Raw genomic sequence first — 230,089 nt, forward strand, 5'->3', positions numbered from 1 at the left:
AAAACGACTCGCCAACACCTTCACCACCGACCGGCCGGCCACCTGAGTGAGGCGGCCCCTGGACCAAAAGCCAGGAGCCGCTCACCACTGCCTCTTGACAGCCGGACCTACATATCAGCGTTGTGGCGAGGGCGGCCGGGAAACCATGGTTGCTGCGGAGCCCGGGATTGCGGAAGATTGCAGGACAGACCGTGCGGCATATCACCCGGGAGGAACCGTGCGCTTGATCCAGGTGGCCCAGCAGGCCCATGACCTTCAGCGCGCAGCGGCGTTCTACACGAAACTGACGGGAGTGCAGCCCACAGCAGTCTTTGACCCTCCCGGGCTGCTGTTCTTCGATCTCGACGGCGTCAGGCTGCTGCTGGAGCGCGGGGCGCCGTCGTCAGTGCTCTATTTGGAGGTGGACGACGTCGGTTCCACTGTCCGGAGGCTGCAGGACAGCGGCGTGGAGATTGTTGCCGCACCGCACGTGATATTCCACCATGCTGACGGCAAGCTGGGCCCCGCCGGCACCGACGAGTGGATGGCCTTCATCAAGGACTCTGAAGGGAACACCGTGGGGCTGGTCAGCAGGGATTCTCCGCCCGTTGTGCAGGTACAGCCCCCGGACTAGGCTCGAGCCGGAAGGGAGCGCCCATGCAGAAGATTTCCACTTGCCTGTGGTTCGAGAACCAGGCCGAAGAAGCCGCCTCGTTCTATGTCTCAGTCTTTGACGACTCCCGAATCCTGGAGGTCTCGCGCTACGGCGAGGGCGGCCCCGGACCTTCGGGTGGGGTGATTACGGCTGAATTTGAGATCGAAGGGCGCAGGTTCCTGGCGTTGAACGGGGGAGCGCCGTCCAACTTCACCGAGGCGGTCTCGTTCGTCGTTGACTGCGAGGGCCAGGGAGAAGTGGACCGCTACTGGGCGGCGCTGACCGACGGCGGCGCCGAGAGCCAGTGCGGCTGGTTAAGGGACCGCTATGGTGTGTCCTGGCAGATTGTGCCGGCGGTGCTCGGATCGCTCATCGGCGGGCCGGACCCGGAGGGAGCCCAGCGCGCCATGCAGGCCATGCTCGGAATGCGCAAGCTTGATATCGCCGCACTTCAAAGCGCCTATGAGGGCTAGCACCTTTCCGGCGGCGCGCCGATGAACAAGCCGTTGTGGATCGGCACACTGGTCGGCGCTGCCCTCGGGATAGCTCTCGGGCTGGCAATTTTGCAGAGCCCCTTCGTCGGTATGTTCGTTGGGGCCGCCCTGGGAGCCGTTGCCGGTGCGGGTGTCCGTCCGCGGCGCTGAGCGGCCCCGTCGGGACGAAACCCGCCCAAGCAGGACCGCGTCAGGCGAAGCGGGTGATGTCCAGGCTCTTGAGGGTTGCTGTGCCGCCGAGTGCGTAAACGGCGACGTCGGCACTCGTCTGAGCCGGGAAGATCAGTTCCGTCATGGTGACCTGGCCGTCCTGGGCGAAGATTTCAACGGAGCAGCGGTCCACGTAGATGGTGAGTTTGTAGGAGCCGTCGACCACGCGGATGGGGGCCGCGTCGATCGAGGGGAAGGATGCGTGGAAGTCGGTCCGGCCGGATGTCCGGCGGTCGACATGGAGGGTGCCTGGGGCTGGCCGGATGCCGATCCGAGTTCCGTGGGCGCCGTTGCCACGGACGACGAGTCCAAATTCGTCCGCATCTCCGGGGGTGAATGTCGCCTCGATCCGCTGGATGGTGCCGGCCGCCCCGTCCAGGACACGGGTGCAGTCCGACAGTTCCGTACTTGCAAGGGTGAATGATTGGCCTGCCCCGGAAAGTGCTTCGAAACCGCCGGTGGCCTGTTGGATCAGGCGTGGACTTCCGTCAACAGTGCGGAGTGATAGTTCGCGGGCCAGGGTCATGGGGCTGCGCCACGGTGAGGTAGGGATCTGGTTGGCGTATTCCCAGTTGTTCATCCAGGCGATCATGAGGCGGCGGTTGCCTGGGGCGTCGCTGAAGGAGACGGCGGCATAGTAGTCCCGGCCCCAGTCCAGCCATTGGTACTCGCCCAGCTTGTCGGGGTCCTGGAGCCCTTCGGTCACGGTGGTTTCCGAGGTAAACGTGGTTCCGTCGAAGTCTCCAACGAAGTACTGCCCGGCGGAGCCGTTGTTGGGCCCGCCCGGGTTGAGGTTGACCGTGAGGACCCACTTCAGGTTTCCCGGATCACCGTCCACCGGGAGGGGAAAAAGGTCAGGGCATTCCCAGACGCCGCCGGTGGCGTTCGCCGGACCGAAGGTGCTCAGCGGCTCCCAGCTCAACAGGTCCGCGGACCTGTACAGCACCACCTGGAAGTCCGTGGCTTCCACGGCGACCATGACCCAGTAACTGCCTGCACCGCCGTCGTACCTGATGACTTTGGGGTCGCGGAACTCTGCTGAGCCGCGGCTCAGAACGGGGTTGGCGGTGTGCTTGGTCCACGTGTAGCCGCCGTCGCGGCTGTAGGCGAGCGACTGCGCCTGGAGCCCTGCGTGCGTGGAGCCGGGCTTGAATGCGCTGGTGTAGATGGCGACCAGGGGCGGAGCCGAGTCGGTGCCGAAACCGCTGGTGTTGTCCCGGTCAAAGACGATGCTTCCGGAGAAAATGTCTTCTTCCGCATCGCAGGCGATGGCGACGGGGTGTTCGGTCCAGGTGACCAGATCCGGGGAGGTGGCGTGGCCCCAGGACATGTTTCCCCAGACGTTGTCCAGCGGGTTGTTCTGGTAATAGAGGTGGTAGACGCCGCCGTGGAAAATCAGGCCGTTGGGGTCATTGAGCCAGGTGTTCCGGGCGGCGTAGTGCAGCGCCGGACGGAAGATGTCGGCCGTGGTGGCGGTCGCGGCAGTCATGAAAGTGGTTCTCGTTTCTGTGCAGGTCGAGTGGGGAACGCCTGCGTGAGGGTCCCTGTGGGTTGGGTGGGCCGGTATGCGCCGGCCCACCCGGGTACTTCGGAGTTAGGAGTTCTTCTTGTAGCGGTCGTAGGCCTGCTGGTAGACCTCAATCATTTTGTCGACGCCGACGTTCTTGAGCTGGGAGACGTAGCCGTCCCATTCCTGCTCGATGCCCCCGGAGACAATCCATTTGGCAACGTTCTGCTTGACCAGTGAGGTGGTGTCGGTCTGGATGGTGCTGATTTGCTGGAGTTCTTCGTTGGACAGTGCCACCGGCGGGTAGCCGTCGTTGCCGGCGAAGGGCTCGTAGTTCTCTTTGACGGTTTTCTGGCGTGCGGCGGCGCGAGGTTCGGGAGCGACGACGGTGGTGAAGTTATCGGCGGTGTTGGCCTTCGGGCCGCCCGGGGCGACCTTCTGCCGGCGTTCGCCCTCGCTGGTCCCGGCTGGCGCCGGGATCTGGGTCAGCAGGCCGCTGGCGTCCTTTTGCAGGGTTTCACCGATGGGCCCCCAGTTGGCCTGGGCGGACTGGATGGGGTCGTAGAGGTTGTCGGCCCAGCGCATGGTCGCGGCCGGGTATTTGTTGGCCCGGGTGATGGCGAAGGCGCCACGGGCGATTTCCTGGTTGTTGGACTGGCTGGCGATCCGCTTGCCGTCCACGCCTTCGAGGACCGGGACCAGGGAGTAGTTGCCGGCGCGGTCAGCGCCGACCATTTCGGGGATTTCCCACCAGACGAAGGAGCCGAGGTTTTCCGTGGCGGCCTTGCCCTTGGCCAGGTAGGCCTTGTCATCCTGGGAGAAGGATTCGGGATCGATCAGGCCTTCCCGGTACCACTCGTGCAGGGTCTGGATGGCTTTTTTGTAGCCGTCCTGGGTGGGGGTGAAGATGACTTTGTCGTCCTGGACGATGCGGTGGTCCATGTTGTCCGGTACTCCGCCGAGGGCGGCGATCAGGTCAACGATGTCCCCGCACCAGGAGCCGGGCATGAAGCTCAGCGGGATGGTCTTGCCGGTCCCTGAGGCGTCCTGGGTCTTGAACGCCAGCAGGGCGTCGTGGAACTCGTCGATGGTTTTCGGCAGCGGGATGTTGAGCTTCTTGAGCCAGGCGGTGTTGATGGCCAGTTCGTTGGGGAACTGGACCAGGCCCAGTTCTTCGATCGACGGCAGGGAGTAGATGTGCCCGTCCGATGACGTGATGGCTGCCTTGATGTCCGGCCGGTCAGAAAGCAGCTTGGAGAGGTTGGGTGCGTTCTTCTCGATGAGCCCCTCGAGCGGGATGAGGGTGCCGCTGGCTGAGTAGGTGGCGATCTCGGCGTCGGTCAGCCCGGTGTTGAAGAAAGCGTCGGGCAGGTCACCGCTGGCGAGGATGAGGTTCTTCTTTTCCTGGAAAACCGTTTCGGGCAGGTTCTCCCAGTTGATGTGGACGTTGGTGGCCTTTTCCCATTCCTTCACCACCGTCATGGTGTTGTAGTCCGGAGCAAGCGCTGCCTTCGTGCCGGAGAACGTCAGGTCGAGCTGCTTGCTGACGATCGGAAAGCCTTTTTCCTGGAAGCCGAAGTCCGCGGAGGCGTCTTTGATCTCCGTGGTGCCTGAGCCGCCGCCGGAGCAGGCGGTGAACATCAATGTTCCGGCCAGGACGGCGCCGAGGGCGGCGAATTTGCGGCTGAATGCCATGGTCATTCCTATTCTGAGGTGGGGATACTGCATCTGAGGGGGTACTGAGGTGGGGGAAGTTGCGGGGTTGGAGCTATTTGACGGCGCCGATCATGGCGCCCTTGGTGAAATGCTTCTGCATGAATGGCAGGGCAATCATGAGTGGCAGGCTCGAGACGACGATCATGGCGTATTTGGTGAGCTCTGCGATCCGTTGCGCGGCGGCATAGGATTCGATGTCTCCGCCGGTGGTTCCGGTGGATGAGACGTCTGACTGGATCAGGATGTTGCGCAGGACCAGCTGCAGCGGGTACTTGGAGTCGTCGTTGAGGAAGATCAGTGCATCGAAGAACGAGTTCCATTGCGCGACCACGTGGACCATGATCATGAGCATGATCAGCGGCTTGGACAGGGGGAGCACCATCTGGAAGAAGAATTTGAAGTCTGTTGCCCCGTCCATCTGGGCGGCTTCGCGCAGTTCGTTGGGGATGGTGTGTTCAAAGAAGGACCTGGCGATGATCAGGTTCCACACGCCGACGGCGCCGGGCAGGACCACTGCCCAGACGGTGTCCAGCATGCCCAGGTCGCGGACCACCAGGTACTTGGTGATGAGGCCGCCGTCGAAGAACATGGTGATGACGAACAGGAGCATCAGGATTTTCCGGCCGGGCATGTCCTTGCGGGACAGTGCGTAGGCGCCGCACAGGATGGTGCTGACGCTGATGGCGGTGCCGAGGACGGTGTAGATGACGGTGTTGCCCAGGCCGTTCCAGATCCGGCTGTCGGCAAAGATCCGCTCGTAGCCCTCGGTGGTCACGCCGGAGGGAAACAGCCAGACCTTGCCTTCGTAGACGGCGTTGGGGTCGCTGATGGAGGCGATAACGATGAAGTACAGCGGGTACACCACCGCCAGGATGGAGAGCAGGAGGACCGTTGTCGCAGCGATGTTGAAGGCGCGGTCACCGTACCGGTCCCGCAGGGTCTGCTTGGGGCGGCCCGGGCTGCTGGCCCGGTTGGGGTTGTCGAGGGTGCGGGGGTTGGTTGTCAGGGACATTTTGTCATCACCACAGGGTCGCTTGGTTGGCCCGGCGCGCGATCGTGTTGAAGACGAGGAGCAGTGCCAGGTTGAGGAGGGAGTTGAACAGGCCGATGGCGGCCGAGTAGCTGAACTGCGCCTGCTGCAGGCCGGCGTGGTAGACGTAGGTTTGGATGATCTCCGAGGTCGAGAGGTTCAGCGGTGTCTGCATTAGCAGCGCCTTCTCGAAGCCAACGTTGAGCAGGTTGCCGATGGCCAGGATGAACAGGATTGTCACCACTGGCATGATGCCCGGCAGGTCGATGTGCCGGATGCGCTGCAGCTTTGAAGCGCCGTCGACTTTGGCCGCATCATGCAGTGCCGGGTCGATGGCAGCAAGGGCCGCGAGATACACGATCATGGAGAACCCGGCGTTCTGCCAGACGTCCGAGATCACGTAGATGGGACGGAACCACTCCGCGGAGCCCATAAAGAAGATCGGCTCACCGCCGCCCAGCTGGATCGCGTTGTTCACCAGCCCCGACCTCGGGGAAAGAACCACGAACATGATGCCCACCACCACAACGGTGGAGATGAACGCAGGCGAATACAGCACCGTCTGGGTGAACTTCTTGAACCTCTCACTCTGGAGCTGGTTGACCAGCAACGCCAGAATGATCGGGATCGGGAAGGCCACCAGCAGGCCGAGGACGGCGATCCACAAGGTGTTACCGACCACCTGGCCGAACTGGTAGGAGTTCATGAACCTGATGAAGTGGGTCAGGCCAACCCAGGGGCTGTCCGTGAACCCGTCCACCGGGTTGTAGTTCTTGAAAGCGATCTGCACGCCGTACATGGGCCAGTACTTGAAGACCAGAATGTAGATGATCGCGGGGGCTAGTAATACGTATAACTGCCAGGCGCGGGAAACCCTCTTCAAGCGGAGCGAAAGAGAAGTTTTGCGCTGCGGCAACGGCGCCGCAGCAGGACGCCCGCGTCGGGCCGGGATGGTGCGGCTCATGGCATCTCCTTAGGATGAGTCACTGAATTCCGTTCAATCAGAGGGCAGTCCATCAGCTCGACCCGGCCATCGGGCTCCGCATCCTGGAGGATCAGCTCAACCGCGCGCCGGCCCATGGCGACGAACGGCAATTCAAAAGTGGTCAGTCCCGGACGAAGAAACGGCGCCAGAGTCGCCTGGTTATCGAAGCCCACAATGGAGACGTCCCGGGGGATTGAGAGGCGCAGGTCCGAAGCGGCCTGGTAGGCACCCCAGGCGCCTCGGTCGTTCGCGCAGAAAATCGCAGTCGGCGGGTTGCTGGAGGTCAGCAGCTCCATCGCGTACTTGTAGCCATGCACCTCACCGCCTTGACCGAAACGGACCAGCGACGGATCAGCGTCCAGCCCCGCTTCTTCAAGTGCTGTGCAGTAGCCCTCGTAGCGGCCGACGGCGGCAGGAAGCCCGCTTTCAAGGGTTTCGATATTGATCATCCCCACCCTGGTGTGGCCCGCCTCGAGCAGTCGGCTGGTGGCTGCGTAGCCACCCTTGCCCTCGTCGGGCGCGACGCTCGGGACCCGCCCTTCCCGATCCTGCGAATTCAGCACCACGGACCTGACGCCTTCCAGGGCCTCCGGAACTTCCAGCCGCCGGTGGTACATGGCGGCGTAGACCACGCCGGCAACCTTGTAGGAGAGCATGGTGTCCAAAGATGCGGCCTCAAGCTCCTTGTCTCCGCCGGTGTTCACGGCGAGCAGCAAGAGCCCGTCCTCCCATGCCCGCTGCTGCGCACCTTCGATGATGGCGCCGGCAAAGGGAGTGGTGGCCACGGAATCGCCGATGAACCCGATCATGCCGGCGACGCCTTCGCGGAGGACTTTGGCGTGGGCGTTGGTGCGGTAGCCGAGTCGGTTCACGGCGTCCCGAACGCGCTTGCGGGTATCCTCGGAAAAACGTGACCCGGAGGCCGAATTCAGCACCAGGGACACGGTGGCCTGCGAAACGCCGGCAGCAGCAGCGACGTCGTGCATTGTCGGTCCTGATTTGGGCCGTGATCCAGCCATGGGCACCTCCTCGGGCCTTCGGTAATTTCGATCAGTTATTCGTATAACTTGGTGTAACTGTATCTTGCATCACATCGGCCGTCAACAGGGCGATGCGGTCCAGTCTGACTAAAGGGAAATTCCCATGATGATCCCGCACTGGTGGCGGCCAGCAGTGCGGAATTCCGTTCTGTGGTGGATCCGCGCTGGTGCAACCGCGTGCGAGATAAATGAGCGTCTTAGGGTGGATATTCGGGCGGGGGAGAGGGGCTCTCGCTGGACCGCTCAGGGTCGGGTGCACGGGCGTATTCCGCATTGCGAGCTCAAGAAAAGTAGGGGAGTGAACTGCGGTCCTGTCCGCAGCGCCCGGTATGCAGCCTATCCGGGCATCTCCACGGATTCGCCTCGCTGGCGAAGGCGTTGCAATTGCCGCGTTTGCACGGTTTCCACCCATTCCCGGCCGGGCCTGGCGGTCGGACCAATCCGCGTATAGCCATCCTCGCCGTCGCCGAGGTGTGTACGTACGCACGATGCTCGTTGATCCGATGCGTGAACCTGGTCAGCAGTATGGGAGAAGCGTAAGGGGGCATGCGTCAGCCAGCCATCATCCGCACTTGGAAAAGACTTACTTTACATAATGTAGATTATCGGCGTTAAAACCATGGGAGTAGAAGTGGATGCGTGAACTCCCGTTCCAGGCTCGAACGCCAGATCCCTCGACTCGTCAGCGAACAACTCGCAAGACATCACAGGATCCGGACTCGGGCCCCCTTGATCTGCACTTCGGTGATCTTGACGCGTTCGTCAGGGGTGTTGTTGGGCCAGTGGACGACCAAGTAGTCCTGTCCGCTGGAGGTACGCAGGATCATGCCATGGCCATCGTTGCTGGACCACAGTGGCCTCCGCGCCGCGGCTGTAGACCAGCCAGCGTGCAGAGTTGTCATCAACAAAAAGCGTTCCGTCGAGGCTTGGCTCGGACACCGGTGTGACAGGTCCATCGCTCCACGGCTCGTAAGGACCTGTGGGGTGATGCTCTCCAGGGCACAGCGAAACGGTGAGGATACCCAAAGCCGACGCAGGTTGACATAACTCAGCGCGGCTTCGTCCCTGCCTGTTTCCGGGCCTAGGAACCGATGTACGCCGCGAGGTGCTTGCCCGTAAGGGTCGAACTGGCGGCCACCAGCTCGGCCGGCGTGCCCTCGAAAACGACCTTGCCGCCGTCGTGCCCTGCGCCGGGTCCCAGGTCGATGATCCAGTCGGCGTGCGCCATGACCGCCTGGTGGTGCTCGATGACAATCACTGACTTGCCCGAGTCGACCAACCTGTCCAGCAGGCCCAGCAGGTTCTCGACGTCGGCGAGGTGGAGACCGGTGGTCGGTTCGTCGAGGACGTAAACGTCACCCTTCTCGGCCATCTGGGTGGCAAGTTTGACGCGCTGCCGCTCGCCGCCGGACAGCGTGGTGAGCGGCTGGCCGAGCGTGAGGTAACCGAGTCCGACGTCGACCAGCCGGTCCAGGATCTTGTGGGCGGCCGGTGTGCGCGCCTCCCCTTCGCTGAAGAACACCGCGGCTTCGGACATGGACATCGCCAGCACTTCGGCGATGTTGCGCCCGCCCAGCGTGTATTCCAGCACTGACGCCTGAAACCTCCTGCCCTCGCAGTCCTCGCACGTGGACTCGACGGTGGCCATGACCCCAAGCTCGGTGAAGATGACGCCCGCGCCGTTGCACGTGGGACAGGCGCCCTCGGAATTGGAGCTGAAGAGCGCCGGCTTCACGTCGTTGGCTTTAGCGAACGCCTTGCGGATCGGCTCGAGCAGGCCGGTGTACGTCGCGGGGTTGCTGCGGCGGGAGCCTTTGATGGCACCCTGGTCGATGACCACCACTCCGTCGCGGCCGGCTACCGAGCCGTGGATGAGTGAGCTCTTCCCGGAGCCGGCCACACCCGTCACGACGCACAGCACGCCGAGTGGAACATCAACGTCCACGTCCTGGAGGTTGTGCGTTGAAGCCCCGCGGACCTCCAGTTTGCTGGCTGATCGACGCACCGAGTCCTTCACGGCCGCCCGGTCGTCGAGGTGGTGCCCGGTGATGGTCTCGCTCCCCCGCAACTCCTCCACACTGCCCTCGAAGCAAACATTGCCGCCCTTGGTGCCGGCGCCGGGACCGAGGTCGACGACGTGGTCGGCGATGGCGATGGTCTCCGGCTTGTGCTCCACAACGAGCACGGTGTTGCCCTTGTCCCGAAGCTGCAGCAGGAGCTGGTTCATCCGCTCGATGTCGTGCGGGTGCAGTCCGATGGTCGGCTCGTCGAACACGTAGGTGACGTCCGTGAGCGAGGACCCGAGGTGCCGGATCATCTTCGTGCGCTGGGCCTCTCCCCCGGACAGCGTGCCCGCAGGCCGGTCCAGTGAAAGGTAGCCCAGCCCGATCTCAGCAAACGAATCGAGGAGGTGCCGCAGGCCCTTCAGGAGCGGCGCAACCGACGGCTCGTCGAACTCCCGGATCCACCCGGCCAGGTCGCTGATCTGCATCTCGCACAGGTCGGCGATGTTCTTGCCCCGGATCCTCGACGACCTCGCCTCGGGGCTGAGCCTGGTGCCCTCGCATTCGGGGCAGGCCTGGAAAGTGATGGCGCTCTCCACGAAGCGCCGCACGTGCGGCTGCATCGCCTCGACGTCCTTGGACAGCATGGACTTCTGGATCTTGGGGATGATCCCCTCGAACGTGAGGTTGATGCCCTCAACCTTGATCTTGGTGGGCTCGGCGTACAGCATCGTCTCGAGCTGCTTCTTCGTGAACGTGGAGATCGGCTTGTCCATCGGCAGGCCCATTCCCTCGAACAGCCGGCCGTACCAGCCGTCCATGCTGTAGCCGGGGACCGTCAGGGCACCCTCGGCCAGCGACTTCGTGTCATCGTACAAAGCGGTGAGGTCGAAATCGGAGACCGAGCCCATGCCCTCGCAGCGCGCACACATGCCGCCCAGGTAGACCTGGTTCTGCACGACGGCCTTCTCGACCCGGCCGCCGGCCTTCTCGGTGCTCATCACGCCGCTGGCCTTCCGCGTCGGGACGTTGAAGGAAAACGCCGTGGGCGGCCCGACGTAAGGCTGGCCCAGCCGGCTGAAGAGGATCCGGAGCATCGCGTTGGCGTCCGTTGCAGTGCCCACCGTGGAGCGGGGGTTGGCACCCATCCGCTCCTGGTCAACGATGATGGCCGTCGTCAGTCCCTCAAGGAAGTCGACGTCGGGCCGGGCCAGGTTGGGCATGAACCCCTGCACAAAAGCGCTGTAGGTTTCATTGATCATCCGCTGCGACTCCGCGGCGATGGTGGCAAACACCAGCGAGCTCTTGCCGGAACCGGACACCCCCGTGAACACCGTCAGGCGGCGCTTGGGGATCTCGATGCTGATGTCCTTGAGATTGTTCTCCCGGGCACCCTGCACACGGATCATGTCGTGGGTGTCGGCAGCGTGCAGCGCAGGCGACTGCTTTTCCGAACTCGTGGCAATGCTCATTGTTGTCTCCCTGTTCTCACCCGGCTGTTAAGCGACGGTGTCGCCTGGCGGCGGCCCGGCAGCTCCGAGGCATGCCCTGGGTCTATCTAACCAGCTTCCTGCCCTGTGTAGAGGGGGTATTTCCCCACTTCAGACGCAGTTCCGGCGTCCCGGGCCATTGTCTTATCCGCGGAGCTCGCCAAGAATAAGCCAATGACCGTCTATGTGCGTTCCCTGGAAACAGCTGTTCCGCCAACGATGCTGGTTCAAACGGAGGCCCGCGACGTTTTCGCCGCCCAGCCCGGACTGACGCGGCTGGGTTCGAGGCTGGTCAGCACGTGCTTCGACTCGGCGGCGATCGACACCCGCTACACCGCGGTCGAGGAGATGACCAGGGACTTCCGGGCCGATGATCCGCAGTTCTTCGACCCCGCAACCAGTCTGTTGCTGAACCCGAGCACCAAAGTCCGCAACGAGATCTTTGGCCGGGAAGCCACGAAGCTGTTCATCGAGGCCGCCCAGGCCGCCGTCGACGCCTGCCCGGAACTTGAGGCACAGGACATCACCCACCTCATCACGGTTTCCTGCACCGGGTTCTACAACCCGGGCCCCGACTACAAGATCGTCCGGGCGCTGGGGCTGGACCCGGCGGTGCAGCGTTACCACCTCGGGTTCATGGGCTGCTACGCCGCGTTTCCTGCCCTCCGGGCCGCAAAATCCTTCTGCGAAGCAGACCCTGAGGCGGTGGTCCTGGTGGTCTGTGCCGAGCTTTGCTCCCTGCATGTCCGGACCTCGAACGACCCGGACACCATCATGGGATCGGCGCTGTTTGCTGACGGAGCGGCAGCTGCCGTGGTCACCGCCCGCGACGTTCCGGAGGCACCCGCGCTGATGCGGCTGGACCATTTTGAAACCGTGCTGACGCCCGTCGGTGAGGAATCCATGGCCTGGAATATCGGCGACCACGGATTTGAGATGGTCCTCGGAAACTACGTGCCCCACATCATTGATGACCACATCATCGGCGCACTGGAACCATTGCTCGCCCGGGACCCGACGGTGCAGGCACTCCCCTACCGTGATATCCGGCACTGGGGCATCCACCCCGGCGGCCGGAGCATCCTGGACAAGGTCCAGTCAAGGCTGGAGCTGACCGATGAGCAGCTTGTTCCTGCCAGGGAGACGCTGCGGAACTACGGCAACATGAGCAGCGCCACGGTCCTGTTCGTCCTCAAACACATCCTCGACCAGCCGCTCGACGGCGGTGACGAACGTATCTGCTCCATGGCTTTCGGTCCGGGACTTACGGTGGAAACCGGCCTGTTCACCAAGCTGCGACAGGGCACGGGACGAAGCCCCTCAGGGGTGCGGGAAACGGCCGCCGAAACGTCGCTGGCCTGAGCTTCAGGTGTGGCTGATGCGCAGGCGCGCCGCCGATGCTGTTGAAAAGATGGACTTGCCCGACTGCGATCCGGAGCGGCTGGAGCGGACCTACCGGCAGTTCGGGCTGGTCAACGGCGCGCTGTCGGGGTGGCGCCGGTTGTACCGGCAGGAAATCCGGCCCCTCCTCTCGGCCGAATCCGCCACCACCCTGCTGGATGTCGGCTCCGGCGGCGGCGATCTCGCCATCAGGCTGTCGCGTTGGGCCGCGAAGGACCGGGTCCGGCTCCACGTCACCGGCATCGATCCGGACGGCCGCGCCCACGCCTTCGCCTCCGGCCGCCCGCCCGTGCCCGGCGTGGACTTCCGGCGGGCGCACACCACCGCGCTTCTCGGCGAAGGGCTGAGCTTCGACGTCGTGATTTCCAACCATGTCCTCCACCACCTGCAGCCGGCCGGGCTGCAGCAGTTCCTTGCCGACTCGGAGGCGCTCGCCCGGACAAAGGTGCTGCACAATGACCTGCGCCGCAGCCCGGCAGCCTACGCACTGTTCGCCGTTGCCGCGCTTCCGTTCCGGGGCTCCTTTATCCGCGAGGACGGGCTGACCTCCATCCGCCGCAGCTACACCCCGCAGGAACTCGCTGCCCTGGCTCCTCCGGGCTGGCGCGTCGAACGCACGTCCGCCTTCCACCAGCTGCTGGCCCGCCGCCAGGACTCCCCATGATTGACGTGGCGATTGTGGGCGGCGGTCCCGTGGGCCTCTACCTTGCAGCCCTGCTGTTGCAGGAGGGCCTGGGCGTCCGTGTCCTCGAACAACGGCTTGAGCGTGACAGCCATTCGCGGGCCATTGGTATCCACCCGCCTGCCCTCGCGGCGCTTGACCGTGCGGGAGTGGCGCCTGAACTGGCAGCCGCCGGGGTGGCGATCCGCCGCGGCCGGGCCTACAGCGGCGGCAAACTGGTGGGCACCATGTCGTTCGAGTCGGTCTCGCGGCAGTTCCCTTTTGTCCTGTCCCTCCCACAAAGCCGCACCGAGGCGTGCCTTGAACGCCGGGTGCAGGAATTGGACTCCTTTGCGCTGGCCCGGGGCGCCCGGGTCACCGGAATAAAGGACGACGGCGGCGCGGTGACGCTTGCAGCGACGTCCGGCGGTGTTGACACGCACCTTGAGTCCGCCCTCGCCGTGGCCGCGGACGGCGCCCATTCCACGATGAGGGATCTGCTGGGGATTTCAGTGCGGACGAAAAGATACCCGGACCACTACGTGATGGGCGACTTCGCCGATGTGGGGTCTTTCGGGGCAGAAGCTGTGCTGTTCCTGGAGGAAGGTGGAATCGTCGAGTCCTTTCCGCTTCCAGGTGGCCTGCGGCGATGGGTTGTCCGCGTCGGCCGGCCGTGCGGGGTCCCGGCCGTTGCTGAGCTGGCAGTACTTGTCCATCAGCGGACGGGAATTCAGCTGGAGGCCGGCAGTAACACGATGCTCAGCAGTTTCAGCACCCGGTCAGCCATCGGACCGCGGATGGTGGCCGGCAGGGCCGTCCTGATCGGTGACGCTGCCCACGAAGTCAGCCCCATCGGCGGCCAGGGAATGAACCTGGGATGGCTCGACGCCGAAGCGCTGGCACCGATAATCTGCGACGCCCTGGGCGCCAGGCCCGTCGGGAGGAGACTCAAGGATTTTGAACTCCTGCGGCGGCGGGCAGCGGTCGTGGCGCGCCGGCAGTCGGAAGTCAACATGTTGCTCGGGCGCCCGTTTTCGCAGCCCTGGCTGGGCCTGCGGAATCACGCGATCGGGGCAGTCGCCTCAGTGCAGCCGCTGAACAGGCTGGTGGCCCGCCGGTTCACGATGCACTGACACCGTGCACCGGAGCCGCCCGCAGTGTGGCTTTCAGGACGTGAAGTAGCAGTCGTAGCTGTCCTGGCTCACGATCCGGCCATCCCGGACTTCAAAAACGGACGACGTCCGTGCCCGGATGGTCTCTCCGGCGTCCCAGTACCGCAGGTCCATCAGCGATGTCGCTGACCATTCCGCCTCCAGGACAACCCGCCCCTGCTCGCAGGTGGTCCGCCGGATCTCGAACTTTTGGTTGGCCACGACGCCGGCGCTATGGTCAGCGCCGGCCAGCACTTGCTCCAGGGTCCGGGTTGAACCGGCCGGTGCCAGCAGGTGCGGGGCCTCAACAAGGACAAACCCGTCCGCCAGGAATGGCCGGATGCCGGCCGCTCCGCCGCCCGCCTCCAGCGTCCGGACAAAATCGAGGACGAGTTCCAGCGGCGGTTTCCCCAGCGACATCTCTTCAACCATGGAATCGACACTAACCGATTGCCACTGCGGCCGCCTTTGCGCCGCTAGGCTGTTCCCCATGAGTCATGCATCGCCGCCGACGCCCTTCAGTCCTGCGCGCATCCAGGAAACAGTCCAGGAAATCCTGTCGGCGGAAGCATTGCCGCCCATTGTGCAGGCTGGGCATCCGGTACTCCGGCAGCAGGCCGCCGCCTTTGACGGCCAGATAACGGCCGGCGAACTGGACCAGCTTGTTGACCTGATGAAGCGCGTGATGCACGAGGCCCCGGGAGTGGGGCTTGCCGCCCCGCAATTGGGTATTCCCCTCCAGCTCGCGGTGCTAGAAGACAAGTTCGACGTCGACCCTGACGCTGCGGCCGTGCGGAACCGGACCCCGCTGGAGTTCCTCGCGGTCCTGAATCCGCGGTACCGCGCCGTGGGCACCCAAGCCGCCGCGTTCTTCGAAGGCTGCCTGTCGCTCAACGGGCTGCAGGCCGTGGTGGTCCGCCCGGAGCGGGTTCGGCTGAACTTCGATGAGCCCGGCGGCCTGCCGGCCGAACGGGAATTTACCGGCTGGCAGGCACGGATCGTGCAGCATGAAACTGACCACCTCCAGGGAACGCTGTACGTTGACCGGGCAGAGCTGCGGTCCCTGAGCGGCAACGCCGAATATGCCGCCCACTGGGCAGAGCCCGGCATCGGCAAGGCGCGCTCGGCATTGGGTTTCCTCCCCGGCCTCCCTGACCTGCCTAAGCACTAGCCCCGCGTGCCGCCGTCGGGCAGGCCCTCAGCTCCTGGGCCGGTCGGGTTGCCCGCCGTCGGCAGGAAGCGGGACCACCAGCGAAGGATGTGCTCGAACCGAAGGCGCCGGTGATGCGGCGTCCCTGTCCGGGAGAGTTCATGGTCCTCGCCCGGGAAGAGCAGTAGCGCCGTGGGAACCCCGTTCCGCTTCAGGGCCGTGAAATAGCGCTGGCCCTGCTCCACCGGGCAGCGGAGGTCGTCCTCGCTGTGAATGACCAGCACAGGAGTCCGGACCCCGTCCACATGCTCCATCGGGCTCTGCGAGGCCACGGCAGCGCGTGACCGGCCCATGTACTCTGCACCGAAGTACCAGCCGATGTCCGCCGAGCCTTCGAAGCTGACCGGATCCAGGAACCCGCGCTCCACGATGGCCGCCGAGAAACGGTGGTCGCGGGAGATGGTCTGTGCGGTGAGGTAGCCGCCGTAAGACCCGCCCATGATGCCAAGCCGTCCGGCATCCAGGGCCGCGAATTTGTCCAGGGCGCCTTCCAGGAAAGCCAGCGCATCCTGCATGTCGAGGATGCCCATGGCTCCCTTGACAGCCAGCCCATGCTCCCGGCCGTAGCCGGCGGAGCCCCTGGGATTGCACATCAGCACCGCATACCCCGCGCCCGCGTAGACCTGGGCTTCGTCGTGGAGCGCCACCGTGTACTGGGCGAACGGCCCCCCGTGAATGGACAGCAGCACCGGATGGGGCCCTTTGCCGGCGGGCCTGACCAGCCAGCCGTGCACCTGGTATCCGTCCGCAGAAGGGAACGTCAGCTCCTGGGGGACAATGACGTCTGACTGCACGCGAAGCCCGGCGGAAAAATCGGTGAGGAGCCGCAGTTGCCCGTCGTCGAGGACGGCCAGGTCGCCGGCAGTGGAAGGGTCGCTGAACGAGACCAGCATTGATCCTCCGGCCCAGGCGGCTCCCGTGACCACCCTGTCCCCGTGCACCAGCAATGCGTGGTCGCCGTCAGCGTGCAATTCCAGGAGTTCCACGGTTCCCTGGGCATTGTTCAGGACGATCGCCCCCGCCGGGCCACGCAGTTCAATCCGGCCGCCGGGGCAGGCGACGTCCATCATCTCCGGGTCAGTCAGCGCTGCGGCGTCGCCTCCATCGGTGGGCATGCAGTACAGCACAGCGTTGCGGGCCACAAAGTCCATACCGGTTTCGCCGAGTCCCCGGGCGATGAAGAACAGCCACTTCCCGTCCCGGGACTGCCGGACGGACTGGACGGTCTGCCGCGGGGCTCCCGCTGGCTCCACCCGCAGCGGCTCCCCTCCGCCTGCCGGAACCCGGCAGATGCCCGTCTCCAGGGTGTCGTCGCTGCCTGGCGGTGCGGTGACAAAGTAGACAAATGAACCGTCGGCGCTGAATCCGGGACTCCCGTGATCGAAGGCGGCTGACGTCAGCTGCCGGGCCGGTGGAACGTCGCTGGCCGGGTGGTGGTCCAGCTGCGCCCGTCCGCGGGGAACCACGCGGGGTTCCGCCCCGAACTCAGGCACGTCCAGGACAAAGATCTGGGCAGGTTTGTCCTGGATGTACCCCACGCCATTGAGCCGATACTGGTAGTCGGTGACCAGCCGCGGATCCTCGGCGCCTGCTCCAACGTTCTCCTTGGTTCCGTAGCGGCCGGTGGCCGGTTCCCGTGAGCTGAAGACAATCCGCTGGGAATCGGAAGACCAGGCAAACGCCTCGACGCCGAGGGGCCGGTCCGTCAAAGCCCTCGGTTCGCCGCCGCCGGCCTCAACAACAAACAGTTGCGGTTTCGCTGACGGTCCAATAACACGGACGAACGCCAGCGCCAGGCCATCCGGGGAGAAAGCCGGTGCCGAATCCTTGAAGCCACGGGTGATCCGGCGCGGCAACTGCCCAGGATCCAGGGGTACGTTCCACAGCTGGCCTACGTACGCGTCGGCGTCGAAATCCGGCCTGGTGACTGAAACCACGGCCCGGCTCCCGTCGGGATGGACGGCCGGCGCCGAGACGGAGTTCAGGAGCGGGAGGTGTTCTGGCTTCACCCACGTGAGCCTAACGTGCGCCCCACCACCGGGGAAACAGGCCGGCCAAGGGCCGGATGCGCCGGTCCGGCGGCCCTAAGATGGTGGACATGCCTTCCACACCTGACCTGGCGCTGCGCTGCCCCGTTTGCCGCTCGCCGCTCAGTTCGGCCGCCGACGCCGGACCGGCACTTCCGGGAAAGGCGCTGGTGTGCGCGGCAGGACACAGCTTCGACGCCGCCAAACAGGGATACTTCAATTTCCTGGTTGGTAAAGGCACCGCCTTCGAGGCCGACACCGCCGAGATGGTCGCCGCCCGGTTCAGCTTCCTCGATGGCGGGCACTACCGGCCCCTGGCCGACGCCGTTGCTGCCGCCGTCGTTCCCTTCCTTCCCCGCGATGCCGCGACCGTACTGGATTCGGGCACCGGTACCGGCCACTACCTGCGTGTCCTGCTTGATGCGGCCCCGGCCGGCACTGCCAGGGTGACCGCCATCGGCCTGGACATCTCAAAGTTCGCCTTGAGGCGGGCTGCCCGGCTCAACCCCGAGGCAACCAACCTGGTCTGTGATGTGTGGCAGCGACTGCCGGTGGCGGATGACGCAGTGGACGTCATTACCGTGATTTTTGCGCCCCGCAACCCGCCGGAATTTGCCCGCGTCCTCCGGCCGGGCGGGCTGCTGGTAGTTGTAACACCGCGGTCGGGCCACCTGGCGGCGATCGCCGGGCAGACGGGAATGCTCGGGATCGAGGAAGGCAAAGACGACCGGCTGGTTGAGGCGATGTCCGGTCAGTTCAGTGTCGAGTTTGTCCGGGACCTCGACCTTCCGCTGGTGCTGGCACCCCATGAAGTTGTCGATCTCGCTTACATGGGGCCGGCCGGCCATCATCTGGACCGTACTGCGCTCGCTGCACGGCTCGCCGGCCTGCCGCCGGGCACCGCCGTGGAGGCGCGGTTCCGCATCACCGTATTCCGCCTGGCTGCCCCACCGCGGTAACGACTTGGCCACTATCCCCGGGAAAATGCGGCCGCCCTGCCGCCCTGCGGCCCTGCGGACTACGATTGGAGGACAGTACTGAGGGCCTGCCGTCGTTGCACGCAGCGCGACCAAGGCTGTCGAAGGGGGACGGAATGTTTGAATGGCTTGGCGAGAACTGGTGGGCATTGTGGCTCACCGCCTTCCTCGCTTTTGCAGTGATCGAGATGATCACTCTCGACCTGTTCTTCATCATGCTCGGTGGCGGAACACTCGCTGCCCTGATCGCAGACTTTGCCGGTGCCGACCTCTGGCTGCAGATTGTGGTCTTCTGTGTGGTGTCCCTGCTGATGATCGCGTTCGTGCGTCCCGTGGCCCTGACGCACCTGAAAAAAGGGCCCACTGAACAGCGCACCAATATTGACCGGCTCATTGGAGAGCAGGCGCTGGTGATGGAATCTGTCAGTTCCACCGGTGGCCTCGTCAAGATCGGCGGCGACGTCTGGACCGCCCGGTCGGCTGCAGGAGTACTGCCTGCCGGCCAGAAGGTTGTGGTGTCGGCCATCGACGGAGCAACCGCCGTGGTCGCAGCGCAGCCGGAAACTGCCAGCCCGGCCTAGATACAGCTTCAACAACAACTGGGGATAAGAGGAGATGTATGGATAACGCAGGAGGAGCCGCAGTGGCCATTGTGCTGGTGGTCCTGATCGTGTTCGTGATAATTGTTCTGGTCCGCTCGGTGCGGATCATTCCGCAGGCGCGGGCGGGCGTTGTGGAACGGCTCGGCAAGTACCAGCGGACGCTGAACCCCGGCCTGACCATCCTGATCCCCTTCGTGGACCGCCTGTTGCCGCTCCTTGACCTTCGCGAGCAGGTGGTGTCCTTCCCGCCGCAGCCGGTTATTACTGAGGACAACCTGGTGGTATCCATCGATACCGTGGTCTATTTCCAGGTCACTGATCCGCGCGCAGCCACGTACGAGATCGCCAACTACATCCAGGCGGTTGAGCAGCTGACCACCACCACGCTGCGAAACGTCGTCGGCGGGCTGAACCTGGAAGAGGCACTCACCTCCCGCGACCAGATCAACGGCCAGCTGCGCGGTGTCCTGGATGAGGCAACCGGACGGTGGGGCATCAGGGTCTCGCGCGTTGAGCTGAAGGCCATTGATCCGCCGCACTCCATCCAGGACTCCATGGAAAAGCAGATGCGCGCTGAGCGTGACCGCCGCGCTGCCATCCTCACCGCGGAAGGCACCAAGCAGTCCTCGATCCTCACCGCCGAAGGCCAGCGGCAGGCATCCATCCTCGCTGCAGAGGGTGATGCCAAGGCAGCCATCCTTCGTGCCGACGGTGAGGCGCAGGCCATCCAAAAGGTCTTCGACGCCATCCATAAGGGCAATCCCGACCAGAAGCTCCTGGCGTACCAGTACCTCCAGACCCTGCCCAAGCTGGCTGAGGGCAGCTCGAACAAACTGTGGATCATCCCCAGCGAAGTCGGCGAGGCGCTGAAGGGAATCGGCAACGCCCTCGGCGGCACCAATCCTGACCCGCAGGCACGCGGTGGCTTGTTCGACGACGTGGCGGCCAAGCAGTCCGGGTCCTGACCTGCCCGCGAAACATGGAAGGGGGTCCGCACTCTGGTGCGGATCCCCTTCCGTTGTGGGCCGCCTGCGGTTTTGGCAGCCCCTCGTTTTTTGGTATCAGGACACCGAGTCCGTATAATTGGATATTTGTCCGGTCCGGTGAGAACCGACGGAACAAGAAAGCTTCGCAATGCGTTGAATCAATTGATGCAGCACAGTGCACACAGTAGTCCGGCGGCGCTATACCGCCCCCGGCTAGCGTGGGGCCTTGCTCCGCGAACCGACCAGAGGGAGAAAACATGAGCGATCGCAGCCTGCGGGGTATGCGCCTTGGCGCGCAGAGCATGGAGACCGAGTCCGGCGTTGAGCCGGCTCCGCGTCAGCGTGTCGAATACAGGTGTGAGGATGGCGAGCAGGTCTTTGTCACCTTCTCTTCGGAGGCGGAAATTCCCCCGGTCTGGGTTTCCAAGACCGGCAAGGAAGCGCTTCTGGTCGATGGTGAGCGTCCCGACACCAGCAACGAAAAGGCTGTCCGCACGCACTGGGACATGCTGCTGGAGCGGCGGACACTCCCCGAGCTGGAGCAGATCCTTGAAGACCGCCTGACTATCCTTCGCGAACGCCGTGGGGTCCAGCGCACCGCGTAACACCGCAGACGCAGCGGCGGTGATCGCCGCACACTAAAAGGGCCGACCCACACCGTGAGGTGCGGGACGGCCCTTTTCGTTTCTCACGCAAGGTGCCCGCGGCCTCGCCGCGGGGCACCGGTGTTATCCGTGTAGGGGATCCTTCTTGCCTGTGAGCTTGTTCCACCGGGCCTGCAGGCCCCACTTGGTGACGTTAATCATGGCTTCCACAACGATGTTTCCGCTCATCTTGGACGCACCCAGCTCACGCTCCACGAAAGTGATGGGGCGTTCCTCAATCTTCAGGCCCATCTTCGCGACGCGCCAGGCGAGGTCCACCTGGAAGCCGTAACCCACCGAATCAACCTGGTCGAGGTTCAGTTTCTCCAGGGTGGTCCTGCGGAACGCCCGGTAGCCGCCTGTGACGTCCTTGATCTTCAGGCCCAGCATGATGCGGGCGTAGGTGCTGCCAATCCGGGAGATGGCCTGGCGGTACAGCGGCCAGTTGACCACGCTGCCGCCGGCGACCCACCGTGAACCCATCGCCAGGTCTGCGCCCTTATCGATGGCGTCCAGGAGAAGGGGCAGCTGTTCGGGCTTGTGGGAGCCGTCGGCGTCCATTTCCACCAGGACGTCGTAGCCGGCGTCGAGGCCCCACCTGAAGCCCGCGATGTAGGCTGCGCCCAGGCCTTCCTTACCCTTGCGGTGCAGGACATGCACCTGGGAGTCTTCGGCAGCGAAGCTGTCGGCCAGCTGGCCCGTGCCGTCAGGGCTGTTGTCGTCCACCACCAGCACATCTGATGCAGGGACCGCCTGCCGCAGGCGTTGAAGAGTCTTGGGCAGCGATTCCAGCTCGTTGTAAGTAGGAATGATGGTGAGGACGCGCACAGAGAGCCTTTCCTGGATGAAAGCGGTCAGAGCGCCGGTGCGCAGTGGAATCACTGGCAGGCGCAACTTCCCATTATAGGGTGATGCGGGCTGACCCGATTTATGCGCGGAGGGCCGGGCTGGAGTACAGCTCGGCACCGTCACGCACGGTCTGGAGGCAGACAGGGTCGGTTCCCGTGTCCAGCGCGGGCAGGAGGGGCGTGCGGGCGCGGGGATCGGTGCTCCAGGACTGGACCCTGCCGTCAGCGACCTGGACCATAAGTTCTTCAACCTCCCACACGGCGAAACTGGCCGGCGCCCCGGGCACGAGCTGCCCGGCCATCGGGTTGTGGTACTTCGCTGCGCGCCAGCCCGCCCGCGTGTGGCCGAGGAAAGCGGCGCGGGCCGAGATGCGCTGATCGTTGTTGTGGTGTTCCAGGCAGGCGCGCACACTGGCCCACGGGCGCAGGGGCGTCACAGGGCTGTCACTTCCGAAGGTGATCGGCACGCCGGCGGAGTAGAACGAGGCGAAGGCGTTCATCCCCGTGCTGCGGCTGCCGAGGCGCTGCTCATAGAGGCTGCCGGCCGCGCCCCAGGCCGCGTCAAAGCCGGGCTGCGAGCTGACCGTGACGGAGTAGTGCGCCAGCCGTGCCACGGCTTTGGAATCTGCGATCTCGACGTGTTCAAACCGGTGCCCCGCCGAACGGATCCGTTGTTCGCCCACGTCGGCGGCGGCAAGGTCGAGGGCGGCCAGGGCTGTGTCCAGTCCGGCGTCGCCAATGATATGGAACCCGCCCTGAATGCCAAGCATGGAACACGCCGCGAGGTGGGCAGCGGCCTCATCCACCGAAAGGTAGAGGCTGCCCCGCTCCCCCGCCGCGTCGCTGTAGTCGGCACGGAGTGCCGCGGTCCTGGAGCCGATGGAACCATCGATATTCAGGTCGCCCGCAAGGCCCCTGACGCGCACCCCCAGTCCGTCAAGTATTGACTGCGCGTGCTCCTGGTTCAGGGCAAGCTCTCCCCAGTACGGGAGCACTTCCGGCACCGCCTGGCTCCCGTTCCCGCCGGTGTTCCACGCTGCCGCCAGCCGAAGGTCGGCCACCCCGCCGATGTGCGGTGCCCCCATTTCTGCCGCGGCGACGTAGCCGTTGGCAGCGGCCTCAGCCAGGGCGCGCCGCTGGTAACCGCGCAATGCCTCTTCGGGGAGGTCCCGGGTGGCCCGGCGGGCTGCACTGTGCGCGGCCCGCTTCAGGTGGCCGCCGGGCGCGAAGCCGTCAAGATCCGCCAACCCTGCTGCGGCGGTGAGGGAACGCGATACTAGCGCCGAATGGACATCGGCCCTCGCCAGGTAGACGTGCCGGCCTCCCGCAGCCCGCTCGAGTTCGTCAGGGGTGGGCAGTGTCGGGTCCGCCCAGGTGGATTCGTCCCAGCCGTGTCCGAGCACAGGTCCGTTCCGGGGCGCGGCCTGGACGGCGTCGAGCAGTTGCCGGGCGGACCTGACCTGGCCGAGCTGGAGGGAATCCAGGGCGATACCCGTTTCGGTCAAGTGGACGTGGGAGTCGACAAACCCGGGCGCGACGAGGCTCCCGCGGAGGTCGATGATCTCCATGGTGCTGTCCGCGATCGAGGATGCTGCCTGCTCCGAACCCACCCAGGCGACTGTGTCGCCGTCAACGAGCATGGCGGTGGCAAACGGATCAGCGGCCGTGTACACCGATCCGTTGCGGTAGAGCACCACGTTGCGCTTGCTCGGGGACGCGGCAGATGTTGCTTCGGTCATTACTGTGAAAGCTCCTAGGAATTGTGGGCTGCGCACGTGCTGCGCGGCAGGAGGAAGGTCAGACCACGGAAGAGTAGGCCACCACGCCGCGGCGGATCAGCGAAATAGCTTCGGTGCACAGCCGCGCGAGGCGGGGTTCCAGCCCGGGAATCTTGGCGAGCTGGTCCAGCAGGTCGATGACCTGCTTGACCCACCGCACAAAATCGCCCGCTGCGAGGTCCGTGCCGTTGAGCACTTCCTGCAGGTGCCGGCCCCGTGCCCACTTGTACATCGGCCAGACAAGTCCCAGCTCCGGCTCGCCGGTCAGCGGAAGCTTGTTCTGCTCCTCCACGTCCTCTAGCGCCGACCATTCACGGATTACTATGTCCACGGACGATTCCAACGAGACGCTGGGCATCCGAGGCCGCAGGCCCCGGTCCTCACGCTTGGCCTGGTAGACCAGGACGCTGGCGAGGGCGGCAACTTCGACGGCGTCCAGGTCACCGAAGGCGCCCAGCCGCAGGGACTGCGAGATCAGCAGGTCCTTTTCACCGTAGATGCGCCGCAGCCGCTGGCCGTCCGCGCTGATGGACTGCCGGCCGTCCGCCGCGGTCTCCAGATAGCCGTAGGCGGAGAGTACGTCGCAGACCCGGTCGAAGGTCTTGGCAATGGTGTTGGTCCGTCCCTGGATCTGCCGGACCAGGGCATCCGTTTCCCGCCTCAGCTTCCACCAGCGTTCCGACCACCGGGCGTGGTCCTCACGCTCGCTGCAGCCATGGCAGGGGTGGGCGCGGAGGGCGCGGCGCAGCTCTGTGATGCGCTTTTCCTGGTTGGGCAGGGCCGTGGCGCGGCCGAAGTCGATGTCCCTGCTGCTGGTGGCGGCCGGGGGCCGGTTCTCCCGCAGGGCATTCCGCGCCGACGATGCCAGATCCCGCCGCGACTTGGGCACCTTGGCGTTGAAGGACTTCGGGATCCGGATCCGCGTCATGGGCGCGATGGGCCCTTCCAGGTCCTCGGTCCCGATCCTGCGCAGCTGGTTGTCCAGCGTCAGGACGGCAGGCCGTGGTTCCCGGCTGGTGTGATCCGAACTCAGCACAATGGCCGGACCCGGCGCCCGGCCGCCCGGCACGTCCACAACGTCCCCCGGCAAGAGCCTGGCCAGCGAGTCATCGCTGAGCGATTTCCGGGCACGCGACTTGCTCCGGGAAGTCATGTTTTCGGCGTCCGACAGCTCCCGGCGCAGCCTGGCATATTCGGTGAAATCCCCGAGGTGGCAGGTCATCGACTTGGCATAACCGGCCAGGGATTCTTCCCTGCTGCGCACCTGCCTGGCGAGGCCCACAACGGAACGGTCCGCCTGGAACTGCGCAAAGGAGGATTCGAGGATTTCGCGGGCGCGGGCCCGGCCGAACTGAGCCAAAAGGTTGATGCTCATGTTGTACGTCGGCCGGAAACTGGAGTTGAGCGGATACGTGCGGCGCGAGGCGAGGCCGGCCACCGCCGTCGGGTCCGTTCCCGGCTGCCAAAGCACCACGGCGTGGCCTTCGACGTCGATGCCGCGCCGCCCCGCACGGCCCGTCAGCTGGGTGTACTCCCCCGCGGTGATGTCCACGTGGGCTTCACCGTTGAACTTGTCGAGTTTCTCCAGGACCACGGAACGGGCCGGCATGTTCACGCCCAGGGCAAGGGTCTCGGTGGCGAAGACCGCTTTGACGAGGCCTTCGACGAACAGCTTTTCCACAACCTCCTTGAACGTGGGCAGCATTCCTGCGTGGTGGGCTGCAAAGCCCCGGAGCAGGCCGTCGCGCCAGGTCCAGAAGCCGAGGACGTCCAGATCCTCGGAGGGGATGTCCTGCCCGGCCTCGTCGACGCGCTGGGCAATGATGCGCTGCTCCTTTTCCGTGGTCAGCCACAGCCCGGAGGACACGCACTGCGCTACGGCTGCGTCGCAGCCCGCGCGCGAAAAGATGAACGTAATGGAAGGCAGCAGGTCCTGCCGGTCCAGGCTGGCGATCACCTGGGGGCGGCTGGCCTTCCGGACACCGGCTGGCTGGGCGCCCGGGCCCGGACGGTCATCCCCACGCTGCTTGTGCTGCCGGCGCTGGCTGCGGCCGCCGTGGCCAAAACGCCCGCGGAAGCTCTGCTGGCTCTCACTCCTGGCCATGGCCAACAGGTCCGGGTTGACCTCGAATCCACGGCCCGCCACCTCTTCTGGCGCAGCCGGCGTTACCGGGGCACCCGTTTCGGCGTCGGCGGGAGGCGCGATCTCATCAAAGGTGGTTTCGCCCGCGAAGAGGTCCACGATCTCCTTGCCCACCATGACGTGCTGCCACAACGGCACGGGCCGGTGCTCGGAGACGATGATGTCGGTGTCGCCGCGGACGGTGTCCAGCCACGCGCCGAACTCTTCGGCGTTCGACACCGTGGCGCTCAGCGAAGCCACCTGGACTTCGCTGGGCAGGTGGATGATGACTTCCTCCCACACGGCGCCGCGGAAGCGATCGGCGAGGTAGTGCACTTCGTCCATGACCACAAAACCCAGGTCATCCAATGAAGCGGAGTCGGCGTAGAGCATGTTGCGGAGGACTTCGGTGGTCATCACCACCACGGGCGCCTCGCCGTTGATGCTGGTGTCTCCCGTGAGGAGGCCAACGTTTTCGGCCCCGTACTTTTCGCTCAGCTCGGCAAACTTCTGGTTGCTCAGCGCCTTGATGGGCGTGGTGTAGAAGGCTTTGAGGTTCCGTTCGAGCGCGAGATAGATCGCGAACTCGCCCACGATGGTCTTGCCGGCGCCGGTGGGCGCTGCGACGAGCACTCCCTTACCCTCCTGCAGGGACCTGCAGGCCTGGCGCTGGAAGTCGTCCAGCTCGAAATCCAGGGTTCGGATAAAACCGCCCAGGTAGCTGGCGGCCTCGGCTGTCCGCTCCTTGCTGGCCTGGTACCTGTCAGAAGGTGAGAGCTGCGCTGGAACGGTTGGCCGGGAAGAGAACGGTCCCGCAGGAGGCGGCCCGGAAATAGAGGACATGACTCCAGCCTAGTGGGCGCGGCGCTACAGGTTCTTCAGTTCGTTTCCGGGCGTCGCGACGTCGGCTGTGGCCTCAGTCTCAGCCTCGCGCTTGCTTACCCGCCGGGCGCGGCGCTTGTCGTTGAGCAGGCAGATGCCGATGGCGGCGAAAAAGAGCACCAGCAACGGGCCTGCCAGCATAAACATGGAGATCGCGTCGGCTCCGGGGGCAGCGATGGCCGCCAGGACGAAGACCAGGAAGACCGTGATGCGCCAGGCCTTGAGGATGGTCCGGCCGGTGACTACACCGGCCATGTTGATCCCCACGAGGACCACAGGGACCAGGAAAGCGAACCCCAGGACAAGCACCATCCGTGTGACGAAGTCGATGTAGTCCCTGGCGTCAATGATGTTGGAGAATCCGGCCGGGGTGAACTGCGTCAGGGCACGCACTACCTGAGGCACAACCAGCCAGCCGGCCCAGATGCCGGCCAGGAAGAGCGGCACGGCTGCGGCCATGTAGCCCAGCGTGTAGCGGCGTTCCGTGCTGGTCAGTCCGGGGGTGATGAACGCCCATAGCTGGTAGATCCAAATCGGGCTGGAAATGACCAGGCCGATAATGAGCGACATCTGCAGCTGGAAATCGAAGGCCGACCCGATGTTGGAGAAGTTGACCGACGAAACCCCACCGGTCTGCAGGGCAATCCTGTCCACCGGTTCTTTGAGGGCCGACAGCAGCGGGTTGTAGAGAACCCACCCGCCGATTGCGCCCACCAGGACGCCGATGCCGGATTTGATCAGCCGGTTCTTGAGTTCCTTGAGGTGGTCCCAGAGGGCCATCCGGCCCTCTGGGTTGGCTTTGCGGCCCCTCGTCAGTGCCACCGTGCGTTAGGCGCGGTTCGACGGCGGTACGTCAGTACCGTCCGTCGGCTCACCGGGCTTTGCCTGGGGGTGGTTGACGATCCTGCCCTCCACCGGTCCGGTCGTGTCGGCAGGGGTTTCGGTCTTCCCGTCGTTCTTCATTTCCTTGACCTCGGACTTGATGATCCGCATGGACTGGCCAAGGCTGCGCGCCATGGCAGGAAGCTTGGGGGCAGCGAAGAGCAGCAAAGCAACAACGATAATAATGACAATCGGCCAGGGGCCATCAAAGAGTCTTCCCACGGGAATTCCTTTCCTCTAAAAACATCCTACGTCTAAGTGAAGTCCAGATCGCCAAGCGACTGCCGCTGGCCACGGTCAGTCCGGCGCTGGATCCGCCTTTGGCGGCGGTCCTCCCGGCGGGCTGATTTGGATGTGTGGTAATCATGTCGCATCTGCACTGGAGAGGCAAAAACGGCTGTACCTTGGGCGGACGAGTCTTCCGGCTGCGCCGGCGGGACGGCGGAGCTGAGATGGCCCAGCTTCTCCCCGGCCGCGCCCAGGTCCTTGAGCGTCGCCATAAACTGGCGGAACAGCCGGATGCCCAACAGGACATAAAACAGCAGGGACAGCGCAACCAGCGCTATCCAGATAAGGATCCAAGACCACCAAGGCATGCTGAGAAGTCTAGCCCCCGTAGCTGGCCAGGGACGCCTCGATCCAGGCACGCGACTGGTCGGCAAGCTCCCGTGGTTCGAGGATGCGCACTGCGCCGCCGTGCTGTGCCACGAACATGGGCAGCCATGCCGTGTTGCCAAAGCGGATCTCAGCCAGCAAACCCCCGTCGGGCAGCTCTGATGTCCGCTCGGCGTAATAATCGTCGGCCAGCCCCGTACCCTGCCTGGTGAGCTGGACCGTGACGGTCGTGTCGTCGTCGTTGGGTGTGAACAGCTTTGCCGGGAAGCCTTCGTTCGGCGCCAGCGCGGCCGACGCCGGGTTCCCGTTCGGCTGAAGTTCCTGCACGCGGTCCAGGCGGAAGTTCCGCAGGCCCTGTGCTGAGTGGCAGTAGGCCTCGAAATACCAGGTGTTGTCGAGCGAATAGAGCCGGAGCGGATCCACCTCCCGCTCGGAAACCCGGTCGCCCTGGGGCGACAGGTAGACCAGGTGCAGCTGGGACCTGGAAGCGACCGCCTGGCGGACGAGGTCAAGCGTGGCCCTGTCAGCTGGACCGACTGCCGGTCCGGCAAGGGACCCCGCCCGCAGCCCCTCCTCGCCGGCCGCTGCCATCAGTTTGAGGGTGACTGATTCCAGCGCGCCGCCTTCGGCGAGTTCCGGCAGCCCGTTCAGCGTTTCCAGGCCGGTAAGCAGTGCGCAGGCCTCCTCGACGGTGAACCTGACCGGTCTTTTCAGGTCCAGGTCCTGCGTGATGTACACGTGGTCGTCCTCCCACTGGATATCGAGGAGGTCGTCCGGGTACCCCTCAGGCAGCCCGGAACAGATGAGGATCTGCAGGTCTTCTTCAAGTTCCTCGCGGCTGACGCCGAACCGTTCGGCAACGTCCTTGATGTGCAGTCCCTGGTTATGGACCAAGAACGGAACGAGCTGGAGCATGCGCTTGAGCTGGTCTTCGGAGGTCCGTTTCCGCACGTTCCCAGCTCTGGGCTGGTCATTGAAGGTAATGGCTGGCACGGGGGCCGCGCAGAAATCGGCAGCGGCCCGCAGCCTGCGCGTGACAGCGGCGACGAGTTCGCCGGGCGCCACGGCCATGGCGTCCGGGCCGTAGGAGGCGAGTTCCTCGGCAAGAACCTCGACGTCCCTGTACTGGACGTCCAGACGGTCGTAGCCGGCGTCGGGCTTGTCGCTATGCCCTTCCGTCCCCGCAACGGCCCGCCGGCGCAGCCCCAGCAGTCGGCCGGCGCGGACATCCACCTGCGCGGTCAGCAGCGGCAGTTCCGGCAGCCGGTCCAGCTCCGCCCGGATATTGAACTCCCTGGGCGGTGCGTAGTTCTCCTTGGCCAGGACTGTGACGGCGCTGGTAAAGCGGGACAGCCGGAAGTACCGGGGAGCCTGGCGGATCCGGTCGTAGCCGGCGAGGTACCACTGGCCGAACCGGCTGCCCAGGCCCCATGGTTCAACGGTGCGCTGTTCGTCCTTGCCGGTGCTTCCTGCGAGGTAGGAAAAGCTGACGGGGTGCTGGGCATGCATGGCCGCAACGAGATCGTCGAAGGCCCTGCCGGCAGGCTTGATCCGCGGCTGCACTCCGACGGGCAGTTCAACGTCGGTGAGGCGGCTGGAGGCCTGGAGTTTGCGCAGTGCGTTTGCCGCGGCAGTGCCAAGGGCCGCGCGTTCCCACAATTGCGAGGCCAGCAGGATGACGGTCCACTCACCGGGGCTGAGTTCAACCTCCGGAAGCCGGTTGGACTCCTTGCCGATCCGGTACCGCGTGGTGGCGGGGTCGTCCTCGCTCCAGCCAAGGTCGGTGACGGTTTCGACGTCAAACCCGAAGTGGCGCAGGTCAGCCTTGTCACGTTCGAACATCCGGCCGAAAGAGACGTCGTTGCCGGAAACGTCGCGGTAGACCGTTTCGCGCAGCTCGCTGCGGCGCAGGCCGTATTTCGTGTTCAGGAGGGCGATCAGGAGATTAAGCAGGCGTTCAGTACGGGATGCGGGCACCCTCGCTACGTTACTAAAATCCGCCGGGGAAAGCAGAAGGCGCGGTAACGATCGGCTTAGGTCATTCCGATCGTTACCGCGCCCTCAGGCCTCAGGCGCTCCGCGTCAGCGGACGCCCACAAGGTCAACCACAAAGATCAGGGCTTCGTTGGGCTTGATGGCCCCGCCGGCACCGCGTGAGCCGTAGGCCAGCTCCGAGGGGATTTCCAGGCGGCGGCGGCCGCCCACCTTCATGCCCAGCAGGCCCTGGTCCCAGCCCTGGATGACCTGGCCGACGCCGACACGGAAGTCCAGCGGCGCGCCGCGGCCCCACGAGGCGTCGAATTCCTCGCCAGTGGACCAGGCGACGCCTACGTAGTGGGTGGAGACGGTGTCGCCGGCTTTCGCTTCGGCGCCGTCGCCCTCGATGAGGTCGGTGATGACCAGTTCAGTGGGGACATCGCCTTCCGGGAAGTCAATTTCCGGCTTCTGGCGGTCGAAATCGCGCTGACCAAATGACATGCTTGCTCCTTTGTTTTGTTGGGCGGGTGATGTGTTGCTGGTCTTGCCGGGCCCGGTGAGGGCCCGCGGTGCGGCTACTTGGCGCCGAGGATGTCCACAACGAAGACAAGGTCGCCCTTGGCTTCGCCCTGGCCTGCGTCACCGTACGCGAGGTCCTTGGGGATGACCAGGAGGACCCGGGAGCCCACCGTCTTGCCGGCAAGTCCCTGCGTCCAGCCCGGAATGACGCCGGTCAGCGCGAAGCTGGCCGTCTCGCCGCGGTCAAAGCTTGAATCGAACTTGGTGCCGCCCACGAGGGTGACGCCCACGTAGTTGACGGTCAGCGTGTCGGTTTCCTTGACCTCCGGGCCGGTGCCCTTGATCAGGTCCTGGGAGACGAGGGCAGTGGGGGCTGCCACGCCCTCAACGGAGATTTCCGGTATGCCCTTGTCGTTGTCCTTGACGGTGGGCAGGCCGGCCGGCGGGGTCACTGTTTCGCCCTCGGGCTTTTCGAGCACCGGGGCAACATCTGTAGCTGAGAGCACCTTGATCAGCAGGAGCTGGGTGGGCTGGGCCTGGGCACCTTCAGCGGCTGCTGCCTGGCCGGGAATGGCAAGGGCCAGCGTTGAACCGATCTTGGAACCGACGAACGCGTTATAGATGACTGCGCTTCCGGTCTTGAGTTCCTCGTTCAGTTCCAGGGGCTCCGGTTCGCCGGCAAAGGTATCTTCGAGTGTGGCGCCGTCAGTGCCGTTCAGGGCGAGGATGGAGATGTTTGCCACCTGGTTCGCCTTCACGGTGTCGCCGCTGCCTTCCGCGACGACCTTGATGGTGGGCTCCGCTACATCCAGCGGCTTGGTGAACTCAACACCGGGAGCTTTTTTGTCCCCGTTGTCCGTCAGTTTCAGGGAGTCGAACTTGGCAGTATCGCCTGCGGACTGGCTGGTTGGCTCCGGTGCTGCGGGCGTCCCGCCTCCACAGGCGGTAAGCAGCAGCAGACCGGGGATAAGGATTGCAAGTAGTCGGCGCACGTAAGAACTTTCGTCGGGGCAGGATGGACGCCGCGCCGGAAAATTTCGCTCGGCGCAGCTCACGGCCGAAGAACGGCCCTATCCAGAATAGCCCCTGAAGCTGTGTGTCAGCCCATAGAGTCCAGGAGCGCATCCACACGGTCATCCACGCTGCGGAACGGATCCTTGCAGAGGATGGTCTGGTGGGCACGGTCATTAAGCTTCAGGTGGACCCAGTCAACGGTGTAGTCCCGGCCAAGTTCCTGCGCCCGCCGAACGAAGTCTCCCCGCAGTTTGGCGCGGGTGGTCTGGGGCGGCGCGTCCACTGCGTCCTTGACCACGGTGTCATCGACCACGCGGCGCACGGCGCCCCTGGCCTGGAGCAGGTAGTACAGCCCCCTCGTCCGGGAAATGTCATGGTAGGTGAGGTCCAGCTGAGCGATCCGGGGTGCGTCCAGGCCAAGTCCGTGCCGGTCCCGGTAGTTGTCCATCAGCTTCTTCTTGATGGCCCAGTCGATCTCGGTGTCGATTGAGCTGGTGTCGCCGCTCTCGATGGCCCGCAGCGTCCTGCCCCACAGGTCCAGGATCATTGGCACGTGAGGGTTGTGCGCCCCGTGCTCGTCGACGAAGGCGGTGACTTTCGTCAGGTATTCCTGCTGGATTTCCAGGGCGGTAAGCTGGCGGCCGTTGGCCAGCCGGACCAGTGCCCTGCCGCTGAGGTCATGGGAGATCTCGCGGATGCTGCGGATGGGGTTCTCCATCCGCATGTCGCGCATGATCACCCCGGCCTCGATCATGCGCAGGATGAGGTCAACGGTGCCGACTTTGAGGAGCGCGGTGGTTTCGGACATGTTCGAATCGCCCACGATGACGTGGAGCCTGCGGAAGAATTCGGCGTCGGCGTGCGGCTCATCCCGGGTGTTGATGATGGGGCGGGACCGGGTGGTGGCTGATGACACGCCTTCCCAGATGTGGTCCGCGCGCTGCGAGAACGCGTAAGTGGCGCCGTGCGGGGTCTTAAGGATCTTCCCGGCGCCGGCGATCAGCTGCCGCGTGACCAGGAACGGGATGAGGATCTCCGCGAGCCGGGAGAACTCTCCGCGCCTCGGAATCAGGTAGTTCTCGTGGCTGCCGTAGGAGTTGCCGGCGGAATCCGTGTTGTTCTTGAACAGGTAGACGGTGCCGTTGAAGCCCTCTGCCGCCAGCCGTGACTGTGCCTCCTCCACGAGGTCGTCGAGGATCAGTTCGCCGGCCCGGTCATGGGCGATCAGCTGCGCGAGGTCGTCGCATTCCGCGGTGGCGTACTCGGGGTGCGAGCCGACGTCGAGGTAGAGGCGTGAGCCGTTGGTCAGGAAAACATTGGACGACCGTCCCCAGCTGACCACCTTGCGGAAAAGGTAGCGGGCCACTTCCTCCGGGGCCAGCGGCCGCGAATCGGGGCTCGAATACGAAATGCCGAATTCGGTTTCGATACCGAAGATTCTCTTGTCCATTTCAGTCCTCCTCAGCAAGCAGTGCCGTGATGTCGGCGTCGTTCAATCGCCGGAATGCGCGCCGGGATCCGCGGGAGCTTTCCGACAACCGGTCCAGGACGGCGACTTCGACTGCCGTGGCCGGGAGTGCACCGGCTTCGGCATCGGTGACAAGCCCGCCCATGGCCAGCCGGATCGCCCCGGGGAACCGCAGCGACGCGTTCCAGCCGTCAGCGATGGCCGACGACACGCGGTCAGCCTGGCCGCCCATCACGATGAACCCCTGCTCGTCGGCGATGGACCCGTCGAAGGTGAGCCGGTAAAGGTGGTCCTGTTCCTGGGTGGGGGCAACTTCGGCGACCGCCAGTTCCACTTCGAAGGGTTTCTGTTCCGCGGTGAACACGGCGCCGAGGCTCTGGGCGTAGACACTGGCCAGCCCGCGGGCGGTGACATCCTCCCGGTCATACGAATAGCCGCGGACGTCGGCGTACCTCACGCCCGCCTGCCGGAGGCTCTCAAACTCGTTGTACTTCCCTACCGCGGCGAAGGCGATCTTGTCGTAGATCTCGCCGATCTTGTGCAGCGACGGGGACGGGTTCTCAGCCACCAGGGCAATCCCGTCCTGGCAGCTGACCACCACCACGGACCTGCCGCGGGCAATGCCCTTCCGTGCGAAGTCCGCACGGTCCTTCATCAGCTGCTCGGGGGAAACATAGAACTGCTGGGTCATATCAGGCCTCCCGCCGGGCAATGGTCCGCGATTCAATGATGCTGCCTGCCACGGCGGCCAGTTCGGGTTCCGGTACGCGCCGGGCGCCGCTCCGGTTGACCGTGTACACCACCGGCCACAGCTGGCGTACCGGGTCCGGGCCGCCGGTGGCGGAGTCGTCGTCGGCGGCGTCGTAGAGGGACTCCACGGCGACGGCAACAGCTTCGGCTTCGGTCAGGTTTGGCCTCCACAGTTTCTTCAGGGCGCCGCGGGCGAACACCGATCCGGAACCGACGGTGTGGTGTTCGCGTTCCTCGTACCGGCCGCCTGTCACGTCATAGGAAAACAGCCGGCCAAACCCTGCGGCGGTATCGAAACCTGCAAAGAGCGGCACGACCGCCAGCCCCTGCAGCGCCATGGGCAGGTTGCCCCGGATCATGGCGCCCAGCCGGTTGGCCTTGCCCTCAAGGCTCAGCAGCGTGCCCTCAATTTTTTCGTAGTGCTCAAGTTCAACCTGGAACAGCCGGGTGAGGTCGATCGCTATGCCGGCTGTCCCGGCAATGCCCAGCACGGAGTACTGGTCGGCGGGAAACACCTTCTCGATGTGGCGGCTTGCGATGACGTTGCCCATGGTGGCCCGCCGGTCCCCGGCCATCAGCACGCCGCCGTCGTAGCTCATGGCCACGATGGTGGTGGCGTGCGGCACCTGCAGCGGAGTGGCGCCTGCTCCCGTGGGTAAGTCCCGGTTATAGGGAAGCAGTTCGGGCCGGTCCCGCTGCAGATGCTCGGTGAACGACGACGTCGCGTTGGCGGCTACCTGATGGGCGGTTGATTCCTGCACTGATGCACTCCTTCAACGTAGTAAGTCAACGTCTTGCCAGATCTGCGGCCGTCCGCGGCTTCCGCCGCCGTGGTGGACCGGTTACTGACCGCCCTTTTGAACAAACGCCCGGACGAATTCTTCGGCGTTGGATTCCAGCACACCGTCGATTTCGTCAAGGAGGTCATCCACGCCCTGGGTCGCTGCCGACGCCTGCGCTTCGGGCGGCGCGGGAGGGGCCTCCGGCACGTCCTCTTCGACCTGGCTGTCGCGCGACTGCGGCTGCTGCTGCTCCTGGCCTGCCATTGTTATCTCCCTCGTGTTAAAGCTCGGGTCCGGGTGGAACATCCGATACGCCAATATTGCCACGCCCTGCGGCCGGCGGGGCGGTTTACGCCCGCGGCGGACTGGTGTTCTGTCCCAGCAGTTCTGCCAGGAAAGGACCGGCTTCCCGGTGCCGGGCAAACAGGCCGCCTGTCAGCGCCCTGGTCCCCCTCAGCGGCTCACGGGTGGGGACCCGCTGGAGCCGGCCATAGCCCGGAACGTCGAAGATCACCGAATCCCAGCTGGCGCCCACAACGTCCTTGCCGAAGCTGCTGACACAGCGGCCACGGAAATAGGCCCTGGTGTCCGACGGCGGTTCCGTGACCGCCGCGGCGATGTCGCCGTCGTCGACAATCCGCTGCATCCGGTTCCGCGCCAGCAGCCGGTAGTAAAGGCCCTTCTCCGGCCGGATGTCCGCCCACTGGAGGTCAACGAGGCCCAGCCGGGCATCGTCCCAGGCAAGTCCGTCCCGTTCCCGGTACCCCTCGAGGATGGAGAGCTTGGCGAGCCACTCGACTGAGGAAGCCGCGGCCGGACGGTCGCTGTCGAGCTGGGTCAGGGTGGTGGCCCAGCGTTCCAGGACCTCATGCGTGTGTCCGTCGCCGTCGATGGCGTCGGAAACGCCGGTGTCCTGGGCGAGCTTGGCTGCTGCTTCGTGGTAAATCCACTGCAGGTCCAGCGCTGTCACCCGCCGCCCGTCCAGCAGCCGGATTTTGGCGGTCAGGGACGTGTCGTGGCTGATGGCCTGCAGTGCGGCGACCGGTTCATGCACCTCCAGCTTGGGGGCGAGGCCCGCCTCGATGAGGCTGAGGACCATGGCCGTGGTGCCGAACTTGAGGAAGTTGGATGCCTGGCTAAGGTTGGCGTCGCCGATGATGACGTGTAGCCGGCGGTACTTGTCCGCCGTGGCATGCGGTTCATCGCGGGTGTTGATGATCGGACGCCGGATGGTGGTTTCCAGGCCGACTTCTGCTTCAAAAAAGTCCGCCCGCTGGCTGATCTGGTACCCCGGGGTGGAACTGTCCTGGCCCATGCCCACCCTGCCCGCCCCGCAGAGGATCTGCCGGGTGACGAAGAATGGGGTCAGTCCCCGCACGATGTCGCCGAACGGGACGGAGCGTGGCATGAGGTAGTTCTCGTGCGAGCCGTAAGACACGGATTTGTTGTCCGTGTTGTTTTTGTAGAGGTTGACCGCGGGAAGCTCGGGGTCCATGCCGAGCCGCCGGACCGTGGCCAGGGCCACGAGGTCACCGGCGGCGTCCCAGGTCACGGCGTCCCGGGGGTTGGTCACCTCGGGACTTGAGTACTCCGGGTGGGCGTGGTCCACGTAGAGGCGTGCACCGTTGCCGAGCACCATGTTCATCAGCAGCGTGCCGGACTCGTCCTGGCCGTCCAGTTCCAGTTCCTCGCGGCCGTAGGCAAGCGCCACCGCTTCGGCGTCGAGGACAGGCGGCTGGTCTGTGAGCTGGCTGGGGTGCGCCGAGGCCCGGTCGAGCGTCCAGCCCCGGGCGTCGTGCAGCGGCTCTTCGTCCGTATAGTCCCAGCGCGTTTCGGCACCACCGGCCGCACGCTGCCGCGTTACCTGCGCGTATGCCTGCACCACGCGGGCGGACATCATGGTGGCGTTGGCCGAGGGGGCAGACGGAGCGTGGATCCCGAATTCCGTTTCCGCGCCCATCACGCGCATGGCCCCGCCGACGGGGAGGGGTCCTCCGACGGCGGGTTCCTGCGCAGCCGTCACAGGTACTGCCCTGTGCTGGGCATCGTTTCGATGGACTTCCCGGGTTCCTGCCCGGCCTTGCCCTGGACGATGGTCCGGATGTAGGTGATCCGCTCGCCCTTCTTGCCGGAAATGCGGGCCCAGTCATCCGGGTTGGTGGTGTTCGGCATGTCCTCGTGCTCCCGGAATTCGTCCACCACGGCCCGGAGCAGGTGCTCGATCCGCAGGCCCTTCTGGTGGAGTGTCAGGAGGTCCTTGATGGCGTACTTCTTGGCCCGGTCCACCACGTTCTGGACCACGGCGCCGGAGTTGAAGTCCTTGAAGTAGAGCATCTCGGTGTCGCCGTTGGCGTAGGTGACCTCCAGGTACTCGTTGGACTTGTCCGTGGAGTACATGGCTTCCACGGTGCGCTGGACCATGGCGTCCACGGTGGCCTGGACATCGCCGTCGTATTCGGCGAGGTCGGACTCGTGGAAAGGCAGGTCCGTGGTGATGTACTTGTTGAAGATGTCCGCCGCGGCTTCGGCATCCGGCCGCTGGATTTTGACCTTCACGTCCAGGCGGCCCGGCCGGAGGATCGCGGGGTCGATCATGTCCTCGCGGTTGGACGCACCGATCACGATGACGTTGTCCAGCCGCTCCACGCCGTCGATCTCGCTGAGCAGCTGGGGCACGATGGTGGTTTCGACGTCGGAGGAAATGCCGGTGCCGCGGGTGCGGAACAGGGAGTCCATTTCGTCGAAAAACACCACTACAGGGCTGCCGTCGGAGGCCTTTTCGCGGGCGCGGGAGAAGATCAGCCGGATATGCCGTTCCGTTTCGCCAACGTACTTGTCCAGCAGTTCGGGACCCTTGATGTTGAGGAAGTAGCTCTTCAGGTCCACGTTGCCGGAGCGTTCAGCCGCCCGGGCGGCCAGGGAGTTGGCAACGGCTTTGGCGATGAGGGTCTTGCCGCAGCCCGGAGGACCGTAGAGCAGGATGCCCTTCGGCGCCTTCAGCCCGTGTTCCCGGTAGAGGTCCGGGTGCAGGAACGGTAGCTCGACGGCGTCGCGGATCTGTTCAATCTGCGGGCCCAGGCCGCCAATGTCCTCGTACGTGATGTCCGGAACTTCCTCCAGGACCAGGTTCTCCACCTCGGACCGGGGGACTTTCTCCAGCGCGTAGCCTGTCCGCGAATCAATGGACAGCGCATCCCCCACGCGGAGCTTTTCGCCCAGGAGGGCTCCGGAAAGCCGGATGACCCGTTCCTCGTCGGCTCGTCCGACGACCAGGGCACGGTCCGTGCCCAGCATTTCCTTCAGGGTGGCCAGCTCGCCGGCGCGTTCGTAGCCCAGGCCGGCAACAATCAGCAGGGCTTCGTTGAGCAGGACTTCCTGGCCGACGGCGAGCTGGTTGATGTTGACCAGGGGGCTGATGCCCACCCGCATCTTCCGCCCGGCGTTGAAGATATCCGCCGATTCCTCGGTGGCAGCCTGGCCGCTGTTTCCGGCGGACGGCTGGCGCTTCGGGTTGAGCTGGAGAATGGTTCCGAAGCTGTACGGTGGCTGCCCTTCCTGGTCAAGGGCGTTCTTGAGCCGCAGGATCTCCGCTTTCGCGGCTTCCAGCATGGTGACCAGCTTGCCATTGTTTTGTGTTGCGGCCGCCAGCTGGCGGTCAATGTGCCTGAGCTTGTCCCGGAGGATGTTGACCTGCCTGTCAGCTACAGACAAATCATTAACAGCAGACTGCTCTGCCGGTGTACGTCCGGAGTCCTGGTTCGGAGTCTCCATGATGCATCAGCCCCTTCCTGCGCTTCTCTTAAGACCTTAGCCCCAAGTTGGCAGGTACAGCTGAAGACTCCCGAAATCTGGACTAGTTCGTGATCTCCGGGTCATCCTTGACGTTGGTTCCGGCGATCGCGTCGCGCGCGGCACGGCGGAGCTTCTTGTCCGAAACCAGCCGCTCCCCTACCGCGCCGGGGGTCCAGGCATTGACGTCAGCTTCGTCGAAGTCGGTCTTTGACGGGCGCCGCTTGACCGAAATGCCGGTCACGCCGTCGGCCAGGCGCCGGGTGACGAGCAGGAACCCGGTGTGGGCAACCATCCGGTGGTCGGGGCGGACCGCGAGGCCTTCAAGATGCCAGCCGCGGACCATGGACTCCCAGGCATCCGGCTCGGTGAACCGGCCGTCGGCGCGGATGGCTTCGGCAGTGCGGGAGAGCTGGGTGACTGTGGCCACGTAGTTGATCCAGACGCCGCCGGGAGCAAGCACGGTTGCGACGGCGTCGAGGCATTCCCACGGGGCGAGCATGTCCAGCACCACGCGGTCGACGGATCCCGGGGCCTCGCTGCGGACAACTTCCTCCTGGAAGTCACCCAGGGAAATTTTCCAGGCGGGGTGCGGGCCGCCGAAAATGGTCTCCACGTTGCCGCGGGCGATGTCGGCGAATTCTTCGCGCCGTTCGAAGGAGTGCAGGTAGCCGTTGTCGCCCACCGCGCGCAGCAGGGAGATCGACAGGGCGCCGGATCCGACGCCGGCTTCGACGACCCTGGCGCCGGGGAAAATGTCCGCCATGGTGACAATCTGGCCGGCGTCCTTGGGGTAGACAACGGCGGCACCGCGGGGCATGGAGAGGACAAAGTCCGAGAGCAGCGGGCGCAGCGTCTGGTACTGCTGGCCAACGTTGTTCGCCACAACGGAGCCGTCCACTTTGCCGATGATCTCGTCGTGGTTGAGGAATCCGCGGTGGGTGTGGAAGGCGCCGCCCACTTCAAGGGTGACCGTGTTCATGCGGCCGCGCTCATCGGTCAACTGGACGCGTTCGCCTTCACGGAAGGGTCCCCGGCGCCGCGCAGCCCCTACCGGCTGGGCTCCGTTGGCGGCAACACCGGCCTGGGGTGCTGCTGGGGCTTCGGGGGCGGCAGATTCGCTGCTCATGAATTTTCCTCGCTCTTGTACAACTGTGGGACTGCGCACTTGGTGGGGCCGTCCGGCTTTGCCAACGGAAGCCGTATGGCAGTTAAACGCGACCGGCAGGTAACTCTACCGGTTCTGGCCCTGCGGATACCTATTGGGGCGGACACTCTTGCCGGTGATGGCCGCGACCACCACATCCTGTGCCAGCAGGCCTGTCACTGCGCCATGGTGGTCGACCACGGCATATTCCTGTCCTTCCAGCTGGCCCAGGTACTGGATGAGCTCCTGGCCTTTGGACCATTCGGGTACGTAGGCGCCTGCACCAAGGGCATAGGACACCGCGGTCACGGGCGTTAAGCCTGCGGCATGCGGAGGAACTGCGGCGACGGCGGAGGCGTCCACCACGCCCTGCGGGCGCCCGTCCGGACCGCAGACCACCACGGCCGGTATTCCGGCCGGCGCCACGCGCAGGATGTCCGCCACGGTGGCGGTGGCGGGAATTCCGACGGCGGGCCGCGACAGCCCGGATGCGTTGACGAGATGCAGCCGTCCACGCATCGTTCCCTGCTGGATGGACGCCGTTGCGCCCATCCAGAGGAATCCCGCGACGAGGACGGTGATCATGAGTGTGCTGAATTCCGGCGATTCGCCGACCAGCAGGGGCCGGGCAATGAACCAGAAACCGAGGGCGACGACGATGACGCGGCCGGCCCAGCCGGCCGCGACTGTGCCCTTGGCCTGGCTGCCGGTGGCTTTCCAGACGGCGGATTCGACAATCCGGCCGCCGTCGAGGGGCAGGCCCGGAAGGACGTTGAAGACGCCGATGACGAAGTTGGCCCACATAAAGATGTTGACGAGTATTCCCGCGACGCTGCCCAGGCTGTCGGAGTCGTGAACCATCCATGCCCCGCCAGCCAGGACAAAGTTGGCAGCAGGCCCGGCCAGCGCCACCAGGACCGAGCGGCCCGGGGTGGCCGTGAAGTTCTCGAACTGCGTGTGGCCGCCCCAGAGGTTCAGCACGATTTTCTCCGTGGGCCAGCCGTAAAGCTTGGCCGTCAGCGCGTGTGCCAGCTCGTGGACCAGCACGGAGATCAGGAGCAGGACGGCATAGGCAAACGCCACCGTGTAAGCAGAGACTCCGAGTGCCGGGTTGTCTGCGCGAAGTACCGGACCGAAGGCAATCACGGTGAAGGCAGCGATGATGAACCAGGAGTAGGCAAGGATGACTGGTATTCCGGCGATCCTGCCGAGCGGGATTCCCTCGCGGCGGGCCGGTGCGGCCTTTTCACCCATCTGTGGGACTCCCCAGGGTTGCGTCGGGCCGGCTGCCAGTGCCGGCGGCACCGTGCCGGTCCGCCGCGATGGCAACGAGTTCGGCTACCGTGCGGCCGGCCAGCGAGTCCCAGGTGGTGTGCCGGGGATCATCGGGGATGGGCACAATGTGGGGAATGGCCACAGTGGACACGCCCGAGGCAACCGCGGCGGCGATGCCGGGTGCGGAGTCTTCCAGGGCGACGCAGTGGTCAATGGTCAGGGCGGGGTCGGAGCCCTGGAGCAGTTCCACGGCGGTCAGGTAGGCCTCAGGGTGCGGCTTGCCCTGGGCGACGGTGTCCCCTGTAACGACAAACTCGAAATACGGCTTGGGCAGGCTCGCCACGATCTCCCGGGCCAGGGGGCCTTCGGACATGGTGACGAGGGCACACCGCACACCTGCCTGATGGAGCTCGTCCAGCAGTTCCCGGGCGCCCGGGCGCCAGGGCACGCTGCGCTGCACGCCGCGGATGACCTCCGCTGTCAGCGTGTTGATGATCTCCCTCGCGTCCAGGTCAACGCCGGCATCCTGGAGGACGCCGGCGGAGAACGCCAGCGACTGCCCGACGAGCTGGACGGCCTGCTCGTGCGACCAGGTCCCGCCATGGGCTTCGACCAGCGCATGTTCGGCCGCGATCCAGTAGGGCTCGGTGTCCACAATGGTGCCATCCATGTCCCAGAGGACTGCTTTGAGGGGGGAAATTGTGGCTGGGGATCGCATGTGTTCAGTCTACGGTGCACGGCTGGACGCAGGCTGTGGGCTACGCCCTTGGCGAATACAGGACATCCAGCGGCCCGGATTCGGGCGCTCCCACGGATTTTCCGGCGCTTCATTCAATGCGTGACGCAGGTTCTTGGACGTAGGGTGATGGGATGAATAGCTTCGACGGAGACACCACCGAACCGGGTGCCGAGGCCGGGCCGGAGCGGTTCCTGCAGCCAGTGGCTGAGGGTGAACGCATCACCGTAATGCTGGCCGCCTTTGAAGGCTGGAATGACGCGGGGGAAGCGGCCAGCGATTCGCTGCGCTACCTGAACAAGCTCTGGAACGGCAAGAAGGTCGCGTCCATCGACGCCGACGAGTATTACGACTTCCAGTTCACGCGGCCCACGGTACGGCGCAACGCTGCCGGTGAACGGAAGATCAAGTGGCCGGCCACCAGGATTTACAAAGCCAGCGCCCCCGAGTCCAACGTGGACGTCATTTTTGTCCAGGGCACCGAGCCGTCCTACAAGTGGCGTGCCTACACAGCCGAGTTGCTGGTCCACGCTGAGGCCCTCAACGTGGACTATGTGGTGCTCGTAGGCGCCCTGCTGGCGGACGTGCCCCACAGCCGCCCCATCCCTGTCAGCACGTCCTCGGACGACGCCCCCCTGCGCGAACGGCTGAACCTGGAGGCCTCCCAGTATGAGGGCCCGGTAGGCATTGTGGGCGTTCTCTCCGAAGTTTCGCTGCTCGCCGGAATTCCGACGGTATCCTTGTGGGCGGCCGTGCCGCATTACGTGGCCCAGGCGCCGTCGCCCAAGGCGCAGTTGGCGCTCCTGCACCGGATCGAGGAATTGCTCCAGGTCCCGCTGGACACCCACGAACTGGCAGAAGAAGCTGACGCCTGGGAACGCGGTGTGGACGAACTTGCCACAGAGGACCCTGAGATCGCAGCCTACGTCCGCCAGCTCGAAGAGGCCAAGGACACCGCGGACCTCCCCGAAGCCAGCGGCGAGTCCATTGCCCGGGAGTTTGAGCGCTATCTCAAACGCCGGGGCAAAGACAAGCAGTAAGAGGACCCTCCCTGGCGCAACAAAGTGCCTGCCTGGCTTCGGGCAGGCACTTCTTTCTAAAGCGTGGCTAGAGTACGACGCCGAGCAGGGCGTCCACTGCGTCAGTGACCAGGGCGCGGTCCTGCGGGCTGCCCGCTGCCGCGGCGGAGGTGGCTCCGGCGGCCCAGCGGTCGACTGCTTCCAGCGCCGCGGGCGCGTCCAGATCCGTTGCAAGGGCGGCCCGCATTTCTGCGATCAGGTCCGCGGCCGAGCCCTCTGGAGCAGCGGCGAGTGCGCCGCGCCATGCGGAGAGCCGGTCTTTGGCTTCGGCGAAGCCGGCGTCGGTCCATGACCAGTCTGACCGGTAGTGGTGGGCCAGGATCGCCAGCCTGATGGCGGCGGGTTCTTCCCCTGCGGCCCGGAGCCGTGAGACGAGGACCAGGTTGCCCTTGGACTTGCTCATCTTCTCGCCGTCCAGGCCAACCATGCCGGCATGTGCGTAGTGGTGGGCCAGCGGGACCCCGGCCAGGGAATACGCGTGGCCGGCGCCCATCTCATGGTGCGGGAAGATCAGGTCCGAGCCGCCGCCCTGGACCGTGAATGGAGCGGGAAGGTATTCCTGGGCGATGACTGTGCATTCGATGTGCCAGCCGGGACGTCCGTCGCCGAGTTCTCCCCCGGGCCAGCTGGGCTCGCCCTCCCTGGCCACGCGCCACAGGAGCGGGTCCAGGGCCTGCCGCTTGCCCGCACGCCCGGGGTCGCCGCCGCGTTCGGCGAACAGTTCCAGCATGTCGGTTTCCGCCAGGCCCGAGATGTCGCCCAGGGTCCAGGCGTCGGTGGCGGAGGACTGTTTTCCGGCGGCCTCGACGTCGTAGTAGACGTCGCCGTCGGGTTCGCCTGCGCCGCCTGGCACGCGGTAGGCAAGGCCGTTGCGGAGAAGCCGCTCAATGGCGGGGACGATCAGCGGGACGGATTCCACAGCACCGACGTAGTGGTCCGGTGCGAGGACGTTCAGGGCCACCATGTCCGTCTGGAACAGCTCGATCTGGCTGGCCGCGAGGTCCCGCCAGTCCACGCCGGTAGCCGTGGCGCGTTCGAGCAGGGGGTCGTCGACGTCGGTGACGTTCTGGACGTAGGCCACATGCCGTCCTGCGTCGCGCCACGCCCGGTTCAACAGGTCAAACGCAACGTAGCTGGCAGCGTGCCCCATGTGCGTGGCGTCGTAGGGCGTAATGCCGCAGACATACAGTGACTGGTCGCCGTCGCCCTGCAGCTCAACTTCCCTGCCTTGGGCGGTATCAAAAAGCCGGATGGCGGGCATGCTGCCGGGCAGGGCGGGGACAGGGCGGGATATCCAGGATTTCACAGGCCAAGCCTACTGTCAGGCGCTGATCACATTGAAACCGAGCAGCAGATACAGCGCCAGGCCCAGGAGGATCCGGTACCAGACAAAGAGCCGGTAACTGCGGGTCGAGACGAACTTCAGGAACCAGCCAATAATGACGTAGCCCACAACGAACGCAATGACCGTGGCCATTGCCGTCTCGGGCAGTCCGTAGGGGCCGGTGATGCCTTCCTTGGAAACGGTTTTGTAGAGCTGGTACAGGCCGCTGCCGAAGACGGCGGGAATGGCCAGGAGGAAGGAGTAGCGGGCGGCGGCTTCACGGGTGTAACCCATCAGCAGGCCGGCGGTGATGGTGCCGCCGGAGCGGGAGACGCCGGGGATCAGTGCCATTGCCTGTGCCAGGCCGTAAAAGATGCCGTGCTTATAGGTCAGCCGGGTCAGGTCCCGTTCCTGCTTGCCCACCGCGTCCGCCACGGCCAGCACCAGGCCAAAGACGATCAAAGTGGTGGCAACAATCCACAGGCTCCGCAGGACGGATTCGATCTGGTCCTGGAACAGGAGGCCAAGCACAATGATCGGCAGGCTGCCGAGAATCACGAGCCAGCCCATCCGTGCGTCGGGGTCCTGCCGGGAGACCTTGCCGGACAGCGAGCCAAACCAGGCTTTCACGATCCGGACGATGTCGTGCCAGAAGAAGACCAGCACGGCGGTCTCCGTACCCAGCTGCGTGATGGCGGTGAATGCGGCGCCGGGGTCGGACGCATTGGGCAGGAATTGCCCCACTATCCGCAGATGCGCACTTGATGAAATCGGTAGAAATTCGGTCAGTCCCTGCACTAGGCCCAGCAGGGCCGCCTCAAACCAGTTCACGGTAAGACCCTACGTCATGGACCCTGCCGATTCCCCGTAAGCTTGCTGCTATGCAGCAGCGTTACGTCGGCAACAGTGGATTGCGTGTCTCGGCCCTCTCCCTCGGCACCATGTCTTGGGCCGGCGAAACCGACGAACAGGACGCCACGGAATTGCTCCGGACGTTCGTGGATGCGGGCGGCAGGCACATCGACACGGCGGCGTCCTACGCCGACGGTAAGTCGGAGGCCCTGATCGGCTCCCTGCTGGGGGATGTTGTTTCACGCACCGAAGTCTCCATCTCCACCAAAGCCGGAATTTCGACGCCGGACGGCCGGCGGACCGTGGACACGTCGCGTAACGCAATGCTGTCCGGGCTCGACGCAAGCCTCGCGCGGCTGGGCACTGACTACGTCGATATCTGGTTCGCCCAGGCCTGGGATCCCAACGTCCCCTTGGATGAAACACTGTCGGCCCTGGAGTTCGCCTTGCGGAGTGGCCGGGCACGCTACGCCGGCGTCTCAAACTTCAACGGCTGGCAGACCGCCAAAGCTGCCGCCATCGCCGGCTTCCCCCTGGTTGCGGCCCAGGCCGAATATTCCCTGCTCCAGCGCAAACCCGAGGGGGAACTCATTCCCGCCGTCGAAGATGCCGGGCTCGGTCTCCTGGCCTGGGCGCCACTGGGACGTGGAGCTCTGACCGGCAAGTACAGGGGAGGCATCCCGGGCGATTCGCGGGCAGCAAATCCTGACCTGGCCCCTTATGTGGAGCCGTACCTGGGCCAGCAGGGGTCCCGCGTGGTGGAGGCGGTCGCGATGGCTGCCAAGGGTCTGGGGCGCACGCCGCTGGACGTCTCCCTGAGCTGGGTGCTGTCACAGCATGGTGTGGCCTCGGCGGTTGTGGGCCCCCGGACGCCTGTCCAGCTTAAGGAAATCCTGGATGCGCAGCTTGTCCCGCTGCCGCCGGAAATTTCGCGGGCACTTGAGGACGTGTCCGAGCCTGCCCAGGGCTGACTGGAACCGTACGTCAGGGACCTAGTCCTCGAGGATCTCCAGGTCCTCTTCGTCGTCCACATCGCTGTCTTCGTCTTCGTCCTCTTCGTCGTCAAAGACCTGAAGCGGTGTCACTTCGCTGTAGGCCTCATAGAGGGCGTCCTCATAGACTTCGAACGCATCCGCGACGGCAAAAAAAGCCGCCTCTACGGCGGGGTCCCCATCACCGCGGCGGTTGGACGCTGCTATAAGGTGTTCTTCCAAGGAGGAAGTCAAGGACTGAAGCGCGACACGCGGATCGATGCTCATGACTTCACGTTAGCCGGAAAAGGACGAAAATGGAGAGCAATGAAGGAACAATTTCTCACCAGCTCGGTCCAGCGGGAACGGGACTATCTGAGGCAGTACGAGTACCTCGTACTGACGGTCAGTCCCGACGATTCCCTGCCTGATGCCCGGCGGCGCCTTGTGGAACATTCCGAATACGGCAAGTGGGAACTGGAGCGCAGCAAGCTGTACGTGGGCGGTGGCCGGCGGTTCTGGCTCCGCCGCCGGGTGATGCAGGTCCAGCGGACCGTCTAGGCTTCGAGCGGGCCGAGCCAGGCGTTGGCCACCGTGTTGTGGGCCGATTCATCATCGGATGGATGGAACATACCGGCCAGCACGTCGCGGTACAGCCGTTCCAGTTCCGAGCCCCGGAAATAGCTTGAGCCGCCACTTACCCTGATGGCCAAGTCCACCACCCGCCGCGCGGTTTCTGTGGCGCTGACTTTCAATCCCACGAGCCTGGGGAACCATTGCGGTCCGTGGTCAACCAGGGCGTCCACGTCGCGGGCCACAGCAGCCAGCTGCGGATAGAGGCAATCCATGGCCATGGCCGCCTCGGCTACCTTCCAACGGATGTCCGGGTCCTGCGCGTAGCTCCGGCCGCCGTTCTTAAGGGATGTCCGCCGCTTAACGGCCTCCACACCCAAATGCAGGGCCCGTTCCCCGATGCCTGTGTAGACGGCGGCCAGCAGTGTTTCAAAGCACGCGAAAATGGCGAAGATCAGCGGGTCGGGGTTGGGTCCGACGGGCAGTTTGCGGAAGATCCGGTCCGCCGGCACCTCGGCGCCGTCCAGCACCGTGGTGTTGGACTGGCTGGCACGCATCCCGAGCGTGTCCCAGTCGTCCAGGATCGTGTAGCCGGGCGTGTCGCGCCGGATGAACCCATGGACGAGCTCGCCTTCGCCGTCCCTTGCCTGGGTGTCCTTGCCGAAGATCCCCAGCCTGGTCCACGCCGGCGAGAGGCTGGTGAAGATCTTCGTTCCGGTGAAGCTGTAGCCGCCGTCCGGCAGCGGGGTGGCAACAGTTCGGGAATCAAAGAGCACTGAATCGTTGCCGGCTTCGGAATTCCCGAACGCGAAGACTTCGCCTGCGGCCGCCTCCTGCAGGACGAAGTCCAGGGAATGGTCTCCCGTGGCCGCGAGCACCTGTGCGACGCCGGTCCAGACCAGGTGCATGTTCACGGCGAGGGCGGTGGCCGGCGCCGCCGTTGCGAGCCGCCGCTGGCACTGCGCCGCCGCTGCGAGCCCAAGCCCCAGGCCGCCGTCGGCCGCCGGAACAAACAGCTTCAGGTAACCGGCGGCGGCGAGCTCCCCGAGGTCCTCATGGAAGAAGGCGTTGTCGCGGTCGTAGGAGGATGCACGCCCGCGGAACCGTTCCAGCAGGGTCTCGGGCAGCACGTCTTCGGGCGTCATGTCCGGGGCTGGCTCAGTAGTTCGTGAGGAGCGTGTTGAGTACCCGGGCGCCGAATTTGAGGGAGTCGGCGGGGACGCGCTCGTCGACACCGTGGAACATGCCGGTGAAGTCCAGGTCATCCGGGAGCTGAAGCGGGGCGAAGCCGTAGCCAGTGATGCCCAGGCGGCTCAGGGACTTGTTATCGGTGCCTCCGGAGAGCGTGTAGGGCAGTACTTTCGCTCCCGGGTCCTCGGCGTGCAGCGCGTCGATCATGGAGTCCACGAGGTTTCCTGCGAACGGGACCTCCAGGGAGACGTCGTTGTGCACGTAGCTGACGTCCACGCCGGTCCCGGCGAGCTCACGCACAATTTCAAGGACGTGGTCCTGCTGTCCGGGCAGTGTGCGGCAATCCACGAGGGCTTCTGCCGACTCGGGAATGACGTTGTGCTTGTAGCCGCCCTTCAGCAGCGTGGGGTTGGTGGTGTTCTGCAGGGTCGCCCCGACGAAGCGCGCCACGGTGCCCAGCTGGTTCAGCAGGACGTCCGGGTTGTCCGGGTCGAATTCCACGCCCGTGAGTTCCATCACGCCATCCAGGAACTGGCGGGTGGTGGGGGTCAGCTCAATCGGCCACTTGTATTCGCCGATCCTGGTCACTGCGGCGGCCAGCCGTGTGATGGCGTTATCGGTGTTGATCTGGGAACCGTGCCCGGCCCGCCCGTGGGCAACGAGGCGGAGCCAGGAGATGCCCTTTTCTGCGGTCTGCAGGAGGTACGTGCGCTGTCCGCCGATGGTTGCGGAGAAGCCGCCAACCTCGGAGATCGCCTCCGTGGCGCCTTCGAAGAGTTCCGGACGTTTGTCCACCGCGTAGCGGGCGCCATACTCGCCGCCTGCCTCCTCGTCGGCGAAGAAGGCGAAGATGATGTCCCGCTTCGGCCTGCGCCCGGTCCTGGCGAAGTCACGCAGGACAGAGAGGATCATGGCGTCCATGTCCTTCATGTCCACGGCGCCGCGGCCCCAGATCAGCCCGTCCTTGAGTTCCGCGCCGAAGGGGTCCACTGACCACTGCTCTTTAAGTGCGGGAACAACGTCCAGGTGGCCGTGGACCACCAGTGCGCTGGCGCCAGGGTCTTCCCCGGCCATCCTGGTGACGACGTTTGCCCTGCCGGGCGCGGATTCGAAAATTTCGGCAGGCAGGCCAACTTCCTCGATCAGCCCGGCTGTGTACTCAGCCGCGGCGCGCTCCCCCGGACCGGAACCGTCTCCGTAGTTCGATGTGTCGATCCGGATGAGCTCCTGGCAGATCCGGACAACTTCATCTTCGGGACGGATTTCGGTCATTGGGCACTCCTCATAAAGGTGGCGGCTGCTGGGAACCAGGGGCGGATTCGCTTGCCTTCAGCCTACCCATTTGGCCCGATTTCATGTTCCCGGAAAATTCATGTTAGAGTCTTTCTCGCTGCTTCGGAGAAATGCGAAACGCTGAAAGGCGGAAACGCAGTCCGAATTACCACCTGCGCGGGTGGCGGAATGGCAGACGCGCTAGCTTGAGGTGCTAGTCCTCGAAAGGGGGTGGGGGTTCAAGTCCCCCTCCGCGCACAGAAGGGAAAGCCCCTGGAATCCAAGGATTCCAGGGGCTTTTTTCTATGGGTCCCGCTGACGATCCGGCCGCGGCCGCCGTCGGTCTTGTGCTGGCTGTACGTTCCATGCTTTAGTAGCCCGCAACAGTGCCGTTGGTCACATTCGGATCGAAAAGCGCCCGCCACACGTGTAGTGGAGCGTTAGCCCGTTGGGGAATACCAGCGCCATGCTGTACGTTGCATACGCGACAGACTGAACCAAAGAAAAGAGAAACACCTAAGTGGCAACCGATTACGACGAACTCCGCTCCGACGTCAAGGAATCGCAGGACAACTCGCTCGAGGCGCTCCAGTCCGCGAATGCACCGGACGCCCGCAGCGTTGTGCTGGAACTTGATGAAGCTGATGGGCTGGACGGCGCAGGCGTTCCGGGAGGCGAATTCGTTGCCGAGGAGCTGATCGTCCAGGTCATCCCCCAGGCTGACGACGAGTTCACCTGCTACTCCTGCTTCCTGGTCCGCCACCGCTCGCAGATCGCGCGGCAGAAAGACGGACACAGCTACTGCACGGACTGCGAAGGCTGATACCCGCACGACGCACACCACCGCCGCGCCCGCTTCGGCTGGCGCACCTGGATACGATGAGGCGCGCCCACGGAAACCGTGGACGTGCCTTTCGTGTTAAGCGAGCCGGCTGCGCACCATCTGGCTTACGGCCTTGCCGTCGAAGCGGCCGGCCACTTTCGCGGTGACCGGCTTCATCACATCGCCCATCTGCCGCATGCCTGGGGCCTGGCCCGCAGCCGTAAGCTCCGCAATGACCGCATCCACAATCGCTTCCACCTCCGCTTCCGTCAGCGCCTTTGGCAAGTAGGCCTCGATGACCTCGGCCTCCGCGATTTCAGCCGCGGCGCGGTCCGGTTCGCCCGCCTCCGTATAGATCCGCGCGGTGTCGCGCCGCTTGGCCGCTTCCTTCTGCAGCAGGGACGTCACCTGCGCGTCGTCCAGCACGACGGGTGTCTTGCCCGACTTCTCGCGGGTTTCGATCTCCCCCAGCACATTGCGCACCGTCGTAAGCGCTGTCTTGTTGCGCTCTTTCATGTGCGTCACCACGTCAGCGTGCAGTCGTTCCTTCAAAGTGGACACGGTTTTCCTCGATTCGTAGCACGCCCCAGGCCGGGGCGCGGGCAGGACCACTGCCCTCTAGTACCGTAGAGGGCTATGGCTCACTATGACTACACCCCTCCGGGCAGCCCGTGAATTCCGTGCCAGACCAGCTGTGGCAGCGCCTGCTGGAAGCGTTCAGCCGGACGGCCCTCCCTGATGTTTCCCTGGGTGAACTGACCGTCGTCCTCCTGACCGCAACGGCCCTCTCCGTTCCCCAGGCCACGTGGCGGTACTTCGGCCTGCTGGCCACCGCAACACATGAATTGGGTCACGCTTTCGCTGCCGTCATGAGCGGACAGAGGCTCGGCGGGATCAGGCTGGGCCTTGACCACTCGGGAACAACCACAAGCTACAGCCGGGGCCGGCTGGCAACCGTGTGGTCCGGTTTCTGGGGTTACCCGGTTCCCGCGCTGACAGGGGCCGCGCTCGTCTGGTCCGGGTTCAACGGCTGGGGACCGGCTGCGCTGACTGTCGGCTCCCTGATCCTGCTCACGTCGCTCCTTTTCATCCGCAACCTGGCTGGCTTTCTGATCACCTCTGCCGCCGCTGCCTCGGGCGCCGTGCTGGTCCTCTTCGTTCCGCACGCCTTGACCGGCCATGTGGCGATCGCCCTTGGCCTGGCCCTGTTGGTGGCAGCGGTCCGCGATGTCATCAAACTCATCCATGTGCACTTACGCCGCAGGGACAGGCTGGCCAGTTCCGACGCCTATCTCCTCTACCGTTCGACGTCCGTGCCGTCCTTCATCTGGATAGCTTTGTTCATCGCGATCGTTTCGGCGTCCTGGTTCCTGGCCTGGCAGCCCATCTCGGCGATTCTCGTTGCCGGAGCATAGGGTGTTCAGATGAGCCAGGAAACGGGAACAGGGCAGCAAGCCGGCGGCACCGGGTACGGTGCGGATCACAGCACCCTCGGCGCTTATGTCACCGGCGGTGCCGAATTCACCCGGGACACCAACTACATCGAGGACCGGATCACCTGCGACGGAAGGCCCGGCACCGACGGCGAACCGGGCTGGCCCGTTGAGGCAGGACGGTACCGCCTCATAGCGGCGAGGGCCTGCCCGTGGGCAAACCGGACGGTCATAGTCCGCAGGCTCCTGGGCCTCGAGGAGGCCATTTCCCTGGGCCAGCCCGGCCCCACGCATGACGCCCGCTCGTGGACTTTCGACCTCGACCCGGGTGGCGTGGACCCGGTGTTGGGCATCGAACGCATCCAAGCTGCCTATTTCCGGCGGTTCCCCGACTACCCACGGGGCATCACAGTCCCCGCGATCGTCGATGTTGCCAGCGGCGCGGTTGTGACGAACAATTTCCCCCAGATCACCCTCGACTTCTCCACCGAGTGGACCGAATTCCACCGGCCAGGCGCCCCTCTGCTGTATCCGGAGGACCTCCGCGCCGAGATCGATGCAGTTAACAAACGCGTCTTCACGGAGGTCAACAACGGCGTTTACCGTTGCGGCTTCGCCGGCTCGCAGGAAGCTTACGATGACGCCTACACCCGGCTATGGACCGCCATGGACTGGCTTGAGGAGCGGCTCTCCGGCCGGCGATACCTGGTAGGAGACGCCATTACAGAGGCGGATGTCCGGCTGTTCACCACGCTGGCCCGGTTTGATGCCGTGTATCACGGCCACTTCAAGTGCAACCGCCAGAAACTCACCGAAATGCCTGCGCTGTGGGGCTATGCCCGTGACCTGTTCCAGACCCCCGGTTTTGGCGACACGACCGATTTCGTCCAGATCAAGCAGCATTATTACCTCGTGCACGGGGACATCAACCCCACCGGTATCGTGCCGAACGGGCCGGACCTTTCGGGCTGGCTCGATGCCCACGGCCGGGAATCCCTGGGTGGGCGGCCATTCGGAAACGGCACTCCTCCGGGTCCGGTGCGGCCGGGCGAAGAAGTAGCACCGGGGCACGGCCCGGTCGGACTGGAAAGCGCTTTCTAAGCCGCTAAGCTAAGGCCATGCAGATTCTCCATGGCTTTGTAGCGCCCGGTTTCGAGGGCGTTCGTGACCTGTTCGATTCCCTCCTGGCAGAGGACGGGCTCTATAGCGCGCAGTTGGCCGCCTACCAGCACGGCACCAAGGTGGTTGACCTCACCGGCGGTCCCCTGATCGCGGCAGACTCCATCACGGGCGCATACTCCTGTTCCAAGGGCGTGGCCGCAATGGTAATCGCTTTGCTGGTCCAGGACGGCCTGCTGGATCTGGACCGCACCGTTGCCCACTACTGGCCCGAATTCGGCCAGCATGGCAAAGACCGGCTCCTCGTCCGTGAGGCCTTGTCCCACCAGGCTGGAGTAATGGGAGTCGAAGGCGGCTTCGCGCTGGAGGAGTTCACCACCCCGGGGGCCGCCGCCCGGCTCGCGGCCACAGCGCCGGCGTGGCGTCCAGGCAGCTGTTTCGGCTACCACGCGCTAACCATCGGCATCGTGATGGAGGAGCTCTGCCGGCGCGTAGCCGGACAGACGCTGCAGTCCCTGTACGACAACCGCATCCGGCGGCCCCTCGGCGTCGACTTCTTCCTGGGGCTGCCCGAAGAGCTTGATGGCCGTTACCGGGATGTCCTGTACGACGCAGACCCTCAGCAGCCATGGATTGACCCACTGAGCCTTGAGGGACTCAACGGCAACGCGGCCGTGAGCACCATCATGGAACTCCCCAACCAGCGGACGGTCCGGGCAGCCGGTATGAGCGCGGCGGGCGGTGTCGGATCGGCGGAAGGTCTTGCACGCCTGTACGCGGCGGCGACCACCGGCATCGGCGGCGGCACGCCGTTGCTTTCGCCGGACACCGTGGGCGCGATGTCCCAGGAGCAGGTATGGGGCCTTGACCGTTCTTCGGGGCTCGACAACGCCTTTGCCGTGGTGTTCATGAAGCCGCACCCTTCGCGGAATTTCGGCAGCCACCGGGCCTTTGGCCATGAAGGCGCCAACGCTGCCCTCGGCTTCGCGGACCCGTCCTACGGGCTTGGTTTTGGCTACATTCCCCAGCGCGCCGAGGACGGCCGCACCCCGGGCAAAGCCCACCGGCTTGCCGCTGAGGTCCGGCGCGCCGCCGCCGCCTTGTCGTAGCGGAACCCTGCCCCTAAGGTGGGGCGGATGGGTGATACTCAAACGCCGCGTGCGGCCCGGCTGGCCAGGGGCACACGGTTCCTGCGCCAGGCGGTCAAGGGCCTTGCGGTGGCGTTCACGCTGCAGCGCCTCCAGCTCGCTGCCAAGGCCGCGCTTGCCGCCGGACTGGCCTTTTTCGTTGCCCCCTACATGCCGGGAACTGCTGCGGAGTACCCGTACTATGCGCCTTTGGGCGCCCTGGTGTCGATGTACCACAACGTTGCCGGTTCCGTCCGGCAGGGCCTTCAAACACTGGTGGGCCTGGCCATAGGAATCGGGCTCGCATTCCTGCTCGTCAACGTCACGGACCCGTCACCAGTGAGCGTCGCCATCTTCATGGGGATTGGCGTGCTGCTCGCGGGCCTTCCCCGCCTGGGTTCGGGACGGGACTGGATTCCGACGGCGGCGCTGCTTGTCCTCCTGGTGGGCGGCAGTAATCCGGACGGCTTTTCGTTCGGTTACCTGATCCAGATGGGCGTCGGCGTCGCCGTGGGAATTGGTGTTAATTTCCTGGTGTTTCCTCCACTGCACTTCAACGCCGCCGCTGCCAGCCTGGACGAGCTCCGGCTGGCCCTTGGCACGCAGTTGACCGACATGGGTGTGGCTCTCAAGGAAAAGTGGCCGCCTGAGCACGATGACTGGTCCCGCCGCTCGGAGGAGCTAGCCGCGGCCGCGCGTACCGTCCGGCACCTCGTCCAGGAGGCGGATGCCAGCCGACGCGCAAACCCGCGGCGGCGCCTGCACCCCCGGGACGTGGATCTGGACTACCGCAACCTGCGCGAGCTTGAGCGGGTGACGTTCCACATCCAGGACATGACGGAAGTACTCTCCGATGTCATCTGGCAGGACGAAGCTCCCTACACGGTTCCGTTCCAGGACAGCGCGCCGCTGGCGGACGCCATGAGGGCCACCGGGGAGCTGCTGCGTTCATTCCACACCGAAGACCCGGAATCGGGGCACAGGATGTTCACCGCCGCGGAAGAGGCCGTGGAAGCCTGTATGGCTGCCACGGCCGAACGGGACCCGGACGAAGGCACGGTGACAGCGTCCGAATCGATCCTGCTGAGCCTGCACCGGATCCTCCGCGCGGTACGGCCGGCACCCTAGAGCGCAGCCACCGCACCGGCAAAATGCCTGCGGCCGGACCGGGGGTTCCAGGCAACAAAATCCGACCTTTGCCAGGCTCCGGCGGGAAGCTGCACCGTGCTGATGTCCAATGCGACGCGTCCCGGCAGGAACACTGGCGCCTCGAAATCAACATGCCAGCTGAACGAATCGCCCTTCACCGCTCCGACATCGGCCAGCGCCCTAGACGCCAGGTACATTCCGTGGGCGATGGACCGCCGCATGCCCAGGGCTTTGGCGGACAGGACACTGAGGTGGATCGGGTTGAAGTCGCCGGATACGGCTGCGTAAGCCCGTCCGGTGTCAACGCCGAGCTGCCACAGCGCTGTCGGATCAGGAGCCTCGAACTCGCTCCTGCTGCCACCAGGCGAGGGTTTGTCGATGCCCGGCAGGAAGACGCCCTTCGCCAGGTAACTGGAGACTCCGCGCCACCTGACCCCGGCCGATCCCGTGACGCGGACCTCGGCCACCACGTCCAGTTGCGTCCCCGAACGGTGGCCCCGGAGGTTCTCCACGCGGGCCGTGATGTCCAGCGGCTCCGAAAACAGGATCGGCTCCAGCTGCTCAACATGGTTGCTGAGATGCAGCATGCCCAGCAGCGGCAACGGGAAGTCGTCCCGGTTCATCACACTGATGGCCAGCGGGAAAGTGAGGGCGTGAATGTAGCCGGCGGGCAGGACGTCGCTGGCCGTTTCGCCGACGAGGTGCTGGTAGGCGGTGAGGTTGCCGACATCGGCAAGGACACCCCTGACTTCGTGACTGGCCTCCGGGAGGCCGGTCGTGTGGTGGGTTCCCAGTACCCGGCGGCGGGCTGCCTGCGCGGCCGCGTTGACGTAAAGCTTGGAGAGGGACGGCATCTCGCCCAGGATGACCGGCTGGACCGTGGTCATGCCCCCACCATGTTCTGTCCGCAGACGCGCAGCACTCCCCCGTTGATGCCTCCGGCGGCGTCGCTCGACAGGAAGGCGATGGCCTCGGCGACGTCGGACGGCTGGCCGCCCTGCCTCAGCGAGTTAAGCCTGCGGCCCGCCTCCCTCAGCGCCACCGGGATCCTGGCGGTCATGTCGGTTTCGATGAACCCGGGCGCCACGGCATTGATGGTTCCCCCGCGTTCGGCGAGCAGGGGCGCCGAGGCGCGCACCATGCCCATCACCCCGCCCTTCGAGGCGGCGTAATTTGTCTGTCCGCGGTTGCCGGCGATGCCGCTGGTGGAGGCCACCGACACGATGCGCGGTGAGTTGCGGAAGTGCTCGGATGCGAGGAGCGCCTCGTTGATGCGGAGCTGGGCGGCAATGTTGACGTTGATGACGGAGGACCAACGGGCATGATCCATGTTGGCCAGGAGTTTGTCCCTGGTGATACCGGCGTTGTGAATCACGATGTCCAGGTGGCCGTGCCGCTGCAGCGCGTGCTCGATGATCCGTTGGCCCGCATCCTCGCGGCCAATGTCCAGCTGGAGCGCCGTGCCGTGGACCTCGTTGGCCACCGCTGCCAGGTGGTCTCCTGCTGCGGGGATGTCAACCAGCACCAGGGTGGCACCGTCACGGTGGAGGGTCCTGGCGATCGCTGCGCCGATGCCGCGGGCTGCGCCGGTGACAACCGCGACCTTGCCTGCCAGGGGTTTCGCGAAATCTGCCGGCAGGTGGCCTTCAGCAGAGGTGACAGTCAGGAACTGCCCGTCCACGAAGGCCGAACGGCCCGAGAGCAGGAAACGTACTGCGGCCAGGGCGCTGGCGCTTGTGGCCGCAACCCCGTCAGCGAGCAGGATTCCGTTGCCCGTTGCGCCTGAGCGGAGCTCCTGGGCCAGCGACCTCAGGAAGCCGTCCACACCCTGCCTGGCAGCGGCCTGCGAAGGGTTCTTAGCGCTGCCGGCTGGCCGGGACACGGTAATGACACGGGCGCTGGGGGCAAGGTCCCGCAGGGAGGAGGCTGCCGCCAGGACCGGGCCTTCCAGGTCTCCGGGCCCGTCCAGGTCATCCAGGACCAGGACGATGGCGCCAAGCTTTTCGCGCGGTACGGCGTGCCTGCGGACATCCAGGTCCCAGGAAAGGAGGCTGGCCGCCAGTGCCTCCGCGCCGGGGGTGTTGCCCTGGACAAGGATTGGGCCGGTGATCAGTGGCTGGCCCGGCCGGTACCGCCGCAGGATCGCCGGCTGCGGAAGGCCCAGCTTCTTTGCGACGTTCTTCCCCAGCCCCCGGTTCACGAACTGGGTGTATTTGTCGGTCATCCGGTCCCCCTACGGTGCTTCGAGAATTGCGACGACGCCCTGGCCGCCTGCAGCGCAGATGGAGATAAGGCCACGTGCCGGCCGCCCGTCCACGCTGCCCTTGGCGTGCAGCATCTTGGCCAGGGAGGCAACAATGCGGCCTCCAGTCGCGGCAAAGGGATGGCCTGCTGCCAGGGACGAGCCGTTGACGTTCAGCTTGGTGCGGTCGATCGTGCCGAAAGCTCCGTCGAGGCCCAGCCGGGTGCGGCCGAACTCCTCGTCCTCCCAGGCGGCCAGGGTGCTCAGGACTGTACCGGCGAAGGCTTCGTGGATCTCGTAGAAGTCAAAGTCCGCCAAGGTCAGTCCGTTGCGGGCGAGCAGCCGCGGCACTGCGAACGCCGGAGCCATCAGGAGCCCGTCCTTGCCGTGGACGAAGTCGACGGCGGCCGCCTCCCCGTCGATGACGGCTGCAAGTTTGGGGAGGTCGTGGGCGTCAGCCCATTCCTCGGCGGCCAACAGGACGGTGGAGGCTCCATCTGTCAGCGGGGTGGAGTTGCCAGCGGTCATGGTGGCCTCTGCGCCAAGGCTCTTGCCGAAGACAGGCTTCAGCGTGGCAAGTTTTTCCAGGGTGGTGTCGGCCCGCAAATTGGAATCCCGCGTCAGCCCCCGGTAAGGGGTCAGCAGGTCGTCAAAAAACCCGGCGTCATAGGCGGCGGCGAGATTGCGGTGGCTGGCGAACGCCAACTGGTCCTGCGCCTCGCGGGAAACATTCCACTGGGCGGTAGTCAGCGCCTGGTGTTCTCCCATGGAGAGGCCTGTACGCGGCTCGCCGGTGTTGGGGGCATCGGGAGAAAGATCCTTGGGCCGCAACCGGCTGAGTACCTGCAGCCGCTGCGGAAGGGTCTTGGCCCGGTTGAGGTCCAGCAGTATCTGCCGCAGGCCTTCGCTCACGGCGATCGGGGCATCGGATGCGGAGTCCACTCCCCCGGCAATGGCTGAGTCGATCTGTCCGAGCTTGATTTTGTTGGCAAGGCCGAGGACGGTTTCCAGCCCCGTGGCGCACGCCTGCTGCAGGTCGTAGGCCGGCGTCTCGGCGGACAGAGCAGAACCCAGGACTGCTTCACGCGTCAGGTTGAAATCGCGGGAGTGCTTGAGGACGGCGCCGGCAGCGACCTCGCCGATGCGTTCCTCCTGGAGACCGAATCTGGCAATGAGGCCGTCCAGGGCGGCAGTCAGCATGTCCTGGTTCGACGACTTGGTGTAGGCGCCGCCGGACCGTGCAAACGGGATCCTGTTTCCGCCCACAACCACTGCCCTGCGGGGCGTCGGAACGGCTGCGGTGGCAACCGGGGTGCTGGATTCCTGGGGTCCTGTGACGGACTGTCCCTCGACGGACATCGGTGTCTCCTCTGATTTTGGTCTGTTACCGATACCCAGCGTACCTGATACGCTGGGTATCGTGAACAATCCCCAAGCAGAGGCAAATGAGCGTGCGGTCAGGGCAAGTGCGGATGGCCGTTCCGCCCGCTGGCAAAGCCACCGCGAAGAACGCCGCCGGGAACTGATCAAGTCAGCGCGCCGGGCCGTACATGCCCTCGGCAGCGACGCTTCCATGGAAGAGATTGCCACCGCCGCGGCCACCTCAAAGTCGGTTTTCTACCGCTACTTCGGGGATAAGGCCGGTCTCCAGCAGGCTGTGGGCGAAGTGGTCCTCAGCCAGATGCAGCGCCGTATCCGGGAGGCCGCCCAGAGTGCCCAAACTCCCCGCGAGGGGCTGCTTGCCATGGTGTCCGCCTATCTGCAGATGGCCGAGACCAGCCCGAGCGTCTACAGCTTCGTCACGCGGCACGCTGCCGGCGAGCCGGAGGGCCCCCACGGTTCAGCAGCCATCTCGGGGGCCCTCGGTCATTTTTTCGACTCCATCGCGGAGATGATCGCCGCGCCAATGCGGGCGCATCTTGGCGACGGCAAGGAATCGGTGATTGGTTACTGGCCCACGGCCGCGATCGGCCTGGTCCGCAACGCCGGGGAGCAGTGGCTCAGCACTCCGGACTCGCCGGCAAAGCCCGACCAGGAAACCATGGCACGCCAGATCACGGCCTGGCTGTGCGTGGGAATAGCCCCTGAGCTGTCCCCCGCAGAAGCGCCCTAGATCCGCGAAACCGTCTTCGACACTTACCAACCCCACCTGTCAGAACCAACGAAGGACATTGACATGACTGAAGTAGTGGACCGCCCCGCCGGCCAGGCAAACGCAGCGATGCCCTCCCGCACCCGGCCCGCAAACGCCCATCCCGCCGTCGACGTCGCCGCCCTGGGTGAACAGCTCCTGGGCAAATGGGCCGGCATCCGCAGGCAGGCACGCCGGCTTGCCGAGAGCCCCGAGCTGCACAAAACGGAGGGCCTGACACACACCGAGCACCGCACGCGCACTTTTGGCCAGCTGAAGTACCTCGTGGACAACGAAGCCGTCCACCGCGCCTTCCCCACCACCCTGGGCGGCGCGGACGACCATGGCGGCAACATCGCGGGCTTCGAGGAACTCGTCACGGCCGACCCGTCCCTTCAGATCAAGGCCGGTGTCCAGTGGGGACTGTTCGGGTCTGCCGTGATGCACCTCGGCACCGAAGAGCACCATGCCAAGTGGCTCCCGGGCATCATGAACCTGGACATACCCGGCTGCTTCGCGATGACCGAAACAGGCCACGGCTCGGATGTTGCCAGCATCGCAACCACCGCCACGTACGACGCGGAAACCCAGGAATTTGTGCTGCACACCCCGTTCCGTGCGGCGTGGAAGGACTACATCGGCAACGCCGCCACCGACGGGCTCGGCGCCGTGGTCTTCGCCCAGCTCGTGACCGGGGGCGTCAACCACGGTGTCCACGCTTTTTACGTGGACCTGCGTGATCCGGCCAGCAAAGAGTTCCTCCCGGGAATCGGAGGCGAGGACGACGGCGTCAAGGGCGGCCTGAACGGAATCGACAACGGACGCCTGCACTTCACGAACGTCCGCATCCCCCGCACGAACCTGCTGAACCGCTACGGCAACGTGGACGCCGACGGCACGTACACCTCATCGATCGCCAGCCCGGGGCGCCGGTTCTTCACCATGCTCGGGACGCTGGTCCAGGGAAGGGTTTCGCTGGACGGGGCAGCCGTCGCCGCTTCGAAGATCGCGCTTAAGGCAGCCATCCAGTACGCCACCGAGCGCCGCCAGTTCAACGCCTCGTCACACACCGACGAGGAAGTCCTCCTCGACTACCAGCGCCACCAGCGCCGGCTGTTCACCCGGCTGGCCACCACCTACGCGGCCGGCTTTGCGCACGAGCAGCTGTTGCAGAAGTTCGACGACGTCTTTTCCGGCGCCCACGACACGGACGAGGACCGCCAGGACCTGGAGACGCTCGCTGCCGCCCTCAAGCCGCTCAGCACCTGGCATGCCCTGGACACGCTGCAGGAATGCCGTGAAGCCTGCGGCGGCGCGGGTTTCCTGATCGAAAACCGTTTCGCATCCCTCCGCGCCGACCTCGACGTGTACGCCACATTCGAAGGTGACAACACGGTGCTGCTCCAGCTTGTGGCCAAACGGCTGCTGGCCGACTATGCCAAGGAGTTCAGGAACGTCGACTTTGGCGTGCTGGCCCGCTATGTCGTGGGCCAGGCAACGGGCGCGGCCATCCACCGCACCGGGCTGCGGCAGGTTGCCCAGTTTGTGGCTGATACCGGCTCCGCCCAGAAGGCGGCGCTTGCACTCCGCGACGAGGAAGGCCAGCGCGCGCTCCTGACCGACAGGGTGCAGACCATGGTCGCGGACGTGGGATCGGCGCTGAAGGGCGCCGGCAGGCTGCCCCAGGACAAGGGCGCCGCCCTGTTCAACCAGCACCAGAATGAACTGATCGAGGCCGCCCAGGCGCACGCCGAGCTGCTGCAGTGGGAAGCGTTCACCGAAGCGCTCCGTGACGTCGCCGATCCCGGCACCAAGACCGTCCTGACATGGCTGCGGGACCTCTTCGGTCTGTCGCTGATCGAAAAGAACCTGGCCTGGTACCTCATGAACGGCAGGCTCTCCATGCAGCGCGGACGCACGGTGGGCGAGTACATCAACCGCCTGCTGGTCAAGATCCGCCCGCACGCAGTGGACCTCGTGGACGCGTTCGGCTACGGTCCGGACCACATCCGCGCCGCGATCGCCACGGGCGCCGAAAAGGTGCGGCAGGACGAGGCCCGCGAATACCTGCGGGCCCAGCGCGCCAGCGGCCAGTCCCCGGTGGAGGAAAAAGTACTCCTCGCGCGCACCGCCGCGTCCGCGCGCAAAGGCCGCGGCTGAGCCGGCTCGGCTGACCGGCCGGGAAATAACGACGGCGCCGCTCCCCGCCTGTGGGGTGCGGCGCCGTCGGTGGTTATCGCCAGCCTCCGGCGAGGACTGAGCGGTACACCTCGAGGGTTGTTTCGGTAATGGATTCCCAGGAGAAGTGCTCCTCGGCGCGGCGGCGGCCGGCCTGGCCCATGGCACGGGCGCGCTCCGGGTCCGAGACGACTTCGGTCAGGGCTGCGGCGAATTCGGTGACGAACTTCTCCGGGTCCAGCGGGGTTCCCGTGCCGTCGGTGACCTGTTCAAGATCCACCAGCAGGCCGGTTTCGCCGTGTTGGACTACTTCCGGTATGCCGCCGGTGGCACTGGCCACCACGGCAGCGCCGCACGCCATGGCTTCCAGGTTCACAATGCCGAGCGGTTCGTAGATTGAGGGGCAGGCGAACGCGGTGGCGTGGCTGAGGACCTGGATGAGCTCGTTCCTGGGCAGCATCCGTTCAATCAGCACAACGCCCGTCCGCTGGCCCTGGAGTTCCTCGATGAGGCGGGCCGTCTCGGCGGCGAGCTCCGGGGTGTCCGCGGCTCCGAGGCAGAGGACCAGCTGGACGTCTGCGGGCAGCTTGGCTGCCGCGCGCAGGAGGTACGGAACGCCCTTCTGGCGGGTGTTACGTCCCACGAAGACCACGCTGGGCTTGTCCGGGTCGATCCCGAGCGCCCTGATGGCGTCGTCGCCTTCGTCGCGGTGCCACATTTCGACGTCAATGCCGTTGTGGACCACGCGGACCTTGGCCGGGTCCACGTCCGGGTAGCTGCGCAGGATGTCCTGGCGCATGCCTTCCGAAACGGCGATGATGGCGGCGGCGGCTTCGTAGGCGGTTTTCTCCACCCACGAGGACAGGGCGTAGCCGCCGCCGAGCTGCTCGGCCTTCCAGGGCCGTAGCGGTTCAAGGCTGTGCGCGCTGAGCACGTGCGGGATGCCGTGCAGCAGGGACGCCAGGTGGCCGGCCATGTTGGCATACCAGGTGTGCGAATGGACAAGGTCGGCGCCCTCGATGTCCGGCACGATCCGAAGATCCACCCCCAGCGTCTGGACGGCCGCATTAGCCGAGCCAAGGTCCTCGGGCACGGAATACGACGTCACCCCGGCACCGTGGTAGTCGGCGTCGCGGGGCGCCCCGAAAGCACGAACCTGCAGGTCAACGTGCTTACTAAGCACCCTGCTCAATTCGGCCACGTGGACTCCGGCGCCTCCGTAGATCTCCGGCGGGAACTCTTTAGTCACAATGTCTATTCGCACGCTACCCAAGGTAGTCGTTCCGGCTTAACTGTTCTAGTGTGAAGGGGTCCGGGCATGCCGGACTGTTTTGGGGAGTTACGAAGGCGTACAGGAGCGACTAAATATGCCGTTGAACAAAAAAGTCCTGGCCATTGTCCTCGCAGGCGGCGAGGGAAACAGGCTCATGCCACTGACGGCAGATCGCGCTAAACCGGGTGTGCCCTTTGCCGGCAGTTACCGCCTCATCGACTTTGCGCTGTCCAACCTGGTGAATTCCCGGTACCTCCAGATCGTGGTGCTGACGCAGTACAAGTCACACAGCCTTGACCGCCACATTTCCGAAACGTGGCGCATGTCCACCCAGCTCGGAAACTATGTCGCGTCCGTCCCCGCCCAGCAGCGTGTGGGCAAGAGCTGGTTCCTGGGCAGCGCCAACGCCATCTACCAGTCCCTGAACCTGATCCACGACGCCAACCCGGACATTGTGGTGGTGGTCGGCGCCGACCACGTTTACCGCATGGACTTCGCCCAGATGGTGGAGCAGCACGTCCTGAGCGGCGCCAAGGCCACTGTGGCAGCCGTACGCCAGCCACTGAGCATGGCCAACCAGTTCGGCGTCATCGAAGTGGACCAGAACGACGCGCAGAAAATTGCCGCTTTTGTGGAGAAGCCTGCTACGACGCCCGGCCTGGCCGCTGACCCCACCCAGTTCCTCGCCTCGATGGGCAACTACGTCTTCGACGCCGACGCCCTGGTGGAAGCACTGCACGTGGACGCGGAGCGCCTGGACACCAAGCACGACATGGGCGGCGACATCATTCCCTACTTCGTCGACCAGGGGCAGGCGGGCGTCTACGACTTCACCCTCAACGACATCCCCGGTTCCACCGAGCGTGACCGCACCTACTGGCGCGATGTCGGCACCATCGACTCGTTCTATGACGCGCACATGGACCTTATTTCGCCGTTGCCCGTGTTCAACCTGTACAACTCCGAATGGCCCATCTACACGCGCCAGAGCATCTCACCGCCGGCCAAGTTCGTCCGCGGCGAGAAGGACACTGTGGGTACCGCGCTGGATTCGATCGTCGCCAACGGCGTGGTGATCTCCGGCGGTGTGGTGGAAGGATCCGTCCTGTCCAACGACGTTTTTGTGGGGACGGGCAGCCGGGTCATCGACTCGGTCCTGATGGACAAGGTGAACATCGGCGAAGGGGCCGTGGTGAACCGGGCCATCATCGACAAGAACGTCAAGGTACCCGCCGGTGCAGCGATCGGGCTCGACCCGGACCTGGACCGTGCCCGCGGCTTCAAGGTAACAGAGTCAGGTATCACCGTCCTGTCCAAGGGACAGAAGGTACCTGAGCCGGGCGAGGAGGAACGTGCCCTCGCCGCCAGGAACCTGCACCTCGTTCCCAACGCAGTAAAGGCGGCAACCGCCAACTACCCGGAACTGCGTGAATCGGTGGAACAGGTGGCTGAGGTGCACGCGGGCGTGGCCAAGGCCTCCGAGGGAAGCCGCACTTAGAAGTACGCACTATTCCGACCGGGCAGGCCGGATCTCCACAGGCTGTAAAATCGGTACAATGAGCTCCCCCGATCTGACGCCTGAGGAAATCCAGGCCTGCCTCAAGGTTTTAAACACCATCCATGCCTATGACGAGGAGCACCCGGACTACGTCTCCGTCCGGCGCGCTACCGGGAAAATGTTCAAAGCCGTCAAGCGGCACCGGCGTGTGACCAAGCGGGACCTCATCTCAGAAGCCGACCGCGCCGTCCTCGCCCAGACGGCCACGGCGGCGCCGGACCGCATCGATGACGAAACCCGGGGCAATAAGCTGGCGACATCGGCCACCGGAGACATCGCCGGGCACCTCATCCGTTCCCGCCCGTGCTACATCTGCAAGCAGCACTACACCCAGGTGGATGCCTTCTACCACCAGCTGTGCCCCGAATGTGCCGCCTTCAACCACGGCAAACGGGATGCCCGCACGGACCTCACCGGCCGCCGGGCGCTGCTCACTGGCGGGCGGGCGAAAATCGGCATGTACATTGCCCTGCGCCTCCTGCGCGACGGGGCGCACACCACCATCACCACCAGATTCCCCAAGGATGCGGCACGGCGTTTCGCGGCCATGGAGGACAGCGGTGACTGGCTGCACCGGCTCCAGATCGTGGGCATCGACCTCCGCGACCCGTCCCAGGTCATGGCACTGACGGATTCGCTGAGTGCAGCCGGTCCGCTCGACATCATCATCAACAACGCGGCACAGACCGTCCGCCGCTCGGGCAATGCCTACAAGCCGCTGGTGGACGCCGAGGATGAACCGTTGCCCGCCGCGCTGGAGGCAGCCAACGGCGGTCCGGTGCTGCTGACGTTCGGCCATGCCCACGACAAGCACCCGCTCGCCCTGGCGAGCAGCGTCACCGACCACCCTGTCCTTGCCGGGGATGCCATCACGTCACTGGCACTCTCCACAGGCTCTGCCTCACTGGAGCGCATCGCCTCCGGAACAGCGATCGACGCCGGCGGGCTGGTCCCGGACCTGGCCACGATCAACAGCTGGACCCAGGTGGTGGACGAGGTGGATCCCCTGGAAATGCTTGAGGTCCAGCTCTGCAACGTGACGGCACCGTTCCTGCTGGTGAGCCGGCTGCGGGATGCCATGAAGCGGTCCACTGCGCACCGGAAGTACATCGTCAACGTCTCCGCCATGGAAGGCCAGTTCTCCCGCGCGTACAAGGGCCCGGGGCATCCGCACACCAACATGGCCAAAGCGGCCCTGAACATGATGACCCGGACCAGTGCCCAGGAAATGCTGGACACGGACGGCATCCTGATGACCGCCGTGGACACCGGCTGGATCACCGATGAGCGCCCGCACTTCACGAAGGTCCGGCTCATGGAGGAAGGCTTCCACGCTCCGCTGGACCTCGTGGATGGTGCCGCACGCGTCTACGACCCCATCGTGATGGGCGAGCAGGGCGAGGACCAGCACGGTGTCTTCCTGAAGGACTACAAGCCCAGCCCCTGGTAGTCCCTGTCCCGGGCTCCGTCACGGGCGTAAGCTCAGCGGCATGAGCAACGAGTCATCTTCTGAAGTCCGGAACCTGGAAAACCATGAATGTTGGGCACTGTTGCGGACCGTGTCCGTGGGCAGGCTGGCAGTCCTGACAGACGGCCATCCGGACATCTTCCCGATCAACTACACCGTGGACGGCGGGACGCTGGTGTTCCGCACGGGCGAGGGAACCAAGCTCGCCGGTGCCACCGGCGGCGCACATGTGGCCCTCGAAGCGGACGGTGTGGATGCCACCACAGGCCTCGCCTGGAGCGTGGTGGTGAAGGGCGCCGCAGCCGCGGTCACGGGAACCGAACAGATCCTGGATACGGCGGCGCTGTACCTGTTTCCGTGGCAGGCCGGCAGGAAAGACACGTTTGTCCGCGTGACGCCCGGGACCATCACGGGCAGGAGCTTCAAGGTGACGGCCCCCATGACGTGGTGGACCCAGCTAAGCGGGGCTGTCAAGGCTTCGCCGGAATAGGGCGGACGCGGGACGAACCCGCGCCAGAGGCCGAAAATCGATCAGGCCGGGCTTTGCCGGCCCGGCCTGATGTCAGTTACGCAAGTCGCGTGATCTCCACGCTGACGCTCAGCGCCGATCCGCCGCCGCCGGAAAGGATGCCCTTCAGCGGTGGCACGTCGCGGTAGTCCCGGCCGCGGGCCACGGTGACGTGATAGTCGCCGGCCGGTTTGTGGTTGGTGGGATCCCAGCTACGCCACTGGCCGTCCCACCATTCCAGCCACGCGTGGGACTGGCCGGCCACCGTCTCGCCGATGTCCGCCGTCGAACGCGGGTGGAGGTAACCGGACACATACCGGGCAGGGATTCCGCAGCTGCGGAGGGCCCCGATGGCCAGGTGTGCCAGGTCCTGGCAGACGCCCTGGCGCTGCCCCCACGCTTCTTCGGCGTTGGTGGTCACGGCAGTGGAGCCGGACATGTAGGTCATTTCGCCGCGCATCCATTCAAAGATGGCCATGGCGGCCTCGTGCGGGTTTTTGCCCGCGACCACGCCGGGGATGATCCCCAGGACTTCCTCACCGGGACCACTCAGCTGCGACTGCGGCAGCCAATCACTGTAAGTGTTCAGGGTATCGGCTGACGCCATGACGTCCCAGCCGGCGATGTCGGTTTCTGACGGGATCTTTTCCGCCCGGTGGACCTCCACGGTGATGTTGGAGATGACTTCGAGGTGGTCGTGGGGCATCTGCATGTCGAAGGCCGTCACGCGGGTGCCCCAGTAGTCGCGGTAGCTGCTCACGGCCGCCTGCGACGGCGAGACCTTGAGCACCGACTCAAGGACCACCTGCTGGGGGTCAGTCAGCGGGGTCATACGGGCCTCGTTGTAGGACAGGGTGACGCGCTTGTTGTACTTGTAGGCGGTCTTGTGGATGATGCTCAGCCGGGTCATGAAACTTCTCCCACCCAGGCCAGTTCGTCCGCCTGATTGAAGTACTTACGGGAAATGGCGTCCGACGCCTGCGAAACGGCCTTCTGCACGCGCTCCATGTGCTCAGGGAGTTCAGACATCAGGTCGTCCGTGCGGTGGAACTCCAGGAACGTGCGGGCCTGGCCCACGATCCGGCGGGCGTCGTTGATGAAGCCCACCCGCTGGGCGGAAGGGTCCAGCTTTGCGAGGCACTCGTCGGCGTCACGCAGGGCGTACACGATGGAGCGCGGGAACAGCCGGTCGAGCAGGAGGAACTCGGCGGCGTGCTGGTCCCCGAAGGCGGCCCGGCGGGTCCGCAGGAAGGATTCGTAGGCGCCGGCGCACCGGAGCATGTTCACCCAGGACATGCCTGCGGAGAGGACATCCCGGGTGGAGAGCATGCGGGCTGTCATGTCGGCGCGTTCGAGGGAACGTCCCAGCACCAGGAACAGCCAGCTTTCGTCGTGGCTGACGGTGGTGTCGGCGAGGCCGCTGACCATGGCCGTACGTTCCAGCGTCCAGTTGCAGAAACGGTACGTGCCCACCACGTCCTTGCGGTGCTGGCTCAGCCCGTAATAGGTGGTGTTGAGGCTCTCCCACAGGCCCGAGGACACGGTCTCCCGGGCACGCCGGGCGTTCTCCCGGGCAGCGCCCAGGGACCCGGCAATGGAAGTGGCGCTGGTTTTGTCGTACGCCAGGGCATGGAGCAGTTCGGGCAGGCCGAAGTCCTCACTCTGTGGCCGGGCGCCCATGACTGCCAGGAGTTCCTGGGCGACGCTGCGGCGCTCCTCCATGGGCAGGTGGTTCAGGCGCTCCAGGTGCACGTCCAGGATGCGGGCCGTGCCGTCGGCACGCTCCACATACCTGCCGATCCAAAAAAGGGACTCAGCAATACGGCTAAGCATTCGTGGCTACCTCCTGCGCGTCCGGAATCTGATGGGAAATTACTGCCGGGATAGGGGCCCGGCTCACTGCTGCTGCTCCGACTGGCGGTCGCGCCAGTTGCTCTCCACGGGCCAGACGGAGACGCGTTCACGGATGGCGATCGACGGCCGGGGAATGGTCTCCACCGGAACCTGGGGCGAGTCCGCCAGCACCCAGGTGTCCTTGGAACCGCCGCCCTGGCTGGAATTCACGATCAATGAACCCTCCTTCAGCGCCACCCGGGTGAGTCCGCCGGGGAGGACCCAGACGTCGTCGCCGTCGTTGACCGCGAACGGGCGCAGGTCCACGTGGCGAGGGCCGAACTTGTCGCCGCTCAGAGTGGGCACGGTGGAAAGCTGCAGCACCGGCTGCGCGATCCAGCCGCGGGGATCCGCGATGACGCGCTTGCGGAGCGCGTCGAGTTCGTCGTTGGAAGCGTCGGGCCCGATGACCAGGCCCTTGCCGCCGGAGCCGTCCACGGGCTTCACCACGAGTTCGGCCAGGTTGTCCAGGACGTACTCCCGGGCGTCCTTTTCCTCCAGCCGGAAAGTGTCCACGTTCGCGATGATCGGTTCCTCGCTGAGGTAGTACCGGATCAGGTCCGGAACGTAGCTGTACACGAGTTTGTCGTCCGCGACGCCGTTGCCCACCGCGTTGGCGATGGTGACGCCGCCGGCCCGTGCCGCGTTGACCAGGCCCGGGCAGCCGAGCATGGAGTCGGCGCGGAACTGCAGCGGGTCCAGGAATTCGTCGTCGATGCGCTTGTAGATCACGTCCACGCGCTGCTCGCCGGCGGTGGTGCGCATGTAGACGCGGTTGCCGCGGCAGATGAGGTCGCGGCCCTCCACCAGTTCAACACCCATCAGGCCGGCCAGCAGGGTGTGTTCGAAGTAGGCGCTGTTGAAGACGCCGGGGGTCAGGACAACGACGGTGGGGTCGTCGACGCCGGACGGCGCGGTCTTGCGCAGAGCCGAGAGCAGCCGCCTCGGGTATTCCTCGACGGGACGGATGAGCTGCTGTCCGAACGCCTCGGGCAGGCCCTTGGCCATGGCGCGGCGGTTCTCCAGGACGTAACTCACGCCGGAGGGCACCCGGACGTTGTCTTCCAAAACGCGGAAGGTGCCGGCCGCATCGCGGACAACATCGATGCCCGAGATGTGAACGCGGACGCCGCCGGCAGGTTCGAAGCCCTGCACCTGGCGGTGGAAGTGGGCGCTGGTGGTGACCAGCTGGCGCGGGATGACGCCGTCGGTTACGACGGCCATTTTGTCGTAGACATCGTTGAGGAAGGCCTCCAGGGCCTTGACCCGCTGGGCCACGCCCCTTTCGAGCACGGTCCACTCATCCGCGGGGATGACGCGCGGAACGATGTCCAGGGGGAACGGACGCTCCTCCCCCGCAAAGTCAAACGTCACACCGCGGTCGAGGAAGGTCCGCGCCATCGAGTCAGCCCGGGCGCTGACATCGGCCAGCGAGAGCTTACGGAGGGCATCGGCCACCTGGCCGTACGACTCGCGTGCTTCCTGGCCGGGGGCGAACATCTCGTCGTAGGCGCCGGTACGCCCGGCGGCCTCGGAGTAATCCTGGAATAGGTCTGACATGTCCTTTAGCCAACCATCTTTTTGTTTCGAAATCATTACTGCCATCCATTGTGGCGTGTTGGACCGGTGCCGCCGGTTCGTGGAATCCGTGTCCCATCCGGCAAAGTAGGTGAGTGCCACTTGGAAAGGACCGCCTCCTGCCGGGCCTGCTGACTGCCGCCCTGGCGCTGGCCGCTGCCTTCGGCATCCACCGGCTGGTGCCGGTCCTGCCCGCCATGACCCTGGCCGTGGTCCTTGGCCTGCTCGCGGCGAACCTTCCGGGCACCGCTGTCTGGGTGGCCGGGCGCGCCAGGCCGGGACTCGATTTCGCCGGCAAGCACCTGATGCGGGGCGGGATCGTGCTCCTGGGGCTCAAGGTCAGCATCATGGACGTACTGGGCCTGGGCTGGCTGGCACTGCTGCTGATCGCCGGCGTGGTGCTGGCCAGTTTCGCCGGCACCTACCTGATCTCCCGGCTCTTCCGGCTGCCGGCGCAGACGTCGCTCCTGATTGCCACCGGCTTTTCCATCTGCGGAGCGTCCGCCATCGGCGCCATGGCCGCCGTCCGCCGGATCCGGCACGTGGACACAGTGCTGCCCGTGGCACTCGTGACGCTGTGCGGAACCCTGGCCATCGGGGTCCTGCCGCTGCTGGTCCATCCTCTGCAGCTCACTCCGCTGGCATTCGGGGCCTGGACCGGGGCCTCCGTGCACGACGTCGGACAGGTAGTCGCCACCGCGCAGACCGCGGGGACGGCGGCACTGGGGATCGCCGTCGTCGTCAAACTCACCCGGGTGCTGCTGCTGGCACCCATTGTTGCCGCGGCGGGCCTCCACCAGCGCTTCAGTGCGGCGAGTGCCACCGGGAAAGCAGCAGCCTCCGCTCTGTCGGGATCACAGGCAGCACCCGACCCGGGGCGCCTGCCTCCAGTGATCCCGCTCTTTGTGCTCGGCTTTGTGGCCATGGTTGGCCTGCGCTCCAGCGGCTGGCTGGCGCCCGGGATCCTCGACGCCGGCGCCGCACTCCAGGACATCCTGCTGGGGGCGGCGCTGTTCGGGCTGGGGTCAGCCGTCCGGATCCGCACGCTCCTGCACACCGGAAGCCGTGCCCTGCTCGCTGCCTTGGCGGCCTGGCTGCTGATAGCACTGCTGGGCCTGGCGGCGGCGCTGCTCATGACCGTGTAGGGGCGGTAAGTGGGCCGCTGGCAGGGCGGCTTTCCTGCGGTGAACGGCGGGCGAATCCCGTGATTAGATAGCTGAGTGTCACATGAGAATCTGCAGCGCAATGAAGCCGCTCAACGGTCAGCCCTGATCAGCACCCACAGCTACGACGTCTCCCTGGATGTGCGGCAGGCAGCAGACCCGGACGTGGCGGGCTACACCAGCCGCAGCGTCATCAACTTCTCAGCAGCGGAGCCGGGCCAGTCAACATTCCTGGACTTCATCGCCGCCGAGGTCCACAGCGTGTTCCTGAACGGGAAAGGCCTGCCCGTGGCCGACGTGGTGGAGGGTTCCCGGATCCGGCTGGACAACCTGCAGGCAGAAAACCAGGTCACGGTCACCGGCACCGCACTGTACAGCCGTTCCGGCGAGGGCATGCACCGGTTTGTGGATCCGGCCGACGGCCAGTGCTACCTCTACACGCAGTACGAGCCCGCCGATGCCCGGCGCGTGTTTGCCAACTTTGAACAGCCGGACCTCAAGGCCGAATTCACGTTCCACGTCATGGCGCCGTCGGGCTGGGAGGTGGCCTCCAACGGTGTGGAGGCCGCGCGGACGCAGCTGACCAGCGATCCGGACACGAGCCGCTGGGACTTCGCCACCACACGCCGTATGTCCACCTACATCACCACAGTGCTCGCCGGGCCCTACTTCAGCGCACAGGACCACTGGAGCGCCACGCTCGACGACGGCACGTCCGTGGAAGTGCCGCTGGCACTGTACTGCCGGGCTTCGATTGCGGAATCCTTTGATGCCGCTGTACTGTTCCGCCTCACCAAGAGCGGCCTGGACTTCTTCAACCGGCTGTTCGACTACCCCTATCCGTGGGGGAAATACGACCAGGCCTTTGTGCCGGAATACAACCTGGGCGCGATGGAGAACCCGGGCCTGGTCACCTTCACCGAAAGCTACGTTTTCACATCCCGCGCCACCGACGCGCAGTACCAGGGGCGCGCGAACACGCTGATGCACGAGATGGCCCACATGTGGTTCGGCGACCTCGTCACCATGCAGTGGTGGGACGACCTGTGGCTCAAGGAGTCCTTTGCGGACTACATGGGAACCCTGGGCGTGGACCAGGCCACGGACTGGGATACGGCATGGGTGAACTTCGCCAACAAGCGCAAGGCGTGGGCTTACGTCCAGGACCAGCTGCCCACCACCCACCCGATCGTCGCCGACATCCCGGACCTCGAGGCCGCCAAGCAGAACTTCGACGGCATCACCTACGCCAAGGGCGCGTCCGTGCTCAAGCAGCTGGTGGCGTACGTGGGCTTCGACGCCTTCATCGCCGGCTCGAGGCAATATTTCCGCGACCACGCCTACGGAAACACCACGCTGGCCGACCTCCTGAAGGCCCTCAGCGCTGCCTCCGGACGCGACCTGGCCGGCTGGGCCGCGACCTGGCTGCAGACCTCCGGGATCTCCACCCTGTCCCTGGATAGTGGGACGCTCGACGGCGAACTCGGCACCGTTGCCATCGTCCAGGACGCGCTTGACCCCGTCACCGGACGCGAGGTGCTGCGGCCGCACCGGCTGCGCGTGGGCTCCTACAACTTCGACGCCGACGGCGCACTGGTCCGTACCGGAAGCGTCGAAGCTGACATCGCCGGGGCGCGGACGGACGTGCCGGAACTGGCCGGGCAACGGCGGCCCGCGCTCCTGCTCGTCAACGATGATGACCTCACCTATGCCAAAGTGCGGCTGGACCCGGCGTCCGAGGCGACAGTCCTGGCCTCCCTGGACCGGATCTCCAACCCCATGGCCCGGGCCCTCTGTTGGACCGCGCTCTGGAACTCTGCCCGCGACGGGGAAAGCCCGGCCGCCCGCTACGTGGACGCCGTGACAACGTTCGGGCCGTCCGAAACCGGGATCGGCGTGCTTCTGAACATCCTCGACAACGCCCAGGCCGCCGTCGAACGCTACACCCATGCAGCCGGGCGCGACGCCGTGCGCGGGGAATTCCTGGCGGCTGCGGACAGCCAGCTCGGCCTGGCCGCGCCGGGTTCCGACCAGCAGCTCGCGTGGGCACGCACCGTCGCTGCGGTCAGCCGCCACGACTCAACGCTTCTCCCCCGGCTCCGGGGGCTGCTGGAAGGCGCTGTCAAGGTGGACGGCCTCGCCGTGGACGCCGAGCTTCGCTGGAACATCTGGCACGCCCTGGCAGCCAACGGCCAGGCAGCCGTCGGAGAGCTGGACGCCGAGCTGGCAAGGGACAACACGGCGTCAGGCCGGCCGGGCCACGCGACGGCCCTCGCCGCGCGTCCGGATCCTGAGGTCAAAGCGGCTGCCTGGAAGGCCGCCGTGGAGGGGACCGGGCTCTCCAACCAGCTGCTGAGCGCCACCATCCTCGGATTCACCACTGCCCCGGCTGAACTCCTCGAACCCTATGTGGAGCCCTTCTTCGAGTGCCTCCGCGGCGTCTGGGACAACCGGAGCATCGAAATCGCCAGCCGGATCGTCCGCGGGCTGTTTCCCATGGCGCAGGACCTCCCGGCCGGGACCGTGCCGGAGCAGCACCCGGTGGTGCTCCGCACGGATGCCTGGCTGGAAGCCAACGCGGACGCCCCGCGGGCGCTGCGGAGGATCATCGTGGAGCAGCGCAGCCACCTGCTCCGGGCACTCACCGCCCAGGCTCGGACGTAGCACGCCTTAGGGGACGCGGTTCAGCCACTCCGCGGTGCCGAATTTCGTGGCAACCCGCTCCCGGGCGGCGCTGAGTTCGGCGTCCGTGAGTTCCGACGGGGTGGCGGCATAGCGTTCGGTGAAGACTTCGATCATGGCTGCGATGATCTCCGTGCGGGCCAGGCCAGTCTGCCGGCGGAGCGGGTCGACACGTTTCTTGGCGCTGCGCGTCCCCTTGTCCGAGAGCTTTTCCTTGCCAATGCGCAGCACCTCCACCATCTTGTCGGCGTCGATGTCGTAGCTCATGGTGACGTGGTGCAGCATCCCGCCGTTCGCCAGCCGTTTCTGCGCGGCGCCGCCGATCTTGCCCTGGTCCGTGGCGATGTCGTTCAGGGGGACGTAAAACGCCGTGACCCCGATCTTCTCCAGGGCTGCCATGACCCAGGCGTCCAGGAACGCATATGAGTCGGCAAAGCTGATCCCGTCCACCAGCGTCTGCGGCAGGTACAGGGAGTACGTGATGCAGTTGCCTGCTTCCATGAACATCGCTCCCCCGCCGCTGATCCGGCGGACCACGGTGATGCCGTGCCGGGCCACGCCGTCGGGATCCAGTTCGTTGCGGACGGACTGGAAGCTGCCGATGACCACGGACGGCTCCTCCCAGTCCCAGAACCGCAGCGTCGGGTTCCGCCGGCCGGCGCCGACTTCCTCGGTCAGCACCTCGTCCAGGGCGACGTTGACGCGGGTGGGCAGCACCGTGGGCGCAATGACGTTCCAGTGGTGGTCGGACCAGGACGTCGCCTTGGCCAGGGCTCGGCGTACGGTGACCGCCACGGCGTCGGCCGAAAAGCCGAACAGGACGGCCCCGGGCGGCAGGGAGGCGGTCACGGCGGCGGAGAGCTCAGCCGCCGTCGTGGTTTCCGGGAGCCCGGTGAGGGCACGGTTGATGTCCAGGAGCGCCTCGTCGGGCTCCAGGAAGAAGTCCCCGCTGAGGGAGACGTCGGTGAGGAGACCGTCCGCTACGTCGAGGTCCACCACCACGAGCTTCCCGCCGGGGACCTTGTACTCACCATGGAGGCGGGGGCGGTCTTCTGCAGGGAGCGCTGAGTCAGTCATGCCTTCCATCCTGCCTCACCACCCAGGGTGCCCGAAACGCAAAAAAGCCCGCACCGTTGCCGGTGCGGGCTTTTCCAAAGAACGTTGGGGCGAAGTGAATTACTTCTTGCCGCCGAAGCCCTTGAAGCGAGCGTTGAAGCGCTCGACGCGGCCTGCAGAGTCCATGATGCGCTGCTTGCCCGTGTAGAACGGGTGGGACTCGGAGGAGATTTCGACGTCGATGACCGGGTAGGTGTTTCCGTCTTCCCACTCGATGGTCTTCTTGGAAGACACGGTGGACTTGGTCAGGAACTTGACGCCGGAAGCCAGGTCGTTGAAAACAACAGCTTCGTACTTCGGGTGGATATCAGACTTCATAATGGGACCTTTGTTCGCACAACTGGATTTGGCCAGTTGCCAGGTATGAATGGGATGGCCGCGCCCTGCAACAGTGAAAAGCGCTACAGCATTGCGGCCAGCTACCAATAATAGCGGATCGGCGCGGTCCCCGCGAACCGCCTGCCGGGCTTTATTCCCGGGGCCTGAGCTCCCAGAACGCCACTGCCGACGCGGCGGCCACATTCAGCGAGTCAACGCCCGCCCGCATGGGGATTTTCACGGCAAGGTCGACGGCGGCGAGTGTCTCTGCGCTCATGCCTGCACCTTCCGTGCCCAGCACCAGGGCCAGCCGGTCCGGATTCCGGGCGGCGAGTTGATCGACGTCCACTGCATCCTCGGTCAGCTCCAGCGCCGCCACGGTGAAGCCGTGCTGCTTGAGCAGCGAAAGGTCCTGCGGCCAGGACTCGAGCCGGGCCCACGGAACCTGGAAAACAGTGCCCATGCTGACGCGGACGCTTCGCCGGTAAAGCGGGTCCCCGCACCGTGGCGACACCAGGACGGCATCGATGTCCAGGGCGGCCGCGGACCTGAAAATCGCCCCCACGTTGGTGTGGTCCACGATGTCCTCCAGGACCGCGACCCGCCGGGCGCCCGCGAGCAGTTCGCCGAGGGGAACGGGCGCCGGCCGTTGCATGGCAGCCATGGCCCCGCGGTGCAGGTGGAAGCCGGTGATCTCCTCCAGCAATGAGGCATGGCCAATGAATGCCGGGATGTCCGGGTGGGCGTCCAGGACATCCTGCAGGTCCGCCAGCCATTTCTCGGCCAGGAAGAACGAACGGGGCTGGTGGCCTGCGGCCAGGGCGCGGCGGAGGACACGCGAGGATTCGGCGATGTACATGCCCTCCGCGGGTTCGCGGAGCTTTCGCAGGTGGACGTCTGTGAGCTGGGTGTAGTCGGACACCCGGGGATCCCGGGCCGATTCGAGGTAGTGGATTGGCACCGGCTGATTATTTCAGCAGATTGGCGATCATAAAGCCCAGGGCAACCAGCCCGAGGGCAAAGATCACACCACGGAGGACGGTGGGTGAGAGCCTTCGGCCTACTTTGGAGCCCAGGAGTCCGCCGATGGTGGAGCTGACCGCGATCAGGAGCACCACCAGCCAGTTGATACGGTCAAAGGCGAACACCAGGTAGGAGACGGCAGCCACCAGGTTCACGCCGAGCACCAGGATGTTCTTCATGGCGTTGGCGTTCTGGATGGTGCCGGTCAGGAAAACGCCCAGGATGCCCACCAGCAGGATGCCCTGGGCGGCCACGAAGTAGCCGCCGTACACACCGGCGAGGTAGACGAGCACCACCAGGAGTACGCCGTGCCGTTTGTCCCGCGCGGCGTGTTCCGGGTTCTCCTCGCGGTTGCGCACCCACGCCTGCAGGCGGGGCTGGAAGACCACCATCAGCAAGGCGAGCACCAGGAGGACCGGCGCCACATAGTGGAACACCTTCTCCGGGAGGTGGAGGAGGAGCCAGGCGCCGGTGATGCCGCCCAGCAGCGACGCAGGCAGGAGCTTGAGGAGCTGAAGTCCCCTCCCCTTGAGCTCACGACGGTAGCCCCAGGCGCCGGCGGCTGTGCCGGCCACCAGGCCCATGGCGTTGCTCATGGATGCCACCACCGGGGTGACCCCCAGTGCGATCAGGACGGGAAAGGTGACCAGGGTGCCGGAGCCGACGACGGCGTTGATGGTGCCGGCCCACAGGCCGGCGATGAACACAAAAATACTGCTAAGAAGATCCACGGTGGGCGGCGCCCTGGCCTAGCGGCGGGCTGTGGCGGTGTAGCGGCCGGCGGTCTCCGTCACGTCCAGGGCCAAGCCAAAGGTTGTGGTGAGGTGCTCGTCGGTAAGGACGTCGGCGATCGGGCCTGCAGCAACGACGCCGCCGTCACGCAGCAGCATGGCGTGCGTGAAGCCGGGCGGGACTTCTTCAAGGTGGTGGGTGACCAGGACCATGGCCGGGGCCGCTTCGTCCCGCGCAAGTTCACTGAGCTTGTGCACGAGTTCCTCGCGGCCGCCCAGGTCCAGGCCGGCTGCGGGCTCATCCAGCAGGAGCAGCTCCGGATCCGTCATGAGGGCGCGGGCGATCTGGACGCGCTTGCGCTCACCTTCGGACAGCGTGGCGAAGGTCCGGTTGAGCAGCGGCCCCATCCCCCAAGCGTTCAGCAGACGGAAGGCGCGGCGCTCGTCGTCACGCTCGTAACCCTCGCGCCAACGGCCGGTCACACCGTACGCGGCGGTGACCACCACGTTCAGGACGATCTCGTGTTCCGGGATCTGGGTGGCGAGGGCGGCGGAGGAAAGGCCGATGCGGGGACGGAGCTCAAAGACGTCAACGCGGCCCAGGGTTTCGTCGAGGATCCCGGCCTTGCCGCTGCTCGGATGCAGGCGCGCTGCGGCGATCTGGAGAAGCGTCGTCTTGCCTGCGCCATTGGGGCCAAGGATGACCCAGCGTTCGCCTTCGTTGACCTGCCAGTCAACCTTGTCCAGCAGGGTCTTCTTGCCTCGGACAACGCTGACGGAAGCCAATTCCAGAACATCACTCATAGGAGTAGACACTAGGACAAAACGGGGACCGACTGATAACTGATACGGGCCGTGCGACATGCGTCACTGCCGGTGGCGTTGAACCTCCGCAATGAATTCGGGCCGTACCCCCGCGCTGGCTAAGATTGCAGCCATGACTCCGAACGTGACTGCGGTCAGCTATGGCCCGAAACTGACTGCCTCCGAGCTTGACCAGCTGCGCTCCGTCCTGGCCGGAAGCGGCGCGACTTTCCAGTCCGAATCCCGCGGCGGGGACAGCCGGTTTGAGGTCCACACCGCCGAGCTGGCCGTCGCTGACGGCACGGATTCGGGCATCGCCGCCCTCCGCCACGCGGTAGCCGAAGCGGCGCAGGACGGCCTGGACACCGCGATCGTTCCCTCCGGACTCCGCACCGCCCAGCGGAAATTCCTGATCATGGACGTCGACTCGACGCTGATCCAGCAGGAAGTCATTGAACTCCTGGCCGCCTATGCCGGCAAACGCGAGGAAGTTGCCGCCGTCACCGAAGCCGCCATGCGCGGCGAACTGGACTTCGCGCAGAGCCTGCACGCACGCGTGGCCGTGCTCGCGGGACTGCCGGCCGCCGTCGTCGAATCTGTCCGGGCGGAAGTGAAACTGAGTGAAGGTGCCGCCGAGCTGGTGGCCGCCTTCAAGGCTGCCGGACATGTGGTGGCGGTGGTCTCCGGCGGATTCAACCAGATCCTGCGTCCGATCGCCGAGGACCTCGGCCTGGACTACTGGATCGCCAACGAGCTCGAAATCGTGGACGGTGCCCTGACCGGCAAGGTTCTCGGTGCCGTGATTGACCGTGCCGCGAAGGAGAAATACCTGCGTGAGTGGGCGGCCGCCGAAGGAATCGCCATGGAACACACCATTGCCGTGGGCGACGGGGCCAACGACCTGGACATGCTGGGAGCCGCCGGGATCGGAGTGGCGTTCAACGCAAAGCCTGCCGTCCGTGCGGTGGCCGACTCCGCCGTCAACATGCCCTACCTGGATGCCGTGCGCCACATCGCCGGCGTCTGAGGCCCCGGGCTCCCTCCCGTCGGCGGTGTCGGATCAGCCGAGCACTCAGCCCGACGGCGGCGTGAACTGGCTCGCGGTGAATACGGCTCCACCGGGATCCCTTATCAGGACGGTGCGTGTCCACTCGGTATCGTCCTGCCCCAGGATCACGGCACCGAGGCGCTCCGCATCCCTGGCCGTACGGTCACGGTCCGCGACGGTAAACGTCACGTGCCACTGCGGCTGCTCACCGGGCGCCGCGGAGGCAAGCCAGGCAACGGCGTCCTCGAACCCGCGGGGCACCAGGTCGCCGGACTGGCGGACCCTGATGTTGGGGTCGACGGTAGCTTCGAGGTGGTCCCCGTATCCGGGGCGGCGGATCATAGTACCGAAGCCAATGTTGTCGAACTGCCAGCCGAATGCCTTCGTATAGAAGGCGACTGCTGCCTCGGTGTCTGTGGTGTGGAGGTCACTGAAGTTCCAACCACCGGGACCGTTGACCGCCTGGGCGCCAGGCCGCTCCCGCGCCTGCCAGATACGGAACTCGACGCCTTCAGGATCTGCCAGTACCGCCTGCACGCCGCCTAACCCCACATCGGCAGGAGCCGACTTCAGTGTTGCCCCGGCAGTAAGCAAGTGGCGAACGGCAGCATCCGCTTCGTCGACGGAGACGTAGGTGTTCCAGGCGGCAACACCGGTTCCTGGGCCCGTGATCGCGGCAGCCTCGTTTCCGTTGAGCGTGGCTATGACGTACCTGCCAGTGCCGCCGGCCGGGGCAGTGTCCTCGAACTCCCACCCGAAGACTCCGCCGTAGAAGTGCATGGCGGCCTCCACATCGGCCTGCTGGGTGTCCACCCAGCAGGGAACACCGGCCGGATAGGTACGGCGCGTCACCTCTGGTTGCTGTGCCATGCATAAGACCCTAGGCGGCCTTGCACTCCCAGACAACGCCTTCCGGCAACGCCCCCGACAGACAGGTCGGGCCACGCGGCAGACAAAAGCTCCGGGCAGGAGTACTGCCCGGAGCTTGTCGTGTGACGGGTTGCCGCGGGGACAACCCAAAGGGGAGCCCGGATACGCTAGTTGGCGCCCTTGCCGAAGTAGTCGGCACCGCCGGCGTACTCTGTGTGGCCGGATTCGACGTCGGCGGTGGCCATGCCGGCCACCACTTCGGCGAACTCCTCCACGGAGTAGAGCTTGCCGGCCTCGGCGCGGCGGGCCTCGATGGCGCCGGGGTTTGACCGGTCCAGCAGGGTCGCCGTGACGGTGCCTTCGATCATGTCGCCCGAAACGACCACCAGCGAGATGCCCTTCTCTGCAAGGTTCGGGATCAGGGCACGGAGGGCGTCCTCGCCGGCGCGCTTGCTGCGAGCCACGGGCTCATACTCCGGCATGGTGGCAACACTGTTGATGAAGTGGGCCTGGTGGCTGGTCACGAAGACCACGCGGGAGCCCTCCTTCATCAGCGGCACTGCGGCGTTAACCATGTTGACCTGCGCGTCCCGGTTCAGCTTCAGGGCGTAGTCGTCCTCCATACCGGACTCCATGCCACCGGAAGCGTTGAGCACCAGGACGTCCAGCGATCCAAAGTTTTCCATGGCTGCACTGGCGAGGGCCTGCACGCCTTCCAGGGTGGTCAGGTCCGCACCGACGGCCGTCGCACGGCCGCCGGCGGCTTCGATTCCTGCGACCACCTTGTTGGCGCGGGGCGCCTTCTGGCGGTAGTTAACCACGACGGCGGCGCCCTCGCCGGCCAGGATCTTTGCCACTTCGGCGCCGATTCCGCGTGAGGATCCGGTCACGATGGCGGTCTTGTTGTCCAGCAGTCCCATATGGGCTCCTTTGTTCGAAACGTCTAAATCGCTAGAGGTCTGCAGTCCATCATGCCAGCGCAGGCCCCGTATTTGCTTGTTTGACCCCCACAAAGAAGCCTGCCGCCGCTAGTGCCGGGGCAGGCCGGAAACCTTCGGCGCTTCAGCCTGGGCTGTCATCGCCTGTGGAGTTTCCCGGTTAGTGGCCCATGCCCAGTCCGCCGTCAACAGGGATGACCGCACCGGAAATGTAGGCTGCCTCGTCGCTGGAAATCCAACGGACCACGTTCGCCACTTCCGACGCCTCGGCGAAACGGCCGGCAGGAATGCTGGAGAGATAGTCCTTCTGGGTGGCTTCAGGAAGTTCGGCCGTCATGTCCGTGTTAATGAACCCCGGTGCCACAACGTTGGCCGTGATTCCGCGTGACCCCAGTTCCCGGGTCAGCGAACGGGCGATGCCCACCAGGCCCGCCTTGGACGCGGAGTAGTTGATCTGTCCCGGTGCGCCGTACAGGCCCGAAACGGAGGAAATGAGCACTACGCGGCCCTTGCGCATCCGGATCATGCCCTTCGAGGCGCGCTTGATGACGCGAAAGGCGCCGGTGAGGTTGGTGTCGATCACGGAGGTGAAGTCGTCCTCGCTCATGCGCATCAGGAGGGTGTCCTTGGTGATGCCCGCGTTGGCAACCAGGACCTCCACCGGGCCGTGCGCAGCTTCCACTTCGGCAAATGCCGCATCCACTGAGGCTTCATCGGTCACGTCGGCTTTGACCCCAAGGATCCCGGCCGGCAGCTCAGACGGGCTCCGGTAGGTCACTGCCACCTTGTCGCCGTTGGCCAGGAAAGCCTCGGCGATGGCCAGGCCAATGCCGCGGTTACCACCGGTGATGAGGACGCTGCGGGCCGCAGTAGCTGCTTCAGACATAAAATGCTCCGGGATTCTGCGGCACGCTGGGCCGCTGTAGGAAGGGGTGTGATTTTGCTGCCTCCGATCTTAGCCCGCGTTTGGGCGCCACTGCCGATGGTGAGAGAATTGAGGCAAGCCTTTGGAGCGTGATCAATCAGCCGTGACCCTTGAAAACCATGCCGGACAGCCTGTGTCCGGAGACCCTGAGAGGTTCTCCGGCGATTCCGGGGTCCACAGCATCACGGACGCAGCATCTGCCCATTCCGAGGACATGCGCCAGCGCATGATCAAGTACGCGCTGGCCATGGGAATCCGCATGGTCTGCCTCATCCTCATTTTTGTGGTGGACGGGTGGCTGAAGCTCGTGATGGTTGCCGGCGCCGTCTTCCTCCCCTGGATCGCGGTGGTCATCGCGAACGGAAGCGACAAGGCGGACATCCACAGCGACTCCCTGCTTGACTCTGCGCCGCTGGCCGAACTCGAGGGACCCAGCTGGTCACCGGCTGAAGCCGGACCAGACAACGACGTCCTGCAGGGTGAGCTCATAGATGACGACGACGACGAACCAAACCACGGCGGGGAACGGCGCGCTTCATGAACATTTTCGACCTGGCCGCAGGGACTCCCGGTCCCCCGCCGGCCACAGCTGCCATGTGCTCCCGGAAAGCCTGCCGCTCCGAGGCCTCCTGGCAGCTTCTCTGGAACAACCCGAAGATCCACACGCCCGAGCGGCGCAAGATCTGGCTGGCCTGCGGCGACCACCGCGACTGGCTGGAGGACTACCTCCAGACCCGCGGGCTCTGGAAGGAAACGGTGCCGCTGGAAGCCGGTTCCGGGGCGGCTTCCGCACAGCAGGGACAGGAAGGCTGAATGTACCGCTTCCTCTTTTCCAGCAAGTGGCTGGGTTATCTCCTGCTGGCCGCAATCTTTGCCACGGCGTGTGTTTTCCTGGGCCGCTGGCAGATGGACCGCCGCGCCGAAACGCTCGCGGAAATCAACCGGGTCGTCACCAACTACTCGGCCACGCCAGTCCCGTTCGCTTCGGTCAAAGATGAGTTCAACAACCTGGAGCCCGAGAAGGAATGGACGCAGGTTGAACTCAAAGGCTCCTACGACGCAGCCGGCCAGCGGATTGTGCGTAACAGGCCACTCAACGGGCAGCCCGGCTACGAAGTGGTGGTGCCGTTCAAACTGGAGTCAGGCGAGACTGTGGTGATCGACCGCGGATGGCTGCCCATTGGCAACAACAATCCGGGCCGCCCGGACTCGATCCCGGCCCCGCCCGCGGGTGACGTGACCGCCGTCGTCCGCCTGAAGGCCGGCGAACCGACGCTGCAGCGCGGCGCCCCTGACGGCCAGTTAGCGTCCATTGACCTGCCCGTCTACGCAGCGGAGCTCGGCTACCCTGTGCTGACGGGAGCGTACGGCCAGCTCGCGTCGGAGACGCCTGCCGCAGCAGAGAAGCCCTTCCCGTTCCCCATGCCAGCCACGGAGGAAGGCACGCACCTGTCCTACTCCCTGCAATGGTTTGCCTTCGGCGTGCTCATGTTCGTGGGCTTCGGCTACGCCGCCCGCCAGCAGGCCCGGAACGCCGCGATCGACGCCGAGGACGCAGAGGAAGACGGCGCCAGCGATTCAGGCAGCCCGGTCCACTCGGCCGCAGCGGCAGCCCGCCGTCGAACGCCGGCCCCGCGCAAACGCAAGCATCCGACGGCCGAGGAAGAAGAAGACGCCCTCCTCGATGCCCAGGGCTACTGACGGAGTCCGGTTCCGCGCCGTCGGTTGCGATCGCATTGTCGGTCGCCGTCGCTCCGCACCGTGCGTGATTTCCCGCGTGCTGGTTCGTTCACCCCACCGTCCCCCTAACCTCGCAAGCTCGGCCAGGGAACCCGGACGGCGTGGGCCCACGCCTCAGGCACGCTACATAAATCACCCACGCCGCTCCGCGAGTGCCTAAGGCTCCGGAGGTGAAAGCACGACGGCGGGACTGGCGAACTGAGCCAGCTTGGCTTCTGTCCGCGGAGGGTTGGGACCAGGAAAGATGCGCCGGGCCGCCCCGGTAGTCCACCTCAGGAGAATCAGGACAGTATCAGGTATGCCCGCGCGGACCGAGATCTGAGGGTCCACTGACAACGGAACCAACGCTGAAGGTGACGGGCGCACGAGCGCAGTAGTGCGTGTGATTTATGTAGCGTGCGTCAGAGGCGAGGGACGAGCCAGCACGCGGGAAATCACGCGCGCTGCGGAGCGTACGCAACCACGGAACGAGCGAGCACGCGGCAAATTACGCGGCCGGGGGCGCGAAGGCGCCCCCGGACGGACTGTGGGCCAGAACTAAGCCAGCGTAATCAGGTCCAGGTAGTCTTCGTTCCAGTGGTCCTCAATGCCGTCGGGCAGGAGCACAACCCGCTCAGGATTCAGTGCTTCGACTGCCCCTTCGTCGTGGCTGACCAGGACGACGGCGCCGGAGTAGTTCCGCAGGGCACCGAGGATTTCGGCGCGGCTGGCGGGGTCCAGGTTGTTGGTGGGCTCGTCGAGGAGGAGCACGTTGGCGCTGGAGGCGACGATGGTGGCCAGGGCCAGGCGGGTTTTTTCACCGCCGGAGAGCACGCCGGCGGGCTTGTCGACGTCGTCACCCGAGAAGAGAAACGAGCCGAGGATGCCGCGGACTTCGGCGTCCTTCATGTCCGGCGCGGAGGAGCGCATGTTCTCGAGGACGGTGCGGTCGACGTCGAGCGTTTCGTGTTCCTGGGCGTAGTAGCCAACCTTCAGGCCGTGCCCGGCAATGACGTCGCCGGTATCCGGCTTGTCCACGCCTGCGAGCATCCGCAGCAGGGTGGTCTTGCCGGCGCCGTTGAGCCCCAGGATGACCACCTTGGAACCGCGGTCGATGGCCAGGTCGACGTCCGTGAAGATCTCCAGGGAACCGTAGGACTTGCTGAGGCCTTCGGCGGTAAGCGGGGTCCTGCCGCAGGGCGACGGGTCAGGGAACCGGAGGGCTGCCACGCGGTCGTTTTCGCGGACGGCCTCCAGCCCGCTGAGCAGGCGTTCGGCGCGCTTGGCCATGTTCTGCGCGGCAACGGCCTTGGTGGCCTTGGCGCGCATCTTGTTGGCCTGGTCGAAGAGGACCTGGGCCTTCTTTTCAGCGTTGGCGCGTTCGCGCTTGCGGGCGCGTTCGTCTGTCTCGCGCTGGGTGAGGTAGCGCTTCCAGTCCATGTTGTAGAAGTCGATCTGGGCGCGGTTGGCGTCCAGCAGGAACACCTTGTTAACGGTGGCCTCGAGCAGTTCCGTGTCGTGGCTGATCACGATCAGGCCGCCCTGGTGGTTTTTCAGGAAGTCACGCAGCCAGGCGATGGAATCGGCGTCGAGGTGGTTGGTGGGCTCATCGAGGAGCATGGTCTCGGCATCCGAGTACAGGATGCGCGCCAGCTCCACGCGGCGACGCTGGCCACCGGAGAGTGTCTTGAGCGGCTGGTTCAGCAGCCGGTCCGGCAGGGCGAGGTTGGAGCAGATCGCAGCGGCCTCGGCCTCGGCCGCGTAGCCGCCGGCGGCCAGGAATTCCGATTCCAGCCGGTCATAGCGGTTCATTGCCTTGCGCTGGATGTTGGCGTCCTCGCTGGCCATCTCTTCGTGGGCCACGCGGAGCTTGCCGACGGCGATGTCCAGACCACGGACGGACAGGATCCGGTCGCGCGCGAGCTGCTCCATGTCCGGGGTGCGCGGGTCCTGGGGCAGGTAGCCGATCTCGCCGGTGCGGGACACCTTGCCCGCTGCCGGCAGGCCCTCGCCGGCCAGGACACGTGTGAGGGTGGTCTTGCCTGCACCGTTCCGGCCTACCAGGCCGATTTTGTCTCCCTTGTCGATGCGGAAGCTCACCTGGTCCATAAGGAGCCGGGCGCCGGCGCGCAGTTCAAGATCCTGGACAGTAATCACAGCAGGTAAGGCCTTTCACAACAGGGAACGCCGCAGCCCAACGGATGAAGTCTGGCAGGAACCGGGCAGAGAGGCCGGAGAACGGCCTATACAAGTCTACCGGCCGAAGCTTCACCCCGTAACCGCGGCATTCGGCAGTTCTGCGGACGCGCTGTGGCAGGCCAGGCACGGACCATTGTGCCGTGCCACCACAAACGCGGGCCTCCGTTTAGTGGATCCCCTACAAAATGGAGTCCGACGGCGGCAGGTAACGTCAGAAACACCCCCATGCTTTGCTTGTACAACCCCGACAGGATTTCCATGAGCCAGACTGACACTGCCGTCAACGGCGCCGCCTCCCCCGACCGCCGCCGCTGGAACGCCACCGACCTTGGCCTGATCGCCGTCTTCGCCGCGCTTGTTGCCGGTTCCGCCCTTGTTCCCGGGATTGCGGCGAACGTCTTCGGCATCCCCATTACCTTCCAGACCCTCGCGGTGATGCTCACCGGACTGATGCTGGGCCCCACGCGAGGCTTCGCCGCCGTCGGGCTTTACACGCTTCTAGGGCTGGCCGGCCTGCCGATCTTCAGCCAGGGCCGCAGCGGCCTGGGCATCCTGGCCGGGCCGTCAGCCGGCTACATCATCGCTTTCCCCATTGCCGCGGCACTGGTCGGCTGGCTCGCCACCGTGGTCATCCGCCGCACCACACGGGCCCGGGCGCTGTGGTTCTTCCTGGCTGCCACGGTGACCAGCATCCTGGTGGTGCACTCCCTGGGCATCGCCGGCATCGTGATCAACACCAAGACCGGGTTGGGCCAGGCCTTCATGGCCGACCTTGTCTTCTACCCCGGAGACGTGATCAAGAACATCCTGGCGGCCGGGATTGCCGTGGCCCTGCACCGCGCCTTCCCCGACGTGCTGGTCCGCCGCGTGAAGCGGATCAACCGCTAACCGCCATGGCAATTTCCTTCCGCCAGGCCGCCGTCGCAGTAGACGTTGACAACCATCCGGAGCCCAAGACGCTGCTCCACGGCGTCACGCTGGAGCTGACCGAACGGCGCATCGGCGTGATCGGGGCCAACGGATCCGGCAAGTCAACGCTGCTGCGCCTGGTCAACGGCCTGGTCCAGCCGAGCTCCGGCACCGTGGCGGTGGACGGCGACGACACCGTCCGGGCCGTCCGGGCGGTCCGGCGGAACGTCGGCTTTGTCTTCACCGATCCGCTGTCCCAGCTGGTGATGCCCACAGGACGTGAAGATGTTGAACTCTCGCTCCGCCGCTCCGTCCGCAATGGAGCTGAACGGCGGCGCCTGGCGGAGGCCGCGCTGGAGCGGTTCGGGCTGCTGGGCCTCGCTGACCAGAGCATCTATGAACTTTCGGGCGGGGAACGCCAGCTGATGGCGTTGGCCGCCGTCCTGGCGGTGAACCCCTCGGTGCTGGTGCTGGATGAGCCGTCCACCCTGCTGGACCTGCGGAACCGCGAACTCCTGCGCCGCACACTGGCCGGCCTGGAGCAGCAGATCCTGATGTCAACGCACGATCTTGAGCTGGCCCTGGACATGGACCGCGTCCTGGTGATCGAGGCCGGACACGTGCTATTCGACGGCGACCCGGCCGAAGCTGTGGAGAGGTACCGAACGCTCTGCGCCGAAGGCCTGGCAGCACCGTGAGGGGGCACGGCTTCCTCCTGGCGAACTATGTCCCCGGCCGTTCGGTCATCCACCGCTGCCCGCTGGTCGTGAAGTTCCTGCTGGTGTTTGGCTGCGGCCTGGCGTCCTTCCTGATCGTGGACTGGCTGGTGTCCGCCGCAGTCCTCGCCGTGATGTGCGGGCTGTACCTCCTCGCCGGGGCCGGACCGCGCCGGCTCTTCGGGGCCATCCGTCCGCTGCTGCTCGTCCTGCCCGTGATCGGGCTGTTCCAGTGGTGGCAGCTCGGCGGTCCCACCGCGGCCCGGATCGTCCTGAACATCCTGGTTTGCATCGTGGCGGCCTCCCTGCTGACGGCCACCACGCCCATGCAGCGGTTGCTGGACGGCGTGGTGTCGCTGGCTACGCCTTTCCGGCGTTTTGGCGCGGATCCGGAACGCTTCGCACTGACCATCGCCGTGATGCTGCGTAGCATTCCGTACATTGCCGGCGCCTTCGCGGACGTCCGCGATTCAGCCCGGGCGCGGGGACTGGAACGGAACCCGCGCGCGCTGGTTCTGCCTGTCTTTATCACCACTGTGGCCTTTGCCCGGCAGACCGGTGAGGCGCTGGCCGCCCGCGGACTCGGCGACGCCGACGACTGACGGCACGGTTACTGCTGCCTAGCTGATGGTTTCGTACCGCAGCAGCGCCGCGGTTCCCATTCCGCCCGCGATACTGATCAGCGCCAGCGCCAGCTGGCCCTCTTTGCCTGAGGCGCGGGCCTGGGCCAGCAGCCGTGCTACCAGCACGGCCCCGGACGCCCCGTAGGCGTGACCCAGCGCCAGGGCGCCGCCGTCGGCATTCGCCCGGTACGGGTCAATTCCCAGGTGGTCCAGGCACGCGAGGGCCTGGGCCGCGAAGGCCTCGTTGAATTCCACGAGCCCCACGCTGGCAGCAGTGATGCCCGCGCCCGCCAGCAGTCTTTCAGCCGCAACGGCAGCGCCGATCCCCAGCAGTTCCGGATCCACTCCGGCCGTCTCCGTCGCCAGGACCAGGAGCCCGTCGGCTGCCCCCAGTTCGCGGGCGCGCTGCAGGGAAGTGATGACGACGGCGGAGGCGGCGTCGGCGTCGAAGCATGAGTTTCCGGCGGTGACCGTTCCCCCTCTAACAAAGGCAGGCGGGAAGCGCTTGAGGACGGCTGCGTTGAGTCCCGGGCGCGGGCCGTCATCCTTGCTGACGGTTCCGGAAGCTGTCTCCAGCGGAGTGATCTCGCCTTCGAAGAGACCGTCCCGGGCCGCAATGACGGCGCGCTGATGGCTGGCCAACGCAAAGGCATCCTGCCGGTCCCGGCCGACGGCGAACCGGGCGGCAACGTTCTCGGCGGCCACACCCATGTCCGGGTCTCCGAAGCTGGGCGGCACAAACCGGGCCCTGGAGAAGAAGTCCGGTTCGCCGTCGTCGTTCCGGTATGCCCGCAGCGGCGCGGTGCTGATGCTCTCCACTCCCCCGGCGAGATAGACAGGATTCCCGCCGGCGGCCACCAGCCTGGCGGCCATGACAATGGCGTCCAGGCCGGAGCCGCATTGGCGGTCCACTGTCAGGCCGGGCACGCTGACGGGAAGGCTGGCCTCCAGCAGGGCAAACCGGGCCACATTGCCGCCTCCGCCCACGGCATTGCCGATCACCACGTCTGCCACGCCGTCCGGGGAGACGTGGCTCTCGGCGAGAAGCTGCCTCAGGACAGGGGCGAGCAGCTGGTGGGCACGCAGGTCCTTCAAAGCGCCGTTGGAGCGGCACACCGGGGTCCGCCGGGCGGCGATGATTACGGGCTGCCGGTCGGCAGGCAGCGGCTCAGCGGCCGGGGGATCAGTGTCCACGGGTTTCAGTGTCCAAGTGGGCGGACCCGCTGGTCATGGGACCCGATCCACTCAAGGAGCATGTTCCGGCTCACCTTGCCGCGGTCCGTGGTGGGAAGCTCGGAGAGGGCGAAGTACTGCAGCGGGCGCTTGTCGCGCGCCAGGATGTTTTCGAGGCCGGCTTTGAGCTGGTTGGCGGAAATTCCGCCGTGCGCCGTGACCACGCCTGCAACGACGCGCTGGCCCCTGAGATCGTCGGGCATCCCGGCCGCGATGGCCGCCGCGACGCCGGGAACGGACGCCAGCGCGAGTTCCACTTCATGCGGGTAGACGTTCTTCCCGGAGGTGAGGATCATGTCGGCCCGCCGGCCCAGGATGTGCAGCCCATCCTCTGCCAGGTAGCCCTGGTCCCCCACTGTGAACCAGCCGTCGAAGGAACGAAGCGCCTCGCCGTCGTCGCCCCACAGGTAGCCGTTGCTGACCATGCCGCTGCGGACACAGATATTTCCGGCCTCGCCGTCCGGGAGCAGGGTTCCGTCGTCGTCAAGGATCCGGACCTCCACGCCCGGAAACGCGCGGCCGATTCCTGTGCCGCCGGCGTCGAGCTCCCCGGCCGGGAGGCCGGCGCCCGAGACGAAGCTCAGTTCGGAGGCACCGTAATACTCGAAAATCGTGGCGTTAGGAGCCCAGCGGCGGGCGGCTTCAAGGGTGCGGGCATCGAGTTTTGAGCCGGCGCAGATGATGGTGCGCACCCCGGCTGCGTCGACGCAGCCGGTGAGGCCGCGCTCACTGAGCAGCCGCAGCATGGTGGGGACCAGAACCAGGCGCGTCACGCCGTCGTGCGTGATGGCAGCGTGGACGTCGCCGACGTCGAAAGTCTCCAGTGTCTGGAACTCGGAGCCTGCGTAGAGGCACTCCGCCAGGGCATAGAGGTTCAGGCTCGCGGCCAGGGGGCCCGGGGCCAGGGTCACATCGTCCGGCCGGAGCCCAAAGAATTCGATGGAGGCGTCGAAGGACTTCCGCCAGGACTGCCTCGAACGGGTGAACGCCTTAGGTACCGAGGTGGTGCCGGAGGTCAGGCCGACCAGGAACGTGGTTTCGGGCGGACCGTCGGCCAGGGTGTCGTCCGCGGCCACGTCGCCGGGTTGGGCTGACCCGTCCAGCCGCTGGCGGATTTCCTGCTGCAGTTGTGCCGGCCACGTCGGGTCCAGGACGGCGCACTGGCGCTCCCCGGCCACTGCCGCGGCAAACCGGACAGCGAAGTCAACAGAGTTGCTTTCCGCCAGGACAGTGACAGCTTTGGCGTCGGACACGGCGGCCGTTGCGGAGTCGCGGAGTTCAGCCCAGCTCAGGCGCCGGCCGGCCACAACGACGGCGGTGTCGTGCGGGCGGTCATCGGCCCAGCGCTGGATTCGATCAAGAAAAGGCATCGACCCAACTTTACCGGCAGGGCACTCGTTGGCTCTGCCTGCGGGGTCTATTGTGACTCTATGAGCTTCAATGACAACGTCCAGCTGGATCCCTCCCAGGTGCAGGACCGCCGCGGCGGAGGCCGCGGCGGTCTTATTGGCGGCGGGATCGGCGGCGGGCTGATCCTGCTTATTGCCGCCCTGCTGGGCGTCAACCCCCAGTTGCTCGAGGGCCTCACCGGCGCGGGGCAGGAGCCGCAAAGCCAAGGCACCGCACCTGCCTGCGAGACAGGCGCCGACGCCGACGCCCGGCTGGACTGCCGGATTACCGGCACAGTGAACAGCCTCAATGCCTTCTGGCCTGCCTACCTGACGGACTACGGCGTGCAGTATCCCCAGCCGGAGACAGTCATCTTCGCCGACGGCGTCAGCACCGGCTGCGGGAATGCCTCGAGCGCGGTGGGCCCGTTCTACTGCCCCACCGACACCACTGCCTATTTCGATCCCGGCTTTTTCCAGGAGCTTGTGGACCGGTTCGGCTCCTCCGGCGGTCCGCTGGCGCAGGAGTACGTGGTGGCTCACGAATTCGGCCACCACATCCAGAACGTACTGGGGTATCTTGACCGTGCCCAGCAGGATCCGCAGGGGCCGGAGTCCGGTGCCGTCAGAACGGAGCTGCAGGCTGACTGCTACGCCGGCCTCTGGGTAAAGCACGCCTCAACCCAGCCTGGCCCCGACGGCCAGCCGTTCCTTGAACCGATCACCCAGCAGGACCTGAACGACGCGCTGTCCGCCGCCTCGGCAGTGGGCGATGACCGGATCCAGGAGGCCGCCACCGGCCAGGTATCGCCGGAAGCGTGGACGCACGGGTCCAGTGAGCAGCGGCAGAAGTGGTTCTACACCGGCTACCAGACCGGCGACATCAACCAGTGCGACACATTCGCGGCAGCCACCCTTTAGGGGCTTCACTCCGCTGGGTGGGCCCACTCCGGCAGGGTTCCCTGGCCGAGCTTGCGAGGCTAGGGGGCTGGCAGGGAACGACGACGGCCGGTTACCTTAGCGATGAAGGTAACCGGCCGGCGTCGTACTTCTTGCAGTTCTAGATGTTGAAGCCGAGGGCCCGCATCTGGTCCTTGCCGTCGTCCGTGATCCGCTCCGGACCCCATGGCGGCATCCAGACCCAGTTCAGGCGCCAGTCATCAACGATGCCGTCCAGGGCCTTCCCCACCTGCTCCTCGATGACATCGGTGAGCGGGCAGGCGGCCGTGGTGAGCGTCATGTCGATCAGCAGCGCGCCGTCGTCGTCGGAGTACTTCAGACCGTACAGCAGCCCGAGGTCAACGATGTTCACGCCGAGCTCCGGGTCGATGACGTCCTTGAGCGCCTCTTCGACATCCTCCAGGGCCGTGCGGGCCGTATTGGTTTCGGTCATGGCAAGTCCTTACTAGGCCTGTGCTGCGGCGGCGATGGTGGCTGCGCCGGCGCCCGTGGCGTAACGGTCGTAGCCTTCTTCTTCGAGGCGGTCGGCCAGCTCCGGGCCGCCCTCTTCAACAACCTGGCCGTCAACGAACACGTGGACGAAGTCAGGCTTGATGTAGCGCAGGATGCGGGTGTAGTGCGTGATGAGGAGCGTGCCCATGTTGCCTTCGGCGTGGGCGCGGTTGACGCCCTCGGAGACAACCTTCAGGGCGTCGACGTCCAGGCCGGAGTCGGTCTCGTCGAGGATGGCGAACTTCGGCTTGAAGAGTTCCAGCTGGAGGATCTCCACGCGTTTCTTCTCGCCGCCGGAGAAGCCTTCGTTGACGTTGCGCTGGGCGAAGTCGGCGTCGATGCGCAGCTTCTGCATGGCGTCCTTGACTTCCTTGGTCCACGTGCGCAGCTTGGGTGCTTCGCCGTCGATGGCGGTCTTGGCGGTCCGCAGGAAGTTGGTCATGGAGACACCGGGGACCTCCACGGGGTACTGCATGGCCAGGAAAACGCCGGCGCGGGCGCGCTGGTCAACGCTCATCGCCAGGACGTCTTCGCCGTCGAGCGTGATGGAGCCGGACGTGACGTTGTAGCGCGGGTGCCCGGCGATGGTGGACGCCAGGGTGGACTTGCCGGATCCGTTGGGGCCCATGATGGCGTGGGTCTGGCCGGTCTTGATGGTCAGGCTGACGCCCTTCAGGATCTCCTTGGTGCCCTGCTCCGTGTCAATGCTGACGTGCAGGTCCTTGATCTCAAGAGTAGACATAGGTCTTGTTCTCCTCTGCACCGTGCCCTCGGCGGCGGTGCGGTCTTTGTCTGGAAGTTTTTGGTTCTGTTGCTGTGTCCGGCTGGCGCCGGGGTGATGCTGCTAGCTGAAGTTCGGGGCTTCCGCACCGTTGAGGACGTTCGTGAAGTCCACGTAGACCTCGTCTCCGAGGATCTCGACGGCGAACACCGGAACGGGATCGTAGGCGGGCAGCTGAAGCGGCTCGCCGCTGCGCAGGTCGAACTGGGAGCCGTGCCCCCAGCACTCGATCATGCACCCCTCCACTTCACCCTCGGACAGTGAGATGTCCGCGTGCGAGCAGGTGTCTCCGATGGCGTGGATTTCGCCCATGGAATCCTTCACGATGGCTACCGGGTAGTCATCGATCAGGATCCGGAGCGCCTGCTTGAGCTGGATTTCATCCGTCTTGCAGACAAGCTCGCCCTTTGGCTGTTCAGTCATCTGTGCTTTTCCCGTGCAGTCTCAGTTGTCCGTCAGCGCGAGTTCGCGCTCAACAGCGTCAGTGAGGCGCTCTTCGATTGCCGGTACCTTGATCTGCTGGATGATCTCGTGCAGGAAGCCGCGGACCACCAGGCGGCGGGCAACATCCTCGGGGATGCCGCGGGCCATCAGGTAGAACAGGTGCTCGTCGTCCAGGCGGCCGGTGGCGCTGGCGTGGCCGGCGCCCTCGATCAGTCCGGTTTCGATTTCGAGGTTCGGCACCGAGTCGGCGCGGGCGCCGTCCGTGAGGAGCAGGTTGCGGTTGGCCTCGTAGGTGTCGGTGCCTTCTGCTTCCTTGCGGATCAGGACGTCACCAACCCAGACTGCGTGGGCATTGCGGCCCTGCAGGGCGCCCTTGTACAGCACGTTGGATTTGCAGTTGGCCACAGCGTGGTCAACGAACAGGCGCTGTTCCAGGTGCTGGCCGGCGTCGGCGAAGTACAGGCCGAACAGCTCGGCCTCTCCACCGGGAGCGGTGAAGCGTGCAGACGGGGTAACGCGCACAAGGTCACCGCCGAGGCTGACCATGACGTGCTTGAACTTTGCGTCACGGCCGATCTTTGCCTGCTGGGAGGAGGCGTGCACGGCGTCGTTGTTCCATTCCTGGAGCGTGACAACGGTCAGGTTGGCGCCGTCTTCGACGACGATCTCGACGTTCTCGGACACCACGGCAGAACCCTGGTGGTCCAGGACCACAACGGCCTTGGAGAACTTCTCCGCGACGATCACGATGTGCTGGGCCGCGGCCTCCGTCGACGTGCCTTCGATCAGGACGGCGATCTCGGTCCCGGCTTCGAACTCAGCCGGAACCGTGATGACGGTGGCTTCGCTGAAGTTCTCCCAGGCGTTGGCGGACACGCGGTCCTCCGGGATGCCGGCAGAACCGATGCGCTTGTCCCCGCGGGCCACGGTTTCCACCGTGACCCGGTCCGGGCCGCTGACGGTGACGGTGGGAGCCGCGCCGGCAAGGACCTCATTGTGCAGGCCGCGCAGGCGCTTGAGCGGGGTGAACCGCCAGTCTTCCTCCAGGCCGGTGAGCGGCTTGAAGTCCGACAGCGTGTAGGAGGTCAGGCGTCCGGCGCGTGAGCTGTCCGGGATGCCCACTCCGCCGCCGTGCGAGTGGCTCTTGACCGCTTCGCCGGCCAGGGGCGCCTTCGACGCGTTCGCATTGATCGGAGACAGGCTTTCGCCCTCTTCCGTGAAACCGTCAATAAACGGCTGGGCTGAGGGCGCGCCGATGCGGGCCTTTTCAGTAGTGATTTCAGTCATCGTTATCCGACGGACCCTTCCATCTGCAGTTCAATCAGGCGGTTCAGCTCAAGTGCGTACTCCATCGGGAGTTCGCGGGCGATGGGCTCGATGAAGCCACGGACGATCATCGCCATGGCCTCGTCTTCGCGCATGCCGCGGGACATCAGGTAGAAGAGCTGCTCTTCGCTGACCCGGGAAACAGTTGCCTCATGGCCCATCACCACGTCATCCTCACGGATGTCGATGTACGGGTAAGTGTCCGACCGGCTGATGGTGTCCACCAGCAGCGCGTCGCAGCGGACGGTGTTGGCCGAGTGCTTGGCACCTTCACGGACCTGGACCAGGCCACGGTAGGCAGCACGTCCGCCGCCGCGGGCCACGGACTTGGAAATGATGGAGCTCTTGGTGTTCGGCGCGATGTGCACCATCTTCGAACCGGTGTCCTGGTGCTGGCCGGCGCCGGCGAAGGCGATGGACAGCGTCTCGCCCTTGGCGTACTCGCCCACGAGGTAGACGGCCGGGTACTTCATGGTGACCTTGGAGCCGATGTTGCCGTCAACCCATTCCATGGTGGCGCCTTCTTCGCAGATGGCACGCTTGGTCACCAGGTTGTACACGTTGGTGGACCAGTTCTGGATGGTGGTGTAGCGGACGCGGGCGCCCTTCTTGACGATGATTTCCACCACGGCGGAGTGCAGCGAGTCCGAGGTGTAGATCGGCGCGGTGCAGCCTTCGATGTAGTGGACATAGGAGTCCTCGTCGGCGATGATCAGCGTCCGCTCGAACTGGCCCATGTTTTCCGTGTTGATGCGGAAGTATGCCTGCAGCGGGATATCCACGTGGACGCCCTTGGGGACGTACACGAAGGATCCGCCGGACCAGACGGCGGTGTTCAGCGACGCGAACTTGTTGTCGCCCACGGGAATGACGGTGCCGAAGTACTCCTGGAAGATCTCCGGGTGCTCGCGCAGCGCGGTGTCGGTGTCCAGGAAGATGACGCCCTGGGCTTCGAGGTCCTCGCGGATCTGGTGGTAGACCACCTCGGACTCGTACTGTGCGGCCACGCCGGAGACGAGGCGGCTGCGCTCAGCTTCCGGGATGCCCAGTTTCTCGTACGTGTTCCGGATGTCCTCGGGCAGGTCTTCCCAGGTGGCGGCCTGCTTCTCGGTGGAGCGGACAAAGTACTTGATGTTGTCGAAGTCGATGCCGGAGAGGTCTGCACCCCAGGTGGGCATGGGCTTGCGGTCGAAGTACTTCAGGCCCTTCAGGCGAAGGTCCAGCATCCACTGCGGTTCGCTCTTTTTGTCCGAAATATCACGGACTACTTCGTCGTTGATACCGCGACGGGCGTTGGCGCCGACATCATTCTTGTCGGACCAGCCGTACTCGTACGTGCCGATGCCGTGGAGCTCGGGATTCTTTTCCAGAATCTCCGAGATCACAGTGTCTTCGGCTACCGCTTTCTCTGATAGTTGGTCCGTCATCACGGCCTTTCTTGCTGATGGTTGGTTACTTCATCCAGGCTGGCGGGGGCTGTCTGCGGGACGTTAGGTCCCCCGGCAGCCAGCCGGCCTGTGGGTATATGGGTGGTGCAGACGTGTCCGCCGCGCGCGAGCGTGGACAGGCGGCGCACGTCAACGCCTACCAGCCGGGAGAACAATTCTGTCTCCACATCGCAGAAAACGGGGAACTCGGCGGCGAGCTGCTGGATGGGGCAATGGCCCTGGCACAGCTGGACACTGGACAGGGCTGCCGGCAGCGGCGCCTTGGCCTCGATCGACGCGGCAGAGGCCACAAAGCCGTCGCGGCTGAGCGCATCCGCGAGTACGCGGGCACGGGCAGTAATGTCCGGTCCGGCCTGTTCTATCTCCGGTGCGTAGCGGCGTTCCATCTCGGCGAAGCGTTCGACGGCGAATTGGCGCACTGCTTCTTCGCCCGCCACTGCCTGGAGCTGCTTGAGCGCGAGGGTGGCGATGTCGAGGTAATCGTTGCCCAGCGACGACTGGCCCTGGGAACTCAGGACGTAGCGGCGGGCAGGCCGGCCTGCGCCGGCCCCGGCCTTCGCGACGCGTTTGACCTCAATGACGCCGGTGCGGGAAAGGTGGTCCAGGTGGCGGCGGACCGCAGCGGGTGTAAAGCCGAGGAGGTCGCCGAGTTCGGCGGCGCTGACCGGACCGTGCTCCAGAACTGCGCCGAGGACCCGGTCACGGGTACGCTCGTCTGCGTCAGCCACCGGAACGGCGGCGATGTGGCCGCGCTCGGCGGAGGCGCGCGGCGCCCCGTGCCCGGCAAAAGGCACAGCAGTAGCATTGGTCATGGAATACACAACACAATCATGTCGTAATTTACTCCCCCGTTCCAGTAAGGCGAGGCTGACCTGCGCTGGCATCAGGATCATCGGGCCAAGTACTACATCGCGTAGAATGCTGGGGTGCGTTCCCCCGAATCCCCGGTTCTGTCCATCAGCGGGTTAATTAAGGATGTTGGTCCGCTGGCCACCCTGGACGGAAAGATGCTCCGGGTGGTGAGCGGCGTCTCCCTCGTCGCCGAACGGGGCCAGGTCACCGCCCTCCTCGGCGCCAACGGCGCCGGCAAAACCACCACCATCGAGTGCGCCCAGGGCCTGCAGACCCGCAGCGGCGGAACGATTTCCCTGCTGGGCCAGGATCCCGCCACGGCAGGCGCTGACCTTCGCGCCCGCGTCGGTGTGATGCTGCAGGACGGCGGCCTCCCGCCGTCGGCCCGTCCCATCCCGCTCCTGCGGCACATCGCCGGGATGTACGCCAGCCCCCGGCCGGTGGACGAACTGGTTGAGCGGCTGGGCATTGATACGTTCAGCAGGACCTCGGTCCGCAGGCTCTCCGGCGGGCAAAAGCAGCGGCTGGCGCTGGCCGCCGCGCTGATCGGCAACCCCGAGGTGCTTTTCCTTGACGAGCCCAGCGCAGGCCTCGATCCGCAGTCGCGGCAGCTGGTCTTTGAACTGATCGGCGAACTCCGGGACTCCGGGATGGGCATCATCCTGACCACGCACCTCATGGACGACGCCCAGCGGCTGGCGGACTACGTGTACATCATCGACGCCGGGCGGAACGTAGCAGAAGGGACCGTCGCCCAGCTGCTGCAGCGGGACCCCGCCGTCGAGTCCGGCACCGAGCATATCCGGACCCTGTTCTTTGAGGCCCCCGCCGGGCTTGACCTCACCGGTGTCCTCCCCGAAGCGATCGCCGTCAGTGAAACACGCGCCGGCAGTTACGTTGCCACGGGGCCGCTGACGCCCCAGGACCTCGCGTCCCTTGCCGTATGGTGGGCCGCCCACGGCGTGATGCCCGGCTCGATGAGCCTGGAAGCGCGCAGCCTCGAAGACGTCTTCCTGGACATTTCGGGAAAGGACATCCGATGACAATTTCCCCCATTGCGCCTCCGGGCCAGGCGCCGGCACCCCTGCTGCGGCGCATCCTGCTGCAGGGTAAGTACGAATCACTTGCGATGCTCCGGAATGGCGAGCAGCTCATCCTGGCAGTGGTCCTTCCGCTGCTTGCCCTGGTGGGCCTGACGGTGACTCCCCTCCTGGACGGGCTGGGCGGAAGCCGCGTCAACGTCGCCGTCCCGGGGATCCTGGCGCTGTGTGCCATGTCCACCGCCTTCACCGGCCAGGGCATTGCCACCGGCTTCGACCGCCGCTACGGGGTCCTGCGCTTCCTCTCCACCACCCCGCTGGGCCGCACCGGACTCATTGCAGGCAAAGTATTGGCAGTGCTGGCGGTGCTCGCCCTCCAGGTTGTGGTGATCACGGCCGTGGCCCTGCCCCTCGGCTGGAACCCGCCCGCAGCAGGCTGGCTGCCCGGCCTTGGACTGCTGGTCCTGGGCGCCGCGGCGTTTACTGCCCTGGGGCTCCTGGTGGCAGGAACCGTGCGGCCCGAAGCGACGCTCGCCATCACCAACCTGCTGTGGATCCTGCTCGGCGCACTGGGCGGAATCGTCATTCCCGCCGAGCGGTTGCCCGCCGCCGCGCAGGGAATCGTTCACTACCTGCCTTCGGGCGCACTCGGGGAGGCCCTGCGCGAGGCCTTCCTGCTCGGCACCATCGACGTCGGTGCCGCCCTAATCCTGCTGGTCTGGACGGTTCTTGCCGGAGCAGCAGCCATCCGTTGGTTCAAGTGGAATTGAGAAAACCGTGAGCACGGCTTCACGCCTCCCCCAGCTCGCCGGACGCCTGGCGGCCCGGCTTCCCCGTACTGTTGATGCCCGCGTCCGGCGCCTGGCAGTGGCATCCCTTATCGGACAGACGCTGCTGGTTGTCACCGGCGGCGCCGTCCGGCTGACGGCCTCAGGCCTGGGCTGCCCGACCTGGCCGCGCTGCACCGACACGTCCCTCGTGAACACGCCGGAGATGGGGATCCACGGCTTCATCGAATTCGGCAACCGGCTCCTGACCTTCGCCCTGGCCGCCGTCGCCGTCCTGATGCTGGTCTACTTGTGGAACCTGCGCAAGGAACGCCGGGACCTCTTCCTGCTGGCGCTGGGCCTGCTCGCCAGCATCCCGGCCCAGGCCGTCATCGGCGGCATCACGGTGCTGACCAACCTCAACCCGTGGGTGGTGGGGCTGCACTTCCTGGTGTCCATGGCACTGGTGGTCATTGCCACCCTGCTGGTTAACCGGGCCTATGGGCGGACCGGCCGCTTTGCCTCACTCTCCCTGCCCGCGTTGCCGGGTGTGCTGCGCCCGGTGAGCGCCGCCGTCGCGCTTTTCTCCGCTGTGGCAGTGATGCTTGGCGTGGTGGTCACGGGTGCCGGCCCGCACGCCGGCGATGCCGACGCGCCCCGCAACGGCCTCGACTGGGACCTGTTCTCCCACATCCATGCCGTGCCCGCGTACCTGATCACTGCCGGAACGCTGTTCGCGATGGTGCTGGTGTTTGCCCGCCGGATTCCCGGACCGTTCCGGACCTCTGTGATCCTGCTTCTGGTGGTGACGCTGCTGCAGGCCGTCATCGGCTTCACCCAGTACTACAACGGCATCCCCGCGCTGCTGGTGGGGGCGCACATGCTGGGTGCGGCGCTGCTGATGAGCGCGGCTACCAACGCCGCCGACGTCGCCCGTTCCAGCCCCGTGAAGTAGCCCGCGGCGCGGCTCCAGCCACGCGCAACAAACCCCCGCAACCCCGCGACTAACCCAGCGACCCAGGCAGGCGCCCCGGTTCTCCAGAACCGGGGCGCCTCCCGTTAACAGGACGCTCTATCAGATCCTGTCGGTTTCCCGGCGGCGCTCTATCAGATCCTGTCGGTTTTTCCCGGACCCTCTGGCAGATCCTGCACAACGCAAAACCCTCCCGCACCAGTAAAAACGGTGAGAGAGGGTTTCGAATTTTCCGACAGGACGTGCAAGAGCGTCGGGTGAAAACCTGCAGGAAGTGAGAGAGCGTCCTGGAAGGTTAGCTGCCCATGACTGCCGGGCCCACGAACGGGTCGACCGCCAGGGCGATGAAAAGCAGCGTCAGGTAGCTGATGGAGCCGTGGAAGACCTTCATGGCGCGCTTGTCCGAGATGTCCTCGCGCTGCGCCCGGTTGTACAGCGCGTGCGACTCATACAGGAACCAGGCGCCGGCGAGGACAGCCGTGGCTGTGTAGACCCAGCCCGCGCCGCCGGCCGGAACCATCAGCAATGAGCAGACCACCATGGCCCACGCGTAGAGCACCACCTGGACAGAGACCACCTTGGCGCCGGCGATGGCGCCGAGCATGGGCACGTTGGCATTTCGGTAGTCCTCGCCGTAGCGCATGGAAAGCGGCCAGTAGTGCGGCGGGGTCCAGAGGAAGATCACCATAAACAGGATGACGGCCGGCCACTCCACGGAGTTGGTCACGGCGGCCCAGGCGATCAGCACCGGGAAACAGCCCGCGGCGCCGCCCCACACAATGTTCTGTGCTGTGCGGCGCTTGAGGATGATGGTGTAGATGACCACGTAGAAGAAGATGGCGCCCAGGCCCAGCCAGGCGGACAGCGGGTTGGCGCCGAACCAGAGGATCGCGATGGCGGCGGCGCCGAGGACCCAGGAGAAAATGAGGGCTTCGCGCGGCGTGACCTCGCCCGTGACGAGCGGCCGGTTTTCCGTCCGGTGCATCAGTTTGTCGATGTCGCGGTCAATGTAGCAGTTAAAGGCTCCTGCGCTGCCTGCCGCGAACGCACCGCCGACAAGCGTGGCCAGGATCAGGCCAATGGAAGGGAAGCCGCGCTCCGCATAGATCATGGTAGGCAGCGTGCTGACCAGCAGCAGCTCGATGACGCGGGGCTTGGTGAGGGCGAGATACGCCTTGGCTTTGCGGGCCAGTCCGGCTCCCCCTCGGGCGCGGGAAGCGTTCAGCGGCGTATCGGTTGTGCTCACGGTGGCGGTCACCCGTTCTGTTTGGCAAGTCTGTCTGTCGGTGCAGCTGTCAGTAGCGGCCGTTACCCGGGCAGCCCGCCAATGGTCATCAGAAGTAGGTCCCGGCAACACCCTTCGGTCCCCCGTGAACCCCTTGAGGAGCACGGCTGCCCGGCGTCAGCCTCCAAATATCATACCGTGCGCATTTGTAACAGAAGCCCCGCCAATAGGCCCTGGTGATCGCTCGCGGGCCGATTCGAGCAGATTAACTCAACCTCACGGAATGCCCATTCACATAAGGGGAAATTGCGTCCAAAACGTGAGATTTGGGCCTCTCAACGGATGGAATGGAGCTAAGCTGTCACCAGATCAGCACGCAGCGAAGAAGCGGTGGAAACCGCATTCCCACTTTCGGCTTGTGGCTGAGTGATAGATCAACGTTTCGATGGTGAACGGCTGGTACACACCAAAGCGGGCACCCCAGCGTGCCTCCATGCGGATCCCGTGTACCGCCTGCCGTCAGCACAGAGAGGGGCCCGGTTTTCGTGCCACATTTGGAAGAGCAAGAACTGTCATGGACCAGCTTGGACCAGCGCGCGGTGGACACTGTCCGCGTTTTGGCCGCAGACGCCGTGGAGAAGGTTGGCAACGGCCACCCCGGCACCGCCATGAGCCTCGCGCCTGCCGCATACCTTCTCTTTCAGAAGCTCATGCGCCACGACCCGCGGAATCCTGACTGGATCGGCCGCGACCGTTTCATCCTGTCCCCGGGCCACACGTCCCTGACGCTGTACATCCAGCTGTTCCTCTCCGGCTACGGCCTGGAGCTGAAGGACCTTGAGGCACTGCGCACATGGGGCTCCCTTACCCCGGGCCACCCCGAGTACAAGCACACCGCCGGCGTCGAAATCACCACCGGCCCGCTGGGCCAGGGCCTGGCATCCTCGGTCGGGTTCGCCTACTCGCAGCGCCGGATGCGCGGCCTGTTCGACGCCGATGCTGCCGCCGGCGAAAGCCCGTTTGACCACACCATCTGGGTCATCGCGTCCGACGGCGACCTCCAGGAAGGCGTCACGGCTGAGGCTTCCTCGCTGGCCGGCCACCAGGAACTTGGCAACCTCGTAGTTGTCTACGATGAGAACCACATCTCCATCGAGGACGACACCGACATCTCCTTCACCGAGGATGTCCTCAAGCGCTACGAAGCCTACGGCTGGCACACCCAGCGCGTGGACTGGACCAAGACCGGCGAATACGTCGAAGACGTGCAGGAGCTTTACTCCGCGCTGCTCGCCGCCAAGGCCGAGACGAACAAGCCGTCCATCATTTCGCTGCGCACCATCATCGGCTACCCGGCGCCCAAGAAGCAGAACACGGGCAAGATCCACGGTTCCGCACTGGGCGCCGAGGAAGTCGCAGGCCTCAAGGAGGTCCTGGGCTTCGACCCCGCCAAGTCCTTCGAGGTCGACCAGGAAGTCCTGGCCCACGCCCGCTCGGTCGTGGACCGCGGTGCCGCTGCCAAGAAGGAATGGGAAGAGTCCTTCAACGCCTGGCAGGCAGCCAACCCGGAAGCCGCAGCACTCCTGCAGCGCGTCGAAGCCCGCGAACTGCCCGAGGGCCTGGACGCTGCACTGCCGGTCTTCCCGGCAGGCAAGGACGTCTCCACCCGCGCCGCCTCAGGCAAGGTGCTTAACGCACTGGGTCCGGTCATGCCGGAACTCTGGGGCGGCTCCGCCGACCTCGCCGAGTCCAACAACACCACCATCGAGGGTTCGCCGTCGTTCGTGCCTGCCTCCAAGCAGACCGACGCCTGGTCGGGCAACCCGTACGGCCGGGTGCTGCACTTCGGTATCCGTGAGCACGCCGCGGCCTCCATCGTGAACGGCATCGCCCTGCACGGCAACACCCGTGCGTTTTCCGGTACGTTCCTGATCTTCTCCGATTACCAGCGTCCGGCGATCCGGCTCGGCGCCCTCATGGGTGTCCCGTCGCTCTACGTGTGGACGCACGACTCCATCGGCCTGGGCGAAGACGGCCCCACCCACCAGCCGGTGGAACAGCTGGCCTCCCTGCGCGCCATCGTGGGACTGGACGTAGTCCGCCCCGGCGACGCCAACGAGGTCGCTGCGGCATGGAAGACCATGCTGGAGAACCACGAAAACCCGGCCGGCATTGTGCTGACCCGCCAGAACATCCCCACCTACGCCCGGGGTGTTGGTGCAGCCGACGGTGACACGTTCGGTTCCGTTGCCGGCGTCGCAAAGGGCGGCTACGTCCTGGCCGAAGCGTCCAAGGACGGCGCCACCGTGCCGGCCGACGTGATCCTCATCGGCACCGGTTCCGAGGTCCAGCTGGCCGTCCAGGCCCGCGAAGCCCTCCAGGCTGAAGGCATCGCCGCCCGCGTTGTCTCCATTCCGTGCGTCGAGTGGTTCAACAAGCAGGACGCCGCCTACCGCGAGTCCGTGCTTCCCGCCGCCGTCAAGGCCCGGGTATCCGTCGAAGCCGGTCTGGCCCTGGGCTGGAGGGAATTCGTCGGCGACGCCGGCCGTTCCATCAGCCTCGAGCACTACGGCGCTTCCGCTGACTACAAGCGCCTTTTCCAGGAGTTCGGCATCACCGCGGAGGCTGTCGCCGCCGCCGCCAAGGACTCCCTCGCTGGCCTGCAGGCCTGAAACAAGATTCCAGGAGATACAAAATGACTACCCCCACCCAGCAGCTCTCCGACGCCGGAGTTTCCATCTGGCTCGATGACCTTTCCCGCAGCCGCCTCGAAACCGGCACCCTGCGCAAGCTCATCGAAGAGAAGAACGTCGTTGGTGTTACCACCAACCCGTCCATCTTCCACGCCGCCATCACCTCAGGCACGGACTACGACGCCACCATCGCGGCCCAGGCCGCTGCCGGTGCCAGCGTCGAGGACACCATCTTCGAAATCACCACCACCGACGTTGCCGACGCCTGCGACCTGTTCGCACCGGTCGCCGCCGCGACCAAGGGTGTTGACGGCCGCGTGTCCATCGAAGTTGACCCGCGCCTGGCCTGGGACACCGCCGGCACCATCGCCGAAGCGAAGCACCTGTACAAGAAGGTCAACAAGGACAACGTCCACATCAAGATCCCGGCAACCCTTGAAGGCCTGGAAGCGATCACCGCAACCCTGGCCGAGGGCATCAGCGTCAACGTGACCCTGATCTTCTCCCTGGAGCGCTACCGCGCGGTCATCAACGCCTTCCAGTCCGGCCTGGAGCAGGCCAAGGAAAACGGCCACGACCTGTCCAAGATCCACTCGGTCGCCTCGTTCTTCGTTTCCCGCGTGGACTCCGAAATCGACAAGCGCCTTGACGGCATCGGCACCGACGAGGCCAAGGCACTCAAGGGCAAGGCCGGCGTCGCCAACGCCCGCCTGGCCTACCAGGTCTACGAAGAGCTCTTCGCCACCGAGCGCTGGGCCCTGCTGGCCGAAGCCGGCGCCCTGCCGCAGCGTCCGCTGTGGGCCTCCACCGGCGTGAAGGACCCGGCCTACCCGGACACCCTTTACGTCACCGAACTCGTCGCCCCCGGCGTGGTCAACACCATGCCGGAGAAGACCCTCGACGCCACGTTCGACCACGGCGTCGTCACCGGCGACACCGTTTCCGGCACCTACGCCGAGGCCAACGCCACGCTGGACGCACTGGACGCGCTGGGCATCTCCTACAACGAGGTCGTCGCGATCCTCGAATCCGAAGGCCTGGACAAGTTCGTGGCCAGCTGGAAGGAACTGCTGGCCGACGTCGAAGGCGCCCTCGCCTCTGCACGGAAGGCTTCCTAACCCACATGAGCACACTCAGCTACGACGCCACCGGTGCCGCACAGCAGGCACTCGAGCAGCACATCCCCACCCTCGTGGAGGACCGTATTGCCACCCGGATCTTCGCCAAGGACCACACACTGTGGGGTCCCGACGCCGAAGCCGAGTCGGCTGTCCGCCTCGGCTGGGTTGAGGCGGCCACCGTCTCCCAGCCCCTGGTTGCGGACATTTTGGAACTCCGCGATGCCCTGAAGGCAGAAGGCGTGACCCGGATCGTGCTTTGCGGCATGGGCGGCTCCTCGCTCGCTCCCGAGGTCATCGCCGGCACCGCTGGCGTCGAGCTGACTGTGCTGGACAGCACGGACCCCGACCAGGTCCGTGTTGCCCTGGCTGACCGGCTGGGCGAGACCGCGATTGTGGTTTCCTCCAAGTCCGGTTCCACCCTGGAAACCGATTCGCAGCGCCGGATCTTCGAGCACGCCTTCACCGAGGCCGGGCTTGACGCGAAGAGCCGGATCATCATCGTCACCGATCCCGGTTCGCCGCTGGACAAGGCGTCCCGCGAAGCCGGCTACCGTGCCGTCTTCAACGCAGACCCCAACGTGGGCGGACGCTACTCGGCCCTCACCGCGTTCGGCCTGGTCCCCTCGGGCCTGGCCGGCGTGGACATCCAGGCCTTCCTGGATGAGGCTGAGGAAGCCGCCGAAATCCTCAACGACGACGCCGCCGAGAACATCGGCCTGGCCCTCGGAACCGCCCTCGGCGGAACCAGCCCGCTGCGGAACAAGATTGTCATCGCGGAGGACGGCTCCGGCATCGTGGGCTTCGCTGACTGGGCCGAACAGCTCATCGCTGAATCCACCGGCAAGCTCGGCACCGGCGTCCTGCCGGTCGTCGCCGGACCCGCCTCGCCGGAGGTTACCTCCGGCGCGGCCGACGTCCTGGTGGTGCGGCTGGTAGCCGCCGATGCCGACGTCGAGCTCGGTGAAAACGAAGTTGCCATCGCCGGTGGCCTGGCCACCCAGATGATGGTGTGGGAGTTCGCCACCGCTGTGGCCGGACGCCTGCTGGGCATCAACCCGTTCGACCAGCCGGACGTGGAGGCCGCCAAGGTCGCCGCCCGCGGCCTGCTCGACGCACAGCCCGAGCCGACGCCGGCCGCTTTTGTGGACGGCGCCATCGAGGTCCGCGGCGGAGACTGGCTCGGCGAAGCGGCCACGGCTGAAGAGGCCATCCGTGCGCTGCTGGGTACGCTCGAGGCCGACAGCTACCTCAGCGTCCAGGCATACTTCGACCGCCTCGCGTTTGCGCAGCTGGAGGGCATCCGGGACGAGCTCGCAGGAGTGAGCGGCCGTCCGGTCACCTTCGGCTGGGGTCCGCGCTTCCTGCACTCCACCGGCCAGTTCCACAAGGGCGGCCCCGCGATCGGAGTCTTCCTCCAGGTCACGGCGGCTCCCGCGGAAGACCTGTCCATCCCGGACCGTCCGTTCACCTTCGGGGAACTGATTTCCGCCCAGGCCGCCGGCGATGCCCAGGTCCTGGCCGGGCACGGACGGCCCGTCCTGCGTCTGCACCTGACCGAGCGCGCCACCGGCGTGGCACAGCTGCAGGAGATCATTGCAGCGCTTGCCGCCCGGTCAGCGTCCGTCACTGAAAGCTAAGGCACAACAGCAACCATGCCAGAAACCGAATACGGCAGGGCCTCCGGGACGCGTTCCGGAAAATCAGGGCGCAATCCGCTCCGTGACCCCCGTGACCGCCGTCTGAACCGGATCGCCGGTCCGTCGTCGCTGGTGCTCTTCGGAGTGACCGGTGACCTTGCCCGCAAGAAGCTCATGCCGGCTGTGTATGACCTCGCCAACCGTGGCCTGCTGCCGCCCAGCTTCGCGCTGGTCGGCTTCGGGCGCCGGGCCTGGAGTGATGAGGATTTCGCTGCCGAGGTGAAGTCCTCGGTGCAGGCCTATGCACGCACGCCTTTTGACGAGGCGGTGTGGAACCAGCTGTCCGAGGGTGTCCGTTTTGTCCAGGGCGAGTTCGACGACGACGACGCCTTTGAGCGTCTGGGTGACACGATTGCGTTGCTGGATGAGCAGCGCGGAACGCGCGGCAACCACGCGTTCTACCTCTCGATTCCGCCGAAGGCGTTCGAGCAGGTCTGCCGCCAGCTGTCCAAGCACGGCCTGGCACAGGCCGACGGCGACAAATGGCGGCGTGTGGTGATCGAGAAGCCGTTCGGGCACGACCTGGAGTCTGCCCGGCAGCTGAATGACATCGTGGAGTCGGTGTTCCCGCCGGACGCTGTCTTCCGTATCGACCACTACCTGGGCAAGGAGACGGTGCAGAACATCCTGGCGCTGCGCTTCGCGAACCAGCTGTTCGAGCCGTTGTGGAACGCGAACTATGTGGACCATGTCCAGATCACCATGGCCGAAGACATCGGCACCGGCGGCCGGGCCGGGTATTACGACGGCGTGGGTGCTGCCCGCGACGTGATCCAGAACCACTTGCTCCAGCTGCTGGCGCTGACCGCGATGGAGGAACCCATTTCCTTCAACGCCGATGACCTGCGCGCCGAGAAGGAAAAGGTCCTGGCCGCGGTCAAGCTCCCGGAGGACCTGTCCACGCATTCGGCGCGCGGGCAGTTCGCCGGCGGCTGGCAGGGCGGGGAACAGGTCCAGGGCTACCTGGAGGAAGACGGCATCCCGGCCGATTCCACCACCGAGACGTTCGCCGCGATCCGGGTGGACATCCACACCCGCCGCTGGTCCGGGGTTCCGTTCTACCTGCGCGCCGGCAAGCGCCTGGGCCGCCGCGTGACCGAAATCGCCGTTGTGTTCAAGCGCGCACCGAACCTGCTGTTCCGTGACCACGGTGAGGACGACTTCGGGCAGAACGCCGTGGTCATCCGGGTCCAGCCCGACGAGGGCGCCACGATCCGGTTCGGGTCCAAGGTCCCGGGCACGCAGATGGAAGTCCGCGACGTGACCATGGACTTCGGCTACGGGCACTCCTTCACCGAGTCCAGCCCCGAAGCGTACGAACGCCTGATCCTGGACGTGCTGCTGGGCGAGCCGCCACTGTTCCCGCGGCACGAGGAAGTGGAACTGTCCTGGAAGATCCTGGACCCGTTCGAGGACTACTGGGCCGAACTGAACGAACAGCCCGAACCGTACGCGCCGGGGTCCTGGGGCCCCGCCTCGGCTGATGAGCTGCTGGCACGTGACGGACGAACCTGGAGAAGGCCATGATTGTAGACCTGCCGGACACCACCACCTCGAAGATCTCCAAGAAGATCATGTCGCTGCGCGAACAGGGCGGCGTGATCGCACTGGGCCGGGTCCTGACCCTTGTGGTCGTGACCAAGTCCGGGCTCGAGGAAGAAGCCATCGAGGCCGCGAACGAGGCCAGCCGCGAACACCCCTGCCGGATCATCGTCCTCGCCGACGCCGGAGCGCAGGCCCCGGACCGGCTGGACGCCCAGATCCGCGTCGGCGGGGACGCCGGCGCCTCGGAGGTCATCGTCCTGCGCGGCTACGGCGAGCTAGCCCACGAGTCCGAGTCCCTCGTCGCGGCCCTGCTGCTGCCGGACGCCCCGATCGTGGCCTGGTGGCCGCACGGGGCCCCGGAGAACGCCTGCGAAACCTCCATCGGCCGGATCGCGCACCGCCGGATCACCGACTCCGCGAACGAGTCCGACCCGCAGCTGGCACTGGAGAACATCCGCTCAACCTACAAGGCCGGCGACACCGACCTCGCCTGGACCCGGCTCACCAACTGGCGGATCCAGCTCGCAGCAGTCCTGGACCAGGTCGACTCCTCCCCCGTGACAGCCGTCGCCGTCGAAGGCGCCTCCGACTCCCCGTCCACCATCCTGCTCGCCGCCTGGCTCACCCTGTCCCTGGATGCGCCCGTCACGATCGTGGCGGACCCCGCCGGGACCGGTATCCGCCGCGTCCGGCTGTCCCGCCCCGGCGGCGACGTGCAGCTCTTCCGCCCCGGACTGTCCGTCGCGGAACTGACCCAGCCCGGCCAGCCCGCCCAGCGCATCTCCCTGCCGCGCCGCAGCCTCCGCGACTGCCTCGCCGAAGAACTCCGCCGGCTCGACCCCGACGAGGTCTTCGGAGAAGTGATTACTATTGGACTGCCACGAACCAATCTAAGGAGCGTCCGACCCAGTGAGCGTTGAGCCAAGAGTAAGCATTCATCCTGATTCGTCCGTCCTGATGGCTGCCATCGCGGCCCGCCTGATCACCAAACTGGTGGATGTGCAGGACAAGTACGGTGAGGCCACGGTGGTGCTGACCGGCGGCACGGTAGGCATCGGTACGCTGAAGGCTGTTGCTGACTCTCCGGCGGCGCCGGCCGTCAACTGGTCGAAGGTGAACTTCTGGTGGGGTGACGAGCGCTTCATCGGCGCCAACGACGCCGAGCGGAACACCAAGCAGGCGTTTGATGCCCTGCTCTCGCACATTCCTGTTGATCCCGCCCGGATCAACCAGCCGGGATCCTCGGATGACTTTGAGACACCTGAGGAGGCCGCAGAGGACTACGCCCGCCGTCTCCGGGAGGCAGCCGAGGCCGAACACGCCGCGGACATGTCGGACGACCGCCCGGACGAAGCGGGCGTCCTTCCGCGGCTCGATGTTGTCCTGCTGGGCGTTGGTCCTGATGCCCATGTGGCGTCGCTGTTTCCGGAGCAGGGAGGCATCCGGGAGAAGTCACTGACCGTCGTCGGTGTGCACAACTCCCCCAAGCCTCCGCCGCTGCGTGTCTCGCTGACGCTGCCGGCCATCAACACCGCGGCCGAAGTCTGGATGGTGGTGGCAGGTGAGGACAAGGCCGGCGCCGTGGGCCTTGCGCTTGCGGGCGCCAACCCGGTCCAGGTTCCTGCAGCCGGTCCGCGGGGCACCTCCCGCACACTGTGGCTTATCGATGAGAACGCCGCGTCACGGGTCCCGCAGCAGCTCGTCCGAAAGGACGCCGCGGGCGCGTAGCTTTTCCAGCGCTCCGGCCAGGACGTCTTCCGCGTCCTGGTCGGAGCGCCTCTCTTTAACGTATTCCAGATGGCTTTTGTAGCCCTCGTCCGGGGCGTCCAGGCCCGCTGCTTCCCTGCCGTCCCTGGAGGCCGGGGCGCCGCACCTGCGGCAGTCCCACAGCACCGGGATCTGGTCTTCAGGCAGCTTGATGAACACCGGGCTCGTCTCGTGTCCTTTGGCGCACCAGTAGGTGACGCGGATGCGCGGCAGACTCTCGCCGTGAAGGTCTTCGGACTGGTGCCTGGGGCCGGCCCCCTCCGTGACACCCACACGGGTGCCGCGGAAGCCTGACGCACTATGTACCATCGGGGACTCCTGACCGCTTAAAAGAAAACTGTGGCTGTTGGGAGCCAACAGCCACAGTTTAGTTCGGAGTTTCCCCTGGCGGCAGTGCCGGGCAGGGATCAGTTCTGCAGGGTCAGGAGTCGCCTGCACCGCTGAACCGCATGATGAGGCCCAGGGCGATGATCACAACGCCCCACGTCACGCCCAGGATCACCGTGAACCTGTTCAGGTTCCGTTCAGCAACGCCGGAGGAACTCAGTCCGGAGCTCATGCCGCCACCGAACATGTCCGACAGGCCGCCGCCCCGTCCCTTGTGCAGGAGGATAAGCAGAGTCAGCAGAAGGCTGGTGATGCCCAGGAGGATCTGCAGAATGACATGAAGAACGTCCACGACGGCCTTTCAGAAGATTGGAATGCGGGAGCCTTGCGCTGCGTGGCGGACTAGTCCGTCAGCAGGTGACTCTCGAACCTGACAATATTAGCAAACTCCGCAGGGTCGAGGCTTGCGCCGCCGACCAACACGCCGTCGACGTCCCGTTCCTTGAGGATGGCGGCCACGTTGCTGGCCTTGACGGAGCCGCCGTAGAGCAGCCGGGTCTTGGCTGCGACGTCGTCACCGAAGATGGTGGCCAGTTCAGTCCGGATCGCAGCGCACAGTTCCTGGGCGTCTTCCGGACCCGCCACCTCGCCGGTGCCGATGGCCCAGACGGGCTCGTACGCCACAACAAGCTCGGCGGCCTGCTCGGGTGTCAGGCCGGCAACGCCCGCGCGGAGCTGCACCAGGGTGTGCTCGACGTGGGTACCGGCCTGGCGGATTTCGAGGCCTTCGCCGACGCAGAGCACGGGAACGATTCCGTGCCTGTAGGCCGCCTTGACCTTGGCGTTGAGGACCTCGTCGGACTCGTTGTGGATGGTGCGGCGTTCGCTGTGGCCCACCAGCACGTACTTGCAGCCCAGCTTGCCGAGGAACTGGCCCGAGATGTCGCCCGTGTAGGCGCCGGAATCGAACTGGGACAGGTCCTGGCCGCCGTAGGCCACGTCGAGCTCATCGCCCTGCACGAGCGTCTGCACGCCGCGGAGGTCCGTGAACGGAGGGAAGACAGCAACCTCGACCCGGCTGTAGTCGTGCTTGGCGTCAGACAGGGTCCAGGCCAGTTTCTGCAGGAGGGTGATGCCCTGGACATGGTCCATGTTCATCTTCCAGTTGCCTGCGATGAAGGGCGTACGGTCAAAAGTGCCGTTCGTTGACGTAGTCACGTATTCTCCAAAAGTTCTGAGGATGTATTCGGCCGGCAGGGAGCCCGCGGGCTCCCTGCCGGCCGGAGGACTTGGCAGTCCAGGTGCTTGGCGGTCAGCGGGCCTAGCGGTCCAGGACAGTCAGTCCGGGAAGGTCCTTGCCTTCGAGGTATTCCAGGCTGGCGCCGCCGCCGGTGGAAATGTGACCGAACTGGTCGTCGGAGAAACCGAGCGTCCGCACGGCAGCAGCTGAGTCCCCGCCGCCCACCACGGTGAACGCGTCGGCTTCGGTCAGGGCCTGGGCCACTGCCCGGGTACCGCCGGAGAACGCCTCGAATTCGAAGACGCCCATGGGGCCGTTCCAGAACACGGTTTTGGCGCCCTTGATCCGGTCCGCAAATGCTGCGGCTGAATCGGGTCCGATGTCCAGGCCGATGCCCTGGGCGCCGAAGCTGCTGCCCTCGATGCCGTCCGCGGGGACGGTCTCAGCGTCAGCGTCAGCGGCGAATTTGCTGGCCACCACGATGTCGGTGGGCACCACGAACTCGGTACCGGCGTCGGCAGCGCGCTTCAGGTAATCCTGGACAACGGGGATCTGGTCGTCCTCGAGGAGGCTGCCGGCCACTTTGTGGCCTTCCGCCGCGAGGAACGTGAACAGCATGCCGCCGCCCACCAGGATGGTGTCAGCCTTGCCAATGAGGTTGTCAATGACAGCCAGTTTGTCGGAGACCTTGGAGCCGCCAAGCACCACAACGTAGGGACGCTGGGTGTCAGCCGTGAGCTTCCGCAGCACTTCCACCTCGGTGTGAACGAGGTCGCCCTGGTAGGACGGCAGCCGGGTGGCGACGTCGTACACGCTGGCGTGCTTGCGGTGCACGGCACCGAACGCATCATCAACAAAGGCGCCGTTGTCCCCGGTAAGGGCCACCAGCTCGTCTGCGAAGGCGGCGCGTTCGGCGTCGTCCTTGCTGGTCTCGCGGGCGTCAAAGCGGACGTTTTCCAGGACAAGTGCCTGGCCGTCCTGCAGCGAGGCAGCGAGTTCCTTGGCGGAGCTGCCTACAGTGTCACCGGCGAGGGTGACGCTGAAGGGGGCGAGCTCCGCCAGCCGGCCAGCGGCAGGCTTGAGCGAGTATTTCTCCTCCGGAGCGCCCTTGGGCCGTCCGAGGTGGGCTGTTACCAGCACGCGGGCACCGGCGTCCGTGAGCTTCGTCAGGACTGGAAGTGAGGCCTTGATCCGGCCGTCGTCAGTCACTGTAGAGCCGTCGAGCGGCACATTCAGGTCACTTCTGACAAGAATGTACCGCCCGCGGACACCTTCAGCGATCAGTTCGTTGAGGGTGTGAAATGTCATGTGTCTAACCCTAGCCCAGCTTGGATGCGACGAGCTCCGTCAGGTCCACGAGGCGGTTGGAGTAGCCCCATTCGTTGTCATACCAGGAAACAACCTTGACCTGGTTGCCGATGACCTTGGTCAGGCCGGAGTCGAAGATGGACGACGCGGGGTCGCCAACGATGTCCGAGGAAACGATCGGAGCGTCCGTGTAGGTGAGGATGCCCTGGAAGGCGTCGGAGTCGGCAGCCTTCTTCAGTGCTGCGTTGACTTCCTCGACGGTGGTTTCGCGGCCGACGGTGACGGTGAGGTCGGTGGCGGAACCGGTGGGGACCGGTACACGGATGGCGTAGCCGTCAAGCTTGCCCTTGAGCTCCGGCAGGACCAGGCCGATTGCCTTGGCCGCACCGGTGGAGGTGGGGACCATGTTGATGGCGGCGGCGCGTGCGCGGCGGAGGTCGTTGTGCGGGCCGTCCTGCAGGTTCTGGTCAGCCGTGTAGGCGTGGACCGTGGTCATCAGGCCGCGCTCGATGCCGAACTCGTCGTTGATGACCTTGGCCAGCGGGCCGAGGCAGTTGGTGGTGCAGGACGCGTTGGAAATGATGTGGTGCGCTGCGGAGTCGTAGAGCTCGTGGTTGACACCCATGACGATGGTGATGTCCTCGTCGGATGCCGGTGCGGAGATCAGGACCTTCTTGGCGCCTGCGTCGATGTGCTTCTGTGCGGCTGCAGCCTTGGTGAAGAAGCCGGTGGACTCGATGACGATGTCCACGCCCAGCTCGCCCCACGGCAGGTTGGCCGGATCGCGCTCGGCGAGGACCTTGATGACGTTGCCGTTGACAACGATGTTTCCGTCCTTGACCTCAACGGTTTCCTTCAGGCGGCCGCCGACGGAGTCGTACTTGAGCAGGTGGGCGAGGGCCTCCGGGCTGGTGAGGTCGTTGACTGCAACGATCTCGAGGTCCGCACCCTGTGCGAGTGCTGCGCGGAAGTAGTTGCGGCCGATACGGCCAAAGCCGTTGATACCAATACGGGTCGTCACTTTTTCAGTCTCCTTGGTGCTTGCTTAAGCACAACTAGTTGAGCGGGCGTTCAAGCCAACTAACAGATCCCGCACGCCATTGGGCAGAGATGATTAACAGATTGGAGGGCGACCAGCCACGTTGCTGAAGGCTAACCGCCTTCCGTGATCCATCTTACGTTTAAGAAGGTCCGCCCCCGCAAGTGCGGGGGCGGACCTTCCACATTCCGGCCCTAAAGCGCCGAAATGTGAAGTTTGTTACAGGCACATGTTGCGCCAGTCACTACGGGAGGGTGATGAGTCCCGTGGCGTTGGTGCGTGCTGCTTCGAACCGCTTGGCGACATCGGCCCAGTTGACGATGTTCCAGAACGCCTTGACGTAGTCGGCCTTGACGTTGACGTAGTCCAGGTAGAAGGCGTGCTCCCACATGTCCAGCATCAGCAGCGGGGTGGTGCCCAGTGCGACGTTGCCCTGCTGGTCGTAGAGCTGCTCGATGACCAGGTTGCCGCCGATGGGCTCGTAAGCCAGGAATCCCCAGCCGGATCCCTGCAGGCCGAGGGCCGCGGCGCTGAACTGGGCACGGAAAGCGTCAAACGAACCGAAGGCGTCGTCGAGGGCCGCGGCCAGCTCGCCCTCGGGCTTGTCGCCGCCGTCCGGAGACAGGTTGTTCCAGAACACCGAGTGGTTGATGTGGCCGCCGGTGTGGAACGCGAGGTCCTTGGAAAGGCGGTTGATGTTGGCGAAGTCGCCCTTGTCGCGCGCCTCGGCCAGCTGGGCCAGGGCGTTGTTGGCACCTGCAACGTAGGCAGCGTGGTGCTTGCTGTGGTGCAGCTCCATGATCCGCGCAGAAATGTGCGGCTCGAGGGCGGCGTAGTCGTAGCTGAGTTCAGGCAATACGTACTCGGTCACAAAATCCTCCATTGTCGTGGACTGTCTGTCCGGTTGGTAACTCTGTCGATTGCGCATCCGGATGGCTGGCACCCGGAAGATTGCTGCGGCGGAGATGGAGCATTTCCGTCACATGGTCTTGATTCTAGGGGGCTGCTACTCGTCCAGCATTTCCGGCGTCACATTGGCGTCGGTACCGGGGATGCCCAGGTCAAGGGCGCGTTTGTCGGCCATGGCCAGCAGCCGGCGGATCCGGCCGGCGATGGCGTCCTTGGTCATGACCGGGTCAGCAAGCCGGCCAAGTTCGTCCAGGCTGGCCTGCTTGTGCGCGACGCGGAGTTCGCCCGCGTATTTGAGGTGGTCCGGGACGTCGTCCCCGAGGATTTCCAGGGCGCGGTCCACCCGTGCGCCGGCCGCCACGGCTGCCTGCGCGGAGCGCCTGAGGTTGGCGTCGTCGAAGTTGGCCAGCCGGTTCGCGGTGGCGCGGACTTCCTTGCGCATCCGGCGTTCCTCCCACACCATCAGGGCGTCGTGGGCACCCATCCGGGTGAGGAGGGCGGCGATGGTGTCGCCGTCGCGGATCACCACGCGGTCAACTCCCCTGACTTCGCGGGCCTTGGCCTGGATGCCGAGCCGCCGTGCCGCGCCAACCAGCGCCAGCGCCGATTCGGGCCCGGGGCATGTCACTTCCAGGGAGGAGGACCTGCCCGGCTCGGTGAGGGATCCGTGCGAGAGGAAGGCGCCCCGCCACACGGCTTCGGCGTCCGCCGCGGAGCCGTTCACGACGGCGGACGGCAGCCCCCGGACGGGACGGCCACGGCCGTCCAGGAGTCCGGTCTGCCGGGCCAAGGCTTCGCCGTCGCGCACCACCCGGACCACGTAGCGGCTGCCCTTGCGGAGCCCGCCGCCGGAGACAACGATGATCTCGCTCTGGTGTCCGTAGACTTCAGCGATGGCGGCCCGGAGGCGCCGCGCGGTGGACGCCAGGTCCACTTCGGCTTCGATCACGATCCGGCCGGAGATGATGTGCAGGCCGCCGGCGAACCGGAGCATCGCAGAGACTTCGGCCTTGCGGACCGAGGATTTCTTGATGTCCAGACGGGACAGTTCTTCCTTGACTGATGCTGTCAGTGCCATGGCACCTTCCTAACTGTTCCCAAAAATGTCGTGGTACGCCGTTGCCAGACGCAAGGGGTCATGGACGGGTCGGCGGCCCGACGCCCCTACTTTACCCAAGACAACCTCGGCCCCGAGCATCCCCGCGGCCTTTTCGAACTCCTGCCGGTCGGGGACGGAGGCCGGATCGGCGAGCACGACGTCGACGCTGAAGTCCGGGGCGTATTTTCGCAGGGCATGGAGGTGGTCGGCGGCACTCATGCCGGACGTCTCCTTGGTGTCAGTTGCCAGGTTCATGGTCAGGCATCGCTTGGCGGCCGTATCGCAGAGGGCCTGCCTCATTTCGGGCAGCAGCAGGTGCGGCAGCACTGAGGTGTACCAGGATCCGGGCCCGAGGATGACCCAGTCGGCGAGTTCGATTGCGGTCAGGGCTTCAATGCAGGCGGGCGCGGCTTCGGGCAGCAGCCGGACGTGTTCCAGCGAGCCAGCCACGGCACAGCGTGCCTGCCCCCTGATGGTCTGCAGGGCAGAGGTGCCGTCCGGGGCGGTGACGCGGATGTCGCCTTCAATGGTGAGGGGCACGGTGGACATCGGCAGGACCTGGCCGCGTGCGCCCAGCAGCGCGCCGGCCCACTTCAGGCCAGCGACGGCGTCGCCCAGCAGTTCCCACAGCGTGACGATGAGCAGGTTCCCCATCGCGTGCTCGTCCAGTGACCCGCCGCGGCCCTTGCCGGGCTGGAAGCGGTGCTGCATCACGTCGCGCCAGGTGCGGCCCCAGTCGGTGTCGTCGCACAGGGCTGACAGTGCCATGCGCAAATCCCCCGGCGGCAACACGCCGTACTCCTCGCGCAGGCGCCCGGAAGAGCCGCCGTCGTCCGCCACGGTGACGATCGCGGTGAGTTCGGAGGTCAGCAGCCGCAGGGCAGACAGCGAAGCGGACAGTCCGTGGCCGCCGCCGAGCGCCACGACGGACGGGCCCTTGTCCTGCTGGCCGGCTCCCGTTCCGGCCGACGGCGGAACCAGCGGCAGCGGGCCGGTAAGCAATCCCATTACTCGCGGCCCAGGTCCCGGTGGGTGGTTGTCACGGTGACCCTGGGATATTGGGCCAGTTTCTTGGAAAGCTCGACGGCGACGGCCACCGACCGGTGCTTCCCGCCGGTGCAGCCCACGGCGATCGTGGCGTAGTGCTTGTTCTCGCGGCGGTAGCCGTCCAGGACAGGTTCCAGGGCCAGGACGTAGCGGTCCACGAAATTCTTGACCCCTTCGGCCTCCAGCACATAGTCGCTGACGTCCTTGTCCAGGCCGGTGTGCGGGCGCAGCTGGGGCACCCAGTGCGGGTTCGGGATGAAGCGGACGTCGGCAACGTAGTTGGAATCGACGGGAAGGCCGTATTTGAAGCCGAAGCTCATGACATTGAGCCGCAGCGCCACCGGGCCGGTTTCGCTGAAGAGTTCGGTGATGGCCGTCGCCAGGCCATGGACATTGTAGGTGGACGTGTCGAGGACGACGTCGGCACTTTCCCGCAGTTCCTTCAGCAGCTCACGCTCGGCTGCTATGCCGTCAAGGATCCGGCCGCCCTCCTGAAGGGGGTGCGGCCGGCGACCCTGCTCGAAACGGCGGACCAGGACGTCGTCGTTCGCATCCAGGAACAGCACCCGGAACGTCACACCGCTGGCGGCCAGCGCGCCCAGTGCGGCGCGGATATCGGCGAAGAGCCCCTTGCTACGGACGTCCATCACCACGGCCAGCCGGGGAATCGACTGCGGCGCGTGCGACACCAGTTCCGCGAGCGTGCCCAGCATCTGCGGCGGGAGGTTCTCCACGACGTACCAGCCGTGGTCCTCCAGTGCGTCCGAAGCCGTGCTGCGCCCCGCCCCGGACATTCCGGTGACCACCAGCAGCTCCGCTTCGAGGGGCTTGACCGGCGTCAGCCCGTCCTGCTCCGTCCCGGATCCCGCCGTCGAGTCTGCCATTGATTCCGCCCCGTTCCTGTCCTCAAGTTGGCGGGGAGCCGCAACCGCGGAATCCCCGACCTTTACCCTAGCTAAGTTTCGAGGATTTCGCCGGTAGTCATGTTCACCGCCGGGACCAGTTCCACGGTCTCGGCGTCGGAGCTGAAGTGGGCCACGATGGCGGCGGCCAGCGCAGGACCGATGCCCTTGGCTTCCGAGAGCTGCTCCACGGAGGCCGCCCTGATCCCCTTGAGCGTTCCGAAGTGGTCCAGCAGTGCCTTGCGCTTGGACTCCCCCAGCCCGGGCACGCCGTCCAGGACGGAGACGGTCATGGCTTTCCCGCGCTTCTGGCGGTGGAAGGTGATGGCGAAGCGGTGGGCCTCATCGCGGATACGCTGCAGCAGGTAGAGTCCAGCGGATGTCCTGGGCAGGATCACCGGGAAGTCGCTGTCCGGCAGCCAGACCTCCTCCAGGCGTTTGGCGAGGCCCACCACGTAGACGTCGTCGATGCCGAGGTCAGCGAGGGCGCGGGCGGCCGCATTGACCTGGGGCTTGCCGCCGTCGACCACCACCAGGTTTGGCGGGTACGCGAATTTTGCCCGCGGAGCCGGAGTGGTGGTGTCCAGTACCGCCGCGTTCAGGGCAGCCTGGTGCCCGGCAAGGGCGGATGCTTCCACCTGGGCCGTTTTGTCCGTCAGGTAGTGCCGGAAGCGCCTGGTCAGGACGTCGTGCATGGCCGCGGTGTCGTCAGTGGCTGCGGCGCCGGTGACGGAAAACTTGCGGTAGTCGGACTTCTTGGGCAGGCCGTCCTCCACCACCACCATGGAAGCCACGACGTTGGTGCCCTGGACGTGGGAGACGTCGTAGCATTCGATGCGCATGAGCGCCACTGGCAGATCCAGTGCTTCCTGGAGTTCCTGGAGGGCCTGGGAGCGGACGGTGAGGTCACCGGCGCGGCGGGTCTTGTGCAGTTTGAGTGCCTGCTCGGCGTTTTCGCGGACGGTGGACATCAGTGCCGCTTTGTCGCCCCGCTGCGGGACCCGAATGTCGACTTTGGCGCCCCGCAGGCCGCCCAGCCATTGCGTCAGTTCGGTGTGGTTGCTGGGGACGACCGGGACAAGCACTTCCCGCGGGAGCCGGCCGTGGCTGTCCCCGTCCTCGCCATAGACCTGCTGGAGCAGGTGTTCCACGAGGTCCGGCGGGGTGGAATCCTCGACCTTTTCGACCACCCAGCCACGCTGGCCGCGGACCCGTCCGCCCCTGACGTGGAAGACCTGGACGGCGGCTTCGAGCTCGTCCTCGTGGAGGGCGAAGACGTCGGCGTCCGTGTCCTCCGCGAGCACCACGGCGTTCCGTTCGAAGACCTTGCGCAGGGCGGCGATGTCATCACGCAGGCGTGCGGCGCGCTCGTAGTCGAGCTCGGCCACTGCGCCCGCCATTTCCTTTTCCAGCCGGGAGATGAAGCGTTTGGCTTCGCCGCCCATAAAGGCGCAGAAGTCCTCGGCCAGCGCCCGGTGGTCCTCCGGGGAGATCCGGCCCACGCAGGGCGCCGAGCATTTGTCGATGTATCCCAGGAGGCAGGGCCGGCCGCTGGCCTGGGCCCTCTTGAGGACTCCGGCCGAGCAGCTGCGCACGGGGAAAACACGCAGCAGCGTATCCATGGTTTCCCGGATCGCGCCGGCGGTATAGGGCCCGAAGTAGCGTGTGCCTTTGCGCCTGTCGCCGCGCATCACCTGGACCCTGGGCAGCTTTTCGCTCATGGTCAGGGCCAGGTACGGGTATGTCTTGTCATCGCGGAAGACCACGTTGAAGCGCGGCTTGAATTCCTTGATCCAGGTGTATTCGAGCTGCAGCGACTCCAGCTCGCTGGCCACCACGGTCCACTCGACGCTGGAGGCCGCGTGCACCATGGCGTATGTCTTGGGCAGCAGGCCAGCCGGGTTCGCGAAGTACGAGTTCAGCCGGGAGCGGAGGCTCTTGGCCTTTCCGACGTAGATGACCCGGCCGTGGGGGTCGCGGAACCTGTAGACCCCCGGGTTGGTGGGAATTTCTCCCGTTTGGGGCCGGTAACTTGCTGGATTTGCCACCTATCCAGTCTACTGAGGCGGCGCGGCGGCTTGTGCCACCCGCCGCCTGTGACTGGCTACTCGGTTGCTTTGCTCTGGTTGTAGCTGGAGGAGCGTTCCTGCCCGCTGAGTTCGGCGATGGCATCCATGATGCGGTCCGTCACCTGGCGGCGGGCGGGCAGGGAGTGGTCCGGCCCGGTCTTGTCGAAGTAGAGCGGCTCGCCGACCTTCATGGTGAAGTGATGGGGCTTAAAGCCCTTCTCCCCCGCCGGCTGCAGGTTTTCCGTGCCGATCAGGCCGACGGGGACCACGGGGGCTCCGGTTGCCAGGGCAAGCCAGCCCACGCCGGTGCGGCCGCGGTAGAGGATGCCGTCCCGCGACCGTGTGCCTTCGGGGTAAATGCCGATGCCCTTGCCGGCCTCCAGGATGTCCATGAGGGTTTTGAGGGCCTGGACGCTTGCTGCCTGCTCGCCGCGCTCCACCGGAATGGAGCCCACGGACTCGAAGAAAGACTTCATGACCTTTCCCTTGACGCCACCCGTGGTGAAGTACTCGGCTTTGGCGAAGAAGGCCACGGGCCGGGGCATCAGAGCCTGGACAATGACGCTGTCAAAGAAGGAGAGGTGGTTCGGCGCCACAATGAAGGGCCCCTCTTTTGGGACGTTTTCAAGGCCGACGACGGTGGGCCGGCAGCTGCCCGCGACGAGCCCGCGAAATGTCCAGCGGACAGCCTCAAACAGTGCCATCGTTGTGCACCTCGCTCATTGCCGCGGTGTGAATGGCTTCCAGCCGTTCGATCGCTGCCACCAGGTCCGGGGCGGTGTCCACGACGGCGACTGCCCCCGCATCGTCAAGTTCGCCGTCGGGAGCGAATCCCCAACTCACGCCGATGCAGTCCAGGCCGTTGGCGATGGCACCTGCCACGTCCTGGGCCCGGTCTCCCACCATAACGGCGTGCTGGGTGGCGAGGTCGCCGAGCGCGGCAGCGATGATTCCGGTTTTTCCCACCGGACCCGCAGCGGCCGCGGACTCGTCATCGGCCGAACCCCTGATGAAGCTGAACATGCCGGCAATGCCGTGGTGCTCAAGGACAATCCGTGCCAGGCCCTGCGGCTTCTGGGTGGCTACAGCCACGGGCCGGCCTGCGGCGGCGAAGCTGTCCAGCACATCCAGGATTCCCGGGTAGAGCCGGCCCTGGGCTATGCCTTGGGCCAGGTAGTACCGCCGGTAGATGGCGATGACCTCGTCGATCCGTCCGGCCGGAACCTGCGCCACGGTCAGGAGCGCATCGCTCAGCTTCGGACCGATCATCGCGTCCAGGAGGTCCTGGCTGGGAACCGGGAGCCCCAGCTCCCGGAGGGCCGAAGCGATTCCGTCTGTTATCCCACCGGCCGGATCGACAAGAGTGCCGTCCAGGTCGAAGATCACGGGCACTGTTGTTTGAGTCACCGGCTTAGTTTCTCACGACACCTGTCCAGCCCGAAACTCGCATACCCGTCAGGGAATACTTCAGGAAGACATCCGGAATGCTTCGGGCCGGTGCCGCCACCGCTAGCTGAGAATTTCGGCCAGGAACGCCGCCGTGTGGCTTTCGGTCGATTTCGCCACCTGCTCCGGCGTTCCGGTGGCCACGATCTGGCCGCCGCCTGAGCCGCCGTTCGGTCCGAGGTCCACGATCCAGTCGGCACTCTTGATGACGTCGAGGTTATGCTCGATGGTGATGACGGTGTTGCCCTTGTCCACGAGTCCCTGCAGCACCATCAGGAGCTTGCGGATGTCCTCGAAGTGCAGGCCGGTGGTGGGCTCGTCCAGGACGTAGACGCTGCGGCCGTTGGAGCGCTTCTGCAGTTCCGCCGCCAGCTTGACGCGCTGGGCCTCGCCGCCGGACAGCGTGGTTGCCGGCTGCCCCAGCCGGACATAGCCCAGGCCGACGTCCACGAGGGTGTTCAGGTGCCGGGCGATGGGTGAGAAGGCGGCAAAGAACTCCGCGCCTTCCTCGATGGGCATGTTCAGGACATCGGCGATGGTCTTGCCCTTGTAGTGGACCTCCAGGGTTTCCCGGTTGTACCGGGCACCATGGCACACCTCGCAGGGCACATAGACGTCCGGCAGGAAGTTCATTTCGATCTTCAGCGTGCCGTCGCCGGAGCACGCTTCGCAGCGTCCGCCCTTGACGTTGAAGGAGAACCTGCCCGGGAGGTAACCGCGGACCTTCGCCTCGGTGGTCTCCGCGAAGAGTTTGCGGATGTTGTCGAAGACGCCTGTGTAGGTGGCCGGGTTGGACCGCGGTGTGCGCCCGATGGGGCTCTGGTCCACGTGGACCACCTTGTCCAGGTGCTCGAGTCCCTGGACGAGCTTGTGCCGGCCGGCCACCTGCTTGGCGCCGTTGAGCTTGTTGGCCAGCACCTTGTAGAGGATTTCGTTGACCAGGGTGGACTTTCCTGATCCGCTGACGCCGGTCACCGCCGTGAACAGTCCCAGCGGGAAGGCGGCATCCACGTTCACCAGGTTGTTTTCGCGGGCGCCCACGACTTTCAGCTCGCGCTTCTTGTCATACTTGCGCCGCTTCTTGGGGATCTCGATCTGCTTGCGGCCTGACAGGTAGTCTCCGGTCAGGGATGCGGTGTTCTTGAGCAGGTCCTGGTAGGAGCCGGAGTGCACCACCTGGCCGCCGTGCTCGCCGGCGCCGGGACCAATGTCAACGATCCAGTCCGCCACGTGGATGGTGTCCTCGTCGTGTTCAACCACGATGAGGGTGTTGCCCATGTCCCGCAGCCGGGTGAGGGTTTCGATCAGGCGGCGGTTATCCCGCTGGTGCAGCCCGATGGAGGGTTCGTCCAGCACGTACAGCACACCCACCAGGCCGGACCCGATCTGGGTGGCCAGCCGGATGCGCTGCGCTTCGCCGCCGGACAGGGTGGCGGACGGGCGCTCCAGATTGAGGTACTCCAGGCCGACGTCCAGCAGGAAGGTCAGCCTGGCCTGGATTTCCTTGAGCACCTGGTGGGCGATCTGTGCCTCACGGCCAGTCAGCACCAGGTTGTTCAGGAAATCGGCGCAGTCACGCATCGGCAGGGCGGCGACATCGGCGATCGACTTGCCGTTGATGAGGACGGAGAGGGAGGCAGGGTTGAGCCGGGCACCGTTGCAGGCGGGGCAGGGGATCTGCCGCATGTACTCTTCGTAGCGGTCGCGGGCCCAGTCGGAGTCTGTTTCGCCGTGCTTCCGGTGGACGTACTGGATCGCGCCTTCGAAGCCGGTGCTGTATTTGCGTTCCCGCCCGAAGCGGTTCTTGTACTGGACCACCACTTTGTGGTCCTTGCCGTGCAGGACCGTCTGGCGGACGTCGTTGCCCAGCTTCTCCCATGGCGTTGTCATGGAGAAGCCCAGTTCCTTGGCGAGGCCTTCCAGCAGCCTGTTCCAGTACTCGGTAGTGGCCGTACCCAGTGACCACGGGGCGATGGCACCTTCGGCGAGGGAAAGCTCCGGGTTGGGGACGATCAGTTCCTCGTCGACTTCGAGGCGGGTGCCGATGCCGCTGCAGGCCGCGCAGGCCCCAAAGGGATTGTTGAAGGAGAAGGAACGGGGTTCGATCTCGTCGATGGCGAGCGGGTGCTCGTTGGGGCAGGCGAGGTTTTCGGAGAACGCCCGCAGCCGGCCGGGATCGTCGGCGTCGAGGTCCACGAACTCTGCCAGCACGCGGCCTTCGGCGAGTCCGAGGGCGGTTTCGATGGAATCGGTCAGTCGCTGGCTGATGCCTTCCTTGACCACCAGCCGGTCCACCACCACCTCGATGGTGTGCTTGAACTGCTTGCCCAGCTTGGGGGCGTCGCTGAGTTGGACCAGCTCACCGTCCACCCGCGCCCGCGAGTAGCCCTTGGCCGTCAGTTCCTTGAACAGATCCACGAATTCGCCCTTGCGGCCGCGGACCACCGGGGCGAGCACCTGGAACCGGGTGCCTTCGTCGAGTTCCAGCAGCTGGTCCACGATCTGCTGAGGTGTCTGCTTGGCTACCGGCTCGCCGCAGACCGGGCAGTGCGGACGCCCGACCCTGGCCCACAGGAGGCGCATGTAGTCATAGATTTCGGTGATGGTGCCCACGGTGGACCGGGGGTTCTTGCTGGTGGATTTCTGGTCGATGGAGACGGCCGGTGACAGTCCCTCGATGAAGTCCACATCGGGTTTGTCCACCTGCCCCAGGAACTGCCGGGCGTAGGCGGACAGCGATTCAACGTAGCGGCGCTGGCCCTCGGCGAAGATGGTGTCAAAGGCGAGGGATGACTTGCCCGATCCTGACAGGCCCGTGAACACGATCATGGCGTCGCGGGGAAGATCGAGGTCCACGTTGCGCAGGTTGTGTTCGCGGGCGCCCTTCACCACCAGTCGGGAGAGGTCCGGACGCGCAGGCTTTGCGAGGGACTTTTCGGGAGTGGCGGGAACGGACACGACTGCTGATTCTTCAGCTACGGCTTTAGGCACCCACTCATGCTAATCGAAAACTTCTTCGAATATCCACGTGCGGCGGCTACTCGGCGTCGTAGGCGGCCGCGAGGAGCTGCACGGCCTCGGCAAAGGTGGCCCCCTGCGCGCGGGCGGCCGACGCGTAGCTGGCCGCTGCGGTGGACAGTGTTCCCCAGCGGTCGTCGCGGGCGCAGACCACAGTCCCGTTCCTCCCCCGGGTTGCGACCACCCCGGCGGCCTCAAGTTCCTTGTAGGCGCGTGCGACAGTGTGCGGGGCCACGTCCAGCTGCCCGGCGAGGTTCCTGACGGCCGGAAGCCTGGTGCCGGGCGGCAGCGCCCCGCTGTCTGCCAGTTGGATCACCTGCAGGCGAAGCTGCTCGAAGAGCGCCACAGTACTGGCCTGGTTCGGTTTCCAGGCCCCGGGAAAGGGCGGTGCCGTGCTCAAATGCCCGCCTCCAACGCTGCCCCCATGGCGTCGGCCTCCAGTGCGCGGGCTTCCATGGGCCTGGCTTCCAAGGGCCGGCGGCCCCCGGCCTGGTCCGGGACCTCACCGGGTATCCGGGCCTCCGGGTGACCGGCAAACTGGGCCGCGTACAGCCGGGCGTAGTAGCTGTTGGCGGCCAGAAGGCTGTGGTGGGTGCCTTGCTCGGCGATGCGTCCGTGGTCCATGACAAGAATTAGATCAGCGTCGCGGACTGTGGACAAACGGTGGGCGATCACAAAACTGGTCTTTCCGCGCCGGAGCCGCCGCATGGCTTGCCGTATCAGTACCTCGGTCCGCGAATCCACCGAACTGGTGGCTTCATCCAGGATCAGCACGCTGCGGCCCGCCAGCTGGGCGCGGGCAATGGTGATCAGTTGGCGCTGGCCCTGGCTGAGGGGGTCGCCGCCATTGTGCAGCAGGGTGTCGTAGCCGGCAGGCAGGGACCGGACGAAGTGGTCCACGTAGCTCGCCTCCGCGGCGGCAACGATTTCCGGGTCCGTGGCTTCCGGCCGACCGTAGGCGATGTTCTCCCGGATGGTCCCGCCGAAGAGCCACGCGTCCTGAAGCACCACGCCGAAGCCGGACCGCAGGGCATCCCGGGGCATTCCCGCGATGTCGGTTCCGCCAATGGTGATGCGACCGGACCCTACCTCGTAGAACCGCATCAGGAGGTTCACCACCGTGGTCTTTCCCGCTCCGGTGTGGCCGACGATCGCTACCGTCTGGCCCGGTTCGACCATGAAGGACAGGCCGCGCACGGCGGGGATCCGCTCGTTGTAGCCGAATGTGACATCGTCAAAGACAATGCGGCCTGAGGGTTCAGCGGCGGACGTCGTGCCGCGGGGCTCCTGCGGCAGCTCCGCGGCGTCGAGGAGGTCAAATACACGCCCTGCCGAAGCCACGCAGGACTGGATGACGTTCAGCAGGCCGCCGATCTGGCCCACGGGCTGGGTGAAAAGCCGGCTGAACTGGATGAAAGCCTGGATGCCGCCGATGGTCATTGCTCCGGCGGTGACCTGCAGGGCTCCCACTACCGCCACGGCGATGTAGTTGATGTTCGCTATCAGGATCATCAGGGGCTGGACCAGGCCGGACGAGTACTGGGCCCTGGTTGCGGCCCTGGCCAGGCGGTCGTTGCTGGCAGCGAATACGGCCGCTGCCTGTTCCTGGTAGCCAAATGCCTTGATGACCTCATGTCCGGTGACGAACTCCTCGACATGGGCGTTCAGCTCTCCGGTCTCGGTCCATTGCCGGGCAAAATATGCCTGCGAACGGCGTGTAACCAGCACCGTGATGAGCGTGGACAGCGGCACGGACAGCAGGGCGATGCAGGCGAGCAGCGGCGAGATCCAGAGCATCATAGCCAATGCCCCGCAAAGCATCAGGACCGACATGATCAGTTGGGTGAGGGCCTGGCTGAGGGCCTGGGCTATGTTGTCGATATCGTTGGTGGCGCGGCTAAGCACATCGCCCCTGGACTGTTCCTGGAAGTACGTGGACGGCAGCCGGTGCAGCTTGTCCTGCACGGAGGCTCGAAGGCGGTACATCACGCCCTGGACGGAGCGGGCAGTGAGCGAACCCTGGATCCAGTTGAACAGCGAGGCGCCGACGTACATCAAGGAGACCGCCGCCAGCAGGCGGCCCAGCCCGCGCCAGTCGAGAGTTCCGGCCAGGACCCCGTCCACCACGATGTCTGTGGCATCGCCCAGGTATTTGGGCGCGGCGACATTCAGTCCGGCGAAAATGCAGGTGGCGGCAACGGCGCCTGCCATGGCCCAGCGGAACGGACGCAGCAGCCCGAGCAGCCTGCGGGCAGTGGGCCAAAACCGATGCCCGGCGTCCCCTTCCTGCGGCGGCCCGGTCATGGCATGTCCTCGAAGGCCATTTGGGATTCTGCGATCTCGCGGTAGGTGGAGGACGTCTCCAGCAGCTCGCTGTGCGTGCCTTCGGCCACGAGCCGGCCGTCGTCGAACACCAGGATCTGGCCCGCTCCGGCGACAGTTGAAATCCGCTCGGCCACGATGATAACGACGGCGTGGCCCAGCGCGGTTTCGAGGCGCTGGCGCAGCCGGGCTTCGGTCTCAAAGTCCAGCGCCGAAAAGCTGTCATCAAAAAGGTATAGGGGCGCACGGCGAAGCAGGGCGCGGGCAATGCACAACCGTTGGCGCTGGCCACCGGAAAGGGTGGTGCCGCCCTGCCCCACCGGAGCCTGGAGCTGCAGCGGCAGCTCCCGTACGAAGTCCGCCGCTTCCGCTGTTTCCAGTGCTGCCCACAGCTCGGTGTCGGTAGCTTCCCCGGAGGCGATCCTCAGGTTGTCGGCGATGGTTCCGGTGAAAAGGTGGGAACGTTGCGGGGCAATGGCCATGTTCGCGCGGAGTACGTCCAGGGGCATGGACCGGATGTCCCGTCCTCCCAGGGTGACGTGCCCGGACGTGGCGTCGAGGAAGCGCGGCAGCAGGTTGATGAGTGTTGATTTCCCGCTGCCGGTCGAACCCACGATGGCCGTGACGATGCCCGGTCGGGCCGTGAACGAGACGGAGTCCAGCACAGGGGTCTCGGCGCCGGGGTAAGAGAAGGTGACATCGCGGAAGGAGACGTCGGCGCCGTCGAAATCCGGCCATTCCGTGGCCCGCTGGACCTCCGGCGCGTGGCGGTCACGGACGGACTGCGGCGTCTCAAGGACTGCCAGCAGCCGCTCGGCGCACACAGCGGCCCGGGGGCCTGTCATCAGCACGTACATGGCCATCATGATGGCCAGCAGAATCTGCAGGATGTATGCGATGAAGGCCGTCAGGGCGCCGAGCTTCATCTCACCGGCCTGGACGCGGTGGCCACCGAACCAGACAACGGCTACCGAGGAAAGGTTCACCACGATCATGATCAATGGCAGCATTCCGGCGACCAGCAGGGCGGACTGGAGGTTGTTCCGCGTCAGCCTGTCGTTTGCCTGTCCAAAGCGGCGGATTTCGTGGTCCTGCCTGACGAAGGCCCTGATGATGCTGGCGCCGATGATCTGTTCCCGCAGCACTTCCCCGGTGCGGTCCAGGAGCTCCTGCCCGTCCCGGTAGAGCGGCACCAGGCGGCGGACGATGAGGTACATGATGGCCAGCAGCACAGGCACAATGACAATGACCACAGAGGAGAGCGCCACGTCCTGCTGCAGCGCCAGGACAATGCCGCCGGCGCCCATGACCGGGGCCGCGACCAGCATGGTGAAGACAAGCACCGCGAAGGACTGGATCTGCAGGGTGTCATTGGTGGTCCTGGTCACGAGGCTCTGCGCCCCGAAGCCGGCAACTTCCTGGGATGACAACGACTGGATCTTCCCAAAAACCTCCTGGCGCAGCTGGCGGCCCAGCTTCATGGCCACCACGGCCCCGAGGTACCCGGCCCCCAGGGCTGCGGCTGCCTGCACGGCGGCTATGCCGGCCATGACCGCACCGAGCCTCAGAATCACCGCGGTGTCGCCGGGGACGATGCCGTCGTCGATGATGGCTGCGTTGACGGTGGGCAGCAGGAGGTTGCCCAGGGTCTGGACCAGCTGCAGGAGGACGACCGCCGCGACAGGAACCTTGTGGGCGGCAAGCAGCCGGATCATCAAACCGAAAAGCACTGCACCTCCGCACGTAGTCTGGAGGCCAGTCAGGAACCGGACTAGCCCGCCCCTAACAGCCGCTCCGTCATTGTAAGCCACATCACATTCGTTCCGTTGTCATACGGCGTGACGCGTGGCGTCAGCAAATTACATCGAATGGAGTTCGAAGCCTAGGGGTTTTTCCGGGCCACAGCGAAGATTCTTCTGAACGGGAACACGGTCCCGTGGCCAGTGCCGGGATAGGCCGCCCGCAGCGCCGCCGCGTATTCGGATTCGAAGGCAGCTCCGTCCTCGGCGGAAAGCGCCGCCAGGACCGGCCGCAGGGCGGTACCCCGGACCCACTCCAGCACCGGATCGGTCCCGGGCAGGACCTGCTGGTAAGTGGTTTCCCAGGCGTCGGCAGTGCAGCCGGCGTCCAGCATGATGCCCAGGTAGTCGGCAGGCTCCCCCACGGACTCCCCTCCGCGCAGGACACCTGCCAGCTTCGCCGCCCACGCCGCCGATCCGGCCAGTTCCCGCATCAGCGTGTGCGACGGTGCGCTGAAATTCCCCGGCACCTGCATGGCGAACCAGGCACCTGGCTGGAGGGCTTCCAGCCAGCGCGCCAGCATCTTCTGGTGGCCCGGCACCCACTGCAGTGCTGCGTTGGTGACCACCACATCCGTTTCGGCGGAGGGCATCCAGCCTGCGATGTCTGCCTGCTCGAAGCTCAGGTGTTTGTGTCCGTCGGCCTGGACGGCAGCCTTGGCCAGCATCTGGCTGGACGAGTCGAGCCCCACGACCTGCGCTTGTGGCCACCTGCGGGCAAGGGTTGCCGTGAGGTTCCCGGGACCGCACCCCAGGTCCAACACCTTACGTGGGGACTCCGCCTGGATCCGGCCGGTGAGGTCAAAAAACGGCCGGTCCCGGTAGTCGCCGAACTGGACGTACTTTACTGGGTCCCACTCCACATTTATCTCCACGGTCTGTTGTCGGCTCCGGTAACGCGAGCCTAACCCGCCCATGCCAGGATCTCCGGCAGCTGCCGGGCACTAAGCTGGAAAACAATGAAACTCGTTGACCAGCTGCCCGTCCTGCCCGCCTCAAACCCCTCGGGCGCGGGGATCGACCCGGACGCCCTCTACACACAATTCCTTGAGTGGACCGAAAGCCGGGGGCTGGAACTGTACGCCGCCCAGGACGAGGCCATCATGGAGTTCGCCACCGGTGCCAACGTTATTCTCGCCACGCCGACCGGCTCCGGAAAGTCACTCGTGGCCATCGCCGCACATTTCCAGGCCATGGCGCGTGGGCAGCGCAGCTACTACACAGCCCCGATCAAGGCACTCGTTTCCGAGAAGTTCTTTGCGTTGTGCGACATCTTCGGCGCCGAAAACGTGGGCATGATCACCGGCGATTCGGGCGTCAACCAGGACGCGCCCATCATTTGCTGCACGGCCGAGATCCTGGCGAACATCGCGCTCCGCGAAGGCGCCGCAGCGGAGCTTGGCGCCGTGATCATGGACGAGTTCCACTTCTACTCGGATCCGCAGCGCGGCTGGGCCTGGCAGGTGCCGCTGCTGGAGCTGCCGCAGGCGCAGTTCCTCCTGATGTCCGCCACGCTGGGTGATGTCAGCCGGTTCGAGGACGGCATCACCGAACTCACCGGCCGGCCCACCACCACCGTCAGCTCGGCCGAGCGGCCCATCCCGCTGCACTACTACTACCACCAGACGCCGGTCCACGAGACCCTCGAGGAACTGCTCTCCACCAAACAGGTGCCGGTTTACGTCGTGCACTTCAGCCAGATCGAGGCGATCGACCGCGCCCAGACCCTCATGAGCATCAACGTGTGCACCCGCGAGGAAAAGGACAAGATCGCGGAGCTGATCGCCAGCTTCCGGTTTGCCGCGGGATTCGGCAAAACGCTCAACCGGCTGGTCCGGCACGGCATCGGCGTCCACCACGCGGGCATGCTGCCGAAGTACCGCCGGCTGGTGGAACAGCTCGCCCAGGCCGGCTTGCTCAAGGTGATCTGCGGAACCGACACCCTTGGCGTAGGCATCAACGTGCCCATCCGCACCGTCCTGCTCACGGCTTTGAGCAAGTACGACGGCGTACGCACCCGGCTGCTTAACTCACGGGAGTTCCACCAGATTGCAGGCCGGGCCGGACGGGCGGGCTATGACACCGCCGGCACGGTGGTGGTCCAGGCACCGGAGCACGTGACTGAAAACGTGAAGGCGATGGCCAAGGCCACCGCAAAGTTCGGCGACGACCAGAAGAAACTCCGCCAGGTGGTCAAGAAGAAACCGCCGGAGGGCTTTGTCTCCTGGGGTGAGCCAACCTTCAAGCGCTTGGTGGAATCGGTCCCCGATCCCTTGAACTCAAGCTTCAGCGTCACGCACGCGATGCTGATGAACCTCATGGAACGGCCGGGCGACCCGTTCCACGCCGCCCGTCGGCTCTTGACCGAGAACCACGAGTCGCGGTCCTCGCAGCTGCAGCTGATGAAAAGGGCTTTGGGTATCTACCGCGAACTCCTCGCCGCCGAGGTCGTGGAGCGCATTCCGCCGGAGGAGCAGGCCGCGGACGGCAGGACCGTCAGGCTCACCGTCCACCTGCAGGCCAACTTTGCCCTGAACCAGCCACTCTCGCCGTTCGCCCTCGCGGCGCTGGAACTGCTGGATCCGGAGTCGCCGGCGTACGCCCTGGACGTGGTGTCCGTGATCGAGGCGACGCTGGAGAAGCCCCGCCAGATCCTGTCCGCCCAGCAGAAGAAGGCCCGCGGCGAAGCCATCGCGGCGATGAAAGCCGACGGCATAGAGTACGACCAGCGCATGGCGATGCTGGAGGAGGTCACCTATCCGCAGCCGCTCGCGGAGCTCCTGGGTGAAGCGTTCGAGGTCTACCGCAAGGCCGCGCCGTGGGTGGGCGACTTCGAGCTGGCCCCCAAGTCGGTGGTCAGGGACATGTACGAACGCGCGATGAACTTCGGCGAATTCGTCCAGTTCTACGGACTGGCCCGCTCCGAGGGCATTGTGCTGCGCTACCTCGCCGACTGTTTCAAGGCGCTGCGCCAGACCGTGCCCCAGGACCTGCTCCGCGAGGACCTCGAAGACCTCATCGCCTGGTTGGGCGAGCTCGTCCGGCAGGTCGATTCCAGCCTGCTGGATGAGTGGGAGGAACTGACGTCCGGCGCCGCGCCTACCCCGCACGACGCTCCGCCTCCCCCGCCGCCGTCGTTGACGTCCAACATCCGCGCCTTCCGGGTGATGGTGCGCAACGAGATGTTCCGCCGCGTGGAACTGTTCGCCGATGAGGATGCGGCAGCCCTGGGAGAGCTCGACGGCGGCGCCGGCTGGGATGCCGAACGCTGGGAAGACGTCCTTGACGACTACTTCGACGAGCACAATGACATCGGCACCGGACCGGATGCGCGTGGACCCGGGCTGCTGATCATCACCGAGGAGCCCGGGCTGTGGAAGGTCCGGCAGATCTTCGACGATCCGGCACGCAACCACGACTGGGGAATCTCCGCCGAAGTGGACCTGGCCGCCTCCGACGAAACCGGCACTGCGGTGGTCCGCGTGACCGACGTCAACCGGCTCTAAGGCCCTAGTAAACTCGGACCATGAGTGTAATCCGCCCCGCAACCCGGCACGACGTCCCCGCAATCCTGCAGATGATCCACGAACTGGCCATCTACGAGAAGGAACCGGACGCTGTCCGCAACACCCCGGACATGCTCGCCGACGTCCTGTTCGGGGAAAACCCCCGCGTGTTCGCCACGATGGCTGAGAACGCGGCCGGCGAGGTACAGGGATTCGCGCTGTGGTTCCTTAATTACTCCACCTGGGAAGGCGTCCACGGCATTTATCTGGAGGACCTCTACGTCAGCCCGGACGCCAGGGGCGAGGGACACGGCAAGGCGCTCCTGAAGCATCTCGCGGCCACCGCCGTCGAGAACGGCTACGCCAGGGTTGAGTGGAGCGTCCTGGATTGGAACGAGCCCTCCATCAACTTCTACCGGGGCCTCGGTGCCCGCCCCATGGACGGCTGGTCCACGTTCCGGCTGACCGGCGACGCCCTGGAGCACTTTGGCAGCAGCAACGTCGCGGCCGTTCGTGGCTGAGCAGTCCGCCACAGCTCCGCGGACCAAAGCGCCGGTACGGCACACGGTCAAAGCGCGCCACGAATTCCGTGGCATGCGGACCACCGAGCACTATTTCACCGTGCCGCTGGACCATTTTGGCACCGCGACTGCGCCTGGGACCGGGGACACTGCTGAGACCATCACGGTGTTCGCCCGCGAGTACGTTTCGACAGTCCACACGGAGGCGGAAGCGGAGGAACTGCCCTGGCTGCTGTTCCTCCAGGGCGGTCCGGGCGGACGCGGCAACCGGTTCGCGTCGCTGGGCGGCTGGAGTAAAGCGGCTGCCCGGGATTTCCGGATCCTCATGCTGGACCAGCGCGGAACCGGCCTCTCCTCCCCTGCCGACCGGAACACCCTGCCCCTGCGAGGCACCGCTGAAGAACAGGCTGCCTACCTTGAGCACTTCAGGGCCGATTCGATCGTGGCCGATGCCGAACTCATCCGCGAAGTCCTCGGCTCCGGCCCCTGGAGCATCTACGGGCAAAGCTACGGCGGGTTCTGCGCCCTCACCTATCTTTCCGTCGCGCCGGACGGGCTGAAGGAAGCACTTATCACCGGCGGGCTGGCCCCGCTGTCCGGCCCGGCAGACGATATCTACCGTGCCACGTTCCAGCGCGTCGCGGAGCGGAACACCGAATACTTCAGCTGGTACCCCGAGGACCGGCGGACGGTGGAACGGATTGCCGGCCATCTTCGCCGGAACGAGGAATTCCTGCCCGACGGCGGACGCCTGACCGTCGAGCGGTTCCAGATGGTGGGGGCCTTCCTGGGCGGCAACACCAGGGTGGACGGCCTGCACTACCTGCTGGAGGACGCGTTCACCGAGTCGCTGCACGGCAGCCGGCTCTCCGATGCGTTCCTCGAACAGGTCCAGGGGATTGTGTCCCGGCTGGCCAATCCCCTGTATGCGCTGATGCACGAGTCCATTTACGGGCAGGGTCAGGCCAGCGACTGGGCAGCCTGGCGGGTGCTGCAGGAACACCCCGAGTTCCATCCTGATGCCATGCCGCTGCTGCTCACCGGAGAGATGGTGTACCCGTGGTATTTCGAGCAGGATGCCGCGTTGAAGCCGCTGCGGCAGGTCGCCCATCTGCTGGCCGCCAAGGCGGACTGGAAGCCGCTCTACGACTGTGGCCAGCTGGCCAACAACACTGTGCCGGTTGCCGCGGCGGTCTACCGGGACGACATCTACGTGGACCGGGCACTGTCCCTGGAAACTGCGGCGGCAGTCCGCGGGCTCCAGGTCTGGGAGACCCCCGATTTCCACCACGACGGAATTGCTGACGACGGCGAGGCCATCTTCGGCCGGCTGCTGGGAATGGTGCGCTCAGCCCGCCGCTGACCTGGGCACTACCTGCGGCGCCCAGCCACCAGCGTCACGGAGGCAGCCGCCAGGACAATTGCCCCCACCACGGCGCCCACCATGTTCAGCCCCAGGTAGCCGGCACCGCTGAGCACCAGGCCCGACGTCGCCCCGCCCACCGCACCGGCAACGCCCATAAGCATGTCCGACACGCCCTGGACCACAACCCGGGACTCCTGGCCGACACTTTCGGCCAGGAGGGTGGAGCCGGAAATGGTGGACGCGGACCAGCCCACGCCCAGCAGGACCAGTCCCACGGCTACGGCCACCGTGGAGGACTGGCCGAAGCCTGCCACCGCCACTGCGGCGATCAGCGTGGTGAAGCCGATCATGATCGTTTCGGTCCGGCCGGCCTTGTCCGTCAGCCAGCCCATGACCGGTGAGAGCGCAAACATGCCCGCGATATGCAGGGAGATCGTGAACCCGATGATCACCAGCACATCGCCGGTGGCGGCGTGCCCTGCATGCCCGGGACCCGCCACAAGCTCCTGCAGGTGCAGCGGCGTCATGGACATCACGCCCACCATCACGGCATGCGCTCCGACGACGGCGGCCAGCGCCAGCCACGCTGCCCTGGACTGCCGGATCGCCCGCATTCCGCGGACCAGTGAACCGCCGCGACGGCTGCCGGGAGGGGCAGCCGGGACCAGCGGTCCGTCCGCCCCGACTCCCCGGCGTGAGGCGAGCTCCCGGGCAAGCAGCAGGGGGTCCGGCCTGAGGCCGGCAAAGAGCAGGATAGTGGCCAGCAGGAGTCCGGCCGCCGAAATGACGAAGGGACCGGCCACCGGCGGCAGTCCGAGGGCCTGCCCCACCACGGCGCCTGGCTGGATCAGGTTCGGCCCGGCAACAGCGCCCACAGTCACTGCCCACACCACGGTGGACAGCGCCCGGCCGCGGTGGTCGGCATCCGCAAGGTCGACGGCGGCGAAACGCGCCTGGAGGCTGGCAGCGGTCCCTATGCCAATGCCTGCAGCGCCCAGCACGAGCAGGACAAACACGCCGGATACGACTGACAGGACGATGAGCACGGTGCCGAGCATGGCGGCGGACAGGCCCGTGACCTGTCCGATCCGGCGTCCCCGGCGGTCGGCGAGTGAGGCAAGCGGCAGCGCGGCCAGCGCTGCACCGAGCGTCATGACGGTGGCCACGGAGCCGGCCCAGGCCGTGGAGCCCGAGAGTTCCACGGCAAGGATTGAGCCGATGGAAACGGTTGCTCCCGTGCCGATGCCTGCGAAAACCTGGGCCACGCTCAGCAGCGCCACGGTGCGCCGCTGCACCTGGCGCACTCCGCTTTCGGTCATCACAGTGCCGGCCATGGTCCGAGCATAGCCCCCGGCGGCCACGTCCTACAGGGGCAGTTTTAAGCCAATAATCCCGGCCGCGCTGCGGCCGGGATTATTAGGGACATGCGGTACGCGGAGTGAACCGCGCGGAAAGCCTACTCGACGTCGCTGAGGCTCTTCTTGGCGTCTTCCTCGAGGCGCGGGTCCAGGTGGGCCGTCTTCGCCTTGGAACTTAGGAGGCTGGCAACCACGGCAACGATGATAGTGCCCACGATGACGGCCAGGGACACGAAGGTCGGAATCTCCGGTGCCCATTCGATGTGGTGGCCACCGTTGATGAACGGCAGTTCGTTCACGTGCATTGCGTGCAGCACCAGCTTCACGCCGATGAACGCCAGGATGAATGACAGCGCGTGCTTGAGGTAGATCAGGCGGTTCATCAGGCCACCCAGCAGGAAGTACAGCTGGCGCAGGCCCATCAGGGCGAACAGGTTGGCGGTGAACACGATGAACGGGCTCTGGGTCAAGCCGAAGATCGCCGGGATGGAGTCAACCGCGAAGAGGAGGTCGGTCAGGCCGATCGTAATGAAAACGATCAGCATCGGGGTGAAGACCTTCTTGCCGTTCACCTCGGTGCGCAGCTTGCCGCCGTCGAAGTTCTGCGACATGGGGATGACCTTGCGGATCCGGGCGATGAGCGGGTTTTCCTTGTCCTCTTCGTCCTCGCCTTCATCCTGGGCCTGCTTCCACGCGGTCCAGAGCAGGAAGGCGCCGAAGATGTAGAACACCCAGCTGAACTGCTCGATCACGATGGCGCCGAGCAGGATGAAGATGCCACGCAGGATCAGGGCGATGATGATGCCCACCATCAGCACTTCCTGCTGGTATTTCCGAGGCACGGAGAACCGGGCCATGATGATGATGAAGACAAACAGGTTGTCGATGCTGAGGCTGTATTCCGTGACCCAGCCGGCCACGAACTGGCCGCCGAACTCGGCGTTGGTGAAGGCGAACATGGCACCGGCGAACGCGAGGGCGAGGGATACGTAGAACGCCACCCACAGCCCGGCTTCCTTCATGGAAGGTTCATGGGGACGCCGGATGACCAGCAAAAGATCGATCAGGAGGATCAGGCCAAGGACGACAAGGGAGCCGACCTCGAACCACACGGGCAAATCGAGCACAGGGTAGCCTTTCGCAGGGTACAGAGAAGCGGTGTAAGTCTCTCCGGCCAGCCTGTGCACTTGGTGCTGATGTGGCGGCCCGCTACGCCCGGCCAGGCAACCATGCCTGGCGTGTTGACGATCGTAGCGCTCGGGATACTCCCCTACGTGACGTTAACTGTACAGCAGGCGGCACCCCACGTTCGAACATGTTTCGCCGGTACATTCCGCAGCGAAACGTATCCCTCCCGCCGTGCTAGGCGTGGCCGGCCGCCTGCATCTGCCGGAGCTCCTTCTTGAGCTCGCTGACTTCGTCGCGGATCCGGGCCGCAACCTCGAACTGGAGTTCGGCGGCGGCGCCATGCATCTGTTCAGTCAGCTGCTCGATCAGGCCAACGAGGTCCTCCGCCGGAGCCGCGGCCAGGCCGTCTGCGCGGACCTGGGCCGCGCCCTTCGCGGCGGACTTACCACGCTTGGCGCCCTTCGCCAGACGGTTGTTGTTGAGCAGCTCCTGGGTGTCGGCGTCTTCCTTGGCCAGCTGGTCGGTAATGTCGGCGATCTTCTTCCGCAGCGGCTGCGGATCGATGCCCTTTTCCGTGTTGTAGGCCACCTGGATGGCACGGCGCCGGTTGGTCTCGTCGATGGCGTGGGCCATGGAATCGGTGATGCGGTCGGCGTACATGTGCACCTGGCCGGACACGTTGCGGGCGGCACGGCCGATGGTCTGGATGAGCGAGGTGGAGGACCGCAGGAAGCCTTCCTTGTCCGCGTCCAGGATGCTCACCAGCGAAACCTCGGGCAGGTCAAGGCCTTCGCGGAGCAGGTTGATGCCCACCAGGACGTCGAAGACGCCCATCCGGAGCTCCCGGAGCAGTTCCACCCGCCGGAGCGTGTCGACGTCGGAGTGCAGGTATTCGACCTTGATGCCGTGGCCCAGCAGGTAGTCGGTGAGGTCCTCGGCCATGCGTTTGGTCAGTGTGGTCACCAGGACGCGTTCGTTCTTCGCTGTCCGCGTCTTGATCTCGCCCAGCAGGTCATCGATCTGGCCCTTGGTGGGCTTGACCACCACCTCGGGGTCGATCAGGCCGGTGGGCCGGATGATCTGCTGCACGAAGCCGTCGGCCTTGCCGAGTTCGTACTTGCCGGGGGTGGCGGACAGGTAGACGGTCTGGCCGACGCGTTCAAGGAACTCATCCCATTTAAGCGGGCGGTTGTCCATGGCCGAAGGCAGGCGGAAGCCGAAGTCCACGAGGTTCCGCTTGCGGGACATGTCGCCTTCATACATGGCGCCGATCTGCGGCACGGTGACATGGGATTCGTCGATCACCAGCAGGAAGTCGTCCGGGAAGTAGTCGATGAGGCAGTGCGGCGCGGTCCCGCGGGCGCGGCCATCGATATGCGACGAGTAGTTCTCGATGCCGTTGCAGAAGCCCATCTGCTGCATCATTTCGAGGTCGTAGGTGGTGCGCATCCGGAGCCGCTGGGCTTCCACCAGCTTGTTCTGGCTTTCCAGGACCTGCAGCCGCTCGGCGAGTTCGTCCTCGATCCGCTTGATGGCCCGGGCCATCCGCTCGGGACCGGCCACATAGTGCGAGGCCGGGAAGACGTACATTTCCTCTTCGTCCCGGATCATCTCGCCAGTGAGCGGATGGAGGGTGTGGATGTTCTCGATCTCGTCGCCGAAGAATTCGATCCGGATGGCCAGTTCCTCGTACATCGGGATGATTTCCACGGTGTCGCCGCGGACCCGGAACGTGCCGCGGTGGAAGTCCATGTCGTTGCGGGCGTACTGCATGGCGACGAACTTCCGGAGCAGGTCGTCGCGGTTCATCTGCGCACCCTTGCGGAGCGTGACCATGCCCGCGATGTACTCTTCCGGGGTGCCGAGGCCGTAGATGCAGGACACCGTGGCAACAACGATCACGTCGCGGCGGGTCAGCAGGGCGTTGGTGGCGGAGTGGCGGAGACGTTCCACTTCCTCGTTGATGGAGGAGTCCTTCTCGATGAAGGTGTCCGTCTGGGCTACGTACGCCTCAGGCTGGTAGTAGTCGTAGTAGGAGACGAAGTATTCCACCGCGTTGTTGGGCAGCAGTTCACGGAATTCGTTGGCGAGCTGGGCGGCCAGGGTCTTGTTCTGCACCATGACCAGGGTGGGCCGCTGGACCTGTTCGATCAGCCAGGCCGTGGTGGCGCTCTTGCCGGTACCGGTGGCGCCGAGCAGGACAACGTCCTTTTCGCCGTTCTTGATGCGCTCCGTCAGCTCGGTGATGGCTGCCGGCTGGTCGCCGGCAGGCTGGAACTCGCTGATGACCTCGAAGGGCGCGACAACTCGGTTGATTTCCTGGGCAAGGCTCATGAATCTAATCTACAACCGGGGACCGACAGGAACAGCCGGATCAGTTACCGGCGAACAGGGTACGACGGCGGCACCCACCCCGTGCGGCGGGCCCACTCCTCCATCAGCGGCCAGGCAACGTCCGTGAACCACGGTTCCTTCGCGTCCGCGTACCTGGCTGTGCCCGTATCGCCGGAATGCCGCGCGGACAGTTCGCGTTTATGCGCTTCGTACATCACGACGGCGGCGGGGTCGCTGCGCAGCCAGTCCCGGAACAGCAGCGCATACCGCCAGCCCGGCGTGCCGGCCGCGCGGACGTGGAGGTTCACGGCCCTGCCTGGGTCGGCGTTCGCGTGAAACCGCTTCTGCCACTGCTCCGGATCGGGCTGCTCCGGCTTGGGCGTGTCAGCCTGGACCCCTGGAACGGACGGGAATCCGGCCGCGGCCAAGGCAGGGCCGATCCGGTCCGCGACGGCGAGATCGGGCACGGTGACCTGGAGGTCCAGGACGTCCTTTGCCGCCAGCCCGGGCACTGCCGTGGAGCCGATGTGGTCAACACCCAAAATGTCGCCCGGGGCGGCGGCCAGGATCCGCGCCCCGATCCGTGCCGCCTGGTATGCCCAGTCAGCCTGGTGGGCCCGCAGCACCGGCCCGTCTGTGCGGCGGGCGCGGACCCCCCGCCGGAGGTTGTCCGCGAAGGGCCGGAGCCTGTCAGCCCAGAGTGAGTCCACCATGGCAAGCAACTGGTCCCGGGTTCCCGCGTTGTCCAGCACCACGTCAGCGGCGGCGTTGCGCTGTTCCCGGCTGGCCTGGGCGGCCATGCGGGAATCGGCTTCGCCGGGGGTCATTCCGCGGTGTTCCGCCATGCGCCGGATCCGGACGTCGTCCGGGGCGTCGACGACCAGGACGAGGTGGAAACTGTTGCCCTGGCCGGTTTCGACGAGGAGGGGAATGTCCTGGACTACGATGTCGCCGTCGCCCGCTGCGGCAACGATGCCGGCAGCAGCTTCGCGGACCAGCGGATGCACGATGCCGTTAAGCACGGCAAGCTTCGCGGCGTCACCAAAGACCACGGCGCCGAGCCGGGCCCGGTCCAGCCGCCCTGCCTCGTCCAGCATCTCCGGGCCGAAGGCTTCCACGACGCGCGCCAGTCCCGGCGTTCCCGGCTCAACCACCTCCCGGGCAAGCGCGTCGGCGTCAACGAGCACGGCGCCGAGCTCCGCCAGGCGCGCGGCCACCACTGACTTCCCAGAGGCGATCCCGCCCGTCAACCCGATCTTCAGCACGCCACCAGCCTATCCGCACGTCTGGGTTCCCTGGCCGGGCGCACCGAGGTGCGCGGCGGTGGGGCCTAGACTCGGATGGTGCAACAGCAAGAGAGCCGAACCGCGTCGTACACCACCCTGGCGGCGGGCCCGGACTTCCGGCACGAGATCGACATCAAACGGTCCAGGTTCATCACGGTGCTGCGGCGCGCCAGCAACGAGGATTCCGCCCGCGGCCTGGTGGCCGGCCTGCGCCGGGAATTCCACGACGCCCGCCACCACTGCTCAGCGTTTGTCCTCGGGGCGGATCGGGAGATCCAGCGCTCGAATGACGACGGCGAGCCGTCCGGCACCGCAGGCATTCCGATGCTGGAAGCAATCATCAAACGGGAAACCACGCCGGGACATGCGGACCTCAGCGACGTCAGCGCCGTCGTCGTACGCTATTTTGGCGGCATTCTGCTGGGCGCCGGCGGACTGGTCCGTGCCTATTCGGAGTCGGTGTCCGCGGCACTGGAACGCGCGCCGCTTGTGCAGCGCCGCCGGCTGCGGATCTGCGAGGCGTCCGTTCCCCATGCAGCTGCCGGCCGCCTGGAGAATGACCTGCGGGCCGCAGGGTTTGTCATGGCGGAAACGAGCTATGGCGCCCGGCACACCGTCCTGCGCCTGGCCATCCCGGACGGGCAGGCTGACATCGCCGCAGCGTCAGAAAGGGTCCTGTCCCTCACCGCCGGTAAGGCCGCGCTGATGCCCGGCGGAACGGAGTGGGTCGATGTCCCGCTCCCCTGACGTCCGGCTGGCCGACGTCGACGAACCCATGCTGGAGCGGCTCCTGGCGCTGGCCATGGACGACGCGTCGCCGGATGAAGTCACTCCCCCGCTCGGCGTCGGGACCGGGTGGAACGCCGAACGGATTGACTGGTTCCGCGCCTACCACCGGGCCGCGGCGGCGGGCCTGGACGGGCCTGCCAGGGAAAAGAGCTGGGCCGTTCTGTGCGACGGCAGCCCCGCCGGTTCCGTCAGGCTGAAACGTACCGGGCCCGATTCAGTGGAAACAGGCATCTGGCTGGGCCGAAACGTCCGCGGCCAGGGCATCGGGCGGACCGTGATCCGGCTGGTGGCTGCCAAGGCCGCATCCGCCGGTGCGGCCGTCCTGGTGGCGGAAACAACGGCTGGCAACGAAGCAGCCCAGGGCCTGCTTCGCTCGGCAGGCGCGACCCTCGTCCGAGGCCCCGGTGCCGTCACGGCACGACTGGAGCTCCGCTAGCAGCGGGCGCGGATTCGCACGGACTTCACGTCACGGCGCCGCGGGAATAGCATCAGGAAATGGACGGCGAAGTTCATCACCCGGTCACCGGACGTCAGCTCTCCCGGCTGCGTTCGGCACTGCGGCTTCCTGTCATCACTCCTGACGATGCGCCATACGCCGCACAGAGCAGGGTCTGGAACGCGATGATCGACCGCCGGCCCGCACTCGTCGCCACCTGCACTGACGCTGCCGAAGTCCAAACCGCGATACGTTTCGCACGCGAGCACCTGCTTGAGGTGGCCGTGCGCGGCGGTGGCCACAGCCTGCCCGGCTTCGGCACGAGCGACGGCGGGATGGTCATTTCACTGGCGGGACTGAAGGACATCAGCATCGACCCCGCCTCCCGGAAGGTAGGTGTGGGAGGCGGCTGCCTCCTCGGCGAAATCGACCGGCGCACCCAGGAATTCGGTCTCGCCGTCCCGGCGGGGGTGGTTTCGCATACCGGGATCGGGGGCCTTTCCCTCGGCGGAGGAGTCGGGCTGCTCATGAGCCGGTACGGGCTGACGATCGACCACCTGCTTTCCGCGGAGGTGGTCACCGCCGAGGGCCGGCTCGTGCACGCCTCGGCGGACGAGAACGCCGACCTGTTCTGGGCACTGCGCGGAGGCGGCGGCAACTTCGGCGTCGTCACGGGCTTCGAATTCCAGGCCCGGCAGGTGGACCGGGACGTGCTCGCCCTGCTGCTTGCCTGGCCCCTGGACCAGGCCCACGAGGTATTCGAACGCTACCTCGACTTTGTCGAGGACGCGCCGCGTGAGCTGACCTCCCTGATCTTCCTGTTCAACGTCCCTCCGGGCGATCCGTATCCGGCAGCGATGCATGGAGCCCCTGCCGTCGGAGTAGCCGGGATGTGGTGCGGGGGCGTTGCTGACGGTTTCGCGGCTGTGCGGCCCCTGCGCGAATACGGTCCACCGGCCATCGATCTCAGCGGCCAGCGGACGTTCCTGTTCATGCAGTCCATGTCGGACGAACAGTATCCGTGGGGCCGCCGTTACTACATGAAGACCGGCCTGATGGAAGCCCTGCCCCGCGCCGCCGTCGAACTCGCGGTGGAAGCCTTCACCAACGCACCCCACCAGGCCCTGGAGATCGATTTCCACCACCTGGGAGGAGCAATCAGCGACGTCGACGTTTCCGCCACGGCCTTCGCACACCGGACTGCCCGGTTCGCCTACGACTTGCCCGCCGCCTGGGACAACCCCGGCGACGACCAGGCCATGGTCGAGTGGACAAGACACACCGCCCGGGCTCTGGACGCCTACGTGACCGGCGGCAGTTACCTCAATGTGGAAGCGGACACCGGGTCAGAGGTCAGCCGGCGCGGCTGGGGAGGGAACTGGCAGCGCCTTGTCGCCGTCAAGAGGCAGTATGACCCCACGAATTTCTTCCACCTCAACCCGAACATCGACCCGGCACGGGGCTGACCCGCGGCGTGCGTGCTGCCGGCTGGGCGCCGCGCCGGTTCTTTCCGCTTCGGGCCACCCAGCAAAAAGGACCCCCGCCACATGGCGGGGGTCCTTTTGTTGGCTATTCAGCTGTTCCCCGTGAAGGGAAAGGCGGAATTAGTTGCCGGTCAGCTTCTCGCGCAGAGCGGCAAGAGCCTCGTCCGAAGCAAGCGTGCCTGCACCGGTCTCGGCTGCAGCAGGCTCGGAGGAGTAGCTGGTGGTGCCGGAATCGCTGTCACCGGACGTTGCAGCTGCAGCGTCGTCGGCAGCGTGCTGGGCAACCTGCTTCTTGTGTGCTTCCCAGCGGGTCTGGGCGTCAGCGTACTGCTGCTCCCAGGCGGCGCGCTGGTTCTCGTAGCCTTCAAGCCACTCGTTGGACTCCGGGTCGAAGCCCTCCGGGTACTTGTAGTTGCCCTCTTCGTCGTACTCAGCGGCCATGCCGTAGAGAGCCGGATCGAATTCGGTGCTGTCGGCGTCAACGCCCTCGTTAGCCTGCTTGAGGGAGAGGGAGATGCGGCGGCGCTCGAGGTCGATGTCGATGACCTTGACGAACAGCTCGTCACCAACGGAGACAACCTGCTCGGCCAGCTCCACGTGGCGGACAGCCAGTTCGGAGATGTGCACGAGGCCTTCGATGCCGTCTTCGACGCGAACGAACGCACCGAACGGAACGAGCTTGGTGACCTTACCCGGAACAACCTGGCCGAGGGCGTGGGTGCGGGCGAAGGTCTGCCACGGATCTTCCTGCGTAGCCTTGAGCGACAGGGAAACACGCTCGCGGTCCAGGTCGACCTCGAGAACCTCGACGGTGACTTCCTGGCCAACTTCGACAACCTCGGACGGGTGGTCGATGTGCTTCCAGGACAGCTCGGAAACGTGGACGAGGCCGTCTACGCCGCCCAGGTCCACGAATGCACCGAAGTTGACGATGGAGGAAACGACGCCGGGACGGACCTGGCCCTTTTCCAGCTTGTTGAGGAACGTGGAGCGGACCTCGGACTGGGTCTGCTCGAGCCATGCACGGCGGGACAGCACAACGTTGTTGCGGTTCTTGTCCAGCTCGATGATCTTGGCTTCGATCTGCTGACCGATGTACGGAGCAAGGTCGCGCACACGGCGCATCTCGACGAGGGATGCGGGCAGGAAGCCGCGCAGACCGATGTCGAGGATAAGACCACCCTTGACAACCTCGATGACGGTACCGGTGACAACACCGTCTTCTTCCTTGACCTTCTCGATGTCGCCCCAGGCGCGCTCGTACTGAGCACGCTTCTTGGAGAGGATCAGGCGGCCTTCTTTGTCTTCCTTGGTGAGCACCAGGGCTTCGACGAGATCGCCAACGGAGACAACGTCTCCGGGATCAACGTCGTGCTTGATGGACAGCTCGCGGGAGGGGATGACACCTTCGGTCTTGTAACCGATGTCGAGCAGAACTTCATCGCGGTCGACCTTGACGACGGTACCTTCGACGAGGTCTCCGTCGTTGAAGTACTTGATGGTGGCGTCGACTGCTGCGAGGAAGTCCTCAGCGGTACCGATGTCGTTAATCGCGACTACGGGGGTACCGGGCTTCTCGGTGGAGGTGATGGTCATGTAGTAGGGGCTCCGTTGTGGATAGTTAGTCGGTCAGGCAAACCACCGCGCCCACGTTATGGAACGCAGGCGCAGGTCTCGGCAGCTCGCAAGGATCTGCCGGGTCATCCTGATTTTGTGGATTCTAGAAACGCGCACGTAGTACGCGCCCACTTATTCTAGTCGCAGCGGCCAACGGGGGTCAAAGCGCGGGCAGCACATCGACCAGCCGGGCAAAAGTGGTCCCGCCGCCCTGCAGCCGCGGCAGCGACTGCCGGAAGCCGGCCGCCGTGCCGCTGCCCGGCTTGTTGAAGTGCGCAATGACAATGTCTCCAGGTCCTGTGGCAGACAACGCGGACGCGACTGCTGCCGGCGGCAGCGTGGCACCGGCGTCGGCGTTGATGCTGAAGTTCACCGGCAGCATGCCCAGGCGACGGGTCATCCCCGCAGCCACTTCGTCGTAGTAGGCCGTGCCTGCCCGGAAAAAGCGTGAGGGCCGCCCTGCCGCATCCAGGAGCACTTCCTGGCACTTCGTCAGCTCGTCGTAAGCGTCGGCGACACCAGCGGTGCCTGCGATGCCGTACGCGGATTTGCCGGAGACCGACAGCGGCCGGTGAAGCCAGCCATGGTTGGCCAGTTCAAAGAGCGGGTCTGCCCCCAGTTCTGCGGCGAGGTTCCGGTTTGCCTGGATCCACCGCGCGTTCACAAAAAGGGTGGCCGGAATGTTCAACTTCCGCAGCACGGCAAGCAACTCCTGGTCAACGCCGGATCCGCCAGGGCCGCCGCAGGCGTCCAGGGTGATAACGGCCTGGCGGGTCGGTGATTTGGTGACCACACCCGTCACCGCCAGGCCCCATTCGGTGGGCCGCCGGCCGGAAAACTCCGCCACGAGCTGGGCCTTCGACGGCGGCGGCACCACTAGCGGCGTCTCTGGGAGGGGCTGGGTTGGCCCCGGCAATTCCTCCGCTGGCGCAGCCTGCCCCGGCGGGACTGCCGCGGCCAGGTCCTGTTGTTCATCCGGTGCGGCCGGCCCGCCGGTCCCGGTTGCAGTCGGTGCAGCACACGCCGACACCGCAGCAAATACGCCCGAAGTAAGGCCAAACACAATCGCCCGGCGGCTGGTCAGCCCCGGCACGGCAATATCCCCCATGGATTTGTCCTTGGATGAGGCAGGAGCCCCTAGAAGTGGGTCAGGCAGTGCGTGGCACGCTCAACCGCAAACAAGCCACGAGCCTGGAGCGCCGCGCCCTGCATGTGTTCGCGGATCCGCCCAGCTGCCGCCAGCGTAACCGGGCAGACCGCACCAAGATAAATTGATGACAGTGCTGAGACGTCCAGGGTCAGGTCCGGCTGTTCCTCCGCTTCAAGGCCCACGACGGCGGCCTCACCGCCGCTGACCTGCACGGCGTAAGTCCCAGCCGTGAGCCCCAGCGGGTCGTGCACTTCCAGCACCAGCCGCCCGTCCACTGGATAACGCCGGGCTTCCAGTGCCTTGGGGACGTCCAGGATGCGGAGCCAGAGCATGTCCCTGCCGTCCGAGGACTCGATGCACCGCGGATCGGCCAGCGCCCAGGCCAGCGGATCGTCCACCGGAGCCTCTGCCCACGTGACCCGTTCCACCAGGTCGATGGCGCCCAGGAACTGCCACAGCTCCAGGTACGCCTCGTTGGTGGCGGCCACGAGGTCCACCACTTCGACGGTGTAGGGCTCGGTGTCCCAGCCCAGGAATTTGTAGGAGACGTAGCCGTCCACGGTGTTGCCGGGTCCGTAGTGCAGTGCCACCTTGACGGCCGGATCCTCCTTGCCGTCCCGGCCCAGGGATCCAGAGGCCAGCTGGCGGTACCACTCCTGGCGGCCGATCGATCCCGGTGTTATGCGGTGGACGCGTTCAAAGATTTCGGGCGCCACGTCCAGCAGCACCTTGGGATCAGCAACCTCCACAGTGCCCACAGCCTGGTGGTTCAGCTGGAACCGGGCGGTGGTATCCACCTTCACGGTGCGTTCGAAGCTGGCCACCCCGTAGCCGAACCGTCCGTAAATTGACCCTTCGGACGCGGTCAGTGCGGCTATCGCCAAGCCGTCGCGCCGGGCCATGTCCAGGTCCTCGGACATCATGCGGCGCAGCAGGCCGCGGCGCCGGTGAGAGGTCCGCACCGTCACGGCGGTGACCATCTGGGTTTCCAGCATCCGGCCGAAGCCAATGTTGAGGGTTTTGCGGAGCGTGCCGAACGTTGCCACCGGGACGTCGGCCGGGAGGGACCCGGGGGCCACCTCACCGGTCTGGTACGCACCGGTCAGGACACGGCGGTCAGCCCGGTACGTCGCCAGGGATTTCGCCACATGCTCGGGCGTCCGGGTGGACTCGTGGAAGCCGAAAGCTACTGCCCTGACCCACTTTTCCGCTTCGGCGTATCCAGGTTCGTCCTTGGATACGGCGTCGAAGCGCCTGATTTCATAGTCCCCACTCAGTTCAGCCACACAGCCGAGCCTAACCAATCCATCCGGCCGGTGGCCACAGCAACACGCCAGTGCCGGCTGCAGGTGGGTCAGAGCCGCCGCACGGGCTGGCGCAGGATGGTCCTGAGCTTGTCCGGCGCCACCCTGCGGGCGTCGCTGAGGTAGATCTCGTGGTGCGGGCCGGCGAAGCCGAAGCCGTTGGCCGGCATGAACTCAGTGTGCAGCCGGTGCAGCGTGGGAGCCTCATCGGCGTAGCTGCCGATGTGCAGGATCTGCAGCGAAAGGCCTTCGTCGAGGGTCTCCAGACGGAGCAGGTCCAGCGCCGGAGCTTTCTTCGCCGCGGCCTTCGCAATGCCGTCGTGCACCTCGGCTGCACCGATCCAGTCCGGCTGCGGGATCATCATGGTCCACTTCCAGCTGTCTTTGTCACCCCGGGTGAACGCGCCAGGGTCGTCTGCTGTCCACAGGCCCTCCAGCGGCCCGACGGCGTAGTCCCGGCCCGCATGCTTGCTGGCGAACTTGACGGCGTAGGACACCGAATACAGGGCCTCGAGCGCGGCAGCGTAGGCGGGGGCCGTCCCCGGGTTGCCCTGCCCGTCCAGCATCAGGTAGTTCAGTGGAGGGACGGTGACGAGCTCGAAGCCCCGCGCGCGGGGCGCATACAGTTCCTTGGACTGTTTCCTGACGTCATACTTGTCCATTGCGCCCCGCCCGCCTTCCTGGCCACCGTCGTCCGGTAACCCGTCCGTTCCTAGTGGCCGGCGTCGTACCAGCTCGGCCCCACACCGATCTGGACGTCGAGCGGGACGCTCAGGTCCGCTGCGCCCGCCATCTGCTCGGTCACGAGCTTCTCCACCGCTTCCCGCTCGCCGGCGGCCACTTCCAGCACCAGTTCGTCATGGACCTGCAGGAGCATGCGTGATTTCAGGCCCTGGGCCGCGAGTTCGGAGTGCACGCCCAGCATGGCGCGCTTGATGATGTCCGCAGCCGAGCCCTGGATGGGCGAGTTCAGTGCGATGCGCTCCGCGTTCTCGCGCAACTGGCGGTCTGTGCTGGTGAGGTCCGGCAAGTACCGGCGACGCCCCTCGATGGTGGCGGTGTAGCCGTCAATCCGGGCCTGGTCCACCACGCCGCGGAGGTAGTCGCGGACGGCACCGAACCGGTCGAAGTAGTCCTTCATCAGGGTCCGTGCCTCATCGACGGAGATCTCCAGCTGCTTGGAGAGCCCAAACGAGGTCAGTCCGTAGGCGAGGCCGTAGGACATCGCCTTGACCTTGGACCGCATGGCGCTGGTGACCTGGTCTGTGGGGACGTGGAAGATGTTGGAGCCCACAAAGCGGTGGAGGTCCTCGCCTTCCAGGTACGCCTGGATCAGGCCGGCGTCACCCGAAAGGTGGGCCATGATGCGCATTTCGATCTGGGAGTAGTCCGCGGAGAGCAGGCACTCGTAGCCGTCGCTGACCACAAAGATGCCCCGGACGCGCCGGCCTTCCTCGCTGCGGATGGGGATGTTCTGCAGGTTCGGGTTGTTGGAGGAGATCCTGCCCGTGGCTGCCACGTTCTGCGCGTACGTGGTGTGGATCCGGCCGTCTTCCGTGACGGACTTCTTCAGTGATTCCAGCATCTGGCGCAGCTTCGAGGATTCCCGGTGGGCCATCAGCTGGACCAGGAATTCGTGGCCGGTCTTTTCCAGCAGGTTCTTCAGCGACGCCGCATCAGTGGTGTAGCCGGATTTGATCTTCTTGGTCTTGGGCAGCTGGAGTTCCTCGAAGAGGACAGTCTGCAGCTGCTTGGGCGACCCGAGGTTGACCTCGTGGCCGATTGCGGCGAACGCGAGTTCCTGGGCATTGTCGATCACCTTGGCGAGATCCGCCACCTGCTCGTCCATGCGCGGCATGTCGATGGCGATGCCCGCGAGTTCCATGTCGGCCAGGACCCGGCTGACGGGCAGCTCCAGGGTGGTGAGCAGGTCCGCGGCCTTACGTTCGGTCAATTCCGAATCGAAGAAACGGCTCAGGGCCTGGACCACCGCGGCCACCTGGACCAGTGCGCCGGCAGCGGCGGCGTCATCGCCGTCGAACGACAGCTCGAGCTGGCCGGCCTTCGCGGTCTCGGACGCGATGCTGATGTTGAGGTGGTGCTGGGCGAGTTCGGCGAGTTCGTAGGTGCGGCGGTCCGGCTGGATCAGGTAACCGGAGATAGACGTATCATCGACCACCCCTTCCAGGCCCAGGCCTCGGGTGGACAGGGCCTTCAACGCGGCCTTGTAGCCGTGCATGACCTTGGGGGCCTGGCTGTCCCGCAGCCAGCCCGCCAGGACGTTCTCGGCAGCGGCGTCCTGGGCGGCGAGGTCGATGTAGGCAGCGGCGTCGTCACGGACAATGGCCAGTGCGGCGGCGTCTTCTCCGATCCGGCCCGGCACCAGGTCCACGGCAACGGACGAGCGCTTGCCGGCGCCCGCTGCCAGGAAGGCCTCCAGTTCCGCTGCATCGGCGGGCGCCACATAGTCCGGGACGTCGATGCTCTCGCGCTCTGCCGATTCCACGGCGTCGCTGCCGTAGAGGGCAAAGAGCCGGGTGCGGATGGTCTTGAATTCCAGTTCGTCGAAGAGCTGCTCCAGGGCGGCCTCGTCCGGGCGGGGCTCGGCAAGTTCGTCCAGGGTTAGCGGAAGCTCGAGATCGGTGTGGAGCCGGTTCAGCCGCCGGTTGCGCTTGACTTCCTCGACGTTTTCGCGGAGGGCATCCCCCACCTTGCCGCCGATCGAATCCAGGTGCTCCAGGACCCCTTCGAGCCCGCCATAGAGGTTGATCCACTTCGCAGCGGTCTTGGGGCCGACGCCGGGGACGCCGGGGAGGTTGTCCGCGGTCTCCCCCACGAGGGCCGCGAGGTCCGAGTACTGCGGCGGGGTGACAAAGTACTTTTCCTGGATGGCGGCTGCGTCCAGCCGGGGAATGTCGCTGACGCCCTTCCGGGGGTAAAGCACAAAGACGTTGTCCGTAATCAGCTGGAAGGCGTCGCGGTCGCCGGTGACCAGGAGGACCTCGTAGCCTGCCTCTTCCCCCATGGCGGCGAGCGTTGCCAGGACGTCGTCAGCCTCATAGCCCGGCATCTTGATGGTTTTGATGCCCCAGGCGCCCATGACTTTGTCGATCAGGTCGATCTGGCCGCTCATTTCGCGTGGGGTCTCGTTGCGGCCGCCCTTGTATTCGCTGTACTCGGCCTTGCGGTGCGTGGTTTCGTCCGAGACGTCGAAGGCCACGGCGATGTGGGTGGGCTGCTGTTCCTTGATCAGGTTGATCAGCATGGACGTGAAACCGTGGATCGCGTTGGTGTGCTGCCCGTTGGCCGTGGAGAACTTATCCGCCGGCAGCGCGAAAAAGGCCCGGAACGCCATCGAGTGCCCGTCCAGCACCAGGAGCCGCGGCTGGCCGGTGCCGGCAACGACGGGGGCTTCGGTAGCGGAAACCCGGCCCCGGGCCGGCGGCGGGACCTTGATGTCCTGCAGGGCGGCGTCAGCCTCAAGGGCGACGGTTTCGGAAGGGAAGGGGGCCGGTTTGGTAGTTTCACTCACAGGTGCCAGCCTAGTTGCCATGATGGACAATTTCACGCCCGGCCCCTTTACTGAGGAGTTGGTCACAGCAGGCGTCCCCGAACAGCTCCACGAGTGGCTCAGCGGATACGGAATCGGCGCCCTGGTGGTCAAGATGGGCATCCATTTCCTGGAGATGAGCCCCGAGCGGACGGTGGCCACCATGCCGGTGGAAGGCAACACCCAGGTGGCAGGCATCCTGCACGGCGGGGCCCACGTGGTCCTGGCCGAGACGCTGGGATCCTTTGCCGCGGGAATGCACGCCGGCCCCGGCCGGCATGCGGTGGGCATTGAGGTCAACGCGACCCATCACCGGTCGGTCGCGGCCGGGACCGTTACCGGAACCTGCACGGCCCTCCACTTGGGCGGGACGCTGACAACCCACGAGGTGGTCATGACCGACGACAAGGGCCGGCGGCTCTCCACGGCCCGCATCACCAACATGATCCGGGACAACGGGCCCGCCAGGAAGGCTGACTAGGCCACGGGGTACACCTACCCGGCCGGGCCGCCGGGCTTGAAGCTGTAGCGCAGCTCCACGATCCCCCGGCCCAAGGTGCGCGAGGCTGTCAGCTCAAGGGGCGCCGTCGGGCCCTCCAGCGGCAGCAGCCGCTTGCCGTCACCCAGCACCACGGGGATGACCGACAGGATCAGGTCATCCAGGTGTCCGGCGGCGGCGAACTGCGCGGCGAGGTTCCCGCCGCCCACGACCCAGACGTTCTTCCCTCGGGCGTCGTCGGTGAAATCCTGGATGAATTCCTGGACCGGGCCGCGCACGAAGGTGATGTCGGACCCGGCAGGTGCTGTGTGCTCGTGCCGGGTGAACACGTAGCAGGGTGTGGAAGGGTAGGGCCATTTGCCGGGTTCGTGCTCCATCAGCCAGCCATAGGTTTCGCCGCCCATCACAATGCAGCCCACCCCGTCCATAAAGGCGTTGTAGCTTTCCTCGCCGCCTTCGAAGCCATCGAATTGCAGCAGCCAGGCAAGATCGTCTTTGGCGGTGGCGATGAAGCCGTCCAGGGATGCAGCCACAAAATACTGGAAGCGGGACATGGCTCCAGCGTACTCATTTGGACTCGGGGTTCCCATACTCCACCCGCAGTCCGGGCTCGTCGCGGAGCACCACCACCTTGCCGCTGCGGATGGTCCAGCCTTCGTTAAGCAGGAAGATCCGCCCGCCGCTGACCACGAGGAGCCGCAGGCCGTTGTAGCTGTAGGAGGGATGCTCTGCCGTGCCGCTGGACTCCTCAGTCACGTTGGGCGCTCTGATGGCCAGGCGTTCGGTGCTGTAGACGACGGCGGTGGGCAGGAGCGCGGACTGTTCCTCGTAGCTCACGGCCAGTCCCCGGCCGAGTGCCTGTGCGAAGTCCGACGTGCCCCAGAACAGCAGGAGGGTGACCAGGCAGAGGACCAGGGTCCGCTCCGTTCCGCGGGACACCGCCGTCGTCGTGTAGCCGTCGTCCCTGGACCTACGCCGGAGGCTTAGGCCCCAGGCCGCCAGGAGCACGCCGCCCGCCATGATGTACGGCACGTAGAGCAAGGTCCGCCCCGGCTGCAGGATCACCGCCAGCCACATGGCGGCGGCGCATGCCACCCCGCCGAACAGGAGCACCCAGGCCAGCCTGCCGACCCCAACGCGGTGGCCCGCATCCAGCTGCCTGGCGAGGATCCTGTCCATGGTCAGCCACAGGACTGCCGCAATCAGGAGCCACACCAAGGGAATGAACAGGGACGGGATGCTCCTGAGGACGAAGTCCTGCACGGTATAGCCGAAGAGGCTGACGTCCAGCCCCATGGTCTTGGCCTGGGCGTCTGTCCTTGCCCAGCCGAAGTAGACCAGCAGGGCCGTGGCGATGGTGAGCGGCGGTCCGATGGCTGCCAGAAGGTCGGCAGCGCGCTTCCAGCGAGGGTCGGCTTCCTGCCTTTCGGTCATGGCCGCGAGCCGCTCACGGCTGTATACCGGCCGACGGCGTGGGGCCGGGCGCGCGTGCTTCCGTGCCCGACGGCGTCGGGCCGGGTGTGGAAGGCGTCGACGGCGTGGGGCCGGGCGTGGACGGCACGGCGTAGTGCAGGGTGGCCTCGCCGGATACGGCGGGCGTTGCCTGGACGGTCACCTTGGCTGCGCTCCCGCCGGCGCCGGGCGGTGCGTAGAACACAAACGGTCCAAACTGCGGCCCCTCAAACTCCGCCGCCGTCCCGCCCACGAGGACGGCGTCCACGTTCACGAAGAATCCCTCAAGCCGCACAGGCGTTCCGCCGCCCGCGGGCACTGTTGGTCCGGCCGCACCGGCATGCGGGCCGTCCAGGACGGTCAGTCCGGTCAGCTGCCGGCGGCAGTCATCACCGGCCTGCGGGTCTACTCGCAGCTGGACGCCGGGGTACTCAGCACGCACAACAACGGCCTGGCGCAGGGACTCGCTGACTTTGATCTCCCAGCATCGTTCCGGCGGGAGGTCCGGGATGACCGCCAGGAGTTCACGGGCCCGCTGCCAGTCACGGGGGCTGTCAGAGGCCAGGGCAACGCACGTGGCGCCGGCTGCAGCCCATACGGCGGGGAAGGAAGTGTTGAGGGTGGAATCCCGAAGGCCGGTGCAGTCGCGGCTGCGGAGCAGTTCGTAGAGCGCGCCCTCCGGCGGATCGGTCGGCGCGGCCGGGCCGAGCGGAACCCACCGGATCACGGGGGCGTCAGGGACTGCCGGGCCAACCACAGGCCCCGGCAGGGGCCGCACGGTTGGCAGCTCGGGTGGTGGTGAAGGAGACGGTTCCGCCGTGGCCGCGGCCGCCGTCGTACTTTCCCGGGAGGCAGGTGCGTTCGGGGACGCGAAGCAGCCGCTGGCGAGGACCAGCAGGCACAGGGAGGCCGCGGCGGCCGCTGTTCTTGCTCCTGCGGCGGTTTGGCTGTGCATGACAGGCCCACCTGCTTCCGGCAAACCCGGACTGGCTGGTGCCGTCCGGGCGGACATGCTGAAACAGTGTTAACTATTCCCCTGCAGCAGGCTATCCGCCAGACAAAACTACTTGCTGAAGTACGGGATGATCAGGTATAGCCCAAACAGCACGGCGACGACGCAGAGGCCAAAGCAGATGTAGGCGAAGGAGCGCTTGGCGCGCGGTGAGGCCTGCTCGGTGTCACCGGCGATGGCGGTCAGCCGGACGCCGAGTGAGTACAGGACCACCACGGTCACGGCAGCCACCAGGGTGGTGCCGGCTACGGTCAGGAGTTCCAACCACTTCATCGCTGACTATCCTTCTGCTCATGCGCTTCGACTGGCCCTTGGACTGGGGGTTCGGTGGAGGCTTCGGTGGGGGCTTTGGCCGCCCTGGCCTTGGCCCGGGCCCGGGCGAGGGCTTTCTTCTTGGCGAAGCGGACTGCCTGTCCGGCTTCTTCGACCTCAACAGCGTTGTGGTGGCCCACCTGGGATTTGCGGGAGTAGAAGAACATAAACAGCACCGCGGACGTGCCTGCGACGGCCGCAATCAGCACGCCCACCACGCCGGTCTTGACGAGGAGCGCGGTCAGGGCCCCTACGATGCCGGCGGCCGGGAGGGTGAACAGCCAGCCCAGCGCGATCTTGCCCACCATGTTCCAGCGGACGGTGGTGCCCTTGCGGCCCATGCCGGAGCCGATGACCGAGCCGGACGCGACCTGCGTGGTGGAGAGGGCGAAGCCCAGGTGCGAGGAGGCCAGGATGGCCGACGCCGTGCTGGTCTCAGCCGCGAAACCCTGGGCGGGTTTGACCTCGGTGAGCCCGGATCCCATGGTCCGGATGATGCGCCAGCCGCCGGCATACGTGCCCACGGCGATGGCCACGGCACAAGCTGCGATGACCCAGATTTGCGGTCCGGTGCCCGGAGCCTGGGTGCCGGCAGCAATGAGGACCAGGGTGATGATGCCCATGGTCTTCTGGGCATCGTTGGTTCCGTGCGCCAGAGCCACCAGGCTGGACGTGAAGATCTGGCCCGTGCGGAATCCGCCGCGCTTCTGGGTGAGCTTGCTGCCGGTTTCGGGGTCGTGGCGGGCGGTCAGCGCATAAGCGAGCCGGGTGCAGATGTAGGCCACGATGCCGGCGATGAGCGGGGCGAAGACGGCCGGCAGGATGACCTTCTGCATGAGGGTTTCCAGGTTCACGGAGTTGAAGCCGATCCCCGCGATGGCGGCGCCGATCAGGCCGCCGAAAAGGGCATGGGATGAGCTCGACGGCAGGCCTTTGAGCCAGGTGATCATGTTCCAGAGGATGGCGCCCATCAGGCCGGCGAAGATGATGTCCGGGGTGATCTGGACGCCGTCCGAGCCTTCGCGGATGATACCGCCGGAAACGGTCTTGGCGACCTCCGTTGACAGGAAGGCACCCACCAGGTTCAGGATGGCGGCGAGTGTTACTGCAGTCTTCGGCTTGATGGCACCTGTGGCGATGGGCGTGGCCATCGCATTCGCAGTGTCATGGAAGCCGTTCGTGAAGTCGAAAAATAGTGCCAGTGCGATGACCAGCGCCACCATGAAGGTGATATCCACCTGTTGCCCAATCTGCAGAGTCGACGTTCAGCAGTTTCTTTTCCCCCGGCTGCCTTGCACAGCATAATTCACCAGCTGTTCGCGTGGAATGACCTGCGGCGTTAACAGGACCGGCGTGAAACCTTATCGATCGTACGCGTAGCGGGCATCAGGTCAAAACAGCGGCGGTCTGAGGAAGGAGGCGACCGAATCCAGTTCAGCGGGCGAGATTCCGTGCCGCGGATCAGGAGACACCAGCAGGATCCGGGCGCCGAGGAACCGGGCCCACTGCTGCGCTTCCCGTTCAAACCGGAGCTGGTCGTCAATCCACACGATCCGCTCCGGGTTGCTCTGTTCCAAATCCGCCTGCAGCGCCGAGAGTTTCCACCACCCCTCCCCTGTGTTGCCGCCGTCCGCGGTCAGGCAGGGCCACCGGCCCCCGCCCAGGCCGATCGCGGGGCACAGGAATTCCGCCGCCATGTCCTCCCAGCTGGTCAGCCAGATACACCTCACGTGCGGCGCCGCTGCCAGGCCGTTGAGCCCGTCCACCAGTTCCTGCGCGTAGGCAACCGGCAGCAGGCCGGCGTCGGCGCGGCGCCATTCCGTGCCCCATTCGCTTCGGCCCGCGGGGCCGAACGGGCAGATGACGCCGTCCACGTCCAGGTACAGGGTGACGCTCCCCACGGCCGCCGGTGCCTCAGCGTTGGGGGAAGTCCGACGTTTGGCCGGAGTCCAGCATGGGCGCCACTTTCTCCTCCAGTGCGGCCACCGTGGCGTCGGGAAGGACGATGAGGCCGTCCAGTTCCCGGCGGGCCCGTTTGTAGGCTGCCTGGCGTTCGGCCGGTGTGGCTGCGCTGTCTTCTGCCAGCCGCAGCAGTTTCCTGGCGGTGGCGAGCCGCTCCCGTTCGGGGCCGGAGAAGTTGGTGTCCCTGATGCGCCTGGCTTCCCGTTCCGCCACCGAGAACGCCACGTCGTAGCCGTTCACTGCCGCGCGGTAGGCCTCAAGCCGGGACGCCGCCGTCAGCTCCTTGGCCGAGGCGGGCCGGAGGCCGTCTGCCTCCCGTTTTGCGCGCAAGAACGCCACCGTCAATGGTTCGCGGACGTCGGTCATCAGGGGAAAGTCGATCAGCTTCCCCACGTCCAGCTCATAGTCCAGCCATCGCCTGTTGACTGCATCGTGGGTGGCCATCAGGGACGCCACTTCGGCTTCAGCGACCTGCTCCGCCTGGAGTGACTGGTTTCTGAGTTTGTACAGTTCCACCCGCCGCTGGTGCCTGCGTTCGGTGGACTTCTGCCATGACCGGGCCCAGCCGCCCATCACTCCGCTGAGGGGAAAGACCAACCACCAATTGTGGGCCAGAAAGTCGAGGATGGGCTGCACGCTTCTATCGTCGCACTGCGTGCAGCCGCTCCTCAAGGACTGCAGCCGGGGACCTGACTAGGAAGCGGGCGCCGCCTGCGGGTTGTTGACGTTGACCAGCCACGCTGTCCCGAACCGGTCAGTGCACATGCCGAAGATGTCGCCCCAGGGCGCCGGTTCCAGCGGGACGGTCACGCTGCCGCCGTCGCCGCTCAGCTTCTCCCAGTAACCGCGCAGCTCGGCTTCGTCGTCGCCGCTGAGCGAGACCGAAATGGAGCTGCCGGATGCGAGGTCCATTCCGTTGGGCGTATCGGCCCCCATCAGGACCAGGCCGTTGGCGGCGGTCAGCATGCCGTGCATGATCTTGTCGGCTTCCGCCGGATCCTCGCTGGCCTGGAACTCGCCGAAGGTGCTGAGGGCCAGCTCGCCGCCGAACACTGACTGGTAGAAGGTCATCGCCTCACGGGCGTTGTCGCGGAAGCCAAGGTAGGGGTTGAGCGTCGTCGGCATGGCCGGTTCTCCTTGCGGTTCGTTACGGGATCTGAAAGGAACAGTCAACATCCTGCCGCAATTCCATCCCGGTTCATAGGGTTCCCGGCCGCCGGTTTCCCCGCAGGATTCAAGGCCGGATTCGGCGTCTGAATCAGCGCCTGATTCAGGGCATAAAACGGTACCCAACGCCTGGCTCGGTGATCAGGTGGCGCGGGTTTCCGGGGTCGGCCTCGAGCTTCCGGCGCAGCTGTGCCATGTACACGCGCAGGTAGTTGGCTTCCTTTTGGTACGCTGGTCCCCAGACGTCCAGGAGCAGCTGCTGCTGGGTCACGAGGCGGGCTGGGTTCCGGACCAGCAGCTCCAGGATGTTCCATTCGGTGGGTGTCAGCCGGACCGCGTCCCCGTCCTTCGTGACGCGCCGCCGGGCAAGGTCCACGGTGAAGGAGGACGCCGCCACGGTGGGCGCCGATTCGGGCTCCGGAACGCGGCGGAGCAGCGCACGCAGCCGGGCCAGGAGCTCGTCCAAGCCGAAGGGTTTGGTGATGTAGTCGTCCGCTCCCGCGTCCAGGGCGTCCACCTTGTCGGATGAACCGTGCCGCGCGGACAGCACCAGGACGGGAAGGCTGCTCCAGCGGCGGAGTTCCTGCAGGACCTCCGCCCCGTCGAGGTCCGGCAGTCCCAGATCCAGGATCATCACGTCCGGCGGATGGTGGGATGCGGCACGCAGGGCCGTGCCGCCGTCGGCCGCTGTTTCCACGGCGTAGCCGTGTGCCTGGAGCGTGATCCGGAGTGCCTTCAGCAGGTGGGGGTCGTCGTCGACTACCAGGACGCTGGTCCGGTGGCCGCCCTGCAGGCCGGCAGCGTGGGCCGGGTCCGTGTTCACGTGGCCTCCTGGCGCGGCTGGCCGGCCGCGTGGCGCGCACCTGTTGAGCCGGTGGAAAGGGCCAGCCGGATCACCATGGTCAGTCCGCCGCCGGGAGTTTCCTGTGCCGTCAGGGTCCCGCCCATGGCCTTGACGAAACCGTCGGCGACGGCGAGGCCCAGTCCCACGCCGGTGGCCTGTGGCCGGTCGTGGAGCCGCTGGAACGGCTGGAACATGTCCAGGACCTTCCGCGCGGGCACGCCGGCGCCGTGGTCGATGATCCGCAGCTCGCCGGACGGATACCCGTCCAGGGTGGCCGAGCCCAAGCCGTCGGATGCGCCGGTGATGGTGATTCCCGGGCCGGGAGCGTACTTGACGGCGTTTTCCACGATATTGGCAACGACGCGTTCCAGCAGGACCGGATCGGCTTCGACAGTGGGCATGTTGGCGGGCAACTCCACCCTGACAGTGCCCTCCGGAAGACCGCGGAGCGCGGGGGCAACAATATCGCTCCAGCGCACCGGTCCAAGCATCGGCCGCACCGAATCGGCGGTGATCCTGGACATGTCCAGCAGGTTCCCCACCAGCTGGTCCAGCCGGTCCGTGCACTCGTCAATGGTTTCCAGCAGCTCCCTTTGCTCCTCAGGGGTGTAGGTGACGGACCGCTGCAGCAGGCCCCCGGTGGCGAGCTTGATGCCGGCCAACGGTGTCCGCAGGTCGTGGGATACAGCCCGCAGAATAGCGGTGCGCATGGTGTTCCCTTCGGCCAGCCGCAGCACCTCGCGCCGGCTCACGGCCAGCTGGCGTCGTTCCAGCTGGGCTTTGACGTGGACCGCAAAAGCACCCAGCAGCCGGCTTTCCGAGGCCGGCACGTCCCGGCCGAACAGCACCAGCCGGGTGCCGGCGTCGACCGCTTCCGCGGTGCTGCCAGCCGGCGCCGTGACACCGGGCGCCCACGCCGGGGTGTCCCCGGCGCCGGCAAGCAGCCTCCAGACCTGGCCGTGAGGGTCCGTACCGGGCCCACCGGAGGATTTCGACGGCGGTTCCCCACCCGCCGTCGGGCCTTCCCGGCTGGTGAATACGCCGGCCCCGGTGGCGCCGAAAACGTCCAGGGCTTCCGCCAGGATCCCCTCCAGGGTGTCCTCCGAACGGGATGCCCCCAGTGCGAGGTCCCCGAGCGTTGCAGACTCCGCCTGGGCGCGGGCGGCCTCCTTGGAGCGGCGGGCGGACCTGTCCACCACGCCGGCGACGGCCACGGAAACGCCCACAAAAACACCCAGCGAGAGGAGGTCCTGCGGATCGCTGATCGCCAGGTCGCCCAGCGGCGGGGTGGAGAAGTAGTTCACCAGGACGCTGCTCCAGAGCGCGCCGACCACGGCCGGCCACAGCCCGCCCACCAGCGCCACCGCCACGGCGCCCGCAAGCTGGACCAGGACTGCGGTGGCGACACTGTGGTCGAAGGCTGCGAGCAGCAGCTGCAGCAGGACGGGCAGGGAAGCTGCCAGGGCAAAGCCGACTGCCACCCTGGCCCGGCCAAGGTCCGGCCGCCGGCGCGGCGGGACCGGCTGGGGCTCAAAGCGGGGAACCACCTGGACATCAATGTCGCCCGCGCCGCGGACCACCCGGGTCTCCACGGTGCCGCCGGAGAGCAGCCCGGACAGCAGTCCGGCCAGCGGCCTGCGCCGCGACTGGCCCACCACGATATGGGTGGCGGCGGACTTTCGGGCGTAATCGAGCAGGGCCCGGGAGGGGTCGGACGCGGAGACCGTGTGGTACGTCCCGCCCAGGCCAACCACCAGCCTGCGCTGTGCCTCCAGGGCCTGAGGCGACTCCCCCGGGGCGCCCTCAGCGGTGCGGACATGCACGGCCACCAGGTCCCCGCCGTCGCTCCGTTCCAGGATCCGGGCGGCGCGGCGGACGAGCAGCTCTGCGTCGCCGCTGCCGTTGAGCCCAATGACTATCCGTTCCCGTGCCATGCGGCCATTCTCCCACCAGGATCCGGAGCCGTTTTCGCCGCCCCGCCCGGGCTGCTGTGTGGTCCGTCATAGCGGCGTTAAGGATGCGTCAAGATCCCCCGGAATCCGGTTCCGCCGCACGCGGGCAGTACTAGATTCGGCTGTGCCCGTGGCGCCGCGCCGCGGACTGAAAGGCTTTCATGACCACGATGAGCAGGCCGCCGGCGGACCCGTCGGCCCTCCGTCCCACGCGGAAGGCAGCCCTCGCCGGCTGGCTGCTGTTCGGGCTGCAGGACACCAAGGGTTCCCATCAGGGGCCGGGCGGGGTCGCGGCCGACGAGGGGAAGAAGCACCACTGGTGGCAGGTGATGTGCCTGACCGGCGTGGACTACTTCTCCACGCTTGGCTACCAGCCGGCCATCGCGGCACTCGCGGCCGGCGCCATTTCGCCGCTGGCCACGCTGGTCCTCGTGGCGGTGACGCTGCTGGGTGCCCTCCCGGTGTACCGCCGGGTTGCCGGCGAGAGCCACCGCGGCGAGGGTTCCATCGCCATGCTGGAGCGGCTGCTCCCCCGCTGGGGCGGGAAACTGCTGGTGCTGGTGCTGCTGGGGTTTGCGGCGACGGACTTCATGATCACCATGACGCTGTCCGCTGCCGACGCCACCGCCCACCTGATCGAAAACCCGTTCGCGCCGGACTTCCTGCACGGCCAGGAGGTGGCCGTGACGCTGGTCCTGCTTGCCCTCCTCGCGGCGGTCTTCCTGCGCGGGTTCAAGGAGGCAATCGGCGTCGCCGTCGTCCTGGTGGTTGTGTACCTGGGGCTCAACGTGGTGGTCATTGCCCGGTCGCTCGGGGAGGCGTTCGCCCACCCGGTGGCCGTCGGTGACTGGTGGCAGACACTGGCTACCTCGCACGGAAATCCGCTGATGGCGGTGGCCGTCGCCCTGCTGGTCTTCCCCAAACTCGCGCTCGGGCTGTCCGGCTTCGAAACCGGGGTGGCGGTGATGCCGCAGGTCCGTGGCTCAGCAGGCGACACCGAAGAGAACCCGGCCGGACGGATCCAGGGGACACGGAGGATGCTGACCACCGCAGCCGTGATCATGAGCTCCTTCCTGGTCACGAGCAGCTTCACCACCGTGGTCCTGATTCCCGCGGACGAGTTCCTGCCGGGCGGGCAGGCGAACGGCAGGGCGCTGGCATTTCTCGCGCACGAATACCTGGGGGCCGGCTTCGGAACCGTGTATGACCTGAGCACCATCGCCATCCTGTGGTTCGCCGGGGCGTCAGCGATGGCCGGTCTGCTGAACCTTGTCCCCCGGTACCTGCCGCGGTATGGCATGGCCCCCGAATGGGCCAAGGCTGTCCGACCCCTCGTCCTGGTGTTTACGCTGACCGGGTTCCTGGTCACCTGGCTGTTTGAGGCCGACGTCGACGCCCAGGGCGGTGCGTACGCCACCGGGGTGCTGGTGCTGATGACCTCGGCGGCGGTGGCCGTGACGCTCTCCGCCCGCAGGCTGCAGCAGCGGAAGCGGACCATCGGTTTCGGCGTGATCGCGGTGCTTTTTGTCTACACCACAGTCACCAACATGTTTGAGCGCCCGGAAGGCATCAGGATCGCTGGGTTCTTCATCCTGGGGATCGTCAGCATCTCGCTGCTGTCCCGGGTGCTGCGCTCCTTCGAACTGCATGCCACACACGTCCGGCTGGACACCCAGGCCCTGGAGTTCATGGCGGAGAACCTGTCCGGCCCCATCGGGATCATCGCCCACGAGCCCTTCCGCCAGACCGCGGAGGCGTATCGGCATAAGCTCGCATCCGCCGTGGAGGCCAGCCACTTCCCCGCCGACTACCAGGCGCTGTTCCTCGAAGTCATCGTGGACGATTCCTCAGACTTCGAAACGGCGCTCGAGGTCCGGGGCGTTGTGCGGCACGGGTTTGCGGTGCTGGAGGTGCACGGGCCGGTTGTGCCCAACACCATCGCCTCGGTGCTCCTGCACATCCGCGATGTAACCGGGCTGATGCCGCACGTCTATTTCCGCTGGACCGAAGGCAATCCCGCGGTGAACCTCCTGAAGTTCCTGGTGCTGGGCGAGGGCGAGATTGCCCCGGTGACGCGCGAGATCCTGCGGGAGGCCGAACCGGATGTCACCAAGCGGCCCTGGGTGCACGTGGGTTGAGCCGTTCCGACGGCGGCGCTTCGGCCGGCACCGGGGCTGTGCTTTCGGCCCGGCGCTGCCGTGCCTGGCCGTGCTGGGCCGTGCTGGGCCGTTCTGGGCCGTGCTAAGCGACGTGAGGGCCGGTGCTTTCAGGAGGCTGAATCGAGCCTTCCGGGCACTGCGCTTCGTAGCGTTCCCTGGATGCCATCCAAGGAGAGGGCCAGTTCTTCAGCAAGGGCGGCCACGATCATGAAGGACGGCGTGGCGATCCGACCCGTCTCGATCTTCCTCAGGGTCTCAGGGGAAATTCCCGCCCCGAGGGCCACCTGGACCAGGGTCCGCTCCCCCCGCGCAGCACGGAGCATCTCACCGAGCAGTTTCCCTGCACGGACATCTTCTGGGCTTAGGGGGACTCTGACCATCTTCCCAGCGTAGTACCGTTATAACAATAACGCTAACGATGCTGGAGGAATCATTGATTGAACTGCTCACACCCCGGGAGATAGACCAGGCCCGTCTGTCCGGACAATTCGTGGCAAAGACCCTGTCGGACCTGCGGGAGAGAATCGAGCCTGGAACCAATCTCCTGGAAATAAACGATTGGGCGGCTTCGATGATCCGGACCGCGGGCGCCCAATCGTGTTATGTCGACTACGCCCCGTCGTTTGGGCGGGGCCCCTTCGGGAAAGTCATTTGCACGTCAGTCAACGATGCCGTCCTGCATGGCCTCCCTTATGACTATGTCCTGATGGATGGGGACCTGCTCACGCTTGATTTCGCGGCAAGCGTTAACGGGTGGGTCACTGATTCCGCAATCAGCTTTGTTGTCGGCGATTCTGTTGCCCCTGGTGACCGGCACATGATCGAGACCACGGAGAAAGCGCTCCTGGCCGGTATCAATGCGGCCCAGTCCGGTGCGCGCATAGGAGACATCTCCTATGCCATTGGCTCTGTGCTCGAATCAGCACGCTTTCAGGTCAATACCGAATTCGGCGGACACGGCGTTGGAAGCACCATGCACCAGGACCCGCATATTCCGAACACCGGTAAACCGGGACGCGGATATGTCCTTCGCCCTGGACTGCTTTTGGCAATAGAGCCGTGGGTCATGGACGGCACCAGGAAACTCGTCACAGCCACTGATGGGTGGACCTTGTGCAGTTCCAATGGCCGCAGGACTGCGCACTCCGAGCACACGGTTGCGATTACGGAATCCGGACCGGTCATTCTCACGCAATTGGCCTAATCGCTGTTGGTGCCGCTGCCTTGCTGCCGGCGCACCATCTCGGCGATCCACATCGGGGCGAACGGAGAGGTGCAGTTCGGAGGCGTCGGATAGTCCTTGAGGACTTCCAAACGCTCCCCGATGTCGATTGCACGGGCGCGGTGCTCTGCATGCTCGATCCCGATCTGGGCAAGGCAGTGGTTCATCGCCCATTGCAGTCGATCCGGGGCCCCTTGCATTTCGGCTTCGATGGTGTCGAGGAGCAGGACGAGATCGAGGCCCGCAGGCTTCCTCACTACGCGTTCAGTGGTCAGTGCCCACCCGGCACTCGCGACGACAGGATCCGCATCGGCGAACCAGGCCACGCGAAGGTCCTCGGCGTGGGTGCTCTTCTTCACCACGTAGTTCACGAGCCAGTCGTGCACCTTGGGTGTGCGGGCCTCGCGCAGCATGGCGTCCAGCTCGTCCCGTTCGAAGGCCTTCGGCCGACAGATCAGGAGGGCCAGAAGCCTCGCCACGGTGTCACCCGTTTCCCAGAGTTCCTTCGCGAGTTGCTGTTGCGTCTTCAGCCTCTTCGCTACCGCGCGCAACTGGCCCAGGTTCACGCCGTGGTCGTCACCGCGTTTCTCGTTCACCTCACGCACCCTGGGGTCCTCGAGCGCGGCCAGCTCGGCCATCACCTCTGCCAACGCCGTTCCAGCCACCGTCGTCCCAGCCACTGTAGCCTCCTGTCATCGCGTGCGAGTCCCAGCCTATGACGGAAGGCTGCCTCCGTCCTACGCCGAGCCGCGGGGCCACCTTAATCAGCGATTGTGCGCTATGCGATCGCCGAGGCGGAAGGAATCCGTTGCGCACCGCTTCGCGGCGTGATAATTTTCCGGTGATCGTGATCTATCGGCAGGAGGTGAGTCCCATGAACGCAGTATCCGCAATGGGTGCTCCCTCGCAGTCCACGATCGCGCGACAGAGGTAGTCGCCACCGGGAGCGCCCCAACAGGCAATTCGCGAAAGGCGACTCCCATGAACACCACACCTTTTTCACCTCTGCCCACCATTCCGACGATGGCCTCCGGACTGCCGGGGTCCGTCCAGGATCAGCCGCAGCCCGGCGCCACAAAACGGGCGCGCGCCGCTGGCGAGAGGGCGTTGGTCCTCGGTGGCGGCGGATCGACAGGCAACGCGTGGCTGATCGGCGTCATCGCCGGCCTGTCCGATGCCGGACTGGACGTGACCACGGCGGACCTCACCATCGGGACGTCAGCCGGCTCGACGGCGGCGGCTCAAGTAGCCGGCGCGGCCCCGGCCGAGCTGTTTGCCGCCATCCTTGCCGCCACGCCTCAGCAACGGACCGGTCCGGCCGGATCCGAGCGAGGACGCCTTCCGGTCAGGCCGGTGGCGGACCACCTGGAGAGGATAACCAAAATCATCGCCTCCTCAGAGGATGCGGCTGACATGCGCCGCAGAATGGGCGCGGCGGCACTCGACATGGCTTCGGCGTCGGACGGCTCCTGGCAAACGCAGTGGCGCGCCACCGTCGCCTCGCGGCTGCCCAGCCACCGCTGGCCGCAACGAACGGTGCTTATCACGGCGGTCGATGCACTCACCGGTGAACCGGTTGTGTTCGATAGGCACAGCGGAATCTACCTGGCGGACGCCGTCGCCGCCAGCTGTTCCAGTGGCCTGCCCTACAGGATCGGGGACAACCGATACATCGACGGCGGCTACCGGTCCAACGCAGAGAATGCAGACCTGGCGGCCGGATACTCACGGGTGCTGGTCCTGTCACCGTTCGGCGGCAGATCACTGGTGCCGCTGGAGTGGGGCGTGCACCTCGCAACACAGGTCGACGGGCTGCGCGCACACGGCAGCAGAGTGGAGACGATCTTCCCGGACAGCAGCTCCGAGCACCTGTTCGGCGCCAATGCGATGAACCTGTCGCTGCGTCCGGCCGCGGCCCGGGCCGGACACGAACAAGGCCAAGCCCTCGCTGAGCAGCTCGCGGGGTTCTGGCGCTAGGCCCGAACCCACTCCCGCACCAGCACAACGAATTCCGCCTGCCGTGCAGTCGCTGCCTCCGCGCTGGGAAAGATCACCTGGCCGCGGTCCTGGCCGATCATTTCCAAGAGGTCATTCCACTTGGCAGCATCAAAATCAAAGTTATCCGCCTTGGTCTTTGCACCGCGGTGGAAAATCAGCTGAACGTGATGAAGCGGGCGAAGGTTGAACGTGACCCGGTCAACAGAATCGAAGCAAAAGCTCGGCGCCTTCCACTTGATCTGCTCCGTTATTGCATCATCGGCCTCCAGGACCGCCAACCGCAGGGACTCGATGACCGGCTTCAACGGGTGATCCAGCGACTCCAGGAATGAATCCACCGCCGGGTTTCGATTTAGCGTCATAAGGGACAGTCAAACACTTTCCGTCACCTGTCTATGCTTGGAAGCGTCCGAACTGGATAGCAAGTTTCTTGGGGGAAGAACATATGGACGCCGCTCCGCTGAATTCTTTTGTGCTGTTTGCCGTATGCGCAGCCGTCTTCTTTTACATCCTTTACGGCGTGGTCCGGGCCGCGACCCGCGACGGAACAAGAGCCGGCAGGCGGGAGCCCGAACGGACGAATGCGGCTGAGAATGAATCGGGCCGTTAAGCATGGAAAATGCGATGACGAGCCCTGAGCTTCGACGGTGGCCGCCCAGCGACCGGAAGTACCGCCGGTCGGAAGTCTCGGCCGTCGTGGGCAGTGGCGATACAGTGTGGGCCCGCGTCGCCAGCGAGCTGCTCCTTTGGAAGGTGAAAACCGCGAGTGGGTTTGTAGTGGACTCAACCGGACCGGCGTCGCCGGGAGACCTGTTATATGTCACGGCCCGTATTTTCGGCGCCACAGTCGTTGAACCAGTCGAAGTGGTAGCCGTCGTACAGGAGCCCGGCCGCGTCGGGTTCGCTTACCGGACCATGCCAGGACATCCCGTCTCCGGTGAGGAGGCCTTCATCGTCCACCGTCACGGCGACGAAGTGCATCTCACGATCCGGTCGCTGACACGGGCCGGATCACACCAACCCTGGCGCGTGCTCTACCCACTTCTTCTGGTCGCGCAGCGAATTGTCCGACGGCGTTACTTGCGCGCGCTTAGCTGAAGCCTCAAGCGTCCCACCAGGCGAGCACGCGTGTGCCGAAAAAAGTCAGCCACTTGGACGGCTCGCCCGGGGGCACGTCGACGTCGAACCATACCCGTCCCGGGTGACGACGCTCCTGCACCCACGTGCCATCGGGGCGGCGGGCCGCGCGAATCACCTCTATCGCGTCGGCGATCCTGGGATCGGGCGCGGTGCCGTCGTGCAGCGCCGCCGCCCGGAAATACTCCGCCGCATTCAGGGCGCTGTAGAACCAGCGGAACGGGTACGCGAACCATGTCACCCACGCTCCCACGAGTTCCCCCGTGGATAGTGTGTGAATTAGCCGGCGCTGCAGCAGGTATTCCTCTCCGGCGCGGCGGGCAACCCGCAGTCCGTCGCTTCCGCCGGTCACAGACTCGTAATACAGGAGGCCCTTCAGGGAGTTGAGCGTGGAGTGGAAGGACGAACGGGTGGAGCCGTCAACCCACTCGCAGTTCCACCCGCCGTCGGCCATGCGGTGCTCCAGGAACCACTGGGCGATTCCGGAGACATCGGTCCCCAGCCACGCACCGTTGGCAAGAGTGAAGGCGTTGATGCAGGCGTCAACTTCCCCTTCCCAATAGGGCAGGTCGTTGTACTCCCAACGGCTGTTCGTAGCGAGCAGGTCGGCGGTTCCAGCGAGGGCAGCTGCGTCGACGCCCCAGTCGCGGAGTGTGTTGAGCGTCCACGTCGTTGCCGACCATGGCTGCCCGGCACCGTCGGCTGCCTCGGGACCTTTGAAGTCGAAGTCGTGGGGAAAGTACGCTCCCCCTGCCCACTGGCCGTCCGGATCCTGCAGCGCGAGCAGCCGCGCCGCTGACCCTTCCGTCGTCAGGCGGGCCCGGGTGGCTTCCCACACCTCGGGCGGGGCACCGGCAAGGTCGCGCTCGACCTGCCAGCGGAGCGCCGGGTCGGAGTCAAGCAACCAGTCGAGCAGAGCGGGTTCCAAGGCCATCTTCGGCAGGCTACCACCGCCGCCGCGTTATTTGGTCCGCCTCAACGGAAATATTCGTTGCGGAGAATGGCTGCTGGTGGCTGGCCGCTATTCCCGGATTTCCTCCCGCCGCGGTTTGAGGTGCCCTGGGATTCCTCCATTGGACAGGGCCGGGAAGGTGCACTCGAATTCGCCCCGGTATCCGAAAAGGAATCCGACGACGGGGTTGCGCACCTGCAGCTGAATCGTGAATAACCCACGGGCCTCATCAAAGCTCTCATACAGGTCTGCCGTCCCGGTGAGTAGCGCAGGAAAGGTGAATCCCACGACGCCTTCGTAGAACCTCTGGGTTCCGGATTGCAGATGCAGGGATCCATCGGCTGTGACCTCCAGGACAAGGTCAGTGGCAAGGTGCTGGTGCGTCCCAAGGTAGTCAACGATGTTGCCGCTTTGTGCGCTGTGCACCATGGTGGCATCAAAGCGCCGTTTCTTGCCCGGCAGCTCCAGGGTCCTGACAAACGTCACTGTCGGGCGGCCGAATCCGTCGACATAGGGGTAGTTCTCGATCGTGAACGGGATGTTGTTGCCCTGGTCAGGGAAGAGGATGTTGCGGTAAGCCCCGACACGCAGAAAGGGGACCGTCCACCAGGCCCCACGACGGACTTCTGCGAAAATTCCGCGTCCCACGCATGCGTAACCCGCTTCGGTATCAACGCCGAAGCGTTTCTGCAGCATTGGGTGCAGGCGTTGGAAATCGGTGCCCAGGGCCTGCTCAAAAATCGATGTCATGGATGCTCCTGACTTCGGGTTTTGTTGCCTGTAGGACGTGCGGAGGGTGACGGAAGTCCGGCAAGGGCGGAGGGGACATGCGCCGAGCGGGAGTCAGGAGGCCGCCGCAGACACCGCCCGGCTCTGGGTACGGTCCAGTGGGACGGCAGGATGCATGAAGCCAGACCTGTAGCCACGCCTACAGCTGCGGCAGCCGCGTTTCGTCCTGTCAGGGCCTGGTGGACCAGGAAACCGGCGGTCAGCAGCCCACCCGCCCTGGCCGCGGCGTCCATGAACCATCGGTTGCGGGACTCCGCGGGGTCGATGTCCGACTCCGCCCACATCCTCAGGCGGTCAAAGCTTGTGGCCGTCGCCCAGCCCAGGGCCGGCCGGATCACACTGGAATCCAGGATTCGTCCGAGGACGCCCATTCCCGGCCGGTAGTTGTAGCCGGTGATGAACCGAAGACCCTCGTCCGTTGGAATGTACCGCCAGTATCCTGAACCCGGCCCAATGGGAGAAAGCAGGTCAGCGGTGTCGAACTTCAGCACCGATGTGGCTTGGCCGTCGGGCCGATACCGGTGGCCCAGCGATGTCCCGACCCCTTGAATGCAGTGAAACGGGAGCCGGAACTCGTAGCGAAAACGGACAGGACCCTGGCCAACGCCAGGTTCAGGAACGATCCGTGAAAACCGCAGATCCCACCTAGGGTGCAGTGCCGGGTCCTGACTCAGGGTCCACACCCGCTCCAAGGGGGCTCGAATGCCAATCTCCACGTAGATCGGCCTGTGCGCCGCTGGTTCTTTCCCACCCAAAATTTCCCCCATCCCAGCATCCTAAAGTGCCGTTGGAGCCCGACGGGAATTGTCAGCAGTTCATCAGCTGCGTCGACGTCCGCGGCACGCCGCGGATGCAGTATTCCGCGTCGGGCCGTAGGCTCAGGAGCATGGCCAGATACTTCGATGTTCATCCCCAGGATCCCCAGCCCCGCGCCATCACGCAGGCCGTGCGCATAGTGCTCGACGGCGGCCTGATCGCCTACCCGACGGACTCCTGCTACGCCTTGGGCGCGCAGTTGGGCAACAAGGACGCGCTCGACCGCATCCGCACCATCCGTAAGCTGGACGACAAGCACCACTTCACCCTTGTCTGCAAGGATTTCGCCCAGCTGGGCCAGTTCGTGAACATCGGCAATGACGTCTTCCGCAGCATCAAGTCCGTGACCCCCGGCAGTTACACGTTCATCCTGCCGGCCACCAAGGAAGTCCCCCGCCGGCTGCTGCACCCGAAGAAGAAAACCGTTGGCGTCCGGATCCCGGACAACCGGGTGGTGCAAGCGCTGCTCGCGGAGCTCGGCGAGCCGCTGCTGTCCAGCACGCTGCTCCTCCCGGACGAGGAGGATCCGCTGACGCAGGGCTGGGAAATCAAGGAGCGGCTCGACCACGAGGTGGACGCCGTCATTGATTCGGGCGACTGCGGGTCCGAGCCCACCACCGTGGTTGACTTCTCCAGCGGCGTGGCCGAAGTGGTACGCCGCGGCACCGGGGACCCCTCCCGCTTCGAGTAAGCCCTTGGTGCGGGTTCCCGGCGGGATTGCGGGATGAGGGCAGGCCTGATCAGGCGTGGGCATGCAGGTACCGCTCGAGGCCGTCTTCTCCCAGGGAGAGCCCGATGTGGGCGATGTCCGCGTGGCCGTTGAAAGAGTCACGCTGAGCCGACGGCGGAATGCATCCGGCGGCTGCCAGTTTTGAGGTCATTGCCGGTTGCAGTTCTTTGGGTAATTGTGGTGGTTCCCAGTCCTGGTGTTCGCTGGTGTAGTGGCGGCCGCTGGGTGAGATCCAGCCGGGTGGTTCGTTCTTTGTGGCCGGGGTGGGTGTCCAGGTGCTGGCGTGTTTGAGCCGGTGGTGACGGGGGCACAGCTGGCGCAGGTTCGACACGCCGGTGGTCCCGCCGTCGGCCCAGGCCAGGAGATGGTCCGCTTCGTTGTCCAGGGACTGGTTGGAGCATCCCGGGAAGGTGCATCGGCCATCGCGCATCCGCAGCCAGCGCCGCATCGCTTCGGTGGGCCGATAACTCTTCCGGCCGATTTCCAGCTGTGCCCCGTCGCGCGGGTCAACCAGGACGCGGTGGAAGGAGCCGGCCCCATTGGCGAGCAGGTCCCTGGCCATGGATGCCGGGATCGGCCCGTAGCCGTCGAGCATGGCCGGTTCCTCGGTTGCGCCGAGCAGCGCAAACACCGGCACCGTGACCAGGACCTCGGCCCGCGGCGTGGGGACCTGCCCGGGATTCCACGCCTCCCCGCCGCTGCTTTTCCTGCCGGCGTCGCCGTCGAAAGCACGGCCATCGCCATCGCCGCCGCAGCCGGCCGTGCCGCCCTCGCCGGTGCTGCGGCTGTGCCCGCCGCCGAGGAGGGCGGCGGCGTAGACGTCGGCCCGGATCTGGGTGAGGGTGCGCTGCTCGTCGGGTCCCTGCAGGCCCCGGGCGATGGCGGTGATGCGGTTCCAGGTTGCCGCGGCCTGGTCTGCGGGCAGGTACCCGGAGAGCCAGGCCATGCCGTCCCTGTCCGGCGTGTACTCGACCCGCCGGTCCAGAACACCTTTGGCGTGCCGCTTCTCGATGCTTTCGGCGTGGTGGCGTTCGCGCCAGATGCGGGCTTTGTGCCGGAACCGGGAGGCGGGCATTTCCCCGGCAGGGCAGCCATGGGCCGGGTTTGGCGCGGCAGGGTCCAGGAAGTGCGCTTCCAGGGCTGCGGCCCCGGCGGGATCGAGGCTGGCTGTTTCGTCGACCATGACCCGGGCGTGCTGCCAGGAAATGGTTCCGGCCTGCAGTGCGGACAGGGTCAGCGGCAACCGGGTGGTCAGCTCGTGGGAGTCGGACAGGAACGCACTGGCCGCGCGCGGCCCGATCGTCAGGACACACGCGATCTCCGCAGCCACGGACGCTTCCCGCGGCATCGCCGGCGCATCAGGGGCTGCCATCGAGTGGATATTGTCCACGTATTCTGAGGCGGCCCGGGCCTTCACCGCGGCCATCCGCGGCTCCGACCGGGCCGTCCCGGCCAACATGTCCAGGCAAAGATCCGACCTGTCCTGCAACGGATCGGCATCAGGATCCGCCCCCGGGCCCGTCCCGTCCAGCTCGGCAAAAAGCACAGCAACGGCGGCATCGATATCCGCAAATGCCTTCGCCACCGCTGCTCTTCCCATATAGCAATCATGGCGGGAGGCTCTGACATTATTGCCCGGAGACCACGCCCGGCAAAAGTCCGTCAGCCAGGGTGTGCGCTCCTGCCCAGTTGCTCCGGGCCGAGCGGACGTTCTCAGATGGGACACGCCGTCGTGCACGGCGCGCCGCCTGGACGGCGCCAAAGTAACCGGGCAGGAACGGACGGAGGGCCGGCCTGGATGAGGGGAGTTGGCGGGACAGGACGCCGCACCACGTCCTAGTCCGGTTTGCGGGCCCGGCTGGGCTGCACGCGGGGAGGCTCGCCCGGCATCTTGGGATAGTCGGGCGGGAAGGGCAGCTCGCCGAGTCCCGCCTTGAGATCGCGGTCCCACCAGCCCAGGAGCGTATCGATCGTGCCAGGATTCGCATTCATGTCAGCCCAGGGATCGCCAACGGTCTTCAGCCGGTCCGGGACCGTAAGGATCGTGAAGTCCTTCGGGCTGATGCTCTCCAGCTCATCCCAGCTGATCGGGCAAGACACTGATGCGTGGGCCAGGGCGCGTGGACTGTAGGCGCCGGCGATGGTCCGGTCGCGGTTGGCCTGGTTGAAGTCCAGGAACACCTTCTCGCCCCGTTCCTCCTTCCACCAGGCGGTGGTGACCTTCTTCGGCATCCGCCGCTCGAGCTCGCGGGCGGCCGCGATCACAGCGTGCCGGACATCCAGGAATTCACGAGTGGGCTCAACTGGCGCGTACACGTGGAGCCCGCGGTTGCCCGAGGTCTTGATGAAACAGTCCAGGCCGGCCTCGGCCAGCACCTCCTTGAGCGCCAGGGCGGCCGGGACGGCGTCATCGAAGTCGGTCCCCGGCTGCGGGTCCAGGTCGATCCGGAGCTGGTCGGGGTTGTCTGTGTCTTCGGCCAAAGAGGGCCAGGGGTGGAACACCACGGTGTTCATCTGTACGGCCCACACTGCGGCAGCCGGCTCGTCGAGGACAAGCATGGGATGCGAACGCGCGCTCGGAAAGATGACCTTCACTGTTCGGATGAAATCCGGTGTTCCCTTGGGCGGGTTCTTCGAGAAGAACTGGTCTCCCTCAACGTTGTCCGAGTACCGCTGCAGCGCCAGTGGCCGGTTGCCGTTCGCGGCAATAAACGCCTCCCCCACGTCAACCATGTACCGGGCGAGGTCCAGCTTGGTCAGTCCCAGTTCGGGCCAGAGGACCCTGCTGGGGCTGGAAATCCGCATCTCGCGTTCGCCGTGGGGTCCAGGGACGGTCAGCATTGTCTGTTCGCTCGCCATGGGGACAACGTACACCCCGCCCATTCCCCGGCAAACAGAATGGGTTCAGACGGTGACATGCTCCCGCCGTTTCCGGAGCTTCTTCGCAACGAACAGCGTCACCAGGCCGGCCACTGCCACGGCCACCAGCATCTGGAGCGCCCCGGCGTACTCCTCCACCAGTTGCCAGTTCTCGCCGAGGAAGTATCCCGCCAGGATCAGGACCGAGTTCCAGATGAGGCTTCCCGCGAGCGTCAGTCCCAGGAAACGCCACAACGGCATGCGGTCGATCCCGGCGGGGATGGAGACGAGGCTCCGGAAAAGCGGCACCAGACGGCCCAGGAAGACCGCCTTGCTGCCGTGGCGGGCGAACCACGCTTCCACCCGGTCGACGTCGGCGACGGCCACCAAAGGGATCCGGCCGATCAGGGCCCTGGTCCGGTCGAGCCCAAGCCATCCGCCCAGGAGATACAGCACATACGCGCCCAGCAGTGACCCGGCCGTGGTCCACAGAATGGCGTCCAACAGGCTGAAGGCGCCGCGGCTTCCGGTGAAGCCGGCGAGCGGAAGGACCACCTCGCTGGGGATCGGGGGAAACAGGTTATCCAGTGCCACCACCAGTCCTGCCCCGGGTGCACCCACAGACTCCATGACGCCGACCACCCACTCCGAGACCCTGAGATCAGCGGCCGCCGGGTTCGCGGCGGATGGGATTGCGGTAGCGGTGGACAAGGGGGCGGCAAGGGCAGCGGTCATGGTGGTTCCTCCAGGATCGGGTTGACTCCCCACTCTCCGGCGCGGGGCTTGCGACCGGCTGTCCTCCTGCTGTGCCGTTCCTGTGCAGGCAACCGTTGGGCCGCCGGGCCGCGGACGGGAGAAGCCGCGGGCGGGAGAGCACGCTGAGGGAACCGGAAGGCTGACGGAACCGCACGCGGACGGAAGCAGGACTGAGGCACGACTGAAGCAGGACTGAATCCGGCATGATGGATCCATGACCGTCTCAGAGTCCGCCCTGACCTTCGCCGTGGGCGACGTCAGGGTTTCCGCGTCCTACGCCCATCCCGAGCAGCCGTTTGCCACCCTGGTGCTGGCCCATGGGGCAGGCGCGGGCATGGAGCATCCCTTCATGCGCGGGTTCACCGGTGCCCTCAACGACGAAGGCGTCGCCACCCTGCGCTTCAACTTCCCGTACCGGGAGGCCGGGCGGAAGTTCCCGGACCGGCCGCCGGTTGCCATGGCGGCCTGGCGGGCCGCGATGGACGAGGCAGCGCGGCAGGGCGCCGAACACGGGGACACCGGGCCGGTTTGGGCGGCCGGCAAGTCATTCGGCGGCCGGATGGCGTCGATGGCGGTCGCGGAAGGTATGTCTGCCGCCGGGCTCATCTACCTTGGCTATCCGCTGCACCCGCCGGGCAAGCCGGAGAAAATCCGCGACGAGCACCTGTATGGGCTCACGTTGCCCATGCTGTTCCTGCAGGGCTCCCGCGACACGTTCGCCACCCCGGAACTGCTGGAGGGTGTGGTGTCCCGAATCGGCGCGTCCGCCGTGCTGGAGTGGATCGACGGCGGGGACCATTCATTCGCAGTGGCCGGCAAAAAGCGCAGCGCCGATGAAGTGGGCGCCTCCCTCGCCGCGACCGTTGCGGACTTTATGCGGACCCGCAGCTGACCGGCACCTCGGCTGAACGGCACGTCGGCGCGCCCCTCTGACCGTCCCCTCTGACCGGCCCCTCTGACCGGCCCCTCCGCCCGGCACCTCAGCGCAGCGCGTCTCCTGGGGCGTCTACTGTGGTGTCTGCCGGAGCACCGGCCGGAGGACCGGCCGAAGCCAGCCGCGCAAGGTCCAGCCGGTTTGCGGCACCGGTTTTGCGCAGCAGGTTGGAGATGTGTGAGCTGACCGTCTTCTCGCTGATAAACAGCGCCCGCGCAATCTCGCCATAGGTCCTGCCCGCAACCACGTGGTCGAGGATGTCCAGCTCCCGGGGTGTCAGGCCTGGCAGGACTGCTGCAGGGAGACGCCCGTTGGCAGCAACCGGCAACACCGGGATCCTCGCCCGCGCAGCAAGGCCTTCGAGGGCCGCCTGGACGGGGACGGCCTGGAGTTCCGCAGTGAGGGCGAGTCCCCGGCGGAGGAGCTCAGCTGCCTGGCGGCCAGGGGTGTGCCCATGCAGCAGCAGCGACTCCACCGCGCGTTGGCAGGCGTAGGCCTCCTCCCACGGCAGGGAGGCATCCCGGAAGGCGTCGGCCGTCTGGGCCCACTCCGCCGCGTTGCCGTGCGGATTCCGGGCCCTGCCCAGCTCCCCGGCGTAGAGGAGGTTAAAGCCTTCCACCTGCCGTCGGTAGAGCTCCGACTCCCCCAAACGCTCGTGCAGGATGCCGGGAAAGCGTTCCTGGAGATCGTTGGCGGCGGCCAGCAGGCCGGACGTCGGCACCCCGGTGTCCCGCGCGCGCTGGACCTGGTCCGCGAGTGCTCGCGCGGCAACGGGAAGAAGCCACTCGCACATGGTGGGCGGCGGACCCGGGCCGGTGGCACCCGTGAGCGCCGCCTCGAGGGCTGCCTCGGGGCGCCCGGCCGCGACGTTAACTTCAGCACGGATGGCGTCAAAGTCCAGGTTCAGGAGACCGGAAGTCTCCGCATAGAGCTCCTCGGCCCGTTGAAGGTGGACCGCGGCCTCATCGTGCCGGCCTTGCAGCGCCGAGAGCCGTGCGGCCGTCAGCCTGGCACCCACGTCCCCCATCGGTCCGGGATCAAAGCCGAGAGCGATCCGCAGCGCAGCCTGGCATTTTCGCCAGTCGCCCACGGCCAGGAAGCTGGCCGCTTCGTCTGCTGCAATTTTGGCCGTGTAACTGTGGGGCGCTCCCCGGTCCACAAGTTCCTGCCGCGCCCGGCGCAGCGACTCCGCGTACGCCGCACTGGTCCAGGGTCCCTGCGCGTTGGCCGTCCAATACGTTGCGTGGACGAAGGCCCAGAAATCACGCGCCTGAAGCGCCTCCTGTGCCCCTTCGGCCGCCAGGGGAATACCTGCCTGGGGGTGCCCCGCATTTATCTCGGCGATGGCCACCGCGGTCAACGCGTAGGACAGCGCCCGGTGGTCCCCGAGTTCCCTGGCGAGGGCAAGCGCCTGCCTGGCGTGAGGCTCTGCATCCGGCTCGGTGTGCCACATGGTTGCATGGGACAGCTCGGCCAGGGCCAGGGCGTGCTGCCAGCTGCGGGGCGTGGCGGCGGAGAGCCTGACTGCCTCGCGTATGTCGGGCAGGGGGAAGAACCCCTGCCCGGTGGACAGCTGCAGGTGCATGCGGCGCACCATCAGCTCGGCCCTGGCAAGCACTCCGCCGGGAAGGTCGGACCCGGCCAGCAGCGCCTCGATGGATTCCAGCTCCACGGACAGTGCCCCAGCCTCGTAAGCTGCCTGACGGACCCGGTCCAACAGGTCCAGGGTCCGCTCCGCCGCATCCGGCAGTCCTTGGCGCAGATCAAGGGCCCGGCTCAGCATCCGCAGCGCATCGCCGTTCGCGACGGGCCCACCTGCCATGTCCGCCGCCACCAGCGCCCAGCGGTAAGCATCAGCGGTATGCCCGGCCTGGTGGTGGTGGTCGGCAAGGGCAACCACGACGGCGGCATCCGGGCGGGTGCCGCCGTCGAGCTGCCGTTCGTAATACGCGGCGAACGCCGAATGCAGGCTCTTGCGGTCCGCGGCATCCAGCGCCAGTTCCAGTGTTTCGGCGATGAGCGGATGGTGGAACCAGTACGTTCCATCCGGGGCCAGGTCCAGGATTCCTGCCTCCACCGCGGAACGCAGGACCGCCCGTACACGCTCGGGATCGAACGCCGGCCCGGCGACATCCTGCAGTTCCGCCCCGTTGGCGGCCTTCCCGCCAATGGCCATGATCCGGGTCAGTTCTTGCGCGTCGGAGGAGAGCCCTTGCCAGGACCGCAGGACGGCGGACTTCAGATCGGGCGGGAATCCGGCCGGAAGGTGCCGGTCTCCGGCACTGAGGCCGGCCACCAGCAGGAGGTTGAGATAGGGGTTACCAGCCGAGCGGGCGAACACTTCGTTGACCAGCGTCCGGTGCGGCGGCGCGCCCAGGATCGCGGCGAGCTGCGCTTCCGTGTCCGGCCGGTCGAGCGGGGCAAGCGTCCTGGTGCCCACGCCGGGCAGCCGCCGGATGTCTGCCAGCCAGCGGTCAAGCTTGTGGCCGTTGCCGACGTCATCGTGCCGTACCGTTCCGATCACTCCCAGCCGCCGCTCCTGCGGGCCGGCCACGAGGTACATCAGGACATCCAACGTGGTTTGGTCTGCCCACTGCAGGTCGTCAACCACCAGCAGAACGGGCCGCTTCAGGCTGAGCCCGGTGAGCCACTCATCGATCAGGAGGGGAAGCTCCGGACCGGCTTCCCAGGGAAAGGACGGCGCCGGGACCCGGGCTGCCCCGGCTGAACGGAAGGCACCCCGAAGGGCCAGCAACGGCACTTCCATGGAGGCCAACGGCAGTGCTGCACCCTTGAGGATGGCCGCCTCCGGAGAAGCGGCTGCGCATGCCCGGGCAACCAGCGCCGTCTTCCCCACTCCGGCGTCCCCGGAGATGAGGAACGTCCGGGCCGTTCCGGCACGGACGGCACTGATGACTCCGGCCAGTTCTGCCAGGTCCAATGCCCGTCCGATGAAATCCGGGCCGCCGTCGTCCAACGGTTTTGCCACAGTCCCAGCTTGCACCCCTGTGTCCGGCCGGAAAAGATCTGAGGGTACCCCGCCTGATTCTGAGGGGTACCACCTGATGTGGCGCCGTGGCACGGGAGAGCAGGCTGAATCTGTCAGCACCCGCACATCCGGAAGGGAAACGCCATGTACACATCCATCGGTTCACGCCGCAGGACGGGAGCTGCGCTTGCGCTCTTCCTCCTGGCGGTCATCGCTCCGGCCCCGGCCGGCGCCGGGGAGCCGGCAACGCCGGAGGATACAGGGATTAATATCGGTTACTGTCCGCTGACGCGGATCGGCACCCAACTGGTCCGCTGCGACAACCTCACCGGAGCCGACGTCCCGGCACCTTACTGGATTCCCGAACAGTAACCGCCCCGGCCCAGCCAGGCGCCCCGGCCATAGCACATGCGCCGAGCCGGCCAGCGCGTCAGCTACGCGGCGTCGTCGTGCCACCAGCCTTCCCAGGCGGTGGAGGTCAACTGGCCGTTGGGGAACTCCGTCTTGCCGTTTCCGCTGCTGTACGCACGGTTGTCGTCACTCCGGCGGGCGTCGAGCAAGAGGTTCAGGCTACTCAAAAGCAACATCGTTGCGTCCTTTCATGTCGTGGTGTGGACCACGCTGTCCACGTAACGACGAGCCTAACGGCGGGATGTTTCAGCACGTCGACGCCACGTTTCCGCCGTGTATCGTTCCTCTCACCCTGCCGTTCGGAGGATATGAATCCGACCCACGACGGCGTTACATCCGGGATTTGGTCCGTGCGGTTGCCTGCGCCGTCCACGGATCCTCAGGCCAGGGATGCCTGGGATAGCGGCCCCTCATCTCCGACCGCACCTGCGCGTATGGCCCGGACCAGAAGGACGCCAGATCGTCCGTCACGGCCAGCGGCCGGCGGGCCGGCGACAGCAGGTGGAACAGCACCGGCACCCGCCCGCCCACGAGCCGCGGCGTGTCCGCCCAGCCGAAGCATTCCTGCAGCTTGACGGCCACCACCGGCCGGCCGCCGTCGTCCTTCCTTGCAGAATCCGCGCCTGCAGCATCACCATCAGCACGGTCCGGCACGTCGGGGTAGTTGATGCGCACGCGCGACCCGCTGGGCACTTCCAGTGTCTCCGGCGCCAGTTCGGCCAGCTTCGCGGCCTCCGGCCAGGGCAGCAGGCGCCGCAAGGGGTCGGTGAGGTCGATGCTGCCGGTGGCGGCTCCACCGGCCAGTTTTTCGAGCTCCGGTCCCAGCCAGTCACCGAGGCGGGCGAGCAGGGCCGGTTCGGACACGTCAGGCCACGGCTCGCCCAGTTCGCGGCGAAGCAGGGCAAGCCGGCGGCGCAAGGCGTCCGCCGCCGTCGACCATCCAATGGTTCCCAGCCCTTCCTGGGCAAGGGCGCGGGCCACCGCCAGACGTCCTTCGGCGGCGGACGGGCGGACTGGTGTGGAGGACAGCACGATCGCGCCCAGCCGGCGTTCCCTCCGTGCCGTGACCCGGCCCTTGCCGAACGTCGCCTCGACGGTGTCCGTGAGGAGGTGGCGGGCGGCTGCTTCCGCGGTGTCGATCGTGATGGGCGCAGCGGAACGGATCACAGCACCCGTGCCGGCTGCGTCCCGGCCCTCCGCGCGCGACACCTCCGCCACCGCCAGCCACTCATGCCCGGCCAGGGAACTTCCCGCGGGCAGCCCGGCCCGGGTGCCGGACGACAGGAGGTAACGCTCCGGCCCCTCCCCCGGAACCCGCCGCGCCACCCGGTCAGGGAAGGCGAGGGCGACGACGGCACCCACCGCTTCCGCTTTGCCCGGCGGGGCTTCCACGGCGAGGTGTACGACGCCGGCACCCTCCTTCCGCGCGATGGCCTCCATCCGCCGGACGTCCTCAGTCCACCGCCGGGAGGCGGGCTCCTTACCGGTGCGGAGGGCGGCGAGAAGCCGTGTCAGGTCGGCCCCCGGTGCCCGCTGGTCCCCCGCCACCAGGGCCACCGCTTCTGCGGCTGTCCGCGGGCCCACGGCTCCGGCGCCGTCCAGCAGTGCACGGGCCAGCCTGGGATCGGCGGGGACCCTGGCCAGGGTCCGGCCCAGTGCGGTGGCGTGGCCGTCCGCACCCACGGCACCGAGTTCGCGCAGGACTTCAACGGCTTCCTGCATCGCTGCCTGCGGCGGGGCGTCCGGAAGCGCGAGACCGGTGCCGCCGGGCGAACCCCAGCAGGCCAGGACCAAGGCAGCGGCGGTGAGGTCGGCGACGGCGATCTCCGGCGTCACGTGGGCGGGGGCCGCACCGAAGGCCCGCTGGTCGTAGCAGCGGACCACTCGGCCCGGGCCCTGCCGGGCTGCACGGCCGGCCCGCTGGTCCGCGGACGCCCGTGAACACGAAACGGTCACCAGGCCGGACATGCCCCGGCTTGCATCCCGCCGCGGCTCGCGGGTCAGGCCGGAGTCGACGACGATCCGTACGCCCGGGACGGTCAGGGAGGATTCCGCGAGGTCGGTGGAAACAATGATGCGCGACAGGGCGTGGTTGCTCCGGCCGGACACGGCACGGTCCTGCTCCGCCGGGCTGACCTGGCCATGCAGCTCCAGGACCTCCGTTCCCGTGCCGGTGCGGCCGCGCAGGCGAGCTGCCACATGGGCCACCTCCCGGGCGCCGGGCACAAACACCAGCGTGTCCGTGTCTTCGCCTGCCTTGGAGTGGGCTGCTGCAGCGGCGTCCGCAACGTGGTCCAAGAACGGGCGCGTCACGCCCCGTCCGTCCAACCGTGCCACTCCTGCCGGCGCCCATTCGACCTCCAGCGGGTACAGCGCGGACGGGCAGTCGACGACGGGAGCCGGCCCGCCGCCGTCGTGATCTTCAGCTTCTCCACTCAAGGCGCCCCCGATCAACGCGGCAAAGCGCGGTGCGTCCAGGGTGGCGGACATCGCCACCAGGGTGAGGTCTCCGCGGAGCTGCCGCACTTCGGTGAGCATGCCCAGCAGCAGGTCCGTCTCCAGGCCGCGTTCGTGGACCTCATCCAGGATCACCGCGCCTGCCGTTTCCAGTCCAGGGTCATCCAGGAGCCGGCGAAGCAGGATCCCCGGGGTGACGAACTCGATGACGGTCCCGGGGCCTGCCTGGCGCTCGCCGCGGACCGTGTAGCCCACCCTGTCGCCGAGCCGGCTGCCATCCAGGGCCGCCAGGCGCCGGGCCGCTGCCCGGGCGGCCACCCGCCGCGGCTGGGTGACCACCACGCGCCGCTGTCCCTGGCCGGGAGTGGCGGCCAGCAGGTTGGCGAGCAGCGGCGGCACGAGGGTGGTCTTGCCCGTGCCCGGCGGCGCCTGCACCACCGCGGTTCCAGCCGCCCCGCCCGGGCGCAGCGCCGCAGTGAGGTCGTCGAGGGAGTCTGCAAAGGCCAGCCCCGTGCCGATGGCGGCCAGGTCGAATGTCAGGGGAATGCGCGGAGAGGTCACCCGCCCATTCTCCCCGCAGGGCCTGGCAGTCTGTCCCCCTGGCAGCGTGCCGTAGGAGAGACTGGAGGAAAGTCACTTACGAAAGCAGGACCAGCATGATCACTCTCCAGCAGGACGCCGAAGGCTTCATCCGGATGAAACGCCATTTTCCAGGCAGCGCCGAGGTCACTGTCACCTTCGCTGACGGTTCCCGGGAGGTGTTCAGCGGGCTGGAGCTGAACAGGATCTACGACGACGCCCTGGCCGTCTACCGCGCGCAGAACCAGCTCGACGCCAAGGGATTTTCCCGGGGTCCGAAGAAGAAGGTCCAGACCGCCATTGAGTTTGTGGCCATCCACCCCGGCATGGGGAAGTAGCCGCCCCGCGGCCGGGCTCCGGTCCGGGTACCCCGGAGGTTATTGGATTCTGCTGGGGTGCGCTGACTGTCCGGGCCGGTGGATGTCGACGTCGCCGTACGACGTCCGGGCCCGGACTTCGACGCTTTCCGTGGAGTCCCCCGGGCCCTCGGCTGCGGCCAGGGCGTTGCGGACCTTCCCGTACTTCGTGCTGACGTCCAGCCACGCCGCCGTGCCTTCAGGGATGCCGATGCCCACGTCGCCGTAGGCCGTTTCGATGACCACGGAGCCGCGGGTGGCCTCGCCGACCCGGATCTTGCCATTGGCGGACTTGGCGCTCACCGATGACTGCGCCTTCCCAATATGGATGTTGCCGTTGGCCGCTTTGATGTGGACCTCGCCGGCCGCATCCCCGATCCGGATATGTCCGTCGGAGTTCCTGATCTGGGTGGAGCCGCCGGTCCGGTTGACGCGGATTTCACCGGACCCGGTTTTGAGCTCGATGTCGCCGGCCGCGTCGTCCACGACGACGTCGCCATAGCCGGATTCCGCCTTCACAGCATCCGCCCGGTCGAGCCGGATGTGGCCCATGCCGGTTTTGAGGTCACACTGTCCAAGGTCCCCTTCGCCGTCGAATTTCCCCATCCCGGCCTCCCATCGGACGTCGGAATGTGACGGCAGCTCCACGATGACGTCTACGGCGCCGTTCCCGGTAAGGATGGCGAACCGTTTCCAGTCCTTTGACCCGTTGATGAAGAGGGCGCCGTTGAAGAAGTCAATGCTGGTCTGTTCGGCGGCCCTGATGTCTGCGGACCTCCCGGCGTCGCTGGGGCGGACGTCAACAACGGTATCGGTCCGGTCGGTGGCGGTGACGCGGATGTCGCCGAGGTTGTACCCGACGTTCAGGGAGATGCGCCCGGGGGTTTCGAAGGTCGGCATTGCGGTTTCCTTTGGACTGTTCAGTCAGTGCCTTGATGGGGGTTTGCGTCGGGGTGCTAGCGGACCCAGCCGGTGAAGCTGCGTCCGCCGGACGGGGTTCGGCGCGGTGCGGTTCGTCCGTTGCCAGCGCCGTCCAGCGAAGCGGTGACGGAGCGGACCAGCCAGGCGTTGACCGAGACTTTGTCCCTGGCGGCTGCTTCCTCGATGCGCACTTTGAGCGGCTCGGGCAGCCGCAGCGTGAACCTGGCGGCCGGGCCCTCGTCACCGTCCTGCGCGGGCGGCGGGTTGACCGGAAACCTGTCCGCGGCGTCGTCGAATTCTGTACTGGCCGGCGGAGGCGTCACCACAAACTCTGGATCGCGTCCGCGGAGCCGGACGTCCACTGAACCCGGCGCAAGTTCCCGGGTGATCTCGCTGGCGGCGGCCGCCAGCGCCTCAAGCAGGACCAGCCGGGTGGCGGTCTCCAGCGGCGCGGTCAGGCGGCCGGCAAGTTCACGTGCCGGCTCGCCGCCGGCTGCAGAGGCGGTATGCAGCTGCTCCTGGAGGCTCATCACGTACTGTTGCAGGTCCATGACATCATTATGACATCATTATGACGTCATAGTGACGTCAAAGCAATGCCCGGGTGCGTCATGGAGAATCTACCCCGGGCTGACGTATCGGACGCTGTTGTTTCTGCCCTCGGACTTGGCCCGGTATAGTGCCTGGTCCGCGCAGGCAATCAGGGGCTCGCCGCCGGTGTCGGCGAGTTCGCAGACCCCGGCCGAGATGGTGAGCGCGCCGACTCCGGGGAAGGGAATGGCGGCAATCAGCCGGCGGGCGCGTTCAGCCGCCTTGAGGGCGTCCTCACCGCCGGTGCCCGGCAGCAGCCAGACGAATTCCTCGCCGCCGAAGCGGGCCAGGATTTCGCCGTCGCCGGTGGCCTGCTGCAGCCGGCGCACCACTTCGACAAGGACGTCGTCACCGGCCTGATGGCCAAAAAGGTCGTTGGTGCTCTTGAAATTGTCGATGTCGAGCACGATGAGGCTGATTCGGTGGCTGGCGGCGGTGGCTGCGTCAAGCTCATGGGACAGGACCTTTTCGAGGGCGCGGCGGTTCAGGAGTCCGGTGAGTGGATCTGTACTGGCTTTGTGCTCCAAAGCGGCCCAGGCCTCCGAGTTGCCGACGGCGATTTCGACGAGGTCGGCGAACTCCGCCAGCCTGTCCAGCATCGCTGGCGTCACGCCAACGCTGGAGCGGGACGTCAGCACGATGGTCCCCCACAGCCCGCCATTCACCCGGATGGGAGCGCCGGCCCCGGACAGGAAGCCGCCAGCCAGCATCTGGTCCCCGAGGCCGCCCGCCCCGTCGTAGGACACCAGGGCCGGTTTGCCGGTGAAGGCGACCCTGGCCGTCGCTGACGAGTCTTCAGGCGTCAGCTGGTGCGTCCGGCTGACATTGGCGGGAAGTTCGGGCGCCATCGCAACAATCTCGGCCTGGCTGTCACCGGCAAACCTCACCACGGCGGCCGAGTCAACAGAGAACAGGCGCCGGAGGACCGCGGCGACCCGGGTGGCGACATCCTCCGGGGATGCACTACGGGCGACGGCAGTGGCGATGTCATGCAGGGCCGCCCAGGTCTTCTCCCGGTGGACGCGGTCGGTGATGTCCAGCGCAACCACCATTCCGGCCGATATTCCCTCGTCGGACTGCACGGGACGGGAGGTGAGGCTGAAAGTCCGGGGCCCGATCCGGCGCGTCCAGGACACTTCCTGGCCTGCCAGCGCTGCCCGGTACCGTGGTTCGAGCTCCCGGGCCAGCCCCGGCTCGACGGATTCGAAAATGGTCCGCCCCTCGAGTTCTGCGGCGGAGTAGCCGAAGGCGGCCAGCTCCTGACCTTCGGCGATGATGTAGCGCAGCTCGGAGTCGAAGAGCAGGACAAAGACACCCGGAATGCTCGCCGCCAGCGCCCGGTACCGCTCGGCGTCCCGTTGGCGGATGCGTTCGGCGGCAACCCGCCCCGTGACATCCGTAATAAAAACAAAAAAACCCCGGACGCCGCCGTCGGACGTGTCCGGAGCGCAGGTCACCTGGACGTGCCGCGTCTGGCCCGCGGCATTGGCGATACGGCGTCCAAAAGCCTGCGGCTCTCCGCTGAGGACGGCCCGGAGATAGGGTTCTGCGTCCGCAAAGAACTCATCGCCGACGATGTCCCTTAGGTGCAGGCCGCGGATCTGGCCAGGCGTGTGGCCTATCCACCCGGTGATCGCGTCAGTGGCATGGATGGTACGGAATTGCCGGTCCCAATGCCCCAACATCACTGTCCGGGCCAGGCCAAACAGCGCCGCGTCGTGCCCCATATATGCCGCCCCCAAGCGTCGGTCCAAGACCAGTCGGATGTCACCTGGTCCTGAATCTACGGCAGAAACCGCCAGAATGGTGCCGGCACCGCCGGGCGGCTTGCGCCAGGGGGTCAGCCCATGTTGCCCTTGCTGGTGTCCTGGCGGCCGACGGGGCCACCTGGGGCGGCGTTGGTCCGCCTGTTGATCAGCCACGTGATGAACCACAGCACCACGCCGATGGCCATCAGGCCTCCGGCGATCTGGTACTGGATCACGTTCCGGCCAACCCACGGTCCCGCGAGGAAGGCGCATAGCAATGCGGCGAGAAGCGGCAACTGCCCTGGCGAGGTGAAGAACACTTTGCGGTTGGGGTCCCGCTTGCCGCGCAGGACCACGCATGCCAGGTTCACCACGGTGAAGACGCACAGGAGCAGGAACGCGGTGGTGCCGGAGAGGTTTGCCACGATATTGCTCTTCGGGTCGGACGTGACGTACCAGATCAGGCCCAGCGCCAGGACGGTGGAGAACAGGATCCCGGCCCACGGGGTGCGGCGCCCCGGCAGCACCTTGCCGAGCGGCCTGGGCAGGACATGCTGGCGGGCCATGCCGTAGATCAGGCGGCTTGCCATGAGCATGTTGATCAGCGCGGTGTTGGCGACGGCGAAGACCGCGAGGAACGGGAAGATCCGGTCGATCGGGAAGTCCGGCGAGCCTTTGTGCACCACCTCAAGCAGCGCGGCACCTTCGGCCTCCCTAATGCCTTCGAGTTCGGTGGGCGTCAGTACGCTGACCACGGAAACGGCCACGAGCATGTAGAGGATTACCGCCACGCCGAGCCCGGTGAGCATGGTCCGGGGGAAGATTTTCTCCGGGTGCTGGGTCTCCTCCACCATGTTCACGGAGTCCTCAAAACCGACCATGGCGAAGAACGCGATGGACGTGGCCGCGGTGACCGCCAGGAACAGGCCCTTGTCCTGGTAGTCGCTGAAGACGAAGATCTCCCCCGCATTCCCCGTGCCCTGCGCCATGACGTAGAAGCCGACGCCGATCACGATGCACAAGGCGGTCATCTCGACGATGGTCAGCACCACGTTGAACTTCACGCTCTCGCCCACGCCGCGGAGGTTGATCGCCGCCAGCAGCAGCATAAAGCCCATGGCGACGGCGGTGATCACGCCTTGCGCGGGTACGTCCATCCAGCCGTTGATCTCCAGCCCGCCGAAGAAATTCTGGGCGAGGACGTTCGCGGAGGTGGAGGCGCTGGTGATGCCGGAGCAGACCACGGCGAACGCCACCAGGAACGTGACGAAGTGGATGCCGAAGGCCTTGTGCGTATAGAGCGCGGCACCGGCTGCCTGCGGATACTGCGTGACCAGTTCGAGGTAGGAGAACGCCGTCAGCGTCGCGACGACGAACGCGAGCAGGAACGGCAGCCACACGATGCCGCCTACGGTGCCGGCCATGGTGCCCGTCACGGCGTAGACGCCGGCGCCGAGGATGTCGCCGACAATGAACAGGAGGAGGAGCTTGGGCCCGAGGACCCGCTTCAGTTCCGGCCCGTCGCCCTCGGGCGTGGCGTCGAATACTTCCTCAGAAGTCTGACTCATGACTGACCTCCACTGCGGGTACGCGGCTCCCGGGAGAGCCGCGGCCGGATCCCGGCCTCACTGTGACCTACTTCACTGTGAACCTCTCAGGCAACTTTGGCAACAGGACGGCAGCGGAGCGGTATAGCCTAGCCCGATGGAGCAAACATGACCGTCCGCAGCGCCGGCATCCTGCTGTACCGGCGGGACCCGGCGTCGACCCTTCAGGTCTGGATCGCCCACATGGGCGGACCGTTCTGGGCGCGCAAGGACGCCGGGGCGTGGTCCGTGCCCAAAGGCGAGTTCAGCGAGGACGAGGACCCTTGGGCAGCCGCCCAGCGGGAGTTCGCCGAGGAGATGGGCGTGCCTGCCCCTGCCGCCGACTATCGCGAGCTGGGGTCCTTTAAGCAGCCCTCGGGGAAGGTCATCACCGTTTTCACTGGAGAGTCGGATTTCGCCCCGGACCGGATCGTGAGCAACACCTTCCCGTTGGAGTGGCCCAAGGGATCCGGCGTGATCCGGGACTTCCCCGAGATCGACCGCGCCGAGTGGGCCACTGAAGCTGACGCCCGCACCAGGCTGGTGCGCGGGCAGCTGCCCATCCTCGACGCCCTCATCGAGCACCTCCAGCGAGATGGCACTTAACGGCAGTCCCGGCGTCGAGCACTGCCATTAAGTGCCATCCCGCGGAAGGAAACGGCCCGCCGGAACCTAGCCGGCCTGCTTCTTCACGGCCCGCCCGATGCGCGCGGCAGCCTCTTCGAGCTGTGCGCCGTCCACGTGGCCGTAGGCGAAGCGGAGGTGGCGGCCCGCGTCGGTGCCCGGGCCGGACGGGAAGAACGAGCCCTGCTGGTATTCGACTCCTTCGGCGCTGGCGTCCGCGGCGAGGACGTCAGCCTTGATGGCGTCGTCCCGCAGCCGGGGCCACAGGAACAGCCCGCCGTCGGGGACAACGGCGTCGAACGTTCCCGGCGCCTCTCGCTCCAGGGCGGCCACGAGGGTTTCGGCCCGGGTGCGGTAGAGCTTCCGGGCCCGGCCAAGGGTGGCATCGAACAGCCCGGGCTCTGCGGTCAGTAGTTCGCCGACCACAGCCTGGACGAACGTGGAGGTGTGTGAATCGTGCCGGCTGCGCAGCGCCACGATGTCCCCCGTCAGGTGTTCCGGGACGATGGACCAGCCCAGGCGGAGCCCGGGGCCGAGCGTTTTGGTGAACGTGTTGATGTGGATGACGTGGTCCGAGGCGTTGAAGACGTCGGCGCCCTCGGGCGGGGCTGAGTACCAGAGCTCGCGGTACGGGTTGTCAGCCAGGATGATGAAGCCGTAATGCTCGGCGAGCCTGACAAGTTCGCGGCGTTCCCCGGCCGGGAGCGAGCCCTGGGTGGGGTTGTGGAAGTCCGGCACCGTGTACAGGGCCGACGGGCGGGCGCCATCCCGGAGCCGGTCGGCGAGTTCGTCGACGTCCAGGCCGTGCGGACCAACGCGGACAGGCAGGGTGCGCGCGGCGGACAGCTCCAGTCCCCGCAGGAACAGCGGGAAGATGGGGTTGTCCACTGCCACGAGGTCCCCGCGCTCCACCACAGCCTGGATGGCAAGGGCCAGCCCGTGGAAACCTCCGTTGGTGACAATTACCCGTTCGACGGCGACGCCCTCACGTTCGGCGATCCACTCCCGCAAGGGTGAGATGCCTTCCGTGCGGGAGTACTGCAGGGCGGGGACGCCTGGACGGGACAGCACCCGGGCCGTCGCTGCGGCGAGCTGTTCGGTGGGGAGCACGCCCGGATCGGGAACACCGCCCAGGAGCTCGATCGCGTCCGGGCGCTTGTTGCGGAGGGTTGCGTCGCCGAAGCCCTTGGGGGCACTGAGTCCTGCAATCAGGGCGGGCCGGCGGGCGGACGCCGACGCGAGGGGGCGGGTGGTCAGGTTCGTCGTCATGAGGTCGCTTTCGAGAGTTGGGGGGCCGCGGGTGTGCGGTGCGGTTCCGGGGAGGAGACGCTCGGGATGGCATCCAGGAGCGTGCGGGTGTAGGGGTGGCGCGGCTGGGAGAAGATCTGCTCCACGGGGCCGTCTTCGACCACCTTGCCCCGGCGCAGCACGGACACCGTGTCGGCGATCTGCCGGACCAGTGCCAGGTCATGGGAGACGAACAGGTACGTCAGGCCAAGTTCGCCCTGCAGCCGGGTGAGCAGCTCAAGGATTCCGGCCTGCACGCTCACGTCCAGGGCGGACGTCGGTTCGTCCAACACCACGACGTCCGGGCGCATCACCAGGGCGCGGGCGATGGCGACCCGCTGGCGCTGCCCGCCGGACAGGTCGGCCGGCCGGCGGGACAGGAACTCCGCCGTCAGGCCCACCGACTCCAGCGCTTCGCGGACGCGCCCGGCACGGTCCGCCTTGTCGCCGACACGGAACTGGTCCAGCGGTTCCCCGACAATCCTGCGGACGCGCCAGGTCGGATCCAGGGACATGAACGGGTTCTGGTACACGAGCTGCAGGTGCCGGCGGACAGAGCGGAGGGAGTCACGCGAGCGGCCGTGGACGGCGTCGCCCCCGACGGTGATCCCGCCGCCGTCGGGCTGTTCAAGGCCGAGCAGCAGGCGCACCGCCGTGGTCTTGCCTGAACCGGATTCGCCCACCAGGGCGTGGGTGCTCCCCCGTTCCACGGTGAAGGAAACCCCGTCAACGGCGAGGGTGTCCTTTCCGCCTGCGGTGTAGCGCTTGGTAATGCCCTGCACCTGGATCTGGGGTACTTCCTGGATCTGGGGCACGACGGCGGCCCGCGGCTGGGGTGCGGAGGCCAGGCGGTGGCGCCGGTAGCGGTCCGGGTTGAGGGCGGGAACGTCGGCATGCAGGTTCCGGGCGTACGCCGTCGCAGGCGACGCGAACACCTGCCGCGACGGGCCGCTCTCCTGCACCGCCCCGTCCTTCAGCACCACCAGGGAATCCGCCCGTTCGGCCGCGATGGCCAGGTCATGGGTGATCAGGAGCAGGCTGATGTCCAGTTCCCGGCGGAAATCGGAGAGCATGTCCAGGATCAGTTTCTGGACGGTCACATCCAGGGCGGATGTGGGTTCGTCGGCGACAATCAGCGCAGGACGCGGCAGGACCGTCAGCCCGATCAGGACGCGCTGAAGCGTCCCGCCCGAGAGCTGGTGCGGAAACGAGTCGTAGACGCGGGCCGGGTCCGGCAGGCCGACCTCCCTGAAAACGTCAAGGATGCGGGACCTCCGGGCATCGGCGTCACATGTACCCAGCAGCGCGGCGGCCTCCTGTGCCTGCGACCCGATGGTCCGCACAGGGTTCAGGGCTGAGCCCGGGTCCTGCGGGATGTAGCCGAGCGAGCGGCCACGCAGCGGCCGGAATTCCTTCTCCGGCAGGGCGAGGACGTCGCGACCGCCAACCTGCACGCTGCCGTTGACGGTTGCCTGGTCGTGGGGCAGGAGCCGGAGGACGGCCTTGGCTATTGTTGATTTTCCCGACCCTGATTCGCCGATGAGCGCCAGGCTTTCGCCGCGGTCCAGCGTAAACCCGACGTCGTTCACCACACTGTTGCGACCGTAGGCCACTGACAGGCCGGCCACGCTGAGCAGCGCTCCGGCGTCGTTTGTTCCGGGCACGTCGTTGTCCTTCCATTGCAGGGTCATGGCGGTCACTTGACCTTCCGCAGCCAGCGGCTGATCCGGTTGACGGAGAGCACCGTGACGACGATGACCAGGGCCGGGGCGTAGACCAGCCACGGCGCCGTCGGGTACGTCTTTCCCGAGGCCACCAGCAGGCCCCAGTCCGACGCAGGGGGCGGGTCTCCGTAGCCAAGGAAGGCGAGCGAGGCGATGACCAGGATCGAGGTTCCGAACTGCAGGACGGCCAGTACCAGCACGGACCGGTAGGCATTCGGCAGGATGTGCCCCAGCAGCACGTGGAGCCGGGAGCCGCCCTCAAGGTAGGACGCCTCGACGAAAGCTGCGCCGCGGACCCGCACCACTTCGGCGCGCATCAGCCGGGCAAACACGGCAACCGCCGTCACGCCGGTGGCTATGGCGGCGTTGATGGTCTGGAAGCCGAGCGAGCTGACAATCACCACGGCCAGGAGGAAGCCCGGGATGGCCAGGAGGACGTCAACGAAGCGTCCCAGCACGGTGTCCACCCAGCCACCGCGGAAACCGCTGGCCAGGCCGATGGCGCTTCCGACGACGAGTCCGATGAGGACGGCGACCAGTGCGCTGGACACCGAGGAGGCCGTGCCGTAGACCACCCGTGCGTACAGGTCCCGGCCGAGGTAGTCGGTGCCGAACCAGTGCGCGGCGCTGGGGGCATCGAGCTTGGCCGCGGTATCGCCGACGACGGGGCTGTAGGACGTGAAGAGGCCGGGCAGCAGGGACCACAGGACAACAACGAGCACGGCCAGGAAGGACAGCAGCACGGTAGCCGGCAAACCCGCGCCCGCCCGGCGGGTGGCAGGTCCGGCGCTGCGTACAGGGGCGAGGGAAAGTTCGCTGGTCATGCGTGCACCTCCGTGCGGACTTTGACGCGGGGATCCACCAGCGGTGAGGTGAGGTCCGCGATGAGGTTCACGGCCACAAAAACGATGGCCGACAGTGCCACCGCTGCCTGGAGGACCGGCTGGTCCTCGCCGGTGACGGCCTTCTGGACCACGGTTCCGAGTCCGTCCCGGCCGAAGATCGTTTCGGTGATGACGGCGCCGCCGAGGAGTTCGCCCACGATCAGGGCCACCATGGTCACCGTGGGAAGGGCCGAAGGTTTCACCAGGTGCCGGAGAAACAGGGACGCCTCGTTCAGCCCCCTGGACCGGGCCACGAGCGCGTAGTCCTGCCGGGATTCATGGTCCAGGCCGGCGATCAGCACCTCGGCCAGCGGGGCGGACACCGGAATGGCCAGCGTGATGGCCGCGAACAGCGTGGCCGCCGCGCTGTTGGGATCGGTGGTGGTGAAGGAGTGCAGGCGGAAAGCGAACAGCTCAATCAGCACCAGTCCGATGACGAAATTCGGCACCGATAGGAACAACGCCGGGATCGAGCGCAGGACGGCCGCCCATTTCCCGGGCAGGTAGTGGGCGCCGTAGGCGATGGCCACGGCCAGGACGACGGCGATGACGAGGGCGCTCGCCGCCAGCCCCAGGGTGGACGGCAGGGCGTCGCCGATCAGCTGTGCCACCGGCAGGTTGGACTGCAGGGAGAACCCGAGTTCGCCCGTCAGGAAACGCCCCAGCGACAGCGCAAGCTGCACCAGTACCGGCTTGTCCAGGCCGTAAAAGGCGACGATCCGCTGGATCTCCTCCTCGCTCAGGCCATGTTGCGGATCGCGCAGGGAGTTGGTGATCGAGTCGCCGGGAAGCACGCTGATCACCAGGAACGTCAGCACGTAGGCCAGCAGGACCACAGCGATGGCCTGCGCCGCGCGGGTGAAGGCATAGCGTTTGTACTGGCTGGTCATCCGGAGATCCAGGCGGTGTAGAAATTGGCGTACGCCAGGCCGTTGTAGCTCACGCCCTGGACCTTGGGCGAGATGAGGTAGAGGCGCTGGACGAGCTGGTTGAGCGGGATGAAGTAGCCCTGCTCGAGCACGTACTGCTGGAGTTCGCCGGCGATCTTCGCCCGGGACTCACGGTCCGACGCGCTCGCGATGGCGGTGGAAAGGTCGTTGAGCTTCTGGTCGCCAGTGCCAAGGTTGAACCAGTTTTCGCCGTTGTTCTGGCTGGTGAGCACCCCGGCCACCGTGCCGACGTCGACGAAGCTCCGCGAGGTCTGGAACAGCGGCGGGCGGCTGGCCTGGATGGCCGCATAGCCGGCCACGTCCACTACCTTCAGGTTCACTTTGACGCCGATGCGCTTGAGCTGCTGGGCGATGAGCTCGTCCTCGGCCGCGGTGGACGGCACGTAGGGGTTCGGTGAAAGCGTGAACTCGAGGGTCTTGCCGTCCCTGGTCCGGTAGCCCTCCGGCCCTTCCTTCCAGCCGGCGTCGTCGAGGAGTTTTTTGGCGCGGTCGGGTTCGTAAGCGAAGGAGCTGCTGTAGTCGCCGGCTTCGGGGACGTTGCCCTGGATGAAGGTGGTGGCGGCGTCCCAGTCATCGGTGTAGACCGTCTTCCGGATTTCCTCGCGGTCGATGCCGTGCTGGATCGCCTGCCGGACGGGGAGCTCGTTGGTGGGGAAGGCCTGCGTGTTGACCTGGAAACCGTCGACGAAACCGAGGTAGCGGGGCGTGCCCACCGTGAAGCCCTGTTCCTTCAGGGATTCGATCTCCTGCGGCTCGACGTTGAACGCGACCTCGGCCTGGCCTGAAGCGACCGTTGAGGTGCGGACGGAGGTGTCCTTGATGACCTTGTAGGTGATGGTGTCCAGGCGGGCCGGGCCGGTGTGGCCAAGCGCTGCCGGGCCCCAGTTGTAGTCCGGGCGCTTCTCCAGGACGTAGCTGTCGCCCTGCTTCCATGACTTGACCTTGAAGGGCCCGCTGCCGATCTCCTGGCTGAGGTCAGCCTGCGCCTCGACCGGGAGCGCGAGCGTCTTCGGTGAGAGCAGGATGCAGCCGTGATAGCCAAGGGTGGCAATGAAGCCCAGCGCCGGTGACGAGAACGACACCTTGACCGTGCTGTCATCCGCTGCCACGGCGCCGGCAAAGTTGCTGGACGGGAACAGTCCCACCTTGCTGATGCCCCGGGCGGGGTCACCCTTCGCCCACGCGTTGAGGTTCGCCACCACGGCGGCTGCGTCGAGCGGGCTCCCGTCCGAGAACGTCACGCCCTTCTTCAGGTGCAGCACAAACTCCCGGGCCCCGTTGAGCTCCTCCCAGCTTTCGGCGATCCAGGGGCTGAGGGCGCCCTTCTCGTCGACGTAAACCAGCTTGTCGGTGATCTGGCCCCAGAGGTTGCCCTCGTAACTGGAGATCGACGTTTTGCTGGACACCCAGCCGGTGTCGTAGCCCTGGATCAGGAAGGTGATGTTGCCGCCGTCGACGGGTGTGCCGGAGGTGGACGTGCCACTGGTTGCCGTGCCGCCGCAGGCGGCCAGGAGCCCGGTGAGGGTGATGGCGCTGACGCCTGCCAGGAAGGCGCGGCGCCGGATTTCGGGTGAGTACATGGGGATTCTCCTTGACGAAAGTTGGGGGGTGCTGCGCGTGGGCGCAGGCGAAAAGGGCTAGATGGCCTTGCCGGGATTCAGCAGCTGGCGGGGATCGAGGGCGGCTTTGATGGCGTGCTGCGCCTCGCGGCTCCGCGCGGACAGTTCCAGGGCCGCCCAGTCGCGCTTGATGGTTCCCACGCCGTGCTCGCCGGTGACGGTGCCGCCGAGGGCGAGTGCCACCCGGACCAGCTCCGTTGCCGCCTCCTGCAGGGCGGCGGGCGGGCGGGCCGGGTCGCCGCCGGGCCCCCTGCCCAGGGTGATCAGGGGATGGAGGTTGCCGTCCCCGGCGTGCGAGACCGCCGAGATTTTCACGCCGAAGCGTGCCTCCAGCGCGGGGAAGGCTTCGTAGACTTTGGGCAGCTGTGACTTCGGCACCGCGATGTCCTCGCCAATGAACCACTGGTCCCGGGGCAGTCCCCGTCCGTGGCGGCGGAGTCCCCACAGGCGGACGCCCTCGCTGTCCGATTCAACGGTGACCCTCCCGCCACTGCGGGTCAGGGCCGCGGTGAGGTCGGCCGCCTGCTCGTCGATTCCGTAGCCGTCGAGCTCGACCAGGATCAGCGCGGCGCCGCGCTCCCGCAGTCCCGAGGCGGAGTGCTCATCGATGTTCGCCAGGGTGGGGGTGTCGAAAAACTCGATCGCGGCGGGCCGGACCGGAGACAGCGTGATGGCCGAGAGGCCGGCAGCGCCGTCGGCGGTGCTGTCGAAGAACGCCGTGAGCGTCCGGCGTGCCACCGGGATCGGGTGGAGGCGGACCGTTGCCCTCACGACGATGCCCAGGATGCCCTCCGATCCGACAAAGAGGGAGACCAGGTCCAGCCCGGTGACTCCCTTGATGGAACGGTGGCCGACGCTGATCAGGCTGCCGTCGGCGAGGACGACGTCGAGGGCCAGGACTGATTCCCGGGTCACGCCGTACTTGGCGCACCGCAGCCCGCCGGCGTTGGTGGCGATGTTGCCGCCGATGGAGGAGATTTCGAAGCTTGCGGGGTCCGGCGCGTAGAACAGGCCGTGTGGTTCCAGGTGGGCGTTCAGGTCCGCGTTGATGACGCCGGGTTCGACGACGGCGACGCCGTCCAGCGGCGACACCTCAACGATGCGGTTGAGCCGCTCCGTCGACAGGACCAGCTGGTCCGGGTGGGCGCTGGCGCCGCCGGAGAGTCCGGAACCCGCGCCGCGGGGCACCACCGGGACACGATGCTCGGCGGCGGCGCGCACCACGGCCTGGACCTGCTCGGCGGTGGCGGGGAAGGCGACGGCAGGACCGGTTTGGGACGACACAACTGTCTTCGCCGTCGCTGCGTCATGGAGGTAGTGGTTTGTCAGGGCTGACGACCGCCACACTTCGATTTCCGGGTGCTTTTCGGCGAGATCAAGGACGAGTTTTTCGCCAGCGCGGGTCACGGCTTCGGTTTGTGTTGTTGTCACCTGGGGTCGCTTTCTTCCTGAAAGTGACAGCCATTTTCCGAAACATTATTCGCTGGCGGCGTCATCTCAAGGGATCGGTTTTCCGGTCCTAAGCGGGCCGGAACTGTTCTCTCCCTGAAAAGTATTCGCGGCGGGAATAATCCTCCAACTTCCCCTGACGCACATTCACACAAATCTCAATTTGAAGTAACGCCAATTCTCGGTTCCACAAATTAGTTCATAAAACGACATGCCTGAACGCATTTCTTCATCGAACCTATTCAGCCCGGTCAGGCCCGCCTAGAGCGCCACACTGTCGGCGTAGACGAGGCGGGGCACGCGGGCACTGCGCTCACCAGGGGCAGGGTCGGCGTCGAGCAGTTCATGTTCCTCGACCAGCACCCGCCACAGCGGGTCCGGGCTGCCCGGCTGGCGCAGGCCGGGGATTCCTGCTGACTCCCCCGACGGCGTTCCCGCACCTGCCGGCAGGTTGATGGCCCCGGACCAGGTGGCCCGGAATCCGCCGCTCTCCTCCACGCTGACAGCCAGCAGCAGCCAGCTGGACACGGTCTGCCATTCCAGGTCCCCCGCACCGGCAGCCCGGCTTTGCACCGAAGCACGGACCGTCCGGGACTGCTGCAGGCGGGATGCCCTGGTGGCGGCCTCCCCGGTGGGACTGTCGGCGCTGAGCTGTTCCCCCGGCAGGCCCGGGGCCCCGTGCGGATCCCAGCGGAGCCAGCTGACGACGCCGGTCAGTGTTACCTGGACGTGCCCTGCGTCCGGCCGGCTCACCGTCAGCGTACGGGCGGGCAGCGGCTGCACCCAGCTGGTCAGCGCCACCGGAGAGAGCTCGCAGCCGGGGATCGAGTGCGGCTGGTACCTGGCCACGGCCAGGCGCACGAAGGGCCACAGTGCTGGAGTCTCATGGATGGCTACATCGACAAACCAGCGGCCCGTTGCCTCGTTGTACTCCGGCCGGTAGCCCAGGACCCGCACCGACGGGCGGCCCCGGACATCCCGCAGCGGCACCGACGCGGCGACGGCCACCGGATTCCCGGGCGCGTCAGGCCAGCCGCGGTCCCGTCCGCCGGGAGGCGTGCCTCCGAGCGGCGGGCTGATGCCGACGCCTTCCGCTGCGCCCGTTTCCACGAGGTCAAGCATGAGCTGGTCGACCGTGAGCAGGGGCGGGACGGTGGGCGAGGACGTGCTGCCGCCATGCTGGATGATCGGGTCTGCTGCCCACAGGCTGGTGGCGCCGTCCGGTGCCTGCCTGGCCTTGGGCCGGCGGGCCCAGGAACCGTCCGGCTGCTGCACCCATTCATCGGGGTCGAAGACGAGCACGCCGAGCAGTTCCCCGTCGCCGGACGAGAACCACGGGCGGGCCAGCCAGATGCGCACGCCGGAGCGCCGAACCTGCCGCCAGGCGAAGGGGCCGGCCGGTTCGGGCGCCGACTCCCAGCGCAGCAGCGGTACAGCATCGACTACAAAGGGCGCGGCGGGCCGGGCCGACGAGGGAATGTCGAGCTCCACCGGCTTGCCGGCCAGGGCCGGATCCTCCGGGTCAGGCAGCTGCGGGAAGTACTCCGGGTAGCGGGTGGCGCCGGAGGGCACGTACGTGACGCGCCGGTAGTGGGTGTCCTCGAAGGTCTGCAGCATCCGGTGGAAGCCGATGTTCCCGAGTGCCTTTGCCAGCGGGCCGGCCGGCAGGAAGTCGTACAGGAACAGCACCCCGGTGCGCTCGGCTGCAGCGACGGCGGAACGCACCACGACGTCGGACCTGGACACCGTCTGGGGACCCGGGGCGGCGGGGTCGTCCACTGTCTCGGTCCACCGGGCGCGCACCAGCAGGGTGTCGGTGCTGGGTCCGTGCACGTCCATCAGTCCGGTCAGGGCCGCCACCGCACGGCCGGGCGGGCGCAGGAACACCTCAAGTGCACGAAGTTCAGGCGGCCGGACCGGCGCGGGAACGGCGTGGACCAGCCGAAGGTCCGTCGACGGGGTCAGCCACCAGGTCCAGCCCGAGGACGCCGCACGCATGAGTGCGGCCGCGGCAACCACCTCGTCGGTGGTGTAGCCGTCGTCGGGGTCTGCGACGCTGGCCAGGTGCGACCGCCACAGGCCGAATTTATCCAGTGATGCCAGGTCCAGGGTGCTGGAGAGCGCCACCCGCACCTGCTCCCCCGGCGGGACGGACACGCGGACTGCGTGGCCGTCGACGCGGGCGGCCAGCGTGTCCCCGGGCTCCAGGACGAGCCGCAGCGGCTGCAGCGAAGGCCACGATCCCGGGTACGGGACGGTGACGGACTGCAGCGCGCGGGGCTCACGGAGTCCATGCGGCGCGCCCGCCTCGTAGAACACCAGCGACACGCCCGTGGCAAACGGGTCGGGAAGGTAGGGCAGCCGCAGGGCGTCGGTGTGGTGCACCCCGTACTGGCCCTCGCCGATGGGCCGGCCGCGGTCGGCAGTGATGTCAGCCAGGGTGGCCCGGTGCGCCGAGCCGGTGTCCGCCCCGGGCCGGTCCACGAGGGCGATCCCGGTTTGCTCGTCCGTGGCCCGGGCGTCGGTGAGGCTTGGCACGAACTGGTCCAGCAGGGTCCCCCGTTCGGCGAGGGCCACCGCGTAGAGCCGGCGGATCTCGGCGGCGTTGCCGGTGCCGATGGCGGCGTCGAAATAGCCGGCGGCCTCGGCTTCCAGCTGGGTGGCCTTCGGCGGCGCGATGTGCCGCTCGGCGGCGGGCCGCGCATCCGGGTGTTCGCCTGGAAGACCCTCACCCACCGGCAGGCCGCTGCGGACTACCAGGTGGGCCGGTTGCTCCCCCGTTCCCAGCTCCTGGCGCGCTACGAGGGCGGGGGCCGGAACGGGTTCCCACCGAAGGTAGGGCCGGGGCGTAGTGACGGCGGGCCGGGCGGCCAGCCGCACTTCCTCGGGAACCTGCAGGTCATCGTTCCGTGCCAGGCGGGCAAAGTCGGCGGGGTCGACGCGCAGCTGCGGCCGGACACGGAGTGTGTCATTGGATTCCGCAAGGATGCGCGATGCCGCCGCAACGTCATCGAGCATGCGCTGCGCCGGCGCCGCCCCCTCGGCAGCTGACGCCTGGGCGACGAGTCCCGCCAGTGTGGCATCGATGTCCGGGTCGCCGGACAACAGCTCCGCGGGCAGGGCGTTTTCCGGTGCGGGTCCCCCGGATGCCTGCCCGGCGGTACGCAAATGCTCGACGACGGCGGCGCGGCGGGCCGCCGCCACCCCGGCCCGGTCGCGCGCACGGTAGGAGATCCGCAGCCGGTCAAGATGGGTGCGGGCGGCGGCAACAGCTGCCTCGCCGGGAGCAGCCGGCGGCATCCGGTGGTGGGGCGCCACCTGGGGCACGGAGTTGCCGGCCAAGTCCACGGCGAGCACGCGGAAACTGTAGGACGTGGCGTACCGCAGCCGCGGCAGCGACCCCGGTTCCACCCTGGTGGTGATGTGTGCACCGTCGATCGGCTCATCCGGCGGGGTGTCGACGACGGCTTCCGTGGCGCCGTCAGGCCCGGGCGGTTCCACGTGCACGACGGTCAGTCCTGGCCGCGGGGCGGACAGGCTCCAGCCGTCCCAGCCGGCCACCACCTCGTGCAGGTAGTACCCGTTGGTGGTGTCACCCGGGGCGCGGTTGAGTGCGGAGAGCTGGAGGAAGCCGGTGTCGGCCGCGTCCGCCAGGACGGTCACCTCGCCGGGCTGCCCGGTCACCGTGACACGGCGGCGGTGCAGGCTGTGCCACTGCCTCGTGGCGTCGTCCCAGACCTCCACCCGGAGGCCGCGGACAACGTCGTCCAGGAGCAGTTCGCGGCTGCCGTCGTCCGAGGCCAGCTGCTCGGCCTGCTGCACGCGGGCCCGAAGCTGGGCGGCCCGGTTGCGGCGCGCCAGGGCAAAGCCGGTGGCGCGCAGGGTACCGGGCGCCGACGTGGCGGGGTCGCCGTTGGCCTCGCCCGCGTACTGGCGGGCGAGGTTACGGACATGCTGGTCCAGTTTGAGTCCGGACGCGTCAGGGTCGGCGTCGAGCACCACCCAGTCGTCATCGCCGAGCGGCAGCGCGCCGCCCACCCAGGCATTGCTGGACCTGGCCGCGAACACCGGACCTTCCACCAGCACCGACGTGCGCCGCGGCGGGAGGACCTCGACGTCGGCATCCGGCGTCGAAATGGCGACACTCACCCAGGTGGCACCCGCCAGGGCGGCCCGCGCACCGGCGGCGTCGACGCCGTCGAGCACCACATCAACGGCGAGGCCGAGCCGGCGCAGCAGCGCGGGCGTCGAACCGAAGGACGCCGCCTTGGCGTGGAAATCGTGCTGCGGCCGGACCGGACGCGGCGTGGGCGGCGCGTCCGGATCAGGCACGGTCCGCGGTTCCTGCTGCGGCTGTTCCGGCCGTTCGTAGTACCGCCGCATTGCATGGGCATCCACCATCAGCTGCAGCTGCGGATTGGCCGAGAGGTCCCGCCCAATGAGCCTGTCGAGGTTCCGGGTCACGCGCAGGTCGGCGTTGGGGTCGTCCAGCAGCACCTGCACGGGCGAGGGGTTGTCGGCGATCTCCGACTGGTAGGGCGGCAGCGGCGGGAGTTCGCGGCCGTGTCCGCGTTCCGGGTCCGCGTCCTCCGGGTCTGTCAGCGGGCCGATCGTGGCAAGGGCATCACGCAGACGCTGCGCGGGGACCTGAAGCGCGCGGCGTGAACGTGCGGGGGCGTCCCGGAGCAGCCGCCGCAAGGCGCCCCGCTCGTCCAGGTTGGCCAGCGTTTCCAGCAGGCCGCCCGCCACCGGGTCGGTTGCCAGTCCGGGCTTAAGCGCCGGCGCGGCGGTGATGGCCGCGAGCTGCAGGTCCACGGCGTGGTCGCTCATCCGGCTCGCGGGATTGGTGCGCCAGGTTTCGCCGGACAGCACGGGCGTGGGGAACGTGGCCACCGGGGTCCCGGGCGGCAGGACGGCGGCCCAGGAGCCGGTGTCGGCGGCGGACACCACCCGCAGCGGCAACGCCGTGCCCGGATTCAGCGAGGCGGTCAGCATCAGGGTGCAGCCCGCCAGGGTGCCCGGCCAGTCCGCAGCCGCCGGATAGCCCGACAACAGGGCACCGCCGCCCGTCAGCTTGTGGGTGATGAAGATGGTGAGGTGGAACGGCGCGTCGTCGGCCAGGGAGTACGGCAGTGCGGTGGCCAGGACAGTGGTGGGCATTGGTTCCTCCTGCTTTAGGCCGGCACGGGCGCGAACGCACCGCAGTACTCGGCCCAGTCCGCGTTCATGCCGTCCGCGTCGGGCGGCATGACCTGGTACATCGTGGGGTCCCCCTTCGAACCTGCGAGTTTGCGTTCAACGGAGATCTCCACTGAGGCGGAGAAGAACAGCACCTCCACCTCCACCACCAGCGAGGCACGGCCGATCAGCTTGCCGGTCTCGAAGTGGTACACCAGAGACAGTTCAAGGGTGATCGACGCACTGATCAGCCCCAGTACGTCCACCTCGCCGCGGATGCGGAAATACGCGGCGAGCAGGCCCTTGTCCGCCTCGAGCCGGAGGTAGACGCCGACGGCGATGGATACCGAACCGGACGCCACACCCAGGTCCACCGACAGGCACGCGCACGCCTCGAGTCCCAGTTCCAGGAGCACCAGACCCTTCGGCGACGCCCGCAGGACCAGCCACCCGCCGCCGCCGATGCACATCACCGTGAGCCGGAATGGTGCCTCCTTGGAGCAGAAGTTGAAGCCCACCGTCAGTGCCTCGCCGAGGAACGGGACCCGGGCGTCGGCGCCGAGTGAGATGTTCTCGAGGCTGAACACTCCGACGGACACGTTGGGCAGCGTCAGGTCGAAGCCGGCGGTCACCCCGGACGGGGTGACGTCCACGTAGGGCGGGTCGGAGAACCCGTCGAACGGGATGAGCTCACGCAGCCGGTCCACGAACGACAGCGGCCCAAGGAAACCGATGCCGCCGAAGACCACGTCCACCTCGGGCTTGCCGGCCGATCCGGCATGGAACCCGATCCGCCGGAACATCAGCCTCATCAGGGCGGCGGACCCGTCGCCGATCAGGTTCAGGTCGAAGTCGACGATCTCCGCCACGATGTCCACTGCCGGCGGGGCACTTGCGGATGCCCGGACTTCGACGTCAACGTGCAGGGCGTGTTCGTCCTTCGGCTTGAAGATGTTGGGGACACCCGGCAGGCCCCAGGGCTTGATCGCCGGGCGCCAGCGCATCTGCGCGGTGACCTGTCCGCCGGCCGCACCCTGCAGCAGCTGCGCCAGGCCGGCGGCGTCCTTGGCGAGCCCGGTGAGGGTCTTCAGCGCCTGCACCGGCTTTTCCAGGGCCGACCGAACGGCGGCGGGAACCCCTGGCACACCAACGGCGTCCAGGAGCGGCTGGAGTTCCGCGGCGAGGGCTACGGCGGCAGTGCTGACGGCGTCCGGGCTGCCCGGCAGGCCCCGGACGGCGTTGATGAGCGCGTCGAGTCGCGCTTCCAGCGCCGCGGTCCGCGCGTCGAGCCGGTCCTTGGCGTGTTGCGCGACCGCACGCGCGCCGTCGTGCGCTGCACCCGAGACCTCACTGGCCAGCCGGGTGCCGGCGTCGTCCAGCCCGTCCCGGAGGCGCTGCGCCTCGGTGAGCAGCCTGGTGACGGCGTCCACGGCGTCGGAAACAAACGCCGGGGCCTCGTCGAAAGCGGCCACTTTGAGCAGGTCCAGCAGGCTGAAGAGGCCGAACAGTTTGGGCATGGCACCGGACAGGAACGATGCCGGGTCGAACGTTCCGGCGTCGAACGGCGAAGGCGCGTTGCCGCTTTCGCCGATCGCGCCCAGGGCGCGGGAGATCCCCTTGACGGACAGGTTGGGGGCGATGAACCCGCCGGCCCGGTCGGAACCGCTGGTGAAGTCGACGGCGGCCGGCGGGCTTTTCAGGGCGAGGACCAGCTCACCGGCGTTGGGCGTCCCCGGCACCGGTTTGTCGTCACGGCCCCGGGCCGGCAGGCCGTGGGCGAGGTAGGGCTTGGCGAAAACAAGGTCGACCGCCGGCGCCTGCGGTGCCAGGTGCCGCATCGAGGGCACCACCGCCCGCGCCTCGGTCAGGAACGGCCGCGACGTGACGTTCGCCTGGTCGATGTCGCCGTCGAAGACCAGGTGCGCGACGTCCACCGAAGTGTCCTCTGTCTTCACCGGCGGGGCAACCGCGAGCGCCTGGCCGCGTCCCTGGATCTGCCGCACCGGGAAGTACCGGGGGGACGCGTCGTCGGCGTGGAAGATGAAGGTCTGCGGTCCGTCCCTGCCGGCCTGGACGAACACCAGCGGCGCCGCCCAGCTGCGTGTCCCGCCGCCGCGGTCGACGGTGGTCAGCGTGAACGGGAACGGTATCCCGTTGCGGGTGGGCACAAACGGTTGCTGGTCCCCGGGCGGCTTATCGATGTCCGGCGTGACCAGCGGACTCACCGTGACCTGGCCGAAGGGGTTGTCCCTGTCAGCGGGTGGGTAAGTGCGGGTGGGCTGGCGGACGATGATGAACCAGCGCTGCCACAGGTAGGCCACTGGCCTGTCGCGGTGTTTGATCTCGCGCTCGGTGATTTTGACCAGGAAGCAGCGGTGCCCGAACGGGAAGAGGATCCCGGGGTAGGCCACCCGGACGTACCCGTCGCGGCCCATGAACGCCTGGTGCCGGTAGTCGACGATGTTGGAGGGGAACTCCCATGACTGCTTCCAGTCGAACCACGCGCCCAGGCTGGAGAGCGACAGGTTGCTGACCAGCAGCGGCGTGTTGGCGTTGGCGGGGTCCCCGCCACTGGTCTGGTCGACGATGGCGGTGCGGTCGAACGGGATGAGCGGCTGGTCGAAGCCGGGCGGTGGCAGCTCACTGTCGCGGGTCCAGAGGGCACGGACGATGCGCTGGTCCGCGTCGTCGTCGTCCGGTCCGGTGTCCGTGCGGACTGTCAGGTGGGTGCGCCACAGTTCTGTGCGGCCGGCCGGGCCAAGAGGCGTGGTGGAGTGGCGGAAGGCGCCGAGCCTGCTGGGCGAGACAATGAGGCGGTACGGGGCCTCGATGGCCGTCTCCAGGTCTCCCGGCTTGTGGATGCCGCGGTACCCGGCTTCGCCGGCCGGCGTCGCGTTCGGTGAGACCCGCAGGGTGAGGCTTCGGAGGGCCTCCAGCACCTTTTCCATCGTGTACGGGATACGGGCACCTTCGGGGACCTCGTAGACGAGGCGGCTCGGACCGGCTGCCAGGTGGCCCGATGGCCGGGGCGGCTGTGCGGGAGGGGGCGGCGGAGCGCCGGCTTGCCAGACTTCCTCCGCCACATGCTGGGGCGGGAAATGCACCACCAGGGACGCATCGGCACCGGCAACCAGCTCTGCCCCGCCGTCGGTGGGCTCAATGGTGCAGCCCGGCGCCTCGAGCCGCAGGTCGATGAGGTCGTGCGTGCGCAGCAGACGGACGTCGACGGGTGGTTCTTCACCCCGTGGCGCCATCAGGCGGACACCGTCCGGGGCGTGACAGTCAGCCGGATGCCGGCGTTCGCGCCCAGCAGTTCCCGGGAGAACTCCGGAACGCCGATGCGCCCGCGCCAGAACCTGGGCGTGGCTTCCGTGTCCGCGATGAAGTCCTTCTCTTCGGGGTTCCAGTCCCTGATGGCTGAGGGAACCGTGCTCGTCCAGGCGGCCCATGCCCGGGGCAGCCCGCCGTCGGGGCCGGGCGGTTCGATGTCCACCAGCAGGGCATCCATCCAGTCCTCGGTCTGCTCCATGTGGTCGTCGAAGAAGAACCTGCCCTGCCGTTCCTTGATGGACATGAGCCGCAGCTTGAGCGCGTGCCGCAGCCGGGGCACTTCCTTGCCGGCGACCCGCGGGCGGGGCGCATGGGAGGACAGGAAGGTGGTCAGCAACGGCACGGGAGTATCAATGGGGTTCCCTTCCTTCCAGTGCTCGATCTGGACGGGGCAGAAGTGGGCGGCGCTCTGCTCGTGGACCAGTACGGGCAGCCCGCGGATGGCCAGGCCCACGTCAAGCTGGAACTCGATGTCGCTGGGGGCGTCGCGGCCTACGGTGAACCCCATCAGCTCGACCTCGATCTTGAGGTCGCCGAAAAGGAACCGCTGCAGGTTCTGGTACCCCTCTTCCGAGTTGACGATGCCGTAGCGGCCGCTGTGGCTGCGGTGCACCACGGCCAGGGGCGCACCCCGGACAGCAGCGTTTTCGATCTGCACCAGGCCGTCGCTGCGGGCCCCCACTGCCTTCGACGACAGGCCGAAAGCCACGTCGTAGTCCTCGGGGTTGGACCCCACCAGGCAGAACAGCTCATCCACCGGGAACCCGTCCTCCGGCATGCTGGTTCCGCTGAAGTCCTCGCGGGTCCGCAGGCCCCGCAGCGCCGGCGCGGTGAGGTATTCATACATCCGGTCCGGGCCGAAGATGTCCGCGCCCTGGAATCCGGTGGCGTCGCGGATGCGTTCCAGCAGGCCAAACCCGATCGCGAAGCTGATCCCGCCGTGCGGCGTGGCGTAGGTGAACACCCGGGCCACGTAGTTGGCGCCGGCGGCGGGGTCGATCGCGCCGCCGTCCACGGCCAGCTGTTCGGGGATCACGCGCTGCAGGAGCGAACGGCAGATCAGGCCGCCCATGGAATGCGCCACCAGGAAGACCTTGGGCGCTCCGGTCTTCTCCAGGACCAGCTTGATGAGTTCGAACAGATCCGCCGCTGCCCGTTCGAAGGAGAAGTTCTCCGGATCCTCCGAGAACGTTGCGGCGGCGTCGTCATAGAACCGGTGGATCCAGACGGACGCCGCATTCACCGTGCCGGCGTCGACGCTCTGGAGGTAGGCCCACTGGTCGCCGTGGACGGGAACCTCGTATTTGTGGTCGGTGATCAGGCGCAGCATCGGGGACTCGAACTGATGGAACTTCGCCCGGCCGCTGCTGTCGGCCCGGACGTGCACCGATCCCTGGCTGAAACCGTAGAACGGATCGTCCACAGCACTGTTGATCGCTGAGCCGTTGCCCGCGAACCCGCGCACGTAAATGACCGGGAGCCTGCCGTCGTCGCCGGGATTGCCCATCTCGCAGCCCTCTTTCAGTAAGTGGGCGCCCCCGCACCAGGGACCGGGGGCACACTCGTGCGGGCAGTAGAGCACCCAAGGCGTTACTGCGGTGTTACCGCCGCTGATAACGCGGCAGTAACGGGTCCGCCGCTCTACTGGATCAAGGAGCCGCCGCACCGAAGGAGCACGCCATGACCAAGACCGTCCCCCAGCCGCACTGTGACGTCCGGCCGCAAACAAGGCCGCTGCTCCGGCCGGACCTTTCCCCCGCCAGGGACCGCCTCATACGCCTGCTGCGGCTGAAATGGGTCAACGGCACGGTGCTGCACTACTGGTTCCTCGACGGCCCAGCGCCGCAGAAGGAAGCGGTGCGGAAAGCCTTCAAGGAGTGGAAGGACCTGGGGATCGGGCTGGTCTTCACGGAGGTGGCGGACCGCAGCGAATCCGAAGTGCGGATCGCCTTTGACCAGGCGGACGGCTCGTGGTCCTACGTTGGGCGCGATGTCCTGAGCATCAGCGCCAACGAGCCCACCATGAACTTCGGCTGGGACCTGACCGATGACTACGGACGGACCACGGCCCTGCACGAGATAGGCCACACCCTGGGCATGCCGCACGAGCACCAGAACCCGTTCGCCGGCATTGTCTGGGACGAGCCCAAAGTGTACGCGTACTTCACCGGCGCCCCCAACCACTGGACGCCCGAGCAGACGCTGCACAACGTGCTGCGGAAGATCGACGTCAGCGAAGTGGAAGGGTCCCCCTGGGATCCGGATTCGGTGATGGAGTACTGGTTCCCCGCAGGACTGATCACGGAGCCTGCACGGTTCAAGACCGGCCTCAATCCCCCGGGCGGGCTGTCCGACGCCGACAAGGCGTGGGTGCGCAGGTTCTTCCCGACGCTGGAGCCCACGGTGCCCGTCCTGCTGCCGTTCCAGTCGGTTCCGCTGTCGCTGTCCCCGGCCGGCCAGGCGGACTTCTCCATCCAGCCGCAGGCCTCGCGCAAGTACGAGATCGCCACTTTTGGCACCTCGGACACCGTCCTGGTGCTCTTCGAGGAGATCGACGGCGAGCTGCGCTTTGTGGCCGGCGACGACGACAGCGGCGAGGACCGGAACTCCCGCGTTACCGCGAAACTCTTCCAGGGCCGCAACTATGTGGTGCGGGTCCGCCTGTACTGGGCCGGCGAGTCGGGCCAGACAGCCGTTATGTACTGGTAGCAGCGGCAAGGGCCCAATCTTGAGCAAACCTTATGCCTAACCACGCTGATTCCTGATTCTCGTACAGGACCATCAAGGCAGCCGGGGGTGCAAGCCAGCAGAGGCAACCGGCTGGGACAAAGGTGGAATGCCATGGCACACGGGGACGGACAGCCGGGAAGCGCCGGCGACGGCACGGATTCCGGCACGCCGTCCCACACCCAGGGCACCCTGGTCATCCGCACGTGGTGGGAACCGGACCACGTGCACGGCTTCCGCGCCAGGGTCACGTCCCAGCTTCCGGAGACCGGACAAACAACCGTCACCACCGCAGATCCTGAAGAGGTCCTGGCTGTTGTGCGCCGCTGGCTCCTCAGCCGGCCAGGAACCGACAATCAGTAGGCGTCGCCCGGGTGTGAGGACTGGCTCTCCCGGACCTCGTTGACGAGCCGGAGGATGGCGTCCGACGGCGTCAGGCCCATCTCCTCCTGCAACTTCGTCCGGTACTTCTCGAAGGCACGCAGCGCGGCGACGGCATTGCCTTGCCGGCTTTCGGACTGGATCAGGAGTGCCACGGCGCTTTCGTAGAGGGGCTCCACCTCCAGGGCCGCCTGGGATGCTTCCAGGGCAGTCTCATAGTCACCGCGGGCCAGGGACTCACGGGCGATAATGTTGAACGCGTGGAGCCGCTCCTGGCTCAGCCTGCCCTGTTCAAACAGTACCCAGTCCTCATACCAGCCCGGGAGCAGTTCAGCGTCCCGGAGCAGGGCCAGGCAGGAGGCAGCGTTTCCGTTGAGCCCTGGTTGGCCCAGCGTCCGGATCCCGGCCCGGACTCGGTGGAGGTCCACGTCCACCTGGCCGTTCAGCGACAGCACGGCGCCGTCGTTGACCAGCAGACCCGGCAGCTGCCGGGACACCAGGTGCACGCTGACACGCAGGCTCTCCAGTGCCCGGGCTTCAGCCTTGTCCGGCCAGAGAAGGCCCACGAGGAAGCTCCGGGGGCGGGGGCCGGTGATTGCAAGGGCAGTAATCAGCCGCTGTTGCCGGGCCGCGACATGCACGACTTCGGCATCACGGCTGAGTTGCCAGGTTTGAAGCAGGCGCAACTGAAAATGGCCATAGCCGTCTTCGCCCATGGGTTCCCCCCAATTCAGTCTGGGTCTGATGAGCTGGAACTTATGTAGCAATGACGATCCGCAGTTTGACGCGGCATGTCAATGACATTCTGCCCGTGTCGTATGCGGGAGCCGCTGCAACTGATCCGCACTGGGCGCCGTAACGCCCGGATAACGGCCCCGGGCTAGTGTTCCCAGCATGGGCCAGAACCAGGAACTCCACGGCGGCGGATATTCTCCCGACTTCCTCGGTGAGCCTCTCGGACCGCCGGCGATCAGCGCCGCGCTTCACGGGGACACCGTCCAGCTCAACGGGTCAGTCATTATCCCCTACACCCACTTCTCGCTTGCGGTGAGCAAGTCGCGGCGGTTCGCGCGGTGGGTGGCCTGGAATATCGACGGCGGCAACCTCAAGAGGGTCAGCCGGAAGGGCATCTCCTTCGTCAAGGATCCGCGGATCCCGGCACCGTTCCAGAACGGCGACGAGCTTTACAGCGGCAACCGCCTGGACCGCGGACACCTCGCCCGGCGCGCGGACCTTGTCTGGGGCGACCTGTCCGAGGCGGAGAGCGCCAACCACGACTCGTTTTTCTTCACCAACATCGCGCCGCACATGGACGACTTCAACCAAAGCAGCAAGAACGGGGTCTGGGGGCAGCTCGAGGAAGCGGTCTTCGCCGACGTCGACGTGCAGGATTTGAAGGTCAGTGTTTTTGGCGGGCCCGTGTTCCAGGACAATGACCGCGAATACCGCGGAGTCCGGCTGCCGCGGGAGTACTGGAAAATCCTGGCTTATGTGGAGCAGGGCGTGTTTAAGAGCAACGCCTTCCTGCTGACGCAGAACCTCAACCCGTTCGAGGCGCTGGACCTCGATGAATTCAGGGCTTTCCAAGTCAGCGCGGCTGAGCTGGAGGCACGCACGGGCCTGCAGTTTGCCGACGCGCTGCGGGGCGCGGATGCCTTCGTGCCGCTCCCCGGCCCCGGCGACCGGGAGCCCCTCAGCGGCCCGGCCGATATCCAGTGGTGAGCCCCGCCGTCGTCCGTTCCTTCAGTCACGCACCCCTTCAGTCATCAACCCCGTCCGGGGGGATGGCCGTACCGCCGCGGCAGCCGCTGAACGTGGCGTTCGGGCACGAGGCGTCGAAGCCCATGCCGAACCGGGCGAAGGCCTCCCACGCTGCGCGCCGGACCGCGGTGTACTCCTCTTCGGTGAGCCGGCCTGTGCCCTTCATGGACCTGAAGGCGCGGAGGACGGCGTCGCGTGCTGTCAGGAAGGACGGATTCTTGGGGGTCAGTTTGAGGCCGTCCACTACGGCTTGCCAGGCGAGCCGGTAGCCGCGCTCCTTGCTGCCGAGGGCGGCGCCGACGCCGCGGGTCAGCTGCATCAGGGCTGCGCACCAGATCTCGCCGACGTCGTGCACCTCCTGGTAGGAGAGGTCGGCGTTCGCCGGGCCCGCCACCTGTCCGGTCCCCTTGCCAATATCGCCGAAGGTCCCGGGGTACTGCTGGTCATAGGGCCGTTGCCGGATTCCGGACTCCCGCCCCGTCACCCAGCTTCCCGTGACCAGGCGCTCACTGGTACCCGGGAAGTTGTTGATGGTCAGTGCGAAGAAATCGCTCCACCCCTCCCCCATGGACACGGACTGGTCTTCGTCCAGGCCTTCCGCGTCCAGCATGCCGCCCACCAGCCTGTTGCTCACGCCGTGGACGTACTCATGGAACACAACGTCGGAGTCGTTGGCGGTGTGCCGGCCGGTGGAGGTCACCAGGCCCATGTTCATCAGGCCGGCCACCCCGTCGGCACGGGTGCTCATATTGGCCGTGCCGACGACCCGGCCCGGGTGGGCGAGTGCGTCGACAGGGTCCGCGCCCCGTCCCAGTCCGCTGGGGTTAATGGCCTGGAAATTTCCTGCTTCCTCAGTGAAGCCAAGCATCAGGAAAAAGTCGTGCATGTAGTTGCAGAAGAAGAAAATGTTGGTAATGAACTGCTCCGGGCTCTCAGGTGCGGGGGCGAAAACGCCGCCGCTGGCCGGCGCGGTGATCTCAAACGGCTTCCTGGTGGTTCCGTTGAGGGCACGCACATTATTGCCCACCGTGGCCAGCTTCCCGTTCACCGTGCCCGTCCACGGTCCGAAGGCCGGGAAGCCGGCCGGCGGTTCGATGGGGTATTCGGTTGCGGGCAGCGGGAAGGGCACTTCGCGGAAGTCGGTCTGGGCGGGGTTCCGTGTGAAGACGCGGCCGCCCACAGCGTGGCTGGTGGAGTCGTAGAAGTACAGGATCTCGGGCGCTTCCGGGTCCTTGGTGCTCCCATCAGCTTCCACGAAGGCCTTGTACTGGACGATCAGGTCCTCGCGGGAGAGGGTGAAGAACCACGTGAGCCGGAAGCTGCCGCCCATGTCCAGGTACACGAGCCGGGCAGGAATGTCTTCCGCGAAGGCTCCCCGGCTGAACGTCATGGGCCGGGACGGCAGCGGCTGGAAGGACAGGCGCCTGAAGTCTGCTTCGGCAACATCGAGCTGCGGCAGTTCGTCGTCGCCAAAGGTTCCCCTCAGGGTCCGCGCTTTGGCTGCTTCCCGCACGGCCACCAGCAGGGCCGCTTCTGCTGCGACTGCGGGTTTGGCCGGAAGGTCCGCGGGCACGCTGACGGTGTCCCCGACCAGCCGGTCCACAGCGCCGTCGCTGTGCAGCCAGACCTTCGGCGACATGGACCACACCTCGATGCCGTTCGACATCTGCTGCAGGCTGACCACCCGCAGTCCTTCCGAGGTGGTGGTGATGGTGGGATCCGCCTCGAACTCGGGCGGGACCGCCGCCTCGAACCCGACGGCTTCCGCCACGGACATGGCGTAGGACTTGGCCCTGGCGATGAACTCCGACTCGGAAGGTTCCGCCCCGGCTTCGAAACCGGGCGCATTGGCGGCCCTCAATTCCGAACGGTGACCGGTGAAGCGGTTCACCTTGCCGGGTCCGCCGGCCGGTTCGCCATCGGCCCCGGGCGCGGCCCTGCCGGCGCTTTCCCGCGGAGGACGTGCTTCGCCCTCGGCGAAGCGGTCGTGGTCCAGGTTGCGTTGATCAATGATCTTGCCCATGACGGTGGTCCTCTCGTGGTTGTTCAGAGTCCTGCGAGCGTCAGGGCCGCCACGGTGACGGCGCGGGCGATCGCTGCTGCGTATTCGGTGTTGTGGTCGGCGTCCTCGAGCGTGTCCCCGGGGAGGTGGTACTGCCGGGTGCCGGTGGCAGGCGAGGTGTCGGCGAAGAAGTTCTCGGAGACGGCAACCGCCGCCCAGCCGCGTTCGTGGAAGCTCGCGTGGTCGCTGCGGCCGGCAGCAGGGTCTGCGCTCCCGGTGAGCCTCTGGACCTCCAGGCCGGGCTCAATCGCCGCCGCTGCCTCAGCCAAACGGTCGCCCAGGGCGTTGGAAGCGTCCGCCACGGGGCCCGGCATTGCTGTGCCGGCATGGATTTCCACCCGCCGGGCACCGTCCTGCAGGCCGGCGATCATGTCCATCTGCAGGACGGCGGCGATGGTGTCGCCGTTGGCGGCCGCGGCGCGCGCGTAGTATTTGCTGCCGATGAGGCCCTGCTCCTCGGCGTTGAACAGGACGAAGCGGACGGTCCGCGCCGGCGTCCTCCCCGCCGCCACCATGGCGCTCAAGCACTCAGCCGCCGCCAGGACCGCGGCGGTCCCGCTCCCGTCGTCGTCGGCCCCCGGGGCCGGGTCGGTGCCGGGATCGTAGGGCCGGGGCCTGCCGGCCGGATCGGCGAATTCGCCGTATGCGGCCGTTGAATCGAGGTGGGCCGTGACCAGGACGGCCCCGCCTGATCCGTCGACCCGGTGTTCGGCCTCCACGTTGGCTAGGCGGTGCCCGCGCCAGGTGAAGGGCTGCAGCGTGACGGCGAAACCCAGGCGATGGAAGTGTGCCGCCAGGGCGTCGACAACCACCGTGTTCCCGGGGTTCGAGACGTCGCGGCTGGTAACCACCCGCGGGTCGCCGTCAACCAACGGGGCTGCCCCGGAGAGGCGTGCTGTGTGCCCGCGGATCTTGGACGACGTGACGGCCGCGCGGACGGCGTCGACGGTTTCGGGTGACGGCCCAGCCGCCGCAAAACCGGTGCGGGGGAACCCGGCGGCGAGCGCCCCGGCGTCGAGCTCCCCCGGACGGGCGAGCAGGCCGGGATCGGGAAGCAGGCGTTCGGTGTGGCCGTGGCGCGCGCCGGGGATATGCAGTTCCTCCAGCGGGGTGCCGGCAGGGGCCGCGATGTAGACGCCGCCGGGTGCCGGACCGAGGGAAACCATCGCCTGCGTCAGCCCGGTCAGCCCGCCCGCCATGAAGGAAAAGGCGGCCGCCGCGCGTGCCTGGCCGTCGGCCGGCCCTCCCGCAGGTGCTGCTGCAGGTGCCGGCGCCCCCGGAATGCCCGACGGCGGCTCGACCGCCCTGTCGTCCCGCACCAAGAACGCCACGGTGTCGTCCACGGATGCTTGCTGGTCCACGGCGAAGCCGGCGTCCACCAGGTGCTCCACGCCGGAGGCAGCGGCCATGGCGAGGACAAGCCGGGCCGACGCGACGTGCACGGGGACAACTTCGGCAGCATTGGCCACCACCCCGAGGTCCGTGAGGCTCTTGTCCTCGGGAAGGCTGATGCGGATCCACAGGACCTGGCGTCCTTCAATGACCGCGGCCGCAAAAACGGGATGCGGAGCCGTGCGGAGCCCCGCCTCGCGGGCAAACGCACGCTCGTCTGGATCTTCACCGACGAAAACACAGTCTTCCGCGTCAGCGCCCGCAGCGGCCACGGCGTCGTCGAAGATCGCGCGTGAATCCTTCGGTCCCCAGCGGATCAGCGCGCCGTCGGTGAACCGCCCCGGGAACGCCGCACCAAGCGCGGCGGCAGCGTGTGCCCGGGCCCGCTCGCCGGGACCGGGGTTGGAAATGATCCCCAGTTCCGTGCCGGCGAGCGCATCGAGGACCTCGTGGACGCGGGGCCGCGGCCGGAAGGTCAGCGAGCCGTCGGGGGCAGCACTCACATCCGCGAGGGTCGCCCCGATATCGAAGTAAACGGTGGCCACGGCCGTGCCTTCCCAACCCAGACCCGGCTAGGCCCGGGCCACGTACACGCCAGCTTCGCCGAATCCGACGATGTCAGCCTTGCCGCCACCTGTCACGTCCACCACGAAGCGGGGATGCCGTTCGATCCGCCAGCCGCCCGCCGGGTTCGCGTAGCCGAAATGCGTGTCCACCAGGCCGGGGGCTTCGAAGGCGCCGCCGCCCAGGTTCCGGGAGACATAGACTCCAGCTTCGCCGAAGCCCACAATGTCCGGCAGTCCGTCGCCGGTGGTGTCGGCCAGGAGGCGGGGATGCCGTTCGACGCGCCACCCGCCGGCCACGTAACCGAAGTCGGCCACAGCCAGCGTCACCGGGCCGTAGCTGCCGTCCGGTTGGGCAAGGGAGACATAGGCTCCGGCCTCCCCGAAGCCCAGGATGTCCGCACGCCCATCGCCGGTCAGGTCCACCACGAACCGTGGGTGCTTCTCCACCCGCCAGCCCCCGGCCACGTAGCCGAAGTTGTTCACCACCAGCCGCACGGCGTCGTAGCTGCCATCCGCCTGGGCACGCGAGACGTACACTCCAGCCTCGCCGAAGCCCACGATGTCCGCCCGGCCGTCCCCGGTGGTATCGGCCAGGAACCGTGGGTGCTTCTCCACCCGCCAGCCCCCGGCCACGTAGCCGAAGTTGTTCACCACCAGCCGCACGGCGTCGTAGCTGCCGTCCGCCTGGGCACGGGAAACGTAGACCCCCGCGTTGCCGAAGCCCACAATGTCGGCCCGGCCGTCCCCGGTGGTATCGGCCATGAACCGCGGATGGCTTTCCACCCGCCAGCCGCCGGCAACGTACGCGAAGTTGTCCACCACCCGCCGCAGCGCATCAAAGGTGCCGTCCGCCTGCGCGCGGGACACGTACACGCCGGCGTCGCCAAAGCCCACGATGTCCGCCCGGCCGTCTCCGGTGGTGTCGGCCAGGAACCGCGGGTGCTTCTCCACCCGCCACCCGCCGGCCACGTAGCCGAAGTTGTTCACGGCAAGGTGGGGAACCTCGAAGCGCCCATCGGCCTGGGCCCGGGAAAGGTAGACGCCGGCCTCCCCGAAGCCCACGATGTCGGCCCTGCCGTCCGCGGTCGTGTCGGCCAGTATGCGCGGATGGCGCCCCACCTGCCAGCCGCCCGCGGTAGCCCCGTAGTTGCGGACGAGGAGCTGCGGGGACCAGCCCAGATGGGCCGGGGTGTAGCCGCAGAGGGTGAAGGTATTGCCCTTCATGAGGCAGGGGACGCCGCCGCCGGAAGCACAGTTCTCGCAGTTGCCGTTTTTGGTCCCGTACCGGCCCCAGCTTCCACCGCAGTTGCAGCCGCTGACCGCATACTCGTCGGGGCAGCCGAAGATGTGTCCGGTTTCGTGGGCGAAGACCCTGTCGATGTTGTCCGGGCCCCAGCCGTCGTTGTTGTAGTCCATCACGATCCGCGGGCCGCCGATCGACGCGTACGCGAAGTGCCCGAGCGGGTATTTGGTGAAGAAGCCGCAGTACGTCCACCGGGTGCCGAAGCGGGTCCGCAGGTCCTCAACGTAAGCGGTGACGCCGCTCCAGTCGGCGCTGTAGCCGATGGCGCCCATGGCCGGATTCCGCCACAGGCCTTCCAGGTCGGCGTTGGCCGGGTCCGCCGGGGTAGCCAGGGTGACGTTCTGGATGTCATACGCAAAGCTGATGCCCGCGATCGGGTTGGTCGTGGCGAAGTACCCCAGGCCGTTCTGGACCTCAGCCACCACCTTCAGGACCTCTGCGTCCGAAAACTGCAGCGCCGCCGTCGGGCCCTGGACGATCACGATGCCCACCGCAACGGTGCCCTCCAGGTAACTGCTGGTGGGCGCTGCGGCGAAGGCCTGGCTGTCGGCTCCGGCGTCTTCCTCCCCCACCGGCACGACGTCGGTGCAGCCCGTCATGTCCCATGGTTCACCCTGCCGGGGACGGTTCTCCTTCGCGGTCCGGAACTCCTGCGAGTCGCGCAGGCGGAGCGCGTCAAGGCCCAGCCGCTCCGTCTCGGTGAGGTCCTCCGGCGGTGCGTCAGGCGCCAGCCCGTTCCGGAGCGGCCCGCCCCCTTCCGGCACCACGGCGATCCGGATCCGCCCGTACTGGTGGATCGGCGGATTCGGATCCGCACCGCTCCGCAGTCCCGGAAAATCGTCCAGGACGGCCTGCTCGCTGACATTCAAATCTCCAGACATTGCCCTCTCCTCACCCAGGCGTACAGCAAGGACTATGCACCGCTGGGCGTTACTGGAGTGTTACGGCTTGCGCGGAGGCTCGTCCGGCCAGTCAGGGGGCTCCTTCCCGGCGGCGTCCCACGGCAGGCCGTCCCCGGGGCGGAACTTTGCCTCGCGGCGGGAAAGCCAGGCGTCCACAAAAAGCCGCTCCGCCGGCGTGAAACCTGCCGCCACATCCGCGGGAATGTCACCGGTGTACCAGCTGGTCCCGGGGACTGCGTTGGGTAACGCACGGTGTGCCGGCACCAGGACTATCGCTATCCGCGGCGGCAGCCACTGAAGGACGACGGCGTGCTGGCGCACCAATTCGAGGCGGCTGCCGGCGGCATCGTCTGCTTCCAGCACCACGAGGGCCTCCACAAACTCCTGCGGCTGATGCTTCCCCGGACGGCGGGCCATACCGGCGCTAGATCCTGGATCCGTGCGGTTTTCCACCGACACCGTCCAAAACGCCTCGGGCCTGCCGGTCCACAAGGCCGGTCAATAGCTGCTGGGATGCCCCGAACAGGATTGCCCAGGCCAGGATTTGGGGCGCCGAATCCAGCGCGCTCAGCCCCGGCACGAACCCGCCTCCCATCAGGACCAGGCCCAGGACAGCGGTCAGTGCCCCGGTGGGAAGTTTGAGGACGGTCAGGGCTATCGGCAGGCTGAACGGGACCGGGGTTGCCTCCATCCGGTGCAGGGACGTTGCCCCGGACACCGCCGCGGCCACCAGGCCGACGAACTGGATCAGGAAGATGTCGAAGGGCATCGCCGTCCGGAGGATCACCAGGTTCTTGTCGTCCCCGTTGCCGGGTCGGTACAGGGATTCCGCGGCCGGGCAGACGATTTTGTCGTCCGGGTTGAAGCAGAGGGGAATGGACTGCGGGGCGCTCAGGCCCCAGATCCCCAATGCCACGGCGACGGAAAACAGCACCACCGTGGCCACCACCACCGCGTTCCTGAAGTTCCGCACCTTGATGTACTGCTGCCGGGAGTGCGACCGCGCCGCCGTGAGGGCTATGCCCAGGCTTTCCCTGGTGTCGATCGTGACCGGCTGGTCAAGGATCTGCTTTGACAGCGCCTCAATCCGGCGTCTCCGGGGATCCTCGGCCTCAAGGTACCGGCGGACGTCCGAGTGGATCCCCGGGAAATGTCCCTGGATATAGTCGTCCGGCGCGCGCAACAGCAGCAGTGACTCGGCGGCATCCAGGTTGCTGACGGCGCACTCAATGGCGGACCCGCCGAAATCGGTGAAGCCGCGGTGGTTCCGGCCCCCGGCTGAGGTCTCGGCAATGTCAAGGTGCCTGCTGATGCCCTCGTCGAGGACGGCGAGGAATTCGTCGTTGCTGCGGGACTGCATCCATACGGACAGGGCCCGAAGCCGGGTAGAGCGCGTCAGGACCTGTTCCGCCCAAATCCTGTTCTTGTGGCGTAACCGGCCAGGGTGGGCTGTCCCGTTCTCGGTTGGATCGCTCATACCGGTTGCCTTCCGCCGCATGGCTGACCGGGGAATCCGGCCAGCCCTCCCCGAGCCCCCAGTATGGACAGGCGGCGTTACGGTGGCGTTACGGGACCGTCCTTTCCGCGGTTTACCTGGCAGGCCTGACCACCATCGCCGAACCGCCGCCGCGCCTTACGGGTTCCGCCGCGGCGGTCATTTGTCCATCGGGACCGAACTCGATAGCTGTCGCCGCACCGATTTCCGGCAATGAGGTGAGGCCGTCACCAGCTTTCGTGAACACGTGCCCAAGAGCCTCCAAGTCGTCCAAGTAGGGGGCGTCGATGAACTCCTGCTCGGCGCTGATATTTGCTGTATTCCGCTGGGACGCACGAGGGGCCGCAAGAGCCTCGGAAACGGTCATGCCCAAGTCCACCCTGTTCAGGATGGTCTGCAGGACCGTCGTGATGATGGTCGACCCGCCGGGTGAACCGAGCGCCAGGAAGGGCTTGCCCTCATCCAGGATGATGGTGGGCGACATCGACGAGCGCGGGCGTTTCCCCGGTTGGATCTGGTTGGGCTCGTTGGGGATGGTGGACGTGTAGGAGAAATCCGTCAGTTCATTGTTGAGCAGGAACCCGCGGCCGGGAACCACTATGCCGGAACCGCCGGTCTGCTCGATCGTGAGGGTGTACTCCACCACGTTGCCCCATTTATCCGCGACAGTCAGGTTCGTGGTCGAGATGTTTTCGGTGTCCTTCTCAGCGGTGGCCGCCAGTAGAATCGTGCAGGCACCGGTGTTCGAGGTCACGTCGCCTGGTGCGACAGGTTTGGTGGCGGCAGCATTCGGATCGATTTCGCAGGCCCGCTCCTTGCCGAACAGCGGGTCGGTAAGGTCTGCGGTGGGGACATCAACGAATGCCGGATCGCCCACGTACCTGCCCCGGTCTGCGAAGGCAAGCGCGCTCGCCTCGAAGTAATGGTGCAGGGCCCCGGCATGGGACATCCCGGCGAGGTCGAAGGGCTGCAGGATGTTCAGCGCTTCGCCCACCGTCGTCCCGCCGCTGCTGGACGGTGCCATGCCGTACACGTCGTAGCCGCGGTAGTTGACGTGCGTTGGGGCCCTGTCAATCGTCTCGTAGCCGGCGAGATCCGCCGTGGTCAAGTAGCCCGGAAAAGCTGGAATCACTACCCGCGGAGCAGGAGGCACCGGATCAGGAGCCACCCATGTGGGATCTTTCGGCGGAGCCTGGACGGTAGCGGCGATCTCCCCTGCGAGCGGGCCCCCGTAGAAGGCATCCGTTCCCTCCTTCGCGAGGAGCCGGTACGTCTTGGCGAGGTCTTTGTTTTGGAAGACACTGCCGACGGCGGGCGCATCGCCGCCGGGTAGGAACAGATCACGAGTCGGTGTGAACGCCGAGAACCGGACTTTGTTGTCGAGGGTCTGCTGGCGGAATGTTTCGTCCACGACAAATCCGCGGTTTGCGACCTTTATCGCGGGCTCGAGGGCTTCGTCGAGGTCTAACGTGCCCCATCGTTCCAAGGCCCGTTCCCACGTGGCAGGCGTGCCGGGGACACCGACCGAAACGCCGCTGGAGACGAGCTGAGCAAAGGGATAGGCACTTCCTGCCGGGTTTGCCGGTGTGATGGTGGCGGGGTCGATGAACGCAGTAGTCGGCATCGTTGCCGGCGCGGTCTCGCGGCCGTCGATCGTGCCCACCTTGCCGGTCTTCGCGTCGTAGAACACGAAGTACCCGCCGCCGCCGATACCGGCGCTGTACGGCTCGGTGACGCCCAGGGTCGCAGCCGCGGCGACGGCGGCATCCGCCGCGTTTCCGCCGTGGCGGAGGACCTCGATGGCTGCCGCAGAGGCCTCCGGGTCGACTGTACTGACCGCCCCGCCGTACCCGGTCGCCGTCGGAACCTTCACTATCTCGCGGGGATCGGCGAGCGCCGGACTGGTCACCGCCCCGCCCGTCACGCTGAGAGCCAGTACCGCCGTGATGGCAGCCAGTCGACGTCGTAAAGTTGGCATGGTCGCTCCCTGGAGAGGGTGGTGCGGGTTGAGGTGGGCGTCAGCCTACTCCGCGGCACCCTGACATTCAACGGTGTTTGGAAAGCCGCGGCCATGCATGTTGTGAAGCTTCCCGGAGGCGCAGTTCAGGCGACAGGGCCCGTGTTGCCGGGTACCGGATCGTGCCTCAGGTACCGGCGGCGGAACCGTCCCGTGCCGGCGGTCAGGGCCCGCAGTTCCACGGCGTACTTCAGGAGTTCCTGGTCCGGTACTTCAGCGCTGATTTCGGTCAGATCCGAGCCGGATGACGTGGTCCCTGTCAGCCGCCCGCGGCGGCCGGAAAGGTCGCTCATGACGGCCCCCACATGCTCATCCGACACGCTGATGATGACTGAGGAAACAGGTTCGAGCAGCTGGATGCGTCCCGCTGCCGCAGCCTCCCGCAGCGCCAGGGCCCCGGCAGCCTGGAACGCCGCATCCGAGGAGTCCACGCTGTGCGCTTTTCCGCCCACCAGGGTTACCCGCAGGTCCACCACCGGGAATCCGGCGGAGACTCCCTTCTGCATCTGCGCCCGGACTCCCTTTTCCACGGAAGAGATGAACGTTCCGGGGATCACCCCGCCCACCGTCCTGTCCACGAATTCGAAGCCGCCGCCCCGGCTGAGGGGTTCCACTTCAATGTCGCAGATCGCGTACTGCCCGTGGCCGCCGGACTGTTTGACGTGCCGCCCGTGGCCGGCGGACGGGGCGGCAAAGGTTTCCCGGAGAGGCGTCACCACACTGACGGTGTGCAGCTTCACGCCCTGGTCACGGAGCCGGTCCAGCACCACCTCGGCATGGGCTTCCCCCATGCACCACAGGATCTGCTGGTGGGTCTCGGCGTTTCGTTCCACCCTCAGGGTGGGATCGCCGGCGGCCACCTTTCCGAGGCTGCGGGCCAGGACATCCTCGTCACTGTGGGAGTCGGCCTCGATGGCCACCGGCATCAGCGGCTCGGGGATCTCCCAGGTGGCCAGGAGCAGCGGCTGCTCACGGCCGGAGATCGTATCCCCGGTCTCGGCGCTCCCAAGCTTGGCCACTGCGCAGATGTCCCCTGCGACGCAGCTGGCGACCGGACGCAGGTTGGCACCCAGCGGGGAATAGAGGTGGGTGACGCGTTCGTCGGTGTCGTGGTCCTGATGGCCGCGGTCTGCCAGTCCGTGGCCGGCCACGTGCACCGGCGTGTCCGCCCGGAGCTCCCCGGAGAAGACCCTGACCAGGCAGACGCGGCCCAGGAAAGGATCAATGCTGGTCCGGACAACCTCTGCCGCCAGCGGCCCGGCCGGGTCACACGCCAAGGCACCCAGTGGCGTGCCGGCGAGGTCCGTCACGTCGGGCAGGCCGCGCTCAAGTGGCGACGGGAAGGCCTTGGTCAGCACCTCCAACAGTTCGGCGGAGCCCACCCCGGTCACGGCCGACGTCGACAGGACCGGGAAGAAGGCGCCGCGGGCGACGGCGGTTTCCAGATCGTCGACCAATACCGCGGTATCGATGTCCTCACCGCCCAGGTAGCGGTCCATCAGTGTCTCGTCTTCGCTTTCGGCGATGATCCCTTCAATGAGTTCGGCGCGGGCAGGTTCGGATTCCGCAAGCTCGCTTGCCGTGCCTGCGCGCGGGGCGGGGCGCACCTCCCCCGGTGCGTACTCGGTGACTGTCCCCGACAACAGTCCCAGCAGGCCGGTGACTTCACCGCCGGACCGGACCGGGACATAGAGCGGCAGCACCGAATCCCCGAACGCCGCACGGCAGGCGGCAAGGACGCCGTCGTAATCCGCACGGGGGTGGTCCAGGCGGGTGATGGCTACGGCGCGGGGCAGCCCCAGGTGTTCGCACTCGCCCCACAGGGCGGTGGTGGTCGCATCGACGCCATCGACTGCCGACACAACAAACAGGACCGCGTCCGCGGCCCGGAGCCCTGCGCGGAGCTCGCCGATGAAGTCCGGATATCCCGGCGTGTCCAGGAGGTTGACCTTGGTGTCCCCGAGCAGCAACGGGACCACTGACAGGGTGACCGACCGCTGCTGGTGGACGGCGGAGGGATCGGAGTCGCTGACCGTTGTCCCGTCCGCGATGGAGCCCTTGCGGGTGATCATGCCGTTCGCGGCGAGCAGCGCCTCGATGAGCATGGTCTTCCCGGCGCCAGAGTGGCCAACCAGAGCCACGTTCCGGACCTGCGCCGGACCCTGGGCCGGGCTTCCGGCGGAGGCATCCGACCGGCGTCCCTCCGGTCCGCCCCGGCCGGGCGTCCTCGCTGCGTCCTTCGTGCCTTTTACCGACATTGGAACCTCCTGGCGTCTTTGCCATGCCACCCGGGCCGAACGTGTTACTCGATTCGACACCCTGGCGGGCGGAACGGCAAGGGCACCGCCGCCGATTCATGGACTGGAGGACAATTGCAGCCAAGCCCCACGGTCGGCACAGCTGCAAAGGAGGTCCGGATGCAGGCGGTTCCGCGCATTACGGTGGAGGTACCTGTGCTGGGCGTGGGACGAGGGCCGGCGGACTACGAGGAACTGGGGCAGCACGTCGATGCCCTGCGCCGGCCGAACGGGCTGCATATGACCCTGCTGCACATTGGCATCCTCGCGGACTTCTCCCGCGACGTCACCGAATGGACCAAGGGCATCACTCCTGCCTCTGCTGCGACCCGGGAGACGGTCCTCTGGCTGAAGGCGCTGCCCGTCCTGGACGGCTTTTCCGGAACGGCGGAAAGACTCATTGTGCTGGGCGGCGGGGGAATCTCCGGACTGGAAGTGGATGTGCCGCAGCAGGTGCGTGACTACCAGGTTTCCCTGGTGGAGGGGCTGCGCGCGCTGCTGGACCGGCTGCTCGTGGACAACGTGGACGACTTCATCCTCAGTTCGCCGGCGCTTGGTTTCAGGTACCCGCACTGGGTACCGCATGTTGCCGTGGGGCGGCCAAGGTCACGGTCCCGCGAGCCCGTTGGCATTCCACCGGTCACCGTCACCTTCGGTGCATCGCGGATCAGGAACGGGCAGTTCCTGCCGGCGGCTGACTGAGGTCATCGGCTCCCGGGTCGCCCGGTACGGAGTCGCCCGGTACAGGCGGGGTGATTCTGGCGCAGCACTGCCCGGGAGTGCTGTTGCCGTGCACCCTTTCCTCGGAATCGCCGCATCCGGACGCGGCGCCGCGGAGGAAGGCGCCGTTCATCGTGCAGACGGTCTCCGGATACTTAGCGGCCAGCCGGTGGAAGGGGCAGTTCACGAGTGTCAGGCCTCCGGAACCGTCAGGTTCAGGCTGGTAACCCTCGGCGGCAAGGAAGGTTTCCAGCGTTCCGTTTCCCTCAGCGGCGGCACGCCCGGCTTCACGGGACGTGGCCAGGAGTGCTTCGCGGACGGGCGTGGTGCCCGCTGATGCGGATTCTATGGCCGCAGCCAGCAGCTCCCCGGCGAGATCGTAGTTTCGGTCCGGCACGAAGGCCCCAACCTCGGACTCGGCGGTCCGGTACATCTTGGCGGGGCGTCCCGATCCCGGACCGGCCTTGCCAGCGGGTTTGTGGAACTCAACTGCCAGAAGTCCGTCCTTCACCAGCCGGTCAAGGTGGAACGACGCCGTGCTTCTGGGCAGATCCACGGCCAGCGCCGCCTCGTCACGGCCAACAGCCCCGCCCGACGACGAGACAACATCAAAGAGCTGCCGGCGCTTTTCATCCCCCAGGGATGCGACGGCGGCCAGCCGGCCGGGCCATGGAAGCCTGCGCATGGATGCCTCTTTCTAAAAACAAGAACCGTTGATTAATCATTCTAGCGGTTCTAAAATATTTATACCTACTTTTAGAAGGAGATCATCATGAAAGCCACCGCTGCGGAGAAGGCAAACGGACGGACCCTGGCTGCGGAGCCGGACCGTCAGGCTTTCCTCCTGCTTCGCACTGTCTTCACCATTGCCCCCGTCGTTTTCGGACTGGACAAGTTCACCAATATCCTTGCCGACTGGACCGTCTACCTGGCCCCGGTGGCAACCAGCGTGCTGCCGCTTCCTGCGCAGACCATCATGTACACGGTTGGCGGGGTCGAAATCATCGCAGGCATCCTCGTGGCGGCCCGCCCGCGCATCGGGTCCCTGGTTGTGGCTGCCTGGCTGCTGGGGATCATCATCAACCTCTTAATCCTGGGCAGCTTCTATGACGTTGCCCTCCGGGACTTTGGCCTCCTGGTTGGCGCGCTGGCCCTGAACCGGCTCGCCACGGCGAGGTCGCATTAGGAGGGATCCCGGGCCCTTGCCGGGCTGCCGATGCGGCGAAATAATGGCCGCATGGTCCGCTTCAGCGGCGTGGTGCGCGTGCGAGGGCGCAACCTTTGCCTCGACATCCCGGATGCGGCAAGGAACGAGTTGATGCCGTTTGCGGACAGGGGCCGCATCAGGGTCGCCGGTCGCCTTGAAGGAGCGGACTTCAACGCAACCCTGATGCCGGTCAAAGAGGCCGGGCACGTCCTGTACCTCTCGGGGGGCCTTCGTGCGGCCACAGGACTGAACGCCGGCGACTCCGTGGTTGTCGATGTCCAGCCGCAAGCGGCCGGGCAGGTGACGCCTCCGGGTGACCTCGTATTGGCCCTCCACGATCAAGCAGGCGCCGCGGAACGATGGAGCCAACTGCCGGCTGCAGAGCGGCGCGAACTGGTTCGCTTCATCGAGGACGCCAGGTCCCGGACAACGCGGGCGCGACGGATCGAGCAGTTTTTGGCCCAGGTCCTGGGCAGGCCCGTCCACCCCCCGGGACAGCGAACTGCCGGACCCCTGTGGACATGTCCCATCTGCGGCCAGGCGTTCGTCACCCGGAACATGAACCACTCGTGCGGCTTGCACACAGTGGAGGAGCCGTTCCAGGGGAAGCCACCCGAAATCCGCCGGCTCTTCGACGTCGTGCGACAGGCAGTTGAAGCCATGGGTCCGGTAACACTGGTCCCCTACCGGGATCGTGTCGCCTTTATGGTCAAGGTGCGCTTTGCCGGGGCCAGGCCCGCGAACACGTGGCTGGATGTTGAGTTCTGGCTCACGCACAGGGTCGAATCCCCGCGGTTCCGGAAAATTGAGACACTCACGCCCTACACGCACATCCACACCGTCCGCCTCACCGGACCTGCCGACCTTGACGGCGAGCTGGCAGGCTGGCTGCAGGAGGCCTATGAGGTGGGCTGCCAGCATCACCTCCGGGAGCGCTAGCAGCAAACCCTGCACGCGCAGCAGTGCTTGCGGCGCCCGGGGAGCGTTGCCCTCAGTTCCCACTGAGGGCAGGGCGGTGGAGGACGAGCTTCGTGGCGTGTTCGGCATACGCTGTGGGCGCGTCGTCGAAGGCCGCCAGGTGGCTGGTCACTTTCTCTGCCGGAAAGTTGTTGGCGTGCACCCAGTCCAGGAGTTCGGGCAGGACGGCGCGGGGGTGCGAGACGCCCAGGTGCAGGGTGATGTCGTTGGCATACATGTGCATCAGGGGGATTCCGGTGTTCGTGCCGAAGTAGTAGCCAATGGCCGTGCAGATGCCGCCGGGGGCGGTGGCGCGGATGGCACTGCGGATCCCGGCGCCGGTGCTTGAGGCCTCGACGACGATGTCGTACCCGGCCCCGGGGCTTGCCGCCTTCCCGGTCCGCTGGTGGGCGTCGGCCCCGAGGGAATGGGCGACGTCGAGGCGCCGATGGCTGGTGTCCACATAATCGACCTTCGAGGCGCCGTGGGCGACGGCCAGGCCGGCCGCGTACAGGCCGATGGATTTGCCGCCGCCCCCGAGGACCAGGACCTTAGCGCCGGGCCGCGCCCGGAGCTGCGGCACCACCGTGCGCCAACCGTCGGAAAGGTTGTCGCTGGCCGCTGCTACCCGCAGGGGGCCGAGTCCAACGGGAAGCGGGACGAGCATATGGTCGGCAAACGGGACCCGGAACAGGTCCGAGATCATGCCCCCGTAGTGGCCGCTTGCCGGCCCGAAACCGAACGCGGCGATGGTGCGGCCGTCGCGCGCCGTGGTGCATTTGGAAGTCAAACCCCGCCGGCACGTCTCGCATCGCCCGCACGAGACAGACCAGGGCACCACTACCTGGTCGCCGACCCGAAGGTTTTTCACGTACGGTCCGGTTTCGACCACCTCCGCGATCGCTTCGTGGCCGATCGCGAACGGTCCTTGGAATGGCACCGGCCCACAGATGCTTCCGACGGCGGCGTCGATCACCCCGGTCTTCAAGCCGGCCTGCATGGCCCGCGAGACGCGATGGTGGATCGGCAACGCGTCGCCGTCGCAGCGGCCCACAACGATCGGGCGCACGATCGCATCGTCACCCGTGATCAGCGCCGGGTCGTTCCGTTCGATCCACTCCAATTTGCCGGTGCTGATGAAATTCAGTTCACGCATAATCGGTCCGTTCGTTGGGGAGCCCTGGTTGGGATGCTCATGCCACCGGCAGCTAACGCTGCTCAAACGCGGCCAGCAGCCGGGGACGCCCACCACGATACGGGCAGCGACTGCGTCGGAAAAGAGCGGCCGAGCAAACAGCGCTGCGTTGAATCTCTGGTGGTCGGAGGTTATCCACATAGGTCTTCTGCTTCGCCGTTTTTGTCGGATCCTCGCGGGATGATTTGGGTATGGAAAGCAGGGCAGTTGAGGAGGCGGTGGGGGCTTTTTTGGCGTCCGCTGCGGAGTTGGCTGACTGTGTGCGCCGCGGGGTAGGCAGTCGGGGTTCATGCGGTGCGGGTTACGGCGGTGCGGATCCTTTGCGGGAGCAGGCGGATGCGTGCCTGGACGGGCTGGCCGTTTCGGCGCGGGTTGATGCCATGGTGGCTGGATTGAGGGTGCGTCTGGTTTCCGGGTTCGTCGGGACGTCCGAGGCCATGGCAGCGCCGGCCATGAGTCCGGGCCAGCACACAGCCCAGGAGATGGGCGTCGTGTCGGAGGTCGCGTGTGCCTTGACGGTCAGTGAACGCTCGGCCTCGGCCCTGCTGGCGCAGTCCCGTGAACTTACCACCACGCTGCCGCTGACGCTGGCCGCGTTGCAGGCCGGGGACCTGTCGTGGCAGCACGCCCGGGTCATGGTGGACGAAACCACCAGTCTCGATCCGGCGGGTGCCGCGGCGTTGGAGGCGCATTTCCTGGACCCGGACACGGCGCACCCGGCCCGGTGGTGCCCGGCCGGTGAGCTGGTTCCGTCCCGGTTCCGGCACAAGGCGCGGACGTGGCGGGAACGGCACCACCCGGTCAGCATCGAAAAACGCCACGCCAGGAGTGTCCTGGACCGGCGGCTGGAGTACGCGCCGGACCGGGACGGGATGGCCTGGCTCTCCGCCTACCTGCCCGCCGATCAGGCGGCCGGGATCTGGAACGGCGTCACCGCCGCAGCCCGGGCCCTGCAGGGCCCCGCCGAGGGCCGGACACTGACCCAGCTCCGGGCAGACGTCGCCGCGAAACTGCTCCTCAGCGCCGGCTTCACCACCACCAGTCCGAGCCCAGAAGCAACCGCCGGCAGAACCAGCGATGATGGCGTGGCTGGCGGTGTTCCGGTCGCTGACGGGGTCGATGAGGCCGTGGCCGGCCTGGTTCCTGCTTTTGACGGGGTCGATTCGGGCCGCGTGCCCTTCCCGGCGGCCCAGGTCCTCGTGACCGTTCCGGTCTTTGCCCTGATGGGCCTCACCGACGAACCGGCCGACCTCGACGGCTACGGGCCAATCCCCGCCTCCATGGCGCGCAAACTCGTAGCCGACGGGGCATCCTCATTCCGCCGGGTCCTCATTGATCCACGGGATGGCGCACCGCTGGAAATCGGACGGGCCAACTACCGCATCCCACCGGCGATGCGGCGATGGCTCAGACTCCGGGACGGGAAATGTTCCTTCCCCGGCTGCAACAACCACTCCCTGGACAACGAAGCCGACCACATCCTCGCCTGGGCCGACGGCGGGAACACCGGCATCACCAATCTCGGGTCACTTTGCCGCAAACACCATAGGCTCAAACACACCACAGCCTGGACACCCACCGAAGCCACCAAAGACGAACCGCCCGGATGGATTTCACCCACCGGCCGCCGGTACCAAAGCGAACACCAGGACTGGGTACCACCCCAATGGCCACCCCGAATCCTGGACCAACTCGGCCAACGGGAAGTTGACCCGGTCGTGCCCGACCACATCCCGCCTGGCCAACCGCCGCCCCAAGAACCGCTGCCGGAAGATCCCTTACCGGAGTGGGTCCGGATGCAGTGGCCCATCGACGAACCAGACCCTGATCCGCGGGAGTGCCCACCCTACGACGACTCTTCCCTACCCGAAGACCCGTTCCCGGACTGGGCATGTTCACAAGCTACCCACAGCGCGATCCGTTAACGCTGGTCAAACGCGGCCAGCAGCCTCTTGACTGAGCTGCCCAGATTCCACTCGACGGCAAGGCGCTCCAGTTCGGCGCGCGAATCGCCGTCCACAGGGTGGAGCCGGGCTCCAGCCTCCTCCAGTGTGGGCAGCCTGAGATCGCGCACGATCTTCACCACGGTGGGGGCGACCGAAAGGTAGTCGGCCGCCGCTGCGAGCTTTGACCGCACGGACGCGGAGACTCCGCCTGCCCCGTCAGCTGCCGCAGCGAGCAGGCTTTCCAGCGTGCCGTACTCGCCCAGAAGCGACGCGGCGGTCTTCTCGCCGATGCCGGCGACTCCCGGCAGTCCGTCCGATGCGTCGCCCCGGAGCGTCGCGTAGTCCGCGTACTGTTCGGGCAGCACCCGGTATTTTCCGACGACGACGGCGTCCGTCACGATTTCGAGGTTCCTCATCCCCCGCGCTGTGTAGATCACCTGTACCTGGCGGGCGTCGTCTACGACCTGGAAAAGATCGCGGTCCCCGGTCACCACGTCGACAGGGAGCTCTGCGTGGCTGGCGTACGTGCCTACGACGTCGTCGGCTTCGTGTTCAGCAGCGCCGATGACAGCGATACCGGCCAGGTCGAGAACGTGCCGGATCAACGGAATCTGGGCTTCGAGGGCATCCGGGACAACCTCGACATCAGCGGCATCCGCCACCACCTCCGCGACCCGGTGCGACTTGTAGGTGGGGATAAGATCCACGCGCCACTGCGGACGCCAATCGTCGTCCCAGCACGCAATGAGGTGGGTCGCGCCGTAGTCGGTGGTGAGCCTGGCAATCATGTCCAGCAGGCCGCGGACTGCGTTCACCGGCGTCCCGTCGGGCCGGCGGATGGTGTCCGGCAGGCCGTAAAAGGCGCGAAAGTACAGGGAAGCGGTATCGAGCAGCATCAGGCGATCTGGCATACCTGATCCTGACACGAACACACCCGGCCGCGTTAGATCGCGCCGGCCCACCGGGGCCCGAGGGCGGGCTGACGGGAATTCCTGGCGTGGGAGTGAAGGTCGGCGGCCGGAATGCGCCGGACTTCATGTACCTGGGTAACGGGGACGTCGCGAATATCCGGCTGCGCTGCCTTCCGGGCCGTCGGGCTGAGGTCAGTGATGTGTCCCATGCCGGCGTACTCACGCACTTCTGCGATGCCGGCAACCGCGGCTGTCTTGGTGTCGAAGGCCTTGGAAACCGCCATTACGGTTCCATCCGGCGCTGTGAGACGGAACCTGAAATAGGACTCTGCGTCCATATAAAGTTCAAACATGCCGGCCATGGCTCTCCTCAAAGTCTGCGCGATCAAACCCAGCGGCGGCTTTGCCGCTGAGCTGACGGGACGCGACGCTGCGTCCCTTATCGCTGGTTTTGTTGTGCAATCCCATTGATCGGTGCATTAAGTTCCTAACGAGTCTCGCTTAGCTGATGGCGTGCACGCAAGACCTTGGAATTAAGCCATCAGCGTTCCGGACCGCCTTGCGCATGGCCCTTCCGCGGGGTAGGCAGGAACCAGCCACACCGACCACGGCCCGCTATCCCCTTCCGGCCTGACCTGCAGACTCCCATGCAAGGACCCAACTTCAGGCAATCTTGTGCAGAACCTGCGGCTCACTCTGCGCTGCCTCTCTTTGCGCTGTCTGTGACATCAGGCACAATGTGCTTCATGGGGCGATGGAGCGAGGAACGGGTGGTCAGCGCCGCGCCCGACGCGTCCTCCCTGGCGGCGGCCCGTAAACTGGCACATCCCGGCCCCTGGTCCGATACCGGCAGCAATGACGTCCTGGTCTGGGGGAAGTGCCAGGGCAGCGGCAAGGTTCCCTACCAGGTGAGCGTGGATACTGCCGCCCCTGCCTACCGGTGCTCCTGCTCCAGCCGGAAATTCCCCTGCAAGCACGCGCTGGCGCTGCTGCTTCTCTGGTCCCGCGGCGAAGCGGCCGACGGCGGCGCGGAGACCGCGGATTTCGCCCAGGAATGGGCGTCCCAGCGGGCGGAACGGGCCACGGTGCGCGAACGACGCCAGTCTGACCAGCCGGCGGACCCTGCGGCACAGGCCAAGCGGCTGGCCGACCGGATGGCCCTGATGGATTCCGGGATTGACGACTTTGCCCGCTGGCTGACGGATCTGGTGCGGACGGGCCTGGCAACTGCCCGCACCCAGCCGTATTCCTGGTGGGACGGCGTGGCAGCACGGCTGGTTGACGCCCAGCTTCCGGGGTTGGCTGAACAGGTGCGCGCCATGGGCTCGGACGTGCATGCGCGGGCCGACTGGGCCGACCACCTGCTCCTCCGCGCCGGCCGCTGGTGGGCCGTGACCAAAGCCTGGCGCATCCGCGACACCCTGACGCCGGACGAGCTCGCCGATCTCCGGGTGGCCGTTGGCTGGGCGGTTCCGACGGCGGACGTCCAGGGCACGGAGGCCCTGCCCGGTCCGTGGCTGGTGCTGGGCGCCCACCGCAGCGACGACGGACGGATCCAGCAGCAGCGGACCTGGCTTCGCGCACCCGACGGAACGGTCGTCGTCGTTCTCGACTTTGCCGCGCAGAGCGAGTCGCTGGCGACCCCGCAGCTGGCCGGCGCGCTGCTGGATGCCACCGTCGCACGGTACCCGGGCTCCGGACCCCGGCGGGCCATGTTCACCAGTCCCGTGGCCCCGCTGGGGACGGCAACCAGCCTTGGCGAGGGTGGCAGCATCCCGGACGCGCTGGAAGCCGAATCGGTTGCCGTGGCCCTCTCCCTGTGGCGTGGGCGCCACCCGGTGCTGCTCTCCGGGGTCCGCGTCTCCCCCGGCGGCGACGGCTGGCTGCGGGACGCATCCGGGAACGCCCTCCCGCTGGTCGATGCACCACTGGACTCCCTGCTGGCCCTGACCGGCGGCCACGCGGTGGACCTGTTCGGCGAGCTGGAAGAGGGCCGCGTGCGGCCGTTGTCCGCCGTCGTCGGCGGAGCGGTGGTGACGCCATGACGTGGTTGTCGGACCTTCGAACGGCGGCGCTTGTTGGCACCGCCCGGCACCCGGCGCCGCCGCCGCCTGTGGAACTGGGTGTCCGTCCGCCGGAGGGCCGGTCCAGTGAGGAGTCGCTGCTGGACCAGGCAGCCCTGGCGGACGCCGTCACCCGCGCCGCCCGAGCGTGCAGCACCCTGGACGTGGCCGGCTTGCCTGAGCCCGCGCCGCCGGACGATGCGCCCGAAGCGTCAGGTGAGGCTTCCAGGCTGCTGGACCTGCTCCTCACCCAGCCGCCCGTCGGACTGGAACTCCGCAGCCAGCTGGTGGCGGACTGGCTCCAGGCCGCCGGAGCGTACGGACGGCGGGTGCCGCACCGGGTGCTGCCCCTGCTGCTGTCCCTGGCAGACACCAAACCCGGCGTAGCGAAGCACCTGCATCCCGCTATTGGAACCAGGGGCCGCTGGCTTCAGGACCTCAAAGCCGGCACCTCCCAACCCGGGCCGGGAAAGCCGGAAGACTGGGCCGAGTTGAAGAGCGCCGACGCCACTACGGAACTGGAACGGCTCCGCCGCGTTGACCCGGCCGCCGCCCGCGGGCAGCTCGGCACACATTGGGACAGCCTCGGCGCCCGGGAACGCGCCTCCCACCTGGCCACTTTCGGCACGAACCTCCAGGACGGCGACGAGGAGTTGCTGGAGCGTGCGCTCGACGACAAGGCCAAGACCGTGCGGGAGGTTGCCGCCGGCCTGCTGGACCGGCTCCCGGCCAGTGCCCGCGCGGCACGCATGGCCGCACGGCTGCTTCCGCTGCTCCGCGTCAAGGGCGTGCTGCGCAAACAGTTCGAGATCGACCTCCCGCCCGGGCCCGATGCGGCCGCCCTGAGGGACGGGATCGCTCCGGAACCGCGCAGTGGTGAACCCGACCGGCTGGGCCGGCTCGACGCCGTCGTCCGCGGCGCCCCGCTCGATGTCTGGACGACGGTGTCCGGCCGCGGCCCGGCGGCGACCGTGGCACTGCTCAAGGGCGAAACCCGCGTCCTCGAAACCATCCTCACCACGGCCGCCCAGCGGGCCGACCTTGGCTGGGCGCGTGCGCTGCTTGAGGTCCGCACGGACCTGCGGCTGCTCAAGCTCCTGCCCCCGGACGAGCGTGAGGACATGCTCGTGCGGCACATCCGGGGCGGCACCTCCAACCCGTTCACGGTGGCCACGCCACTGCGTGACCTGCCAAAACCTTGGGGACCTGGCCTGGCTAACGCGGTGCTCGGGCAGATCGCGGCCAAAAACGGCGGCCAGCTGGCGGCCCTGCTGGCCGACATCCTTCCCGCGGCGCTCCCGCCCGAGGCAACCGAAGAGGCCCGGCGCCTGCTGGAGCGGTCCGACGACGACGCCGCACGGCGCCGCGTGCTTCGTGATGCCGTGCAGTACCAATCGTTCCGACAATCCCTCACGGAGGCCTTCAAATGACCGATGCCCAGACCGGCACAGACGTTCTTCGCGCCCACGCCGAGAACGCCTACGCCGACGAGCTCACTGCACTGGCCGCCGTCGACGACCGGCCCCGGCCGCCCAGCTGGCGGCTGTCTCCCTGGGCAGTGACCACGTATATCCTCGGCGGCACGCTGCCGGACGGAGTGCAGATCACGCCGAAATACCTGGGATCGGAACGGCTGGTCGAAATCGCTGTCGCGTCCCTGGCCACAGACCGCGCCCTCCTGCTTCTTGGTGTGCCCGGCACCGCTAAAACCTGGCTGGGCGAGCACCTCGCCGCGGCCGTGTCGGGCTCCTCCACGCTGGTCGTGCAAGGCACTGCCGGCACGCCGGAAGAGGCTCTGCGGTACGGCTGGAACTACGCGCGGCTGCTCGCCGACGGCCCCTCCCGGGCGGCAATGGTCCCCGGGCCGGTCATGCGCGCAATGGAGACCGGAAGCGTGGTCCGGGTGGAAGAACTCACCCGGATCCCGTCCGATGTGCAGGATTCCCTGATCACGATCCTGAGCGAGAAGACCCTGCCGATCCCCGAACTCAACGAGGAAGTGCAGGCGCGCAAGGGGTTCAACATCATCGCGACGGCCAACAACCGCGACAAGGGCGTCAACGATCTGTCCTCGGCGCTGCGCCGCCGCTTCAACACCGTGGTGCTGCCGCTTCCGGACAGCATCGAGCAGGAAGTGGAGATCGTCACCAGCCGGGTCCGCAGCCTCGGCGCCGCCCTGGAGCTTCCGGCCGACCTGGCCGCGCTCTCCGAGGTCCGCCGCGTGGTCACTGTCATGCGGGAACTGCGCGCCGGCGTGACCCAGGACCAGCGCACCACCATCAAGTCACCCTCCGCGACACTCTCCACCGCCGAAGCTATCTCGGTGATGACCAACGGGCTTTCGCTCGCCGCCCACTTCGGTGATGGAACGGTCCGGGCCCAGGATGTGGCGGCCAGCCTGGTGGGCGCGGTGGTCAAGGATCCCGTGCAGGACCGGGTCATCTGGCAGGAATACTTGGAAACTGTGGTCCGGAACCGGCCGGAGTGGAAGGACCTGTACAGGGCCTGCCGCGACCTCGAATCGTCGAACTGACCTGTGGCAACGGACCCGATGGCAGACGTCCACGTCCTGGGGATCCGGCACCATGGCCCGGGTTCGGCGCACTCGGTCGCCGAAGCACTGGCCAGCCTCCGCCCGGACTTGGTGCTGGTGGAGGGCCCGCCCGAACTTGACCAGGTGATCCCCCTGCTGTCCGATCCGGACATGATGCCGCCCGTCGCCGGGCTGATCTACGCGGCCGATGAGCCCCGGATGGCTTCCTTCTACCCGATGGCCAGCTTCTCGCCGGAATGGGTAGCGGTCCGTTGGGCGCTGTCCACCGGCGCCCAGGTGCGGGCCATCGACCTGCCGGCGGCGCACACCTTCGCGCTCCGCCTGGCGGAGGAAGCTGCCGGGCCGCCGTCGTCCGTGGACGGGGAGGACACAGCGGCCGACGTCGGTCCTTCCACCGAGGGCGGAGAACCTCCG

General features: G+C 66.5%; 199 protein-coding genes and 1 tRNA gene (1 of these 200 cut by a window edge). 70 read left to right on the forward strand and 130 right to left on the reverse strand.

Going from position 1 to position 230,089, the window contains the following annotated elements; genetic code table 11:
- Nucleotides 1–217 precede the first annotated feature (217 nt).
- Together ABV518_RS15535 and ABV518_RS15540 are read left to right on the forward strand one after the other, a co-directional pair.
- The gene (locus ABV518_RS15535) at nt 218–613 is read left to right on the forward strand and encodes a VOC family protein (RefSeq protein WP_367768316.1); all 396 of its coding nucleotides are present in this window, start codon (nt 218–220) and stop codon (nt 611–613) included.
- Nucleotides 614–636: 23 nt separating this feature from the next.
- Nucleotides 637–1,107: a VOC family protein gene (locus ABV518_RS15540; RefSeq protein ID WP_367768319.1), complete on the forward strand. Its 471-nt coding sequence runs from the start codon at nt 637–639 to the stop codon at nt 1,105–1,107.
- A gap of 211 nt (nt 1,108–1,318) precedes the next feature.
- On the opposite strand, the gene ABV518_RS15545 is transcribed toward ABV518_RS15540, so the two are convergent.
- The 7 genes from ABV518_RS15545 to ABV518_RS15575 form a co-directional block, all read right to left on the reverse strand.
- Nucleotides 1,319–2,827: a glycoside hydrolase family 32 protein gene (locus tag ABV518_RS15545; protein ID WP_367768322.1), complete on the reverse strand. Its 1,509-nt coding sequence runs from the start codon at nt 2,825–2,827 to the stop codon at nt 1,319–1,321.
- 105 nt (nt 2,828–2,932) lie between these two features.
- On the reverse strand, nt 2,933–4,540 hold the full coding sequence (locus ABV518_RS15550) for an ABC transporter substrate-binding protein (protein ID WP_367768326.1): 1,608 nt from the start codon (nt 4,538–4,540) through the stop codon (nt 2,933–2,935).
- A gap of 73 nt (nt 4,541–4,613) precedes the next feature.
- Nucleotides 4,614–5,573 (reverse strand): carbohydrate ABC transporter permease, encoded by a 960-nt coding sequence (locus ABV518_RS15555; RefSeq protein WP_367768329.1) that lies wholly within the window; start codon nt 5,571–5,573, stop codon nt 4,614–4,616.
- A gap of 7 nt (nt 5,574–5,580) precedes the next feature.
- The gene (locus ABV518_RS15560) at nt 5,581–6,555 is read right to left on the reverse strand and encodes an ABC transporter permease (RefSeq protein WP_367768332.1); all 975 of its coding nucleotides are present in this window, start codon (nt 6,553–6,555) and stop codon (nt 5,581–5,583) included.
- On the reverse strand, nt 6,552–7,595 hold the full coding sequence (locus ABV518_RS15565; RefSeq protein WP_367768335.1) for a LacI family DNA-binding transcriptional regulator: 1,044 nt from the start codon (nt 7,593–7,595) through the stop codon (nt 6,552–6,554). The genes ABV518_RS15560 and ABV518_RS15565 overlap by 4 nt, the downstream gene beginning before the upstream one ends.
- A gap of 725 nt (nt 7,596–8,320) precedes the next feature.
- Entirely contained in the window at nt 8,321–8,443 is a 123-nt protein-coding gene (locus tag ABV518_RS15570) for a hypothetical protein (RefSeq protein WP_367768338.1), read from the reverse strand.
- A 254-nt stretch (nt 8,444–8,697) separates the two neighbouring features.
- Nucleotides 8,698–11,091 carry an ATP-binding cassette domain-containing protein gene (locus tag ABV518_RS15575; protein ID WP_367768341.1) on the reverse strand — a complete coding sequence of 798 codons (2,394 nt, stop codon included), beginning with the start codon at nt 11,089–11,091 and terminating at the stop codon, nt 8,698–8,700.
- Between the two features lie 192 nt (nt 11,092–11,283).
- Between ABV518_RS15575 and ABV518_RS15580 the strand changes: the two genes are divergently transcribed.
- From ABV518_RS15580 to ABV518_RS15590, 3 genes are read left to right on the forward strand one after another with little or no spacing between them, the layout of a single operon-like run.
- Nucleotides 11,284–12,471: a type III polyketide synthase gene (locus ABV518_RS15580; protein WP_367768344.1), complete on the forward strand. Its 1,188-nt coding sequence runs from the start codon at nt 11,284–11,286 to the stop codon at nt 12,469–12,471.
- 16 nt (nt 12,472–12,487) lie between these two features.
- Nucleotides 12,488–13,174: a class I SAM-dependent methyltransferase gene (locus ABV518_RS15585; RefSeq protein ID WP_367768347.1), complete on the forward strand. Its 687-nt coding sequence runs from the start codon at nt 12,488–12,490 to the stop codon at nt 13,172–13,174.
- Entirely contained in the window at nt 13,171–14,304 is a 1,134-nt protein-coding gene (locus tag ABV518_RS15590) for an FAD-dependent oxidoreductase (RefSeq protein ID WP_367768350.1), read from the forward strand. Before ABV518_RS15585 ends, ABV518_RS15590 begins: the two co-directional genes overlap by 4 nt.
- A 33-nt stretch (nt 14,305–14,337) precedes the next feature.
- On the opposite strand, the gene ABV518_RS15595 is transcribed toward ABV518_RS15590, so the two are convergent.
- Nucleotides 14,338–14,754 (reverse strand): nuclear transport factor 2 family protein, encoded by a 417-nt coding sequence (locus ABV518_RS15595; RefSeq protein ID WP_367768353.1) that lies wholly within the window; start codon nt 14,752–14,754, stop codon nt 14,338–14,340.
- Nucleotides 14,755–14,812: 58 nt separating this feature from the next.
- On the opposite strand from ABV518_RS15595, the gene ABV518_RS15600 reads away from it, so the two are divergent.
- Entirely contained in the window at nt 14,813–15,493 is a 681-nt protein-coding gene (locus ABV518_RS15600; protein ID WP_367768356.1) for a peptide deformylase, read from the forward strand.
- On the opposite strand, the gene ABV518_RS15605 is transcribed toward ABV518_RS15600, so the two are convergent.
- Entirely contained in the window at nt 15,490–17,541 is a 2,052-nt protein-coding gene (locus ABV518_RS15605; protein ID WP_367768359.1) for a prolyl oligopeptidase family serine peptidase, read from the reverse strand. The two genes, ABV518_RS15600 and ABV518_RS15605, sit on opposite strands and share 4 nt — an antisense overlap.
- Before the next feature lie 89 nt (nt 17,542–17,630).
- Between ABV518_RS15605 and ABV518_RS15610 the strand changes: the two genes are divergently transcribed.
- From ABV518_RS15610 to ABV518_RS15625, 4 genes are all read left to right on the forward strand, one after another.
- Nucleotides 17,631–18,518 carry a methyltransferase domain-containing protein gene (locus ABV518_RS15610; RefSeq protein WP_367768362.1) on the forward strand — a complete coding sequence of 296 codons (888 nt, stop codon included), beginning with the start codon at nt 17,631–17,633 and terminating at the stop codon, nt 18,516–18,518.
- Nucleotides 18,519–18,652: 134 nt separating this feature from the next.
- Entirely contained in the window at nt 18,653–19,117 is a 465-nt protein-coding gene (locus tag ABV518_RS15615; RefSeq protein WP_310163877.1) for an NfeD family protein, read from the forward strand.
- A 38-nt stretch (nt 19,118–19,155) separates the two neighbouring features.
- Nucleotides 19,156–20,103: an SPFH domain-containing protein gene (locus ABV518_RS15620; protein WP_367768365.1), complete on the forward strand. Its 948-nt coding sequence runs from the start codon at nt 19,156–19,158 to the stop codon at nt 20,101–20,103.
- Between the two features lie 278 nt (nt 20,104–20,381).
- Nucleotides 20,382–20,729, forward strand: a complete 348-nt coding sequence (locus tag ABV518_RS15625) for an RNA polymerase-binding protein RbpA (RefSeq protein WP_367768367.1) — start codon at nt 20,382–20,384, stop codon at nt 20,727–20,729.
- A gap of 123 nt (nt 20,730–20,852) precedes the next feature.
- On the opposite strand, the gene ABV518_RS15630 is transcribed toward ABV518_RS15625, so the two are convergent.
- The 18 genes from ABV518_RS15630 to ABV518_RS15715 all read right to left on the reverse strand — a co-directional run bounded on the left by ABV518_RS15630 (nt 20,853) and on the right by ABV518_RS15715 (nt 41,334).
- Complete coding sequence (locus ABV518_RS15630) at nt 20,853–21,596, reverse strand: polyprenol monophosphomannose synthase (protein WP_367768983.1); 744 nt, start codon at nt 21,594–21,596, stop codon at nt 20,853–20,855.
- A gap of 100 nt (nt 21,597–21,696) precedes the next feature.
- Complete coding sequence (locus ABV518_RS15635) at nt 21,697–23,355, reverse strand: amidohydrolase (protein ID WP_367768369.1); 1,659 nt, start codon at nt 23,353–23,355, stop codon at nt 21,697–21,699.
- Between the two features lie 58 nt (nt 23,356–23,413).
- Nucleotides 23,414–26,359 (reverse strand): DEAD/DEAH box helicase, encoded by a 2,946-nt coding sequence (locus ABV518_RS15640; RefSeq protein WP_367768371.1) that lies wholly within the window; start codon nt 26,357–26,359, stop codon nt 23,414–23,416.
- 24 nt (nt 26,360–26,383) lie between these two features.
- A complete protein-coding gene (tatC, locus tag ABV518_RS15645) occupies nt 26,384–27,178 on the reverse strand; it encodes a twin-arginine translocase subunit TatC (RefSeq protein WP_310163888.1) in 795 nt (264 codons plus the stop codon).
- A 48-nt stretch (nt 27,179–27,226) separates the two neighbouring features.
- The gene (gene tatA / locus ABV518_RS15650) at nt 27,227–27,502 is read right to left on the reverse strand and encodes a Sec-independent protein translocase subunit TatA (RefSeq protein WP_131133008.1); all 276 of its coding nucleotides are present in this window, start codon (nt 27,500–27,502) and stop codon (nt 27,227–27,229) included.
- Nucleotides 27,503–27,534: 32 nt separating this feature from the next.
- Nucleotides 27,535–27,876, reverse strand: coding sequence for a hypothetical protein (locus ABV518_RS15655; RefSeq protein ID WP_367768375.1), 342 nt, complete (start codon nt 27,874–27,876; stop codon nt 27,535–27,537).
- A gap of 10 nt (nt 27,877–27,886) precedes the next feature.
- Entirely contained in the window at nt 27,887–29,872 is a 1,986-nt protein-coding gene (locus ABV518_RS15660) for a helix-turn-helix transcriptional regulator (protein WP_367768376.1), read from the reverse strand.
- 105 nt (nt 29,873–29,977) lie between these two features.
- Nucleotides 29,978–30,373, reverse strand: a complete 396-nt coding sequence (locus tag ABV518_RS15665) for an FKBP-type peptidyl-prolyl cis-trans isomerase (RefSeq protein WP_131133005.1) — start codon at nt 30,371–30,373, stop codon at nt 29,978–29,980.
- 74 nt (nt 30,374–30,447) lie between these two features.
- A complete protein-coding gene (locus ABV518_RS15670) occupies nt 30,448–31,383 on the reverse strand; it encodes an FKBP-type peptidyl-prolyl cis-trans isomerase (RefSeq protein ID WP_367768380.1) in 936 nt (311 codons plus the stop codon).
- A 107-nt stretch (nt 31,384–31,490) separates the two neighbouring features.
- Nucleotides 31,491–32,855 (reverse strand): Pup--protein ligase, encoded by a 1,365-nt coding sequence (pafA, locus tag ABV518_RS15675; RefSeq protein ID WP_367768383.1) that lies wholly within the window; start codon nt 32,853–32,855, stop codon nt 31,491–31,493.
- A gap of 1 nt (nt 32,856) precedes the next feature.
- Entirely contained in the window at nt 32,857–33,564 is a 708-nt protein-coding gene (gene prcA / locus ABV518_RS15680) for a proteasome subunit alpha (protein WP_131133002.1), read from the reverse strand.
- Between the two features lies 1 nt (nt 33,565).
- Entirely contained in the window at nt 33,566–34,384 is an 819-nt protein-coding gene (gene prcB / locus ABV518_RS15685) for a proteasome subunit beta (protein WP_367768387.1), read from the reverse strand.
- Nucleotides 34,385–34,465: 81 nt separating this feature from the next.
- Nucleotides 34,466–34,669 carry a ubiquitin-like protein Pup gene (locus ABV518_RS15690; protein WP_131133000.1) on the reverse strand — a complete coding sequence of 68 codons (204 nt, stop codon included), beginning with the start codon at nt 34,667–34,669 and terminating at the stop codon, nt 34,466–34,468.
- Nucleotides 34,670–34,754: 85 nt separating this feature from the next.
- On the reverse strand, nt 34,755–36,374 hold the full coding sequence (dop, locus tag ABV518_RS15695; RefSeq protein ID WP_367768986.1) for a depupylase/deamidase Dop: 1,620 nt from the start codon (nt 36,372–36,374) through the stop codon (nt 34,755–34,757).
- A gap of 50 nt (nt 36,375–36,424) precedes the next feature.
- Complete coding sequence (gene arc, locus ABV518_RS15700) at nt 36,425–38,176, reverse strand: proteasome ATPase (protein WP_367768391.1); 1,752 nt, start codon at nt 38,174–38,176, stop codon at nt 36,425–36,427.
- An 82-nt stretch (nt 38,177–38,258) separates the two neighbouring features.
- On the reverse strand, nt 38,259–39,323 hold the full coding sequence (locus ABV518_RS15705) for a tRNA (adenine-N1)-methyltransferase (RefSeq protein ID WP_367768394.1): 1,065 nt from the start codon (nt 39,321–39,323) through the stop codon (nt 38,259–38,261).
- 105 nt (nt 39,324–39,428) lie between these two features.
- Nucleotides 39,429–40,595, reverse strand: coding sequence for a site-2 protease family protein (locus ABV518_RS15710; RefSeq protein WP_367768397.1), 1,167 nt, complete (start codon nt 40,593–40,595; stop codon nt 39,429–39,431).
- Nucleotides 40,588–41,334, reverse strand: coding sequence for an HAD family hydrolase (locus ABV518_RS15715; RefSeq protein ID WP_367768400.1), 747 nt, complete (start codon nt 41,332–41,334; stop codon nt 40,588–40,590). The genes ABV518_RS15710 and ABV518_RS15715 overlap by 8 nt, the downstream gene beginning before the upstream one ends.
- A 152-nt stretch (nt 41,335–41,486) precedes the next feature.
- Here ABV518_RS15715 and ABV518_RS15720 point away from each other — a divergent pair, with 152 nt between their 5' ends.
- Nucleotides 41,487–42,392 (forward strand): PAC2 family protein, encoded by a 906-nt coding sequence (locus ABV518_RS15720; RefSeq protein WP_367768403.1) that lies wholly within the window; start codon nt 41,487–41,489, stop codon nt 42,390–42,392.
- A 67-nt stretch (nt 42,393–42,459) separates the two neighbouring features.
- On the opposite strand, the gene mshC is transcribed toward ABV518_RS15720, so the two are convergent.
- Nucleotides 42,460–43,737, reverse strand: coding sequence for a cysteine--1-D-myo-inosityl 2-amino-2-deoxy-alpha-D-glucopyranoside ligase (mshC, locus tag ABV518_RS15725; RefSeq protein ID WP_367768406.1), 1,278 nt, complete (start codon nt 43,735–43,737; stop codon nt 42,460–42,462).
- A 15-nt stretch (nt 43,738–43,752) separates the two neighbouring features.
- A complete protein-coding gene (locus ABV518_RS15730; RefSeq protein WP_131132992.1) occupies nt 43,753–44,586 on the reverse strand; it encodes an undecaprenyl-diphosphate phosphatase in 834 nt (277 codons plus the stop codon).
- Between the two features lie 50 nt (nt 44,587–44,636).
- On the opposite strand from ABV518_RS15730, the gene ABV518_RS15735 reads away from it, so the two are divergent.
- A complete protein-coding gene (locus ABV518_RS15735; protein ID WP_367768410.1) occupies nt 44,637–45,578 on the forward strand; it encodes an aldo/keto reductase in 942 nt (313 codons plus the stop codon).
- A gap of 21 nt (nt 45,579–45,599) precedes the next feature.
- On the opposite strand, the gene ABV518_RS15740 is transcribed toward ABV518_RS15735, so the two are convergent.
- Nucleotides 45,600–45,866, reverse strand: coding sequence for a hypothetical protein (locus ABV518_RS15740; RefSeq protein ID WP_131132990.1), 267 nt, complete (start codon nt 45,864–45,866; stop codon nt 45,600–45,602).
- Nucleotides 45,867–45,905: 39 nt separating this feature from the next.
- Between ABV518_RS15740 and ABV518_RS15745 the strand changes: the two genes are divergently transcribed.
- Nucleotides 45,906–46,139 (forward strand): DUF5703 family protein, encoded by a 234-nt coding sequence (locus ABV518_RS15745; protein WP_310163926.1) that lies wholly within the window; start codon nt 45,906–45,908, stop codon nt 46,137–46,139.
- Here ABV518_RS15745 and ABV518_RS15750 read toward each other — a convergent pair.
- Both ABV518_RS15750 and ABV518_RS15755 read right to left on the reverse strand, forming a co-directional pair.
- Entirely contained in the window at nt 46,136–47,296 is a 1,161-nt protein-coding gene (locus ABV518_RS15750) for an acyl-CoA dehydrogenase family protein (protein WP_367768414.1), read from the reverse strand. The two genes, ABV518_RS15745 and ABV518_RS15750, sit on opposite strands and share 4 nt — an antisense overlap.
- A gap of 13 nt (nt 47,297–47,309) precedes the next feature.
- Nucleotides 47,310–48,614 carry a M20/M25/M40 family metallo-hydrolase gene (locus ABV518_RS15755; RefSeq protein WP_367768417.1) on the reverse strand — a complete coding sequence of 435 codons (1,305 nt, stop codon included), beginning with the start codon at nt 48,612–48,614 and terminating at the stop codon, nt 47,310–47,312.
- A gap of 175 nt (nt 48,615–48,789) precedes the next feature.
- Here ABV518_RS15755 and ABV518_RS15760 point away from each other — a divergent pair.
- Nucleotides 48,790–48,872: transfer RNA gene (locus ABV518_RS15760), tRNA-Leu, on the forward strand.
- A 262-nt stretch (nt 48,873–49,134) separates the two neighbouring features.
- A complete protein-coding gene (locus tag ABV518_RS15765; protein ID WP_131132986.1) occupies nt 49,135–49,437 on the forward strand; it encodes a DUF4193 domain-containing protein in 303 nt (100 codons plus the stop codon).
- 96 nt (nt 49,438–49,533) lie between these two features.
- On the opposite strand, the gene ABV518_RS15770 is transcribed toward ABV518_RS15765, so the two are convergent.
- The gene (locus ABV518_RS15770; RefSeq protein ID WP_367768421.1) at nt 49,534–49,998 is read right to left on the reverse strand and encodes a GatB/YqeY domain-containing protein; all 465 of its coding nucleotides are present in this window, start codon (nt 49,996–49,998) and stop codon (nt 49,534–49,536) included.
- A gap of 110 nt (nt 49,999–50,108) precedes the next feature.
- Here ABV518_RS15770 and ABV518_RS15775 point away from each other — a divergent pair, with 110 nt between their 5' ends.
- Genes ABV518_RS15775 through ABV518_RS15790 form a run of 4 tightly spaced genes read left to right on the forward strand, consistent with a single transcriptional unit; the run spans nt 50,109 to nt 54,244 of the window.
- A complete protein-coding gene (locus ABV518_RS15775) occupies nt 50,109–50,852 on the forward strand; it encodes a M50 family metallopeptidase (RefSeq protein ID WP_367768423.1) in 744 nt (247 codons plus the stop codon).
- 9 nt (nt 50,853–50,861) lie between these two features.
- Nucleotides 50,862–51,971, forward strand: coding sequence for a glutathione S-transferase family protein (locus ABV518_RS15780; RefSeq protein ID WP_367768426.1), 1,110 nt, complete (start codon nt 50,862–50,864; stop codon nt 51,969–51,971).
- 17 nt (nt 51,972–51,988) lie between these two features.
- Nucleotides 51,989–53,098 (forward strand): serine hydrolase domain-containing protein, encoded by a 1,110-nt coding sequence (locus tag ABV518_RS15785; RefSeq protein WP_367768429.1) that lies wholly within the window; start codon nt 51,989–51,991, stop codon nt 53,096–53,098.
- A 27-nt stretch (nt 53,099–53,125) separates the two neighbouring features.
- The gene (locus ABV518_RS15790; RefSeq protein ID WP_367768432.1) at nt 53,126–54,244 is read left to right on the forward strand and encodes an aromatic acid exporter family protein; all 1,119 of its coding nucleotides are present in this window, start codon (nt 53,126–53,128) and stop codon (nt 54,242–54,244) included.
- On the opposite strand, the gene ABV518_RS15795 is transcribed toward ABV518_RS15790, so the two are convergent.
- The 3 genes from ABV518_RS15795 to ABV518_RS15805 are packed head-to-tail and all read right to left on the reverse strand — an operon-like array spanning nt 54,241 to nt 57,866.
- A complete protein-coding gene (locus ABV518_RS15795) occupies nt 54,241–55,152 on the reverse strand; it encodes a MaoC/PaaZ C-terminal domain-containing protein (protein WP_367768435.1) in 912 nt (303 codons plus the stop codon). The genes ABV518_RS15790 and ABV518_RS15795 overlap by 4 nt on opposite strands.
- Nucleotides 55,149–56,489 carry a 3-oxoacyl-ACP reductase gene (locus ABV518_RS15800; RefSeq protein ID WP_367768438.1) on the reverse strand — a complete coding sequence of 447 codons (1,341 nt, stop codon included), beginning with the start codon at nt 56,487–56,489 and terminating at the stop codon, nt 55,149–55,151. The genes ABV518_RS15795 and ABV518_RS15800 overlap by 4 nt, the downstream gene beginning before the upstream one ends.
- 9 nt (nt 56,490–56,498) lie before the next feature.
- Nucleotides 56,499–57,866: an acetyl-CoA C-acetyltransferase gene (locus ABV518_RS15805; RefSeq protein ID WP_367768441.1), complete on the reverse strand. Its 1,368-nt coding sequence runs from the start codon at nt 57,864–57,866 to the stop codon at nt 56,499–56,501.
- Nucleotides 57,867–57,927: 61 nt separating this feature from the next.
- Here ABV518_RS15805 and ABV518_RS15810 point away from each other — a divergent pair, with 61 nt between their 5' ends.
- Both ABV518_RS15810 and ABV518_RS15815 read left to right on the forward strand, forming a co-directional pair.
- Nucleotides 57,928–58,620 carry a TetR/AcrR family transcriptional regulator gene (locus ABV518_RS15810; RefSeq protein ID WP_367768445.1) on the forward strand — a complete coding sequence of 231 codons (693 nt, stop codon included), beginning with the start codon at nt 57,928–57,930 and terminating at the stop codon, nt 58,618–58,620.
- 63 nt (nt 58,621–58,683) lie between these two features.
- Nucleotides 58,684–60,798 carry an acyl-CoA dehydrogenase gene (locus tag ABV518_RS15815; protein ID WP_367768448.1) on the forward strand — a complete coding sequence of 705 codons (2,115 nt, stop codon included), beginning with the start codon at nt 58,684–58,686 and terminating at the stop codon, nt 60,796–60,798.
- 73 nt (nt 60,799–60,871) lie between these two features.
- On the opposite strand, the gene glgA is transcribed toward ABV518_RS15815, so the two are convergent.
- Nucleotides 60,872–62,080: a glycogen synthase gene (gene glgA, locus ABV518_RS15820; RefSeq protein WP_367768451.1), complete on the reverse strand. Its 1,209-nt coding sequence runs from the start codon at nt 62,078–62,080 to the stop codon at nt 60,872–60,874.
- 103 nt (nt 62,081–62,183) lie between these two features.
- Between glgA and glgC the strand changes: the two genes are divergently transcribed.
- From glgC to ABV518_RS15835, 3 genes are read left to right on the forward strand one after another with little or no spacing between them, the layout of a single operon-like run.
- A complete protein-coding gene (gene glgC / locus ABV518_RS15825) occupies nt 62,184–63,587 on the forward strand; it encodes a glucose-1-phosphate adenylyltransferase (RefSeq protein ID WP_367768454.1) in 1,404 nt (467 codons plus the stop codon).
- Between the two features lie 58 nt (nt 63,588–63,645).
- The gene (locus tag ABV518_RS15830) at nt 63,646–65,097 is read left to right on the forward strand and encodes an SDR family NAD(P)-dependent oxidoreductase (protein WP_367768457.1); all 1,452 of its coding nucleotides are present in this window, start codon (nt 63,646–63,648) and stop codon (nt 65,095–65,097) included.
- Between the two features lie 40 nt (nt 65,098–65,137).
- Complete coding sequence (locus tag ABV518_RS15835) at nt 65,138–65,605, forward strand: pyridoxamine 5'-phosphate oxidase family protein (RefSeq protein WP_367768460.1); 468 nt, start codon at nt 65,138–65,140, stop codon at nt 65,603–65,605.
- 76 nt (nt 65,606–65,681) lie between these two features.
- Here the strand turns inward: ABV518_RS15835 and ABV518_RS15840 are convergent, their stop codons facing one another.
- From ABV518_RS15840 to ABV518_RS15850, 3 genes are all read right to left on the reverse strand, one after another.
- A complete protein-coding gene (locus ABV518_RS15840; RefSeq protein ID WP_367768464.1) occupies nt 65,682–66,533 on the reverse strand; it encodes a transglutaminase N-terminal domain-containing protein in 852 nt (283 codons plus the stop codon).
- Nucleotides 66,530–67,456 (reverse strand): alpha-E domain-containing protein, encoded by a 927-nt coding sequence (locus ABV518_RS15845; protein ID WP_018761308.1) that lies wholly within the window; start codon nt 67,454–67,456, stop codon nt 66,530–66,532. The genes ABV518_RS15840 and ABV518_RS15845 overlap by 4 nt, the downstream gene beginning before the upstream one ends.
- 63 nt (nt 67,457–67,519) lie before the next feature.
- A complete protein-coding gene (locus ABV518_RS15850) occupies nt 67,520–69,076 on the reverse strand; it encodes a circularly permuted type 2 ATP-grasp protein (protein WP_131132971.1) in 1,557 nt (518 codons plus the stop codon).
- Between the two features lie 113 nt (nt 69,077–69,189).
- Between ABV518_RS15850 and ABV518_RS15855 the strand changes: the two genes are divergently transcribed.
- Entirely contained in the window at nt 69,190–70,239 is a 1,050-nt protein-coding gene (locus ABV518_RS15855; protein ID WP_367768469.1) for a YeiH family protein, read from the forward strand.
- Between the two features lie 75 nt (nt 70,240–70,314).
- The gene (gene pepN / locus ABV518_RS15860; protein ID WP_367768473.1) at nt 70,315–72,921 is read left to right on the forward strand and encodes an aminopeptidase N; all 2,607 of its coding nucleotides are present in this window, start codon (nt 70,315–70,317) and stop codon (nt 72,919–72,921) included.
- A 6-nt stretch (nt 72,922–72,927) separates the two neighbouring features.
- On the opposite strand, the gene ABV518_RS15865 is transcribed toward pepN, so the two are convergent.
- The 5 genes from ABV518_RS15865 to ABV518_RS15885 form a co-directional block, all read right to left on the reverse strand.
- A complete protein-coding gene (locus ABV518_RS15865; RefSeq protein ID WP_367768477.1) occupies nt 72,928–74,016 on the reverse strand; it encodes a biotin/lipoate A/B protein ligase family protein in 1,089 nt (362 codons plus the stop codon).
- 99 nt (nt 74,017–74,115) lie between these two features.
- Nucleotides 74,116–74,373, reverse strand: coding sequence for a type B 50S ribosomal protein L31 (locus tag ABV518_RS15870; RefSeq protein ID WP_028267311.1), 258 nt, complete (start codon nt 74,371–74,373; stop codon nt 74,116–74,118).
- Nucleotides 74,374–74,524: 151 nt separating this feature from the next.
- Nucleotides 74,525–75,334, reverse strand: coding sequence for a TrmH family RNA methyltransferase (locus tag ABV518_RS15875; protein ID WP_367768481.1), 810 nt, complete (start codon nt 75,332–75,334; stop codon nt 74,525–74,527).
- A 7-nt stretch (nt 75,335–75,341) separates the two neighbouring features.
- The gene (locus ABV518_RS15880) at nt 75,342–76,127 is read right to left on the reverse strand and encodes a sulfite exporter TauE/SafE family protein (protein ID WP_367768484.1); all 786 of its coding nucleotides are present in this window, start codon (nt 76,125–76,127) and stop codon (nt 75,342–75,344) included.
- Nucleotides 76,128–76,145: 18 nt separating this feature from the next.
- On the reverse strand, nt 76,146–76,931 hold the full coding sequence (locus ABV518_RS15885; RefSeq protein ID WP_367768487.1) for an ABC transporter ATP-binding protein: 786 nt from the start codon (nt 76,929–76,931) through the stop codon (nt 76,146–76,148).
- 133 nt (nt 76,932–77,064) lie between these two features.
- On the opposite strand from ABV518_RS15885, the gene serB reads away from it, so the two are divergent.
- The gene (gene serB, locus ABV518_RS15890) at nt 77,065–77,958 is read left to right on the forward strand and encodes a phosphoserine phosphatase SerB (RefSeq protein ID WP_367768490.1); all 894 of its coding nucleotides are present in this window, start codon (nt 77,065–77,067) and stop codon (nt 77,956–77,958) included.
- Nucleotides 77,959–78,003: 45 nt separating this feature from the next.
- Here the strand turns inward: serB and ABV518_RS15895 are convergent, their stop codons facing one another.
- From ABV518_RS15895 to fabG, 3 genes are all read right to left on the reverse strand, one after another.
- Nucleotides 78,004–78,849, reverse strand: coding sequence for a VOC family protein (locus ABV518_RS15895; protein ID WP_367768493.1), 846 nt, complete (start codon nt 78,847–78,849; stop codon nt 78,004–78,006).
- A 167-nt stretch (nt 78,850–79,016) separates the two neighbouring features.
- Complete coding sequence (locus ABV518_RS15900; RefSeq protein WP_367768495.1) at nt 79,017–79,769, reverse strand: SDR family oxidoreductase; 753 nt, start codon at nt 79,767–79,769, stop codon at nt 79,017–79,019.
- A gap of 178 nt (nt 79,770–79,947) precedes the next feature.
- Nucleotides 79,948–80,673, reverse strand: a complete 726-nt coding sequence (gene fabG, locus ABV518_RS15905) for a 3-oxoacyl-ACP reductase FabG (protein WP_367768498.1) — start codon at nt 80,671–80,673, stop codon at nt 79,948–79,950.
- 142 nt (nt 80,674–80,815) lie between these two features.
- On the opposite strand from fabG, the gene ABV518_RS15910 reads away from it, so the two are divergent.
- Genes ABV518_RS15910 through ABV518_RS15920 form a run of 3 tightly spaced genes read left to right on the forward strand, consistent with a single transcriptional unit; the run spans nt 80,816 to nt 82,413 of the window.
- Nucleotides 80,816–81,253 (forward strand): DUF3099 domain-containing protein, encoded by a 438-nt coding sequence (locus ABV518_RS15910; RefSeq protein WP_367768501.1) that lies wholly within the window; start codon nt 80,816–80,818, stop codon nt 81,251–81,253.
- Nucleotides 81,250–81,525 carry a hypothetical protein gene (locus ABV518_RS15915; RefSeq protein WP_367768505.1) on the forward strand — a complete coding sequence of 92 codons (276 nt, stop codon included), beginning with the start codon at nt 81,250–81,252 and terminating at the stop codon, nt 81,523–81,525. The genes ABV518_RS15910 and ABV518_RS15915 overlap by 4 nt, the downstream gene beginning before the upstream one ends.
- Nucleotides 81,526–82,413 carry an SURF1 family protein gene (locus ABV518_RS15920; protein WP_367768507.1) on the forward strand — a complete coding sequence of 296 codons (888 nt, stop codon included), beginning with the start codon at nt 81,526–81,528 and terminating at the stop codon, nt 82,411–82,413. It begins immediately after the preceding gene.
- Nucleotides 82,414–82,989: 576 nt separating this feature from the next.
- On the opposite strand, the gene ABV518_RS15925 is transcribed toward ABV518_RS15920, so the two are convergent.
- Nucleotides 82,990–84,588 carry an ABC-F family ATP-binding cassette domain-containing protein gene (locus ABV518_RS15925; protein WP_367768509.1) on the reverse strand — a complete coding sequence of 533 codons (1,599 nt, stop codon included), beginning with the start codon at nt 84,586–84,588 and terminating at the stop codon, nt 82,990–82,992.
- 300 nt (nt 84,589–84,888) lie between these two features.
- Here ABV518_RS15925 and ABV518_RS15930 point away from each other — a divergent pair, with 300 nt between their 5' ends.
- From ABV518_RS15930 to ABV518_RS15940, 3 genes are read left to right on the forward strand one after another with little or no spacing between them, the layout of a single operon-like run.
- Nucleotides 84,889–85,518 (forward strand): biotin transporter BioY, encoded by a 630-nt coding sequence (locus tag ABV518_RS15930; protein ID WP_367768511.1) that lies wholly within the window; start codon nt 84,889–84,891, stop codon nt 85,516–85,518.
- Between the two features lie 5 nt (nt 85,519–85,523).
- Nucleotides 85,524–86,237 carry an energy-coupling factor ABC transporter ATP-binding protein gene (locus ABV518_RS15935; RefSeq protein ID WP_367768514.1) on the forward strand — a complete coding sequence of 238 codons (714 nt, stop codon included), beginning with the start codon at nt 85,524–85,526 and terminating at the stop codon, nt 86,235–86,237.
- Nucleotides 86,234–86,857: an energy-coupling factor transporter transmembrane protein EcfT gene (locus ABV518_RS15940; protein WP_367768516.1), complete on the forward strand. Its 624-nt coding sequence runs from the start codon at nt 86,234–86,236 to the stop codon at nt 86,855–86,857. Before ABV518_RS15935 ends, ABV518_RS15940 begins: the two co-directional genes overlap by 4 nt.
- An 18-nt stretch (nt 86,858–86,875) precedes the next feature.
- Here the strand turns inward: ABV518_RS15940 and ABV518_RS15945 are convergent, their stop codons facing one another.
- Nucleotides 86,876–88,072: a thiolase family protein gene (locus ABV518_RS15945; protein ID WP_367768519.1), complete on the reverse strand. Its 1,197-nt coding sequence runs from the start codon at nt 88,070–88,072 to the stop codon at nt 86,876–86,878.
- A gap of 5 nt (nt 88,073–88,077) precedes the next feature.
- The gene (locus ABV518_RS15950; protein WP_367768522.1) at nt 88,078–89,481 is read right to left on the reverse strand and encodes a class I adenylate-forming enzyme family protein; all 1,404 of its coding nucleotides are present in this window, start codon (nt 89,479–89,481) and stop codon (nt 88,078–88,080) included.
- A 60-nt stretch (nt 89,482–89,541) separates the two neighbouring features.
- Here ABV518_RS15950 and ABV518_RS15955 point away from each other — a divergent pair, with 60 nt between their 5' ends.
- Nucleotides 89,542–90,420 (forward strand): neutral zinc metallopeptidase, encoded by an 879-nt coding sequence (locus ABV518_RS15955; protein WP_367768524.1) that lies wholly within the window; start codon nt 89,542–89,544, stop codon nt 90,418–90,420.
- A gap of 139 nt (nt 90,421–90,559) precedes the next feature.
- Here the strand turns inward: ABV518_RS15955 and ABV518_RS15960 are convergent, their stop codons facing one another.
- The 6 genes from ABV518_RS15960 to ABV518_RS15985 all read right to left on the reverse strand — a co-directional run bounded on the left by ABV518_RS15960 (nt 90,560) and on the right by ABV518_RS15985 (nt 95,762).
- Nucleotides 90,560–90,892, reverse strand: a complete 333-nt coding sequence (locus ABV518_RS15960) for a metal-sulfur cluster assembly factor (RefSeq protein WP_131132952.1) — start codon at nt 90,890–90,892, stop codon at nt 90,560–90,562.
- A gap of 12 nt (nt 90,893–90,904) precedes the next feature.
- Entirely contained in the window at nt 90,905–91,693 is a 789-nt protein-coding gene (gene sufC, locus ABV518_RS15965; protein WP_131132951.1) for a Fe-S cluster assembly ATPase SufC, read from the reverse strand.
- Nucleotides 91,694–91,795: 102 nt separating this feature from the next.
- Nucleotides 91,796–92,155: a non-heme iron oxygenase ferredoxin subunit gene (locus tag ABV518_RS15970; RefSeq protein ID WP_131132950.1), complete on the reverse strand. Its 360-nt coding sequence runs from the start codon at nt 92,153–92,155 to the stop codon at nt 91,796–91,798.
- 21 nt (nt 92,156–92,176) lie between these two features.
- Entirely contained in the window at nt 92,177–93,463 is a 1,287-nt protein-coding gene (gene sufD / locus ABV518_RS15975) for a Fe-S cluster assembly protein SufD (RefSeq protein ID WP_367768528.1), read from the reverse strand.
- A 2-nt stretch (nt 93,464–93,465) separates the two neighbouring features.
- Complete coding sequence (sufB, locus tag ABV518_RS15980; protein WP_131132948.1) at nt 93,466–94,929, reverse strand: Fe-S cluster assembly protein SufB; 1,464 nt, start codon at nt 94,927–94,929, stop codon at nt 93,466–93,468.
- The gene (locus tag ABV518_RS15985) at nt 94,929–95,762 is read right to left on the reverse strand and encodes a helix-turn-helix transcriptional regulator (protein ID WP_367768532.1); all 834 of its coding nucleotides are present in this window, start codon (nt 95,760–95,762) and stop codon (nt 94,929–94,931) included. Before ABV518_RS15985 ends, sufB begins: the two co-directional genes overlap by 1 nt.
- Nucleotides 95,763–95,876: 114 nt before the next feature.
- On the opposite strand from ABV518_RS15985, the gene ABV518_RS15990 reads away from it, so the two are divergent.
- From ABV518_RS15990 to ABV518_RS16000, 3 genes are read left to right on the forward strand one after another with little or no spacing between them, the layout of a single operon-like run.
- Nucleotides 95,877–96,845: an ABC transporter ATP-binding protein gene (locus ABV518_RS15990; protein ID WP_367768536.1), complete on the forward strand. Its 969-nt coding sequence runs from the start codon at nt 95,877–95,879 to the stop codon at nt 96,843–96,845.
- A complete protein-coding gene (locus ABV518_RS15995; RefSeq protein WP_367768539.1) occupies nt 96,842–97,612 on the forward strand; it encodes an ABC transporter permease in 771 nt (256 codons plus the stop codon). The genes ABV518_RS15990 and ABV518_RS15995 overlap by 4 nt, the downstream gene beginning before the upstream one ends.
- Nucleotides 97,613–97,619: 7 nt before the next feature.
- A complete protein-coding gene (locus ABV518_RS16000; protein WP_367768542.1) occupies nt 97,620–98,564 on the forward strand; it encodes a heme A synthase in 945 nt (314 codons plus the stop codon).
- Between the two features lie 313 nt (nt 98,565–98,877).
- Here ABV518_RS16000 and ABV518_RS16005 read toward each other — a convergent pair whose 3' ends face one another.
- Nucleotides 98,878–99,840 carry a heme o synthase gene (locus ABV518_RS16005; protein WP_131132943.1) on the reverse strand — a complete coding sequence of 321 codons (963 nt, stop codon included), beginning with the start codon at nt 99,838–99,840 and terminating at the stop codon, nt 98,878–98,880.
- 521 nt (nt 99,841–100,361) lie between these two features.
- Here ABV518_RS16005 and tkt point away from each other — a divergent pair.
- Genes tkt through pgl form a run of 6 tightly spaced genes read left to right on the forward strand, consistent with a single transcriptional unit; the run spans nt 100,362 to nt 108,591 of the window.
- Nucleotides 100,362–102,479 carry a transketolase gene (tkt, locus tag ABV518_RS16010; RefSeq protein ID WP_367768989.1) on the forward strand — a complete coding sequence of 706 codons (2,118 nt, stop codon included), beginning with the start codon at nt 100,362–100,364 and terminating at the stop codon, nt 102,477–102,479.
- A gap of 23 nt (nt 102,480–102,502) precedes the next feature.
- Nucleotides 102,503–103,618 carry a transaldolase gene (gene tal, locus ABV518_RS16015; RefSeq protein WP_367768547.1) on the forward strand — a complete coding sequence of 372 codons (1,116 nt, stop codon included), beginning with the start codon at nt 102,503–102,505 and terminating at the stop codon, nt 103,616–103,618.
- A 5-nt stretch (nt 103,619–103,623) separates the two neighbouring features.
- Nucleotides 103,624–105,258, forward strand: a complete 1,635-nt coding sequence (locus ABV518_RS16020) for a glucose-6-phosphate isomerase (RefSeq protein WP_367768550.1) — start codon at nt 103,624–103,626, stop codon at nt 105,256–105,258.
- Between the two features lie 15 nt (nt 105,259–105,273).
- A complete protein-coding gene (gene zwf / locus ABV518_RS16025; protein ID WP_367768552.1) occupies nt 105,274–106,845 on the forward strand; it encodes a glucose-6-phosphate dehydrogenase in 1,572 nt (523 codons plus the stop codon).
- On the forward strand, nt 106,842–107,783 hold the full coding sequence (locus tag ABV518_RS16030) for a glucose-6-phosphate dehydrogenase assembly protein OpcA (RefSeq protein WP_367768555.1): 942 nt from the start codon (nt 106,842–106,844) through the stop codon (nt 107,781–107,783). Before zwf ends, ABV518_RS16030 begins: the two co-directional genes overlap by 4 nt.
- Nucleotides 107,773–108,591, forward strand: coding sequence for a 6-phosphogluconolactonase (pgl, locus tag ABV518_RS16035; RefSeq protein ID WP_367768558.1), 819 nt, complete (start codon nt 107,773–107,775; stop codon nt 108,589–108,591). The genes ABV518_RS16030 and pgl overlap by 11 nt, the downstream gene beginning before the upstream one ends.
- Here pgl and ABV518_RS16040 read toward each other — a convergent pair.
- The 17 genes from ABV518_RS16040 to ABV518_RS16120 all read right to left on the reverse strand — a co-directional run bounded on the left by ABV518_RS16040 (nt 108,544) and on the right by ABV518_RS16120 (nt 128,018).
- Entirely contained in the window at nt 108,544–108,939 is a 396-nt protein-coding gene (locus tag ABV518_RS16040; protein WP_367768561.1) for an RNA polymerase-binding protein RbpA, read from the reverse strand. The genes pgl and ABV518_RS16040 overlap by 48 nt on opposite strands.
- 112 nt (nt 108,940–109,051) lie before the next feature.
- The gene (secG, locus tag ABV518_RS16045; RefSeq protein WP_160670806.1) at nt 109,052–109,309 is read right to left on the reverse strand and encodes a preprotein translocase subunit SecG; all 258 of its coding nucleotides are present in this window, start codon (nt 109,307–109,309) and stop codon (nt 109,052–109,054) included.
- Nucleotides 109,310–109,359: 50 nt separating this feature from the next.
- Nucleotides 109,360–110,175 carry a triose-phosphate isomerase gene (gene tpiA, locus ABV518_RS16050; RefSeq protein WP_367768565.1) on the reverse strand — a complete coding sequence of 272 codons (816 nt, stop codon included), beginning with the start codon at nt 110,173–110,175 and terminating at the stop codon, nt 109,360–109,362.
- Between the two features lie 103 nt (nt 110,176–110,278).
- Nucleotides 110,279–111,505, reverse strand: coding sequence for a phosphoglycerate kinase (gene pgk, locus ABV518_RS16055; RefSeq protein WP_367768568.1), 1,227 nt, complete (start codon nt 111,503–111,505; stop codon nt 110,279–110,281).
- Between the two features lie 10 nt (nt 111,506–111,515).
- A complete protein-coding gene (gap, locus tag ABV518_RS16060; RefSeq protein ID WP_131132933.1) occupies nt 111,516–112,526 on the reverse strand; it encodes a type I glyceraldehyde-3-phosphate dehydrogenase in 1,011 nt (336 codons plus the stop codon).
- Nucleotides 112,527–112,788: 262 nt separating this feature from the next.
- Nucleotides 112,789–113,415, reverse strand: a complete 627-nt coding sequence (locus tag ABV518_RS16065; RefSeq protein WP_367768572.1) for a superoxide dismutase — start codon at nt 113,413–113,415, stop codon at nt 112,789–112,791.
- Nucleotides 113,416–113,550: 135 nt separating this feature from the next.
- Entirely contained in the window at nt 113,551–114,531 is a 981-nt protein-coding gene (gene whiA, locus ABV518_RS16070; protein ID WP_066284919.1) for a DNA-binding protein WhiA, read from the reverse strand.
- Nucleotides 114,532–114,540: 9 nt separating this feature from the next.
- Nucleotides 114,541–115,560, reverse strand: coding sequence for a uridine diphosphate-N-acetylglucosamine-binding protein YvcK (yvcK, locus tag ABV518_RS16075; RefSeq protein ID WP_131132931.1), 1,020 nt, complete (start codon nt 115,558–115,560; stop codon nt 114,541–114,543).
- Nucleotides 115,560–116,483 (reverse strand): RNase adapter RapZ, encoded by a 924-nt coding sequence (gene rapZ, locus ABV518_RS16080; RefSeq protein WP_131132930.1) that lies wholly within the window; start codon nt 116,481–116,483, stop codon nt 115,560–115,562. The genes yvcK and rapZ overlap by 1 nt, the downstream gene beginning before the upstream one ends.
- Before the next feature lie 71 nt (nt 116,484–116,554).
- Entirely contained in the window at nt 116,555–118,549 is a 1,995-nt protein-coding gene (uvrC, locus tag ABV518_RS16085; RefSeq protein ID WP_367768577.1) for an excinuclease ABC subunit UvrC, read from the reverse strand.
- 56 nt (nt 118,550–118,605) lie between these two features.
- Nucleotides 118,606–119,274, reverse strand: a complete 669-nt coding sequence (locus tag ABV518_RS16090; protein WP_367768580.1) for a lysophospholipid acyltransferase family protein — start codon at nt 119,272–119,274, stop codon at nt 118,606–118,608.
- Nucleotides 119,261–119,977 (reverse strand): HAD hydrolase-like protein, encoded by a 717-nt coding sequence (locus ABV518_RS16095; protein ID WP_367768582.1) that lies wholly within the window; start codon nt 119,975–119,977, stop codon nt 119,261–119,263. Before ABV518_RS16095 ends, ABV518_RS16090 begins: the two co-directional genes overlap by 14 nt.
- A gap of 102 nt (nt 119,978–120,079) precedes the next feature.
- Nucleotides 120,080–123,007 (reverse strand): excinuclease ABC subunit UvrA, encoded by a 2,928-nt coding sequence (gene uvrA / locus ABV518_RS16100; RefSeq protein WP_367768584.1) that lies wholly within the window; start codon nt 123,005–123,007, stop codon nt 120,080–120,082.
- Nucleotides 123,008–123,053: 46 nt separating this feature from the next.
- A complete protein-coding gene (locus tag ABV518_RS16105; RefSeq protein WP_367768587.1) occupies nt 123,054–123,434 on the reverse strand; it encodes a GntR family transcriptional regulator in 381 nt (126 codons plus the stop codon).
- Nucleotides 123,431–125,338: an ABC transporter ATP-binding protein gene (locus ABV518_RS16110; protein ID WP_367768589.1), complete on the reverse strand. Its 1,908-nt coding sequence runs from the start codon at nt 125,336–125,338 to the stop codon at nt 123,431–123,433. The genes ABV518_RS16105 and ABV518_RS16110 overlap by 4 nt, the downstream gene beginning before the upstream one ends.
- Nucleotides 125,335–127,071: an ABC transporter ATP-binding protein gene (locus ABV518_RS16115; RefSeq protein ID WP_367768992.1), complete on the reverse strand. Its 1,737-nt coding sequence runs from the start codon at nt 127,069–127,071 to the stop codon at nt 125,335–125,337. Before ABV518_RS16115 ends, ABV518_RS16110 begins: the two co-directional genes overlap by 4 nt.
- 167 nt (nt 127,072–127,238) lie before the next feature.
- The gene (locus ABV518_RS16120) at nt 127,239–128,018 is read right to left on the reverse strand and encodes a trans-aconitate 2-methyltransferase (protein ID WP_367768592.1); all 780 of its coding nucleotides are present in this window, start codon (nt 128,016–128,018) and stop codon (nt 127,239–127,241) included.
- Between the two features lie 96 nt (nt 128,019–128,114).
- Between ABV518_RS16120 and ABV518_RS16125 the strand changes: the two genes are divergently transcribed.
- From ABV518_RS16125 to ABV518_RS16135, 3 genes are all read left to right on the forward strand, one after another.
- Nucleotides 128,115–130,661 carry a DEAD/DEAH box helicase gene (locus ABV518_RS16125; RefSeq protein ID WP_367768594.1) on the forward strand — a complete coding sequence of 849 codons (2,547 nt, stop codon included), beginning with the start codon at nt 128,115–128,117 and terminating at the stop codon, nt 130,659–130,661.
- Between the two features lie 20 nt (nt 130,662–130,681).
- Nucleotides 130,682–131,182 (forward strand): N-acetyltransferase family protein, encoded by a 501-nt coding sequence (locus ABV518_RS16130; protein WP_367768596.1) that lies wholly within the window; start codon nt 130,682–130,684, stop codon nt 131,180–131,182.
- Nucleotides 131,183–131,255: 73 nt separating this feature from the next.
- Nucleotides 131,256–132,545 carry an alpha/beta fold hydrolase gene (locus ABV518_RS16135; protein WP_367768995.1) on the forward strand — a complete coding sequence of 430 codons (1,290 nt, stop codon included), beginning with the start codon at nt 131,256–131,258 and terminating at the stop codon, nt 132,543–132,545.
- An 8-nt stretch (nt 132,546–132,553) separates the two neighbouring features.
- Here the strand turns inward: ABV518_RS16135 and ABV518_RS16140 are convergent, their stop codons facing one another.
- From ABV518_RS16140 to coaE, 4 genes are all read right to left on the reverse strand, one after another.
- Nucleotides 132,554–133,882, reverse strand: a complete 1,329-nt coding sequence (locus tag ABV518_RS16140) for an MFS transporter (RefSeq protein WP_367768599.1) — start codon at nt 133,880–133,882, stop codon at nt 132,554–132,556.
- Nucleotides 133,883–134,004: 122 nt separating this feature from the next.
- A complete protein-coding gene (locus ABV518_RS16145) occupies nt 134,005–135,033 on the reverse strand; it encodes a TerC family protein (RefSeq protein WP_367768601.1) in 1,029 nt (342 codons plus the stop codon).
- A 235-nt stretch (nt 135,034–135,268) separates the two neighbouring features.
- Nucleotides 135,269–137,368, reverse strand: coding sequence for an excinuclease ABC subunit UvrB (uvrB, locus tag ABV518_RS16150; RefSeq protein WP_310164097.1), 2,100 nt, complete (start codon nt 137,366–137,368; stop codon nt 135,269–135,271).
- A 44-nt stretch (nt 137,369–137,412) separates the two neighbouring features.
- Nucleotides 137,413–138,633 carry a dephospho-CoA kinase gene (coaE, locus tag ABV518_RS16155; protein ID WP_367768604.1) on the reverse strand — a complete coding sequence of 407 codons (1,221 nt, stop codon included), beginning with the start codon at nt 138,631–138,633 and terminating at the stop codon, nt 137,413–137,415.
- Nucleotides 138,634–138,708: 75 nt separating this feature from the next.
- On the opposite strand from coaE, the gene ABV518_RS16160 reads away from it, so the two are divergent.
- Genes ABV518_RS16160 through ABV518_RS16170 form a run of 3 tightly spaced genes read left to right on the forward strand, consistent with a single transcriptional unit; the run spans nt 138,709 to nt 141,345 of the window.
- Nucleotides 138,709–139,401: a YigZ family protein gene (locus tag ABV518_RS16160; RefSeq protein WP_367768607.1), complete on the forward strand. Its 693-nt coding sequence runs from the start codon at nt 138,709–138,711 to the stop codon at nt 139,399–139,401.
- A complete protein-coding gene (locus ABV518_RS16165; RefSeq protein ID WP_367768610.1) occupies nt 139,385–139,879 on the forward strand; it encodes a GNAT family N-acetyltransferase in 495 nt (164 codons plus the stop codon). The genes ABV518_RS16160 and ABV518_RS16165 overlap by 17 nt, the downstream gene beginning before the upstream one ends.
- A 59-nt stretch (nt 139,880–139,938) precedes the next feature.
- Nucleotides 139,939–141,345, forward strand: a complete 1,407-nt coding sequence (locus tag ABV518_RS16170; RefSeq protein WP_367768613.1) for an FAD-binding oxidoreductase — start codon at nt 139,939–139,941, stop codon at nt 141,343–141,345.
- A 138-nt stretch (nt 141,346–141,483) separates the two neighbouring features.
- Here the strand turns inward: ABV518_RS16170 and rpsA are convergent, their stop codons facing one another.
- From rpsA to polA, 5 genes are all read right to left on the reverse strand, one after another.
- The gene (gene rpsA, locus ABV518_RS16175) at nt 141,484–142,959 is read right to left on the reverse strand and encodes a 30S ribosomal protein S1 (protein ID WP_131132914.1); all 1,476 of its coding nucleotides are present in this window, start codon (nt 142,957–142,959) and stop codon (nt 141,484–141,486) included.
- Nucleotides 142,960–143,140: 181 nt separating this feature from the next.
- The gene (locus ABV518_RS16180; RefSeq protein WP_367768616.1) at nt 143,141–144,088 is read right to left on the reverse strand and encodes a polysaccharide deacetylase family protein; all 948 of its coding nucleotides are present in this window, start codon (nt 144,086–144,088) and stop codon (nt 143,141–143,143) included.
- Between the two features lie 29 nt (nt 144,089–144,117).
- Nucleotides 144,118–145,416 (reverse strand): GNAT family N-acetyltransferase, encoded by a 1,299-nt coding sequence (locus tag ABV518_RS16185; RefSeq protein ID WP_367768618.1) that lies wholly within the window; start codon nt 145,414–145,416, stop codon nt 144,118–144,120.
- 68 nt (nt 145,417–145,484) lie between these two features.
- Nucleotides 145,485–146,096, reverse strand: coding sequence for a GyrI-like domain-containing protein (locus ABV518_RS16190; protein ID WP_367768621.1), 612 nt, complete (start codon nt 146,094–146,096; stop codon nt 145,485–145,487).
- A gap of 50 nt (nt 146,097–146,146) precedes the next feature.
- Entirely contained in the window at nt 146,147–148,789 is a 2,643-nt protein-coding gene (gene polA, locus ABV518_RS16195) for a DNA polymerase I (protein WP_367768998.1), read from the reverse strand.
- A gap of 196 nt (nt 148,790–148,985) precedes the next feature.
- Between polA and ABV518_RS16200 the strand changes: the two genes are divergently transcribed.
- Nucleotides 148,986–149,465 (forward strand): hotdog fold thioesterase, encoded by a 480-nt coding sequence (locus ABV518_RS16200; RefSeq protein WP_367768623.1) that lies wholly within the window; start codon nt 148,986–148,988, stop codon nt 149,463–149,465.
- Nucleotides 149,466–149,479: 14 nt separating this feature from the next.
- Here ABV518_RS16200 and ABV518_RS16205 read toward each other — a convergent pair whose 3' ends face one another.
- The 10 genes from ABV518_RS16205 to ABV518_RS16250 form a co-directional block, all read right to left on the reverse strand.
- Nucleotides 149,480–150,037, reverse strand: coding sequence for a dihydrofolate reductase family protein (locus ABV518_RS16205; protein WP_367768625.1), 558 nt, complete (start codon nt 150,035–150,037; stop codon nt 149,480–149,482).
- Between the two features lie 13 nt (nt 150,038–150,050).
- Nucleotides 150,051–150,917: a hypothetical protein gene (locus tag ABV518_RS16210; RefSeq protein ID WP_367768628.1), complete on the reverse strand. Its 867-nt coding sequence runs from the start codon at nt 150,915–150,917 to the stop codon at nt 150,051–150,053.
- 13 nt (nt 150,918–150,930) lie between these two features.
- Nucleotides 150,931–151,890: a hypothetical protein gene (locus ABV518_RS16215; protein ID WP_367768630.1), complete on the reverse strand. Its 960-nt coding sequence runs from the start codon at nt 151,888–151,890 to the stop codon at nt 150,931–150,933.
- Between the two features lie 108 nt (nt 151,891–151,998).
- A complete protein-coding gene (locus tag ABV518_RS16220; RefSeq protein ID WP_367768633.1) occupies nt 151,999–152,220 on the reverse strand; it encodes a hypothetical protein in 222 nt (73 codons plus the stop codon).
- Nucleotides 152,217–153,497, reverse strand: a complete 1,281-nt coding sequence (locus tag ABV518_RS16225; protein ID WP_367768636.1) for an anion permease — start codon at nt 153,495–153,497, stop codon at nt 152,217–152,219. Before ABV518_RS16225 ends, ABV518_RS16220 begins: the two co-directional genes overlap by 4 nt.
- A 153-nt stretch (nt 153,498–153,650) precedes the next feature.
- Nucleotides 153,651–154,160: an HAD domain-containing protein gene (locus tag ABV518_RS16230; RefSeq protein WP_367768639.1), complete on the reverse strand. Its 510-nt coding sequence runs from the start codon at nt 154,158–154,160 to the stop codon at nt 153,651–153,653.
- A gap of 13 nt (nt 154,161–154,173) precedes the next feature.
- Entirely contained in the window at nt 154,174–154,857 is a 684-nt protein-coding gene (locus tag ABV518_RS16235) for a hypothetical protein (RefSeq protein ID WP_367768642.1), read from the reverse strand.
- Nucleotides 154,858–154,914: 57 nt separating this feature from the next.
- The gene (locus tag ABV518_RS16240) at nt 154,915–155,346 is read right to left on the reverse strand and encodes a VOC family protein (protein ID WP_310164122.1); all 432 of its coding nucleotides are present in this window, start codon (nt 155,344–155,346) and stop codon (nt 154,915–154,917) included.
- Nucleotides 155,347–155,491: 145 nt separating this feature from the next.
- Nucleotides 155,492–156,211, reverse strand: coding sequence for a response regulator (locus ABV518_RS16245; protein WP_367768647.1), 720 nt, complete (start codon nt 156,209–156,211; stop codon nt 155,492–155,494).
- Nucleotides 156,208–158,166, reverse strand: a complete 1,959-nt coding sequence (locus tag ABV518_RS16250) for a DUF4118 domain-containing protein (protein WP_367768650.1) — start codon at nt 158,164–158,166, stop codon at nt 156,208–156,210. The genes ABV518_RS16245 and ABV518_RS16250 overlap by 4 nt, the downstream gene beginning before the upstream one ends.
- Before the next feature lie 179 nt (nt 158,167–158,345).
- Between ABV518_RS16250 and ABV518_RS16255 the strand changes: the two genes are divergently transcribed.
- The gene (locus ABV518_RS16255; RefSeq protein WP_367768653.1) at nt 158,346–160,322 is read left to right on the forward strand and encodes an amino acid transporter; all 1,977 of its coding nucleotides are present in this window, start codon (nt 158,346–158,348) and stop codon (nt 160,320–160,322) included.
- Between the two features lie 128 nt (nt 160,323–160,450).
- Here the strand turns inward: ABV518_RS16255 and ABV518_RS16260 are convergent, their stop codons facing one another.
- Nucleotides 160,451–160,723 carry a helix-turn-helix domain-containing protein gene (locus ABV518_RS16260; protein WP_367768657.1) on the reverse strand — a complete coding sequence of 91 codons (273 nt, stop codon included), beginning with the start codon at nt 160,721–160,723 and terminating at the stop codon, nt 160,451–160,453.
- A gap of 53 nt (nt 160,724–160,776) precedes the next feature.
- Here ABV518_RS16260 and map point away from each other — a divergent pair, with 53 nt between their 5' ends.
- Nucleotides 160,777–161,547 carry a type I methionyl aminopeptidase gene (gene map, locus ABV518_RS16265; protein ID WP_367769001.1) on the forward strand — a complete coding sequence of 257 codons (771 nt, stop codon included), beginning with the start codon at nt 160,777–160,779 and terminating at the stop codon, nt 161,545–161,547.
- Here the strand turns inward: map and ABV518_RS16270 are convergent.
- Complete coding sequence (locus tag ABV518_RS16270; protein ID WP_367769004.1) at nt 161,544–162,203, reverse strand: DNA alkylation repair protein; 660 nt, start codon at nt 162,201–162,203, stop codon at nt 161,544–161,546. The genes map and ABV518_RS16270 overlap by 4 nt on opposite strands.
- Before the next feature lie 343 nt (nt 162,204–162,546).
- Here ABV518_RS16270 and ABV518_RS16275 point away from each other — a divergent pair, with 343 nt between their 5' ends.
- Nucleotides 162,547–163,542 carry a patatin-like phospholipase family protein gene (locus tag ABV518_RS16275; RefSeq protein WP_367768661.1) on the forward strand — a complete coding sequence of 332 codons (996 nt, stop codon included), beginning with the start codon at nt 162,547–162,549 and terminating at the stop codon, nt 163,540–163,542.
- Here the strand turns inward: ABV518_RS16275 and ABV518_RS16280 are convergent.
- Nucleotides 163,539–163,925 (reverse strand): DUF1801 domain-containing protein, encoded by a 387-nt coding sequence (locus ABV518_RS16280; RefSeq protein WP_367768664.1) that lies wholly within the window; start codon nt 163,923–163,925, stop codon nt 163,539–163,541. The genes ABV518_RS16275 and ABV518_RS16280 overlap by 4 nt on opposite strands.
- 262 nt (nt 163,926–164,187) lie before the next feature.
- Between ABV518_RS16280 and ABV518_RS16285 the strand changes: the two genes are divergently transcribed.
- Nucleotides 164,188–164,661 carry a DUF1990 family protein gene (locus ABV518_RS16285; protein ID WP_367768667.1) on the forward strand — a complete coding sequence of 158 codons (474 nt, stop codon included), beginning with the start codon at nt 164,188–164,190 and terminating at the stop codon, nt 164,659–164,661.
- A 4-nt stretch (nt 164,662–164,665) separates the two neighbouring features.
- On the opposite strand, the gene ABV518_RS16290 is transcribed toward ABV518_RS16285, so the two are convergent.
- Both ABV518_RS16290 and ABV518_RS16295 read right to left on the reverse strand, forming a co-directional pair.
- Nucleotides 164,666–165,634, reverse strand: coding sequence for a squalene cyclase (locus ABV518_RS16290; RefSeq protein WP_367768670.1), 969 nt, complete (start codon nt 165,632–165,634; stop codon nt 164,666–164,668).
- A gap of 87 nt (nt 165,635–165,721) precedes the next feature.
- Nucleotides 165,722–166,402, reverse strand: a complete 681-nt coding sequence (locus tag ABV518_RS16295; RefSeq protein WP_367768673.1) for a DUF4166 domain-containing protein — start codon at nt 166,400–166,402, stop codon at nt 165,722–165,724.
- A gap of 925 nt (nt 166,403–167,327) precedes the next feature.
- On the opposite strand from ABV518_RS16295, the gene ABV518_RS16300 reads away from it, so the two are divergent.
- Nucleotides 167,328–167,948 carry an L-threonylcarbamoyladenylate synthase gene (locus ABV518_RS16300; RefSeq protein ID WP_337347266.1) on the forward strand — a complete coding sequence of 207 codons (621 nt, stop codon included), beginning with the start codon at nt 167,328–167,330 and terminating at the stop codon, nt 167,946–167,948.
- A 49-nt stretch (nt 167,949–167,997) separates the two neighbouring features.
- On the opposite strand, the gene ABV518_RS16305 is transcribed toward ABV518_RS16300, so the two are convergent.
- The 3 genes from ABV518_RS16305 to ABV518_RS16315 form a co-directional block, all read right to left on the reverse strand.
- Nucleotides 167,998–169,587, reverse strand: coding sequence for a DUF222 domain-containing protein (locus ABV518_RS16305; RefSeq protein WP_367768677.1), 1,590 nt, complete (start codon nt 169,585–169,587; stop codon nt 167,998–168,000).
- 236 nt (nt 169,588–169,823) lie between these two features.
- The gene (gene ligD, locus ABV518_RS16310) at nt 169,824–170,846 is read right to left on the reverse strand and encodes a non-homologous end-joining DNA ligase (RefSeq protein ID WP_367768680.1); all 1,023 of its coding nucleotides are present in this window, start codon (nt 170,844–170,846) and stop codon (nt 169,824–169,826) included.
- Between the two features lie 45 nt (nt 170,847–170,891).
- Nucleotides 170,892–171,581, reverse strand: coding sequence for a DedA family protein (locus ABV518_RS16315; RefSeq protein ID WP_367768683.1), 690 nt, complete (start codon nt 171,579–171,581; stop codon nt 170,892–170,894).
- 235 nt (nt 171,582–171,816) lie between these two features.
- Between ABV518_RS16315 and ABV518_RS16320 the strand changes: the two genes are divergently transcribed.
- A complete protein-coding gene (locus tag ABV518_RS16320) occupies nt 171,817–172,494 on the forward strand; it encodes an alpha/beta family hydrolase (protein ID WP_367768686.1) in 678 nt (225 codons plus the stop codon).
- Nucleotides 172,495–172,582: 88 nt separating this feature from the next.
- Here ABV518_RS16320 and ABV518_RS16325 read toward each other — a convergent pair whose 3' ends face one another.
- Nucleotides 172,583–175,525: an AAA family ATPase gene (locus ABV518_RS16325; protein WP_367768688.1), complete on the reverse strand. Its 2,943-nt coding sequence runs from the start codon at nt 175,523–175,525 to the stop codon at nt 172,583–172,585.
- A 144-nt stretch (nt 175,526–175,669) separates the two neighbouring features.
- On the opposite strand from ABV518_RS16325, the gene ABV518_RS16330 reads away from it, so the two are divergent.
- Nucleotides 175,670–175,897, forward strand: a complete 228-nt coding sequence (locus ABV518_RS16330) for a hypothetical protein (RefSeq protein ID WP_367768691.1) — start codon at nt 175,670–175,672, stop codon at nt 175,895–175,897.
- Nucleotides 175,898–175,959: 62 nt separating this feature from the next.
- Here ABV518_RS16330 and ABV518_RS16335 read toward each other — a convergent pair whose 3' ends face one another.
- The gene (locus ABV518_RS16335) at nt 175,960–176,112 is read right to left on the reverse strand and encodes a hypothetical protein (protein ID WP_367768694.1); all 153 of its coding nucleotides are present in this window, start codon (nt 176,110–176,112) and stop codon (nt 175,960–175,962) included.
- A gap of 154 nt (nt 176,113–176,266) precedes the next feature.
- Nucleotides 176,267–178,954, reverse strand: coding sequence for an ATP-dependent helicase HrpB (hrpB, locus tag ABV518_RS16340; protein ID WP_367768696.1), 2,688 nt, complete (start codon nt 178,952–178,954; stop codon nt 176,267–176,269).
- 95 nt (nt 178,955–179,049) lie between these two features.
- Between hrpB and ABV518_RS16345 the strand changes: the two genes are divergently transcribed.
- The gene (locus ABV518_RS16345; protein WP_367768699.1) at nt 179,050–179,310 is read left to right on the forward strand and encodes a hypothetical protein; all 261 of its coding nucleotides are present in this window, start codon (nt 179,050–179,052) and stop codon (nt 179,308–179,310) included.
- Nucleotides 179,311–179,349: 39 nt separating this feature from the next.
- Here the strand turns inward: ABV518_RS16345 and ABV518_RS16350 are convergent, their stop codons facing one another.
- The 4 genes from ABV518_RS16350 to ABV518_RS16365 form a co-directional block, all read right to left on the reverse strand.
- Nucleotides 179,350–180,228 carry a DUF4097 domain-containing protein gene (locus ABV518_RS16350; RefSeq protein ID WP_367768702.1) on the reverse strand — a complete coding sequence of 293 codons (879 nt, stop codon included), beginning with the start codon at nt 180,226–180,228 and terminating at the stop codon, nt 179,350–179,352.
- A gap of 56 nt (nt 180,229–180,284) precedes the next feature.
- Nucleotides 180,285–180,800 carry a histidine kinase gene (locus tag ABV518_RS16355; protein WP_367768706.1) on the reverse strand — a complete coding sequence of 172 codons (516 nt, stop codon included), beginning with the start codon at nt 180,798–180,800 and terminating at the stop codon, nt 180,285–180,287.
- A gap of 69 nt (nt 180,801–180,869) precedes the next feature.
- Nucleotides 180,870–182,567 carry a diguanylate cyclase gene (locus tag ABV518_RS16360; RefSeq protein ID WP_367768709.1) on the reverse strand — a complete coding sequence of 566 codons (1,698 nt, stop codon included), beginning with the start codon at nt 182,565–182,567 and terminating at the stop codon, nt 180,870–180,872.
- Nucleotides 182,568–182,680: 113 nt separating this feature from the next.
- Nucleotides 182,681–184,156: an APC family permease gene (locus ABV518_RS16365; RefSeq protein ID WP_367768712.1), complete on the reverse strand. Its 1,476-nt coding sequence runs from the start codon at nt 184,154–184,156 to the stop codon at nt 182,681–182,683.
- Nucleotides 184,157–184,303: 147 nt separating this feature from the next.
- On the opposite strand from ABV518_RS16365, the gene ABV518_RS16370 reads away from it, so the two are divergent.
- Nucleotides 184,304–184,780 (forward strand): NUDIX domain-containing protein, encoded by a 477-nt coding sequence (locus ABV518_RS16370; protein ID WP_367768715.1) that lies wholly within the window; start codon nt 184,304–184,306, stop codon nt 184,778–184,780.
- A gap of 66 nt (nt 184,781–184,846) precedes the next feature.
- Here ABV518_RS16370 and ABV518_RS16375 read toward each other — a convergent pair whose 3' ends face one another.
- The 9 genes from ABV518_RS16375 to ABV518_RS16415 all read right to left on the reverse strand — a co-directional run bounded on the left by ABV518_RS16375 (nt 184,847) and on the right by ABV518_RS16415 (nt 202,726).
- Nucleotides 184,847–186,067 (reverse strand): PLP-dependent aminotransferase family protein, encoded by a 1,221-nt coding sequence (locus ABV518_RS16375; RefSeq protein WP_367768718.1) that lies wholly within the window; start codon nt 186,065–186,067, stop codon nt 184,847–184,849.
- Entirely contained in the window at nt 186,064–187,776 is a 1,713-nt protein-coding gene (locus tag ABV518_RS16380) for an ABC transporter ATP-binding protein (RefSeq protein WP_367768720.1), read from the reverse strand. Before ABV518_RS16380 ends, ABV518_RS16375 begins: the two co-directional genes overlap by 4 nt.
- A gap of 5 nt (nt 187,777–187,781) precedes the next feature.
- Complete coding sequence (locus tag ABV518_RS16385; RefSeq protein ID WP_367768722.1) at nt 187,782–188,633, reverse strand: ABC transporter permease; 852 nt, start codon at nt 188,631–188,633, stop codon at nt 187,782–187,784.
- Nucleotides 188,630–189,583: an ABC transporter permease gene (locus ABV518_RS16390; RefSeq protein ID WP_367768724.1), complete on the reverse strand. Its 954-nt coding sequence runs from the start codon at nt 189,581–189,583 to the stop codon at nt 188,630–188,632. The genes ABV518_RS16385 and ABV518_RS16390 overlap by 4 nt, the downstream gene beginning before the upstream one ends.
- A complete protein-coding gene (locus tag ABV518_RS16395) occupies nt 189,580–191,223 on the reverse strand; it encodes an ABC transporter substrate-binding protein (protein ID WP_367768728.1) in 1,644 nt (547 codons plus the stop codon). Before ABV518_RS16395 ends, ABV518_RS16390 begins: the two co-directional genes overlap by 4 nt.
- Nucleotides 191,224–191,280: 57 nt before the next feature.
- Nucleotides 191,281–192,693, reverse strand: a complete 1,413-nt coding sequence (locus tag ABV518_RS16400; protein ID WP_367768730.1) for an FAD-binding oxidoreductase — start codon at nt 192,691–192,693, stop codon at nt 191,281–191,283.
- A 279-nt stretch (nt 192,694–192,972) separates the two neighbouring features.
- Nucleotides 192,973–197,871 carry a hypothetical protein gene (locus ABV518_RS16405; protein WP_367768732.1) on the reverse strand — a complete coding sequence of 1,633 codons (4,899 nt, stop codon included), beginning with the start codon at nt 197,869–197,871 and terminating at the stop codon, nt 192,973–192,975.
- A 14-nt stretch (nt 197,872–197,885) separates the two neighbouring features.
- On the reverse strand, nt 197,886–201,143 hold the full coding sequence (locus tag ABV518_RS16410) for a hypothetical protein (RefSeq protein WP_367768734.1): 3,258 nt from the start codon (nt 201,141–201,143) through the stop codon (nt 197,886–197,888).
- A complete protein-coding gene (locus ABV518_RS16415; protein WP_367768737.1) occupies nt 201,143–202,726 on the reverse strand; it encodes an esterase/lipase family protein in 1,584 nt (527 codons plus the stop codon). The genes ABV518_RS16410 and ABV518_RS16415 overlap by 1 nt, the downstream gene beginning before the upstream one ends.
- A 173-nt stretch (nt 202,727–202,899) precedes the next feature.
- Between ABV518_RS16415 and ABV518_RS16420 the strand changes: the two genes are divergently transcribed.
- Both ABV518_RS16420 and ABV518_RS16425 read left to right on the forward strand, forming a co-directional pair.
- Nucleotides 202,900–203,928 carry a M12 family metallopeptidase gene (locus tag ABV518_RS16420; protein ID WP_367768741.1) on the forward strand — a complete coding sequence of 343 codons (1,029 nt, stop codon included), beginning with the start codon at nt 202,900–202,902 and terminating at the stop codon, nt 203,926–203,928.
- Nucleotides 203,929–204,060: 132 nt separating this feature from the next.
- The gene (locus ABV518_RS16425) at nt 204,061–204,309 is read left to right on the forward strand and encodes a hypothetical protein (protein WP_367768745.1); all 249 of its coding nucleotides are present in this window, start codon (nt 204,061–204,063) and stop codon (nt 204,307–204,309) included.
- Here the strand turns inward: ABV518_RS16425 and ABV518_RS16430 are convergent.
- A complete protein-coding gene (locus ABV518_RS16430; protein ID WP_367768748.1) occupies nt 204,303–205,043 on the reverse strand; it encodes a BTAD domain-containing putative transcriptional regulator in 741 nt (246 codons plus the stop codon). The genes ABV518_RS16425 and ABV518_RS16430 overlap by 7 nt on opposite strands.
- Before the next feature lie 178 nt (nt 205,044–205,221).
- Here ABV518_RS16430 and ABV518_RS16435 point away from each other — a divergent pair, with 178 nt between their 5' ends.
- On the forward strand, nt 205,222–206,049 hold the full coding sequence (locus ABV518_RS16435; protein ID WP_367768751.1) for a DNA/RNA non-specific endonuclease: 828 nt from the start codon (nt 205,222–205,224) through the stop codon (nt 206,047–206,049).
- Between the two features lie 37 nt (nt 206,050–206,086).
- Here ABV518_RS16435 and ABV518_RS16440 read toward each other — a convergent pair whose 3' ends face one another.
- The 7 genes from ABV518_RS16440 to ABV518_RS16470 form a co-directional block, all read right to left on the reverse strand.
- Nucleotides 206,087–208,111, reverse strand: coding sequence for a M36 family metallopeptidase (locus tag ABV518_RS16440; protein ID WP_367768753.1), 2,025 nt, complete (start codon nt 208,109–208,111; stop codon nt 206,087–206,089).
- A 23-nt stretch (nt 208,112–208,134) separates the two neighbouring features.
- The gene (locus tag ABV518_RS16445) at nt 208,135–210,087 is read right to left on the reverse strand and encodes a M28 family metallopeptidase (RefSeq protein WP_367768756.1); all 1,953 of its coding nucleotides are present in this window, start codon (nt 210,085–210,087) and stop codon (nt 208,135–208,137) included.
- A gap of 27 nt (nt 210,088–210,114) precedes the next feature.
- Entirely contained in the window at nt 210,115–212,292 is a 2,178-nt protein-coding gene (locus ABV518_RS16450; protein ID WP_367768759.1) for a hypothetical protein, read from the reverse strand.
- Nucleotides 212,293–212,352: 60 nt separating this feature from the next.
- Nucleotides 212,353–212,730: a hypothetical protein gene (locus ABV518_RS16455; RefSeq protein WP_367768762.1), complete on the reverse strand. Its 378-nt coding sequence runs from the start codon at nt 212,728–212,730 to the stop codon at nt 212,353–212,355.
- A 7-nt stretch (nt 212,731–212,737) separates the two neighbouring features.
- On the reverse strand, nt 212,738–213,790 hold the full coding sequence (locus ABV518_RS16460; RefSeq protein ID WP_367768765.1) for a hypothetical protein: 1,053 nt from the start codon (nt 213,788–213,790) through the stop codon (nt 212,738–212,740).
- 112 nt (nt 213,791–213,902) lie between these two features.
- Complete coding sequence (locus ABV518_RS16465) at nt 213,903–215,786, reverse strand: gamma-glutamyltransferase family protein (protein WP_367768768.1); 1,884 nt, start codon at nt 215,784–215,786, stop codon at nt 213,903–213,905.
- A 125-nt stretch (nt 215,787–215,911) separates the two neighbouring features.
- Nucleotides 215,912–218,083 (reverse strand): elongation factor G-like protein EF-G2, encoded by a 2,172-nt coding sequence (locus ABV518_RS16470; protein ID WP_367768772.1) that lies wholly within the window; start codon nt 218,081–218,083, stop codon nt 215,912–215,914.
- Nucleotides 218,084–218,242: 159 nt separating this feature from the next.
- Between ABV518_RS16470 and ABV518_RS16475 the strand changes: the two genes are divergently transcribed.
- Nucleotides 218,243–218,824 (forward strand): hypothetical protein, encoded by a 582-nt coding sequence (locus ABV518_RS16475; protein WP_367768775.1) that lies wholly within the window; start codon nt 218,243–218,245, stop codon nt 218,822–218,824.
- Here the strand turns inward: ABV518_RS16475 and ABV518_RS16480 are convergent.
- On the reverse strand, nt 218,790–219,527 hold the full coding sequence (locus ABV518_RS16480) for a helix-turn-helix transcriptional regulator (RefSeq protein ID WP_367768778.1): 738 nt from the start codon (nt 219,525–219,527) through the stop codon (nt 218,790–218,792). The genes ABV518_RS16475 and ABV518_RS16480 overlap by 35 nt on opposite strands.
- An 87-nt stretch (nt 219,528–219,614) precedes the next feature.
- Here ABV518_RS16480 and ABV518_RS16485 point away from each other — a divergent pair, with 87 nt between their 5' ends.
- A complete protein-coding gene (locus ABV518_RS16485) occupies nt 219,615–220,028 on the forward strand; it encodes a hypothetical protein (protein WP_367768781.1) in 414 nt (137 codons plus the stop codon).
- 51 nt (nt 220,029–220,079) lie between these two features.
- Nucleotides 220,080–220,988, forward strand: coding sequence for a DUF1905 domain-containing protein (locus tag ABV518_RS16490; RefSeq protein WP_367768784.1), 909 nt, complete (start codon nt 220,080–220,082; stop codon nt 220,986–220,988).
- A 52-nt stretch (nt 220,989–221,040) separates the two neighbouring features.
- Here ABV518_RS16490 and ABV518_RS16495 read toward each other — a convergent pair whose 3' ends face one another.
- Nucleotides 221,041–222,162, reverse strand: coding sequence for a zinc-binding dehydrogenase (locus ABV518_RS16495; RefSeq protein WP_367768787.1), 1,122 nt, complete (start codon nt 222,160–222,162; stop codon nt 221,041–221,043).
- A 230-nt stretch (nt 222,163–222,392) separates the two neighbouring features.
- Between ABV518_RS16495 and ABV518_RS16500 the strand changes: the two genes are divergently transcribed.
- Nucleotides 222,393–224,126: a DUF222 domain-containing protein gene (locus ABV518_RS16500; protein WP_367768791.1), complete on the forward strand. Its 1,734-nt coding sequence runs from the start codon at nt 222,393–222,395 to the stop codon at nt 224,124–224,126.
- Here ABV518_RS16500 and ABV518_RS16505 read toward each other — a convergent pair.
- Nucleotides 224,123–225,058, reverse strand: coding sequence for a 5'-3' exonuclease H3TH domain-containing protein (locus ABV518_RS16505; protein WP_367768794.1), 936 nt, complete (start codon nt 225,056–225,058; stop codon nt 224,123–224,125). The genes ABV518_RS16500 and ABV518_RS16505 overlap by 4 nt on opposite strands.
- 32 nt (nt 225,059–225,090) lie before the next feature.
- The gene (locus tag ABV518_RS16510) at nt 225,091–225,420 is read right to left on the reverse strand and encodes a YegP family protein (RefSeq protein WP_367768797.1); all 330 of its coding nucleotides are present in this window, start codon (nt 225,418–225,420) and stop codon (nt 225,091–225,093) included.
- Nucleotides 225,421–225,804: 384 nt separating this feature from the next.
- On the opposite strand from ABV518_RS16510, the gene ABV518_RS16515 reads away from it, so the two are divergent.
- The 4 genes in view from ABV518_RS16515 to ABV518_RS16530 are tightly spaced (at most 3 nt apart) and all read left to right on the forward strand, a layout consistent with a single transcriptional unit that may run on beyond the window.
- Nucleotides 225,805–227,103: an SWIM zinc finger family protein gene (locus ABV518_RS16515; protein ID WP_367768801.1), complete on the forward strand. Its 1,299-nt coding sequence runs from the start codon at nt 225,805–225,807 to the stop codon at nt 227,101–227,103.
- The gene (locus ABV518_RS16520; protein ID WP_367768804.1) at nt 227,100–228,551 is read left to right on the forward strand and encodes a DUF5691 domain-containing protein; all 1,452 of its coding nucleotides are present in this window, start codon (nt 227,100–227,102) and stop codon (nt 228,549–228,551) included. Before ABV518_RS16515 ends, ABV518_RS16520 begins: the two co-directional genes overlap by 4 nt.
- Nucleotides 228,548–229,654, forward strand: a complete 1,107-nt coding sequence (locus ABV518_RS16525) for an AAA family ATPase (RefSeq protein WP_367768808.1) — start codon at nt 228,548–228,550, stop codon at nt 229,652–229,654. Before ABV518_RS16520 ends, ABV518_RS16525 begins: the two co-directional genes overlap by 4 nt.
- Before the next feature lie 3 nt (nt 229,655–229,657).
- Nucleotides 229,658–230,089, forward strand: the start of a protein-coding gene (locus ABV518_RS16530; RefSeq protein ID WP_367768811.1) for a DUF5682 family protein. The gene runs 1,899 nt beyond the window's last position; only the first 432 of its 2,331 coding nucleotides appear in the window; the start codon lies at nt 229,658–229,660; the stop codon falls past the right edge of the window.

The sequence above is a fragment of the Arthrobacter sp. HS15c genome, from assembly GCF_040812005.1.
Taxonomy (GTDB): Bacteria; Actinomycetota; Actinomycetes; order Actinomycetales; family Micrococcaceae; genus Arthrobacter.

Coding starts and splice junctions, on each gene's coding strand:
- ABV518_RS16215 (WP_367768630.1), bottom strand. CDS start 151,890: ATGCACAGCCAAACCGCCGCAGGAGCAAGAACAGCGGCCGCCGCGGCC.
- ABV518_RS15835 (WP_367768460.1), top strand. CDS start 65,138: ATGAGCAACGAGTCATCTTCTGAAGTCCGGAACCTGGAAAACCATGAA.
- ABV518_RS16370 (WP_367768715.1), top strand. CDS start 184,304: ATGACCGTCCGCAGCGCCGGCATCCTGCTGTACCGGCGGGACCCGGCG.
- ABV518_RS16490 (WP_367768784.1), top strand. CDS start 220,080: ATGGTCCGCTTCAGCGGCGTGGTGCGCGTGCGAGGGCGCAACCTTTGC.
- ABV518_RS16240 (WP_310164122.1), bottom strand. CDS start 155,346: ATGCCGACGACGCTCAACCCCTACCTTGGCTTCCGCGACAACGCCCGT.
- ABV518_RS16250 (WP_367768650.1), bottom strand. CDS start 158,166: ATGGCACGGGAACGGATAGTCATTGGGCTCAACGGCAGCGGCGACGCA.
- ABV518_RS15565 (WP_367768335.1), bottom strand. CDS start 7,595: ATGGCTGGATCACGGCCCAAATCAGGACCGACAATGCACGACGTCGCT.
- ABV518_RS15955 (WP_367768524.1), top strand. CDS start 89,542: ATGAGCTTCAATGACAACGTCCAGCTGGATCCCTCCCAGGTGCAGGAC.
- ABV518_RS16420 (WP_367768741.1), top strand. CDS start 202,900: ATGACCAAGACCGTCCCCCAGCCGCACTGTGACGTCCGGCCGCAAACA.
- ABV518_RS15655 (WP_367768375.1), bottom strand. CDS start 27,876: ATGCCTTGGTGGTCTTGGATCCTTATCTGGATAGCGCTGGTTGCGCTG.
- ABV518_RS16220 (WP_367768633.1), bottom strand. CDS start 152,220: ATGAAGTGGTTGGAACTCCTGACCGTAGCCGGCACCACCCTGGTGGCT.
- fabG (WP_367768498.1), bottom strand. CDS start 80,673: ATGTCTGAAGCAGCTACTGCGGCCCGCAGCGTCCTCATCACCGGTGGT.
- ABV518_RS15555 (WP_367768329.1), bottom strand. CDS start 5,573: ATGTCCCTGACAACCAACCCCCGCACCCTCGACAACCCCAACCGGGCC.
- ABV518_RS16410 (WP_367768734.1), bottom strand. CDS start 201,143: ATGGCGCCACGGGGTGAAGAACCACCCGTCGACGTCCGTCTGCTGCGC.
- arc (WP_367768391.1), bottom strand. CDS start 38,176: ATGGAGACTCCGAACCAGGACTCCGGACGTACACCGGCAGAGCAGTCT.
- sufB (WP_131132948.1), bottom strand. CDS start 94,929: ATGACGGACCAACTATCAGAGAAAGCGGTAGCCGAAGACACTGTGATC.
- ABV518_RS16515 (WP_367768801.1), top strand. CDS start 225,805: ATGGGGCGATGGAGCGAGGAACGGGTGGTCAGCGCCGCGCCCGACGCG.
- pgk (WP_367768568.1), bottom strand. CDS start 111,505: ATGACATTTCACACCCTCAACGAACTGATCGCTGAAGGTGTCCGCGGG.
- ABV518_RS16495 (WP_367768787.1), bottom strand. CDS start 222,162: ATGCGTGAACTGAATTTCATCAGCACCGGCAAATTGGAGTGGATCGAA.
- ABV518_RS15690 (WP_131133000.1), bottom strand. CDS start 34,669: ATGGCAGGCCAGGAGCAGCAGCAGCCGCAGTCGCGCGACAGCCAGGTC.
- ABV518_RS16270 (WP_367769004.1), bottom strand. CDS start 162,203: ATGGCCGAGCTGGCCGCGCTCGAGGACCCCAGGGTGCGTGAGGTGAAC.
- ABV518_RS16425 (WP_367768745.1), top strand. CDS start 204,061: ATGGCACACGGGGACGGACAGCCGGGAAGCGCCGGCGACGGCACGGAT.
- ABV518_RS15720 (WP_367768403.1), top strand. CDS start 41,487: ATGAATAGCTTCGACGGAGACACCACCGAACCGGGTGCCGAGGCCGGG.
- ABV518_RS15845 (WP_018761308.1), bottom strand. CDS start 67,456: ATGCTTAGCCGTATTGCTGAGTCCCTTTTTTGGATCGGCAGGTATGTG.
- ABV518_RS15595 (WP_367768353.1), bottom strand. CDS start 14,754: ATGGTTGAAGAGATGTCGCTGGGGAAACCGCCGCTGGAACTCGTCCTC.
- ABV518_RS16170 (WP_367768613.1), top strand. CDS start 139,939: ATGGACGGCGAAGTTCATCACCCGGTCACCGGACGTCAGCTCTCCCGG.
- ABV518_RS15815 (WP_367768448.1), top strand. CDS start 58,684: ATGACTGAAGTAGTGGACCGCCCCGCCGGCCAGGCAAACGCAGCGATG.
- ABV518_RS16415 (WP_367768737.1), bottom strand. CDS start 202,726: ATGGGCAATCCCGGCGACGACGGCAGGCTCCCGGTCATTTACGTGCGC.
- tal (WP_367768547.1), top strand. CDS start 102,503: ATGACTACCCCCACCCAGCAGCTCTCCGACGCCGGAGTTTCCATCTGG.
- ABV518_RS15635 (WP_367768369.1), bottom strand. CDS start 23,355: ATGACCGAAGCAACATCTGCCGCGTCCCCGAGCAAGCGCAACGTGGTG.
- ABV518_RS16260 (WP_367768657.1), bottom strand. CDS start 160,723: ATGGTCAGAGTCCCCCTAAGCCCAGAAGATGTCCGTGCAGGGAAACTG.
- dop (WP_367768986.1), bottom strand. CDS start 36,374: ATGCGCGTGATGGGCGCGGAAACGGAATTCGGGATCCACGCTCCGTCT.
- ABV518_RS15600 (WP_367768356.1), top strand. CDS start 14,813: ATGAGTCATGCATCGCCGCCGACGCCCTTCAGTCCTGCGCGCATCCAG.
- ABV518_RS16360 (WP_367768709.1), bottom strand. CDS start 182,567: ATGGGGCACGACGCGGCGCTGTTTGGCCTGGCCCGGACAGTGATGTTG.
- ABV518_RS15930 (WP_367768511.1), top strand. CDS start 84,889: ATGAGCCAGACTGACACTGCCGTCAACGGCGCCGCCTCCCCCGACCGC.
- ABV518_RS15585 (WP_367768347.1), top strand. CDS start 12,488: ATGCGCAGGCGCGCCGCCGATGCTGTTGAAAAGATGGACTTGCCCGAC.
- ABV518_RS15995 (WP_367768539.1), top strand. CDS start 96,842: ATGACAATTTCCCCCATTGCGCCTCCGGGCCAGGCGCCGGCACCCCTG.
- ABV518_RS16395 (WP_367768728.1), bottom strand. CDS start 191,223: ATGTACTCACCCGAAATCCGGCGCCGCGCCTTCCTGGCAGGCGTCAGC.
- ABV518_RS16510 (WP_367768797.1), bottom strand. CDS start 225,420: ATGGCCGGCATGTTTGAACTTTATATGGACGCAGAGTCCTATTTCAGG.
- ABV518_RS16450 (WP_367768759.1), bottom strand. CDS start 212,292: ATGTCTGGAGATTTGAATGTCAGCGAGCAGGCCGTCCTGGACGATTTT.
- ABV518_RS16165 (WP_367768610.1), top strand. CDS start 139,385: ATGTCCCGCTCCCCTGACGTCCGGCTGGCCGACGTCGACGAACCCATG.
- ABV518_RS15575 (WP_367768341.1), bottom strand. CDS start 11,091: ATGAGCATTGCCACGAGTTCGGAAAAGCAGTCGCCTGCGCTGCACGCT.
- ABV518_RS15985 (WP_367768532.1), bottom strand. CDS start 95,762: ATGACCAATGCTACTGCTGTGCCTTTTGCCGGGCACGGGGCGCCGCGC.
- ABV518_RS15970 (WP_131132950.1), bottom strand. CDS start 92,155: ATGACTGAACAGCCAAAGGGCGAGCTTGTCTGCAAGACGGATGAAATC.
- ABV518_RS15785 (WP_367768429.1), top strand. CDS start 51,989: ATGCAGATTCTCCATGGCTTTGTAGCGCCCGGTTTCGAGGGCGTTCGT.
- ABV518_RS16290 (WP_367768670.1), bottom strand. CDS start 165,634: ATGGCCTTGGAACCCGCTCTGCTCGACTGGTTGCTTGACTCCGACCCG.
- ABV518_RS16330 (WP_367768691.1), top strand. CDS start 175,670: ATGTACACATCCATCGGTTCACGCCGCAGGACGGGAGCTGCGCTTGCG.
- ABV518_RS16390 (WP_367768724.1), bottom strand. CDS start 189,583: ATGACCAGCCAGTACAAACGCTATGCCTTCACCCGCGCGGCGCAGGCC.
- ABV518_RS15735 (WP_367768410.1), top strand. CDS start 44,637: ATGCAGCAGCGTTACGTCGGCAACAGTGGATTGCGTGTCTCGGCCCTC.
- ABV518_RS15625 (WP_367768367.1), top strand. CDS start 20,382: ATGAGCGATCGCAGCCTGCGGGGTATGCGCCTTGGCGCGCAGAGCATG.
- ABV518_RS15550 (WP_367768326.1), bottom strand. CDS start 4,540: ATGGCATTCAGCCGCAAATTCGCCGCCCTCGGCGCCGTCCTGGCCGGA.
- ABV518_RS15745 (WP_310163926.1), top strand. CDS start 45,906: ATGAAGGAACAATTTCTCACCAGCTCGGTCCAGCGGGAACGGGACTAT.
- ABV518_RS15960 (WP_131132952.1), bottom strand. CDS start 90,892: ATGACCGAAACCAATACGGCCCGCACGGCCCTGGAGGATGTCGAAGAG.
- ABV518_RS16285 (WP_367768667.1), top strand. CDS start 164,188: ATGACGAGCCCTGAGCTTCGACGGTGGCCGCCCAGCGACCGGAAGTAC.
- serB (WP_367768490.1), top strand. CDS start 77,065: ATGACTCCGAACGTGACTGCGGTCAGCTATGGCCCGAAACTGACTGCC.
- ABV518_RS16255 (WP_367768653.1), top strand. CDS start 158,346: ATGACCACGATGAGCAGGCCGCCGGCGGACCCGTCGGCCCTCCGTCCC.
- ABV518_RS16435 (WP_367768751.1), top strand. CDS start 205,222: ATGGGCCAGAACCAGGAACTCCACGGCGGCGGATATTCTCCCGACTTC.
- ABV518_RS15800 (WP_367768438.1), bottom strand. CDS start 56,489: ATGACCGACAAATACACCCAGTTCGTGAACCGGGGGCTGGGGAAGAAC.
- ABV518_RS16200 (WP_367768623.1), top strand. CDS start 148,986: ATGATGGACAATTTCACGCCCGGCCCCTTTACTGAGGAGTTGGTCACA.
- ABV518_RS16355 (WP_367768706.1), bottom strand. CDS start 180,800: ATGGACCTGCAACAGTACGTGATGAGCCTCCAGGAGCAGCTGCATACC.
- ABV518_RS15885 (WP_367768487.1), bottom strand. CDS start 76,931: ATGAGTGATGTTCTGGAATTGGCTTCCGTCAGCGTTGTCCGAGGCAAG.
- ABV518_RS16210 (WP_367768628.1), bottom strand. CDS start 150,917: ATGACCGAAAGGCAGGAAGCCGACCCTCGCTGGAAGCGCGCTGCCGAC.
- ABV518_RS15615 (WP_310163877.1), top strand. CDS start 18,653: ATGTTTGAATGGCTTGGCGAGAACTGGTGGGCATTGTGGCTCACCGCC.
- uvrB (WP_310164097.1), bottom strand. CDS start 137,368: ATGAGCCTTGCCCAGGAAATCAACCGAGTTGTCGCGCCCTTCGAGGTC.
- zwf (WP_367768552.1), top strand. CDS start 105,274: ATGCCAGAAACCGAATACGGCAGGGCCTCCGGGACGCGTTCCGGAAAA.
- ABV518_RS16090 (WP_367768580.1), bottom strand. CDS start 119,274: ATGGCACTGTTTGAGGCTGTCCGCTGGACATTTCGCGGGCTCGTCGCG.
- ABV518_RS16485 (WP_367768781.1), top strand. CDS start 219,615: ATGAAAGCCACCGCTGCGGAGAAGGCAAACGGACGGACCCTGGCTGCG.
- rpsA (WP_131132914.1), bottom strand. CDS start 142,959: ATGACCATCACCTCCACCGAGAAGCCCGGTACCCCCGTAGTCGCGATT.
- ABV518_RS16205 (WP_367768625.1), bottom strand. CDS start 150,037: ATGTCCCGCTTCCAGTATTTTGTGGCTGCATCCCTGGACGGCTTCATC.
- sufC (WP_131132951.1), bottom strand. CDS start 91,693: ATGTCTACTCTTGAGATCAAGGACCTGCACGTCAGCATTGACACGGAG.
- ABV518_RS15915 (WP_367768505.1), top strand. CDS start 81,250: ATGAACATTTTCGACCTGGCCGCAGGGACTCCCGGTCCCCCGCCGGCC.
- ABV518_RS16335 (WP_367768694.1), bottom strand. CDS start 176,112: ATGTTGCTTTTGAGTAGCCTGAACCTCTTGCTCGACGCCCGCCGGAGT.
- ABV518_RS16295 (WP_367768673.1), bottom strand. CDS start 166,402: ATGACATCGATTTTTGAGCAGGCCCTGGGCACCGATTTCCAACGCCTG.
- ABV518_RS16350 (WP_367768702.1), bottom strand. CDS start 180,228: ATGCCGACCTTCGAAACCCCCGGGCGCATCTCCCTGAACGTCGGGTAC.
- ABV518_RS15865 (WP_367768477.1), bottom strand. CDS start 74,016: ATGACTGACTCAGCGCTCCCTGCAGAAGACCGCCCCCGCCTCCATGGT.
- ABV518_RS15750 (WP_367768414.1), bottom strand. CDS start 47,296: ATGACGCCCGAAGACGTGCTGCCCGAGACCCTGCTGGAACGGTTCCGC.
- ABV518_RS15830 (WP_367768457.1), top strand. CDS start 63,646: ATGAGCTCCCCCGATCTGACGCCTGAGGAAATCCAGGCCTGCCTCAAG.
- ABV518_RS15665 (WP_131133005.1), bottom strand. CDS start 30,373: ATGTCATTTGGTCAGCGCGATTTCGACCGCCAGAAGCCGGAAATTGAC.
- ABV518_RS16040 (WP_367768561.1), bottom strand. CDS start 108,939: ATGGTACATAGTGCGTCAGGCTTCCGCGGCACCCGTGTGGGTGTCACG.
- ABV518_RS16465 (WP_367768768.1), bottom strand. CDS start 215,786: ATGCCAACTTTACGACGTCGACTGGCTGCCATCACGGCGGTACTGGCT.
- ABV518_RS15540 (WP_367768319.1), top strand. CDS start 637: ATGCAGAAGATTTCCACTTGCCTGTGGTTCGAGAACCAGGCCGAAGAA.
- ABV518_RS15560 (WP_367768332.1), bottom strand. CDS start 6,555: ATGAGCCGCACCATCCCGGCCCGACGCGGGCGTCCTGCTGCGGCGCCG.
- ABV518_RS15840 (WP_367768464.1), bottom strand. CDS start 66,533: ATGACCCGGCTGAGCATCATCCACAAGACCGCCTACAAGTACAACAAG.
- ABV518_RS15620 (WP_367768365.1), top strand. CDS start 19,156: ATGGATAACGCAGGAGGAGCCGCAGTGGCCATTGTGCTGGTGGTCCTG.
- ABV518_RS15870 (WP_028267311.1), bottom strand. CDS start 74,373: ATGAAGTCTGATATCCACCCGAAGTACGAAGCTGTTGTTTTCAACGAC.
- ABV518_RS15850 (WP_131132971.1), bottom strand. CDS start 69,076: ATGTCAGACCTATTCCAGGATTACTCCGAGGCCGCCGGGCGTACCGGC.
- ABV518_RS16345 (WP_367768699.1), top strand. CDS start 179,050: ATGATCACTCTCCAGCAGGACGCCGAAGGCTTCATCCGGATGAAACGC.
- ABV518_RS15610 (WP_367768362.1), top strand. CDS start 17,631: ATGCCTTCCACACCTGACCTGGCGCTGCGCTGCCCCGTTTGCCGCTCG.
- ABV518_RS15580 (WP_367768344.1), top strand. CDS start 11,284: ATGACCGTCTATGTGCGTTCCCTGGAAACAGCTGTTCCGCCAACGATG.
- ABV518_RS15705 (WP_367768394.1), bottom strand. CDS start 39,323: ATGAGCAGCGAATCTGCCGCCCCCGAAGCCCCAGCAGCACCCCAGGCC.
- ABV518_RS16460 (WP_367768765.1), bottom strand. CDS start 213,790: ATGAGCGATCCAACCGAGAACGGGACAGCCCACCCTGGCCGGTTACGC.
- ABV518_RS16125 (WP_367768594.1), top strand. CDS start 128,115: ATGAAACTCGTTGACCAGCTGCCCGTCCTGCCCGCCTCAAACCCCTCG.
- ABV518_RS15640 (WP_367768371.1), bottom strand. CDS start 26,359: ATGTCCTCTATTTCCGGGCCGCCTCCTGCGGGACCGTTCTCTTCCCGG.
- ABV518_RS16480 (WP_367768778.1), bottom strand. CDS start 219,527: ATGCGCAGGCTTCCATGGCCCGGCCGGCTGGCCGCCGTCGCATCCCTG.
- ABV518_RS15590 (WP_367768350.1), top strand. CDS start 13,171: ATGATTGACGTGGCGATTGTGGGCGGCGGTCCCGTGGGCCTCTACCTT.
- ABV518_RS15715 (WP_367768400.1), bottom strand. CDS start 41,334: ATGCGATCCCCAGCCACAATTTCCCCCCTCAAAGCAGTCCTCTGGGAC.
- ABV518_RS16380 (WP_367768720.1), bottom strand. CDS start 187,776: ATGACCCTGCAATGGAAGGACAACGACGTGCCCGGAACAAACGACGCC.
- ABV518_RS15795 (WP_367768435.1), bottom strand. CDS start 55,152: ATGACCACGGTCCAGCCGGTCATCCTGGGCGAGATGCCGTCCCTCTCC.
- ABV518_RS15900 (WP_367768495.1), bottom strand. CDS start 79,769: ATGGGACTGCTGGACAACAAGACCGCCATCGTGACCGGATCCTCACGC.
- tatC (WP_310163888.1), bottom strand. CDS start 27,178: ATGGCCCTCTGGGACCACCTCAAGGAACTCAAGAACCGGCTGATCAAA.
- ABV518_RS15950 (WP_367768522.1), bottom strand. CDS start 89,481: ATGCCTTTTCTTGATCGAATCCAGCGCTGGGCCGATGACCGCCCGCAC.
- whiA (WP_066284919.1), bottom strand. CDS start 114,531: ATGGCACTGACAGCATCAGTCAAGGAAGAACTGTCCCGTCTGGACATC.
- ABV518_RS15805 (WP_367768441.1), bottom strand. CDS start 57,866: ATGTCCGTCGAGGGACAGTCCGTCACAGGACCCCAGGAATCCAGCACC.
- rapZ (WP_131132930.1), bottom strand. CDS start 116,483: ATGGCAGACTCGACGGCGGGATCCGGGACGGAGCAGGACGGGCTGACG.
- sufD (WP_367768528.1), bottom strand. CDS start 93,463: ATGACTGAAATCACTACTGAAAAGGCCCGCATCGGCGCGCCCTCAGCC.
- ABV518_RS16520 (WP_367768804.1), top strand. CDS start 227,100: ATGACGTGGTTGTCGGACCTTCGAACGGCGGCGCTTGTTGGCACCGCC.
- ABV518_RS15755 (WP_367768417.1), bottom strand. CDS start 48,614: ATGACCGAAATCCGTCCCGAAGATGAAGTTGTCCGGATCTGCCAGGAG.
- ABV518_RS16320 (WP_367768686.1), top strand. CDS start 171,817: ATGACCGTCTCAGAGTCCGCCCTGACCTTCGCCGTGGGCGACGTCAGG.
- ABV518_RS15740 (WP_131132990.1), bottom strand. CDS start 45,866: ATGAGCATCGATCCGCGTGTCGCGCTTCAGTCCTTGACTTCCTCCTTG.
- ABV518_RS16500 (WP_367768791.1), top strand. CDS start 222,393: ATGGAAAGCAGGGCAGTTGAGGAGGCGGTGGGGGCTTTTTTGGCGTCC.
- polA (WP_367768998.1), bottom strand. CDS start 148,789: ATGGCGTTCCGGGCCTTTTTCGCGCTGCCGGCGGATAAGTTCTCCACG.
- ABV518_RS16430 (WP_367768748.1), bottom strand. CDS start 205,043: ATGGGCGAAGACGGCTATGGCCATTTTCAGTTGCGCCTGCTTCAAACC.
- ABV518_RS15895 (WP_367768493.1), bottom strand. CDS start 78,849: ATGGCACAGCAACCAGAGGTGACGCGCCGTACCTATCCGGCCGGTGTT.
- ABV518_RS15710 (WP_367768397.1), bottom strand. CDS start 40,595: ATGGGTGAAAAGGCCGCACCGGCCCGCCGCGAGGGAATCCCGCTCGGC.
- ABV518_RS15545 (WP_367768322.1), bottom strand. CDS start 2,827: ATGACTGCCGCGACCGCCACCACGGCCGACATCTTCCGTCCGGCGCTG.
- glgC (WP_367768454.1), top strand. CDS start 62,184: ATGCCGTTGAACAAAAAAGTCCTGGCCATTGTCCTCGCAGGCGGCGAG.
- ABV518_RS16275 (WP_367768661.1), top strand. CDS start 162,547: ATGAACACCACACCTTTTTCACCTCTGCCCACCATTCCGACGATGGCC.
- ABV518_RS16455 (WP_367768762.1), bottom strand. CDS start 212,730: ATGGCCCGCCGTCCGGGGAAGCATCAGCCGCAGGAGTTTGTGGAGGCC.
- ABV518_RS16505 (WP_367768794.1), bottom strand. CDS start 225,058: ATGCCAGATCGCCTGATGCTGCTCGATACCGCTTCCCTGTACTTTCGC.
- ABV518_RS15935 (WP_367768514.1), top strand. CDS start 85,524: ATGGCAATTTCCTTCCGCCAGGCCGCCGTCGCAGTAGACGTTGACAAC.
- prcA (WP_131133002.1), bottom strand. CDS start 33,564: ATGACCCAGCAGTTCTATGTTTCCCCCGAGCAGCTGATGAAGGACCGT.
- ABV518_RS16280 (WP_367768664.1), bottom strand. CDS start 163,925: ATGACGCTAAATCGAAACCCGGCGGTGGATTCATTCCTGGAGTCGCTG.
- ABV518_RS16475 (WP_367768775.1), top strand. CDS start 218,243: ATGCAGGCGGTTCCGCGCATTACGGTGGAGGTACCTGTGCTGGGCGTG.
- ABV518_RS16525 (WP_367768808.1), top strand. CDS start 228,548: ATGACCGATGCCCAGACCGGCACAGACGTTCTTCGCGCCCACGCCGAG.
- ABV518_RS16365 (WP_367768712.1), bottom strand. CDS start 184,156: ATGAGTCAGACTTCTGAGGAAGTATTCGACGCCACGCCCGAGGGCGAC.
- ABV518_RS15780 (WP_367768426.1), top strand. CDS start 50,862: ATGAGCCAGGAAACGGGAACAGGGCAGCAAGCCGGCGGCACCGGGTAC.
- ABV518_RS15920 (WP_367768507.1), top strand. CDS start 81,526: ATGTACCGCTTCCTCTTTTCCAGCAAGTGGCTGGGTTATCTCCTGCTG.
- ABV518_RS16375 (WP_367768718.1), bottom strand. CDS start 186,067: ATGACGACGAACCTGACCACCCGCCCCCTCGCGTCGGCGTCCGCCCGC.
- ABV518_RS16305 (WP_367768677.1), bottom strand. CDS start 169,587: ATGGGAAGAGCAGCGGTGGCGAAGGCATTTGCGGATATCGATGCCGCC.
- ABV518_RS16385 (WP_367768722.1), bottom strand. CDS start 188,633: ATGACCAGCGAACTTTCCCTCGCCCCTGTACGCAGCGCCGGACCTGCC.
- ABV518_RS16300 (WP_337347266.1), top strand. CDS start 167,328: ATGGCCAGATACTTCGATGTTCATCCCCAGGATCCCCAGCCCCGCGCC.
- ABV518_RS16470 (WP_367768772.1), bottom strand. CDS start 218,083: ATGTCGGTAAAAGGCACGAAGGACGCAGCGAGGACGCCCGGCCGGGGC.
- ABV518_RS16115 (WP_367768992.1), bottom strand. CDS start 127,071: ATGATCCGGCTGCTTGCCGCCCACAAGGTTCCTGTCGCGGCGGTCGTC.
- ABV518_RS16180 (WP_367768616.1), bottom strand. CDS start 144,088: ATGGGGGATATTGCCGTGCCGGGGCTGACCAGCCGCCGGGCGATTGTG.
- ABV518_RS16405 (WP_367768732.1), bottom strand. CDS start 197,871: ATGCCCACCACTGTCCTGGCCACCGCACTGCCGTACTCCCTGGCCGAC.
- ABV518_RS16110 (WP_367768589.1), bottom strand. CDS start 125,338: ATGACCGGGCCGCCGCAGGAAGGGGACGCCGGGCATCGGTTTTGGCCC.
- ABV518_RS15790 (WP_367768432.1), top strand. CDS start 53,126: ATGGGTGATACTCAAACGCCGCGTGCGGCCCGGCTGGCCAGGGGCACA.
- ligD (WP_367768680.1), bottom strand. CDS start 170,846: ATGGCGAGCGAACAGACAATGCTGACCGTCCCTGGACCCCACGGCGAA.
- ABV518_RS16160 (WP_367768607.1), top strand. CDS start 138,709: ATGGTGCAACAGCAAGAGAGCCGAACCGCGTCGTACACCACCCTGGCG.
- ABV518_RS16140 (WP_367768599.1), bottom strand. CDS start 133,882: ATGGCCGGCACTGTGATGACCGAAAGCGGAGTGCGCCAGGTGCAGCGG.
- ABV518_RS15570 (WP_367768338.1), bottom strand. CDS start 8,443: ATGATCCTGCGTACCTCCAGCGGACAGGACTACTTGGTCGTCCACTGG.
- ABV518_RS16020 (WP_367768550.1), top strand. CDS start 103,624: ATGAGCACACTCAGCTACGACGCCACCGGTGCCGCACAGCAGGCACTC.
- ABV518_RS16135 (WP_367768995.1), top strand. CDS start 131,256: ATGCGGACCACCGAGCACTATTTCACCGTGCCGCTGGACCATTTTGGC.
- ABV518_RS16130 (WP_367768596.1), top strand. CDS start 130,682: ATGAGTGTAATCCGCCCCGCAACCCGGCACGACGTCCCCGCAATCCTG.
- ABV518_RS16315 (WP_367768683.1), bottom strand. CDS start 171,581: ATGACCGCTGCCCTTGCCGCCCCCTTGTCCACCGCTACCGCAATCCCA.
- ABV518_RS16440 (WP_367768753.1), bottom strand. CDS start 208,111: ATGGGCAAGATCATTGATCAACGCAACCTGGACCACGACCGCTTCGCC.
- yvcK (WP_131132931.1), bottom strand. CDS start 115,560: ATGGGATTGCTTACCGGCCCGCTGCCGCTGGTTCCGCCGTCGGCCGGA.
- ABV518_RS16190 (WP_367768621.1), bottom strand. CDS start 146,096: ATGGACAAGTATGACGTCAGGAAACAGTCCAAGGAACTGTATGCGCCC.
- pafA (WP_367768383.1), bottom strand. CDS start 32,855: ATGGACAAGAGAATCTTCGGTATCGAAACCGAATTCGGCATTTCGTAT.
- ABV518_RS16030 (WP_367768555.1), top strand. CDS start 106,842: ATGATTGTAGACCTGCCGGACACCACCACCTCGAAGATCTCCAAGAAG.